The organism is Streptomyces europaeiscabiei (assembly GCF_036346855.1).
In the GTDB taxonomy this organism is placed as follows: Bacteria; Actinomycetota; Actinomycetes; order Streptomycetales; family Streptomycetaceae; genus Streptomyces; species Streptomyces europaeiscabiei.
In genome coordinates, this window is sequence record NZ_CP107841.1 from 4,477,522 (window position 1) to 4,708,207 (window position 230,686).

Consider the following 230,686-nt stretch of genomic DNA (forward strand, 5'->3'; position numbering starts at 1 on the left):
CGCAGGGCCCCCGCGAACGCCGCACAGACCGCCCGACCGGTCGCCCGCTCCACCACCGACGCGATCACGCAGAACCGGGAATGATCGTCCACCCCGGTCACGACTTTGGCCTCGGTCAGCTCACCGGTCACCGTGTTGACCAGCATCACGCCGCCGACGATGTCCATCTGCCACAACTGCATCGGCCGGTCCCGCTGCCAGCGCTTGTAATCCGACCGCTTCCGCCGCCGCACCCCCGGCTCCACCAGACCGTGACGGACCAGGATCCGATACACAGTCATCCGTGACGGCAGCGGGCTCACCGCCCCGGACCGCTCCAGCGCATGAGCGATCCGCCGCGGACCCCAGCGAGGGTGCTTGCGCCGCAGCTCGCACACGGCCGTCTCCACCTCGGCGGAGGCCTGATGCGGACACGAGGCCGGCCTGCGTGACCGGTCCGCCAGCCCCGCCAGGCCCGAGGCGGCATACCTCGACTTCCACCCGCTCACCGTCTGCCGCGACACCCCCAGCGACGCGGCGATCTCCGTCACCGTCGCACCCGCCAGCACCGCGAGCACAGCCCGGTATCTCTGCTCGACAACCGACAACTCCACCAGAGCCAATCCCGGCCTCCCGCCACACGCCACAACAACGTGCACAGAAAAGCCGATCACGGCCACCGTCAACCATCAGCTGGGATCGAAGTGTCAAGCATCTCCCGGGACCGGACAAACCCCGAGCGAGCGACTGCGTTACAACTTTCTCTACTGGTTCAAGAGCCCGCGCACGGCGCGGGCGCGCACCGCCTCTGCGGCGCGGCCTGCCTCCTGTCTGCGCCCCGGCTGGCCGCGCCCGGCGGCGCGCCTCGTGCAGCGGGCAGAAGCGAGGAGGTCACCCGCAGGTCAAGGACATGCCTCCGGCGGGGGCGCTCAGGCTCCGAGATGGCGGGGGCACCGTTTGTGGGTGCCAGCCGATTGGTGGCGCGCGCGGGGAGCTCCCATCCCGTCTGCCATCGACCCAGGCAGAGCCGAGCAGACGCGGCCCAGGGGCGTCAAGGTCGTTCGTACAGTGGCGCGCTCCACCTTGACGCCCCTGAACCACGCCCGCTCCACGGTGTGTGGGTCGACGGCAGACGGGATGGGAGCTGGGGTGAGTGGTGGGCTGAGAAAGCGGGGAACGGGGTGCTCCTAGTCTCATCAGTCCCACGCGTTGAAGATCACCCCGCCCAGCGTGGTAATGCCATATAAACGAATCTCGCGCCACTCGCCCTGTGACAGGTCTGAGGTGTCCACGTCGGCAAGAGATGCGGTGAGCTGCTCGCGGTCGAGCACCAGGAACCCAGCGTGCACGAAGGTGCCGGCCCAGGGCGGTGGTGCGACGAACTCCTCGCGGTACCAGTCCCTGCGCATCTGAGCGAACGCGATCCAGGGCTGATGGGCGTGGCACAAGATGATGTGCTGGCCTGCGTCCTCGACGACCGACGCGGTGTGGAACGTGCGGGGGTATGCCTGTTCCTCCACCTCGCCCACCTTGCCTCCAGCAGCGCGAGCAGCTGCATACAGAGCGCCCCTGAAGGCCCGTAGATCGGTCTCGGGAAGGGGGCCGTCCTTTGGCCGATGAAAGCCTGTCGCCCCTCGCGGCAAGCTGAAGCCAGTGTTCTTGTCGTCGGCCATGTGGTCATCTTGCCGCCTGTGTTCGATGGACGTTCCCACGCCTCTGCACACACCGCAGGGCATCCGGAGGTATCCCCGGGCAACAGCAGCGTGCCCCTCCTGTGCCCGATCGAGCGGGGAACCACGGGGAACACCGGACGATCACGGTGGGTCGACGTGCTGACGACCCCTGACCATGTTGCCTGGTCAAGGGCCGTTCACCTGCGGTGGGTGTGGGATTTGAACCCACGGTGACATCGCTGCCACGACGGTTTTCAAGATCGCCGGTGGTTGACTCAGCCAGGCCAGCTAAAGCGACGCAGTGCCGATCAATCCTTAAGGCGACGCTTCCACCACGGGTCCCAACTCGCCGCGTAGGGATCAGGGAGTGTTCGTGAGACATAACGATCATCCAAGGAAGCAACCGCCGCAAGAAAGTCACGCTTGCTCCTGCGCCGCATCGAAGCCGCCACATCCTGCAACAGCGTTCGCGCGTGCATGTCCCTCCAGGCCGTCGTCCCGTAGCCGTGGTTCGCTCCCTGGTCCGGCCACTCGTGTAGAGCCAGAGCCCAAGCCCGGAAGGCACGGGCAACATGCCCTGCCGGCAGCTGATGACGGGCCTCGAACCGAGCGATCTCGTGATGCGTCGCGGCGCACAGCCCGTCAATAGCCAAGCGACTGCCGCCCAGCACGCGTCGAGGCCGTTCGGCCCTGATCTCGCCCGGGGAACGGCGAGCCATGAGAACTTCCCGTATGACAAAGGACGGAGCACCTCACGGTACCGCGCAATGGCCATCGACCGTCACCGCTGTGACGGCACCGAGTAGACGGCTCTGGAACGCCACCACGTGCTCGGGTGAGTGTCTAACTGCGTGACAACGCCCACGAACAGCGGCGGACAAGGGCGGACGCCTGCGGACCATCGGCGCAGGTGAGAAGCACAGCAGTCCACGGTCAGACGCCCGCTCAGTTTGCTTCGGGAGCAAACGGTCTAGGAGCAAAGTGCGGGCGCTCTATCGCCTTCGGTCATGAAGGTCCGGGCGGCGGCTGTGCCTACCCCACATGACCCGACGAGCCCGCACAGCGAGTCAGACGTCATGCTCCCTCGCCAATGCTTCTCAGTGCCTCGCGCCGTCTGCCATCATCAGGGAGCCGCCCCTCTAGGAGATGACGAATGTGTGCAGCCGGAACGCCTGGCTCAGCTCACCCCTGGTCTCCTCTTACGTACCTAGGACAGCTGTCCCAGGAAGCGCAGCATCTGGTCTTCGCCACGGGGACCGAGGTGAGCTACCACCGCGACAACGTCCTATTCCGGGAAGGAGAACCCTCCACCTATCTGCTCTTGCTGAAGCAGGGGCTGGTGAAGGTGACCGCCGCCTCGGAAACAGGTCAAGTGACGCTGCTCGCCATCCGCGGTCCGGGCGACGTCATCGGTGAGCTCTCGGCGGCTGACGGAAACCCGCAGCGGTCTGCAACGGTGGTGGCGGCTGCTGACGTACACGCGTGCCTGATAAACCATCAGGACTTCATCCGACTTACCCAGCAGCGTCCAGAGATCATGGTGGCGATGCTCCATGTTCTCAGTGACAAACTGCGTCAAGCCTCCCGTGCGCGGGTCGAGGTACACACCTACACCGTGCGCATGCGGCTGGCTCGCGTCCTGGTAGAGCTTGCCCAGGCGTACGGGCAGGAAGGAACAGGCGGCACACGGATCGATCTCTCGCTCACCCAGCCGGAGCTGGCGGCTCTGGTGTCCGCCTCTCCCGCGTCTATCGCCAGGTGTCTGCGAGAGCTCCGCCAGAGGCGGATACTCGACATCGGCTATCGCCATGTGACGCTGCACGACACGAAGGCGTTGGCTGCCATCGCCCGGAGCTGAGGGACCCTGCACCTAGGCGAGTTGCTACGAAAATCTACGTCCCAGGTATGAGCGGTGGTTAGACAGGAGCAGGCGAAGCCGCGGGCTACCACCCCCGCAGCTTGCCTGCCTGAACGCCGGACAAGGGCTCGGCAAAGAGACTCCTGTGCGACCTGACCAGGTTAGACGCACCGCCGACCCCGAGACCATGTCAAATGATGAGGTTCACGACGGTTTTTTGGATCTCGCCTCGATGTCCCTGGGGCTCTAGAAGCGGGCACAATCACCACGTAAGGTGATGATCGATCGACGGGTAGTTAAGCGCGTCTCCTACCAAGGCGCTCTGCCGTCGATCATCGGATAGGGCTCGGCAATCGGACTTCGCAGGAGATGATGTGACAACGCATATCTGGATGCTTGTCGTCAGCGGTACGGTAGTGATCACCGCTCTCGCACTCGCAGCCTTCGCGGTATCGAAGATGGAGAAAGGTTCGCCCGCCCGGGTGGCCATCGTGATCACGGCGCTGGCCGGGTTCCTCGCCGCTATTCCGCCGCTGGTCACCTCCTTCACCGCGCTCCAGGGCTAGACCATGGGCAGAGCCGGGCACTGGAACCTCAATCGCTTCGTCCCTCACAGTGGCGAACCGAGCTTCATTGACCGCCAGTGCCCGGTGCTGTCCGAACGCCTGGAGAGTGAGCCGTTCCAGCGGCTACGCACACTGCAGCTGCCCCGCGAGGACTTCGTCGTCGCGGGCAGCGCCCCGCTGTTCATCCGCGGGCTGAGAAACGAGATCTCCGATCTCGACATTGTGACGTATGACGTCGCCTGGGAGCGTGCTCGGTCTCTGGCCGAGGCACACAACGCGCCCTACGGAGAGGCGGAATCGGTCCCCCTTTTCCACGGGCGTATCGAGGTCCTCAACGGATGGTTCCCGCACCTCTTCGGCACCGTTCCAGCTCTCATCACACGTACCGAGGTCATCGGCGGCTTCAGGTTCCTGACCTTGTCGGACACGGCCCTTTGGAAGCGCGACCTGGACCGCGAGAAGGATCGCGCCGACCTCCTACGCCTGTCCTGTTCCCCACGGCGCCCACCGCCGCGCCGGCTGACCTGGCTGGGCACGCGACGTCACTTGGGCCACCGTGTATAGAAGGGGCCCGGAGAACGGTGAAGAGACCACGTCCGAGGCCTGTAGTCCTACAGCCAGCGAGGCTGCTCAGGCCGAAGCCAACCTGGTCAGGTCTGGGCCGTCCTGGAAGCGGATTGCCGTAGCGGCTGGCGGTATCGTCACCGCGGTTAGCACAGCCATCATCACCCTCGTCGCGACTCACAAGTCCGCACATATGGCGAACGCGGCGGCTTACACCCACGGCCTCCTTGACGGGGCCGAAACCGCGAGGAACGGTTACGACTTCGACGAGGTCCACGACTAGGACGAGTTGGCGAACGGCGTGAAGCCTGCCCTTCGGGTGCTAGATCAGTGCGGGGGCCAAACAGGGGGCCAAAAAGGCCGCAGTCGCAACATGACTGTCCTGGACAGTCGTGGACAGCCGTGGAGGGAAACAGGCAAGTCAGCGGCCCCATACCGAGGTCCCAAGGCACCTGATCGCGTTCGGGACGAAGAGGTCGTCACCCAAGGTCTCACCCCCACGCTTCCGCCGACGCGGCTTGCTCCGGTCGACGGCATGGCATCGTGGCTGAGGCCGGTGGGGGTGCAGCGAGGCACACGCGCGCCTGATCGTCGGCGCACCCACCGTCGTGGCTGACTGTCGTCGGCTGAGGTTCGTGCCACAACCGTGCCAGATCCAGGGGTCAGCCACGGTCAACAGCGGTTGCATGCGGTCGAGTTGCCAGCCACCGCATCAGATATCGAAGCCGCAGGTCAGTAGCAGGAAACCCCAGCCTCTCTCCTAAAGCGGGTGTCGCAGGTTCGAATCCTGCCGGGGGCACAGGTAAAGGGCCAGCTCAGGAGGGTTTCCTCCCAGGCTGGCCCTTCGTCGCAGGTCCACAGACAGCCCGACTCGCCGGAAGCTTACGGGGCCATGATCACTCACCCCATGGCAGCTCCCGCCCAAAGCCGCTCCACCGACCTTGCTGAGTAACCTCACCCAGCGGTCGTCAAAGCTCCCAGTCATCCTCGCCACCAGGGCCCACCGTGATCGGGGCTACCCCGTGTCTGGCCAGGTGCCAGGACACGAATCGTGGATCTGGGCCGATCCAGAGCCCGGCACCGTCTTGAAAGTCGATGACCAAAGCACCGTGCTCGCGGACATCGACCCCCTCTCGGCGACGCCTGAATTCAGCCGCCGCCGACACCCCCGTGAGTGTCTGCCCGAATAGGGCCAGAACGGGGGCGAGGCTCACACCCGTGCCGGGGTCGATTTCATGCCATTCGCCACCGGCATCCCGGAACAGGAACGGCGTCTCCAGCACCAACTCGGCATCCAACCGGTAGCCCTCATCGGGGTCGAGAGCGCCAAGGCTCAGCCGCACTTGGTGATCAAAAGCTGTGCGCTCCACTTGAGCGCCGATCAAGGCGCTAGGGACCTTCACCCTGTCTCCCTTCCGCACCGTGTGACAGCTCGACAGCGTAACTGCGTGCCCCTCCCGTGTCCGTTCGGTCGGGAAACGGCGGGGAGTCACGGTCGCTGGCGAACAACGCTCACGAGAACGGCTCCTGACCGATTTACCTGGTCAGGAGCCGTTCATCTGCGGTGGGTGTGGGATTTTGAACCCACGGTGACATTGCTGCCATGACGGTTTTCAAGATCGCGTAAGACTTGACTGGCCCCTTGAGGCTTCACCGCCCGCGTTGCTGCCTAGCTGACGCAGATCGCGTACGCAGAGGGTCCAGGAATCGCGTGTCCCCCTACGCTTCTATATCCAGCGACCAACGGGGGCAGCAGCGTGGGTCTCTTCGTCGGCATACTCGTGATCACCATCGGACTTCCAGTGCTTGGCATCCTGAGCCGCAAGGTCAGTAACGGCCAGCTGTGGCAGACCGGGATGGCCATTTGGTTCGTGGGCTCCCCGGCAGTGCTCGGTCTTGGCGGTTGGCTGATCTACCGGAGTTTCTGAACCAGGGCGAACCCGGTGGACCTCCTGTGAGGGCGGGGTGCGGCATCCCCGTACCGCAACCCCAGCAACCGCCCTCAGCCGGCAGCACCCCTCCAGGGCCTCGTAGCGACCGGTATGGCTGTGGCTGACCGATCTCGCTAGAGCTACGGATCGAGAGGTGGGACAGGAGGCGCGTGAAGAGCGATGATCGCGACCACCGAACACACTGGAAGCCGCACAGGTTGCGTGTCTAACTGCGTGACAACGCCAGCGAACAACCGCGGACGAGCGCGGACGTCAGCGGACCATCGGCGCAGGTGAGCAGCACACCAGCCCAAGGCCAGACGCCCACCCAAGTTGCTTCGGGACGACGAAGTCATCGCCCAACGGCTCACCGTCGCACTTCCGTCGGCGCAACTTACTCTGGTCGACGACATGGCAGCGTGGCTGAGGCCAGTGGGGGTACAGCGAGACACACGCGCGCCTGATCGGTCGACGCACCCGCCATCGTGGCTGACTGTCGTCGGCTGACGCTCAGACCCCAAGACCGAGCTTCCACCCAGGTGGGTGTTGGCTAGGTTTCACGCTCCGCCTGGCGCGCTGCTTCTATGAACAGGTCGATGGAGGCCAAGTAGGCGTTCATGGCGCGTCGGAAAGCCTCGGCCTCGCGTATGTCTTCCTCTACGGAGATGAGGCGGATGTACGCCTCGCCTGAAGCCCTGTGGACTGCCTTCGCTGCCGCTATGGGCTCAGGGTGACACTCCAGAGACACAACAGCTAGGGCGCGCAGGAACGGTTCGTAGGAGTCACGTAGTTGATCTCGAAGCCCAGTAAGGGAAGCAAATCGTGCCTCTTCATTGTCTACCTTCAGGAACTTGGGGATCCTGAGGTACAGGACCCCCATCTGGTTCGCTTGCTGAATGAAGTCCAACTGCGTGGCTCTACGTGCTTCGCGCACCCGCGCGACGTGCGCAGCTTCGGCAGCGGCATGCGCCTGAATGCGAGCAGCTTGCGCATTGCCCCTACTTGTCACCCAACTGGCGACAACTGCTGTAGCAGCCGTCAGCAGGGCCACCCACAAGGCACTATTGTCCATGGCCCACAGTGTGAGTGACATCGGCCAACTTGCCCAGTGTGCACCGATATCAGATCTTCGAACAACGACGCGCAGACATAGCCGCTGGATCGACGGCTTCCAGCCCACTCGGCGGACTAGCAAGCGGCGAGCCCGTCTCAGTTTCCGTCTCATTCAGCGCCGTTCACGGCCGTTCAGACGAGACCGGAGGCGGTAGACGCTCAGGCGATCGAACCCCGATGAACGCAGGTGAACGCCCCCGAAGGACACCCACCACCCCACCACCACAGTTGGAAAGCGTGTTGGGTGGTGTGCACCGAGGAGGAAGCAGGGTCGGATGTCAGACGTCGATGAGAGTGTGTCGGCCATGGAGACACCCATTGCCCCTGAGACCGGGGATGAGGAGCACGCCGTCATCGCGCACTTCCGGCTCGCCAATGGCCGTTTCGGCAAGGCCGACCAGCGGGAGCTGGTCTACGAGGCCGAGCAGGCGATGGCAGCCGCGGTCGAGGAAGCCGATGTTGGGGAGGTCGACGGCAACGAGTTCGGTGCCGGCGAGGCAGTCGTGTACGCCTATGGACCCGATGCCGATGCTCTGTTCAAGGTCATGGAGCCGATTCTGCGCGGTCTACCGTTCCGGCCGGCGCACGTCGTTTTCAGGCGAGGCGACGGTGAGTCCCGTCTGGACCTGTAGGCCCGGCCCAGCGGCCGCCGGGCTGAACCGGGCGAGGTCGAGACGAGGCGCACCACAACCGCACCAGATCTAGCGGGGAGCAGCGGGGAATCACGGGGAGCAGAGGCACTGCGGCCAACGCCAACACCCAGTCGCTTGCCCAGGTCAGCGCTCAAGTAGGCCCTAAATGACCGCAGCTTCCCAAGCTGAGAGCGCGAGTTCGATTCTCGTCACCCGCTCCATGCGAAACCCCCAGGTCATTGACCCGGGGGTTCTTTGTTGTCTAGACCGGTGCGCGGGTGGCGCACCCCAACCGCACCATAAGGACTCGGCTAGGTCCCGGCGGCCTCCTCCTCGTGGTGCGCGGAGTCGCCCGTGTGGTTCTTCGCACGCTCGGCGCGCACCATCTCGTCGAGGCCGGCCGCCAAGTCACGCTGCCGCTCGTCGTCGGAGTGCTGATAGATCAGCGCGGCCTTCTCGGAGCACTGTCAGTGGCCGAGGTTGGGGTGGAGCGTTCAGGTCCTGGCGCCGGGCCGCACCGACTTCACCCGCTGTGACCTTCTGATCCGTAGCTCTGGAGGGATGCTCATGCGTATTGAGGTCAGGATGGATGCGTAAGGCCGTACGCGTTAAGAAATGTAAAGCCAAGGAAAGCGAGCGAGGTGAAGGCCGCACCTCCATGCCAGATGGCTTCGGGGAGAGTAGCTCCATCAGCCCGATCGGCCATGCCGTATGCCACGCCACCCAGCAGTGCAGCAAGCATGACAGCTACTAGAGGAAGAGGCTGCGGGGTGAGCATGCTACTGAAAGCCAGCGTGGTCATTCCGGTGAAAGAAATTCCAGCTCGCTTAATGGAGCCGGGCAAAGTGCCACCGTCGTTTCGATGCAGGAGTCCTGCGCCAACAGCAAGAAGCAATCCTGTAAGCGCGGAAGTGATGATAATCCAAGGATTCAGGGAGTTGGGGATTGAGGTAGCGAAATGACCCACGTTAATTTCCTTCCGCCTGCTCCATACCCGGTTGGGCACTCGGAAGGGGATCACATCACCTCGCACCGACCCTAGCCTGCACACTTCTCCGTTTCTCCACGTACCTGCTGGTCAGACGGCTAGCATGACTTGCACCGAGTCAGCCGAGTCAGCCGACTCGGTGCCAGCCCGAGGACGTACCTGGTAGGAGGCGAAGGTGTCCGACGAGCAAAGTGATCACGGTGATGAGTTCACCACGGCCTTCCTCGAACTCCATCGACGCGCTGGAAAACCGCGTGCAAGTCAAATCCTAGAGCGCGCAGCGAATATGCGACTCATGGACCGAAGAATTGCCGGGTACGGAAAAGCGCCAGCCGATAGCACCGTCGATGACTGGATTCGGAATAATCGAATTCCTCGTAGCGAGACCAAGCTTCTCCTGGTAGTAGCGGTTTTGGCGCATATGGCCGAAGAACGCGAGGGGTCGCGTACCTTACCAGCTCACCTGACTGCTCCAGAAGCTTGGCGTCGCCGCCTGACACAGAAACGGCAAGCCGCCCCTTCTGTTAGTTCAACGAACTACCCCAGCATGACGACAGAGGAATCCAGCGAGTGGGCCGGAAAAGATTTTTCTACAAAAAAGTTGCGCTTCACCGTTTTAATCACTGCCGGTGCAGCAGTAATCGCCACCGCGACGGCAATTGCTCTACTGGTGGCCAATGGGGAGACTAGAGACAAAGACGAAGGGTCACGCATCGAAGGAAAGTCGACTAGTATCGAATACACAGACAGCAGGCAGGCGCCGGTCAAAGTGGTAGCAGTGACCCCACGGCTCGCCGATGCCAATAGTTGGACTTACAAGAAAGCCCTCACTCTTTCCAATGATGCCCTATCCAAAATCGGAGATCCGGGTGGCTTTGGGAATAGCCTTTCCCGCTACGATAAATGGTTTCTCGATCACGACGCAGTTCCAGTGGGCGGCAGGGCAGACCAAATTATCCTGGAAGGCAACTCAAGAACCCCTGTTCGCGTCATTGATATTGAAGTCAACAAGCAGTGCCACCCACCCCTCGCGGGTTCGCTATTCGATAACCCTGGGGCCGGGGCCGACGACTCAACCACTCTCAGTGTTGACTTGGACAGGCCCATGCAGGTTGAAGAATCAAGTCCGCAAGCCGAGCCAGGACCGTACTTCGATCGCCACACGATCTCGCTCAAGTATGGCGAGCAACACGTTCTGGTACTACAGGCCGAGACTTCTAAGTTCTATTGCGAATATACACTGGGGCTCAAGATTTCACGCAATGGCGAAACATTAACCCAAGTCGTCAAGAACAATGGAGTTCCGTTTAGAGTGTCTGCCGAGATTGGGGATCACGAAGATCACAATCCATATAAAGGATATGCGCGCGTCTACATTGCCGGCATTCCATCCTCTTACGCCTGCCCCTCCAGCAAAGGCAAGCTAATCCGAGTGGATCCCCTGACCTACACTATAGAAACAAAGAAATGCCCATGAGGGCAGCCGCGCGCGTGGTCGGTCGCCGTCGTGGCTGGCTTTCGTCGGCTCTCCACCGCCGGACGGGGCTGCGGGCCTACAACGCGTCGGCCGACGCCGACAGAATGATCGAGGGACAGCCGTCAGCCTCCCTGCACCGATGCTTCCCGCAAAGCAAGAAAATTGAGGGTGAGTGTGTAACTGCGTGACAACGCCGACGAACAACAGCGGACGCCAGCGAACGTCATCAGACCGTCAGTGCAGCTCAGAACCACACCAGACCAAGGCAGCGCCCCCACCAAGGTTGCTTCGGGACGAAGCGGTCGTCGACTAACCGCACGAATCGCAAATGCCTGTCGAAGGCAGTTGGACGAAGCAGCGCTCACAAACCCGGGCAGGCTTTTCAGTGCGCTCGCGCCGACGCTCGACCGCGGCTTGAAGTCTGGGGGCGAGGGCCGGCACACCACCGCCAGGCGGCATGGTCGCCCCAAAGTGGCGGTAGCAAGCCAGGCGGGCGTCGGCAGCGTGATGCTCACGTTCCAGCTCGTCATCTACCGGCGTCTCTCCGGCGACCGCCAGAACTTCCTTGTAGCCACTGCCTACCTTGCCGTCGTCTGTATGGACCACCAGGGCCGTCAGTGGTGGGTCGCCGCGACGGTGGGCTTCACGCACCACCCGGCCCAAGATCGGACCGATCCAGTTGTGCAGGAGAGTCTTGGTCCGGATGCCAGTCCTGCTCTGAATCTCCTCCGCCAACTCCTTGTAAGTGATCACTGCGTGGTAGGTCTGCGCTACGCCTACGAGGATCAAGTACGCCTCTGAGCTCCAGGCTTCGCGTGCCTCCTGGCCCGTCGGCTTATCGGTGCCGGCCTCAGACTCAGAATCCCCCTGCTTCATCCCCACCCCGTCTTGCTCTTGATCGTTGGCACTCTCTTGCATCCTCCCCTACGGGAGGACGACAGCGCCATGGCTCTGTGCGAGCTCACCGACGTACGCCAACCGGTACACAGAGCAGCGTCGGCAGCGAGCGCCCTGATCCCTGCGATACAGCAGCGAAGTACAGCAACCACGACGACCGTAGCTGGCCGCCAGCACTCTTCAATGGCCAGCTGAACAGCTATCGCGACCTCAACGACCTCTGCGCCGAGACTTCGGGACGTTCGTGCCAGATCCGTGCCAGGTCGTGCGGGGAACTACGGGGAATGGCGGGGAACAACGAGCCATCCCGTCACCTCTCACAGTAGCTTCGCCGCAGGTCACCGCAGCAACTACCGCCAGAGAACACGAGCTTCCCAGGCTGAGAGCGCGAACTTGATTCGCGTCACGCAGGGCCTGGCGGTCAGCGCCGTCCACGATCTCTGAACAGCCGGGCCGCCCAGCCTCCGATGATGATGACCCCGGCGAGGATCGCACTCCGAAGCCAGCTGTCTGGCGGATCCTTCAGCTGTCCAACAAGCCATAGGACCACCGTGAAGATCGACCAGTGGCTGATCCATAGCAAGCCCTCAAGCCGCACGGGCAGTGCATCGCTCTCGACGGGAGAGACAGGAGCCGACCGGAACCCCCCTTTGCGCTCGTAGTGAGCCTGGCGTCGGCGCTCAAAGCGACACACGAGCCAGGCGAACAGCCCGGCGCCCAGCCCCACCAGCACTGCCTGCAGCATGCGCCCCGGATCGTCGAAAGCGGACAGGGCCGCGGCAAACAGCAGTCCCTGGAAGACGCCATGGACTACTCCCGTACCTACCGGATGCCGGGCCAAGTACACCTGCACTCGGGGCGGCGGTTTGGTCCCGCCGAAGCGCTCGTCAAAACGCAGGAACGCCCGCCGCAATCTCTCCACCGGTCAATTCCCCTCTCCCCGACACTGGTTGATGCGCATCTTTCCCTACGGGCGCTCCCATTGTCCTTGTGACGGGATGCCGCCCTCTCGCAGACACGGCCCTGGCAGCCGACTCCGGAACATGCGGCAAGCGACCAGCTTCAGTGTCAGCGGCGGCTGAACCTGGGTTCTGGCTCACTTTGGTCGGTTGAAATCTGACCCGGGTGTCTTCGGTTCGGTCGTTTCAGGGACCTCTCCCGGAAGCTTACGGGGCCATGATCACTCGCCCCATGGCAGCTCCCGCCCAAAGCCGCTCCGCCGACCTAGTCGGACACCGTGTCCGCCGTGCGTTCCTGAGCGACAGGAAACATCAGCCGGGCAGCGAAGACGATCACGCCCAGGGATCCCCATGCCAGGGCATGACGTAGCCATCTCATGCCGCCCTCCCAGGCTTGCGGAGGACCGAAGACCAACCAGACCACAACAATGGCGCCGACCAGCACGCTTGCCACGCCAGCTGTGCGACGTAATCCAGGACTCATGCGCCCAGGATCTCCCGTGGTCTCCACCCTCACAATCGAAAAAGCGGCGAGTGCCCTACAGTTCGGGTCGCGTGCCCCCTCTGTGCCCGCCAGCTCAGGGAACCACGGGGAAAATCGGTCGCCGACGGGCAGCCATCAGCCTGACGGCCCCTGACCGTATCGCCTGGTCAGGGGCCGTTCGCCTGCGGTGGGTGTGGGATTTGAACCCACGGTGACATCGCTGCCACGACGGTTTCAAGACTGTTGGCCTGTTGCATCGTCGCCCAGCCCAGGAGGCAGGTGAGCCATCACCAGGCCGATGGCGTCCTCAGCCGTTGCCGCCTCTCCGAGGAGGGTCCCGTAACCGGACGCGTAGACGCTGTATGGCGGCTCACCCAGCACGATGAACGGCAGATCATCAGCCGGAGGCTCGTACCACGGGGGAGCATCACGGATGAACTTGAGTGTGCCGTGGGTGTGAAAGGGAAAGAGCCCGCGCAGCACAGGCTCGGCGTATGCGGCAGCCGCGATGGGTGGCAACGTGTCGTTGAACGAGCCTCGGGTCCCTGGTCGACGCTCCAGCAGCCATGTCCACGCAGTCTCAACGTCAGGGGCCTCGGACATGGTCATACGATCCTACAACCGACAGACGGCAGGCAAGATCTCTGTGTCGATACAGCAGGGAAGTACAGCAACCCTCCCCGTCCTTCTGCAGGCAAGCACAGCCGCCCAAGGACCGGGATGGCCCCAGAGCTCAATCTGTATAGAGCTACAGATCAGAAGGCTTCTGACATCCACGGCTGACATCAACGACGCCGGACAGCGGCGTACACCAGCAACTCTGTCCGGCCGTCGCACCAGCCGACGGCTGCAGCCGGATCAGGCTCGGATCGAACTCCTGAAGCGGGTGTCGCAGGTTCGAGTCCTGCCGGGGGCACAACATAAAGGGCCAGCTCAGGAGGGGTTTCCTCTCAGGCTGGCCCTTCATCGTGTTCGAGGCCGTGCTACACGCGGGCCACTCATGCCACGCGGATGCCCCATCGCTCCTGGCCGGTGTCCTCTCTCCCGCCCTCACTGATCCCTTCACCTCAGCCGCAGACAGCGCAGCAAGCCGCGCCTCACCGAACCTCACCGATCTCACCGCGGGCGGCACCATCCGCTTCCGGATCAAAGGCACGGACGAGACCTGCGAGGTCAAGGTCAGGCGGGTCACCGAGTACCCCGACTTCGAAGCACTGCTCGATGGCGAGGGACCGAGCAACGTCAACCCGACCGCCACCCGCGAACTGCGGCTCGCCAACATCCGCGCCATCTACCCGTCCGAGAAGGAAGCCCTGGGCGCCCTCGCCATCGAGATCGCACTGCTCGACTCGGCCCCCTGAACCTGGCAGAACGTCACTACGATCACGGGCCATGGACTGGCTGGAGCGCACCGCGAAGCTGAGGCAGTGGACCAGGAGCGGGACACGCGCTCCGCACAAGCCGTTGCTGCTCCTGTATGCCCTCGGCCGGTTTCAGGAGGATGCCGACGGCGGGCTGCGCTACACCGCGGTGGAAGAAGACCTCCAGCGGCTGTTGACCGAGTACGGCCCACCGAACAGGACGACGCCCGCCTATCCGTTCCACCACCTGGTCAGCGACGGTGTGTGGGAAGTGCGTACCGATCGCGGGCCCGGCAGCCCTGGAACCGGGGTGCGGGGTCTGCGCGAGACGGGTGCCACCGGGCAGCTCGCGCTGGATCTGAGGACTGCGTTGCGACACGAACCACCGCTGCTCGCCAGGATTGCGCGGTCGCTGCTCGATCTGCACTTCCCGCCCTCGCTGCACAGTGAACTGTGCGAAGCCGTCGGCCTGGAGCTGGAGCCGACCGAGACCGAGCACCTCTCGACCGTGAGACGACAGCGGGACCGGCGGATGCGGGAACTGGTGCTGACCGCCTACGAGTACCGGTGTGCGTTCTGCGGTTACGACGGCAGGCTCGGCGCGGTGCCGGTCGGGCTGGAGGCAGCGCACGTGCGGTGGTGGGCATTCGACGGACCCGACGACGTCGAGAACGGGCTGTGCCTGTGCTCACTGCACCACAAGCTCTTCGACAAGGGTGTCCTCGGGGTTGGATGGGGGTCCCCCCGCTCGAACGAAGCCGAGAGTGAGGGAGGTCACCGCATCCTGGTCTCGCAACGCTTCGTCGGCCACAGCCCCGCTGCCCGCGAACATGTCATAGCGCTCGCCGGCCGTCCGCTCGTCGGCCCACAGCCGGGCGCACGCCCAGTCGCAGCCGCCCACCTCGACTGGCACACCACCCAGGTCTTCCACGGCAGTCCACGCCCGGCCACTGCTGTCTGATCACTGGGTCAGCACTGGCATCAGGGGCGTGGCCGACCGACTGCCCACGGCTGCGGCTGCGGCTGCGGCTGCGGCTGCGGCTGCGGCTGAGTGTGTCGGTTGATGGCGGCGGTCACCCGCGGATCAGGCCCAACTCGCCCGCGCGTACTCCGGCCTGGAAACGGGAACCCGCGTTGAGGGTGACGAGCAGTTCGGCGAAACGCGCCGTGGCTATCCCGCGGCCAGGGGCGTGGAGTTGAGTTCGCGTATCAACTGCGGGGTGAGCAGTTCGCCGGCCCGGTCGGCGAGAACGGCCATTTCGTAGCCGACCAGGCCGACGTCGCATCCCTCGGGAGCGAGGACGCCGAGGCAGCTGCCGTCGCGGATGCGACCGACCATGAGGAAGCCGCCGAGCATTTCGATCATGACGAGCTTCATGCCGTGGAAGCCGTGTGTTGTCGCCGCGTTCTGCGCGAGGCTGGTGATGCCCGAGACGACGGCGGCGAGGTGGTCGGCACGATCTCGGCCGAGGCCGTCCGAGGCGGCCATGAGGAGGCCGTCGGAGGAGACGGCGACGGCATCGATGACGCCGTCGGTGGTGCGTACGAACTCCGAGATGAGCCAGCCGAAACTCTGGACGGCGGTGGTCACGATGACACTCCTTGGGTGCTTCTGGCCTCGGCACGGGCGACACCTGCTCGGAAGCCGTTGAGCAGGGCGGAGACAGCGGGCCTGGCGGGCGGGGGTGCGGCGGCGCCGTTCTGGGCGGGGGCGAGCAGGCGCCCGGGAAGGACGAGGAGAGCGGACAGGCCGCCGCCGGGGGTGTCGAAGAGCTGGACCTGCGCGCCTTCACCGAGGCGGTGGACGAGCCGGCCGACGACGAGGTGGCCGAGGAACCGGGTGGGCGCGGCGAGAAGGGCTTCCTCGCCGGATTCGGAGAGACGAGTGCGCGCACGTTCCTTGTCGGCTTCGGACATGCCGATGCCGTGGTCGACGACGGCGAAGCAGTACGTGTCGTCCTCGGTGTCGTACCAGCCGTGCACCTCGACCGGTTCGGTCGGAGGTGAGAAGTTCAGCCCGTTCTCGACGAGTTCGGCGAGGAGGTGGGCGACATCCGCGACGGCGTGCCCGCGCACCCGCACCGGCTCCACCGCCGCGATCAGGACCCGCCGGTACTGCTCCACCTCGGCGACGGCGGACTGAACGACCTCCAGGCCGTCGGCGGGTGGTGCCGTGGGCCGCGGCGGATTCTGCCCGGCCAGGACCAGCAGGCTTTCGGCGTTGCGCCGCATACGGGTGGCGAGGTGGTCGAGCTCGAAGAGCTCGGCGAGGGCGTCCGGGTCGAGTTCCTGCCGTTCCAGGCGGGTGATGAGGCTGAGCTGGCGACGCACGAGGTTCTGGTTGCGGCGGCCGAGATTGGCGAGCGATTCGGTGGTGTTGCGGCGCAGGCCGGCCTGCTGGGCAGCCAGGTGGAGGGCGGTGTGTTCCACCTGGCGCAGGGACGCCGCGACCTCGGCGATCTCCGCCGCGCCACCCAGCAACCGTGCCTCGGGGGCGTCCGGGGCCTCCGTCGGCGGGAGGACCTCCCCTTGGTCCTGCGGGGACTGCTGGATACGGGCGACGGTCGCGGGCAGCCGGTGGCGCGCCACGTCGTGGGCGGCCGCGGCGAGTGCGCCGAGCGGGCGGGTGAGGGAACGCGAGGCGAAAGCGGCGAGGCCCGCGACGAGAGCGGCCATGAGCGTTCCCGCGACGAGGTAGGCGGCAAGGCCGAGTTCCGCTTCGTGACTGAGCCGGTCGGCCCGGTCCCGTACGTCGTCACCGACCGACTGCTGGACGGCGTACAGATCGTCGACGAGTACGGTCATCGCGTCCCACCACGTGCCGACGTCGGCGCGCAGCGCGGAGCCGTCGGCGGCGCCCTCCGCCTGATTCTCGTAGGCGGTGGCGCGTTGGGCGTCCTTGGTGCCGAAAGCGTTCTTCAGGGCGGCGCGCTCGGGCGCGGTGGCGACCTGGCGGAAACGAGTGAGGGCGGCGACGCGGGTGGCGCGCACTTCGGTGAAGGTGAGGTACTCGCGGCCGTGGAAGGCTCCCTCGGCGAACACGCCGTTGAGGAGACCACGTTCGAGAGCGACGGACTCCTTGGCCGCAGCCAGCTCCCGCAACGCCGCCAAGCCGTCGCCCAGTTGACGGTCGGCGCGGGTGGCGGTCTCCGTCACCGGGTCGACGGCGTTGAGAGCGTCGACGGCGGTGGTGTAGAAGGCGAGGGTGGCGCTCCGGTCCGCGGTGTCCGTGCCGACGATGTCCCTGTCGGTCGTGCCTACGGTGTCCCCGTCGGTCGTGCCTACGGTGTCCCCGTCGGTAGGGGTGCCCTTGTCGACGGAGGTGTCCTTGTCGACGGGGGTGCCCTTGTCGACGGGGGTGCCCTTGTCGACGGAGGTGCCCTTGTCGGCTGCGGCACGGATGGCGGTGAGGCGCCGCAGGTGCCGCTGGATGACCTCCGCGACGGCGGGTTCGTGGCGCATTCCGCGCAGCGCGGTGTCAACGCGCTTGCGCGTGGCGGCGAGTGGGGTGCGGAAGCTCTCCTCGCCGCCCAACAGGCCGTTCGTCAACCCGCGTTCGCGTTGCAGCTGGTGCACCAGCGCCTGGACCCGCAGGCTGAGGCCGACCTCGGCACGGGTCGTCCGCGCGTCGCCGAGGGCCTCGGCGCGGTCGTACATGGACAGACCGGCCACCGCCAGCAGCAAGCAGATCGGGACCGTGATGACCACCGTCACACGGCCTCTGATGCTGCGCCAGCCAGGCAGCGGACGACGGTTGTTGGGCAGCGGATGGTCGCCGGGGGTCGTTCGGCTGCCGTGGCGGCGCCCTGATCCGCCCCTGCCGAGACGGCCCTTGGCGATTGCGCCGAGCCCGCTGAGCCTGCCGGGCAGCGGCCGGGATGACGTCCACACCCTCATACTCACGAAGCTAGTCCGGCTGCCGTGGCGGCCGGTTTCCGGCCTGTTAGGCCCGTGGGAACTTCAGTTGCGCCGCCCTCACACCGCATGGCAGGAGACTGTGACCGTGCAGGGCAGGACGAGTGCCCGGGCTCGTCCACCACGCGGAGGCCTGACGCCAGCCTTCTGATGCGGCTGCCGTATACGAGGGGCCTTCTCTGCCGCCTGCCTCCTCGGTGTCTCCGTTCCTGCCTCTTCCGCAAGGGGAAGGTCGCCGCGGCGCTCCGCGTTGGTGCTTCTGTTGCTTCGTCAGTCGCCGGTTTCCGTCTTGTCCTCGGCGGTGGTCATGGGGACCCAGCCACGGGGGTCGCGGTACCAGTAGTGCGGTAGCTCCTCGATGCCGGTGGTGCGGAACGGGCGGCCGTGGTCGTCGATGCGCACCGTGCCGGTTCGGCCCTGTGAGGACCAGTCGAGTTCGAGGTACCAGTCGCAGGTGCAGGACTCGGTGCTCGCGGCGAGCATCAGGACCTCCGGCTCCCGCAGGGACACCTGGTAGGGGAAGTCGATCGCGGGGGCCGGTCTGTCCGGGTCGTTGCCCGGCATCGACCGGGCCAGGGGCCGGTTCGCGTCGAGGTTCACGGAGAAGTGGCGGGGGATGAGGACGGCGCCGCAGCCTCCGTACGTGGAGTAGGCGATGCCCCGGCGGGCGGCGGGGGTGGTGCGGCCGGCCACGCGCACATGCAGTGCCTCCAGGACGACGGCTGCGGAGCCGCGTCCCTGCACCGAGATCCGCAGATTGGTGGTGCGCCCGTGCACCGCCTCCAGGGACGCGGCCCACACCGCGGCGTCCGCCGGGATCGGCGGCGGTGGGACCTGCTGCGGTGGCTTGTCGATGACGTAGTTGTGGTCGCATTCGAGCCGCCAGAGCTGGGAGTTGGCCGTCCAGGTGAGCGGGACCGGCGGCGGGACCGTACCGCCGCTCGCCCGGTTCTTCTGCGGGCCGCCGTCGCTGTGCGTGGCCGACGCTGAGGGTTCCGGTGCGGTGGGGGCGGAGGCCGAGGCCGCCGACTCACCGCCACCGGAAGGGGGCCCGGAGGCGGATGTGGCGAGGCCGACGAGCGCGATGGCGAGCGAGGCCGCCAGTACTGTCGATCGCACGGGCCGCCGTCGGAGGCGCCCGGCATGGGGCCGCCGGTCGGCCGGTGAGGCCGGCGCCGAGCGTGGGTCGGCCGCTGGGGTAGGCCCCGGGCGCGGGACGACCACTGAGATCGGCCGCGGGCGCGGATCGACCACTGGGGTAGGCCCCGGGCGCGGATCGGCCACTGAGATCGGCTCGGGTGCCTCGTCCGACGGGCTGCTGTGACTCGCGGAAGCAGCCGATGCCGATGCCGCGGTGCTCGTGGTGTCGTGGGGCGTCGGTGCCCGCCGGGCATCGGACGGGCGTGGTCGTTTCCGTGCCGCGGCTGCCAGGATCCACCGGCGGTGCAACTCCACGCGTTCCTCGGAGGAGGCTCCGCAGAGTGCGGCGAACCGCTCGATCCCGGTGAAGTCCTTGGGAACCGCCTCACCGGCGCAGTAGCGGTGCAACGTGGAGGCGTTCGTTCCCAGAGGGCGGGCCAGCGCCGCGTAGCTGCGGTCTGTGCGCTCCTTCAGACGCGCCAGCAGTAGCGCGAACTCCGCTACGTCATCGTGGATTGCATCCATGTGGTCCGTACTCGCATCCATCCGTCGGCCTGTGCCGTCATGTCCTGATCCGGGACGACATCCCAGGCACTCCCCCACAGGTGCACGTCAATACGGCTGGGATGGTTGCAGGGTCGCGCCGTCCCTCTCCCCCAGACCACCGTCACCCGCGGTCCTGGGGCGCCGCCTTCTGCACCGCCGCCGGCCGGGCCCGCACACCGCATCGGAGCACCGCTTCCCGCCGGTGAGCCGCGCGGCCTGAAGGAGTGGGTCGGGGACGTCGACGCACCCGACTTGGCAGCGGGGGCTCTGAGGCAGGGCCGTTTGCACCGTCGCCGGCCGAGGCTGCGGGCGCGGGTCGAGGCCACCGGGTACCCGGACGCCGACCTCAGGGGGATTCCCATCCCAGACCGGCATCCCAGGCTGCCCTGTCTCCGCAGGTTGCCGGAGGTGGGATCGTCCCACCGTTGCAAGTCGGAGGCAGCCGTTGCCCCAAGCCCACGAGGCATCCGACGCTATGGCTGTCGCACCGGCTGAAGCGGCCGATCGCACGGCAACACCACGGCACCCCGACCCACCCGTCCGCTGGGACACCCATCTCTTCGGGCACCCGGGTGCGGGGCGCGGACGCTCACGGGGTCGCCCGACCGCCTTCGCCCCCGCCACGGCCACCGCCACCGCCACGGCCACCGCCACCGCGGTCCGAGGGAGAGGCGGGTGGTGTGGCGGCGGCAGCCGAGCACGCGACCTCATACCGAATACCGATCAGAAGAGGAACACGCACATGAACATGAAGTCCCTTGCGACCCACCGTGTGGCCGTGGCCGCAGGTCTCGTCCTGGCTCTCGGGTGTGGTGTGTCGGCACAGGCCTCCGCCACCGGGCCGCGGACGATCAGCGGGAAGGCCAACGACGCGGTGACGCACCGCTCGGGCGGCAGCAGCGCCAAGAGCACCATCGCCGCCTGCTCCCAGAAGGTCCTCGGGGTGTCCGCCGTGACGGAGCCCGCAGACAGCAAGGACGCCAGGCACCTCCTCCTCACTGTCCAGAACGCCGGCGACAAGAAGTGCAACCTCTACCGCTACCCCCTCGTGCGGCTTGGTGACGGCCGGAACACGGCCCGCGTGATCAAGGAGAGCGACCCGCACCCGGGGATGCCCGTCACTCTCGCTCCGGGTGAGGAGGGCTATGCCGCTCTGCTCGTCAACGGCCCCATGGATGAGTACGAGGCGAAGAGCATCACCCTCAGCCTCCAGGGTCGTAAGTCCGGCAGCAGCGCGGGCAAGCCGATCGATGTCCCCATGCCCGTCCCCACGTTGTACGCCAACGACTTTCAGCGTGTCACCTACTGGACGACTGCTCCCGGCTACGCCCTGGACTTCATCATGTCGAAATGACGGACCTCGATCGCAACCGCCGGGTGAGGCGGGTGGGGGGTACAGGGATACAGGCCGGCGTCTCGGCTGGATGGCGGCCGACCGCGGCCGACCGCGGCCGACCTGACGCCGGAAGGAGCCGCGGCTGACGCGGTCGCCCCACCGCAACAGTGCGGTGGGGCGACCCTTCAGCCGCGGCTCCCCTGCACCACATTTACCGACTTCGGCGCCTCGGGGTCGGTTCGGTCTGTGGAGAGCGAGGCCGGTATCGGCGGGAAACCCGCCGAGGATGTGTGCCGGTACGCAGCGCGTCGAGTCGCCCGCGGAGCAGAGCCTCCCACTCGCTGAGAGCGCGGGCAGCCAGGTTGGCCGGGCTCCGCTCGATGTCCGCCCACAGACCGTCCACCGGGTTGTGGACCGACGCTTCAGCCACCCGTAACTCCCGGGCGGTGCAAGGAGCTTCGATGCCCTCCTCGAAGAGGCCCACGGCCCGCATACGTGCCTCTTCCCGGCGCCTGCGCTGCTCGGCGGTCAGCCCGCCCCCCGTCCGGATGACGCACGCTTGCGGGCGACAGCCAAGACTGCCCCGTCCGGATGACGCACGCTTGCGGGCGACAGCCGAGACTGCCCCTGTCACGAGGTCTGCCGAAGGCCCGGACTCCATAACGCCATAACGCCAAGGTCAACAGACGGGGCGATCGGGTGAAATGGCGACTTCTAGCCTGCTTACCGACCAATCGGTTATTTCCGGTCAGTACATTCCCCACGTCGACTCCTCCACTCGCTCCCGGAGCCTGACCGCAGCGGACCTTCACGGACAGGAGAAACCGTAGATGACAAGACACGGATTGAGGCGGCGCATGTCTGCCCTCGGCACGGTGGTGGGGCTGGGCGTCACACTGCCGTTTGCCCTGTCGGCCACGCCCGCCCATGCTCAGCCGATCCTGAGCGTCGACAAGAGCCACGAAGGGAACTTCGCACGGGGAGGGCAGGGTGTCTACACCATCACCGTGACCAACAGCGGCGATGAGCCGGCCTCGCCGCTCACCCTCACGGACAACCTTCCCACGGGTCTCACGGTTGCGGACATCCAAGGCGACCTCGCGTCTACCTGTAACGTCACCAACAGCGGTACGACGGTCACTTGCAATGGTGGCTGGGGTCTTGCCGGTCCTGGCTCCACCGAATTCGTGATCACAGTCAACGTCGCCGACGACGCACCGTGTTCCGTCACCAACACCGTCACGGTCACCCAAGGGGGAGGTACAACCGTCTCGGACAGTGACCAGACGACGATCACCGGAGGCGACTGCGACAACGGAGGCGGTGGCGGTGGGGGCTCGATCCTGCCGATCAACCTCAACGGTGTCATCCCGATGTTCAACAACATCAGCATCAACGACAACATCAACAGCCCCGGCGCCAGCAACGACAGCCGCCAGACCTTCCGGCTGGACGCGCCCTGAGCTGTGGCGTCGCACCCCGCATCACACCCCGTACGCGTTCTGGACCGAGTCACTGTCACGCAAGCGCGAAGCTCCAGCCGGTAGTCGCTGCTGATCGAGGTTGCTCGGGCACACTTCCTCGACACCGTCGTTGCGGCACGGCCGTGGGTCCAAGGGAATGCGGGTCACGCGAGTTTGAGCCGACGTCATCGAGCCAACCCTGAGCACTCCTGACATCCACGGCTGACATCGAAAAGGGCGCACAGTCAGCCCTTCCGCCCAGAGGGCGGGAGGGCTCCTGCGCTTGCGACACCTATCAGCGGCGCTCCGTTTCTGCCCCACCGCTGCGCTCCGCCGCTGCTCCGCCGAGGTGCGCGGGTGGGCGAGTCGCTCTTGACGCGAGCTGCGTCACTGGGCGCTGATGGCGTCGGCGGGTGGGGTGCGCAGTGCCTGGCGGGTGGGGAGTTCGATGGTGGGGAAAGCCGTGACGGTGACGGTGAGCGCGAGGGCGGGCAGACGGTGGCGGTGAGCGCGAGGGCGGGCAGCAGCCATGCGGGGCCCGCGGGCCAGGGGCGGCCGAGGAAGCCCTGACCCAGGAGGGCGAAGGCCGCCGCCCGCACGCCGGTCGTGTCCCGTACGTCCGCGAGCGTGGCGGCGGGCAGTCCGCCCAGGCCCGGCGCGCTCAGCCGCTGCTGGGCGAGGGTGCCGGTGCGGGTCTCGTCCGCCGTGGCGGCCAGCAAGGTGGTCTGGGTGAGGGTGTACGTCAGCACGAACACGGCGGCCATGGCCAGGGTGCTGACGATCCCCGCGTTGCGCAGGGCGTAGGCGCGGACGTTGGCCATCGCCAGCCACGTCGGCGCGGAGACGCCGGAGCGTGTGCGCCGGGCCGCCGCGTTCCCGATGCCCCGGCGCTCTACGGCGGCCCGCCTGAGCGCACGCCTGAGCACGTAGCGCTCCACCTGGACGACGAACTCTCCGGCACCGGCAAGGGTCCGGAGCGGCCGTACCTCGTCGTCTCCGCAGACGCCGAGTACGCCGAAGCCCCAGTCCCGCGGAACGATCGCGTCGACGCCGACGTCCGTGGACCGTGCGCCCGCGTGCCTGCCCCACGCCCGGTCGGCGCCCACCCCCGGCCGACCGACCACCACGACATGCCGCAGGTCACGGCGCGATGGTCGGTCGGCCCGAGGTCTCCGGCACAGCTCCGGGCGTTTTCGTGGCGGACGGCTTCGTGGTTTTGCTCCTGCTGGTGCCCGTGCTGCTCCGGGCAGGCTTGGCGGCCGCGTTCTTCCGCCTCGTGGCCTTCCCCGTGCCTGCGGCCGTCCGCGACGGCGCTGTCCGGGTCGGTGCGGTCCGGGTCGGTGCGGTCGGCCACTTGAACTCGATCTCCAGCTCGATCTCGCCGTCACCGATCTCGACCTCGACCTCGCTGCGAAGGTCGTCGGGAATCCGCAGGCTCAGTGTTCCGTGGCCGAGTTCCACGTCGGCTTCCCCGCCCTCCCGCAACGCGGCTGCGAGGGCCGTGAGCTGGTCAGCCGCCTCAAGGCGTGAGAGCGAGCGCTTCTGCTCGAACTTGAGGTCTCTCATGGGTGTCTCCGATCCGACACAAAGGGCAGATAGCGCTCATTGTGGTGCCAGGCACGGAATCGGACATCTCATGGCCGGGCGAAGGGGCCTGGCCGGGCGACCGGCCGGGGTCTCTTCGAACCATGCGCGTCCCCGGGCGCCCCTAGGACGCTTCTGATGGCTCTTGGTCGGAGAGACCCCGGCCGATCGGCGCCGCGCGAGGTGACTCGTGAGGCGCTGACCGCCTCACCGGACTCGCCCGTAACCGCCAACGAACGGCTTCAAGAGCCGCCAGAAACGGCCTGGGCGCCCTGGCGTTCCCGGGCGCCCCTATGCGTCGCCAGGCGTCGCTAAGCGCCCCTGCCCGTCCATTCGCCTCGTTCGCCCCCATGGTGACCCATCCATCCCATATGTTCCATGTGTCCCATGCGCGAAAGCCGGATGGGTTCTACGGTTGAGGAGAACTCCCCCGGGTTCGTGGAACTCGGTTCCTTCCGCCTCGTACATCCCTCGGGCTCGAAACTCACCAGGAGGGCATGCGACATGTCCACTGCATCCGAAACCCCTGTCCTGGACACCCTCGCCGCCATGACGGTCGACTCGCTGGAGCGCTGCGGGCTGCCCCCGGACATGCTCATCCTCACGCGCATCGCGGCACTCGCCGCCTCGGACGCCCCGCCCATCTCCTACGCGGCCCATATCGACCCCGCCCTCAAGACCGGCCTGACCGCCGAACAACTGCAGGACGTCCTGGTCGCCATCGCCCCCATCGTGGGCACCGCCCGCGTCATGACGGCAGCGGGCAACATCGCCACGGCACTCGGCATCGCCATCGCCGTCGCCGATGCCGAGATCGGGTCTCAGGGCTGAGAGCAGACGCCCCGGCATCGATATCCGCGCGGCCGACGGCCGAGAGGGCCATGGAATCCCTCTGTCCGACGTGCCCTGTGCCGGGTGTCCCCAGAGCCACAGGGCCAGAGAGCCGTAGGGCCAGGCAGGAGGGTCTTCGATGTCCCAGAACGCAGCGACCACGGCGATGCGCATGGCACCGCACACCACACCCGAGGAGCGCGCCGCCCTCGGCAAAGAGGCGCGGCGCCGCACACCACGGTCGGGCCACGCCGTGTACAAGCCGTCTCCTGCCCGGCCGGATCCGCTGTCGATCCTGGAGGCGCAGTCCGCGTCGCGAGTGCCCGAACTGGTCCCGATCCGCTACGGCCGGATGACCGAGTCCCCGTTCCGCTTCTACCGGGGCGCCGCCGCGATCATGGCGTCCGACCTGGCCGGCACCCCCGTCTCGGGGCTCACGGCCCAGCTGTGCGGAGACGCGCACCTGCTGAACTTCCGTCTGCTCGCCTCGCCGGAGAGACAGTTGATGTTCGACATCAACGACTTCGACGAGACGCTGCCGGGCCCCTGGGAGTGGGACGTCAAGCGCCTGTCGGCGAGTCTCGTCATCGCGGGCCGGGCGAACGGCTTCGACGACGACGAGCGCGCCCGCATCGTGAGCGCCACGGTCCGTTCGTACCGCGAGGCGATGATCTCCTTCGCGGGCACGGGCAACCTCGACGTCTGGTACGCGAAGGTCGACCAGGACCTCCTCGAGTCCCTGGCCCCGGGCCGGCTCCACAAGCACGGTCAGAAAAGACTGGCCCGCGCCATGGCGAAGGCCCGTACCCGTGACAGCCTGCAGGCTTTCGACAAGCTCACCGTAACGGTCGACGGCCGGCCGAGGATCGCGCCGGACCCCCCGCTGCTCATGCCGGCCGGCGACCTGCTGCCGGACGTCGAGCGCAGCGCCCTGGAACGCCAGTTCCGCGGTCTCGTCGAACGGTACGGCCGCACCCTGACCTCCGACCGGCGCACACTGCTGCAGGACTACCGACTGGCGGACGTCGCCCGCAAGGTGGTCGGCGTCGGCAGCGTCGGCACCCGATGCTGGATCTTCCTCCTGCTCGGCCGGGACGGCCAGGACCCGCTCTTCCTCCAGGCGAAGGAGGCCGACACCTCCGTACTCGCCGAGCACGTCGGCGCGAGCCGGTACCGCAACCAGGGTGAGCGGGTGGTCTCGGGCCAGCGGCTGATGCAGGCCGCGAGCGACATCTTCCTCGGCTGGGAACGGGTGGACGGGATCGACGGCAAGCAGCGCGACTTCTACGTCCGCCAGCTGCGCGACTGGAAGGGCATCGCCGTGCCGGAGACGATGCGGCCGGAGGGCATGCGGGCGTTCGGCCAACTGTGCGGGTTCACCCTGGCTCGTGCGCACGCGCGGTCCGGCGACCGCATCGCGATCGCCTCGTACCTGGGCAAAAGCAGTTCGTTCGACCGGGCACTCGCCACCTTCGCCGAGGCCTACGCCGACCAGAACGAGCGCGACCACCAGGCCCTGGTCGACGCGGTACGCGAGGGCCGGCTCCCCGCGGAGGAACTGCCCGCGGCCTGACGCGGGCGGCCGGGGTCCGAGGTCCGAGGTCCGAGGGGCACGGGTGTTCCTTCCGGGCCCCTCTCTCCCTGGGCAGAGGTGCTGCCGCGGCAAGGCCTTGGCGAGACCGCCGAGGCCGATGGCGGCCAGGGTCATCCTGGCGGCGGCGTTGGCGCCCGTTCGCCATGGGCGTCATTCTGGCGGCTGTGGCCGCGCGCGAAGCCGCGCGAAGCCGCGCGAAGCCGCGCGAAGCCGCGGCAACCGTCTTCACCTCCGACACCGACGACAGAGCCCAACTCCTCGCGGGACCCTCTGTACGAATCGAGAAGGTCTGACGAGACGCCGCCCACACCTCACTCCGACCGCTGCCGGGTCACCACCATGAGCGCAACGACAGCACCCCGTTGAGGAGTGCCGAGGAAGCCGAGGCACGGGGCGCTGTCCTCTTCCGGACACCCGCGCTCCGGGCCTACGCGGGGAGCCTCACCACAGAGGACATGGTCCGTCGTTCTCAGGCCTTCCACTCACCTGAGGGATGTCGGGCCGAGTCGGCCCGCCGAGTGGAACGCCACGAGCACAGAAGACACTGACCACGCACGCGCCCACGAAGGAGTCGCGTGCCGCAGCCATGCCCGACGCAGAGTCGGCCACCGTGGACGAGAGGGCCGGTGGGCGCAGTCGGACCCGCCCCCGACCTGCGAAGCTCCAGGTCACCTGCCCTACGGCCCAGTCTCTCCCCGCAATCCTGCCGGGGCACGCGGCCAAGGGCCGGTTCGGAGAGCGGTCCTCCGGGCCGGCCCTTCGATGTGGATCACAGGCTCGGTGCTCCACATGCGCCGCGATGGTGCCCGTGGGGCCTGTGTGACTTCTGTGAAACTTGAAGTTTCAGGGTTTCAGACGTCCGGGTGGGAATGACAGGGTTCGGAGCGCACAACTCGGCCGCTGCGTGCGGCCGTTGGACTCCTCACCCCCCACGAGGCGTGACATGGCGAAAGCCTCCTCGCAGAGAACGCGAGCGACCATATTCACGGCGACGGCCGGCCTTGCGCTGGCCGTCGCCCTTTTGCCCGGTACCGCGAGCGCGGTACCGGACGACCCGACGGGGCCTTCCGCGCCCGGCACCGGGTCCCCGGCGGCCGAAGGTGTGCCGCCCACGCCGTCGCAGCAGACGCTGGTACGGCGCGACGCCCAGTTGGCGAAGGCCGAGCAGCGGCCCGGCGTACGGCGGCTGCGGGACCGGCTCGGTGCTCAGGGTGTGCTCGAACTGGACCCGGCCACGGGCACCGCGCGCCAGGTGGCCCGGCTGGACGGGTATCTGACGGCGCGCAGTGCGGCAGACCCGGAGGACATCGTCCGTGCGTATCTGCGGGCCCATCCCGATGTCTTCGGGCTCTCCACCGGTCAGGTGGGCGACCTGACGCTGCGCAAGCAGTACACCGACGTCGCCGGCATACGCCATCTGTCCTTCGTGCAGTCGGTCGACGGAGTGCCGGTGTTCGGCAACGGCGTCAAGGCCCATGTCGCCCGCGACGGGCGGCTGATCAGCGTGCTCGGCTCCCCGGTGCGGAACCTGCCGTCCGGGTTGTCTCCCGGGCGGATCAGCGGAACCCAGGCCCGGCACACCGCCGTACGCGACATCGCGGGCGCCAGGGCGGTCGGCGGTGACAACCCGGACGGCGACACCGCCAAGCAGGTGGTGTACGCGGCGTCCGGCGGCGCCGCCCGCCGCGCATGGCGGACCGTCACCTCGCCGGACGGCCACGCCATGTGGCTGCACGTCGTCGACGCGGCGACCGGGCGGGTCCTGTACCGGCAGAACCTGTCCTCCGACCAGTCCTCCGACCAGTCCGCGACCAGGACGTCGGGCAGCGGCTCGGTGGTGGCGGCGGCCAAGAAGACCCCGCCCCCCGCTCCGGGGCCGCTCCTCGGCGCCAGACGGGCTCTGGCCTGGGAGAACGCACCGGGTGACGCGCGGGGTGGCAAGCAGCGCACCCGCAACCTGACCGCCCGGGGATGGCTCCCTGCCAACGCCAAGACCCTCGACGGGACCGTCGCGCACGTCTACAGCGACGTGAACGACAACAACGAGCCGGACGTCGGGGAGGAGATCACGCCGGCGAAGAACGGGACGTTCTCCTTCCCGTTCAAGCCCTTCACCGGTGACGGCTGCGGCACCCCGGTGCCGTGCTCATGGGACGCGAAGACGCCGAACTCCTGGCAGACCAACCGCGAGCAGAACGCCGCGCAGGTCTTCTACTTCCTCGGCACCTTCCACGACCACCTGAAGTCCGCCCCGATCGGCTTCACCCGGGCCGCGGGCAACTTCGACAGCCGGGACGGCGACGCCCTGCAGGCGCAGACCGACGACGGCGCGGCCATGAAGGACGGGCTGCCCGACGACAACCACCTGAACAACGCCAACATGGGGACGCCGCCGGACGGGCAGCCGCCCACGATGCAGCTCTTCCTCACCGCGCCGTCGGACAACTACCCCATAGTGCAGGGCAATTGGGGCGACGACGCCGCCACCGTCTATCACGAGTACACCCACGGTCTGTCCAACCGGCTCGTCGTCGACGCGGACGGCGTCTCGACCCTCGTCAGCCAGCAGTCGGGGGCCATGGGCGAGGCGTGGAGCGACTGGTACGCCCTCGACCTCCTCGCCGCCGAGGGCCTGCGGAAGGACACCCGTGGCGCGGACGGCGAGGTGACGCTCGACCCGCCGAACTGGGTGGACTCCGCCCCGACCCGTTCTCAGGGGCTGGACTGCCCGGTCGGCTCCACGTCGGCCAGGTGCCCCGGCACGACGGGGGCGGGCCCCGGCGGGTACACCTACGGCGACTACGGGAAGATCTCCGGCGGCGGCCCCGAGACGCATGCCGACGGCGAGATCTGGGGCGAGACCCTGTGGGACCTGAGGGCCGCACTCGGCAGCCGGCTCTCCCAGTCGCTGGTGACCCGGGCCATGGAACTGTCGCCCGCCAATCCCAGCTTCCTCGACCAGCGCAACGCCATCCTGCAGGCCGACACGGTGGTCAACGGCGGGCGCTCCCACGACCGTATCTGGAAGGTCTTCGCCCACCGGGGCATGGGCTACTTCGCCGCCGCCCTCACGGGTGACGACACCAAGCCGGACGAGGACTTCTCGCTGCCGCCCGGCCCGGACACCCCGGTGGTCACGCTCACCGGCAAGGTCACCGACGACGCGTCCGGCGCCGCCGTGGGCGGGGTCACGGTCAGCATCAGCGGGCACGCCTCCGGCTTCCCCGGCTCCGACTTCTCCGCCGTGTCCGCGGCGGACGGGACGTACACGATCCAGGACGTCCCCGAGGGCACGTACCGGAAGGTGTACGCGAGCGGCAACGGTTTCGAGCCGCAGATCCGCACCCTCGTCGTGGGATCCGGTTCCGCCGACTGGCAGGTGCGCCGCGACTGGGCCGCCGCCTCCGGCGGTGCCGAGGTCGCGGACTTCAGCGGTCCGGACAACTCCGGGTTCGGCTGTGGGCCGGGCGGACTGATCGACATGTCCGCCACCGTCTGGGGATCGGACTTCAGCGGCGGCACCAACGGCACCGGGGTCGACCCCGTCCACAACACCGTCCGGCTGCCCGAGGCCGTGGACATCAGCGAGCTGCTCGTCGATCCGACGGCGGGCTGCGGGGACGACACGACCGCGTCCCTCGGCGACTACCGGATCGACACCTCCGCCGACGGCACCACCTGGACCACCGCCGCCGAGGGCCACTTCGGACCCGCAGACACCGGCCGGGAGAACGTTGTGGCCCTCACGGCCGGCACCGGTCAGAACGTCCGGTACGTCCGGCTGACCATGCTCGGCAACCAGGCCGTCGACAACGGCGTCGACTGCGCGAAGGACTCCGGGCCCTCGGGCTGCCAGTACCTGGACGTGACCGAACTCGTGGTGCACGGCGCCCCCCACAAGGGCTGACGGACCCACCACCCGACCTCCGAGGGCGGCATCCCGACAACGGGACGCCGCCCTCGGGCGTTCCTGCCGCCATGGGCCGAGAGAGCGGCAGGAGTAGGTTGCCGCCGCCCGCGGCCTCGGGACACGCCTCCCCCGGTACACGGATCGCCGACACTGCGGCCACCAACCCCGGCGTCGGTGCGCGAGCGCGGCTCGGCCGGACCGGCCTCGGGGGCGTCCCGCACGGCCCGCAGGGGCAGGTACGCCACCGAGCTGATGAGGTTTCCGCCCTTCGGGGCCGCCCAGGGTGGTGTTCCTCCCCTCCAGGGCAGGGCGGACACGGGGGTCGATGACGAGACCCTGCTGCGTACGTCCGCGCCGTCGTACTCGATCGCCACCCCGGCCCGCCCGGCGCTGTCCGTCACACCCCTTCTCGTCGAGTGACGGCGCGAGCGTTCGCCGCGTACACGAAGGGCTCCGCACCTCGCAGTCACAATCCAGCCACGCACCCTCCAAAAATCAGCCCGCATACAGGATGATTCATCCTTCAACTGCACCACCGTGGGGGGGGATCATGAGCCACGACATCACGCCACCGCCCATGCCGGGCTACGGGCCGCCGATGCCACCGCAGCCGCCGAGGCCGCCGGGCGGGAACCGGACGAACCTGGTCATCGTCGGCTGCGCCGTGGCCGTCGTCGCGAGTGTCATCGCCACGGGGGTCGTGGTGATGAACGACGGCGACGGGACGGCCTCCCCCGCGCCGAGGGTCACCGTCACCAAGACGGTCGCGGCCGAGGACGCCGGCACCACGGGCGACGACAGCTCCGACAGCGGCTCCGGCAGCGGGTCCGACGACTCCTCCGACGACGCGAGCGACACCTCGGCCGACACCTCGGCCGACGACGACGGTGTCTTCGCCCTCGACGACACGGTGATCTACGACAGCGACGTCGAGGTCACGCTCTCCGGGTTCAAGCGCGGGGTGTCCAGCGAGTACGCCTCGCCCGAGAACACGCCGTACGCGAAGTTCACGATCAAGATCGTCAATGGGTCCGACGTCACGGTCGACGCCAACGAGATGACCGTCGACTGCGCCTACGGCGACGAAGGCAAGGAGGGCGAAGGCATCTACGACGACGGGCTTGACGGGCTCCCCGACACCCGTATCCTCGCCGGGCGCTCTCTCACCGTTCCATGGGCCTGCGAACTCCCCAGGAGCGAGACGTTCCTCCAGATCGAGGTCTCCCCCGACTACGACTCCGAGGAAGCGATCTTCACCGGCAACGTGAAGAAGTGAGGGACGGGCACACTTGAAGGCAGTGCGTGCGGCGCGTGCAGTGCGTGCGGTGCGTCGACAAGCACCTCCGGGAAGGGTCAGATGTTGATCATCTTTGGCACCAAGGGATACCTCTACCAGCTCGCGATACTGACGCTGGTGTGCGGGCAGTGCGGGAACCCCGCCGCTCACACGCTCAGGAAGCGGGTCACGAAGTTCACGCTGTTCTTCGTGCCGCTGTTCCCGGTCTCGACGAAATACCAGACGCAGTGCACCTTCTGCGGCGCCGAGCAGAAGGTGAGCGCCGAGCAGGCCGAACAGCTCCAGGCGCAGAACGCGGGCGGTCACGGCACCCGCTCCACCGGCCAGCCGCAGCAGCAGCCGTACCAGTCATGAGAGCGGTGAGAACGCGCTGAGCACGCCCGCTGTGGGGAAGCTGTGAGTTCGCTGATTCTCATTCTTCCCTCAGCACTCGCTCAGCGTCGCCCCAGAAGCGGCCCCGACAGTCGCTGCCATGAACGAAATGAACGCGGGAGGCGTCCGGCAGCGCTCGGTCGAGATCGTGGTGCCGGTGTACAACGAGGCGCACGTCCTCGCCGGCAGTGTCGGCCGTCTCCACGCATACCTCGAAGCGTCCTTCCCGTTCCCGTTCCGGATCACGATCGCGGACAACGCGAGCACGGACGCCACCTGGGAGGCGGCCCTCGCCCTGGCCGAGCGGCTCCCGCACGTGCATGCCGTCCATCTGGACCGGAAGGGGCGGGGGCGGGCGCTCAAGCACGTGTGGAGCCGGTCCACCGCGGACGTCGTCGCCTACATGGACGTCGACCTCTCGACCGGCCTCGAAGGCTTCCTGCCGCTGGTCGCGCCCCTGCTCTCCGGCCACAGCGACCTCGCGATCGGCAGCCGGCTGCACCGGCAGGCCGACGTCGTCCGCGGGCCCAGGCGTGAGTTCGTCTCCCGCTCCTACAACCTGCTGCTGAAGCTGGGCCTCGCCGCCCGCTTCTCGGACGCCCAGTGCGGCTTCAAGGCGGTACGCGCCGACGTCTTCCGCGCGCTCGCCCCGCACATCGAGGACACCGCCTGGTTCTTCGACACCGAACTCCTCGTGCTGGCCCAGCGCAACGGGCTCCGCATCCACGAGGTCCCCGTCGACTGGGTCGACGACCCCGACAGCCGCGTCGACATCGTCCGTACCGCCGTCGACGACCTCAAGGGCATGGGCCGCATGTTCCGGGCGACGGTCGAACGCCGGGTCCGCGTGGCCGACGTACCGCACCGGGCGCGTCGTTCGTGGGTGGCGACCGCCGACAGAGGCCGTACGGCCTCCCCCACCACCGGCATCGGAACCCCCTCCACCGCACCGCTCCCCCAGCTCGCCCGGGGCCTCAAGGACATGGAGTACGCGTCATGACGACCCTCGCCCCGCCGCCCGCCACCGGGCGGGACAGCGGCCCGAGGCATCGGGCCGAAGCTCCTCCCGCCGGAGCCGCCGGAGCCGCCGGAGCCGGGGGCGGTCTCGCCGCCCGCGCCCGCCGGATGTTCACCGGAGCGCCGGAGGACCCGCGCTGGGCGCGCCCGGCCCTGTGGGCGATCCTCGTCCTGGCCACGGCGCTGTACGCCTGGAACCTCTCCTCCATCACCGGCAACACCTTCTACAACGCGGCCGTCTACAGCGGCACGAAGAGCTGGAAGGCGTTCTTCTTCGGCGCGCTGGACGCGGGCAGCTTCATCACCGTCGACAAACCGCCGTTCGCGCTGTGGGTCATGGGCCTGTCGGCCCGGGTGTTCGGCTACGGCACCTGGCAGATGATGCTGCCGATGGTCGCGGTCGGCGTGGGCTCGGTGGCCCTGCTGTACCGGATGGTCAAGCGGGACTTCGGGGCCGTGGCGGGCACGATCGCCGCGCTCGCCCTTGCCCTCACGCCGATCACGGTCGCCATCACCCGGGACACCAACCCGGACCCGGTCCTCGTCTTCCTGATGCTGCTCGGCGCGGCGGCGCTCATGAAGGCCGTACGCACCGGACGCGTGATGCCCCTGATCTGGTCCGGCGTCGCGATCGGCTTCGCCTTCAACACGAAGATGATGCAGGCGTACGTCGTCCTGCCGGTCTTCTTCCTGGTCTACCTCTGGGCGGCGAACGCCCCGCTCGGCCGCCGGATCCGCAACCTGGCCGTCGGCACGGTCGCGCTGATCGTGTCGAGCGCCTGGTGGATGGTGGTCGTGGATCTGATCCCCGCCTCCTCCCGGCCGTACATCGGCGGCTCGACCGACAACACGGTCTGGGACCTCGTCATCGGCTACAACGGCTTCGGCCGGATCTTCGGCGCCAGTTCGTCGGTGGGCTCGCAGGGCAACGGGGCGAGCTTCGGCGGTGACGCGAGCGTCTACCGGATGTTCAACGAGATCATGGGCGGCCAGATCTCCTGGCTGATCCCGTTCGCGCTGATCGCCCTGGCGGGCGGTCTGGTGCTGCGGGGCCGGGCACCGCGTACGGACGCCAGGCGGGCCGCGCTGATGCTCTGGGGCGGCTGGTTCGTCCTGCACTACCTGACCTTCGCCCTCGCCGAGGGCACCTTCCACCCGTACTACGTCACCGCCATGGCCCCCGGTATCGCGGCGCTCGCCGGTGCGGGCGGGGTCATGCTGTACGGCGCCTTCAAGGAGGGGTCGGTCCTCAGGTGGGGCTGGGTGCTGCCGCTGGCCGTCGCGGTGAGCGCGGTCTGGGCGGTCGTGCTGCTCCAGCGGGTCTCCGGCTCCGGGACGATCTACACGGTCGCCCAGGTCGTGGCCGGTGTCGCCGGTGCGGTCGCCGTGATCGGGCTCCTGGTCGGACGGTTCACGCGGCGCCGGAAGCTCGTCGCGCTGGCCTCCCTCGCGGCGGTCGTCGCCCTGCTGGCCGGGCCCGCCGCGTACTCGGTGTCTGCGGCCACCACCGCGAGCTCCAACGGCACCAACCCGACGGCCGGCCCCAACACCGGGGGCGGCATGGGCGGCGGCGGTGGCATGGGCGGCGGCCAGCGGCCCAGCGGGAACGCGCAGAACGGGAACGCCCCGAGCGGTACGGGCAACTCCGCCTCCAGCAGCTCCGGTTCGAGCTCCACCTCCGGCAACTCCACCTCCAGCGACTCCACCGCCTCCTCCGGCAGCACTCAGGCCGATGGCGCCGACGGCGACGGTGGCGGTACCGGTGGTGGGGGCATGGGCGGCGACTCCGAGGTCTCCTCCGAGATGATCACGTACCTGAAGAAGAACCAGGACGGCGCGACCTGGCTGGTGGCGGTGGCCACCGACCAGACGGCCTCCTCGATCATCCTGGAGTCCGGTCAGCCGGTGATCTCCATGGGCGGCTGGTCCGGCAGCGACGAGGCTATGACCCTCGCCAAGCTCAAGGAACTGGTGAAGGCCGGCAAGCTCCACTACATCGTCGTCAGCGACAGCGGCAGCGGCGGCCAGGGCGGCAACAGCAGCGCCGCCTCCGAGATCGCCGAGTGGGTCAAGGACAACGGCAGCGCCGTGAGCGACTACAGCGGGCTGTACCGCCTGGACGCGTCCGACGTCAGCTGACAGTCACTCCCGCCTGACCGACCGCTCCCGACGGGCGGGCCACCGGATCTCCCCCTCCGGCGGCCCGCCCGTCCGTTTCGATGGACACCTCCGCCCACACCGTCTTCCCCACGGGCCGACGAGGCGCCGACCCCCAGCGCACGGCCAGGACGTCCACCAGGAGCAGTCCTCGACCGGACTCGCCCTCGGGATACGACAAGGGCGGGGTCGTGGGTGGCCACTTCGCGGAGGCGGCGTCCGCGACCTCGATACGCACCAGGCCCGCAGCCGCGTCGAGGGCGAGCCGGAGGCCGAAGTCGTGTCCGGGAACCCGGCCGTGCTGTACGGCGTTCGCGGCGAGTTCGCCGACGACGATCGCGACCGCGCACGACGTGTCGGACACCGACAGATAGCCCCACTCCTGCATGCGCCGGACGGTGAAGCGTCGGGCGAGCCGCACGCCTCGCGGTGAGGAGACGAACTGCTCCGCGAATGCGGGGAGTTCGCGTGCCGCGTCGGCCGGCGCGACGGTTTTCGCCGCAGGGGGCGCGGCGCTCCGTCGTGGCACGTCTCCCGGGGTGGTCGTTCCTGTCCGCACGGTCGGTCCGTCCTTGTCTGTCGAGCCGAGGCATCTCGCGACGTGCACGAGTCATCACGTTCCGTGCTCAAGGATCGCCCGATCGACCTACGCTCGACAGGTGACACGGCCTTACTTTTCAGCCCGTAAGGAACGGAAGTGATGCTTTGGCCAACGGAATTGACCCCAGCACGTCGATGGCGGCCCTGTTCGGCGCCCGGGTACGCAGACTCCGTACGGCGGCCGGACTGACCCAGGCCGAGCTCGGCGACCGGACGCACGTGGTGAGCACACGGATCACGCAGATCGAGCGGGCGTCCGGAGCGAAACCGACGCTGGAGCTGGCGCGTGCGCTGGACGCGGCCCTCGGCGCGGACGACTTGTTGGTGGACCTGTGGCCGTACGTGTACCGGGAGGCGTTCCCGGACTGGTCGCGGAAGTTCATGGAGTACTCGGCGCGGGCGGGGGCCATCCGGCAGTACGCGGCTCATGTGGTGCCTGGCTTGTTGCAGACGGAGGACTACGCGCGGGCGGTGCTGAGTGTCGGTCGAACGCTCAGCAGCGAGGAGCAGCTGGAAGAGCGGGTCGCCCTTCGTATGGGACGACAGGAGCGCCTCGGTACGCCCGATCGTCCCGAACTGTGGGTGGTCCTCGACGAGGCGGTGCTCAGACGTCCGGTCGGTGGCCGGGAGGTGATGGGTGAGCAGTTGGCGCGGCTGCTCGGGACCACGGCGGAACCCCACATCACCGTGCAGGTACTGCCGTTCGACCAAGGTGAGCACGATGCCTTGGGCGGATCACTCACGGTGCTCACCATGCCGGACGGCTCGGAGATCGCCTACACGGAAGGCGCGCACTACGGCCAACTCATCGAGGATCCGGACGAGGTCAGGAGTTTCGCGCTGACTTACGATCGGCTGCGGGCGGCAGCGCTGCCCCCGCTCATGTCGCTCGACATGATCCGATCCGTGATGGAGGACAACCACCGTGGAGCGAACGTCCCGTCCCGATCCGAACGGCGTCGCCTGGCGCAAGAGCAGCTACAGCAATCAGGAGGGCGGCGACTGCGTGGAAGTGGCCGACGGGTTCCGGACCGTCGTCCCCGTCCGTGACAGCAAGGTCCCGCACGGTCCGGCGTTGCACTTCGACACCGCCACATGGGCCGCCTTCATAGGTGGGTTGAAGGCCGGGCACCACCGTCCCTGAGGCCGTCCACCGCTCGACATGATCCGGTCCCATGGAGGCAACTACCGTGGCTCGAATCTCCCGTCCCGAACTGAACGGCGCCGCCTGGCGCAAGAGCAGCTACAGCAATCAGGCGGGGGGCGACTGCGTGGAAATGGCCGAGGGATTCCGCGGGGCCGTCGTCCCCGTCCGTGACAGCAAGGTCCCGCACGGTCCGACGCTGTGCTTCGACACCGCCTCCTGGGCCGCCTTCATAGGCCAGTTGAAGGCCGGGCACCCCCGTCCCTGAGTCGGCCGGACCCCGGTCGTCGTCCGTCTCACGGGCTCACCGGACCCTTGTCCGCGAGGGTCCGGCGGGCCACTGACCTCCTGAAAGAACCGGGGGAAAGAACTACCCGCCCACCCACCCTCCCCGGTCGCGAAGCCCGCGTCACCCGTCCGAGTGACCGGCTTGCAGGCGCGGGATGCGGGCGGTTACGTTCGCCGCGACAACCTCAAACAGATACGGCCCCCGGCCGGGACGGCAATCCCGAACGAGGGCCTGACCAACCAGGAAGTAGCGCTTCCCGATGGCTGACTCGCAGTCTAACGCGCGCCTGCGCGCCGACGCCGGAGCGCCGACCTCCGGCGTGATCCACGTACGCACCCGCCTCACGGCCGACTTCACCGTGATCTCGAACGCCCTCGCCCAGCGGCGCGGCAGCGCGGTCACGGTCGGCGTCGCGGTCTACATCCTCTCCCTGCCCGACGGCACCCCCGTGAGCATCACCGCCCTGTGCGAGCACTTCGACGAGGGCGAGATCCTGATCTCGCGGGCGCTCAGGGAACTCGAAGCGGCCGGATACCTGGAGCGCCGCCGCGAGCGAACGCCCGCCGGGAAGATCCGCACCCGGACGTACTTCTACGACGTCCCCGGCGGCGATCCGGGCCTGAATCCGGACCCGGACCCGGACCCGGACCCGGACCCGAATCCGGATCCGGACGGGTCTTCGGGGCCGCCCAAGCCCCGTCGGCCCCGGAAGAAGCCCGCCGAGGCGGCGGTCACGCCCTCACCCGTAGACGGAACGGTGACCGCGCCCGCGCCCGCACGGACCGAGGCGGCGGCACCGATCCCGCTCGACACCGCCGAAGCCCACGCCGACGCTGCCGCCGACCCTCGCGCCATCGCCGTACTCGCCGGCCTGCGGCGCGTGGACTCCCGCCTCGTCCTGTCCGCGCGGGAAGCCGCCCGCCTCGCCCCGGCCGTCACCCGGTGGCTCGCGGCAGGCCTCCTGCCCGCCCAGATCACCGACCACCTCACCGCGCGTCTCCCGGACCACTTCCTGGTCCGCCCGGCCGGCATCCTCGCCTACCGGCTCAAGGAGACGCCCCTTCCCCTGCCCGCACCGGCCGGAGACGCGGACCGCGCAGAACCCGCAGTACGTCCAGCGGTCACGAAGATGCGGAACTGCGACGGTTGCGACCGGGGCTTCCGCTCGGCGGGACACAGTCGATGCCGGGACTGCCGATCCGATGACCGACTTCGGGCGACTGGCTGAGCCAGTGATTCAGCTGCCCTTGACCAGCCGGGACACGAGGATGACACTGGTTGTACGACATTTGTCATACACGAGAGGAAGGGAGGTGGGAATGGTTCCGAACACCGAAAAGAAGAGCCGGGCCTCCGGTGCCACAACCAGAAGGCGCACACCGACCGCAGCCTCGGCCTCACAGTCGCGCCAACAGCAGGGCGCCAGCAGTGCGACGAGCGTGGCCCAGGTGCGGCTGCGCCCGGATGAGCTGGCGGATCTGCAACGGGTGATGCAGACCCTCAATCTGCACTCGCTCTCCGATGCCCTGCGCGAGGGGCTTCGGCTCCTCTCTCGCGAAGCGACCGAGGTCGCCGCATCTCAGGAGATCCGCGACTTCTACCAGGGCGCCCAGGCTCCGACTCCGGCAGGTGTCCTGCCCGCCACGGCGGACGAACTGGCGGCAGCGGACGGGACCGAGTGGTGAACATCGGCTCCGCTCTGCGGGGTGAAGTGTGGGGTTGCGCCCTCCCCAGCCCCATGGGCCCGCACCCGGTGGTTGTTCTCACGGTGAACCGCATCGCCGAACCGCTGTCGGCGCTCACCGTCGCCGTGATCACCGGAACGAGTGGCCCCACCTCCACCCACGTTCCGATCGGTCGTGACTGCGGAGTGACCAAGTACGACGAGTCGTTCGTGAACTGCACCGACCTGCACACCGTGGACAAACCAAGGCTTCGGCGGCGTCTCGGCCTGCTGGATCCGAGCGAGATGCGGCGGGTGGAAGAGTGCGTTCGCGTGATCCTTGGGCTGACCTAGTCGCCGCCTACGCGTCCGGTACCGCCGGTGACGTGAGCCACGCCCGCTCGTCCCGACCCGCCGCCCACAACACCAGCGTCACCGTCACCGACGCCCCCGCCATCACCGCCATCGCCGCGCCCGGTGAGGTCAGTTGGGCCACTCCGCCCGCCAGGCCCGCGCTCACCCCCTGCAACGTGAGCATGCCCGCCGAGTGCAACCCCAGAGCGTGGCCCGTGAGTTCGGGTGGGGTCAGGGCCAGCAGTCGCTGTTGCTGGACCAGGCTCGCGCCGAAGCCGACGGAGGCGAGGGCCGCGCAGGCCGCCGCGACGGGGGTCGGCGGGTGGAGGGCGAAGAGCAGGTACGGGGTGGCCAGGAGCAGGAGGAGGGGCGTGGCCAGGCGGTCGCGTACCCGAGGTGGGAGGAGACGGCCGACCGTCACGTCGCCCGCCAGCATGCCGAGCGCCGCACAGGCGAAGAGGAGGCCCGCGCGGTCGGGGGCGTACGCGACGAACAGGGACTCGCAGCCGACGACCAGGCCGTTGGGGATCCACAGGCTCAGATAGAGGCGGCGGCGGGGAGCGGACGACCACAGGCGGGCGTTCGTGCGCCAGGTCTCGGCGACGGACGGGCGGCCGGAGGCGCGCGGGGCGCGGCGGGTCAGGCCCGCGAAGGAACAAAGGGCGGCCGTCGCATACAGGGCCGCCGCCACCAGCAGCGTGACCTCCGGGGACAGCAACGCCACCAGGACGCCGCCGGTCGCGTAACCGGCGACCTGCATGACCCCGTGCAGCATGTTGAACACCGAGCGGCCGAGCAGATAGCCGTCCTTCGGAAGGATCTCGTTCAGCAGGCCCCAGTGGACTCCGCCGCCGAGGGACGCGACCAGGCCCTGGGCGGCGATCACCGCGAAGACCGTCCACAGGGGCAGGCCGGGCAGGGCAAGGGACGCCGCACTCGCCGCGAAGACCACCGCCAGGCCGGTCAACGTCCCCCGCGGCGGCAGTCGGTCCGCAGCCGAGAGCAGGGTCGTCGCACCGAGCACCTGGGCGAGGGACGGGCCGAACATGCTGAGCGCGGACAGGAGCGGGGAGCCGGTCGCCGCGTAGACGGAGGTGGCGAGGGCGAGGCCGCCGATCGTGGAGGCGGCTGCCTGGAGGGCGGAGGAGAGGAAGAGAGGGGTGAACTCCCTGGTGCGGAAGAGGTCTTGGTAGCTGCGCATGGGAAATGACCCTCGTCCCCTCCGCACGCCCGCCGTAATGTTTCGCCCACACGCGAAAGCCGAACCCGCGAGAGCCGCACCCGCGACAGCTCCGCCGAAGCCGAGGCGCACCCCGGGACCGGCTCGCTTCTGACTCCGGAGGTGTCCACGTGGGCTGGTGGCAGGTCAACGCCGACACGCTCGCCGGGAGCCGCTTCGTCGTCTCGCCGCTCGCGGAGACGTTCGCGAGCCTGAAGATGCTGCACGCCGGGGCCGGGACACACCCCGGGGAGCGGGACTGGCTGCGGGCCCACCTGCCCGCGTACCGGGCCGAGTTGGCCGGGGATCCCGTCACCGCCCTGCTGATCCGCTCGGGGCTCGGCAAGGAGTGGATCGCCGACTTCCTCACCCCCACACCGCGCGAGGACGAGACCTTCGCGGACGGGATCGCCCGTGTCCGGGGCGCCGACCCCGCCGCCGCCCGCGCCCACCTCACCCTCTCCCTGCGCGGCCCGCTGCCCGCCGCCCTGCACCGCGACGACCTGCCCGACCGTGCGGCCGGCCTTCTGACGTACGTGTGGGAGGAGACCGTGCGGCCGTACTGGGAGCGGCGTCGGCGGGTGCTGGAGGCCGATGTGCTCGCCCGGACCGCGCTGTTGGGGCAGGGCGGCTGGGCGGCCGTGCTGGACGCGATGCGACCGGGGATGCGGTGGCTCGGCGAGAACCGGCTGCAGGTCAACGCGCACGAATACCCGCCGCGCGAGATCTCCGGGGCACGGCTGGTCTTCGTGCCGGTCACGCCGCAGCGGACGGGGTGGGTGGCGTGGGAGGAGCGGGAGCGGTACGCCGTCGTCTACCCGTGCTCCGGCGTCCTCGCCAAAGGAAGCGGTGCCACCGCCGTGCCCTCCGCCCTCGGACCGCTCCTCGGCGACGCCCGCGCCCGTGTCCTCGTCCTCCTCGACGCCCCCATGAGCACGACCCAGCTGTGCGCGGTGACCGGCCAGGGCCTCGGCTCCGTCGGCCGCCACCTGAGGGTGCTGCTGGACGCCGGGCTGGTCCGGCGCGGGCGGGCCGGACGGTCGGTGCTGTACGCGCGCACGGCGGAGGGCGAGGTGCTGGTGCGTGCCGCACCACACCCTCGCGGAGGCGAACGTCCTTCCGGAGATAGCATCCGTTTATGACTACGAACAACGCCACCCCCTCTGTCCTGGACGTACGGATCGACGCCCTCAAGGGCGGTTCCGCGGACCTCTCGCAGTACGCCGGACAGGCCGTCCTCGTCGTGAACGTCGCCTCCAAGTGCGGTCTCACCCCCCAGTACACCGGCCTGGAGGCACTGCAGGCGCGCTACGCCGCGCAGGGCTTCACCGTGCTCGGGGTGCCGTGCAACCAGTTCCTCGGGCAGGAGCCGGGGTCGGCCGACGAGATCGCGGAGTTCTGCTCGGCGACGTACGGCGTGACCTTCCCGATGACCGAGAAGGTCGAGGTCAACGGGGAGGGCCGGCACGCGCTGTACGAGCGGCTGGTGGACCACGCGGACGCCGAGGGGCACACCGGTGACATCCGCTGGAACTTCGAGAAGTTCCTGATCGGCCGTGACGGCTCGGTCGTCGCCCGCTTCTCGCCGCAGACCGAGCCCGAGGCGGCGGAGCTGGTCGCCGCCGTGGAGAAGGCCATCGGCTGACGCCCGGAGGGGTCGTTCGTTGACCTTGCCCCTGGGGCAAGGGGCACCGTCCCTCTCGTCGGGCGGAGGGCGCCCGGCGACGGAGGATGACCCAGTGCACATCGACGGACCGGACGACCTGCTCACCATCGGTGCCTTCGCCGCCCGCGCGCGGCTGTCGGCGAAGGCGCTGCGGCTGTACGACCGGCTGGGGCTGCTCACGCCGGCGTACGTCGACGAGGTGAACGGCTACCGGTACTACCGGGCCGGCCAGGTCGAACGTGCCCGTCTGGTGGCCCTGCTGCGCCAGCTCGACATGCCGCTCTCGCGGATCGCGGAGATCGTGGACGTCGTCGAGCCGGCCGGCACGCGGGCCGCCGAGCTGCTCGCCGCGTACTGGGCCGGGGCCGAGGAACGGTTCGCGTCACAGCGGACCCTTGCCGCCTACCTCCGTGGACGTTTGTCGGGAACGGAGTCAGGTATGGACGAGACGTACGGGAAGTTCACGGTCGAGACGGTCGATACGGCCCCGCAGGTGCTGCTGACCCAGTCGCGGCACACGCTCGCGGACGAGTTGCCGACGTGGATCGGGGCGTCGCTGGGGCGGCTGGAGGAGGGCGCGGCGGCGTGCGGCGGGACCACCGGCGCGCCGTTCGTCGTGTATCACTCCGAGGTGTCCATGGAGAGTGACGGGCCTGCGGAGTCGTGTGTGCCGGTGGCCGACGAGGGCGCGGCGCGGGCGTGGGCGGCCGAGCACGGGCGAGCCTGGGAGACGAAGGTCCGCGTGGAGCCGGCGAGGCGGCTCGTGTACACCCGGATCACCAAGGCCCAGGTGGCCCATCCGCAGATCATCGCGGCGTTCGAGGCGGTAGAGCGGTGGATCGCCGCGCAGGGCCTGGAGGTCACCGGCCCGTGCCGTGAGATCTACTTCGCGGACTGGGACGCGGCGGGCCCCGAGGACCCGGTGTGCGACGTGGCGTTCCCGGTCGCATCCTGACCCCTGGGGCACGGGGCACGGCCGTAGGGCTTTCCCTACGGCCGTAGCGGATCGCACACGTCCTGTCGGCCAACTGTCAGCGAGTGATTAGCGTCTACCTCAGCACACGTCTGTCCCCACGCACGGAGAACGTACGGAGAAGGCACGGAGAACGGCTGGGAAGGCGTCTGTGAAGACGTTCGAGAAGAGTTCGAGAAGACGTTTGTGAAGACCGCACCCGCCCGCACGAGTCGAAACGGAACGGAAGAGCCGCTGTGGCCTTTGCCGAGCTGACCCCACGACGGCCCGTCTCGCGCGCCGACAAACCGTCGCGCGAGCCGTGGCGGGAACGCCACCGGGTGCCCCTCACGGCCGCCCTGTGCGCCCTGCCGCTGTACTTCGTGTGGTGGGCGGTCTTCGCCACCGGCGGCGGCGATCTGGCGGCCCAGGTGGCGTGGGCGGAGTTCGCGAAGATGTACCCGGACTCCGCGGTCAACCTGTTCTGGTACGGGGGTCTGCACGCGGCGAACTACAGCGTGCTCTCGCCGTATCTGATGGCGGCGTGCGGAGTCGTCCCCGTCACGCTGGTGTCGGGGCTCTCGGCCTCCTGGCTGGCCGGTGCGGTCGTCACTCGTACGGGTGTACGCGCGCCGGTGCCGGTCGCGCTGGCGGCGACGTTCTCGCTGTGGTGCCAGGTGGTGTCGGGGCGCTCCACGTTCATGCTGGGCACGGCCTTCGCGATGGGGGCCCTGCTGGCGGTGCTGAGCGGGCGCGGCGGGCGGCAGCTCGCGGTGGCGGCGGTGTGCGCGACGCTGTCCACGCTGGGGAGCCCCGTCTCCGGGCTGTTCCTCCTCGTGGTCGGCGCCGCGTATCTGCTGTGCCGCGAGTGGGGCCGGGCGGCGGCGCTGATCGCGCCGCCGGTGACCGTCGTCGCCGTGACCACGCTGCTGTTCCCCTTCGAGGGCGAGCAGCCCATGGCCTTCAGCCGGATCTGGCCCCCGGTCGTGCTGTGCGTGGTGGTCGTGCTGGTCGCACCGAGCGCCTGGCGGGTGCTGCGCCTGAGCGCCGCGATCTACGCGCTCGGCGTGGTCCTCTGCTATCTGATCCCCACCCCCATCGGCACCAACGTCGAACGCCTCCTGGAGCTGGCGGGCCCGGCGACGGCCCTGGCGATCTGCCTGTACCGGGGCGAGGCGCGCTCGGCCGACGACCGGCTGCCGCTGTCCTGGTTCACGCCCCGGCGGCGGCAGATCGCCGGAGTGGTGGCCCTGGTGCTGTCGGTGACCTGGCTGACCGGCAAGACGACCGCCGACATCGTCACCAACACCAAGGTGCCCGAGTGGGCGGTGAAGACCGACGGCGTGGTGAAGGAGCTGAAGCGGCTCGGCGCCTGGAAGACCCGCGTCGAGGTGGTACCGGCCCGCGACCACCGCGAGGCCGCCATCCTCGCCCCGTACATCAACATGGCGCGCGGCTGGAACCGGCAGGCCGACGTCGAGCGCGGCCGCCTCTTCTACGAGGGCCACGGCGGGACCGAGGTGCCCGAGGGGGCCTTCACGCCGACCGCGTACAAGGCGTGGCTCTCGCAGTGGGCCGTCGGATTCGTGGTCCTCGTCAACGGCGAGCCGGACGGGCCCGCCGAGCTCGAACACGCGCTGGTGACCAGCGGACCGGACTATCTGCAGCCTGTCTGGCAGGACGCCAACTGGAAGATCTACCGGGTGAAGAACGCGACCCCGCTGGTCGACAGGCCGGCCTCCGTCGTCAGCGCGGACGGCGCCAACCTCGTCGTCCACATGCCGAAGGCCGGCGAGATCACCGTCCGCGTCGCCTACTCCCCCTGGCTCTGGGCCGACAACGGCTGCCTCACCGCCGACCGTGAGTCCGACGGCGACCTCACCGAGTTCACCCGCCTGACGGTGCATGAGCCGGGGAATGTGCGGATCAGCTCCCAGTACGGGGGACCGTCACGGAAGACGGCCCTGGAGTGCGAGAAGGAAGCGGACGAGAAGGCGGAGCAGGGGGACGGAGAGGACGGGTAGGACGGGGAAAACGCAGAGCGTAGGACGTAGGGCGAGGAGAGCCTGGGACGGGGAGGACGCAGGACGCGGGGAGGACGTGGGGCAGGTGCGCGTCACGCGCCGGGCCGTACAGCACCGAAGCGCTCCTCGCGACCATGCGGTCGCAGGGAGCGCTTCGGTGTGGTCCTGCTTGTCCGGGCCAGGCCGGGCCGGGCCAGGCAGGGCCGGGCCAGGCAGGGGCCCGCGGGTCAGCCGACGCGGGTCAGCTTGGTGAGGAAGTCGGGCTCGGTGAGGTTCCGTTGGAGGGCGACCGGTACCTCCACGCCGTCACCGGCGCCGTCACCGACGATCAGTGAGCCGACCTCGGTGCCCGACTTCGCCTCGTGCGGGATGGTGGCGCTCGGGTCGAGTTCGAGCTTGACCGTCTTGCCTGCCCAGCCGACCGCCGAGACGTTCTTGGTGACCACGACCGGGGTCTGTCCGCCGAGCCCGTCGTCGACGTAGCCGACGACGTCGCCCTTCTTCAGGATCGCGTCGGAGATCAGCGCGTCCTGGGCGGCGAGCATCGCGGTCTTGCTGACCGCGTTGACCGTGTCGATGATCGGCGGTGTGTGCTGGCCGAGGACCGCGCCGACGACGATCGCCGTCTCACCGCCGACCTCCTTCGTGGCCGCGAAGAGGAGGTTGCCGCCGGCGGCCGTGGTGGAGCCGGTCTTGATGCCGATGGCGTTGTCGTACGGGACGAGGGTGTTGTAGTTCCGATGCTTCAGGCCTGAGGGGTCCTTCCACTCGGGCAGCCTGGTGATGTCCGTCAGTGCCTTCATCTTCACCACCGCGTTGCCGAGCTTGACCTGGTCCTCGGCGGTGGAGACGGTCGTCTCCTTCAACCCGGACGGGTCGGTGTACGTGGTGTTGGTCATGCCGAGGTCCTTGGCGGCGGCGTTCATCTTCTTGACGAACTCCTCCTCGGACCCGTTGCTGTCCCAACGGGCGAGCAGCCGCGCGATGTTGTTCGCGGACGGAATCATGATGGCCGCGATCGCGTCGTACTGGGAGAGTTCGTCGCCCTCCTTGACGGTGTTGAGCGTGGACTCGCCGTCCTTGTCGTAGCCGCCCTCGGTCTCCGCCTTCGCGTCGACCGGGATCGTCGCGCCCTTCGCGCCGGCCTTCATCGGGTGTTCCTTGAGGATGACGTACGCGGTCATCGCCTTGGCGACCGAGCCGATGGCCACGGGCTTCTGCTCGCCGAAGCTGTCCACCGTGCCGATGCCGTTGACGTCCATCCAGCCCTGCCCCTCGGCGGGCCACGGCAGGTCGACCTTGCCGCCCTTGAACGCGTACGACTCGTCGACGGTCAGGGCGAGCGTGGGGGTGGGGAGCGGACGGAATGACTGTGCGACAGCAAACGCGATCACCAGCAGGGCGGCCAGGGGCGTCCAGATCTTGACCCGGCGGATGATCGTCCGCACGGGGGTCTGGCGCGGGGGTGGTGTGTTCGTCAGCTCCGCCAGCAGATCCAGCGGCGGCTTGGGCGGCAGCGGCTGCTGCGTCGTCCGCTCCGGGCCCACCTGCGGGATGGCCCGCGTCGCCTCCGCCGGGCTGGTGGCGGGGCTGCCGGGCGCGGCTGCCGGAGGCTTGGGCGGGGCGTGCTCGTCCAGCGACTTCAGCGCGACGAATTTGCTGGTGCGCTCGGCCGGGGGCGGGGAATCCGCGATGTCGCCCCTGGCGGCGGTGTCGGCGGCTGCGGGCTTGTCGTCGGCCTTGGCCGCCCTGCCGTCGACCTCGGACCTGTCGGAGACCCCGGCCTTGTCGGAGATCCCGGACCTGTCGTCGCCCCCGGCCTTGTCGTCGGCCTTGGCCGCCCTGCCGTCGACCTCGGACCTGTCGGAGACCCCGGACCTGTCGACATCCTTGGGCTTGTCGGAGACCCCTGCGTCCTCGGCGGGGGCGGCGGGCTCGGTGGCCTTGGTGGCACCGCCGCCCAGCTTGAGCATGGTGGTGGGGTGGTCCACGGCGGGCGGTCGGGGAGCCCGGAAGATCGCGGTCGGCTGATCCACGACCCGCCCCGCGCCGGCTCCACCATCGCCCTCCGACCCCGGCCGCGCCTCGGCGCCGGATGCCGAAGCCACGGCGGCCTCCGGCTCGTCGTCGGCTTGAACGGCCTCGGGGGCTGCGTCGAGCCGGGCTGCGTCAACCGGAGCTTCGACCTCGGCCTCGGGGGCTACGTCGGGCTGGGCTTCGGCCTCGGTCTCGGGGGCTACGTCGGGCTGGGCTTCGGCCTCGGGGGCTGCGTCAACCGGAGCTTCGGCCTCGGGGGCCACGTCGGCGTGAGCACCGGCACCGGGAGCGGCGTCAACCGGAGCTTCGACCTCGGCCTCGGGGGCCACGTCGGCGTGAGCACCGGCACTGGGAGCGGCGTCGGCCCGGGCGTCGTCGCCCGGCTCGGGGCTCGTCGTCTCCTCCGCCCGCGCTGCGGGCAGTCGCGCCATCGAGGCGGCCCGCGTGGGCGCAGCGGCACCCCGCTCGCGCGGGTCGGCGTCACCGTCCTCGCTGTCCTCACCGTCCGCACCGGCCGCCGACTCCCTGCCGGAGGCCGCGTCCTGGCCCTCCTGGGCCCCGTCCGCGCCCTGACCCTCCTCGGCCCCGTCGGCGTCGGGCCGCGCCTCCGTGGAGCCGTCCGGGCTCTTCGCGGCCCCGTCCGGGTCCTCACCGTCGCCGGAGTCGGTGTCCGCCCCGGCATCGCCCGAGCCGGCGCCCGGGCCCCCGGCAGCCGATCCAGCGTCACGCGAACCGGCGTCCGAGCCCTCGGTGTCCGCCTCACCGTCACCCGAGTCGGCGTCCGGGCGCCCAGCGTCCGGACGGGCCTCGACCGAGCCGCCGGCGCCCGCCCCGCCGGTCCGGCCGGTCTCTGGCTCGTCCGTCCCCGTCTCCGGCTCGTCCGTCCGCGACCCGGCGGTATCCCGCCCCGCAGGCTCAGCCGTGTCCGTGTCCGTGTCCGAGTCCGTGGCCGCGCCCCTCAGGGCGTCGTCCAGCTTCAGGCCCTCCGCCTCCGCCGCCTCCAGCAGTGCCCGGCGGGAGAAGACCGCTGTCGCCTGGTCGACCTTCGGGGTGGAGTCCCGGGACAACGACAGGCGAGGGTCCGGGGATGGCTTCGCCGGGCCGGGGGCCGGAATCGGTGGCTCGTTCCCCGGTGTCGACTCCGTCGACGACTCGTACCGCTTCGACCTGTCGGGGGACGTGCCCGCCACCGATGCCTCCTCCCGCGCGCCTCCCGTCTCAGGAGCGCGCGCCCAACCGAACCGTGAAACCCGCCGCCCGGACACTAGTCACCCCAGGCACCACCGCGCCGCGCCGGTGTCCGAACCATGTACCAGTGTCCTGTGTGCGGGCTTGACCCCTGCGGTAGACGAGAACGACATACCTATCGGTTCCACTACATTCCGGTCACGCACTCTCGACAGATGAATGTGAGAGGGGTCACCCTGTCATTCATCCACGCGGGGAGGCATGGATGGGCAGGAGCCGCAGAACGATTCCGGAAGAGCTTCTACTGCTGGCGTTGGACCCGACCACGGGTACCACCGCACAGCCGCAGTCGCTCGACCTTGGTCTGGCCGGAGCGCAGCTAGTGGAGCTGGCGCTGGCCGGACGGATAGCCCCGGACGGGGATCGTATCGCCGTGGTGTCCCCACGGCCGACTGGAGATCCGACTCTGGATTGCGCGTTGGAGTTGCTGCGAAGGCGTGGCGCTCCCGTACGGGCGGTCCACTGGATAGGCGGGCCCCGTCTCGGGCTCCGCCAGACCTACCTCTCGCATCTGGAGCGGTGCGGCATGGTGCATGCCGTGGCGGGCCAGATGTGCGGAGTGCTGCCGACGACTCGCTATCAGTCGAGTCAGACCGAGATCAGCCGGGAGATCCGAACCCGGCTGGACTCCGCGATCCGCACCGGCGTCCCGCCGGACCCGCGGACCGCGGCGCTCGCCGCCCTGGCGCACGCGGTCGGCCTCGGCAAGCACCTGTATCCGGGGAACGAGGGACGCTCGTCCCGCTCCCGGCTGCGGGACCTGATCCGGCACGACCCCATGGGCGGCCTGGTGGCCCACGCCGTCATGGACGTGCAGAACGGCGTGGCCGCACAGCCACGCCGCAGCCCGGCACCGACCGGCCGTCAGGCCGCCCCCGGCGCCAGGCCACCCGCACCGGAACCCGCACGTGGCGTTCCGATGCAGCCACGCCGCGGCTCGATGGCCCGCGTAGTGGCGCACTGAGAAGCACGCGAAGCATGCGAAGCACGCGCTGAGGCACCGCCGGTGCGCGTGGGAGCCGGACCCCGGAGCCGCGGGTCCCGCCCCCACCGCACCCTGTGCATCACGCGCGACACCCGCTTCACGACGCTTCGTGACGCATGACTTGCACTGCTTGCACCGCTTACACCGCTTGCACCGCTTGCACCGCAGGCGCCGAACCAACGGAAGGACCCCAGGACCCGGTTCGGGAGCCGCAGGTTCGCGCGGGGCGTGTACGGCCGCACAAACGGCCGTACACGCCCCGCGCGACCGCATGTCCCCGTGCGTCCGGGTACGTTCGGCCGGCTGTCGGCCGGATACCTCGCGGCTGCGACCTCTCGTCTGCCACCTCGCAGCTGCGACCTCTCAGCCGCGACCTCTCGTCAGCCGCCTGCGCGTCATCCGGCGGAGATCCCTCCGCGGCGGAAAATCACCGGCGTAAAGGGCGTGCGCAGCGCATATCCGCTGTTTTCCAGCGGTACCAAGCACCTTGGTGGCAATCTGCTCAACAGCAGATACACAAAGTAGAGGCACGCAGCCGGAGGTGCACGTCCCGTGGCGTCCAATGTCAATCCCACCGTCAGGCGACGCCGGTTGGGCCAGGAGCTGCGTCGGCTCCGCGAGCTCAAGGGCATGACCGCCGAGGAGGTCGCCGAGCGACTGCTGGTCTCCCAGTCGAAGATCAGCCGCCTGGAGAACGGCCGCCGCAGCATCAGCCAGCGCGACGTCCGCGACCTCTGCGGGGTCTACGAGGTCGAGGACCAGCGTGTCGTCGACTCGCTGATGCAGATGGCCAAGGACTCCCGCCAGCAGGGCTGGTGGCACGCCTTCGGCGATGTCCCGTACAGCGTCTACATCGGCCTGGAGACCGACGCGGCCAGCCTGCGCGTCTACGACCCCCAGGTCGTCCCCGGGCTGCTGCAGACCCGGCCGTACGCCGAGGCACTCATCGCGGGCGCGTTGCCCGAGACGACACCCGGCGACATCGACAAGCGGGTCCAGGTACGGCTGCGGCGACAGGAACGTATCTCCGCGCCGGAGGCTCCCCTGCGGCTGTGGACGGTCCTCGACGAGTCCGCGCTGCGCCGTGTTGTGGGCAATCGCTCCCTCATGCGCGAGCAGCTGGAGCACCTGGTCGAGCAGTCCCAACTCCCGCACGTCACCGTGCAGGTGATCCCCTTCGACATGGGCGCACATCCCGGCTTGAACGGGCAGTACGCGATTCTGGAATTCCCGGACGCGTCGGATTCCAGTGTCGTATACATCGAGGGCGTCACCAGCGACCTCTATCTGGAGAAGCCCGCCGACGTGCAGAAGTACAGCGTCATGTACGAGCACTTGAGGGCGCAGGCCCTGAATGTGGAACAGTCACGCCAGTTCATCGCGGACATCGCGAAGGACTACGCACAACTCCGCCCCCACTGAACGCCCGATCCAAGCCTTGATGGGGCTGAAGGGGCCGGAAGATACACCCTCGACACACTCGATGGGAAGACCCCCATGGAATATGCCACCCACCCGAGTGAATAGTCGCTTCGTCAGCCGATGTTGGCGAGTAGCGTCGATCACGCCAAGGAAATCAACGACCTTGGCGCAAACCGAACCGTGGCTTCCGGCAACGGACAGCACCATTCCACGGCTCGGCGACAGCAACTCAACGACCAACCGGCAAGCGGAGCAGAAATGGCAATTCAGCAAGGCGCCCAGGACACGTGGATCAAGTCGTCCTACTCCACGGGGAACGGCGCGTGCGTCGAGGTCAAGTCCCCCGTTGTCTCAGCCCTGTCCGTGCGTGACTCCAAGGTTTCCGACGGTCCGACCCTGGCGTTCCCCGCCGACTCGTGGAGCGCCTTCGTGGCCGAGGTCGGCCGGGGAGCCTTCGACCTCGCGTGACCATGGTTCACCACGACCATCACCATCCCCAACATCCCAACTTCACATACACCCACTGACAGAGCCCTCTCGACCGGCCCGCCGTCCTGGCCGAGGGGGCTCGGCCTTGCCCTCACCTCACCGAGGGAGCAGGGAGCAGGGAGCAGGGAGCACGAGGGACGCCACACACCGTGGGCGGAGGGGCACGAGGGGCACCACAGGGGCACAGCGGGATCCCCTCGGGATCGCCTCGGGATCACCGCAACCGGTCCACGTACCTGTCCGTCCCCGGCACCGTGGGAACGAACGGCGCCAGCAACTCCGTCCTTCCCAGGCCCGATTCGGTGACCGCCTCGCCCAGTCCGCCGAAGTACTCCTCCCAGCAGTCGCGCGGGTCGGCCTCCAGGAACCACAGAAGCGTGAGGCGGGTGTCGACGCCCTCGACCTGCTTGACGTACGACATCCGGTCCAGGGGCAGCGGAGTGGGCCGGAAGACGGTGACCATCGCGGCCGGCGACCCGGCGAGCCGCTTGGGCAGATGCCGGGCCCGGAGCCACTCCAGCAACCCGGCCCGCTCCTCGGGCCCTTCGGCGTCGATCACCTGGAGCACGAGCCCCTCGTACGGGTGGTCCAGGGCGTGGAAGTCACGGGGCCCGGCGGCTCCGTCGCGGTAGACCGTCGCCTCGTGGTCCTGGAAGGCCGTGAAGACGTGCGTACGGTCCTGGTAGACGCGCGCGTCGCGGTTCAGTCGCTTGTTGATGGCGACCGTCCACCTCATGTGGTCGTCGTAACGGCCGTCGGTGATCCAGTACGTGGAGAGGTAGCAGCCGGCGGTGACCGGCTGGGCGATCGCCGACTTCTCCGGCGTACGCAGGAGTTGGAGATCCCGGGTGGCCACCCAGCGGCGGCCGGAGAACATCCAGGGCATGGCCATCGCGCCCGCGTAGTAGTGGTCGTCCTCGTACCAGCGGTTGTACGCGTACTCGTGGCCCGGGTGCGGCTCGACCATGGTGATCAGGGCGTGGCCGGGCCGGACGCCGTACGGGCCGACGGCGGCCAGTTCGGCGTATGTGGCGCTGCGGGTGTCCTCGCTCATGCGCTTGGCCTCGCTCATGTGCTTCCCCTTCCGTCCACCTGCGGTCGCCCATACTCTGACGCTCCGTCAGATAATGCGCCAGAGCCGGGAGGTCTCCGATGTCACTGCTCGCGGGAAAGACGGTCGTCGTCTCGGGGGTCGGGGCCGGGCTGGGTCAGCGGGTCGCCGCGGCGGTCGTACGGGACGGCGGGAACGCCGTGCTGGGGGCGCGCACGGAGGCGAATCTCGCCAAGGCCGCGGCGGACGTGGACCCGGGCGGCGCGCACACGGCGTACCGGGCGACCGACATCACCGACGAGGCGCAGTGCACGGCGCTCGCGGCGCTTGCGCGGGAGCGGTTCGGGGGCGTGCACGCGGTGGTCCACGTGGCGGCCTGGGACAGCTACTTCGGGGGCCTGGAGGACGCCGACTTCACCACCTGGCAGGCGGTCCTCGACGTGAACCTGCTGGGCACCCTGCGGATGACCCGGGCCTGTCTGCCCGCCCTGAAGGCGGCGGGCGGCGGGTCGGTCGTCATCATCGGCACGCAGTCGGCGGTGGCCGCGCCCTCTCAGGTGCGGCAGGCGGCGTACGCGGCGTCCAAGGGCGCCCTGACGAGCGCGATGTACTCGCTGGCGCGGGAGCTGGGGCCGCACCGGATACGGGTCAACACCGTGCTGCCGGGCTGGATGTGGGGACCGCCCGTGGAGGCGTACGTGCGGTTCGCGGCGCACGGTGAGGGCGTGCCCGAGGCGGAGGTGCTGGCGCGCCTCGCCGAGCGGATGGCGCTGCCGGAGCTGGCCACGGACGGGGACGTCGCGGACGCGGCGGTCTTCCTGGCCTCCGACCGCGCACGGGCGATCACCGGCCAGTCGCTGCTCGTCAACGCCGGTGAACTGATGCGCTGACCGCCCTCATCGGTCACCCTCGCCCAGGGGCGGGGGTGATCTTTTTCGGCCACCCTGTCGTTCATATGCATGAACCAAAGTCATCGCCCGGAACTTCTTTACCCCCTCTTGACCTACCCATTCCTTGCCGTGGGCATGCCACCGAACCCAGAGTTCACATGCCTGACCCTGGCGGCGGACCCTGGAAGGGGGCCCATGAACAGTCTCGACTGGGCCGTGCTCATCGGCTACTTCGGTGTGATGGTCGCGATCGGCGTCTGGTCGCACAAGCGTGTCGACAACGTCAGCGACTTCTTCACCGCCGGCGGCAAGATGCCCTGGTGGCTCTCCGGCATCTCGCACCACATGTCGGGCTACAGCGCGGTGATGTTCACCGGGTACGCCAGCATCGCGTACACCTACGGTGTCACGTCCTTCGTGACCTGGTCGTTCCCCATCGCCCTCGGCATCGCCATCGGCTCCAAGCTGTTCGCGCCGCGCATCAACCGGCTGCGCTCACGGCTGCATGTGGCGTCTCCGCTCGAATATCTGAAGAACCGTTACAACCTGGGCACCCAGCAGGCGTTGGCCTGGTCCGGCATGCTGCTGAAGATCGTGGACGTCGGCGCGAAGTGGGCCGCGATCGCGACCCTGCTCTCGGTCTTCACGGGCATCTCCCTGAACCAGGGCATCCTGATCACCGGTTCGATCACCGCCGTCTACTGCACCATCGGCGGCCTCTGGGCGGACGCGCTCACGGAGTTGGGTCAGTTCGTGATCCAACTGCTGGCGGGGATCGCGATGTTCGTCGCCGTGGTGGGCAAACTGGGCGACTACGGCGGCTTCTTCGGTGTGTGGGACCGCCCGGAGCTGAAGGGCCACGCCGAACCACTGGTGGGCCCCTACGGCACGATCTTCCTGCTCGCGTTCCTGTTCATCAAGCTCTTCGAGTACAACGGCGGCATGCTCAACCAGGCCCAGCGCTACATGGCCACCGCGACCCCGTACGAGGCCGAGCGCTCCGCCCGGCTGTCGGCGATCCTGTGGCTGGTCTGGCCGCTGGTGCTGTTCTTCCCGATGTGGATGTCGCCGCTGCTGGTGACGTCGGAGAAGGGCGACGGTTCGGACTCGTACGCCCTGATGACCGAACAGCTGCTGCCGCACGGGCTGCTGGGCCTCGTCATCGTCGGCTTCTTCTCCCACACGATGGCCATGTGCTCGTCCGACGCGAACGCCATCGCGGCCGTCTTCACCCGGGACTGCGCGCCGGTGATCTGGCGCCGGGCTCGGACGTGGAGCGAGGGGCAGGGGCTGCGGGTCGCCCGGATCGCGACGGTCGTGTTCCTGGGCCTGTCGATGGCGGCGGCCACACAGGTCAACTCGCCCGCCTTCAAGGACATCATCACCGTCGTCATCAAGTGGGTCGCCGGGCTGATGGGCCCGATGGCCATCCCGATGATGCTGGGTCTGCTGCGGCCGTTCCGCCGGTCGGGGCCGACGGCGGCGCTCACCAGCTGGGCGTGCGGGCTGTTCGCCTTCTGGCTGGTGAACTACCCGATCCACTGGAGCGTCGAGGGCGGGGTGCCGCTGCAGTACCAGGTGTCCATCCCGCTGGCCGTCTCGCTGGTGCTGTACACCGTCATCGGCTTCATCAAGCCCGAGGACACGCCCGAGCGGCTCGCGCTCATCGAGATCATCAACTCGGACGGCGACGGGGACGGCAAGGGCGGCGCCGGCGCCGCGGCGGCGGTACCGGCCCAAGGGAAGGACGCGTCCAGCCCCAGCGGGGTCTGAGGGCGCCGCCTACGGGGTCGTTGTGGAGCGGTGAGGGCCGTGCCGGGATGTCCCGGGGCGGCCCTCACGGCTGTTGTGTGTGTGTGGGGGGGGGCGGATGCGGCTGGCTGGCGGGGTCCGTCAGCGGGCGGGCTCTGCGCGGCGGAGGTGCGGTGGACCGACGGACGGGCGGACGGGCGCTGTCGGTGCCGGTCGCTCGGGTGCCGCGCATGCGATCACTGATCACCGCCGTCCGCGAGCACGACAAGGTGGGGAATGTCAGCCGACGTGGGCGGCGATCGTGCGGGCGCAGGTCAGGGATTCGGTGTGGGTGGTGTCGACCTCCAGGTCGTAGTGCACACCCTCGTGGACGATGTCCGCCTGCGCCTCGGCCATTCCCCGGACGCGGTCTCCCCGGGCGATCTCGCGGCCGGCGGCGACGGTGCTGTCGCAGCGCACTCCGACCCAGAGCACGTCCACGCCGTGCGGGCCGTCGAGAAGCTTCCGCCAGCGCTGCTGGGAGGCCGCTCCGCCGAGGAAGATGTCGTCGATGATGACGCGGGCGCCCGCGCGGACCATGGCCACGACGCCCTCGGCCCAGGCCTGCTCCAGTGCGCGGAAGTCAGCCCCGATGTCGACCGCGCCGTCGGCCGAGATCGCGATGCCGCCCTCCGACGTCTGCATCCGCGCGGGCATCGCGTCGATGAGGGAATCGGCCCCGAACGCGAGCCACTGATCGGACAGTTCGGCCTGCAGACACCGTACGATCCCGGACTTCCCCGCGCTGGAACCGCCGTTGAGGATGATCATCTGAGTGGTCACCGGGCTACGGTAGGACGCCCCGCGCACGGCACGAAACCCATTTCGGGGGCAGGGGACCAGGGACAGGGGACATGGGGCGGGCGCCGGAGCGGGAAGGGGAGCGCGTGGGTGTCGAGGTCGTCGAGCACGAGGTGACCGAGCCCTGGGAAGGCGTGCTGGTCGCTCCCAGGGATGGCAGCGGTGCCGGTGTTCTGGTCCTGGCGGGTTCCAGTGGGCGCGTCGAGCGGGAGAGGGCACGGCTTCTCGCCCGGCAGGGCATGACGGCCCTGGCGATCCGCTGGTTCGGCGGGCCGGGGCAGCCGCCGGGTATCTGTGAGGTTCCTCTGGAGACCTTCACCGCGGCCGTCGACCTCCTCCTGGCGCACGGGGCGGCACACGTCGGAATCCTGGGCTCCTCCAAGGGGGCCGAGGCGGCACTGCTCACGGCGGTGCACGATGCGCGTGTGAACGCCGTCGTCGCGCTGTCGCCCACGTCTCGGGTCTGGTGCAACGTGGGGCCTGGCCGGGACGGAGCGCATCACCCCTACCGGTCCTCCTGGACCTGGCGGGGCCGGGCACTGCCCTTCGTGCCGCTGGACGATTCCTGGACGCCCGCGGAGTCGGACTCAGGCGGCCCGGTCGCCGTACGCGGGTGGTACGAACTCAGCGAGCGGACGTTCGCCGAACTGCTCCCTGCGGCCGAGATCCCCGTGGACAGGGCTCGGGCCGATCTCCTGCTGGTCGCGGGCGGCGACGACGCGATGTGGCCGTCCCTGCCCGCCGCCGAGCGGCTGGCTGAACGCCGACGCTCGGCGGGCGCCGGCGTACGGCTGATCGCCCGCCCCGACGCCGGTCACCGCCCACGCCTTCCCGGCGAGAGCCCCGCCCCGCCGTCCGCCCGGTTCCGCCACGGCGGCACCCCCGAAGCCGACACCCTCCTGGGCACGACCGCCTGGCCCCATGTCCTCGACGTGCTCCGTGACGGGGACCGACGCCGCGCTACACGGGCTCACGCACCATGAACACGTCCACCGGGTCCTCGGTCTCCAGGCGGAAGCCGTGGCGCTCGTAGAGGCGTCTGGCCGGGCTTCCCCGCAGGACGTTCAGGCGGACCGGCACGGCGGTGCGGTCGCAGCGGGCGAGGAGGTCGTGGAGTACGGCCGTGCCGATGCCGGTGCCCTGCAGATGCGGGGCCAGGTAGAAGTGCTCCAGCCAGTGGGCCTCGGCGGTCGGGCGGAGCGCCACGCAGCCGGCGAAGGCGCCGCCGACCTCGATGATCCAGGTGTGGGCCGGGTCGAAGGAGTCGCGGAAGCGTCGGCGTACGCGGTGGGGGTCGTAGCGGCCGAGGCGTTCGAGGTCCTGGCGCATGACCACGGCGCGCAGCTCGGCGATGGGTTCGACGTCCGTCGCCAGGGCCGGGCGTATGTTCCAGTCAGCCATGATCGGCACGGTACTCCGCCCCGGATTCAGGACGTCGCGGCGTCCCAGTCGTGGCGTCCCAGTCGTGGCGTCCCAAGAGGGCGCGGGCAACCGCGTGGCCGGCCACGACGCGGCGTCGCTCGCCGGACTGCCCCGCGCCCCTGCGTCCAGCCCCCGGCCGCGGCCTCAGGCCCGCGGATACCGGGTCAGCCAGCCCGGTACCGCGCCGCCCGGGGCGTGCAGGGCGGGGCCCTGGGTCATTTCGAGGGCGAAGTCGTCGGCGAGGACGAGGATCGTGGGACGGCCCTCCAGTTCCGCGAGCCAGGCGGGGGGCAGGGCGGTCTCGCCGTGGAGGGCGCCGAGGAGGCCGCCCGTCAGGGCGCCGGCGGCTCCGGAGGGACCTCCGTGGTTGACGGCGAGGCACAGGCCGTGGCGTATGTCCTCGCCGACCAGGGCGCAGTACACGGCGACCGCGAGCAGGCCCGCCGCCGCGCCGTCACCGGCGATCTGCTCGACGACGGCCGGGGACGGCGGGCCCTGGCGGACGGCGGTGACGGCCTGTTGCAGGGCCTCGGAGACGGGCTGGTGGCCGGGGCGTGCGGCCAGCAGGACCAGGGTCTTCTGGACGGCGGCGTCGAGGCCCTCGCCCCGCGCGAGGGCGTGGACGATGACGGCGTAGGAGCCGGCGGCCAGATAGGCGGTGGGGGCGCCGTGGGTCTGCGCCGCGCACTCGACGGCCAGTTGGAAGACCAACTGGGGTTCCCAGCCGACGAGGAGACCGAAGGGGGCGGAGCGGGCGGCGGCCTCGGCGCCGGACGCGCCGGGGTTCTTGGGGGCGTCGAGGGTGCCCATGGTCCCGTCGGAGAAGCCGAGGAGGCAGATGAGGGAGGGGTCACGGCGGGCGTAGAGCCACTCCTCGCGGGCGAGCCAGCCGTCGTCCTTGCGGCGTTCGTCGGGGCCCCAGTCCCGCTGGGTCGCGGCCCAGCGCAGATAGGCCCGGTGCAGATCGGTCGGCGGGTGCCACACGCCGGTGTCGCGGCGGACCTGGGCGCGGATCAGGCCGTCCACGGTGAACAGGGTGAGCTGGGTGAGGTCGGTGATCGCGCCGCGTCTGCCGTACGCGGAGGCCAGATCCGTCAGCCACTCCGGACCGTACGCCTCACCGATCTGCGACAGGGTGAGCTGGTCGACCGGCGCGCCCAGCGCGTCACCGACGGCCGCGCCCAGCAGCGTTCCGCGCACCCGGCTGCGGAAGTCCTGCTGCTCGACCCGCCCCCAGACGGCACCGGCTGTCGCACCCACCCCGGCCTCCTCACGGCCCTTACCCGACCCGTACGTCAGTACGTCCATACATACGTACGCCCGTACGGCTCGACAGTCCAGCACTGTAATCGAACGGGAACGGTCGGCTCAGGGGTCTCACAGAGCGCTAAACATTTCTTAATGCGCAACTGCTCAGACTGTTCGGTCGGTCCGGACTCCCGACGATCAGCTGTCAACAGGCGGCGAACCCGGATCCCACTCTCGGAGAATCCGTGCGCCGGCGCAACAGCCGTCACCGGTCCGTTCACGCCGTTTCACTCCGGACGGTCCGAGCGGTCAGAACCGTCCGAGCGGTCCGAGCGGTCCGGCCGGGCCGCCGCCTCCGTGGCCCGGTCGTGCACGTCCGCGATCAACGGGTCGCCGGGGCGCAGCGCCCGCGCCCGCCCCGCATCGGCCAACGCTCGTCCGGTGTCGCCGAGTTCGAGGTGGAGCGCGGCTCGGTGGCGCAGGGCCCAGGCGTACTCCGGGAGGAGGGCGACCGCCGCGTCGAGGTCGGTGAGGGCTTCGTCGTGGCGGCCCAGCCTGAAGCGGGTGACGCCCCGGCTGGCATACGCGGAGGCGTACAGGGGGTCGAGTTCGATGGCCCGGTCGTAGTCGGCGAGGGCCTCCTCGTCCCGGTCGGCGGCGCGCAGGGCGTCGCCGCGTTCGCAGCGGGCCCAGGGGGCGTCCGGGTCGAGGGCGACGGCGTGGTGCAGGTCGGCCAGCTGCCGTCCGTGCTCGCCCCGGGACCGCCGTACGCGCGCCCGGCGCACCAGGGCCCAGACGTACTCCCCGTCCAGTTCCAGAGCGCGGTCCAGGTCGGCGAGGGCCTCGTCGAGGCGTCCCTGCGCGTGCCGGGCGGCACCGCGCGAGGCCCAGGTCGAGCGGCGTACGGGGTCGAGGGCGACCGCCCGGTCAAGGTCGGCGACCGCCGCGTCGGGGTCGCCGAGGAGGCGGTGGTAGTCGCCGCGCAGGACGAGGGTGGTGGTGTCGTCGGGGGCGAGCGCGTCGGCCCGGTCCAGGTCGGCCACGGCTGCGGCGTAGTCCCCGGTGTGCGCCCGCGCGACCGCCCGGCCCTGCCACGCCGTGGCGGACCCGGGGTCGAGGGCGAGGGCCTGGTCGTACTCGGCCACGGCCGACCGGTGCGCCCCGTCGCGGTGCAGCGCCCGCCCCCGCAGGGCCCGCGCGAACGCGGCCCCCCGGGTGTCGAGACCGGCCCGGAGCAGCAGCACTCCCAGCGCTTCATGGACACCGCCCCGCTCCAGCGCGCCCAGCAGGTCCCGCCCCCAGCGTCCCGCGTCCTCGTCGTCGGCGTCCTGCCCTGCCTGTGCCAGGGCCTCGGCCCACCGCCGGGCCACGGCAGTGCCCTCGCCGCACGCGTCCACCACGTCCCGCAGCACCCCGGCGAGCGCCCCGCGCTCCCCCGCGCACAGCCGGTGGTACGTCTTGGCCAGCCGCAGCTCCCGCCACCGCACGGCACCCCACAACTCATTGCCTTCCAGGGCGACTTCGGCCTCCGCCCGCCACCCGGCGAACGCCTCCGCCAGCCGCCGGTGCCGCTCGCTCCAGCCCCGGGGCGACCGCATCCGCTGCAACCGCACCATCGGCGCCCGTACGACGTCGTGGAACACCACCCGGTCCCCACGATCGGTCACGAACGGCAGGGCGCGCAGCCAGGCGAACAGCGCTTCGGGGGCCTCGCCGCTGCCTCCGTCCGCACCCCTGCCTCGGTCCGTACCCCTGCCTCGGTCCGCACCCGTGCCTCGGTCCGCACCCGTGCCTGGGTCCGCACCCGTGCCAGGGCCCGTGTCGGACACGGCCACCCGGAACACCTCCGCGTCCAGCCAGCGGGGCAGCGCGCAGGTCAGCGCGGCGGCCCGTCGTACCGGGTCGCTCTCCCACCGCAGGAAGCGCTCCACGGCCGTGGCGCTCGCGTCGCCCGCGTCGGCGAGGTCGTCTAGGTCGGCGGGGCGGGCCTCGGCGAGGGTGGAGACGAGGACGGGCAGTCCGCCGGTGAGCCGCAGGACTTCGCCGACGACCGGCTCGGCGAGCACGCCCTTGGCCGCGAGGAGGCCGCGTGACTCGACCTCCGTGAAGGGCCGCAGGGGGAGGTCGAGGACGAAATCGGTGAGGCCGCCCCAGCGGGCGGCGTCGAAGGGCCGTTGTCCCGCCGTCACGAGGACGAGGTTGCCGGGGAGGGGGCCGTAGCGGTCGCCGGAGACGATGTCGTGCAGCCACGGGTCGAGGAAGGCGCCGGTGCGCTCGTAGGTGTCGAAGAAGAGGACCAGCCACGGCACTTCGGCCGCGACCCCGGCCAGTTCCTCCAACAACGCCGGGGTGAGGACGAGTTCGGGGGCGAGCACCAGCTCGGCGTCCTCCTGGCCGCGGGCGCGCGAGCCGAGCCCTGTCCGCAACCGGTGTGCCTGGCTGGCGAGTTGGGCCGGGTCGACGGCGCCGGCGAAGGGGCCGACCACGGGGACGAGTCCGAGCGCGACGAGGGTCGCCCGCGCGGCGGCCATGCTCGCGGCCGACGGCTCGGCGGCTGCGGTGGCTCCCGTGCCCCCTGAATGCCCCGGCTGTCCTGGCTCTTCCTCCGACTCGGACAGGGACAGGGCGGCCAGTTCCACCTCGTACCGTCGCTCGCGGTGGGCGGTGAGCAGCCGTTCCAGTTCCTTGAACCGCCGCCCCTGCCGGGCGAACCGGTCCGCGATCACGGCCATGGCCTCCGGCGCGCTGCCGACTCCGTCGTCGACGTACGCGGTGAGGGCCCCGCGCTCCTGGGCGATCTGCTCCAACTCCCGTACCAGGAACGTCTTTCCGATACCGGCGTTGCCGTGCACGTGGAAGAGGAAGCGGCGCCGCTCGTCCTCGATGGGCAGGTCGAAGTTGGCGCGAAACGCGGCCCGTTCGGCGTTCCGGCCGACGAAGCCCTGACGGGTGCGCCGCCGGATCAGCTCCTGCATCGTCGGAATCGGCGGCTGCGCGCGCCCCATGCGTACCCCTCCGGCCGTCCTCGGTTCTCCACGGTTTTCCGCCATCGGCGGCTCTCATTGTGGTCCAACGCGCCGAAAATCACCTGGGGACGATCCATGCCCGCGCACATAGTGGACCATGGCGCTCGTATCGTTCAGCAACATCACCGACTTCGGTACGAACCAGCAGTTCGTCCGCCATGTCCTCGCCATGGACACCACGTTCAAGGACGAGGACCTCATTTGACATCCTCCCCTTCTTAAAAGCGGGGGATTCCAACCCGTTCGGGCTGAGGTTCACGGACGTTCGGCCGCTGGTTGGGCGGTGTCGTCCCTCCGGCACCGGCTGTCCGCCGGGGGCGGGGGAACCCGCCCTGTCCTGCCGCGACGTTGATACTGGCGTTGGTGTCCGCGTTGCAGGTGAAGCCGCAGGAGGAACAGACGAACTCGGCTTGGCTCTTGCGCGAGTTCTTGTCGATCCATCCACAGGCACTGCACCGCAGGCTGGTGTAGGGGGCGGGGACGTCTTCGACCCGGCCGGGGGCCTTGTGCCCGGTGCGCTGCCGCAGCAGGCCCCACCCTTGGGCGAGGATTGACCGGTTCAGGCCGGACTTCTGCGCCACGTTGTGGCCGGGCCGCTCCACGGTTCCCTTCGCGGAGCGGGTCATCGTCTTGATGTTCAGCTTCTCGAACCGGATCAGGTCATAGCAGCGGGCGAGCATGGTGCTGGTCTTCTCGCACCAGTCCTTGCGCCGGTTCGCGTCGCGCGCCTTGAGCCTGGCGGCCTTCGCGTACTCGGCCGCCTTGGCATCGCTGCCTTTCGGGGCTCGTGCCAGCGATTCGGCTTCCCCCGCCCCGCCCCGCTACGCGCGAGCGGGCATTCACCCCCCGGCCCTGAAGGACCGCCCACCCTGCCCGGCGAGCAAGGTGGCAGTCCGGCGACTGGAACGGTCTCGACGCCGCGCTCCGTGTGTTCCTGCTGAGCGGGGTGGTGCTGATGGTGACGTACCTGCCGACGAACGACCGGGCGATCGACTGACCCACGGCCGGCACTTCGGGGAACCGGCCGCTGTCACCTCGGGTGAAGAGCTGTGGCCCCCGCCGTCCAGTCGACCGGCGGGGGCCATAGCCCATGAGGAACAACAGGAGAACGGTACTCAGCAGAGACAGGGCTCGGTGCCCCGGCCCAGTTGCTTGATCTCGTGGTCGTCCAGAGCACCGGCGAACGCGTGCACCTCGTCGACGTCGCCGTGGAGGTACTCGCCCCAACCGTCGCCGACCTGGGCCCGGCCGACCTGGAGCGGGCCGGAGCTGGGCGGGCCGCCCGCGAAGTCGGCGGTGGATCCGGTATAGGGGGCGCCGTCCAGGTAGAGCTTGATCTTGTCGGTGGCGTCGTCGTAGACGACCGCGATCCGGTGCCCCTCGCCCTCGCCGCCGTCGGCCATCGCCAGCTGGGCCACGACGGTCTCCGTGGCACGCTGAGAGGGTTTTCCGACCCGCTCGCCGCAGCCGTCAGTCCAGCACCGGCAACAGCTCCGGCAGATGCCCGTCCGACACCGCCGCCGCCCGTTGGCGTTCCTCCGGGACCTCGCCGTACAGCGTCGTGCGCGGCTTCGCCGGGCGGCCCGCCGCGTCCGCCACCGCGATCAGGTCCTTCACCGACTTGTAGGAGCCGTACGACGAGCCCGCCATGCGGGAGATCGTCTCCTCCATCAGGGTGCCGCCCAGGTCGTTCGCGCCGGAGCGGAGCATTTCGGCCGCGCCCTCGGTGCCGAGCTTGACCCAGCTGGTCTGGATGTTGGGGATGTGGGGGTGGAGGAGGAGGCGGGCCATGGCGGTGACGGCGCGGTTGTCGCGCATGGTGGGGCCGGGGCGGGAGATGCCGGCCAGGTAGACCGGCGCGTTGGTGTGGATGAAGGGGAGGGTCACGAACTCCGTGAAGCCGCCGGTCTGTTGCTGGATCCGCGCCAGGGTGCGGAGGTGGCCCAGCCAGTGGCGGGGCTGGTCGACGTGGCCGTACATCATCGTCGACGAGGAGCGGATGCCCAGCTCGTGGGCGGTGGAGATCACCTCGATCCAGGTGGCCGCCGGCAGCTTGCCCTTGGTGAGGACCCACCTCACCTCGTCGTCCAGGATCTCCGCCGCCGTGCCGGGGACGGAGTCGAGGCCCGCCTCCTTCGCCGCCGTCAGCCATTCGCGGATCGACATGCCGGTGCGGGTCGCGCCGTTCACCACCTCCATCGGGGAGAAGGCGTGGACGTGCATGCCGGGCACACGGGACTTCACCGCCTTGGCGATGTCGAAGTACGCCGTCCCCGGCAGGTCGGGGTGGATGCCGCCCTGCATGCAGACCTCGACCGCGCCGAGGTCCCAGGCCTGCTGGGCCCGGTCGGCGACCTGGTCGAGGGAGAGCGTGTACGCGTCGGCGTCCGTGCGGCGCTGTGCGAAGGCGCAGAAGCGGCAGCCGGTGTAGCAGACGTTCGTGAAGTTGATGTTCCGCGTGACGATGTACGTGACGTCGTCACCGACGGCCGACTTGCGCACGTCGTCCGCGATCCGGGTGAGGGCGTCCAGCGCGGGTCCGTCCGCGTGCAGCAGGGCCAACGCCTCGGCGTCCGACAGCTTCGTGGGGTCGTCCGACGCCGTCGCCAGCGCCGCGCGTACGTCCGTGTCGATGCGCTCGGGCACCATGCCGGGCGCCGCCGCCTCGCGCAGGGCGCCCCAGTCGCCGTAGACGGAGTCGAAGTCGTCACGGCGGTCGCCGGTACGGCCCTCGGTGTCGATGGAGGTGTGCAGATCCGTACGGCCGGTGGCGACGAAGACCTCCTCGGGCTCCTGCCACGGGTGTCCCTCGACGACCGCGTCCGGCAGGGCGAGGCCCGTCTCGGGGTCGGCGAGGGCCCTTACGTGCGGCAGGAGGCGCGGGTCGAGCCACGGCTCGCCCCGCGTCACGAACTCCGGATACACGCACAGGCGTTCCCGCAGCTCGAAACCGGCGGCACGGGACCGCTCGGTGAGTTCCTCGATCTGCGGCCAGGGACGCTCGGGGTTCACATGGTCGATCGTGAGCGGGGACACCCCGCCCCAGTCGTCGATCCCGGCGCCGATCAGCCGCTCGTACTCGCTGTCGACGAGGTTCGGCGGGGCCTGGATACAGCCCGCCGGGCCCATGAGGTGCCGGGCGACGGCCACCGTGGCGACCAGCTCGTCCAGCTCCGCGTCCGGCATGCCACGCATCGCGGTGTCCGGCTTGGCGCGGAAGTTCTGGATGATCAGTTCCTGGACTCCGTGGTAGGCGCGGGAGACCTTCCGGAGCGCGAACAGCGACTCCGCGCGCTCCTCGTACGTCTCCCCGATCCCGATGAGGACACCGGACGTGAAGGGCACGGAGGAGCGGCCCGCGTCCTCCAGGACCCTCAGCCGGACCGCAGGCTCCTTGTCCGGGGAGCCGTGGTGCGGGCCGCCCGGCTCGGACCACAGCCGCGTCGCCGTCGTCTCCAGCATCATGCCCATGGAGGGCGCCACCGGCTTGAGCCGCTGGAAGTCCGTCCACGACATCACGCCCGGATTCAGGTGGGGCAGCAGCCCTGTCTCTTCCAGGATACGGATCGAGATGGCCCGGACGTACGCGATCGTGTCGTCGTAGCCGTGCGCGTCGAGCCATTCGCGCGCCTGAGGCCAACGGTCCTCCGGCTTGTCGCCGAGCGTGATCAGCGCTTCCTTGCAGCCGAGGGCGGCTCCCTTGCGGGCGACTTCCAGCACCTCGTCCGGCGACATGAACATCCCGTGCCCGGCCCGGCGCAGCTTGCCCGGCACGGTGACGAAGGTGCAGTAGTGGCACTTGTCCCGGCACAGCCGGGTGAGCGGGATGAAGACGCTCTTCGAGTAGGTGATGACCCCGGGCCGGCCGGCCTCCTGGAGGCCCACGTCCCGCACCCGCGCCGCCGACGCGGCCAGATCCTCCAGATCCGCGCCGCGCGCCTGCAGCAGCACCGCCGCCTCGGTCACATCGAGCGCCACACCGTCCCGGGCGCGTTTGAGCGCGCGCCGCATGGAGTTCTCGGTGGGGCCGGTGGAGCTGGCCGGGTCGGTGGATCCGTTTCCAGAGGCCGCGGGAGTCGTCATCCTTCGAGCATACGAGCGGCTTGGCTCCGCCATCGGGCCGGGCACCTGATGGCCCAGGGGTGCGGGTGCGTCGGCGGGTACGGGTACGGGTGCGTCGGCGGGTACGGGTACGGGTACGGGTGCGTCGGCGGGTACGGGTGCGTCGTGGTTGCTCGCGCAGTTCCCCGCGCCCCTGGAAAGCAGGGGCTGCGCCCCGTGCTTTTCGGCCCGCAGGGCCGTGGTCTTTCAGGCCCGCAGGGGACTGGTCTCTTCTCTCAAGGGCGCGGGGAACTGCGCGAGAAGCCCCACCGGGCGCGCACCCGTCGACGCACCCCGTGGCCCGAGCTGTCAGGCGCCCCCACCCAGGGACACTCCGTACTCGTCCAACAGCCCGAGCACCTACCCCTCCCCCGCCGGAGGCCGCTGCACCACAGCCTCCTCGTCGTCGTCGCGTAGTACGCCAGCTTCCGTTGCTGAGTCCGTAGTCAGGTCTCAGTATTCCGGGCATTTCGACCCGGAAGGTCCGTCACATCACCAGAGCATCAGGGGCTCGGCTTGAGGACGGTCTCCCGCTTCCTGCTGCCGTTGGTTCGGCAGGGTTACGCCACCTGCCCGCCCCGTCCCTGCCTTGCGGCGGGGACGGGTGATGCGGGTCCTCCGGTCGGCTCCACGGGGCTTCGACACCTTGGCGGTGTCCTGGTCTCCGGCCACTCCGGTACCAGTCGTTACGGCTGCCGCTGCGAGGGCGGCGAGGTTGCGGGCCGCGTTGTCGTCCCGGTCGATGACCAGGCCGCACGCGTCGCATTCGTAGGTCCGGACGTGCAGCGGCAGCTTGGCTTTCACCGCGCCGCACCCGGAACAGGTCTTGGAGGAGGGGAACCACCGGTCGGCGGCCACGATGCGGCAGCCGTTCCGGCGGGTCTTGTAGGTGAGCTGGCGGCGGATCTCGCCGAACCCGGCGTCGGCGATGCGGCGGGCGAGGCGCCGGTTGCGGAGCATGCCAGCAACGTTGAGGTCTTCGACCACGACGGTGCCGTACTCGCCTGTCACCGTGGTGGTGAGCTTGTGCAGGGCGTCGGCGCGAAGGTTCGCGACCCGGTGGTGGACCTTGTTGCGGACGGCGTTGGCCTTCTCCCACCGCTTGGACGCTTGCTGTCCGGTCCTGCGGTCGGGGCCCTGGCGGCGGGACACCGTGCGAGAGGCCCCGCGCAGGGCCGTGAGGGCGCTGTCGAGGTGCCTGGGGTTGGGTATCTGACGGATCGCTCCGGTGCTGTCGGCCATGACGGCGAGCGTCTTGATGCCGAGGTCGATGCCGACCGCGGCGCCGGGCCGGGCCACGCGGCGGATCTCCCGCGCGGTCTCGGTCTGGAAGGACACCAACCATCGTCCGCGTTCGTGCCGGACTGTCGCGGACAGGATCCGGGCCGTTCCGGCCTGCACGCGGTTCAGCAGCTTCGCGGTGGGTTCGTGGACGCGGATCGTGCCGAGGCGGGGCAGCGTGACATGCCGGCCGTCCGCCTCGACGCGGATCGTGCCGGTGGTGAACCGGCAGGAAAGGCGCGCTTTGCGCTTCGACTTGAAACGGGGCATCCCGACCTGCTTGCCCCGCCGCTTGCCCTGCTTGGACTTGGCGTAGTTGTCGAAGGCGGCGGCTGCGCCTGCCAGGCCGGTGGAGTACGCCTCCTTGGAGTTGTCCTCCCACCACCCGCAGAACCTGGGGTCGGCATGCTTGGCCTGGTTGAACGCCTTACGGAGGGAGGGCAGCGACCACGGCCGCCACTCGGTGAGCCGGTCTGCGGGGATGCCGTAGGACTCCTCCGCCTTGCGCTGCCACCACGACGCCTCGACCCAGCCCACGGCCCAGTTGTAGGCGGCCCGCGCTGCCCCGCAGTGCGACCGCAACGCCTGCTCCTGGGCGGCGTTCGGGTCCAGCGCGAACCGGAACGCCTGCACCACGAACCCGGGCTGCGCCTGGAACTTCTTCATCAGGCGGTCCCGCCGGTCTCGTCGCCGGTGGCCGCGGCCACCGCTCGGGCGGCACGGTTCTTCGCCGCGCGACGCCCATACAGGCGGGCACACATCGAGGTCAGCACCTCGGTGATGTCACGGACCAGGTCATCGGTGCTCTCCCCGGGGTCGAGGACGACCAGGCGGCGGCCGGACGCGGACAGGGCGGCTTCGATGTGCTCGACGCCGAACCGGGCCAGCCGGTCGCGGTGCTCGACCACGATCACAGCCGTGTCCGGGTCGGCGAGCAGCCGGTGCAGCTTGAGGCGGCGCCCGTTCAGCCCCGACCCGATCTCGGTCACAACCTCTGCGACGGCCAGGCCCAGCCCATTCGTGCCGGACACCACCCGCGCGGCCTGCCGATCCAGGTCGGCCTTCTGGTCGGCTGAAGACACGCGGCAGTACGCCACCACGCGTCCGGACGGCTGGACGGAAACCTCGTCGACCAGCCATGTCCCGGACGGCGCCTGGCGGACCGGGACGGGCATCTTCCCGTCCTTCACCCACCGCCAGGCGGTCTGGTAGCTCACGCCCTGCTGACGCGCCCACTCCGAAAGCTTCACAAGACCAAAGTACGTGAGACATCCGACTAGAAATGACTATGAATGATTAGAAAATCTGTAGCAGCTGTCACCCCCGCACTCGGCTGCACCGCGTACGGCACCACCTGCAACCCCGCGGGATCGCGCCCGGCATCCGCCCACGTCGTCCGCAGCACCGGCAAGGCAGTCGACGACCTCGCCCAGGCGATCGAGGACTGCGGCAGGGCTGTCCTCGACGGCGACGGCGACGGCGACACCGACTCCAGTGAATCGACACGGCCGCCGACGAACTGACCAACGTCTGCACGTCGTAAGGAAAACCGGCGATTTCCCTCCCTTGTCCCACAGTTCACCACCGCATAGGAAGGTGGCACGCACACCCCCGCGCCATCCACGCCATGTCACTCACGACCGACCTGGGGAGCAGCAGCATGTGCGACGACCACCACGGTGACACCCGGAGCGAGGGCGACGGGAACGGACTCGGAAGGCGCGCGCTGTTCGTGACGTCGGCGGCGGCCGCACTTACGTTGGGAAGCGTGACCTTTGGGACGAGCGGCGCCGAGGCCGCGGACGGCGACCAGGAGACGAAGACCATCCGGGGAACCCTCCCCACCGGCTCCCCCGATTTCGTGTATCTGCCGGTCGAGGTGCCTTCAGGAGTACGGGAGTTGAAGGTCTCGTACAGCTACGAGAGGCCGAGCGTCCCGGCGGGCACCCTGGGCAACGCACTCGACATCGGTGTCTTCGACGAGCGGGGCACGGAACTCGGCGGCAAGGGCTTCCGGGGCTGGTCGGGCGGCGCCCGCACGGAGTTCTTCGTCCGGGCGGACGAGGCGACCCCGGGCTACCTCCCCGGCCCGGTCCGCCCCGGCACCTGGCACATCGCGCTGGGCCCCTACACGGTGGCGCCGGACGGGCTGCCGTACGAGATCACGATCACCCTCACGTACGGCGCGCCTGCCACGCCGGTGAAGCCGGTGTATCCGCCGGAGCGGGCCAAGGGGCGGGGCCGGGACTGGTACCGGGGCGACTGTCATCTGCACTCCTGGTACTCCGACGGCCGCCGTACGCTCGCCGAGCTGGCGGCGCTGGCGCGCGCGGCGGGCCTGGACTTCATCAACAGCTCCGAGCACAACACCCAGTCCGCGCACGCCCATTGGGCCGAGCACGCGGGTGACGACCTCCTCATTCTGCTGGGCGAGGAGGTGACCACGCGCAACGGTCACGTGGTGGCGCTCGGCGTCGCACCGGGGACGTTCGTCGACTGGCGCTACCGGGCCCGGGACAACCGGTTCGGCAAGTACGCCCGGCAGATCCGCCGGGCCGGGGGCCTGGTCGTCCCGGCCCACCCGCACGCCACCTGCATCGGCTGCAACTGGAAGTTCGGCTTCGGCGAGGCGGACGCGGTGGAGGTGTGGAACGGCGCGTACTCGCCGGAGGACGAGGTGGCGCTCGCCGACTGGGACGGCATGCTCGTGGCGTCCGTGAAGGAGGGTCGCGGCTGGATCCCGGCGATGGGCAACAGCGACGCCCATCGCGACCCCGACCCCGTCGGCCGCCCCCAGACGGTCGTCCTCGCCGACGACCTGACCAGGGAGGCCATCCAGGAGGGCCTGCGAGCCGGCCGCTCGTACGTCGCCGAGTCGAAGGACGTGTCCGTGTCGTTCACGGCGTCCGGTGCGCGGGGCGAGCACGCGGGCATCGGTGAGCGGCTGAAGGTGGCTCCGGACACCCCGGTCACCGTCCGTGTGGAGGCGACGGGCTCCGCCGGCTGCACCATCCGCTTCGTCACCGACCAGGGCGCGATGTTCACCTCGGCCGTGCTCCCGGAGTCCGGCGCCGGCTCGGCACAGTGGCGTACGACGGCCTCGTACGCGGCGTACGTACGGGCCGAGGTCCGCCGGCCGCCGATCGTGCCGGGCTTCCCGGGGCCGCTGGCGGCGTTCACGAACCCGATCTTCCTCGGGCGGGGATAGGGCGGGGAGAGTGCGGGGATGGCAGCCAGCCGGAAGGTCCGGCGAACGTAGGGGGAACCCGCGTACGAAATAACTGTGTTGGGCCTTAGGTTTGGCTCGACACATCACGTGCGTCTGTACGGCTACGTCCGTTCGCGTGGACGCACCCGTACGGCGGAGGAGACGGCGCCCATGACCGATCACGCGACCACGCCCGACCCGGCGGCGGCTCCGGCTGCGAAGGAGAAGGTCGACACTTCGGTGCCCGCCTCCGCCCGCATCTGGAACTACTGGCTGGGCGGCAAGGACAACTACCCGGTGGACGAGGCGGCCGGCGACGCGTACGCCGACGCCTTCCCCGGCATCGTGACCATCGCCCGCAGCAGCCGCGCGTATCTGCGGCGCAGCATCCGGCACCTGGTGGAGGTGGAGGGCGTCCGGCAGTTCCTGGACGTCGGCACCGGTCTGCCCACCGCCGACAACACCCACCAGGTCGCCCAGCGCAGCGCGCCGGAGGCGAGGATCGTCTACGTCGACAACGACCCGATGGTCCTCGCGCACGCCCGCGCGCTGCTCTACTCCGCCCCCGAGGGCGCCACCGCGTACGTCGACGCCAGCCTCTACGACACGGACCGCATCCTGGAGGCCGCCGCCGCGACGTTGGACCTGTCCCGGCCCACGGCTCTGATCCTCAGCGGCATCCTGGGCCACGTCCGCGACTACGAGGAGGCCCGCGACATCGTCCGCCGCCTCCTCGCCGGCCTTCCCTCGGGCAGCTACCTCAACATCAACGAGGGCTCCCGGGGCACCGATCCCGAGTACGAGCGCGCCCAGGACGCCTACAACGAGACCGGCGCCGTCCCGTACTTCCTCCGCCCCGTCGACCAGATCACCGGCTACTTCGACGGCCTCGACCTGGTCGACCCGGGCATCGTCTCCGTACCGCTGTGGCGCCCGGACGCCACGGATGCCGCGGGCGAGCCGAAGCCGATCGGGCAGCACGGGGGGCTGGGCAGGAAGCCGTAGTCCACGTGGGCGGCGCGGGTGTCCGGGGTCCTCAGTGGGCCCCGGCCCCGGCCTCCGCCCCGGACTCCGCCCCGTCCGCCAGGTCGGCCACGACGGCCATGTGGTCGGAGGGCCATACGCCGTCGACGGGACCGTCGCCCGCCCTCCGTACGGCGCGCACGTGCCCGACTCCGCCGTGGCCCGGCGGTCCGACGTGGATGTAGTCGATCCGCACGCTCGGCCCGAACGTCCCGGCGACGTAGGGGTTCACCACGTCCCAGGTGGCCGACGGCGCGCCGGGCTCGGCGTACTCCCAGACGTCGAGGAAGCACTGTCCGGGCGCGGCGGGCGCGGTCCTGTGGCCGCCGAAGAGCCGGACCTCGTCGGAGTCGGGCCAGGCGTTGAAGTCCCCGGTGATCACGGGCGGGTGGGCGCCTCGGCCTCGGTGGCGGGCGACGAACTCGACCAGCGCGGTGACCTGGCGGCAGCGCACCGCTGACGCGTCGGTCGCGGAGCTGAGGTGGGTGGTGAAGAAGGGGACGGGCGCGCCGGGGGCGTCGAGGAGGGTGTAGAGGGCGCCGCGTGTGCTGCCGCCCTCTCCCGTCGGCAGCCCGATGGAGTCCCGCTCCAGGACGGGCCACCGGCTCAGCACGGCGTTACCTATCCCGACGTCCGGGTCCCCGATCCGCCGCTGCCAGCGCGCGGCGTCGCCGTACGCGCCCCAGGCCCAGTGCATACCGAGCTCCCCGGCGAGCCAACCGGCCAGATTCCCCGCGCTGTCCCCCCTGTCCCCGCCGTCCCCGTCCCGCTGCCAGACCTCCTGCAACCCGACCACGTCGGGCCGCAGTTCACGCAGCACGGCGAGGATCGCCTTCTGCCGCTCCTGCCACGGTCCGAACCGCCACCACAGGTTCCACGTCACGACCCGCACCGGCCACCCACCGCCTTCGCCCCGTACCCGATCCTGTAGTCCGTACCTCCCACACTTCGAGGAGAACCACGCCGATGTCCCGCAGTGCGGAGCACGCGAACCATCCGGAGCACGCCGGGCTCAAGCAACGCGTCGTCACGGCCTTCCAGCGCCGCGTCGCCAACCCGGTCCTGCGTCGCGTCCCGCTCCAGACCGTCCTGGAGACCACCGGCCGCACCTCCGGCCTCCCCCGCCGCACCCCCATCGGCGGCCGTCGCGTCGGTGACACGGTCTGGCTGGTCTCCGAGTACGGCGAGAAGTCCCACTACATCCGCAACATCAAGGCCGACCCCTCGGTCCGCGTCCGCCTCCGGGGCCGCTGGCACGAGGGCACGGCCCACCTCCTCCCGGACGACGACCCGGTGGCCCGCCTGCGCACCCTGCCCCGCATGAACAGCGCGGCGGTACGGGTACTGGGGTCGGGGTTGCTGACGGTGAGGGTGGATCTGGCGGACCGGAGCGGCGGGTAGCTTCCGTTCGGCGGCGTCAGTCCACCACCAGTGGCTCTCGGAAGTAATAGGGGATCGATGTATTTCGACGTCGAGTGGGAGCACGTGTTTCTACGGATCCGCCTGCACGACGCCTACCGGCCCCTGGCGGTGGACGGATTGGACGAGGACCGGCTCGCGCTCTACATGCTCGCGCAGCGGCTCTCGCTGACGGCGGGGCCGCTGCGGCTGCTCGACGGGGACTTCCCCGACCGGGCGTTCATGATAAGGGCCGTGTCGAGCGCATCCCGTACGAGCTGTGCGTGCTGGTGGCGCTGCGGGACGCGGTGCGCCGGCGGGAGATCTGGGGGTGTTCACGAGCGCTGATGACGTGCGGCAACAGAAGGCCCTCACGATCTTTCCCCGTGCTGTCGAAGATCGTTCCCCAGTCGCTCGGGGAGCCGGAACCGACGCACCACCGCGTCGCTGCCGGCGACCACCTCCACGCACACCTCGACGGCGAGGCGGGCGTCCAGCCGGGACGGCATGCCCGGAGGTCGTTGTGCGACCATTTCAACGGTCCCGCGATCCTCAACTGCCCCTGAAACAAAACACGTTGACACTTGATCAGGAACCTGACAATCTTTTGCTTGATCAACTTGCTGTCAAGTGCGGGGAGAGTTTGCAGTGAAGATCAAGCGTGGAGTGAAGCTCGCGGTGGCGGCCGGCGCCCTCGTCCTGGCCGGTGCCACTCCGGCACTGGCCACCGTGGTCAGCGTGGGCGGGGGTACCTGGGACTACGGCGCCGGCACGTCCTACGTGTGGTCCTACTACTACCACGGCAGTAAGTGCCACGGCTCGACCGCCATCGGGGAGTACATCGACACCGATGAGGCCGCCAAGGGTTCTTGGTCCATTGCTCAGGCCGACGTTGCGCTGAGCGGTAACAAGTCCTACTACAGCACCACCTGCTGACCTGAGACCGGGCCTCACAGCTCGGTCTCACGGCGTCGGGTGGTCCGCTCACGGAGAGTCGACGGATCTTCCGCGATCTCCCTCCGAGGGGGGCCGCCCGACGTGTCTCCGGTCTCCCCATGAGTCGCGCTCCAGAAGTGCCCTGATCTAGGCAATCGATGCTGCACCGAGGTATCAAGTTCGTTCACACCGCCGTGCTGGCGTACGCCGCAGTTCTCGCCTTCCTTTTCCTACGGAGCCTCGACGAGGACTGGGTGCTGGGGCATTCCGCCGTCGTCTGGGTGACGGACACCGACAACTCGACCAGCGGTTCGCAGGTCACCCGCGTGATCGCGGAGTTCGCGAAGTCCAACGGGACTACCGTCGCGCGCGAGGTACCCGACCTCGAGAACCCCTACAGCCGTCGGCACCTCTACCTCGCTCCCGGCGGTCAGCGTTCCGACTGGCTGAGGGACGGCTATCCGGCGTTCAATCGCGACTATCGCACCGACGTGCATCCGATCTCCGAGCTCGGACAACGCGATCCGCGTGGCTTCTACTACGTGTTCGGTTCAGACCGGGCCGCCGCCTCGCTGACCCGGACCCTGACCGACCTCGGCCTGCAGGCCACGGTCAACCATCCGCTGTCAGTGGCGCAACTGACCCCCGTCTACGCGGACAGTGCGCTGTACCGCTCGTTCTTCGTCGTCGCGCTCGCCGTCGTGACGACGACCGGCGCTGGTGTCCTGCTCAACGCGAAGGCATACGGGGTGCTGCGGCTGCAGGGCAAGTCATTCGCGCAGATCTTGCTGCGAGACCTGCGCCAACTCGCGGTTTTCTGGTCGACGGCGTTCGCAGCGGTGGCCGCCGCGACACTGCTGCTTCTCGGCCTCTACAACGGGCTGACGTGGATCGGCTGGTTCTCTTCGATCGCACTGACCTGCGCCGCCGCACTCAGCCTCATCGCCTTCGCTGTGCACGCGGCCATGCTCTGGCTGACGTTCCAGACCGACGTGCTGCGGGCCCTGAAAGGTGAGCTGCCCTCGCGGACCGCGTCGGCGAGCGCCTACCTTGTGAGAATTCCCGCTCTGCTTCTGGCACTCAGCATTGCCACGGCCGTCGTCCTCGCCGGCCAGGACGTCGTGACCCGGCAGGAGAGCAGCGACGCCTACACGAAGATCGGCGACACCACCTCTATCGAGCTCAACGGCAGTCTGGCCAGTGCCACCGCACTGCAGGACCTGAACGAGAAAGTGGGAGGCTGGCTCCGCCGGGCCGACAGGAACGGAGAGGTCGTCGTCGTCGGGCACCGGGATCTTCAGCGATCAGCGCCAGGAGATGGTCTGCCGAAGGGCGACCTTCTGATCGTCAACGAGTCCTTCCTCGCCGAGCAGCCCGTCCTCGACTCATCAGGGCGACGCCACAACCCGACCGCGACGACCAGCGACCAGGTACGGCTGCTCATCCCCGCGGCCCTCGCCCCGTACGCCCACCGCCTTCAGCAACTGGTCCCAGGACTGCTGAACCCCAGCGATCCGGACAAGATCAAGCCTGACCAGGTGGAGGTGTTGCGGTCGAAGGACGGCCAGCGCGTCTTTACTTACAACCCCCAGGGCCAGTCGCAGGCCGACGAGAACCCGGGCGCGGACGACTCGTTCGTCACGGACCCCGTCATCATCGCCTACCCCCACGGTTCGAACTTCCTGAGCAACAGGGGCTACACCGCCTACGCCTCTCAGCAAAGCATCGTCTTCCATGATGCGGACAAGGTCACAACAGGCATCAAGAAATATCACCTTGAGACGTACGTGACCGGTATGAGCCCCGTCGGGCAGAACGCCGCACTCAGACTGCGCGACCTTGTCCGAGACTTCCGGCTGCAACTGTTCAACCTGGGCGTGGCAGTGATGGTGCTGCTCATCACCGGAGTCGGCGTCTGCATCGTCCACTCCCGGAAGAACGCACAGGCGATCTTCGCCCGGCACATCAGCGGCTGGACGTTCACGGCCACGCACCGCACCGTCCTGGCAGTCGAAGGCGTCCTGGCCGTGCTGCTCGCTGGATGGGTACCCGTCCAGGTGTGGCAGCAGAACCAGGGTCTCGAAAGGTATGAGGCCCTCGGTATCCCCCCGCCCCGCGCACCCGTCGAGATCACCGAACTGGGTGTCGGCGTCGCCGTGGGGCTCGTCACCATCGAGGTCGTGGCAGTGCTCCTCGCCCTCCTTGCCTTCCATCGCCGGATTGTCAAGGAAGGCGCGACCGAGTCGTGAACCCCCAGCGTTGTACAGGAGCTGCACCGTGATCGAGATCGAACATCTGTCAAAGTCCTACGGTGCTCGCGTTCTCTGGTCGGGACTCGAATTCACTGTGGCTCGAAGCGAAATGCTCGCGTTGACCGGGCTGAGCGGATCCGGCAAGTCGACGCTCCTCAATTGCCTCGGCCTCCTCGACTCACCGAGCTCGGGCGCGATCCGCTACGAAGGCCGGGATGTCACCTGTTTCAGCCCGCGGGCGACCCGGCACTATCGGCGGGATGTCCTCGGCTACCTGTTCCAGAACTACGCACTGATCGAGAATGCGACCGTCGCCGCCAATCTCGAGGTCGCGATGAAACCGCGACGGGCGAAGAAGGACGCTCCGACCATCGCCGAGGCTCTGGAGCGGGTCGGACTGGCGGGACGGGAGAAAGAACACGTCCATCGGCTCAGCGGCGGGGAGCAGCAACGCGTTGCCCTGGCCCGCCTGATCGTCAAGCAGCCCGCCCTCGTTCTGGCCGACGAACCGACCGGTGCTCTCGACCACAGCAACACCAGTATGGTCGTCGACATCCTCCGCGCGATGAGTGAGGGCGGCTGCGCCGTCGTCATCGCGACCCACGATGAGGCGGTCCGCGACCGCTGTGACACCGTCCTGAGTGTAGGAAGCTCGACACAACCCGAACCCGTGAAGGAAAGGCAGTCCTCATGAACGCCCGCCGCACCTGGAGCCTTGTCGTCGGCACCCTGCTTCTCGCCGTCGTTGCCGTGCTCTTCGTCTACGGGGGGCATGCTGCCACGATCCTCGGCCGGATCGGACTTCGGGTGTTCTGACCGTCGAAGGGCAGGCGCCGCCCCTGTCCGATCACTTCTGCGCTCCCGTGCTGACAGGGTGCTGGTCCGTGACCTTGAACTCGGAGACTTTCGGCCGGATCCGCGACTACCACCCTCGGCTGCCGCACCGGCAGTGGGCGCGTCGTACGCCGTGCACCGGCCGCGCGGCGCGGACAGCGGTCGCCGACCAGGTACGGGCGACGGTGGCAACTACCACCCCCGCCACCTGCTACGAGGTGCGGCGGCTTCTCTATGCCGTCGGGCGGCTGGCCGTATGGGTCGACAGCGACGGACTGCCGCCCGATCCAGGACTGTGGCTACGGACGGAGACGATCGACGCGTTCGTGCCGTCGGGCTCTGCCCGGGCCTGGGGGGCTCGACTGTGCAGACCTGCCGGACCTGGCTTCGCCGCGTTCGGGAAGCGCTCGTACCCGCCCGAGGCTCCGCCGACAGCGCGGGAGTGCATCGCCGCGAGCCGGGGCCTCTACCGGGGCTTCGACCGCATCACCACCGTCCTCAATCCTGACCGCTGCGACCGCCGCTCCCGCCTCCCCCCAGCACATCGCCGACGCCTGCGCGGACGCCTGGAACGTCCCCTCGGGCCGGCAAGCCGCCGAACGGCTTCAGCAACTGGCCAACCAACTGGTCCTGGCCCCGGGGCTGTTCACGCGCCGAGGGCCGCCCGCGGCCACGAGCCCGAGAAGCGCGGTATGTACGAGATCCACGAACACGATCTGCCGACCCCGTCTTCCGAGCCCCACGGCATCGCTCTCGGACCCGACGGCTCGATGTGGACGGCCCTGGAGATCGGCTCGGGTGGCCCGCATCCAAAGCGCCGGGGAAGCAGATTGATGGTATGTCCACCGAGGCCGACCCGCGCGGAGGGGCACTTCTGAGGCACCGTCGGCGGTTTTGGCAGGAGAGTGCCTGGCCCTTCCTTCCGGGGAAGCGCCGCCAACCTCAGATCATCCTCTGAACCTGCCCCTTCGCCTTGTTGCCCGTCTCGGCCCGGTGTCACGATCACGGCCTCGCCCGCCACCAGCGGGCCGATCGACGGGGGTCGTTCATGGCACGCTCATCACGCATGTCCCGCCGCACACTCACCACCTTGACGCTGCTGTCGGCGGCCGCCCTCCTCTCCACCACCGCCTGCTCGTCGAACGGCTCGAACGGCTCGAACGGCGACACCGGGTCACAGAAGCAGCAGCAGCCGCTACGGACGGCCGGGACCAGCCCGGCCAAGGCGCCCCCGGTGGCGGACTCCGCCGAGGCGGACGCGGCCGCCGTATCCGATGTGTCCGTGGACCGTGCCCCTGATCTGGACATGGCCGACCGAGTCGTCCTGCGTCAGGACGGCACTCGGGGCAGCGCGTCGCTGGAGTTCGGCAAGGCGAAGAAGGGCGACGGCGAGACGGTGACCGTCGCGGTGCAGTGCGAGGGGAAGGGCAGGATCGAGGTCGTCCTGCGGTCCATGGGCACATCCTTCCCCCTGGACTGCGTCGACGGAGAAGTGACCGACATCTACAACCAGTTCACCCTGGCCGGCGCGGACCGCGCGGGCACGGTCTCCGTCACCGCCTCTTCAAACGTGCGCTGGTCCCTGTCGGTCGGACGCGGGGAGCCTGCGGAGCAGGATCTCGGCGGCTAGGGCCGGTCGGCGGGGCGGACGCTCACCGGGTCACGCGGCGCAGCACGAGACCGGCCAGCACTTCGGGGCTCGACTCGCCGTCCAGGAACACCGTGTCGGCGGGCAGGGTGCCGACCGCGGTCGTGCACGCCGTGAGGCGCTCCCTGCACCACCGGCGGACCCGTTCGTCCTGCTCGGGGGCGTCCGGCGTGAAGCTGCGGCCGTCGATGCGGGCGACCAGCACGTCCTCGGGGACCTTGAGGAAGAAGTGATGGAGGGGGATGCCGGCGGCCCCGATCGCGCCGAACACCTCGGCCACGTAGGCGGGGTTCACCAGGGTCATCGGCGCCAGCACCGGCCGCCGGTACTCCTCCACCAGGCCCACCAGGGCCTCGGCGACCTGCCGTCGCCACAGTCGCAGATCCTGGAAGTCCCCGGTCGGTACCTCCACGATCTTCCGCAGGACGTAGCCGATCACCTCGGGGTCGAACACCAGCGCCTCGGGCCATCGCCCCCGCAGCTCCTCGACCAACGTCGTCTTTCCGCTCCCGAAGGCCCCGTTCACCCACACGATCATCGGGCGACCGTATCCCTACCCCTATCCCAGTCCCAATCCCGTCCCGCCGGTGGTCCGTGCGAAGGCGGCGAGCGTCGCGAAGTCCGTTTCCCGCAGGCCGAGTCGGGGGTCGACGCGGTGCAGCAGGGCGGAGTTCCGGTGGTGGGTGGCCACGAAGTCCTGGTCGGCCGTGCCGATCTCGTCGTCGACCCACGCGAACGGCCGCCCGGCCGCGTGTTCGACGAGACGCGGTGTCTTCCAGAACACGCCGGGTTCCGGGGCCACCCCGGACAGTCCGGCGACCGGGCTCCGAGGCCAGTCCACCACGGGCAGTTCCGGCAGCCCGAGGACCGGCGCGATGTACGTGTTCGCCTCGCCGACCCAGGTCGTCGCCCACACCAGGTCGAACAGTGCGTCCAGTTCCAGCAGTTGGCGGCCGTGGTCCGGGTTGAGCCAGACCCGTAGCGGCTTGACGTACGCCGCCGGCTCTCCCGGATGCTGGGCGAGCCAGCCCTGCGGTTTCATCCGGTGCGTCGTGTAACCGGCGGGCCGCCGCTCCGGCTTCGCGGCGTACGGGTTCAACGGTCCGTCCACGTCGAGGTAGAGGAGGGGACGGTCCATCAGCCGGTCTCTCCGGGCAGCGCGTTCTGCCACTGGATGAGGAGACGGCGGGTGGAAGCCGTGGTCGGATCGTCGGCACCGAGCGAGCGTTCCATCGCGTCGACGACGGCGGCCATGTCCTCGACGGCGTCAGCGGCGGCGGCCCCGTCGCCGGTCCGGCCGGCCCGCTCGTGGCGCAGGATCGTCAGTGAACTGCGGGCGATCAACGTCACGTTGTGGTCGGCGCCCAGATGCTCCGTGGCCGCGCCGACGGCATCGGCGTAGGCCGCCTCCGCCTCGTCGGTACGGCCGTCCTGGCCGAGCCACTCCGCGCGGCAGTAGACGGCGGCGAGCGTGTCGGGGTGGCCGGGACCGAGACCGCGGGTGATATCGGCGATCAGAGCCTCGACCGCGGTGAGACGGTCGGGCAAGTCGCCCGTCTCACCGCGCAGTTGGACGCTCAGAACGCGGGCGGACAGCGTGTCGGGGTGGTCCGGTCCCAAGGCGCGGGTCAGGTCCGGCAGTACGGACTTCAGCCGGTACACCGCGAGACCGGGCTGCCCCTGCTGCAGGCCCGCCACCGCCGAGAGGACACGGGCACGCAGTACGTCGGGATCGTCGCCCCCGAGCCGCCACTGCGCCACGGCCACCGGGAACGGGACCTCGCGGTGCGCCATGCGCACCAGGGTGACGACCGCGCCCAGCGTCACCACCAGATGCAACCACAGCGGCCCGCCGATCGGCACGAACAGGGCGCCCACGACGGCCGCCACCAGGCCGCCCAGGGGCCACCGCCACGCCTTGGACACCCGATGAGCCCGTTCAACACGCTCAACACGCCGTTCACGCTGCATTCGAACATCATTGCGCCCAAAAGGATCAGAGGGGAAGAGCTCACCCGGGCCAGACGATCGCCTGCGTCTCGCTGTACGCGTGCAGCGCGTACGACCCCACGTCGCGCCCCACCCCGCTCTTCTTGAAGCCGCCGAACGGGGCCTCCATGTTGCGGCCGACGGTGTTCACACCCACGCCGCCCGCACGCAGGCGCCGGGCCACACGGAACGCCCGGGCCACGTCCCCGGACCAGACGTAGTCGATGAGGCCGTAGTCGCTGTCGTTGGCGAGGGCGACGGCCTCGTCCTCGTCGTCGAAGGGGAGGACGACCACGACCGGACCGAAGATCTCCTCGCGGACGACCCGCATGTCGGGGGTGCAGTCCGCGAGGACCGTGGGCGCGACGTAGAAGCCCCGCTCGTACGGGGGCCGTTCGCCCCCCGCCACCACCCGCGCACCCTCCTTGCGGCCCAGTTCGACGTACGACTCGACGCGGTCCCGGTGCGCCGCCGAGATCACCGGCCCGACCACCGTGCCCGGCTCGCGCGGGTCGCCCACCGGCAGCCGCCCCGCATACGCGCTCAGTTGGGTCACCAGTTGGTCGTAGACACCCCGCTGCGCGATCACCCGCGTCGGTGCCGTGCAGATCTGTCCGCTGTAGAAGGTGAAGGTGGTGGCGATGCCGGCCACCGCCGACCTCACGTCCGCGTCGTCGAAGACGACCGCCGCGCCCTTGCCGCCCAGCTCCATCAGCTGGCGCTTCATCCCGCGCCCGCACACCTCCGCGATCCGTTGTCCGACCGCCGTCGAGCCGGTGAAACTCACCATGTCGACGTCCGGCGAGTCCACGGCCGCCGCACCGACGTCCGCGCCCGACCCGCTCACCACGTTCACCACACCCGGCGGGGCACCGGCGGCCTCCAGCGCCTCCGCCATGCGGTAGACGGAGAGCGGATCCTGGGGGGCCGGCTTGACGACCACCGTGTTGCCCATGGCGAGGGCGGGGGCGATCTTGCCGGCCGGGTTGGCCCATGGGTTGTTGTACGAGGTGACGCAGGTGACCACGCCCACGGGGTGGCGTACGGCGAGGGCGCCCATCACGGCCGCCTTGCCGAAGGGGCCCGCCTCGTTGATCTGGGGGGCGATCGGCTCCTCCACCGGCTCGACGCGGGAGTACCGCTGGAAACGGGCCGCGCCCACCCCCACCTGCATCCCCCGTGCGGTACCGGTCGTCGCACCGCTCTCGGCCCGGGCGAGTTCGGCGTACGGGACGAGGTGACGCCGTATGTGGTCCGCCGTACGGGCGAGGATCGCGGCCCGCTCGGCGGCGGGCACCCGCGACCACGGGCCGAAGGCCTCGCGGGCGGCGGCGGCCGCCGCGTGCACCTGTTCGCGCGAGGCCTCCGGCGCCCACCCGACGACGTCCTCCGTCGCCGGGTCGACCACCTCGTAGTGCCCTCCGTCGGGCTCCACCCAGTTACCGCCGACGAACAGCCGCTGCCCGTCCGGCACTTGAGGCGCAGCGCTCACTTCGTACTCACCGTCCGCGTGTCCCGCCCGCTCCGCAGCACCTTCCCGGGCACGGCCCCGGTCACCACGTCGTCGCGGATCGCCTCGACGCCGTTGACCCAGACGGCCCGTATGCCGATCGCCCTGGAGTCCAGGCGTGGACTTTCACCCGGCAGGTCGTGCACCAGGGTGGCCTTGCCGGCGTCGACGCGCTCCGGGTCGAGGAGGACGAGGTCCGCATGCCACCCCTCCCGCACCTGCCCCCGTTCCCGCAGGCCGAAGAGGCGCGCCGGGTCGTCGGTCAGCATCTTCACCGCCTGTTCGAGCCCGACCAGCTTCCGGCCGCGCAGACAGTCCCCGATGAACCGGGTGGTGTACGGGGCGCCGCACATGCGGTCCAGATGGGCGCCCGCGTCCGAGCCACCGAGCAGCACGTCCTCGTGCCGCCAGGTCTCGGCACGCAGGGTCCAGGAGTCGGGGTCGTTGTCGGTGGGCATGGGCCACAGGACCGTACGGAGGTCGTCGGCGGCGCAGATCTCCACCAGGCACTCGAACGGTTCCTGCCCCCGCTCCGCCGCGATGTCCTTGACGACCCGCCCGGTGAGGCCCTCGTTCGCCTCGCTGTACGTGTCGCCGATGACGTACCGCCCGAAGTTGGCGAGCCGCCGGAAGACGCCCGCCTCCTTGCTGTCCGCCCGCCGCAGCAGCTCCGCCCGCACCTCCGCATCGCGCAGCCGCGCGATCCGCTCGGGCACCGGCAGGCTCAGGACCGGACCCCACCCGGGGATCAGGTTCAGCGCGCAGAACGTGCCCAGCGACATGTTCATCGGCGTGAGGATCGGCATCGTCAGGGCCACCACCCGGCCGCCGGCCTTCCGCGCCCGCTCGCTCGCCTCCAGCTGCCTCGGCACGCGCTCGGGGACGGCCGCGTCGATGGTGAGGACGTTCCAGTTGAGGGGGCGGCCGGCCACCGCGCTCATCTCCACGAAGAGGTCGATCTCTTCGTCGCTGAACTGGTCCAGGCACCCCGCGACGATCGCCTCGATCTGCGTGCCCTCGTGCTCGCCGACCGCCCGTGACAGCGCGATCAGTTCGGCGGGTTTCGCGTGCCGCGACGCGACGGGCTGCCCGTCGCCGTCGCTGTGCGTCGAGGACTGCGTGGTCGACAGCCCCCACGCCCCCGCCTCCATCGCCTCGTGGAACAGCCGGAGCATCGCGTCCAGTTGCTCGTCACTCGGCTGCCCGCCGATCGCGTCCGGTCCCATCACGTACCGCCGCAGCGCGCAATGCCCCACCATGAAGCCCGCGTTGACGGCGATCCGTCCTTCGAGGGCGTCCAGGTACTCCCCGAACCCGTGCCAGCTCCAGGGCGCCCCCTCCTCCAGCGCGACCAGCGACATCCCCTCGACCTTGGACATCATGCGGCGCGTGTAGTCGGCGTCCTCGGGACGGGAGGGGTTCAGGGGCGCCAGCGTGAACCCGCAGTTCCCGCCCGCGACCGTCGTCACCCCGTGGTTGAGGGAGGGCGTCGCGTACGGGTCCCAGAACAGCTGGGCGTCGTAGTGGGTGTGCGGATCGACGAACCCGGGGGCGAGCACGAGGCCGACCGCGTCCTCGGACGTACGGGCCTCTTCGGTCACCGTCCCGATGACGGCGATACGGCCGTCGCGTATGCCGACATCGGCTGTGTACGCGGGCGCGCCTGTCCCATCGACGACGGTCACACCCTTGATGACATGGTCGAGCATGCCTCACCCCTCCGGACGCCTGGTAGCAACCGAATACCGCGGTCGGCCCAGGGGCGCGGGGAACTGCGCGACCAGCCCCCGCGAACCCGCAGCCGTCGTACACACCTCAACCCGCCGCCCGGAACCGCGAGGTCCGGTGCACGGGATCTGTGTCGATCTTCGGAATGACGTGCTCCCCGACCAGCCTGATCGTCTGCAGGGTCGCCTCCTTCGGCACCCCCACCGGCAACCCGAAGCTCAACTGGTCCGCCCCGGCCTGCTCCCACCGCTTGCACTGCCGGAACACTTCGTCCGGGTCCCCACAGATCAACAGCTCTTCCTCGATGAGCAGTTCGATGAACTCCTCGTTGTACTCGGGCAGCGTCTCCGGCCAGACGGGGAAGCCGTCGGGCCGGGGGAACGTGTCGTGGTACCGGAAGACGAGCGACGGCAGATAGTGCAGCCCGCCGCTCACGGCGATCCGCACCGCCTCGTCGTGCGTGGGCGCGCAGATCGCGGTCGTCGTCACCATCACGTTGTCGTTGACGAAGTCACCGATCGGCTCGGCGTCGACGATCGCCGTCTTGTACTTCTCCAGCACCCACTCCATGTCGGAGACCTTCTGCACGCTGAAGCCCAGCACGCCGAGCCCCTTGCGCGCGGCCATGGAGTACGACGGCGGCGACCCGGCGGCGTACCACATCGCGGGGTGCGACTTCCCGTACGGCTTGGGCAGGATCTTGCGCGGCGGCAGTGACCAGTGCTTGCCCTGGAAGCCGACGTACTCGTCCTGGAGCCACATCTTGGGGAACTCGGCGATGGTCTCTTCCCAGATCTCCTTGGTGTAGTTCATGTCGGTCACACCGGGGATGAAGCCGAGGATCTCGTGCGATCCGGCCCCGCGTCCGCTGCCGAACTCGAAGCGGCCCTCGGTGAGATGGTCGAGCATGGTGACCTTCTCGGCGACCTTCACCGGGTGGTTGACCTGGGCTAGCGGGTTGAAGATCCCGGAGCCCAGATGGATCCGGTCCGTGGCGTGCGCGAGGTACCCGAGGAAGACGTCGTTGGCGGAGAGGTGCGAGTACTCCTCCAGGAAGTGGTGCTCGGACGCCCACGCGTACTTGAAGCCGGACTTGTCCGCCTGGATGACGTACTCGGTCTCCTCCATCAGCGCCTTGTGCTCCGCGAGCGGGTCCGTCTCGGCCCGCTTGCCCACGTATCCCTGTACAAAGAGCCCGAATTCCAAGGAGGTTCACCATCCCCAGCGATACCCGGCAGCCGTATCTGACTGTGCGTCAGATTTCGATACGGCCGACTGTTCCACCGGCCCCGTGGAGCGTCAATAGCTGACGTGCCGTCAGATACGTGCGCCCGGGACGCGTGCGGTGCGCGCTCGGACACGAACGGTCACAGACTCACCCCGGCCAGCCAGCCCCCGTCGATCACGAACGGCTGCCCGGTGACGTAGGAGGAGTCCTCGCAGGAGAGGAAGAGGGCGAGGCGGGCGACCTCCTCGGGGCGGCCGATCCGACCGAGCGGGATCCGCTTGCGGTAGAGCTTGGTGACGGCCTCGGCGGTCGCCTCGTCGCCCGGGTCGGTCATCGCGGTGTCGATGGAGCCGGGGCAGACCGCGTTGACCCGGATGCCCTTGCGGGCCAGCTCCAGCGCGGCGACCCGGGTGAGGCCGACGATCGCATGCTTGGTCGCGGCGTACGCGCCGACGTACGCCATGCCCGTCAGCCCCGTGTACGAGGCGGTGTTGACTATCGTGCCGCCGCCGGCCGCCTCGATCTCGGGGGCCAGGGCCTTGATGCCGAGGAAGACACCGACCTGGTTGACCCGCACGACCTGCATGAACTCGTCGAGGGGGGTGTCGACGAGGGAGTTGAAGCGCAGGACGCCGGCGTTGTTGACGAGGCCGTCGACACGGCCGTACGCCTTCTTGGCGGCGGCCACCGCCGCGGACCAGTCGGCCTCGCTGGACACATCCAGGTGTACGTAGAGCGCGCCGATCTCCTTGGCGAGGGCCTCCCCCTGGTCGTCGAGGACGTCGGCGACGACGACCTCCGCCCCCTCGGCCCGGAACAGCCGGACCTCCTGCTCGCCCTGGCCGCGCGCGGCGCCTGTGACGAGGACGACACGTCCGTCGAGCTTGCCCATGTGGACTCCCTTCGCGGTGCGTTGACCGAGGTCAGCGTACCTCTGTAGCTGACGAAGCGTCAGATGCGCGGCGAGTGCTTGCGATTGCGATTGCAAGTGACCAATGGGTAGGGACATTTGACCCTGTCCACGCCATGCACGGGACCCCAATAATCCGTCATCGGAAGGTAAAGCCAACCCCAAGGAGAGAGCCGAACATGGCGAAGAGGCGCTTCAAGAACAAGAAGGTCCGGTACCTGGCGATCGGGGCCTCACTCCTGACCGGTACGGCAGTCGTCACCGTGCTTCTGCCGTCGGCCAACGCCGCCGACGAGAAGACGCCCGACCAGATCATGAGGATGTGCGAAAGGACTGCCAAGCTCAACGGAAAACAGCAGTCCGTGAGGGACTTCAACGGTGCGTTCGCGGACGGTTTCGAGTCCGACACCTGTGATTTCGTCGAGACGAAGTTCGAGACCTTCGACGGCCCCACCGAGAAGGTCACCGTCGACTTCCCGAACTGCGAGCCGAACGCCACCGAGCCGTCGAAGGTGACCACCGAGTTCTCGAAGGCGGTGGGCCAGGGCCAGGGCAAGTACACCGCGACCCAGCAGGGCGCCCTCGGTGGTCTCTTCGGAGCCCTGAGCGGCGGCTGGGTGAAGCACAAGGGCACCCTGGACATGACCACCAAGACGGCCACCGCGAGCGAGTCGGAACAGCGGGAAGTGCCCGTCGGCAAGGTCATGCATGTGACGTTCACGCCGAAGATGCAGCGCATGACCGGCGAATGGCGGGTGCACCTCGACGCCGATCCTGGAAGCTTCGCCGTGAACCCCTCCCCCGAGAAGAACTTCGTGGCGCCGGAGGTCGTCGAGGGCCCGGTCATCCTGGAGAGCGCCGCGGGCACGCCCGGACTCGCGGACGGCACCAGCAAGGTCGTCCTGGAGGACTGCTGACCGAGGGCCGGCAGCCGACAACCTCGGGGCGCCCGCCCCACCCCACAGACTTCTCCCCCCACGGGATCCCCCCACTCCGCACGGGAGACAACCCCTCCCACCCTTGCTCATCCCCCTCATCACCCTCGCAGGAGACGCACATGACACGCACCGGGCGCAGCGGCAACCACCGCAGCAAGAAGAAGCGCATCACCCTCGCGCTGGCGCCGGTCGCCGCCCTCGGACTGGCCGTCCCGCTGATGTACAGCGCGGGTGCCGCCACCCCCGACGAGGTGGCCACCGACTGCCGTACGGACTCGGACAAGCTGGAGAACTGCGAGTTCGTCGACGTCCAGGTCAAGCGCAACAGCCTCGGCCCCAACGAACGGGTCACCTCGGTGACCGACAACTGCGGAGTCAGCACCGCGGCGACGAAGACCTTCAGCGGCACGGCGTCCGTGGCACGCACCATTCAGCTGGAGGACGGCTTCAACACGGACGGCAGCACGAAGCTGGCGAGCTCCGTCTTCGAGATCGGCGTCAAGTTCGCCACGCAGGAATTCAACATCAAGCGCGACGACACCACGTCGTCGTTCTCCTTCTCGAGGAGTGACAACGTCAAGCCGGACCACATCGCCTTCTTCATGTGGTCCCACAAGCGCACCGACGTGAGCGGTTTCCTCAAGGCCACCTACAAGGATGCCCAGGACGGCCAGAAGGTGTTCTTCTCGCCCAGCGAGGGGGCCACGAGCGTCCACGTCTTCTATCCGCAGCTCCTGCCCAGCGGAACGCCGGACGGCCGGCTCTGGCTGCGCAACGTCCAGTGCGGTACGCCCCAGGCCAACGGAATCATCAACAGCGAGAACAGCGCCCGCGCCGAACCCGGATTCGACGAGGGTGGCGCGAACGTGACCGACATCGAGGTTCCGCTCTCGGAAATCACCATTCAATAGCCGCCGGAGAAACCCGAGCAATCCCCCGTGCCATGCGCGGGGGATTTTTTCGTGCGTTTCTCAAACGGTCTCCACATGTTCCTGAAAGCACTCAATCCGGCGTTCTCATATGCGAACTCCGGGGGCCGCCCCCAGCCATCGCAGCACCGCCTCCGTACTTCCCCGGGCATCGAGCTTGGCGTAGACGTTGCTGAGGTTGTTGCGGACGGTCTTCTCGCTCAGCCTCAGGCGCAGCCCGATCTCCTGGGCGCCGAGGCCGGTGGAGAGGAGCTCCATGATCTGGCGTTCGCGGGGCGAGAGCAGTGAGCGCAGCCGCTCCATCGCCTCTCCGTGGTCCGGCAGATGCTGGGCCGCGTCCCGGATGGCGGCGCAGGCGACGGGCGAGAAATAGGTGTGGCCGACCGTGGCGGCCATGACCGCGGAGGAGAGCATGCAGGTGCAGTAGTCGCCCTCGACCAGATAGCCGGCCCCGCCCCGGAACACCTCCACGACCGCCTCGGGGTCCCGGCGGGGGCTGACGACGATCACCGGGGCGCTCATGGACCCCATGGCCCTCAGCAGCACCGCGAAGGACGTCGACGGGTCCTCGCAGCGCAGGACCACGACGTCCACCTCGGTCTCACGGAGTTCACGGTAGGGCGGGGGGACGTGCAGCGCGCTGCTCACGTACCGGTCGTCGGGGGCCGGCCAGTCGTCGTGCGGCCACTCCCCATCGCCGCAGGCGAGCGCGACGGACAGGCCCTGGGACGACGGTTCCGGCAGGCGGGGCGGGTGCGCCGGGACACGGGTGGGTTGTGCGGGAACAGCTGAAACGGGGGTGCCTGCGTGCTGGGACGTGCTGACGTGCCGGGTAGATCGCACCTCACGTGTCCTTCCGCCGAAGCCATGACTCCCCTACATACGTGACTCGGGCGTAAGTTGTTCGAAGTTTCAAGAACGAAGCGCCAAGCTGTCAGACAGGTTCTGCCGTCCCGGCCCACCACCGAGAACGAAACGTCTCGGCCGTGAACTCCCCCGCCAGGCAGGAGAGTTTGTGCAAGCCGGTCAAACAGCGAGTGCGGAGCCTCTGCGGTGGGTGGGCGGTAGGGTCCGGGTGTGCGTTGATCTGCCGGGCGGTGGCCGAGGGCTGCCGCAGAGAGTGCGGGTGACCCCGATAAGTCCCGGGGCCGCCCTGTCGGCATACCCGTCGTCCACCACACCGGAGATCACGCCATGACCGCTCAGCAACCCGGGGTGAAACGGGATGCGCCGATTCGACGATTCGGCGATTCGACGATTCGACGAGGGAGGCGATACGACCGGTCAGCGCGCAGCCGGCTCCCACCGCACCAGATTGGCGGCAGCCTGAGCGACCGGCTCGATGATCTCCCAGGCCTCGGCGGCCCCCAGCCGCCTGGCTTTCCACGGCCTCCATGGCAGGGCGGGCTGCTTCTACAGCAACGGACCCACCTCGCCGCCGAACTTCTTTATCTGGTCCGTTAGTTCACCCCGGCCACGGCTCCGGAACCGCACCTGGATCTGGTCCACCCCCATCGCCCCGTACGCCCGCAGCGACTCCGCGAGGGCTTCCGGGCGGCCGGTGAGGGTGCGGCGGCCGACGTCCCAGTCCGGCTCGCCGACGTACAGCGGCTCGGTGATCGCGCCGATGGTGAGGGGGGTGGTGACGCCGGCCTCCTCCCGTAGGCGGCGGAGGCGGGTGATCTGGGCCGGGAGCCGGTCGCGGGGGTCGCCCTGCGGCAGCCAGCCGTCGCCTCGGACGGCGGCCCGGCGGACGGCGGCGGGGGACGAGCCGCCCACCCACACCGGGATACGGTCCTGAGCCGGGCGGGGACGCTGACCCAGGTCCTCGAAATCGTACACCTTGCCGTGGTGGGAGGGGAATTCGTCCGGGCCGAGGGCAGCCCGGAGGGCGTCGACGCACTCGTCCAGGACGGCTCCCCGGCGGTCGAAGTCGACGCCGAGCGCCTCGAACTCCTCCTGTACATGGCCGGCGCCCACGCCGAGGATCAGCCGGCCGCCGGAGAGGTGGTCGAGGGTGGCGTACTGCTTGGCGGTGACGAGCGGGTGGCGCAGGCCGACGACCGCGACATGGCTGAGCAGCCGGACCCGTTCGGTGACGCCCGCCAGGTAGGCGAGCGTGGCGACCGGGTCGTACCAGACCGTGCTCATCGCGGGCGCGAGGCGGCGCGGGATGGCCACGTGGTCGCAGGTGGCGATGTACGCGAACCCGGCCCGGTCGGCGGCCCGCGCGATCTCGGCCAGATCCTCCGGCCCGGCGTCCGCCTCCCAGGGCTCGGCGTAGAGGGTGCTCTGCGACTGGACGGGGAGCTGCATGCCGTAGGCCGGTCGGCCAGGCCCGCCACGCCCGCCCGGTCCGCTCTCCTGCGGCGCTCCCAGTGCTCCCAGTGCTCCCGGCATTCGCGGTGTTCGCACGGTCACTTCCCCACTTCCGGCCGACGACTGGGCTGCCCCATCGTCGTATCTGACGATCCGTCAGACAAGGGGTGCGGCAACGGCGTTGCGGGGCGAGGGCGCGGGCGGTTTCGCCGGAGGGGCACCGCCGAGACAGTCGGAGCCCTGCACCGGGCTGCGCGGCGCGCGGCAGTCGCACACGAGCGGACTCGGACGGCGGCGCCCCCTGTGGCGGGTGCGTCATTCGGCCCTGATGTTGTCCACGTGCACGACGCCCTTGGTCGCCGCGTCGCTTCCGCTTCCATGGACGAGGTACAGGTTGAACGCCGTCACCTTGGCGAGACGGGCCGCATCGAGCACGGCTCCGGCGTTTGCGGTGTCCCAGGGAGCGGGCGCGAACTCGCTGAAGGGTGCCCTGACCTCCTGCCCGTTCGTGTCGGACAGCGGAACCTGGTACCAGAAGTCGACTCCGCCGGCGACGATCTGGAGCGCCCCGCCGTTCGCGGAACCGTCGCCCCGCAGCCACAGCGCGAGGGAGGTGAAGGCGTTCCAGTCCGCGTTGACCGGCTTGCCCATGCCGGTGTACGCGGCGCCGGAGAAGTCGTACGCGTAGGCCAGTCCGTAGGAGCCCGAGGACTTGTGGTCGGCCGACAGGGTGAGGGTGTGGGAGTTGACGTGGGTGTACGCCTCGCTCAGGGCGGCGTCGTCCCCGGCGTAGCCCTCGAAGTCGTCGACCCAGCCGGCGGGCAGGGGCGCGACCTCGCCGAGGAGGACCACGGCCGAGTCGGTGAGCGTCCTGCCGTCCACCCGTGCGCTCACGGTGAGGGTCGCCGAGCGGTTGCCCGGCGAGGACGGGCCGGCCAGCCAGTCGCCCGAGCCGATCGACCAGTCTCCCGAGTAGAAGCCGTCGGCGTCGAGGCGCAGAGGCCTGGCGCGTCCACCGTTCACGGAGTAGGTGACCCGGCTCGCCCTCGCGGGCGTGACACGTACCCGGACGGTGGTCCTGCGGCCCGTCACGCGCTGTCGGTCCGTGGGGGTCGCGAGGTGCATGAGCGGGGCGTTCCTGACAGCGGTGGTGCGCGCGGAGTACACCCCCCGAAGATCGGCGGCGAACAGGGTGTAGGGGTCCTGGTGGTACTTGCCGAAGTCCGGCAGCAGGACGTGGCCCGGGTACGGCACATAGGCGCGCTTGGTGCCTCCGAAGTTGGCCCAGGTGAGCATGTACGTCACCTGACGGGCCAGGGGGTCCGCCTCGATGGCCTGCGCCAGCCGGGTGAACCACTGCGGGTCGCGGGCCTCGGTACCGCCCTCCCCGAACTCGGTGAGGGCCGGAGCCTTGCCCCGCTCGTTCGCCAGCCGGACCACCATCGCCAGGTCCTTCACCAGACCGTCCAGCCAGGGGGTCGGTCCGGCGTTCTCGTCGTAGGAGTCGTAGCCGAGGATGTCGACGAAACGGTCGCCCGGGTAGGTCTTCAGGTAGCCGGTCGGGTCGCCTCCGAAGCTGGAGTTGGGCGAGTAGGCGTAGAGCAGGTTGTGAACGCCCCTGGTGTCGCGCAGGTACTCGACGGTGTAGCGGTACAACTCGATGTACTCGCGCGAGGTCGCATGGCCGGCGCCCCACCAGAACCAGCCCGCGTTGTTCTCGTGGAAGGGACGGAAGATGACCGGGATCGCGGTGCCGTCCGGCCGCCGAGCGCCCTTGACCGCCTTCGCGATGCGGTCGAGGAAGGCCTTGAAGTCCGCGTGCTTCGCGCCTCCGGGAAGGATCTGGCCGACCACTTGGCCCCTGGTGTCGTAGAAGTTCTCGCCGGTGACGAAGTTCGGCATGTGGGCGCTGAGGGTGTTGATCCCGCCGCGTGCGTCCCCCTGCCGGATGCACCGGGTGAGCGCGGCGATGTTCTCGGCTTCGGTTCCGTTCTGGGTACCGGGGCGTTCGTCGCCGTCGAGGACGAGGGTGTCCCAGCCGAAGACCGCGGGGTGGTCGCCCACCGCCGCTCTGGTGTCGGACGCCTTGCCGTCGGGGGTGGTGAAGGTGAAGCCGTAGGTGAGGTCGTGCTGGTGGCCGAACAGGATGCCTTTGCCCTGCTGCCGCTTCAGGTACGCGAACAGTGCGCGGGTGGCGGGGGTCGCCCTGTCGTCGACTATCCGGACCGGCGTCGGCGTGCCGGCGGGTGCCGGGGAGGTCGCCGCGGCGGCCATCGACGCTCGGGCGCCGGCTGCCATGGCGACCGCGGCGCCGATGAGGACGAACGCGCGACGCTTCATGGGCGGGTTGGACATATTGGACATGTACATCTCCTTGGCGTGGCGATCTCTCGTGCCGGGGGGAAGTGACTCACTGGGTCGAGTGCGCCGCGCCGGGGGCGGGTGTCGTGGGCCGGCAGCCCCCGTCGGATCGAGGAACAGCGGCGCGGCGCGCGGTCGCATGCCGACGCTCGCCCTTGTCCTGTGCCAGGTCAGAGCGTCGCTCGGGTGACTTGGGGTAGGCGGCCCGCTCAGTCGCCCGTCGTGCGGTCGTCGCCTTCCGGGGGGACGAGCAGTCGTCCACTTGCCGGCCTGTGCCACCGCGAGGGCCGAGAACGTGGTTGCCACCGCGGCAAGGGCGACACGGGTCGCCGCCGCCCTGGACGTCCAGGGTCTGTCGGTCACTTGTGGGGCCTTCTGTGACGCGCCAGGCTGCAGGCTGCAGGCTCAAAAAAAGGGGGCTTGGTCGGGGACATGCGCAACGCGCGACACGCACGTGATCCAAGTGCCGTTATTTGACTGGAGATTCAAGAAAATAGAAAGGGGTTGTGCTGAGGTTGCGTCTGCCTCGGCCAAGCCGACACGGGGCGAATCTCCAATGAAGAAGATCACTTCGGCTGATTCACCAACTCACCAGGCAAACAGCGGAAGTTGGGGCCGACCGTGGGCTCCAGCGGCCACATCTCACATCAAGATCATCCCGTGGCCCCTTCTGGGCCTGTCTCGGCGATGCCCCTCGGCGGGAGGGAGCGGGCCGCCTGTCGCAGGTGTTCGGCCAGTGCCTCGGCCGCCGTCGACGCGGGTGAGGTGCGGGCCTTGGCGCCCCAGGCCAGCAGGTGGTGGCGGCGGGCCCAGGGCTCCCGCAGTTCGCACACGTCCAGCGGCTGCCGGTCCGGGTCCAGAGCACGGCGGGGTACGACGGCGAGGCCCACTCCGGCGGAGGCGAGGGCGACGAGAGTGCCCAGGTCGGCGACGGTGGTGCGGTGGCGGGCGGCGGGGGCGTGCGGGCCGAGGTGTTTCTCGATCCAGCGGCGGAGCGAGGAGTCGGCGTCGAGGCCGACGAGGGGGTGCTCGGCCACTTCGCTGTACGTCAGCGCGGTGCGCCCGGCGAGGATGCCGCCGGACTGGCCGACCACGACGAGGGAGTCGTCGCCGAGGGGTTCCGTGTCGAGGCCCTGGTCGCGGGCCTCGTCGTCGACGACGACCCCGAGGTCCGCCTCGCCGGCCGCGAGCAGCCGCAGGGTGCGCGGCGTGCGGCTCTCGGAGACGGTGACGTCGATGTCCGGGTGGGCCCGCAGGAACGAGACCAGGGCGCGCGGCACCAGCCGGTGCAGGGCGGAGCCGCCGCCCAGCAGGGTCAGGGGCGCGGTCCGGGGGCGCGCGTAGCTGGCGACGGCGCTTTCGAGGCGGGCCGTGCGGTCGAGGACCTCGCGGGCGTGGCGGGCCAGCGCGGTCCCCGCCGGGGTGGGCCGCACCCCGCGCCGGCCCCGGATCAGCAGGGCCACCCCGGCGTGGTGTTCCAGGGACCGCACCCGCGCGCTGGCCGACGGCAGGCTCAGATGCATCCGGCGGGCGCCCGCCGTGATCGAGCCCTCCGTCACGATGCCGAGGAAGAGCCGCAGGTCGTCAAGGTCGTAGCGCACCGCGTCAGCCTATGGCAGGGGCAGAGGCTGAATGCGGGAATCGCGCATGGTGGACCCATTGCAGGAACCTTGTCCGGGCCGCGATGCTCGCGGGATGTCGGAGATCCTCCTCGTGCTGCTGGCCGGTATCGCCGCCGGCACGCTGAACGCCGTCGGCGGCGGGGGCACGTTCGTGGCGCTGCCCGCCCTGGTCGCGGCCGGCCTGCCCCCGGTGACGGCGAACGCGGCCTCGACCATCGCCCTGCTGCCCGGCTCGGTGGCCGGTGCCTGGGTCTCCCGGCATGAGATCACCCAGGTCGGAGCGGCATCCACGCGGGCACTGACCATGACCAGTGCGCTCGGCGGTGGCCTCGGCGCGGTCCTGCTGCTGGTCCTGCCGTCGTCCTCGTTCGACGCCGCCGTGCCCTGGCTGCTGGCCTTCGCGACGGTCGTCCTCGCCTTCGGGCGTCCCGCCCTGCGGCTGCTCGGCGCCGCGCCGGAACGGGCGGCGGGCCTTGGGCCCCGGGTCCTCCTGACGGGACAGTTCCTGCTCTCCGTGTACGGCGGGTACTTCGGTGGAGCCGTAGGCATCCTGATGCTGGCCCTGTGGAGCCTCGGCCTAGGCCTGGACCCCGCCACGGGCAACCCCATGCGGATCGCCCAGGTCACCGCCGTCTACCTCAGCGCCGCCGCGCTGTTCCTCGTCGCCTCGGACGCGCTCACCGCTCCGCTGCTCCTCGCCGCCATGCTCGTCGGCGCCGTCGCGGGCGGTTTCGGCGGGGCGCGCCTCGCCCTCCGCCTGCCGGCGCGTGCGCTTCGGGGCATCGTCCTGGGCACGGCGGTGGCGATGACGGTGCTGTACTTCCTTCGTGCGGGAATCGGCAGCGGCTGACATGACCGACGGTTTGCGCCCCCGCCGCCCCTACCCGTCCCATCCTCAAGGGGCTGCGCCCCTTCGACCCCCAAGACGCGGGTCCGGTGGGGCTTCTCGCGCAGTTCCCCGCGCCCCTGAGAAGCAGGGGCTGCGCCCCGTGCTTTTCAGGCCCGCAGGGGCCTGAATCCTTTAGGGGCACGGGGAACTGCGCGACCAGCCCCCACCGGACCCGCACCGACCACGCACCCGATCCCTCGCCCTCACTCCCCCAACCCTCAGACGGTCGTCGGCCCCGCCCAGAGCCCCTCCTCCGTGAGCCCGAGCAGCTCGATCGCGTTGCGTCGCACGATGCGGTCGACGACCTCCGGCTCCAGGTGCCCCATCTGCGCCTCGCCGACCTGCCGCGACTCGGGCCAGGTGGAGTCGGAGTGGGGGTAGTCGGTCTCGTACAACACGTTCCCCACGCCGATCGCGTCGAGGTTCTTCAGCCCGAACGCGTCGTCGAAGAAACAGCCGTAGACGTGGTCGGCGAACAGCTCCGACGGCGGGCGGTGGACCTTGTCGGCGACGCCTCCCCAGCCCCGGTTCTCCTCCCACACGACGTCCGCGCGCTCCAGGATGTACGGGATCCAGCCGATCTGACCCTCGGCGTACATGACCTTGAGGTTCGGGAAGCGCTCGAACTTGCCGCTCATCAGCCAGTCGACCATCGAGAAGCAGCAGTTGGCGAAGGTGATCGTGGACCCGACGGCGGGCGGCGCGTCCGCGGAGGTGGACGGCATCCGGCTCGACGACCCGATGTGCATCGCCACGACCGTGCCGGTCTCGTCGCAGGCGGCGAGGAAGGGGTCCCACTCGTCGGTGTGGACGGAGGGGAGGCCCAGGTGCGGGGGTATCTCGGAGAAGGCCACGGCCCGGACCCCCCGGGCCGCGTTGCGCCGCACCTCCGCCGCCGCCAACTCCGCGTCCCAGAGCGGGATGAGGGTGAGGGGGATGAGCCGCCCCTGAGCCTGCGGCCCGCACCACTCCTCCACCATCCAGTCGTTGTACGCCCGGACCCCGAGCAGCCCCAGCTCATGGTCGGCGGCCTCGGTGAACGTCTGCCCGCAGAAGCGCGGGAAGGTCGGGAAGCACAGGGCCGACTGGACGTGGTTGACGTCCATGTCCGCGAGGCGCTGCGGCACGTCGTACGAGCCGGGGCGCATCTGCTCGTAGGTGATGATCTCCAGCTTGATCTCGTCCCGGCTGTATCCCACCGCCGTGTCCAGGCGGGTCAGCGGGCGGTGCAGGTCCTCGTAGACCCACCAGTCGCCGATCGGGCCGTCGTCGCCGGGGGCGCCCATGACGGGCTTGAAGCGCCCGCCGAGGAACGTCATCTCCTTCAGCGGCGCGCGGACCACGCGGGGCCCGATGTCGAGGTACTTCTTCGGCAGCCGGTCCTGCCAGACGTTCGGCGGCTCCACCGTGTGGTCGTCGACGGAGATGATCTTCGGGAAGGTGGTGGTGGGATCCGTGGCGCTCGTCTCCAAGGTGTCCATGTCCGTCACGGTAGCGCTGATCTGACGACCCGTCAGTAATCTGGCGTCCGCTCTCCGCACGCCACCGCGTGAGCCGCTCCGTGCGGCACCGACGCCGGCCGGAATGGCCGGGACACGCCGGGACACACCAGGTGGCGGACGGGCATCGGGGCGCGAATGCGCGTGGAGAGCCTGTGTGGACCTGGTGACATCCCGCGTGGCTACCTGTGATCGCCCTCCCCCACGGCTGACGGATCCGCCATGAACAAGGCAAACTGGCCTGGTTGCCAGGCAGCTTGGGGGGCGTCGATGGGTGGTGAACCGGGAGTGCCGGAGATCGGAGTGCCGCGCGTACCGGAGCAGAGGGGTGCCGTGGACGCCCGGATTCCGGAACCGGACCCCCAGGCCGCGGCCGAATTGCGCTTCGCCGTGCTCGGTCCCGTGCGGGCCTGGCGCGGAGCCGAGCCTCTCGCCACCGGTTCGCCCCAGCAACGCGCCCTGCTCGCCGCACTGTTGTTGCGTGAGGGCCGCACGGCCACCGCGAGCGAGCTGATCGACGCGCTGTGGGGCGACGATCCGCCGTCGCAGGCACTGGCTGCCGTCCGGACGTACGCCTCGCGGCTGCGCAAGGTGCTCCCCGGTGTGCTGGTCAGCGAGTCCGGCGGCTACGCGGTCCGCGCGCTGTCCGGCGGCGCGCTGGACCTCGCCGTGGCCCAGGAACTGGCCACCGACGCCGAGAAGGCCAAGAACTCCGGGGATCTGTGCCATGCCCGCCGCCTGCTGAACAAGGCGCTGGGGCTGTGGGACGGCGAGGTCCTGGCGAATGTTCCGGGGCCGTACGCGGAAACCCAGCGGGCCCGGCTCGACGAATGGCGTCTCCAACTGGTCGAGACGCGCCTCGACATGGACCTGGAGCAGGGCTGCCACGCGGAGGCGGTGTCCGAGCTGACCGCACTCACCGCCGCGCACCCTCTGCGGGAGCGTCTGCGTGAACTGCAGATGCTGGCGCTGTACCGGAGCGGGCGGCAGGCGGAGGCCCTCGCGGTGTACGCCGACACGCGCCGCCTGCTCGCCGACGAACTCGGCGTGGACCCGCGCCCGGGTCTGCGGGATCTGCAGCAGCGCATCCTGCAAGCGGACCCCGGCCTCGCGGAGCCCTCGGCCCCGATCGCTCCCGAGCCGGCCGCCGCGCCCGTCCGCCCCGCCCAACTCCCGGCATCCGTGCCGGACTTCACCGGGCGGTCGTCCTTCGTGGCCGAGCTGAGCGAGGTGCTCTCGGCGGCCTCCGCCGCGGAGGGCCGTGTGATGGCCGTGTCCGCGCTGGCCGGCATAGGCGGCGTGGGCAAGACGACCCTCGCGGTGCACGTGGCCCACGAGGCTCGCGGCGCGTTCCCGGACGGGCAGCTGTACGTGGACCTGCAGGGCGCCGGCGCGCGCCCGGCGGAACCTGAGACGGTGCTGGGCTCTTTCCTGCGCGCCCTCGGTACGGCCGACTCGGCGATCCCCGACTCCCTGGAGGAGCGGGCCGCGCTGTACCGCTCGGTCCTGGACGGCCGCCGGGTGCTGGTGCTGCTGGACAACGCGCGGGACGCGGCCCAGGTGCGGCCGCTGCTGCCGGGCACGGCGGGCTGCGCGGCGCTCGTGACGGCCCGGGTGCGGATGGTGGACCTGGCCGGGGCGCATCTCGTCGACCTGGACGTGATGTCCCCCGACGAGGCCCTCCAGCTCTTCACGAAGATCGTCGGTGAGGAGCGGGTCGCCTCGGAGCGCAAGGCCGCGCTCGACGTGGTCGCGGCCTGCGGTTTCCTTCCGCTGGCCATTCGGATCGCCGCGTCGCGGCTGGCGGCGCGCAGGACGTGGACCGTGTCGGTGCTGGCGGCGAAGCTGGCCGACGAGCGCCGCCGACTCGACGAACTCCAGGCCGGCGACCTGGCCGTCAAGGCCACCTTCGAGCTGGGTTACGGTCAGTTGGAGCCCGCCCAGGCGCGCGCGTTCCGCCTCCTGGGCCTGGCCGACGGTCCCGACATCTCCCTGGCCGCCGCGGCAGCCGTACTGGACCTGTCGCCGGACGACACCGAGGATCTGCTGGAGATCCTCGTCGACACCTCCCTCCTGGAGTCGGCAGCGCCGGGCCGCTACCGCTTCCACGACCTGGTCCGCCTCTACGCGCGTGCATGCGCCGAACGGGACGAACAGCCGCCGGGCGTGGGGGCACCTCCCACGTCTTCCGGGCAGTGGGGGAGGGACGCGGCGATGTCGCGGTTGCTGGACTTCTACCTGGCCACGGCGGCCGAGGTCTACGCCATCGAACGCCCCGGTGACCGTCTGGTGGACCACCTGGAGCCCACCGAGTACCCCGGGCTGCGCTTCACCGAGGGCTCCGCGGCCCTGGACTGGCTCTACACGGAGGCGGCCTGCCTCCTTGCGTGTGCGCGGCAAGGGGCGGGGTCGGACCGGTTGCGGCGGGCGGTGGACCTGCTGTGGGCGGCCAACGACCTGACGGAGTCGGGGGCCAACTCCCACCAGTACGAGACGACCGCGCGGGCGATGTGCGATGCCACGCGGGCCGCGGGGGATACGCGCGCGGAGGGCAGGGCGCGGACGACGCTCACCAACGTCCTGCTGGTCAACGGGCGTATCCAACAGGCTGAGAAAGAAGCACAGACCGCCCTGGATCTCGCGTCCGCCGCGCAGGACGACACCGCCGTCAGCTGGGCAGCCAACGATCTGGGGCTCATCTGCCTGCACCAGGGCCGGTACCCGGACGGCAAGGTTTTCTTCGAGCGGGCCCTCAAGGGTCTACGGGCAGCCGGCAACCGACCCTTCGAGGCGACCTGCCTCGGCAATCTCTCCCGAGCGCACCTGGGCATGGACGACGTCGAAAAGGCGGTCGAGATCGCACGGCGCGGCCTCGCGCTGCACATCGACATCGGCCGGACGCTGCGGCTCGGCAACAGCCACTACGCCATGGGCATCACCCTGAACAGGGCCGGTCGGCACGCGGAGGCCCTCGTCCAGTTCTCCGAGGCGCTGGGCATCCTCAGCGAACACCGGCAACGGCTCTGGGAGGGCACGACCAACTTCCGCATCGCCGAGGTGCATCTGGCGGCCCGTCGCCCCGCCCAGGCGGCCCGGCACGCCGAACAGGCCCTCGCGCTCGGCTGCATCGGCGGTGACCGCATGCGGGGCAACGTCCTGACGCTTCTCGGACGGACGCTCTCCGCGCTGGGCCAGGTGGACCGGGCAAGGGCCTGTTGGCAGGAGGCGCTGAGCCTCTACGAATGCTGCGGCGCTCCGGAGACCGCCGAGGTACGCGCCCTGCTCACGCCGGCCACGGCGGCGTGAACGCCCCTGTCCCCACGAGGCGGTCGCCCTCCTTACGCGAGGCGATCGCCCCTCCTTGCCGCGAGGCGGTCGCCCTGCTTCCCACGAGCCGGTCGCTCCCCTCCCCACGAACCGGTCGCGAGCGTTCAGCATTCGTTTATCTCTCCCCGGCACTCTCGTATGTGTCACACCGTCGCGTCGGGGGGCAGGCGGTCTGACCAGGAGCCTCCCCGGTTAGGGTGCGGTTCCGGACGCCCGTCCAGCGGCCCTCGGGGGAGCTTCTGGACGGGCGTTCCTCACTCGTCAGCACAGTGAAGGAAGTCAAGCCCATGAGCGACAAGAAGAAGGACGCGGTCGCGCCTGACGAGGCGAACGCGGACGAGCCCATCACCACGCAGGACTACCCGATGCCCGCGCCGCCCGCGCCGGACTCGGACGCCATCACGACGCAGGACTACCCGATGCCGGCCCCGCCGGCGGACCCGGACGCCATCACCACCAAGGACTACCCGATGCCGGCCCCGCCCGCCCTGGACCTGGGCGGCAAGTAGCACGACCAGACCTTCCATCCCGACGGGGATCGGCCGCGGTGGCGCGGAGGGGGAGCCACCGCGGCCGAGGCATGTCCGGGCCTCGGGCCGGTCCGGCAGCCTCGGCAGTTCCCGCGGCGGGAGCCACACACCCGATCCGGAGAAGGGCCAGGATGATCTCAGCGCAAGTCGAACCCGGTGAGCCCGTCGTCCCACGGCCGGAAAGAACACCCGCCACACTGCGTGGGGCCCTTGCACAGGTGGCCCCCCACCGCCTGCGGGAGATGGAACGGCAGAAGGACGAGGCCATCACCCTGGCGGCACACACGGGCGGCCTGGGTCCCATCACCCGGTTCCTCGAAACCTGGGCCGTGACCGTCGAGATCGCCAGGATCCCCGCCTCGGCCGCCCGGCTGCGCGCCGCCGAGCACACCGCGCGGACCGTCGACCACGACGACCCCGCCTGGCGCGAGGCCATGGACGAGATCCACGACCTCCACGCAGCCGCCCGGAAGTCCCTCGACCGGGAATCGGCCGCCCGGCAAACGTCTGACGGAAAGCCGTTCACCCGCGAGTCGTGACCGGGCCGGGGACGCGTCGGCGAAGCAGCCGAAACCGACAGCCGCGCACCCACGAGCCGCTCGACCGGGAACGACCGACACGGGCCCACGGCCCGACACAGACGCTCAGCCCGGCACAGGCCCACGGCCCGACACAGGCCCCCGGCCCGGCGGCGGCCCGCCTCCAGCCCACCTCGGCGCCCGGCACGCACGAGCCCCCACGTCGGGGACGCGTCGGCGAAGCAGCCGAAACCGACAGCCGCGCACCCACGAGCCGCTCGACCGGGAACGACCGGCACAGGCCCACGGCCCGACACAGACGCTCGGCCCGGCACAGGCCCCCGGCCCGGCGTCGGCCCGCCCCCAGCCCACCTCGGCGCCCAGCCCACCTCGGCGCCCAGCCCACCTCGGCGCCCAGCCCACCTCGGCGCCCAGCCCGCCTCGGCGCCCGGCACGCACGAGCCCCTACGTCGGCGCCCCCTCATCTCCCCCGCAACTCCCCCTTCACCACCTTCCCGCTCGCGTTCCTCGGCAGCTCCCGCACGAAGTCCACCGCCCTCGGCACCTTGTAGTTGGCCATCTCGCGCCGGGACCAGGCGATGAGGTCGTCGGCGGTGACCAGGGACCCCGGGCGGCGGACGACGTACGCCTTGCCGACCTCGCCCAGCCGGGTGTCCGGGACGCCGACGACCGCCACGTCGGCCACGTCCGGGTGGAGGCCGAGGAGTTGCTCGATCTCGGCCGGGTACGCGTTGAAGCCTCCGACGATGAACATGTCCTTGATCCGGTCGGTGATACGGAGGTTGCCGGCGTCGTCGAGGACGCCGACGTCACCGGTGCGGAGCCAGCCGTCGGCCGTGACGGCACGGGCGGTCTCGGCGGGGTCCTCGAAGTAGCCCCGCATGACGTTGAAGCCGCGGACCAGCACCTCCCCGGGGGAACCGGCCGACAGGGCCTTCCCCAGCGGGTCGACGACCCGCACCTGCGTCCCCGGGACCGCCCGCCCGGACGTCGACGCGATCACCGACGGCTCGTCGCCGCGCCGGCACATCGTGACGATGCCGGAGGCCTCGGACAGGCCGTACGCCGTCAGGACGGTGTCCACGCGCAGCTCCGCCCGCAGCCGCTCGACCAGTTGGAGCGGCACCACCGCCGCGCCCGTCACCACCAGGCGCAGGGCGCTCAGGTCGTAGTCGCCGCGGGCGGGGTGGTCCAGGAGGGACTGGTGGAGGGTGGGCGGGCCGGGGAGGACGGAGACGCGCTCCGCCGCCACGTTGGCCATCGCCGTCTCCACGTTGAACACCGGCTGCGGGATCATCGTCGCGCCCCGCATGAGGCACGCGATGATTCCCGCCTTGTAGCCGAAGGTGTGGAAGAAGGGGTTCACGATGAGGTAGCGGTCGCCCTGCCGGAGCCCGGCCAGCTCGCTCCACACCTCGTACGCCCGCAGGGTCTGCGCGTGCGTGATCACCGCGCCCTTGGGGCGGCCGGTGGTACCGGAGGTGAAGATGATGTCGGAGGGGGAGTCCCCCGTGAGCCGGGCCGACCTCTCCCGCACCTCCCCCACCCCGACCCCGTCGCCGCTCGCGAGGAAGTCCTTCCAGGTGCGGAAGTCGGCGGGGGCGTCGTCCGACAGCACCACCACCTGCTCCAGGTGCGGGAGTCCGGGCAGCGGGCCCGGCCGCTCGCACACGCTCCCGGCCCCCGGCGCCCGCAGCCGGCCGCCGTCCGCGCCCGCGGCCCGCCGCAGCGAGGCCACGTACGACGTCCCCAGGAACGTCCCGGTGATGAACAGCAGCTTCGCCCGGCTGCGCGCCAGGACGTCCGCCGTTTCGCCGCCCTTGAAGCGGGTGTTCAGCGGGACGAGCACCGCGCCCGCCGAGACGGCGCCGAGCGCGGAGACGATCCAGTCGAGGGAGTTCGGCGCCCAGAGGGCGACCCGGTCGCCGACCCCGACCCCGTTCGCGACGCACGCGGCCGCCGCGCGTTCCACCCGCGCGCCCAGCTCCGCGTACGACACCCGCGTACGCCCGTCGACGACGGCCTCGACCCCGCCGAACCGCTCGACGGCCGAGCGGACCAGCCCCGGGACGGTCCCCCACTCCACGTCACCGCGCCCGTCCGAGTCACCACCGCGCCCATCCAAGTCACCGCGCACAACAGGCCTCCGTACCCGAGAACCAGTGTCCCAGCACTAGCTGACTACCCGTCAGATTAGCTGTACCCTGACGGACTGTCAGCAGCCGTCCGCCGCCGGACAGACTCGGCTGCCGTCAAGCCGGACAGTCCCTGGCCCATGCCCCTGTGCGGAGGTGTGCCCCCATGGCCCCCATGGCTCCCCTGGCCGTGCTCAAGGACGCGACAGCGATCGTCGGTATCGGCCAGACCCCCTTCGCCAAACAACTGGCCGAGACCGAAAGGGCGTTGGCGTGCCGGGCGATCCTCGCCGCCCTCGACGACGCGGGAATCGCCCCGGACGAGGTCGACGCGCTCGCCTCCTACACGATGGAGGAGACGGACGAGGTCGAGGTCGCCAAGGCGCTCGGCCTCGGGGACCTCACCTTCTTCAGCAAGGTCGGCTACGGCGGCGGCGGTTCGTGCGCCACGGTCGCGCATCTGGCCGCCGCGATCGCGACCGGGCAGGCCACCGTCGGCGTCGCCTGGCGGTCCCGGAAACGCGGATCGGGCCCCCGCCCGTGGAAGAACACGGCAGTCCAACTCCCCACCCCGGCCCAGTGGACCCGCCCCTACGGCCTGCTGCGCCCCGCCGACGAGATAGCCATGCTCGCCCGCCGCCACATGCACGAGTACGGCACGACCCGCGACCACCTCTTCAACGTCGCCCTGGCCTGCCGGAACAGAGCGAACCAGAACCCCGCCGCGATCATGTACGAGCGCCCGCTGACCCGCGAGATGTACATGAACTCCCGCTGGATCAGCGAACCCCTCTGCCTCTTCGACAACTGCCTGGAGACGGACGGGGCGTTGGCATGCGTCCTCGTCTCCGCCGAGCGCGCCCGCGACTGCCGCCGGACCCCCGTCTACGTCCACTCCGCCGCCCAGGGCCTGCCCGCCCAGCACCACGGCATGGTCAACTACTGGAACGACGACCCGCTGACCGGCCCCGCCTGGACCGCCGCCCGGCACCTCTGGAAGCACGCGGACGTCACCCCGGACGACATCGACGTCGCCCAGATCTACGACGCGTTCACCGCCCTGATCCCGTTGTCGTTGGAGGGGTACGGGTTCTGTGCGCGTGGCGAGGGCGGCGCGTTCACCGAGGGCGGCGCCCTGGAGAGCGGCGGCCGGCTGCCCGTCAACACCTCCGGGGGCGGCCTCAGCGAGGCGTACGTACACGGCTTCAACCTGATCACCGAGGGCGTACGGCAACTGCGCGGCACGAGCACCGCCCAGGTACCGGGGGCGGCGACCTGCCTGGTCACGGCGGGCGAAGGGGTACCGACGTCGGCCCTGCTGCTTCGGAACTGAGGAGTTGACCCCCATGCTGACCCCTGTCGTGGACGACGACGGAGCCCCCTTCTGGGAGTACGCCGCCCAAGGAGAACTGCGCATCCAGGCCTGCGCCGACTGCGGCGAACTCCGCTTCCCGCCCCGCCCCTGCTGCCCGCACTGCCGCTCCTTCGCGACGCAATGGCGCCAGGTCAGCGGCCGGGGCCGGATCTGGTCGTACGTCCTCCCCCACCCGCCCCTGCTCCCCGACTACGCCGAGCAGGCCCCGTACAACGTCATCCTCGTCGAACTGACCGACGCCCCCCGCATCCGCCTCGTCGGCAACCTGGTGAGCGGGCCGGGTGCCCGCCTCGACTCCGTCCCCGTCGCACGCCTCCGCATCGGCGCGCGGGTCCAGGTGGTCTTCACCGCCACCGGCCTCCCCCAATGGGTACTGGAGCGACCGTGACCCTGCGCACGACGACGGACAAGGACACGGGCGTGGCACTCCTCACCCTGGACCGCCCGGAGAAGCTGAACGCGATCGATCTGCCGACGGCGGAGCAACTGACTCTGCTTTGGAGGGAGTTGCGATACGACGACACCGTACGGGCCATCGTCCTGACCGGCGCCGGCGACCGCGCCTTCTGCACGGGCCTCGACCGTGACGCGGCGAGGGCCGTCCCCCAACCGAACTCACCGTACACGATCGAGGACCCCCTCCTCAGGGTCGGCCCGAAGTCCAACGACCTCTGGAAACCGTTGATCGCGGCGGTGAACGGCATGGCGTGCGGCGGCGCCTTCTACCTCCTCGGCGAGTCCGACTTCCTCGTCGCCGACTCTTCCGCGACCTTCTTCGACCCCCACACCACCTACGGCATGGTCAGCGCCTTCGAGTCGATCCTCATGGCCCAGCGGATGCCGTACGGGGAGGCCGCGCGGATGGCGCTGATGGGCACCGCCGAGCGGATGTCGGCCCACCGGGCGTACGAGGTGGGGCTCGTGTCGGAGGTGACGGACCCCGGCGAGGCCGTCGCCGCCGCCGTGCGGTGCGCCGAGGTGATCGCCGGGTATCCGCCGGAGGCCGTCCAGGGCACGGTCCGGTCCTGCTGGGCCGCCCGGGAGGCGGCACGGGCGCACGCCCTCGCGTACGCCCCGCACCTCGTCTCGTTGGGCAACCTGCCGGGCGAACGGCAGGCGGAGCTGTTCACAGGGCGGCGACCTGGCGGGTACCGGGTGCGGTGAGCCCTCGCCCCACCTGACTCAACCGACGCAACCACTCACCCAACTGGACCAACTGAACCGGCTGAACCGGCTGGACCGGCTGAACCGGCTGGACCGGCTGGACCGGCTCAGCTGATCGGCTCGGCCTCCGGCTCCGCCACGCAGTGGTCGAGCGACGACGCCATGCTCTTCCTCGCCATCTCGATGTCGACGGTCACCTTGTCGTCGGCGAGCACGTCGATCTTCCAGGTCTCGTCCTTGATCGTGGCCCCGTTCCCGTCCTTGAACGAGACATCGACCCAGAACGCGGCGTCACTCGGATTGGGGTTGGTCACCTCGACGGTGGCGTACGGCTCCTTCACAGTCGCGCACTTCACCAACCGCACGGTCGCCGGCTCCAACTGGTCCGCGCCCGAACCGGTGCCCCCGGTGGACGAGTCGTCGTAGTCGTCGTCATAGTCGTCGTCATAGTCGTAGCTCTTGCCCAGCCCGGACGAACTGCCGCCCGAGGACGAGGACGACGTGTCGTGGTCCTGGGAGGAAGAGCTGCAGCCGCCACCGCCGTCGCCGCTTCCACCGCCGCTGGAGCTGGTGCCGCCGTGGCCTCGGCCTGCCGAGAACCCGGACAGGGCGAGTACGACAACCGCTGTCATCGACGCGAACTTCAGTCCACGCCCCCGTGTTTGCATGTGCATGCCCACAGCTTAGCCACTGGCGACATCACGTGGAGGCGTGTTGCTCGTGTACGGGGGTCGAGGAGGAGGACGACTGGCAGGTGTGGTCGAGATCCTTCGCGATCACGCTGTGCAGGGTGGCGTTGTCCGGCGCGGCGGGGTCCGGGACGACGAAGGTGTAGGCGACCTCCTGTGGGTACTCCCCGACGACGACGGTGAGTTGGTCGGTCAGCGTGGGGGACGTCCGCACCTCCCCCTCCACCCCGGCCGCACCGAGCAACTCCTTCAGCTCCCCGAACGTGACCTCCGACGCGAGGGTCACCGTCTTCCCCCGCCGCCCGGTCGGCACGTCCACCGTCCCGGTCCAGGTGCTCAGCGCGACCTGGAAGATCTCGCGACAGCCGCACACTTCGAGGCGCACGTCCCCGTACGCGAAGGTCCGGGGCCAGATCCCCTTCGGGTTTGGGAAGTAGTCGGCCTCGACCGGCGGTCCGAGTACCTCGGTGACGGCGTCCAGCGTGACTCCGGGCCTCAGGACGCCGACGCCGCCGGTCGTCGCATAGTCCGTCAGCACCTTTCTTGTGTCCATGCCGGATGATCTCAGGCTTCGGCAAGGCTGCGGGCCCGTTCGAAGCGGGTGAGGCCGTCGGAGAGGTCCACGATCGGGTCGGGATGGTCGCAGCCAGAACGCCCAACACCGTCCGCGGCGTTCGGCCTGGCACGAGGCCTGGCACGAGGCCTGGCAACAGGACCCACTCCCGCTCAGCGCCGGGCGTTCTCCGGCACCGTGATCTGACGCTCGCCCCAGCCCATCCGGGTCGTCGCCGTGTAGTTCACCGTCGTGCCCGCGTCGAGACCCACTTCCCGGGCCCTGGCCGACGGTTCGACCAGCACGCAGGGGGAGCCGAAACTCATGGATGCGGCCCGCATCACGCTTCGGTGCTCGGGGACAGAACTCGGGCGTCGGGGCAGGCGTGTTGAGGCGTCCCTCTGGAGACGAGAACTGTGTCGAGGTGGCGAAGCGACAAAAGAGGCGGGGCCAGGAGTCGCCCTCGGCCCCGTCCAGGAAGGCACGCCAGGTCGGATGCGGGAGGGCACGGGGCAAGTACGTTGCCGCGCGCGCATCCCTCAGGCCGCCTCGTGCGTCCCTCAGGCCGCCTCGTGCGGCCCGGAAACGGCCGGGGAGGCGGCCCGAAGCCGGCGGCGGGCCCTACGAGGTACGTCCGGGCCCGGGTGGGCCGCCCTTGTCGGATCGGCGGACGGCGCCGATGTCACTGGTCCTGGATGCGCCGGAAGGGCCGGTCGGCCTCCAGTTCGAACGCGATCTCCAGGAGCTTCCGTTCACCTCCGGGGTGGGCGGAGAACATGACGCCGATGGGCAGCCCGTCCGTCGTCCCGCTCGCGGCGGGCATCGAGAGCGACGGGGTGCCGACGATGTTGTCGAGGGGTGTGAACGCCACATACGCGAGGAGCCGCTCGATCAGCTCGGCGTAGGGAACGGCCGGGCTGAGGTGGCCGATCGGTGGCGTGGTGTGGGCGAGCACGGGCGACAGCACGAGGTCGAGCCGGCTGAAGGACGCCGCGTGCGCCTCCTTCGTGCGCTTCAACCGTCGCAGCACGCCGGGAGTCCGCCGCCAGTTCCGCAGATAGTCCTCGCGCAGCCCCCGGCTGAGGCCGTCCATGCGGCGCCGGTCGAAGTCCGCGCCGAGGGTCCGGCCCGTGGCACCGAGGAGGAAGGACAGCATCCCCCAGTACGTGAGGAAGTCGTCGGTGAAGTTCGGGTCCATGTCCAACTCCACCGGCTCCACAGTGTGTCCGAGCCGTCCGAGCGTGGCCACGGTCTCCGTGACCGCCGCCCGGGTCGCGGCGTCGGAGTGAACTCCGTTCGGGGAGTCCAGCAGGAACCCGATGCGCAACCGGCGCTCCGAGGGGCCTTCGACCAGGCCGAGGGGCGGCAGTCCGGAACTCCGCCGGTGCGTCTCCGCAGCGGCGAGGAACGCGGCGGTGTCCCGCACGGAACGGCTCACGATTCCGTCGGAGACGATGTCGATCGGCAGCCGGCGGCCCAGGTCACTTGGCACGACGCGGCCACGAGTCGGTTTGAGGCCGACGAGTCCGCAGCAGGCCGCGGGAATCCGGATCGAGCCACCGCCGTCGTTGGCGTGCGCGATCGGCACGGCACCGGCGGCGACCAGTGCCGCGCTGCCGCCCGACGAACCGCCCGCCGAGTAGCCCGTGTTCCATGGGTTGCGCACCGGCTCCGCACCGTCGTACTCGGTGCTCGCGTTGAACCCGAACTCGGGCAGCCGGGTCTTTCCCAGCACCGTGACGCCGCTGCTCAGGAGCTGGTGGGTGAACGGTGCGTGCCGCCGCGCCGCCCTCGGCCGGAAGGCGCTGCTGCCGTGGCCCGTGGGCAGCCCCTGGTAGTCGGTGTTGTCCTTGACGAAGGTCGGCACCCCGGCGAAGGCGCCGCCCGTTCCGGCGGCGTGCGCCGGGCTGCCGACGTGCACCTGGACCGCGCCCAGCCGTGCGTCGACCGCCCGCACCCGCTCCGCGGCGTCCCGGGCCGCCTCGGCGGGGGAGACCTCGCCGCGGCGGATCGCCGCGGCGAGACCGACTGCGTCGTGTTCTCCCAGGGCGTCGTCCCGGAAAGCGTGCACGATGGTCCGTTCGTCGAAAGTCGTCACAGCTGCCTCAGCCCCTGCCCGTGTGGACGGTCGCCCGCCATCATTCCTTACCGTCAAGTAACACGCGAGGAGTTCGCCGTCCCATTCGATGCCGCTGGGGGGTGGGTGGCGTGTCGGGTGTCGGGTGTCCGGTGAGCTGCGGTGTGGCGGGGTGTCCGGGCGGGTGCCGTTGCCCGCACACGCCGAGTACCCCGTTCCCGTGCACGCGGGGCGGGGCGGGGCGGGGCGGGACAGCGTACGGCCGTATGCGACGGCCCACTTGGGAAAGGAGCGGCCGGGATGGGCGTGAGGAAGGAGCCGAAAGGGCACGGCCTCGCAACCCGGTACGGGGTGACCGGCACCGCGCGACCACGGGAGCCGCGCGGTGCCGGTCACCCCGTAGACGCCCCACCCCGTAGACGCCCCACCCCGTAGACGCCCCACCCCGTAGACGCCCCACCCGGTAGACGCCCCACCCGGTAGACGCCCTACGACGTCCGCGCCGTCCCCGTCCCCTTCTCCGCGTCCAGTGCGTACACGCACCGGTCCTTGCTGCACGCGTACACGACGCCCTCCTTGACGACGGGCGAGCCGGTGATCTCGCCGCCCGTCGCGAGCTTCCAGCGGAGTCGGCCGTCGTCGGCCTTCAGCGTGTACAGGAGGTGGTCCGTCGAGCCGAAGTGGATACGGCCCTCCGCGACCGACGGCGATCCGACGATCTCGCCGCCCGCCTGGAAGCGCCACTTCGGCGTCCCCGTGACCGCGTCCAGGGTGTAGAGGCCCTTGCCGCTGCCCACATGGATGTGCCCCGCGGCGACGAGTACCGGCTCCAGCGAGGAGCGGGACTCCGTCGCGATCCTCCAGCGGTCTCGGCCGTCCGTGGCGTCGAGGGCGTAGACCGTGCCGAGGTAGTCGGCGAGATAGACGCCGCCACCCGTGACCGCCGGTCCCGGCGCGAACGTGGGCGCGGAGAGGAAGACGGCAGGCGCCTCGAAGTGCCAGCGGACGTGCCCGCCTGCGATGTCGATGGCCAGGACACGGCTGCCGGCGGAGACGTACACATAGCCGTCCGCGGCCGGTGTGAGCCGTACCGGGACGCCGCCGCAGGAGGCCGCGTCCCCGATGGGGTACGACCAGCGCTCGTCACCCGTACGGGCCTCCAGCGCGCGCAGTCGGGCGTCCTTCCAGATGTACACCGTGCCGTCCTGCACGACCGGCCCGGCCTCGATGGACTCGAAGTCGGTCTGGGCGCCGGTGAGCTCCCAGAGCTTCTGCCCGTTGGACGCCTCCCAGCCCTGGACGCCACCACCCCGGGTGGCGGTGACCACCGTGCCCCGGTCGGCCTTCAGGGAGTACACCCAGGCGTCCGTCGACAGCCGCCACAGGTCGGCGCCCTCGCGGGCGTCGAGCGCGAAGAGGGTCGGGCCGTCGGAGGCGTGGATACGGCCGTCCGCGACCGCCATCGACCAGGCGACGTCACGGGTCTTGAAGCGGCGCCGGCCGGTGGCCACGTCCAGGGCGTGCACCTCGAAGGAGGTGACGTAGACGAGGTCGTCGGCGACGGAGGGGGTGCCCCACACGTCGTTCGACATGCGGAAACGCCAGGGGCGCCAGCCGGAGGCGGCCGGCTCGGGGGTGGCGGGCGGGACGGTCACGGACGGCGCGGGGTCGGCGCCGTTCACGCCGGCGCGCGGCCGGGACCAGGACGCGGCGAGGCCCGCCTCCGGAGGGGGCGCCTTCACGGCGGCCGCGCGGGCGTCGGCGACGCGCGGACCGGGCCCGATGGGCACCTGCCCCCCGGCGAGCCGTACCGGCCCGGTGTCGGGGGCACCGAGGGAGAGGGGCGCGGGGTCGTACGAGGGCGGGGGCGGCGGTACCGGGGCGGGGCGGGCTCCTCCGCCGCTGCGCCCGCCGGAGGTCTGCTGGGGCTTGGGCGCCGGGCGACCACCGCGGCGGGTCTCGATCATGGCCACCGCCTTCTCGGGCAGCCACGCCGACGCCGTACCGCTGTCGTCCGAGCCGGAGCCGAAGAGGTGGGGCGCGAGCTGGGCCTGGAGGTCGGCGGGGTTGGGGCGCGCGGTCGGGTCCATCTGCATACAGGACTCGATGAGGGGGCGCAGGTCGTCCGGGAGGCCGGCGAGGTCCGGGCCCTCGCGCAGCAGCATGAAGACGGTCTCCACGGGGTTGGCGCCGTGGAACGGCGCGTGCCCGGTGGCGGCGAACACCAGCATCGAGCCGAGCGAGAAGACATCGCTCGCGCCGGTCACGCTCCGCGAGTCCTTCGCCTGCTCGGGCGACATGTACGCGGGCGTCCCGACGGCGACGTTCGTCATCGTCAAACGCGTGTTCGAGACTCCGGACGCGATGCCGAAGTCGATGACGCGCGGCCCGTCCTCGACGACGAGGACGTTGGACGGCTTCAGGTCGCGGTGGACGAGTCCGGCGCCGTGGATGGACTGCAGGGCTTCGGCCACACCCGCGGCGAACCAGCGGACGGCCTGGACCGGCATGGGCCCACAGTCGTTCACTATTTCTTCCAGGGAGGGCGCGGGGACGTACGCGGTCGCCAGCCACGGCACGGCGGCGCGGGGATCGGCATCGACCACCGCCGCCGTGTAGAAGCCGGACACCGCGCGGGCCGCCTCGACCTCGCGCGTGAAACGGACCCGGAAGAGCTGGTCCTCCGCGAGTTCCGTCCGCACCGTCTTGATCGCCACGCGCCGGCCCGACGCCGAGCGCGCCAGATAGACCAGCCCCATGCCGCCGGCACCCAGCCGTCCCAGCACCTCGAACGGCCCGATCCGCCGCGGATCGTGCTGCGTCAGCTGATCCACCACTTGCCCTGCCACCTCCCCGTACGGACCGCGTCACCCACGTTGTGCGCGCGACCCCCGTGCAGCGTCTCACCACCGCACCGCCATGGCGGCACGCACCCCGATTCTTCCTGCTACCGGGGGCAGGTTGCTAACCCGGGTGCGGAACGGGGTGTCTCAGGACAAAACCATGTTGTCCGCCTCTCGGGAAGCGGGAGCCCGGATGGTGGGACACCACGGCGGGCCGCGTACCACCGGCGCACAACCCCGTACGCCTGCCCACGCGGCGGCCCGGTCACGCCCCGGAGCGCCGGCGCGAGCCACGGGCAGGCCCTCGCCCCCCACACCCGCCGACCGCCGTCTTACCGCTGGTCAGCCGTCGTCCCCCGGGGCGGTCGCCCCGCGTTCTTCCCCCGGTCGGGCCTCGTCCTCGATCCGGTCGTCACCCTGTTGCCGCAGTTCGTCCGGGCGCTGTTCGGCCTGATCCGACTCCTGCGGGGCCTCCCGCCAGCCGTTTCCGTACTTCCGTTGGAGCAGTGCGAACGACGCCCCTTGATTGTCCGTGACGACCGCCACATTTCCGTACGACGTGTCGAACGGCGGCACCTGCACCCGGCCCCCGAGCCGACTGACCGTCGCGATCGCGGCCTCGCAGTCGTCCGTCCCGAAGTGGACCAGGAAATGCGGTGGCATCTCCGCCGGGAAGACGTCCGTGAGCGTGGCCCGGCCGAAGTCCGGGGCCGCGTCCGGGCCGAAGAGCGCGTCGTGGAAGAGGTGCGCGTAGAAGGAGTTGGCCGCCTTGGTGTCCCGGGTGTACAGCTCGGCCCACATGAACGTGCCGGGCTCGTGGCGCCGCCCGAAACCGGTGTGCGTACCGGCCTGCCAGAGGCCGAAGACGGCGCTCTCGGGGTCCGTGGCGAGCGCGGCCGTGCCGAGGGCGCCGACCGGGGTCGGCGGGGTGATCACCTGACCGCCGGCCGCGGTGATCCGGGCGGTGAGGGCTACCGCGTCCGGGGTCGCGAAGTGGACGGTCCAGACGGTGGGGAGCCGGCCGTCGGGCTTGGGGGCGAGGGCGGCGAGCGGGACCGATGCGTCGGCGGGGTACGCCCACACCTCATGTGCGCCGTCCGTGGGGGCCACCTTGAAGGTCCACCCGAACAGTTCGCCGTAGAACCGCTTTCCCGCCTCCACGTCGGGCAGCTGGGCGTCCACCCAGCAGGGAACGCCCTCGGAGTACCGGACGCTTCCCGTGTCGGCGGCGGCCTCCGCCCCGGTCACGGCTCCCGTCTCATCGGCCATAGGGCCAAGCTAACGGCCCCCCACGGTGGGCGCGCGTCGGGCGCGTCCGGCTGTCTTTCGCGGGAGGGCGCCTGCATAGCTCGAGGGCGCCTGTGCGTGGGCGGGTGCCGGTTCGGTGAGGGCTGGTCGCGCAGTTCCCCGCGCCCCTGAAAGACCAGGCCCCGCGGGCCTGAAAGACCAGGCCCCGCGGGCCTGAAAAGCGACGGCCCTGCGGGCCGAGAAGCACGGGGCGCAGCCCCTGCTTCTCAGGGGCGCGGGGAACTGCGCGAGAAGCCCCACCGGCCCGCAGCCAAAGAACCCACCCGAGCGGGGTCGAGGGGGCGCAGCCCCTGGGGAGGGGACGGGTAGGGGCGGCGGGGGCGAAGGAAATGCGCCAAGGCCCCGCAGGACCACCCCACGAACCCCTAGGTGAGGCCCCTGCTCCCCATTTGCAGTCGGCCGAATCGCGCTCCGATCACCCCTCGGTAAGCTGACGGCATGACAGGACAAGTGCGTACCGTCGACGGCCGCGTGGCCGGCCGACGAGGGCAGGCGACCCGGCAGAAGCTGCTCGACTGCCTCAGCGAGATGCTCAGCTCGTCGCCCTACCGGGACGTCAAAGTCATTGATGTCGCCCGGAAGGCGGGGACTTCACCCGCGACCTTCTACCAGTACTTCCCGGACGTCGAAGGCGCCGTCCTGGAGATCGCCGAGCAAATGGCCGCCGAGGGCGCCACGTTGACGAGCCTTCTCGAAGGCCGCTCCTGGGTCGGCAAGGCCGGCTGGCAGACCGCCCAGGAACTCGTCGACGGATTCCTGGACTTCTGGCGCAGGAACGACGCGATCCTCCGCGTCGTCGACCTGGGCGCCGCCGAGGGCGACAAACGCTTCTACAAGATCCGCATGAAGATCCTGAACTCGGTCACCAACTCCCTCTCGGAGACCGTCGCCGAGCTCCAGTCCAAGGGCCGGGTCGACAAGGACGTGAACCCGGCCGCCCTCGCCGGTTCCCTCGTCGCGATGCTCGCCTCGGTCTCCGGGCACCAGAAGGGCTTCCAGACCTGGGGCGTCAAGCAGGCCGAACTGAAGCCCAACCTCGCCCTGTTGGTGCACCTGGGCATCACCGGCAAGAAACCCACGAAGTAACCAGGAGCACCCGGGCACGCCCCCGGACGCGATCCTGTCACGCAGACGGCACCCTCCGACGAGGCGTGCCGCCTGCCGCGTTCAGGGGGACTTGAGGGCAGGGGGCCGCCGGGGGACTCGGGGGGCGAGCCCGCACGGCCGCACGCGATCGAGGGCACGACGATCGACGATCGACAACACGAGCACGAGCAACAGCGCGAGCACGAACGACAGCGCGAGCACGAGCAACAGCGCGCGCACGATTCAGCGCCGTACGATCCGGAACACCCGTATCTCCCGGTCCACCCGCGCCTGGTACGTCGAATACGGCGGCCAGAACCTCAGCAACTCCTTCCATACGGCCGCCCGTTCCTCCCCCGCCAACAGGTGCGCGGTGACGGGGATGTCCTGGCCCTTCCAGTTGATCTCGGCGTCGGGGTGGGCCAGCAGGTTGGCGCTCCAGGCGGGGTGGCCGGGGCGGCCGAAGTTCGACCCGATGAGCACCCAGCTGCCCTTTCCCTCCTCGGGCATGCAGGCCAGCGGCGTACGACGCGGCACCCCGCTCCGCGCGCCGGTCGCGGTCAGCACGACGCCGGGCAGCAGCTGTGCGCTGAGCAGCACCCGGCCCCGGGTGGCCCGGTGCACGGCCCGGTCCAGCGCCGGTATGACATGCGGCGCGACCCGGGCGAACGCCGGAGCCGAGGACACCTTCTGCACCAGCCGCACGCCCATACCCTTCATCCGCTCCGCCGTGCCCGCTGTCATCCCGGCCGCCCTCCTCGAAGCCATCAGCCCCGCACCTCCCTCTGCTCGCCCGGCCCGCCGGGCGCGAGCCCACCGACCGTGAAGACCCCCGCCATGTCCGCCGCCCGCCCCCGCAGCCGGTGCACCGGCCCGAAGAGCGCCTCGTCCCCCGCGGCCCGCTTGAAGTACAGCTGTGCCTCGTGCTCCCAGGTGAACCCGATCCCCCCGTGCAACTGGATGCCCTCCCCGGCGGCCACCCGCAACGCCTCCAGCGCCTGGGCCAGCGCCGGCCCACCGGCCCGCTCACCGCCCCCGCCGCCCCCTCCGCCGGGCCTGGCGGCCGCCGCCCAGGCCGCGTAGTACGCGGCCGACCGGGCCGCCCGCACCCGCACGTACACATCCGCGAGCCGGTGCTTCACCGCCTGGAACGACCCGATCGGCCGCCCGAACTGCTCGCGCTGCCGCGCATACGCGACCGTCCGCTCCAACGCCCGGTCGGCCGCGCCCACGGCCTCGGCGGCGAGCACGGCGGCGGCCGCGTCCCCGACCTCGGACAGGGCCGACAACACCCCACCCCCGACGTCGGCACCGGGGCCGGAGCCGACATCGGCCCCCAGCAACTCGGCCTCCACATCCCGTAGTTCGAGCCGCGCCACCGGCCGCGTCTCGTCGACGGAGGTCTGCCGCACCCGTACGAGGCTCCCACCGGCATCCGTCTCCTCCCGCACGAGGAACAGCAGCGTCCGCGAGCGGGCGTACCCTCCGGCATGCGCGGCCACGAGCAGCATCCCCGCGCTGTGCCCGTCGAGCACCTGCCCGGCCTCCCCGTAGAGCCGCCACCCGTCCCCGACGCGTCGCGCCTGGACGCCTCCTGCGCGGCCGCCGCCGGCCCACGCGCCCTCGTTGTCACCGGTCAGCGCCAGCGCGGTGGCGAGGGCGGTGCCCGGTACCGCGAGGGCCGCGGTGAGCCGGCCCGAGGCGAGGAGGGGCAGCAGATCGGCGCGCTGCCGTTCGGTGCCGAGGGCGAGGACCAAGGGGGCGACGAGGACGGAGGTGGACAGCAGCGGCGAGGGCGCGAGAGCACGCCCCACCTCCTCACCGGCCAGGGCCAGTTCGGTCACGGAGCAACCGACACCGCCGTACGCCTCGGGGAGGGCGAGCCCCGGCAGTCCGAGCTGTTCGGAGAAGGCGGCCCACAAGCCGCCGTCGTACCCCTCTCCCGTCCGCACGGCGGCCCTGACCTCCTCCGGACCACAGCGCTTGAGCAGCAACTCCCTTACCGTGCGCCGGATTTCCTCCTGCTCGGCGGTGAAGCGGGCATCCATGGGCGGTCCCCCTTCCACTCCCCCAACGTTTACCGTCTCAATCTGACGGTCCGTCATATTAGGGCGGAAGACTACCGAAGCACAGGGCTGCCGAGCACCCATCTGATGTACCGTCAGATTCATGACCGCTGCGCCTGCTACGCCCGGACCCGGTGGCCGTCGTGACGCGGCGCCTCGTGGCGGCGGCCGGAAGGTCGCCGTCGTCGGGGCCGCACTGTCCGACTGCGGCCGGGTGGACGACGCGACCCCGTACGCGCTGCACGCTCAGGCCGCCCGCCGGGCCCTCGCCGATGCGGGACTGGAGCGCACGGCCATCGACGGCCTGGCGTCGGCCGGCCTGGGCACACTGGCGCCGGTGGAGGTGGCGGAGTACCTGGGCCTGCGGCCCACCTGGGTGGACTCCACCTCGGTCGGGGGCTCGACCTGGGAGGTCATGGCGGCGCACGCGGCGGACGCGATCGCAGCCGGGCATGCGAACGTCGTGCTCCTCGTCTACGGCTCCACCTCCCGCGCGGACATCAGGGCGGGCCGCCGCACCGGCAACCTCTCCTTCGGGGCCCGCGGCCCCCTCCAGTTCGAGGTCCCGTACGGGCACACCCTGATCGCCAAGTACGCCATGGCCGCGCGCCGCCACATGCACGAGTACGGCACGACCCTGGAGCAGCTGGCCTCCGTCGCCGTACAGGCCCGTGCCAACGCGGCGGCGAACCCGGAGGCGATGTTCCGCACCCCGATCACCGTCGACGACGTCCTCTCCTCCACGCCGATCGCCGACCCGTTCACCAAACTGCACTGCTGCATACGCTCCGACGGCGGCGCGGCAATCCTGCTGGCGGCGGAGGAGTACGTGAGGGACTGCCGGCCGGCGACTCCCGTCTGGATCCTCGGCACCGGCGAGTACGCCTCCCACACGACCATGTCCGAGTGGCCCGACTTCACGGTCTCCCCGGCGGCGGTCAGCGGCCGCCTGGCCTTCGAACGAGCCGGCGTGCGCCCCGCCGAGATCGACTTCGCCGAGATCTACGACGCCTTCACCTACATGACTCTCGTGACCCTGGAGGATCTCGGCTTCTGCGCCAAGGGCGAGGGCGGGGCCTTCGTCGAGAAGAACCGCCTCACCCTCACCGGCGACCTGCCCGTCAACACCGACGGCGGCGGCCTCTCCGCCCAGCACCCCGGCATGCGCGGCCTCTTCCTCCTCGTCGAAGCCGTACGCCAGCTACGCGGCGAGGCGGGCGACCGCCAGATCCGAGCCGCCGACGGCCACCTGCCCCGCCTCGCGGTCGCCTCGGGCACGGGCGGCTGGTTCTGCTCCTCGGGGACGGTCGTGCTGGGACGGGGGTGAGGGGCACAGTCACCCGTTCGGGCGAATCAGGCCTGATCAGAGCCCCTCGCTTAACGCTTGCATTAGTTTCCTGCGCGTGGCTCGATGGGAAGGGATCTTCGTCGCGGAAGTGGCGGCTTGACATCCTCCCCCTCTTGAAAGAGGGGGATTCCAACCCGTTCGGGCTGAGGTTCACGGACGTTCGGCCGCTGGTTGGGCGGTGTCGTCCCTCCGGCACCGGCTGTCCGCCGGGGGCGGGGGATCCCGCCCTGTCCTGCCGCGACGTTGATACTCGCGTTGGTGTCCGCGTTGCAGGCGAAGCCGCAGGAGGAACAGACGAACTCGGCTTGGCTCTTGCGCGAGTTCTTGTCGATCCAACCACAGGCACTGCACCGCAGACTCGTGTACGGGGCGGGAACGTCCTCGACCCGGCCGGGGGCCTTGTGCCCGGTGCGCTGCCGCAGCAGGCCCCACCCTTGGTGGAGGACGCCATCGATACTTTGTCGCTGTTCGGCCCCACGCTCGGCCGTCCGCTCGTCGACCGGATCAAGGGCGCGGAACAGCACCACCTGAAAGAACGGAACAGCGCCACCTGAAAGAACTGAGACCCGGCTCAGCAGGAAAGAGCGAAATCCGGATCCTGTTCGCCTTCGACCCCGTACGTCGGGCTGTCCTCTTGGTCGCGGGAGACAAGGCCGGCAATTGGGGCGGCTGGTACGACACCAACATTCCGGTCGCCGAGAAGCGTTACCAGGACCACATCGCAGAACTGGAAACAAGGGAGTACGAATGAGCACCGTCCGCTGGGAGGATGTCAAGCGTCGAGCCGACGAGCAACGGCGGGCCGCTGGGCTCGCGGTGCGATCCGAGGCGGAGAAGCGGGCCGACATGAACCGCCTCCTCGCCGAGATCCGCGCCTACAACCTCGCCGAGCTGCGGCGCGAACAGGACCTCACGCAGCGCGACATCGCGGACTCCATGGGGGTGTCGACTCCTCGTATCTCCGCCATCGAGCACGGCGAGATCGACCGCACGGAGGTGGCGACCCTGCGGGCCTACATCCGTGCGCTGGGCGGGGAACTGCGGGTGGTGGCGGACTTCGGGGACACGGCCTTCACGGTCGGCTGACGGCTTCGACTGACGGCTTCGACTGACGGCTTCGGCTGACGGCTTCGGCTGACGGCTGCCGTTCCGCGAGCCCCGGCGTCTTCGCCCGGCGCCGGAATACGGGGCGGGACGGGGGCGCTGAACCGACTCGGCAGACGAAGGCGTCCCCGCAGCAGCCCCGGAGGAAGCGACATGGCACTGTCCCGCAAGGAGCGCGAGGAGTTTCTGGCCGAGGCGCATGTGGCCGCGTTGGCGGTGGACGCCGGGGAGGGCAGAGCACCGTTGACGGTGCCGATCTGGTACCAGTACGAACCCGGAGGCGACATCTGGGTCATGACCGGGCTGGACACCCGCAAGAACCGGCTGATCCAGGCCGCCGGCCGCTTCTCCCTGATGGTCGACCGGCTCGAACCCACGATCCGCTACGTCTCCGTCGAGGGCCCCGTCACCGACACGTCCCCCGCCGGCCTCGACGACCTCCGCGAGATCTCGGCCCGCTACCTCCCGGCCGAAAAGGTCGACGGCTACGTCGACTTCGCCTCGAAGAGCCACGGCGAACAGGTCATCATCCGTATGCGCCCCGAGAGGTGGGTCTCGTCCGACCTGGGCTCGGTGTGAGACCGTCCCACCCATGATCGAGCCCCCTTCCCAGCCGCGGCCCGCCTCCCCGGCCCCCGCCCGGCCGTCCGAGTTCGTGGAGGCCCTGCGCGGGCTGCGGGTCTGGGATCCGCAGGTCAGCGCCCTGCCACTGTTCGATCCGGCCGCGGCCCCCGCCGACCCGGTGTCGCTCTTCGCCGCATGGTTCGGGGAGGTCGTGGCGGCCGGGGAGGTGGAACCGCACACGATGTCGCTGGCCACGGCGGACGCGGAGGGGCGGCCGGACGTCCGTACGGTGATGCTGCACGACGTGGACGCGCGGGGCTGGCACTTCGCCTCGCACTCCGGCAGCCGCAAGGGACGCCACCTCGCGGCCCGCCCCTACGCGTCCCTCGGCTTCTACTGGCCCCTCCTCGGCCGCCAGGTCCGGGTGCGGGGCCGGGTCACGGTCGAACCCGCCGAGGTCGCCCACGCCGATCTGCACGCCCGTTCGACGGGTGCGCTGGCCGCCGCCCTCGTGGGCCGGCAGAGCGAAGTCCTCTCCTCCTACGAGGAGTTGGAGCACGCCTCGGAGGTCGCCTGGACCCGTGCCGAGCAAGAGCCGGACGTGGCCGTGCCCTCCTGGACGGCGTACGTCGTGGAACCGGACGAGGTGGAGTTCTTCCAGGGGGACGCGCGGCGACGCCACGTCCGACTGGACTACCGGCGGGAGGGCGGCGGTTGGGTCACCGGGCTGCTGTGGCCCTGACGTACGTCGGGCAGTTCTGACAGACAGGCTGGGCTGCCCGGCGGGGCGAACGACGTCAGTGGTCGTTGTCCAGGTGCAGCTTGAGGAGATCGATGCCGTAGTCGCCCCCGTTGGGCGTGCGGATGATGGTGTGGATGTGCTGCTGGGTGGGGGTGCCGCCGGGACCACCCATACCGCCGCCACCGTTGCCGCTACTGCTACTGCTACTGCTACTGCTGCCGTCGGGGTTGTAGCCGAGCGGGGACTGGGCGTCGTACTCGATGAGGACGACCGGGCTGTGCACGCGGTAGTAGAAGGCCGAGTCGTCGTCGGTCTCGCCGATCCAGTAGAAGTACGTGTCGTCGAGGTGCTCCTCGACCTCCTTCATCTTCACGTCGGCGTGGGCGTCGGCCATGTTGCCGACGTAGACGCGGACGAGGGCGAGGAGCTTGTCGCGCTGGGCGTCGGTCCAGTCGGCGGCGGCGAGGCCCTGGTGGGCGAGCTTGAGGTTGTCCTGGCCGGCCCCGGCCTTCAGGTTGTCACCGGCCTTGGACTCGGACGAGATGACCTTCTTGCGCTGGGCGTCGGTGAGAGCGCGCAGGACGGTCAGGCCGGCCTTGGTCTCCTTCTTGAACGTGGTGATCTTCTCGCCGTTGTACGTGGCGGACGTCGGCTCGGAGCCCATGAAGGTCGGGGTCATCACGACCTGGTCGCCGAGGACGAAGTAGTTGATGGCCAGGTGGTGGCCCTCGTACTGGAAGCCCCACGGCTCACTGGTGGACGGCGTGCCCATGAACGTGAAGAAGTAGGCGCCCTCGGTGAGGGTGTCCCTGCCGCCGCCGCTGTACTCACCGAGGAACGCGTTCAGCTTCATGATGTTGCGGGACTGGGTGAGCCCGTCGGCGGAGAGCGCGGCGCCAAGGAGCGCGTAGCCGAGTTCGCGCTGCTTCTCGGTCAGGTCGCCCATGCGGGCGCCCTCGCGCTCGTAGCCGTCGACGTTGCTCCAGGCCAGCCACTCGTCGTCCTCCACGTCGAAGACGGAGGCCTTCTTCTCCGCGCTGGTCAGCCCGTCCAGGAAGGCCTGCGCCTTCTGGACCACCTTGTCGGTGGACACGTCGGTGGAATGGATGGAGTACAGGTCGTCCACGACCTTGCCGTCCGTCGTGACCCCGACGAAGTCGGCGTACTTCACCGCGCTGGCGCCCGGCCCCATACCTCCTCCGCCACCACCCGGGGCGCCGGAGGGCATGCCGTTCGGGGCGGCCGAGGACGAGGACGAACTCGCCGTACCTGACGAGCCCGACGAACAGCCGGTCATCGTCGCCACGGCGGCGACACCGCCGGCCAGCAGCGCCTTGTTCATGAACCAGCGGCGGGTGCGCTGGGCTTCGGGGGTGCGGGGGCGGTGACCGTGGGTATGGGTGTGGTCGTGCGGGTGAGGGTGGGCGTGCGCGTTCTCAGTCATGCGCCCAAGGTCGGGGGCGGAGCTGAAGCGTTTCTGAAGTGCGGCTGTGAGCGGGCTGTGCCGGGGCCGACGGCCGCGGTCAGGCCTGGTCAGGTCCCGGCCGAACCGCGGACCGCCGCCTCAGACGTTTCCCGCACTCAGGCCTTCTCCCACTCTCAGGCCTCCTCCCACTCTCACGCCTTCTCCCACTCTCACGCCTTCTCCCACACGGACACGTGATTGGTGCTGTCGTTCGTGAACGGCTCCCCCTTCCACCCCGCCCAGCGGTCCCGCAGCCGCATCCCGGCCAGCCGGGCCATCAGGTCCAGCTCGGCCGGCCAGACGTACCGGAACGGGATCGACCGGTACTCCGGCCGCCCCTCGACGACCACCATGTGGTGCGATCGCATACCCTGCGTCGCCACGTCGTACGTGTCGAACCCCAGCCGCGTCGGACCGACATGGAACGGCACCGTGTTCTGCCCCGGCGGCAGCCTCCGCAGGTCCGGCACCCCGACCTCGATCACGAAGCAGCCGCCGGGCACGAGATGCGCGGCGGCGTTACGGAAGCAGTCCACCTGGGCGTCCTGCGTGAGCAGGTTGTTGATCGTGTTGAAGACGAGGTAGGCGACGGTGAAGCCGGGGCCGGCCACCCGGGTCGTGGCGAAGTCCCCGATGGTGACCCCGATGTCCGCGCCGCCCGGCTTGGCCCGCATCCGCTCCACCATGGCCCGCGACATGTCGATGCCGTGCACCGGCACGCCGCGCCGGGCGAGCGGCAGGGCGATCCGTCCGGTGCCGACCCCGAACTCCAGCGCCCGAGCGTCCCCTCCGGGCCCGCCCGCGAGACCGGCGATCAGCTCCACGGCCGGGTCGACGGTCTCCGCGCCGAACATGTCGGAGGAGGGGTCGTCGTAGTGCGCGGCGACGGCCTCGCCGAAGTAGCCGTCGGGGTCGTCGACGGCCTCGTACCCGGCCCCGAACGTGTTCTCGTCACCCGTGCTCATCAGATTCCTTCCGGCGTAGGGTCCGTGGCCAGCCGTGCGTGCAGGTGCGCGTCCCGGAAGGCGTCGTGACGCCCCTCGTCGAACGTCGCCCCGCGCATGGTCCCCTCGTACGGGAACCCGCACAGCTCGGCGACACGGCAGGACGCGGCGTGGCCGACGACATGGTCGAGTTCGAGCCGGTGGATACCGAACTCGGTGAAGGCCCAGCGGGCGGCCAGGTCGAGGGCGCGGGTGGCGACCCGGCGGCCACGGGCCTCGGGCAGCACCCAGTAGCCGACGACGGCCCTCCGCATGAACGCGTCGATCCCGCTCAGCCCGACCAGCCCGAGTGTCACCCCGCTCTCCGCGTCCGTGACCCGGAAGGACACGGTCCTCCCCTCCGCGTCGGACTCGGCCCGCCGCCGCAGGGACTCCCGGGCGTCTTCGAGACTCCCGTCCAGGGTCTTGGGCGTGTTCCACCGCCGGAGGTCCGGATCGGTACGCCCCAGGAACCACGCCTCCACATCCGCTTCGGACTCGGCGTCCCAGGCGCACAGCCTCAGCCCGCGACCGCGCGGACCGTGCGGACCGGCGGACGGCCGGCGGGAAGGATCGGGGAACGGACCGGAGGATCGCTCATCAGTACGGCTCACGCCCTCATTGAAACGTGCGCCCCTTCACGAACGCGCGCGAAATACGGGCACCACGAAGCCCCCGCCCTCCCGGAAGACGACCTCCAACCCCATCCCCATGCGTAGTTCACCCTCCCCTTGCCCACACTCCACGACCTCGGTCATCATCCGCGGCCCCTCGACGAGATCGACCACCGCGGGAACGTACGGCGTACGCTCCCCGAAGGGCGGCAGGTCGTTGCGGTGGACGACGGACCAGGTGTAGAGCGTGGCGCGCCCGCAGGCCTCCTCCCAGCGCACGTCCTCGCTCCAGCAGTACGGGCAGAACTCGCGCGGATAGTGGTGGGCGCGCCCGCAGTCCGCGGCCCCGCACCGCCTCAGGAGCAGCCGTCCGTCGGCGGCGGCGTCCCAGTACGTACGGGTGAACTCGTCGGCCTCGGGCAGATCGAACCGCGCGGCACCGGCACCACCCACTAGACCCACCCCATCAGAACAGCCCCAGCGCACTGTCGACGGACCACGTCTGCCAGGACATCCCGAACAGCCCCACCACCGAGATGAGCGCCATCATCGAGTTCTGCCCCTGCTCGGCCCAGTCGTGGATCATCAGCACGAGGTAGAGGAGGTTGAGCAGCAGCCCGCCCACGAGCGCGACCGGCGTGAGAACTCCGAGGATCAGCCCCAGCCCGAGGGCGAGTTCGGCGTAGACGACGACATAGCCCATGGTGCGCGGCCGAGGCTTGACGACCACGTCGAACCCGCTCCGCACCGCCCCCCACCGGTGCTTCTCCGCCACCCCGGCCGCCCACGCGATCCCGGCCCCCTCCGACCAGGCCTTCTTGTCCTTGTGCCGCCAACTCTCCAGCCACCACAGGCCGAGCCCGATACGAAGTACGGCCAGCCATTCGGCCCCAGAGAGCCAGATCGTGTCCATCGAAGCCGCCCTTCCGCATCCGCGCGGGGTTTCTGACGGTACGTCAGTTCAGCGGATGGGGGGTGGATGCGCAAGAGGCGCGGGCGGGCCGACGGAAGGCGGTCCGCCATGGACCGCCACCACATGCCGGCCGGTCGGGGGTGCGGCCCCAAGGAGTGCACCCCCGACCGTCACCCCCCGCGCCCCACCACCCCGCGCCCACCACCCCGCCCCCACATTCCAAGAGACCTACGCCACAGATCCCACCCACGTCTCCTACACCCGTGATCAATCCGCAACCAATTCCGGGCTTGACCGAGACCCAACAAGTGAGGGCGTGAATACGCTCGGTCGCATGGCCGACTCCAAAGCTTCCGCGACTCCCGCCTCCGACCGCCCCGTCTATGTGATCGGCGGCGGCCCCGGCGGGCTGGCCGTCGCGTACGCGTTGCGGGCCCAAGGGGTGCGGGCCGTGGTGCTGGAGAAGGCGGACGGGGTCGGGGCGTCCTGGCGGCGGCACTACGACCGGCTGCACCTGCACACGACCCGGCGCCTGTCGGGCCTGCCCGGCCTGCCCATGCCGCGCCGCTTCGGCCGGTGGGTGTCGCGGGACAACGTGGTGCGCTACCTGGAGAAGTACGCCGAGGTGCACCAACTGGAGATCGTGACCGGCGTCGAGGTGTCCCGCGTCGAGCGGAGCGCCGACGGCACCGGCTGGCTGCTGCACGCCACCGGCGGCCGCGAGCTGACCGGCGGCGCGGTCGTCGTCGCCACCGGCTACAACCACACGCCCCACATCCCCGACTGGCCCGGCCGCGACTCGTACACCGGCGAACTCGTGCACGCCTCCGAGTACCGCAACCCCGAGCCCTACGCCGGCCGTGACGTCCTCGTCGTCGGCATCGGCAACACCGGCGCCGAGATCACCGTCGACCTCGTCGAGGGCGGGGCGGCGCGCGTCCGGCTCGCGGTGCGGACGGCCCCGCACATCGTGCGCCGCTCGACCGCCGGATGGGCGGCCCAGTACACGGGCGTCGTCGTACGGCGGCTGCCGGTGGCCCTCGTGGACCGCCTCGCCAAGCCCATGGCGAAGCTCAGCGTGCCGGACCTGTCGGCGCACGGCCTGACCCGGCCCGACACCGGCCTCTACTCCCGGGTGAACGAGGGCTCCATTCCCGTGCAGGACGTCGGGCTCATCGACGCCGTGCGGAAGGGCAAGGTCGAGATCGTCGGCTCGGTCGAGGGGTTCGAGGACGGCAAGGTCGCCCTCGGCGACGGCACCCGCATCGAGACCGACGCCGTGATCGCCGCCACCGGCTACCGGCGCGCCCTGGAAGGGCTCGTCGGACACCTCGACGTGCTAGACGAACGCGGGAAGCCTGTCGTGCACGGGGCCCGCTCCCCCAAGAACGCCCCCGGCCTCTACTTCACCGGCTTCACCAACCCCATCAGCGGCATGTTCCGCGAACTCGCCCTCGACGCCGAGAAAATCGCCAGGACGGTCGCGAAGACGGGCGGGGTCGCCACCCGCGACGCGGTCACCGTACAGATCCGCGCCACGCACTGACGAACAGCCGGGCGGCCCGGGCCAGCGGGCGATCGGACCACCTGGCGACCGGGCCACCGGAGCACCTGGCGACCGGGTCACCGGGCGAACCGGGCCACGGAGCACCTGGCGACCGGGTCACCGGGCGAACCGGGCCACCTGGCCAGCCGGCCGTCGCCTGACCAGTGGCGACCTGCCGGCCCGGCACCCCTGGGGCCTGCGGCCAGGCCCCAGGCGCGGGCCCAGGTCCAAGCCCCGGCTCGGCCCAGCCCCACCCCCACCCCCAGCTCCACCCCTCGCCCCCGTTCCACGGACGTACCCCGACCGCACCCACCGCCCCGGGCGTCACCGTGCCGCCCACACGCAACCTCAAGGCGAACGCCCCCGCTCCGCGTTCGGCCGTAGACAGACTCGCTCGTAGACGTCTGACCGCCACCCCACACGGGTACAACTTCCTTACTGCCGCGTAACTTTGCTCGCACACCCATTCCTGACACACCGTCAGTTCAGTAGTCTTAGATCTGACGTGTCGTCAGAAACGTGAATGCGTCACGTCACTGAATTGGCTGTCACACAGGAGCGGGCGGACCGATGCTTGGATCAACCCACGGCACCCTCACCACCGACTCCCGCCGGGCCCGGGCCATCGCGTGCGGCGAGCACCCGACGCAGGTCGTGCACGGCAGGCCCGCCGAGGCCGGCGACCTCGACGTCAGCGGACGCCCGCTGTACGCCGACGTCCCCGATCTGGACCGATTCTTCCGACCTGAATCCGTGGCCGTCGTCGGCGCCTCGGACACGGAGGGTCGGCCGAACACCGGGATCACCCGGCAGCTGCTCGCCTGGTCCGAACGGGTCGGCGCCAGGCTGCACCCCGTGCACCCCACGCGCGAGTCGGTCTTCGGCATCCCCTGCGCCCCTTCCGTCGCCGACCTGCCCGAACAGGTCGATCTCGCCGTACTGCTCCTCTCCGATCCGCTCCCCGTGATCGACGAACTGGCCGAGGCCAAGGTGAAGTTCGCCGTCGCCTTCGCCTCCGGTTTCGCCGAGACCGGCGAGGAGGGCGCCGCCGCGCAGGAGCGGCTGGCCGCCGCCGTGGCCCGCGCCGACGGTCTGCGGCTGCTCGGCCCCAACACCAACCTCAACGCCTTCGAGCACTTCCGCGACGACCTCGACGGCCCGGCGATCGCGCTGATCACCCAGTCCGGCCACCAGGGCCGCCCCGTCTTCTCCCTCCAGGAACTCGGCATCCGCCTCTCCCACTGGGCCCCCACCGGCAACGAGGCCGATCTGGAGACCGCCGACTTCATCTCCTACTTCGCCGAACGCCCCGAGGTCGGCGCCATCGCGGCCTACGTCGAGGGCCTCAAGGACGGCCGCGCCTTCCTCCTCGCCGCCGACCGGGCCGCCCGGCGCGGTGTGCCCGTCGTCGCCGTCAAGGTCGGCCGCACCGAGACCGGCGCCCGCACCGCCGCCTCCCACACCGGCAAGCTGACCGGCGCGGACGCGGTGGTCGACGCGGCGATGCGGCAGTTCGGCGTGATCCGTGTCGACGGACTCGACGAACTCCAGGACACGGCCACCCTGCTGGCGCGGGCCCGCCGGCCCCGCACCCCGGACTCGACCACCCTGGGCTCGGCCGCCCCGAGGCCCGAGGGCGTCGTCGTCTATTCGATCTCGGGCGGCACGGGCGCGCACTTCGCCGACCTGGCCACCGAGGCCGGACTGCCCCTCCCCATGCTCTCCGAGGCCAAGCAGGCCGAGCTGCACCAGTGGATCCCCGACTATCTGAGCGTGGCCAACCCCGTGGACAACGGCGGCCACCCCGTGGGCGACTGGCGCGGACCCCGCATCCTCGACGCGATCCTCGACGACCCGGCGGTGGGGGTGCTGATCTGTCCCATCACGGGCCCCTTCCCACCGATGAGCGACAAGCTCGCCCAGGACCTGGTGGCCGCGGCGGAGCGGACGGACAAGCTGGTGTGCGTGGTGTGGGGGTCGCCGGTGGGCACCGAGGCCGCGTACCGCGAGACGCTGCTGGGGTCGTCCCGGGTGGCGACCTTCCGTACCTTCGCCAACTGCATCACGGCCGTCCGCGCCCACCTGGACCACACCCGCTTCACCAGCGCCTACCGCTCCCCCTTCGACGAGGCACCGCGCTCCCCCTCCCCCTCCTTCCGCAAGGCGAAGGCGCTGATGCGGCCGGGGCAGCAGCTGAGCGAGCACGCGGCCAAGCAGCTGCTGCGCGCGTACGGGATTCGCGTGCCGCGCGAGCAGTTGGTGACCAGCGCGGCGGCGGCCGTACGCGCGGCGAGCCTCGTCGGCTACCCGGTGGTGATGAAGGCGTCCGGCGCCCGCATCGCCCACAAGACGGAACTCGGCCTGGTGAAGATGGGTCTGACCTCCGCGAGCCAGATCCGCGACGCCTATCGCGAACTGACCGACATCGCCCGCTACGAGGACGTCCCCCTCGACGGGGTGCTGGTGTGCCAGATGGTCGAGCGAGGTGTGGAGATGGTCGTGGGCGTCACCCACGACGACCTCTTCGGGCCCACGGTCACGGTCGGCCTCGGCGGTGTCCTCGTGGAGGTCCTGCGCGACTCCGCCGTACGCGTGCCCCCCTTCGCCGAGGACCAGGCCCACGCCATGCTCGCCGAACTGCGCGGGCGGGCCCTGCTGGACGGGGTGCGCGGGGCTCCCCCGGCCGACGTGGACGCCCTCGTGGAGGTCGTGCTCCGTGTACAGCGCATGGCGCTCGAACTCGGGGACGAGATCGCGGAGTTGGACATCAACCCGCTCATGGTGCTGCCGAGGGGGCAGGGGGCCGTGGCCCTGGACGCGCTGGCGGTGTGCCGCTGAGCGCCGGCGCAGCACACCCAGGGCCACCATCACTCCTCGTAGCAACAGGAGCACCCACATGTCCGCTTCCCCCTCTGAACATCCCGAAAAATCCCGTGACTCATTGATACGGCACGCCACTGACAACGCCGTCTCATGGATCACCCTCAACCGCCCCGAAGCGATGAACGCGATCACCCCCGACCAGCGGGAACGCCTCATCCACCTCCTCGCCGACGCCTCCGCCGACCCCGCCGTACGCGCGGTCGTCATCACCGCGACGGGCCGGGGCTTCTGCGCGGGGGCGGACCTTCGGGACGCGGCGAACGGCGGCGGATCGGCGACCGGCAGCGGACCGGCGGGCGGCGGATCGGCGACCGGCAGCGGGGCGCGCGTGGCCGGTGACGTGGCGCGCGTGATCCGCCTCGGCGCCCAGCGGCTCGTCGCGGCCGTCCTCGACTGCGAGAAGCCGGTGATCGCGGCGGTGAACGGTACGGCGGCCGGTATCGGCGCGCATCTCGCCCTCGCCTGCGACCTCGTACTGGCGGCCGAGGAGGCCCGTTTCATCGAGGTGTTCGTACGGCGCGGCCTCGTCCCCGACGGCGGCGGCGCGTATCTGCTCCCCCGCCTCGTCGGCCCCCACCGGGCGAAGGAGCTGATGTTCTTCGGCGACGCCCTGTCCGCCGCCGACGCGGAGCGCCTCGGCCTCGTCAACCGTGTCGTTCCCGCCCCGGACCTGGAGAAGACGGCCCGCGAGTGGGCCGAGCGTCTCGCCGCCGGCCCGACCCGCGCCCTTGCACTGACCAAACACCTGGTCAACACCTCCCTCGACACCGACCGCGCCACCGCCTTCGCCGCCGAGGCCGCCGCGCAGGAGATCAACATGACGACGGCGGACGCCCAGGAGGGCGTGGCGAGCTTCGTGGAACGACGGACACCGCGCTACGAGGGCCGCTGACGCCCGGAAGAACCGTTACGGGACCCCACTTCACTTCTGACGATCCGTCAGCTCCAATGGTGATGTGATGGGACACGCTGGAATGGCAGCCGCCGCCGTCCGCTATCTGAGGGCGGACCCGGCGGACAGAAGCCGTAGGACGACGCACCCGGAAGCGGTCGTCGAAGCACTGCCGCGCCCCGAGCTGCGCTGCGTGGGCGAGGACGAGCGCGCGCCGGTGGACCAGGCCGAATTCCGGCGCGTACTGGGCAACTTCGCGACGGGTGTCACGGTGATCACCGCACCGCCGTCGACCCGGTCGGCCGACGCCCCCGCCCTCACCGAACACCTCACCGGACACCTCGACGGCCTGCCCGCCGACCGCCCCGCCGGCTTCGCCTGCCAGTCGTTCTCGTCCCTCTCGCTCGATCCGCCGCTGGTCGCGTTCATGGTCGGCCGTACGTCGACGACCTGGCCCCGGATCGCCCGCGCGGGCGTCTTCTGCGTGAACGTACTCGGCGCGGACCAGGGCGACTTGTGCCGGAGCTTCGCGGTGAGCGGCGCGGACAAGTTCGCCGGTGTAGCCCACACCCCGGCCCCCGCCACGGGCTCCCCCCGCCTCACCGGCGCCGCCGCCTGGATCGACTGCACGATCCACGCCGTCCACACCGGCGGCGACCACCTGATCGTGGTGGGCCGGGTGAAGGCGCTGGGCACGGACGACGAGGCGACGCGCCCGCTGCTGTTCCACAGGGGGCGGTTCGGGCAGCTCAGGCCATGACAGCAAGGTTGGGCGCCACTCGTTCGAGTGCGCCGACTGAAGCGCCTCCTTGAGGGCCCGGCCAGGCAGCCCCCGACCCTCGGGCCCCCGTTACCCCCACGCCCGCCTACCGCACCACCACCCCACCCACGACCACCACACACAGCACGACCAACGCTCCCCACGTGAGGATCGCCGCGCAGGGCTGGACGGGTCGGCCCGCGTCGGCGCGCACGAGGGTGTGGTGCGCGGCCAGGGCCGGGGGCAGGACCGCCGCGTAGAGCGCGAGGGCGGTGAGGTGCCAGGACGGGACGATCAGGGCGGGGAGCACCCACAGGGTGCAGGCGGGCGGGATCCACCACCAGGCGACACGGCCGGTCAGCTGCCGTGCGGTCCAGTGGGCGAGCAGGACGGCCGGGAGGACGTACACCACGGTCAGAACGGTGGCGGCGAACAGGACGAGCAGGAGCAGCAGTGGGGCCACGGCGAACGCCGCGAAAGCCTCTCCGCCCCCGAGCCCCGGCGACTCACCGAGTCCCACCAGGAACAGCACCGCACACAGCAGCGCGCCCTCCACGCACAGCACCGCCATCGCCACCGCCGACGGCGCGGCCCCCTTCCGGACCGTGCCCTCCGCCGCCACCCCAGCCGTCGCCATGTCCATCACCAGCACCCCTCCCCCTCACGGGGAGTGTGCCCCGGACCAAACGGTTGCCCCGCACTGAGTCCCGGTCGGATCTGCGGAACGGCTCAGGAGACCCCCACCCTCCCCACCCCCCGCCTCCGTATCACCAGCGCCATCAGTGCCGCCGCCGCGCACAGCGCGCCCGAGGCGTACCAGACGACGTCGTACGTACCGAAGATGTCGCGGGCGAGGCCGCCCAGGAAGGCGACGAGGGCGGCGCCGAGCTGGTGGGAGGCGAGGACCCAGCCGAAGACGATGGCGCTGTCCTCGCCGTAGTGCTCGCGGCACAGGGCCATGGTGGGCGGGACGGTGGCAACCCAGTCGAGGCCGTAGAAGACGATGAAGAAGATCATCGGGAGATGGACGGCGGGCGCCAGCAGGAGCGGGAGGAAGAGGAGCGAGATGCCCCGGAACGCGTAGTACACCGCCAGCAGCCGACGCGAGTCGAAGCGGTCCGTGAACCAGCCCGAGGCGATCGTGCCGAGGACGTCGAAGACCCCGATGACCGCGAGCAGCGAGGCCGCCGCCCTGACGGGCATGTGCTCGTCGTGGGCGGCAGGTATGAAGTGGGTCTGGATGAGGCCGTTGGTGGAGGCCCCACAGATCGCGAACGTACCGGCGAGAAGCCAGAACGGCCCGGTCCGCATCGCCGAGACGAGCACCTTCACCGCCCGCCGCGCCGCTCCCGGAACCGGCCCCGGCTTCGGCACGAACTCCTTCGCCCCGTACGGCTTCAGCCCCACGTCCGCCGGGTGGTCGCGCAGCAGCAGCCAGACGAAGGGGACGACGGCCAGGGCGGCGAGGGCGACGGTGACGGAGGCGGGCCGCCAGCCGCGCTCGGAGACGATCCACGACAGCAAGGGGAGGAAGATCAGCTGCCCGGACGCCGAGGCGGCGGTCAGGATGCCCGAGACCAGGCCGCGCCGTTCGGTGAACCAGCGGTCGGTGACGGTCGCCGCGAAGGCCAGCGCCATCGAACCGGACCCGAGCCCCACCAGCAGGCCCCAGCAGAGCATCAACTGCCAGGCCGAGGTCATCCACACCGTCGCACCGGCCCCGAACGCGATCACCGTCAGGGCGACGGCGACAACCCGGCGGATGCCGAAACGGTCCATCAGCGCGGCGGCGAAGGGGGCCGTCAGGCCGTACAGCGCCAGGTTGATCGAGACCGCCGACGCGATCGTGCTGCGCGACCAGTCGAACTCCTGGTGCAGCGGATCTATCAGCAGACCCGGCAGCGAACGGAAGGCCGCCGCCCCGATGATCGTCACGAAGGTGACGGCGGCGACGAACCAGGCGCGGTGGACACGCCGGGTACGGCCGGGGCTGCGGTCGGACCCGACGGGGCCGAGGTCAGCGGAGCCGTGGTCGGCGGAGTCGAGGTCAGCGGAGCCGAGGTCAGCGGAGCCGAGGTCAGCGGAGCCGAGGTCAGCGGAGCCGTGGTCGGCGGAGTCGGGGTCGGCGGCGGCAGGGGCCTCGTCGGCGGCACGGGCCTCGTCGGCGGCACGGGCCTCGTCGGCTGTCTGGGGCATGCCATCAAGGGTCCGACCTGCGGCGCGTCCGAACGAGCGGCCGGAGAGACATCGTTCGCTAGGATCGGGCCATGACCGCCGAGCCGACCACCGAGCGCGGTACCGAGGCCGGTGCCAAGGCCGAGGCCGGCGCCAAGACCGCGGCCGGTGCCAAGACCGCGGCCGGCGCCAAGGCCGAGGCCGGTGCCGACCGCGCTGCCGGGCCCACCGGCCATCACCCCCCGGACCGCCGCCACCGCGTCGTCGTCCTCGCCCTCGACGGACTACTCCCCTTCGAACTGGGCATCCCGCAGCGCATCTTCGGCAAGGCGCGCAACGCGGCCGGACGACCGCTGTACGAGATCGTCACCTGCTCGATCCGGCCGCCCGGCCCGGTGGAGACGGACGCCGACTTCGAGATCCTCGTGCCGAACGGCCCGGAGGCCCTGGCCACCGCCGACACGGTCGTCGTCCCCGCCTCGTACGAACTCGGCCCGGTCCACGAGGAGGGCGTCCTCACCCCCGAACTGGCCGCAGCCCTCGCCCACATCCGTCCCGGCACCCGGCTGGTCTCCATCTGCACCGGTGGCTACGTCCTGGCCGCGGCGGGCTTTCTGGACGGCCGCCCGGCGACCACGCACTGGTACCACGCCGAGCACTTCCAGCGGCTCTTCCCGAAGGTCCGGGTCGACGCGGACGTCCTCTTCGTCGACGACGGCGACGTCCTCACCTCGGCGGGCGTCGCGGCCGGCATCGACCTGTGCCTGCATCTCGTACGACGCGACCACGGCACCGGCGTCGCCAACGACGTGGCCCGGCGCACGGTCGTACCGCCGCACCGGGACGGCGGGCAGGCCCAGTACATCCAGCGGCCGGTGCCCGAGCCGCAGTCCGCGACCACGACCGCCGCCCGCGCCTGGGCCCTGGGGCGCCTTCACGAGCCGATCCAGCTCCGCGACATGGCCGAGCAGGAGTCCATGTCCGTCCGCACCTTCACGCGCCGCTTCCGCGAGGAGGTCGGCATCAGCCCCGGCCAGTGGCTCACCCAGCAGCGCGTCGAACGGGCCCGCCACCTCCTGGAGTCCACCGACCTCTCCATCGACCAGGTCGCCCACGACGCGGGCTTCGGCACGGCCCAGTCGATGCGGCAGCATCTGCAGGGGGCACTGGGAGTGACCCCGACGGCGTACCGGCGGACGTTCAAGGCGGAGAGAACCGGGTGGGCGTAAGGGATCGGGCGGGCGGAAGGGACCGGGCGTGATCGACCCGGCCGGTGGTCTAGAAGGTGAGCACCGCCCGCGCCACCCGCCCCTCCCCCGCGTCCTGCGCCGCCTTCGCGAACTCCTCCACCGGATACGTGGCCGTGACCAGCTCGTCCAGCAGCAGCCGGCCCTCCCGGTACAGGTCGGCGTAGAGCGCGATGTCCCGCTGCGGCCGCGAGGACCCGTACCGGCATCCCAGGATCGACTTGTCCAGGTAGAGGGAGGAGACGAGGAAGGACGCCTCGGCGGTCGCGGCCGGCACGCCCAGCAGAACGGCCTGCCCGCGCCGGTCGAGCAGGTCGATCGCCTGGCGGATGAGGTCGACGCGGCCGACGCACTCGAACGCGTGGTCGGCGCCGGTGGGGAGGATGTCCCGCACGCCCTCCACGGACGTCAGGAAGTGCGTGGCCCCGAACCGCCTCGCCACCGCCTCCTTCTCCGGATTGGCGTCCACGGCGACGATCCGCGTGGCCCCCGCGATCCGCGCACCCTGGACGACGTTGAGCCCGATCCCCCCGGCCCCGATCACGACGACACCGTCGCCCCGGTCGACGCGCGCCCGGTTGAGGACCGCGCCGACGCCGGTCAGCACCCCGCACCCGATCAGTGCGGCGGAGGTCAGCGGAATGTCCTCCGGTATCCGTACCGCCTGCACGGCCTTGACCACCGTCTTCTCCGCGAAGGCGGAGTTCGCGGCGAACTGGAACACCTCCCGCCCACCCCGCGAGAAGGGCCGGGTGGGCCGCCCGATCGCCCGGCGGCACATGGTCGGCCGCCCCCGGTCGCAGTCGGCGCAGGCCCCGCAGTTGGCGAGGGTGGACAGGGCCACATGGTCCCCGGGCCGGACATGCCGGACCCCCGCGCCCACCGCCTCGACGATCCCCGCGCCCTCGTGTCCCAGCACCACGGGAACGGGGAAGGGGATGGTCCCGTCCACCACCGACAGGTCGCTGTGGCAGAGCCCGGCCGCCGACACGGCCACCAACACCTCGCCCGGTCCCGGGTCCCGTACGTCCAGGTCATCGACGACCTCGGCCCGCTTCCCGTCGAACACCACTCCGCGCATGGCTCCACCCCTCAGCTCAGCCTCTCGGCTCCTTCGGCAGACCGAGCACCCGCTCGGCGATGATCGTGCGCTGTATCTCGTCCGAACCGCCGTAGATGGTGTCGGCCCGGCTGAACAGGAACAGGTGCTGGAACGGATCGAGTGCGTACGGCTCCTCCGCCGACCACTCCCGCGGCCCCACCACGGCCCCCGCGCCCCGCACCTCCATCGCCAGCTCCCCGAGCCGCCGATGCCACCGCCCCCACAGCAACTTGGCCACACTCGGCGCGCCGGGTTCCGCGCCGCCTTCCGGCCCCCCGAGCGTGCGCAGGGCGTTCCACCGCATCACCCGCAGCTCGGCCCACTGCCGTACGAGACGGTCGCGTACGACGGGATCGTCCACAGCCCCGCTGTCCACGGCGGCCCGTACGACGTCCCCCAACTCCTGCTCGAACCCGATCTGCTGGGCGAGGGTCGACACGCCTCGCTCGAAGCCGAGGAGGCCCATGGCGACCCGCCAGCCGTTTCCCTCACCCCCGACGACATGCTCCGCGCGGGCGTGCGCCCCCTCGAAGAACACCTCGTTGAACTCGCTCGTCCCGGTCATCTGCCGGATCGGCCGCACCTCGACGCACCCCGGCTGGTCCATGGGCACGAGCAGCAGCGACAGCCCGTGGTGACGTGCGGACCCCGCCTCGGTACGGGCCAGTACGAAGCACCAGTCGGCCTCATGGGCGAGCGAGGTCCAGATCTTCTGCCCGGTGATCCGGTACGACCCGTCCCCCGCACGCTCCGCCTTCGTCCGCACCCCGGCGAGATCCGACCCGGCGCCGGGTTCGCTGTACCCCTGGCACCAGAGTTCGTCGCCGCGCGCGACCGCCGGCAGGAACCGCCGCTTCTGCTCCGCGCTCCCGTACGCGATCAGGGTCGGCGCGAGCAGCTTCTCCCCGATGTGCCCCGACCGGGCCGGGAGCCCGGCCCGCGCGTACTCCTCGGCCCACACGACCTGTTGCACGAGGGTGGCCGTCCGGTTCCCGTATCCGCCCTCGCTCCACCCGAGCCCGATCCACCCGGCGGCTCCCAGGGTCCGTTCCCAGGCCCGCCGGTCCCCGCCCACGTCGGCGTGCGCCCCCAGCCACGCCCTCACGTCCCGCCGGAACGCCTCGTCCTCGTCACTGAACCCGAAGTCCATGCCATCTCCCGTTTGTCGGCTGCGGGTGAGTGGGGGCTGGTCGCGCAGTTCCTCGCGCCCCTAGAAGATCAGGCCCCTGCGGGCCTGAGAGCCCACGGTCCTGCGGTCCCGAAGTGCGATGGGTCGGCGGGCCGAAAGCACGGGGCGCAGCCCCTGCTGTTCAGGGGCGCGGGGAACTGCGCGAGCAACCACCCACCACCCGCACCCGCACCCGCCAACGAACCGAACCGCCCGCCCGCCCTCTCAGGCATTCGGCCGCTCCCCAGCCGCGGCGGCACGGGCCATCCCCGCCACCCGCTCCAGCATCGGCATCGGATCCACCCCCACCGCCCCCGGCAGAACCTCCGCGATCCTCTCCGGCGTCCACCCCTCCTCCGCGTACGCCGAGCGCAGCTCCCGCGGCTGCGCCCACACTGCGATCTTCGGCCCGGCGACCGTGTACACCTGCCCCGTGATCCGTTCCTCCCGAGCCCGGTCGGACAGCAGGTACACCACGAACGCGGCCACGTCCTCCGGCTCGCCGATCTCGGTCAGCTCCATCGGGACGCCGGCGGACATCCGTGTACGCGCGACCGGAGCCACCGCGTTCGCGGTCACCCCGTACCGGTGCAGGCCCAGCGCGGCGCTGCGCACCAGCGAGATGATGCCGCCCTTGGCCGCGCTGTAGTTGGCCTGGGAGACGGACCCCTGGTGGTTGCCGCTCGTGAACCCGACCAGGGTTCCGGCCCGCTGCTTGCGCATGACGGCGGACGCGGCCCTGAACACCGTGAACGTGCCCTTGAGATGCGTGGCGATCACCGGATCCCACTCGTCCTCGGCCATGTTGAACAGCATCCGTTCCCGCAGGATCCCGGCGACGCACACGACCCCGTCGATCCGCCCGTACGTCTCGACCGCCGTGTCCACGACCCGCTGTCCGCCCGCCATCGTGGAGATGTCGTCGGCGACGGCGACCGCCTCTCCGCCGGCCGCCTCGATCTCCTTGACGACGGTCTCGGCGACGGAACTGGTGGGTTCGGAGCCGTCGACGGAGACTCCGTAGTCGTTGACGACGACCCGCGCACCCTCGGCTGCGGCGCCGAGGGCGACCGCCCGGCCGATCCCCCGCCCCGCTCCGGTGACGGCGACGACCTTGCCTGCCAAGAAGTTTCCCACCCCGGCCCCTTCCCCTCATCGCGGTTTCTGACGGACCGTTATCTGACGGACCGTTAGATTTGCTCGCACGGAGATTCTACGACCCGTCGGATACGCCACCACAAGCCCCGGGGAGGCCCGATGTCATCGCCCACGCAGTTCGCCGCGTTCGCGGAGATAGCCAAGCGCGTGAACAACTGGGGCCGTTGGGGGCCGGACGACGAGATCGGCACCCTCAACCTGATCACCGACGAGGTCGTACGGGAGGCCGCCGCCTCGGTCCGTTCCGGTCGCCGCGTGCCGCTCGCGCTGCCCCTTCAACAGGACGGCGTGCAGACGGGGATGATGCCGGGCCGGGTGAACCCGCTGCACGCGATGGTGCAGATCAACCAGGAGATCTTCGGGCCGGGCACGGTCGCGTGCAGCGACGACGCCGTGACGATGGGTCTCCAGGCGGCGACCCACTGGGACGCGCTCACCCATGTCTCGCACTCGGGCCGGATCTACAACGGCCGTCCGGCCGACACCATCACCCCGCACGGCGGCGCGGCCTTCGCCGGCATCGACAAGGCCCGGCACATCGTCTCGCGCGGAGTGCTGCTGGACATCCCGCGCGCGCTGGATCTCGGCGACGACCACCTCCCCGGACATCACGCGGTCACCCCCGAAGACCTGGACGCGGCCGAGGAGTTGGCGGGCACGCGGGTCCGCGCGGGTGACATCGTCCTGGTCCGCACCGGGCAGATCCGGACCTACCTCACCGGCGACAAGCACGCGTACGCGTACCCGTCACCGGGGCTCTCGCTCCGTACCCCGGAGTGGTTCCACGCACGTGATGTCGCGGCCGTCGCCAATGACACCCTGACGTTCGAGATCTTCCCGCCGGAGATCGAGGACCTGTGGCTGCCGGTGCACGCGCTCGACCTGGTCGAGATGGGCATGCCCCAGGGCCAGAACTGGAACCTGGAAGAGTTGTCCACAGCCTGTGGACAAGCCGGGCGGTATGACTTCCTGCTCTCGGCGATGCCCGAGCCGTTCGTCGGCGCCACGGGCACACCGGTGGCACCGATCGCCATCCTGTAGGCCCGCCGAGCCATGGAGGCCGCCAGTCAAGGAGCCTGCGGGGCAAGGCGATTGAGGGCCGACGGACTTGTGGGCCGAGGGGCCCGGAGGTCGGCCGGCGGCGCGCCGTCGCCCGCCCCGAGCACGGCACCGCGCGCCGCCATCCGGCTTCGGCGTACCCGCCCCGTGCCCTGCCGGGAGCCGACGCCGAAACACGACCCACGCTCGTCGAGGGATTCCGTCATCGAAACCCTCGTCGTCCCCTCGCGGCGAATCGCTGAACACAAGCGTGATCAAACGGACACGGCACGTCAACACCCGTTCGGGGACCAACCGTGCGGAAGCGGCGCCGCGCCGGTACGTACGGAAGCACATCCCGGCGCACGGTTCGACACCACCGGCCGACCGGCCGACGCCGTGCGCTCGCACGCAGGCGTGTGCGGCGCGAATGCCGTCCGTCCGCGTGCGCCCGGCAGTTCGGGGGCACGCGGTGTCGCGCGACGCCGCCCGTACGCGGCCGATCGCACAGTTCCCCGCGCCCCTCCCCGCAGGGACGCACCCAGCAGCGGCGGCGACAGGCGCGAGTCCGCCCGTCGTGGCCGCAGGCCGTCGCACCACCGACGCGGCGCCCACCCGGCAGGGGCAGGGCAGGGGCAGGGCAGGGCAGGGGCAGGGCAGGGGCAGGGCGGGCAGGGGCAGGGCAGGGGCGCGCCCGCCCGCCTGCCATGACTGCGGTCCGCCGCGGCCACCCCCGGGCGGCACGGGGGTGGCCGCGGCGGCACCTCGCACCACCGAGCAGCGGAGCACCGGCCCATCGCGCCTCCGGCCCGCCAGGAACCCCGGCCCCAGGCCGTTTCTGACGGCTCTTGAAGCCGTTCGTGAGCGGTCACGGACGAGTCCCGTGAGGCGGCCGGCGCCTCACGAGTCACCTCGCGCGGCGCCGATCGGCCGGATGATCTCCGACCAAGAGCCATCAGAAACGGCCTAGACCGCCTCGTACGCCAGTCCCTCGCGTGCCAGGCTCTCCCGGGCGACCGCCGCGACCCCGGTGACCGCGCTGCACGCCGGATAGACCGCCGGGGCCACAACGCCGTTCGCCGCACCCGGCACACCACCCGAAGCCCCCGAGACACCCACAGCCCCGGCCATCCCCGGCACCACCCGGTCCAGCTCGCACCAGATGCGTTTGCCGATGCCCTCGTAGGACCAGCCCCAGCGGTCCGCGAGGACCTCGACGAGGGCGAGGCCCCGCCCGCCCGTCTCGTCACCGTCGGCGCATCGCGGCGTCGGCGGACACGCACTGGTGTCGGCGACCTCCAGGCGGACCTTGCCGATCGCACCGTCGCGGAGGCCGGACAGCAACAGCCGCAGCACGGCCGGACGGCCGGTGTGGACGACCGCGTTGGTGACCAGCTCGGAGACGAGGAGGATCAGCGTCTCGGCGAGCGGTTCGTCGTCTCCTATCCCGGACCCGGCGAGCCGCGAACGGGCCCATCTCCGTGCGCGACCCACCTCTGCAGGGTCGGGCCGGATCTCCAGCTGCACTTGAAGCACCTGCACCGCTCACACCATCCGAACCGGCGGACACATCGCCGCACGCCCCTCAGGGGCCACGATCGTGGTCATCTGCTGCCTGGCCGACGCCACCGCCATCGACACCGTCGGCACCGGGATCACGGAACGTGATCCCCTTACAGGACAGCATGGTTGACGTACAGTCACCCCAACAAGCGCTTCGGGCATATTCCAGCGCGAAGGAGTACGCATACGGCATACTGTGCGACGCTCATCGCGGGGAGTCGAACAGACCGGAGCGACGAGACTCCGGCCCACTTCACGAGCGCCGCGCACCGCCGGATCCGGGGCCGCCACAGGGGCAACACCGGCTCGGCTCGACCTCGGAACCACTCGCATCCACCAGAAGGTACCGGAGCGGGACTCCGACTCCAGGCCGTGACAAGTCACACCTAGGACACAACCCGGTATCAACGCTCGGTAATTCCGGTATGCCACGTTCCGCGACATTCGGCCGGGCCCTCGCCACAGATTCCCGTTCCCGCCCTGGTCAGCGCGGTCAACCCGCCTCGATCAACAGTTCCCCCGCCAACAGCTCCTCACTCTGCGTGATCGATCCGCCACGTTCCGCCCGTACCCACGCCCGCTTCAGACACAGGTGTACGTCGGCCTCCCAGGTGAACCCCATGCCGCCGTGCACCTGGAGGCAGTCGCGGGCCCCGCGCACCGCCGCCTCGTCGGCCAGCAGCCGGGCCGCCGCGATGTCCACGGGATCGACGGTCACGGCCGCCGCGTACACCGCCGCCCGCGCCACCTCCACCCGCACCAGCAGTTCGGCACACAGATGCTTGACCGCCTGGAAGGCCCCGACCGGCCGCCCGAACTGCTCCCGCGTCCGGGCGTGTTGCACCGCGGCCTCGCAGGCCCGGACCGCCGTTCCCAACTGCTCGGCGGCGGTGAGCAGCACGAAGAGATCATCAGGCCGGGCGGAGGGATCGGTCCCCGGCACCCGGTGCAGCGGCGTCAACGGATCGACGGACCGCAGCTCCACGGCCTCCACGGCCTCTCCGACCACCCCCACCACCACGTCCGCCTCGTCCAGCCACTCCACCAGCCCTCCACCCCCGACGGCGGTCACGACGACCTCCCCGGTCGCCGCCCCCGGCACCACCCCCGCCGCGAGATGCGTCGCCACCAGCGGCCCCGGCAACAGCGCCCGCCCCGCCTCCTCGAACACCAGCACCGCCTCCGGCACTCCGAGTCCGACTCCGCCGTCCGCCTCGGACAGACAGAGCGAGAAGAACCCCGCCGCACCCAGCTCCCGCCAGAGCCCCCGGTCCAGCCCGGGCCGGTCGACGGCGGCCCGCAGCGCATCCGAGCCGAAGCGCCGCGCCAGCATGCCCCGGACCCCGTCCCGCAAGGCCCGCTGATCGTCGGTGAGTTGAAACCGCATAGCCAAGATCCCCTCATCAACACCGTCTACGGCAAGCGCCCTTCAAAGGCGCGGGGAACCGCCCGAGCAACCACGACGCCCCCGCAGACGCGCCGACAGCCGCCGGCCCACCCCACACCCCGAGCTGTCGGGCGCCGGCCCCTCACCCCTTGGGCAGCCCGAGGATCCGCTCACCCACGATGTTCCGCTGAATCTCGGACGTCCCCGCGGCGATCGTGTACGACAGCGAACTGAGCCGGTCAAGAACCCACGGCCGCCCGAGATCGAGCGCCCCCGGCCCCAGAACATCCGCCGCGACGTCGTACAACTCCTGCCGTGCGCGCGAGTACCTCAGCTTGAAGACCGAGCCCCCCACCCCCGGGACCCCTCCGGACGCCTCCGCCGCGCTCACGTTCCACTGCGTGAGCCGCCACAGCGCCCGGAACTCCGCGTTCAGCCGCCCCAGCCGCCGCCGCACCGCTGAGTCGTCCCAGCGCCCGTTCGTCCGCGCCTCCCGCGCGATCTCTCCCAACACCCGGCGACAGGCGACCACTTCGCCCACGAACGCCGTCCCGCGCTCGAACGACAGGGTCACCATGGTCACGCGCCAGCCGTCGTTCTCCTCCCCCACCCGGTTGGCGACCGGCACCCGCACCTCGTCGAGGAAGACCTCGGCGAACTCGGTGGAGCCGGCGAGGGTGCGCAGGGGCCGTACGGTCACGCCGGGCGCGTCCATGGGCATCGCCAGCCAGGAGATACCCCGGTGCTTCGGCGCCTCCCCGTCCGTCCGCACCAACAGCTCGCACCAGTCGGCGACTTCGGCGTGCGAGGTCCAGATCTTCGACCCCGTCACCACGTAGGCGTCGCCGTCCCTGCGTGCGCGCGTGCGCAGCGCCGCGAGGTCGGACCCTGCGTCCGGCTCGCTGAAGCCCTGGCACCAGACCTCCTCGCCGCGCAGGATCGGCGGCAGCCAGCGCGCCCGCTGTTCGGCGGTGCCCTCGGCGGCGATCGTGGGCCCCGCGTGCAACAGCCCCACGAAGTTGGCGCCCACGTACGGGGCACCGGCCCTCTCGGTCTCCTCCAGGAAGATCAGGCGCATGGTCGGCGAGGCGTCCCAGTGGACGTCGGCGTACCCGGCGTCGTACAGCATCCGCTGCCAGCCGAGGTCGTACGCGCGCCGTCCGGCCCAGTCGTCGGGCGACGGCTTCGGCGCCGTCGAGGGGAGCACCTTCGCCAGCCACTCCCGCAGCCGCGCCCGGAACTCATCCTCCGCCGGGCTGTAAGCGAGATCCATCACCCGAGACCCTTCAGTCGCGACCCGTCATCCGAGGCTCATCGCCCGACACTCGTCACTCGTCACCCGACACTCGTCACCCGACACTCGTCACTTGTCGAAGTCCAGGTCGAGCATGCGGATCGCGTTGCCGCGCATGAGCTTGTAGACGGTCTCGTCGTCGAGGCCCTTCACATGGTCGAGGGCGACCTCCTTGGTGTGCGGGAAGGTCGAGTCGACGTGCGGGTAGTCGGTCTCGAAGGTCGCGTTGTCGCGGCCGACCACGTCCAGCGAGGCGATCCCGTGCTTGTCGCGGAAGAAGCAGCAGAACATCTGCCGGTAGTAGTACGTCGACGGCGGCTCGGGGATCAGGTCGCGCACCCCGCCCCAGGCGCGGTGCTCCTCCCAGACGTCGTCGGCGCGCTCCAGGGCATAGGGGATCCACCCCATCTGGCCCTCGCTGTAGGCGAGTTTGAGGCGCGGGAACTTCACCAGGACCCCGCTGAAGAGGAAGTCCATCATCGAGGCCATCGCGTTGTTGAAGGAGAGCGAGGCCTGTACGGCGGGGGGCGCGTCGGGGGAGGCGGCCGGCATCTGGGAGCTGGATCCGATGTGCATGTTGACGACCGTCCCCGTCTCCTGGCAGACCGCGAAGAAGGGGTCCCAGTAGCCGGAGTGGATGGAGGGCAGCCCGAGATAGGTGGGGATCTCGGAGAAGGTGACGGCCCGGACGCCCCGGGCGGCGTTCCGCTTGATCTCCTCGACCGCGAGGTCGATGTCCCACAGGGGGATCAGGCAGAGCGGGATCAGCCGGCCGCCGCTGTCGCCGCACCACTCCTCGACCATCCAGTCGTTGTACGCGCGCACACAGGCCAGAGCCACTTCCTTGTCGTGCGCCTCGGCGAAGGTCTGCCCGCAGAAACGCGGAAAGGTCGGGAAGCAGAGCGAGGCCTCGACGTGGTTGAGGTCCATGTCCGCCAGCCGCGCCTTCGGGTCCCAGCAGCCGCGCCGCATCTCCTCCCGGGTGATCCCCTCCAGCGTCATCTCGTCCCGGTCGAACCCGACGGCCGCGATGTTCCGCTTGTACGGGAACTTCAGATCCTCGTAGATCCACCAGTCGGTCTGCTGCCCGTCCGGGTCCATCGTGATCTGGTACTTGCCCGCCACGTACGCGAGTTCGCCGATCCCGGCGGTGAGGGGCTTCGGGCCCCGGTCGCGGTACTTCTCCGGCAGCCAGGTGTCGAAGAGGTGCGCGGGTTCGATCACATGGTCGTCGACGCTGATGATGCGGGGCAGTTCGGCCATGGTTCCCCACTCCGTTGCCACAGTTGTCCGATGAGATGAATCTGATGGACCGTCAGATCCTGGTGTGCAGGTTAGTGGCACACCCCTGGACCGACAAGGCGCCCCGGCCTACGCTCTGGCCAGGATCTGACATGCCGTCAGCTGTCCGGCGAGTGAGCCGAAGGGGCGCGCCGGTGTCGGGACCGTGAGCGCGTGGAGGCCCGCAGGGTCGAGCACGGTCGCGGTCCCGACACCGGCTGTGAGCGCCCCGGAGGCGAACCGAGCCTCAAAAAAAGGGGAGCGCCGCTGTGAACGACACCGCCCACGCACTCGGCACGTCCCACACCCTCTGGGAGCTCCTCGTCCGCCGCGCCGAGCTCACGCCCGACCGGCCCGTCCTCCTCCAGGACGACCGCACGCTGAGCTTCGGCGAGCTGCGCACCCGCGCCGAGCGGGTGGCGGCCGGGCTGTACGACATGGGCGTACGCCCCGGCACGGTCGTCGCCTGGCAGCTGCCCACCCGCATCGAGACGGCCCTGCTCTCCTTCGCCCTGGCCCGCCTCGGCGCCGTCCAGTCCCCGGTCATCCCCTTCTACCGCGATCGCGAGGTCGGCTTCGCGCTCCGGGAGTCGAAGGCGGACTTCTTCGCGGTGCCGGGCGAGTGGCGGGGCTTCGACCACACGGAGATGGCGCGGCGCCTGGAGGCACGGGGGATCTTCGAGGCGTACGACCACCTCCCGGACGGCGATCCCGTGGTGCTCCCCGCCCCGCCGGCCGACGGCACCTCCGTCCGCTGGATCTACTGGACCTCGGGTACCACCTCCGACCCCAAGGGCGTCCTCCACACGGACCGTTCGCTGATCGCGGGCGGATCCTGCCTCGCCCACGCGCTCCGGCTCAGCCAGGAGGACGTCGGCTCGATCGCCTTCCCGTACGCGCACATAGGCGGCCCGGACTACATGGTGATGCTCCTGCTGTACGGCTTCCCGGCGGTGTTGTTCGAGCACTTCGCGCTGCCGGCCGCGTTGGAGGGCTACCGCAAGCACGGGGTGACGGTGGCGGGCGGGTCGACGGCGTTCTACTCGATGTTCCTGGCCGAGCAGCGCAAACAGCCCGGCGTACCGGTCGTTCCCACCCTGCGGCTGCTCGCGGGCGGCGGGGCCCCGAAGCCGCCCGAGATCTACCACTCCGTCGTACGGGAGATGGGTGTGCAGCTCACCCACGGGTACGGCATGACGGAGGTCCCGATGATCACGATGGGGGCGCCGGACGACTCGGTGGAGAACCTGGCGACGACGGAGGGGCGGCCGCCGGCCGGGATGGAGATACGGATCGCGGAGGACGGGGAGGTGCGGTTGCGGGGCGAGGCCGTGTGCCGGGGGTATCTGGATCCGGCGCAGTCGGCGGCGGCCTTCGACGCGGACGGGTTCTTCGTCACGGGCGACCTCGGGCAGGTCACCGACAGCGGCCATCTGGTGCTGACCGGACGGCTCAAGGACGTCATCATCCGCAAGGGCGAGAACATCTCGGCGAAGGAGATAGAGGACCTGCTGCACCGGCATCCGGCCGTCCAGGACGTGGCGGTGATCGGGCTGCCGGACGCGGAACGGGGGGAACGGGTCTGCGCGGTGGTCGAACAGCCGCCGGGGGCCGACCCCCTGACGCTGACGGACGTCACCGACTGGCTGCGCGCGGAAGGGCTGTCCGTCCACAAGCTGCCGGAGCAGGTGGAGTTGGTGGACGCCCTTCCGCGCAACGAGACCCTGCGGAAGGTGCTCAAGTACAAGCTGCGCGAACGCTACTCATGAGCTGCGTTCATGAGTAGCGTTCATGAGTTGCGTTCATGAGTTGCTTTCATGGACCGCTTTCATGGACCGCTTTCATGAACCGCGCACCGCCCGTGATCACTCGGGCGGTCACTACGGTGATCACCCGCGTGCGTACTCCGGTGATTACTCGGGCACGGTGAAGTAGCGCGCGAACGCGGTCACGACCTCCACCTCGTCCACCTTGCCGTCGGCGTCGGTGTCGAGGGTGGCGGCGGCCGCGGTGGCGACCTCCTCGGGTGCGCCGAGGGCCTTGAGGACCCGGGCGGTCTCCTCGACCGTGGCCCTTCCGTCCCCGTCGGTGTCCGCGACGGCGAGGGCCGCGTGCAGGAAGGGGCGGGCGATCTCGGCGAAACGGTCGGGGTTGTCGCGCAGTCGCTTGACCGCGCCGTTCACGAACTCGTCCCGGGTGATGCGCTGGTCGCCGTCCCGGTCCGCTATTCCGGCCATACCCTGCCAGAAGGCTTCGGCGCCGCCGTACAGGGCCTGGCCCTTGTCCGAACGGGCGGTGGTGCCGAACTCGTTGAGAACCGCCTTGCTCGCCGCGCTGAAGTCCTCGCGGTCGATCCAGCCGTTGCCGTCCTGGTCGAAGGTGGCGAACCGGGCGGCGATCCGGCGCTCGTACTCGCTGCTGACCATGTCTCTTCGGGCCCGCCTTACGTCAAGTGGGGTGCTTCTCGGACGGAGCGTACGACGTCAGAGGCCCGGACGGAGCGGGAAAGCGGCGCTTGTACCAAGACTGCGGGAATTCTGGGACAACTGTGTGGCCGCCCGGGACGGCACCGCGTGCGACAGCTCATACGTACGTACTGCTCATCGGGAGGATGCGGGGGTCAGGCCGACAGGGGGTCGGCCTCCTCGTCGGACTCCGGAGCGACCGCCGAGGGGACGTCGGGGTGGACGTCGAAGAGGCGGCGCACGCCCAGAGCGGCGAGGACACGGTTGACGTGCGCACCCTCGGAGGGGCCACCGCCCGCGTGGCCGTCGGCGGGGAGGATCAGCCGGAGCCGTCCCCGGCAGGAACGCATGAGGCGCCGGGTGGCGACCAGGACTCCCACGCCGCTGGAGTCGCAGAAGACGACTCCGGAGAGGTCGAGGACGAGACTTCGGCGACCGTCGGCCACCGCCTCGTGCACCCGCTGGCGGAGCAGGGGCGACGTCACCAGATCCATCTCTCCGGACACGTGCAGCACGGCCCACTCGCCTTGTTCGCCCTGCTCGCCGTCGGTCACTTCGAACGTCACCGCGATGCCTCTCAGTCGCCGAACCGGAAGCCACTGCACCGCTTCCTGCTTGCGCGGCTGCCCCGCCGTCGTTCCATGAAACACCCGCGGCCCGCCGAAGGCGCGTGGTTGGCGAGCCATTTCCGGGGCCTTTTCGGTGCGATTTCCATCTAGTACGGTCACATGTGATCGACTATTGATCGCAAATAGATCTGACACGGTCCTGAGCAGTCAGATTCGTGCAGATCAGGCCCCATTTCGCGCAGATCAGGCCCCATATAGGGTCGTACAAGCATACGAAGGGCGGGCGGACGCCCACGTGGGCGGCATGGAAACGGCTTGCGCCAGGGGTCATACCACCTCCGGCCCCGCGAGGGGCGCACATTGCCATAAAGGGGCGTGCGCGGTCAGCGGTGCCGACTACATTCGTGACGGCAGTGCACACAGGCTGGAACCGGGCCGGAACGGGCCGGACCGACGCCGGGCCCACGGCTCGGTGCTCATCAGGAACGGCGCGGGTACGAGCAGGGTGAGGGGGCCGTATGGCGACGAAGGACGCACCGCCCCGCTGGGACCGCAAGATGCAGCAGCGGCTGGCGCGCGGCGAGGCGGCGGCCCTCGGTGAGCTGTACGACCGGTTCGCGTCCCTCGTGCACGGGCTCGCCCACCGCGTCCTCGGCGACGAGCGGGGCGCCGACCGCATCACCCGCGAGGTGTTCCTCCAGCTCTGGGAGAACCCCGAGGCGTACGAACCCAAGCACGGCCCTCTGCGTTCCTGGGTGGCGGCGCTGACCCACCGCCTGGCCGTGCAGCGGCTGCACGCCACGGAGACCGCCGCGCTCGCCCGGGGCGGCGAGGGCACCGCGGAGGATCTGGAGCGCAAGGTCCACCACGCGTCGGTCGCGGCCCGCGCCGACTACATAGTGCAGGCGATGCCCACGCCGTTGCGGGCCGCCCTGGAGCTGGCGTACTTCCAGCGCCGCGACTACCGACAGACCGCCACCGACCTCGGCGTCACCGAGGACGAGGCCCGCCGGCGCCTCCGCCTCGGCCTCCAGCTCCTGTCCACCGCCCACGACACCCGCCCCTCCGGCACCCCGCCCGAACCCGGGGGTACGGCGTGACCGGCGGACCGAGCCCGTTCGAGGCGCACGACGACGACCCCGAGGGCCGGCAGCCCGACGAGCACGCCGACAGGCCCCACACATGGCCGACCGTCGGCCGGGTGCCTGCGGCCAGGGGGCCGTCGGACGGGGACAGCGTGCCGGGATCCAGCGAGAAGATCGAGCGGGACTTCGACCAGTCCGGCGGCGGCAGGGGAGCGTCGGAGGACGGGTCGGCGGGCGAGGACGGCGCGCACGCGTCCAACGGGTTCGACGGGGCCGAGGGGTTCCACGGGGCCGGTGATTCCGACGGGGCCGGTGATTCCGACGAGCCCCGCGAGCCCGGCGAGCCCGGCGAGCCCCGCGAGCCCGGCGAGCCCGGCGAGCCCCGCGAGCCCCGCGAGCCCCGCGAGCCGGGATCAGGCGGCTCGTCCGGCCGTGGTGACGGTGACACGGTGAGTCCCGGCGACCAGGGGAACGGTCTCGGTGGAGCCTCGGGATCCGGGCCCACCGGGCCACGGGGCGGCGGCGACGAGCCGGCCAGGCCGCCGCGCATACCGCTGCCGCGTACCTCCGTGGAGGACACCGGGTTGCCGTTGCCGGACCCCACCCCCACTCCCCTCGTGCTGGAGCACCGCGTACTCAAGGCGCTGCTCGGGGCCTGGGCGCTGGCGGCCTGTTCGGCTGAGGAGGCGCTGGCCGTCGAGGAGCACCTCGGGGAGTGCGGGGCGTGCGCGGACGAGGCGCGGCGGCTGCGGGAGGCCGTGGGGCTGCTGCACCCGCCGGAGAGCCTCGACCTGGACCCCGCCCTGCGCACCCAGGTGCTGGACGTCTGTCTGAACCGCCGCCCGCCGCGCATCCCGGTACCGCGCTGGGCCGCCCCGTACGACGCGGAGACGGCCCGGCTGGACGCGCTGCTGCAGGACATCGGGACCGCCGACTGGCACGCACCCGTGCGGCTGCGCTGGTTCGAGGGTGTGGGACCGGTGAGCCGTCGTACGACCGTCGCCGGGGTCATCGCCCACCTGCTCACCGTGGACGGGCTCGTCGCGGCCGCGCTCGGCCTGGAAGACCCGCTCGGCGGGCTGGAGACCGGCGGGTCGGGGCCCGTCGACGGCACCCCGGCGGCGCGCACCGAGGCGTACTGGAAGGCGTCCCACTTCCCGCCCACCCGTGCGCTCCGCGCGCCCTGGCGGCAGCAGAGTCACGACATCGTCCGCACGACGTCGTTCACGGGCGGCGGCGGCCAGGACGACTCAGACAACCCGGGGCGTCCGGCGGTCTCGTACGGCGGCTTCGCGCTGCCCCTCCGGGACGCGATGCTGGACCGGGCGTTCGAGTGCTGGATCCACGCGGAGGACATCGCGGAGGCCGTGGACTACCCGTACGAGCCGCCCTCCGGCCGCCATCTGCACGGCATGATCGACCTGGCGGCCCGCATGCTGCCCGTGTCCCTGGCCGAGCGCCGCCGGACCGGGCTGGCGTCCCCGCCCCCGCCCGGCCGTCACCTCGTACCGGCCGGGACCCCCGGCCGCAGCCTCCGTCTGGAGATCGAGGGATCCGGCGGCGGCGAGTGGCTCATCCCTCTCGACTCCCCCGCGGCCCTCGGCTCCGCCGACCACGAGGTGGCCCACGTGGCCCTGGACGGCGTCGAGTTCTGCCGCCTGGCCGCCGGACACGTCCCTCCGGAGGAGGCCGCGGCAGGTCAGGGCGGCGACCGGGAGGCGATCAGGGACGTACTGTTCGCGGCGGCGGCGTTGAGCCGGATGTGAGCGGCCGAGCGGGGCTTGGAGGCGCTCACCGGCGCTCACCGGGTGCCGGTCAGGGTTTCGCCGGATCGCCAAGGGGCGCGGGGAACGGCGCGAGCAACCACGACCCACCTGCAGCCGCACGACCGCACGCGCCCCCGAGCCACCAGGCACCCCGGCCCCGGGCAAAGCCCTACGCGAAGACGACCGTCCGTCGCCCGTTCATCAGGATCCGCCGCTCCGCATGCCACTTGACGGCCCGCGCCAGCGCCTGGCACTCCACATCCCGCCCGACCGCGACGAGCCCCTCGGGCGTCACGCCGTGCCCCACCCGCTCGACCTCCTGCTCGATGATCGGCCCCTCGTCGAGGTCGGCGGTGACATAGTGCGCCGTCGCCCCGATCAGCTTCACACCGCGCGTGTGCGCCTGGTGGTACGGCTTCGCGCCCTTGAAGCTCGGCAGGAAGGAGTGGTGGATGTTGATGATGCGGCCGCTCAGCTGCTTGCAGAGGTCGTCCGAGAGGACCTGCATGTAGCGCGCCAGAACGACCAGCTCGACGTTCTCCTCGCGCACGATCTCCAGCACCCGCGCCTCGGCCTGCGCCTTGGTGTCCTTGGTGACCGGGATGTGGTGGAAGGGGATGTCGTACGACCCCACCAGCTCGGCGAAGTCGGTGTGGTTGGAGACCACGGCCGCGATCTCCACCGGCAGCGCCCCGATGCTCGCCCGGAAGAGCAGGTCGTTCAGACAGTGCCCGAACTTGCTGACCATCAGGACGATGCGCATCTTCTCGTCGGCCCGGTTGATCTGCCAGTCCATCTGGAAGGCGTCACCGATCGCCGTGAAACTGGCCCGCAGCTTCTCCACACTCACCGGCGCCTCCGCCGAGAAGTGGACGCGCATGAAGAACAGACCCGTGTCGTGGTCGCCGAACTGCTGGCTGTCCTCGATGTTGCAGCCGGTCATGAAGAGGTAGCTCGACACGGCGTGCACGATGCCCTGCTTGTCCGGGCAGGCGAGGGTGAGGACGTACTGGTCGGCGGGCGCCGCGGCTCGGGTGGACTGCGCGTTCATGCCCGACAGGGTCCCATATGGCGTACCCATGTCGGCAATCGTCCCGAAGACCGGACCGTCCGCCCGCCCCGGTATCCGGGCCCTACGCCGCCCGCGTCATGATCCGCAGCACCTCAAGGGTGCGCGGCGGCGTGTCCGGGTCCTCCCCGTCGCTCGCCGAGAGGCGTACGTGGGCCTCGCGGGCGGCGCGGACGGCCTCGGGCCAGGCCTCGTGGTCGACGTACGCGGAGACCGGCGCGTCCGGGCCGACCTGGTGCATGATCCGCAGCACGCGCAGCACGGCGGTGTCGACGAGGGCCGCCTCCTGGGCGTCCCGGAAGATCGTGCCCACGTATTTCTCGGCGGACCAGTTGTCCAGCCAGGTGTCCTCGACCAGGCGGTACACGGCGTCGGTGACGTCCCCGTACCCGTCGACACCGGCCAGCCAGACGTTCTGCTGGAACGCCGGGTCGGAGAGCATGTGCAGCGCGGAGCGCACATTGCTGCGCCAGCGCCACCACGGCATGTCGTTCAGTGGCATGTCGCCCATGGTGGATGAGCGACGCCCGCGACGGGAAGGGGTCTCCGGACCTTGGACGGTCATCGATCGTGCCTTCCTCTCTGAAACCACTCAAAAATACGATCGTAGCTCTTCGCAATTCACCTCCCGGTCACCTCATGTCGACCATCCGTCACACCCGGGTTGGTGATGTGACGGAATCGTGCGGAGCCATGACTGGCTTCCGGGCACGACGGACCCCCCTGTCCACAGACCTCCCCCAAGGGCTCGCCAAACGCCTGGTCAGGGCCACCACGCTGGCGGCGTGTGCCTCACTCGTCGCCGGGTGCGGGGTCATCCCCGGTACCACGGGGGGTACCGGGGACGGCCCCGTCACCGTCATGACCTGGGCCCCGGAGAAGACGTCCGCCACCAACAAGCCCGGCATGCCCGCCATGGCGAAGGCGTACGCCCGCTGGGTCAACGCCAACGGTGGCATCAACGGCCGCGAGCTGAAGATCCTGACCTGCAACGACCGCAACGAGACCGTGACCGCCGCGAAGTGCGCCCACCGCGCCGTCGACGAGAACGTCGTCGCCGTCGTCGGGTCCTACAGCCAGCACGGCCGTTCCTACCTCGCCCCGCTGGAGTCCGCGGGCATCCCGTACATCGGCGGCTACGGCGTCACCGACGACGAGTTCGGCAGCGCGCTGTCCTACCCGGTCAACGGCGGCCAGGCCTCTCTCATGGCGGGCCTCGGCGAGCAGCTCGCCGAGGCCTGCGGCCCGGTCGCCCTCGTACGCCCCGACTCGATAGCCGGCGACCAGCTGCCGCTGCTGCTGGACTCGGGGCTGCGGTCCGGGGGCCACGACGGGTCCGAGGACCAGCTGGCGGCCGAGGACGCGACCCAGTACGGGGAACACGCCCGGGAGGCGCTGCGGCGGGCCAGCACCGACCCGGCCGCGAAGGGGTGCGTCGTCCCCGCACTGGGCGACCGCACCTTCACCTTCATGGACTCCTTCCGCCGGGACCGCGAGGACTACCCGGGCGTCCGCACCGGGACCGTCCTCGGCAGCGTCGACCAGACGGTGATCGACGCGACCGGTGGCAGGTCGGGGCCGTACGAGGGGGCGTACGTCACCGGCTGGTACCCGGTGGAGACCGATGAGCGGTGGGATCGGATGAAGGAGGTGATCCGGGAGCACGCGTTCGACGACAACCGGATCGACCCGGCGGACCCGGGTGTGCAGACCACGTGGATCGCGTACACCGTGCTGACGGCCGCCGTGGAGACGATCGGCGGGAGCGAGGTGACCTCCCAGGCGATCCGCCACGTCCTCGACAACGGCCTGAAGGTCACCACGGGCGGCCTCACCCCACCCCTCCGCTGGCGCTTCGAAGACCTCATCGCCTCCGCCGGCTTCCCCCGCCTCATCAACCCCGACGTCACCTTCCAGGTCGTCCGCAAGGGCCGGCTCGTCGCCGCCCGACGGGGGTTCGTGAACGTGGAGACGACACTGGTGGAGGCGGACAGCTGAGCGACGGGGCGCGGGTCCGGGCGGCGGGCCATGGCCGTCGGCGGGCCCGGATGACCCGGCGCAGCGGTTCAGCCGCGGCCCCGCCGCAGCGCAAGGCCGCGCCGGTTCCTACAGCTGGACCGCCTGGCGTGGGGTCAGGGCGTAGGTGGTGGCGATCGTGTTCCAGAGCTTGGCGGCCTTGGTCTTCTCGGCGCTGGCGGTGCCGCTGGCCTGGTTTCCCGCCTGGGTCTGGCCGGTGGCGCGAGCCTGGCCCTTCTTGCAGCCCTTCCGCCCGGCGGTCTGGTCGGCCCACGCGGCGTAGTGGTTGTCGGCGGAGGCGGAGGCCTGCCAGGCCTTGGTGAGCGAGGTGGTCAGGGCCTCGTGGTCCGGCAGCTTGTCGACGGACAGCTCGCCGAGCCGGGTGACCAGGTCGTTGCGCTGCTTCGCCGCGTCCCGGAGGTCGGTGGCGGCCTGGCCCAGGTTGGTGCAGGTCCTGATGTTCGCGACGGCCTTGATCACGCTGTTCCGGCTGTCGCCGCTGTCCGCCAGCAGCTTGTCCAGCGCGACCGCCTGCTCCTTGGCCGGGTCCGCCGACGCGGACGCCGACTCCTCGGGCGCCCCGGTCGCCGCGACGGGCTTGTTGTCGTTCTGCGCCGCGTCGTCCCCCGACCCGGCCATCAGGGCACCCGCCCCGATCCCGAGCACCGCGATCCCGACCCCGACGAGCGCGATGAGCGGCACCCGGGACTTCGTACGGCCGCCCCCTCCGCCCCCGCTCTCCCGTCTCGCCGAGCCCCGCCCACCGTGACCGCCGTGGCCACCGGGGCCCTGCGGCGGCTGCGGGGCGGGCGCGTGCTCGACCCTCGGCATCTGCTGAGTGGCCCCGGCGGCACCCCCCGCCCCCGTCTCGCTCCGGAAGAGACTGTCGAACACGTCCGGCTGCTGCTGCGGCTGCTGAGCCCGCTGCCGCCCCGGCACACCGTACGGCCGGGGCTGGGGCTGCGCGGCCACCGGCGGTATGAACTGCGTGGGCTCGGCGTCCGGGTTCCCCGCGGGCGCCGCGTGCGGGTGCTGTACGGGGTTCGCGGTGGGCGGCAGGGGCCCGGCACCGTGGTCCGGCACCCGCCCCAGGTACGCCGTCGCGTCGGCCGACGACTCCGGCGGCAGCGCGCCCGGCCCGACCGGCGGCAGGAACTGCGTGGCGGCCTCCGCGACGGAGGCCTGCGCGGCCACCGGCGGTATGTACTGCGTCGCCCCTTCGTCCACCGGCACGGCCCCGGCCGACGGCACGAACGGGATGTACTGGGTGGCCCCCTCGTCCATCGGCGGCGCGGCGGGCGGCGGCAGGGCCACCTCACCCGCGACCGGCGGCAACGGCGCACCCGACCCCGCCCCGCCGTACCCCTCGGCCCCGTACGACGGCCCCTGGGAACCCTCCTGCGGCAACGGCAGCCCGCCCTGGGCGCCGTACCCGGCCTGAGCGCCGTACCCGGCCTGGGCGCCGTACCCGGCGCCGTGGGTGCCGTACGCGGCGTGCCCACCCTGAGCGCCGTACGCGTCGTGCGCCTCCTGGCCGCCCCACCCCGGGGCGGGCTGCGCGGAAGGCTCGCTGTTCCAGTGGTCGGCAGGCTGCTGGGCGGGCGGCGCGGCCCCCTCGGAACCCCACTGCTGCTGGTCCCACGGCTGGACCGGGGCCGGCGGCAGCGGTGCCGGCGGCAGATCGCTCGGATGGAGCGGCGCCCCACCGTCCGAGGGCAGCACGATGCCTTCGCGCGCGTTCCGCGCCGAGGGCTCCTCGCCCTGTCCACTCTGCGTCACCGAGACTCCTACGAATGGGGGACTTCCGGAATCGTCGACTCACGCTACCGGGTCCGGATGACAGTCCGAGCACCACCCGCGTCCCGATGAGGGGCGAAGCCCCTCTCAGGAGCGCGGGAAACCGCACGACCGCCACGACCCGCCCGCGGTCGCGAGACGACCGAGTCCCCCACCCGAAGCGTTCTACGCAGCCTGCAACTCCATTCGCGCCCCGAACTCCCTGACCACCGCCTCCTCCCTGAACGGCTCCAGCCGCTGCTGGAAGTCCTCCAGATACTCGGCCCCCCGGTTCGACCGGAGCGACCCCAGCAGCTCCACCGCCTTCGTCCCCGTGTGGCAGGCCTGTTCCACCTCCCGCTGCTGCACCTGTGCCGTGGCGAGCAGCACATACCCGATCGCCCGCCGCCGGGCCCGCGACTGCGGATGCTTCGCCAGCGACTCCTCGGCCCGCCGCGCCGCCGCCTCCGCCTGCCCCAGATCCCGATGGCAGTGCGCCAACTCGTCGGCGAGATAGGCCTCGTCGAAGTGCTTGATCCACGCCGGGTCGTCCCCGGAGAAGGGGTCCGCGCCCTCCAGCGCCTCCACGGCCCGCCCCGCGGCCGCCTGCGCGGCGCGCGCGTCGCCCATCAGCGCGTGCCCGCGCGCCTCCGCCGCGTGGAACATCGACTCCGCACGCGGTGTGGCCCGCCCCCGCGCCCCTTCCTGCGCCGCGCGCGCCAACTGTGCGATCTCACGCGGGTTTCCGAGCTGCGCGGCGAGGTGGCTCATGGACGCGGCGAGGACGTAACCGCCGTACGCTCGGTCGCCGGCTGCCTGGGCGAGGCGGAGCGCCTGGATGTAGTACCGCTGGGCGAGGCCGGGTTGTCCGGTGTCGACGGCCATGTACCCGGCGAGTTCGGTCAGCCGGGCGACCGCGGCGAACAACTCCCTCCCCACCGACTCCCGGTAGGAGCCGGCCAGCAGCCCCGAGACGACGCTGTTGAGGTAGTGCACGACGACCGGCCGCACATGCCCGCTGCCGTACTGGTGGTCGAGGTCGACGAGCGCCTGGGTCATCGCGCCCACGGCCGCCACGTCGGCCGACCCGACCCGGGGCCCCGCCGAGCGGGCCACCTGGGAGTCCGGCGCGGAGATCAGCCAGTCGCGGCTGGGCTCGACGAGCGCGGAGGCCGCGACGGACGACCCGGAGAGGAAGTCCCGCCTCCCCACGTCGCTGCGCCACAGCTCGCAGACCTGCTCGATCGCTCCCAGCACCGTCGGTGAGAACTGGAGGCCGACACCGGACGCGAGGTTCTTGCCGTTGGCCATGCCGATCTCGTCGATCGTGACCGTCCGGCCCAGTTTGCGGCCCAGGGCCTCGGCGATGATCGCGGGCGCCCGGCCCCGAGGCTGCTGTCCACGCAGCCAGCGCGCCACGGACGTCTTGTCGTAGCGGAGATCCAGACCGTGCTCCGCGCCGCACATGTTGACCCGCCGGGCCAGCCCGGCGTTGGAGCAACCCGCTTCCTGGATGAGCGCCTGCAGGCGTTCGTTCGGCTGCCTGGCGACGAGCGGCCTTGCGGCCATGGCGTACCCCCTGTGGCTGTGGTGCCGTGCCCACGCACCGAGTTGACGTGTCTTCAGCGGCCGGTGCCCCTCGCATGCGTGTACCCACATATCGAAAGGATCCGGCCTCGAAGATCAATGCCCCGCCGACATACCGAAGATGCGAGACATACCTAAGATGCCGGGGTAAACACGGATGCTGTACCCCACACGTGGCTACCCGGCTCACTCCGTGATCCCTCCCGCGCGCCCCCGGCCGTGCACCCATGCGCCCCGGCCCCGTCGGCGATGCTCTCCCCCGCGCATGTGACTTCCGTAACCCCTGATGACCGCTAGAGTTGTGTTCATCGTGGAAGAGACCATCGCGGGCCCTGAAGCTGCCCAAATCCCGAAGCAGCGCGGCGAATCGCTGCTGGACACCGCCGTTCGATACACCGAAGAGCGCCACTGGGACGTGTTCCCCGGCACATGGCTGGAAGCCGTCGACGGGACGCAGCAGTGCTCCTGCGGCAACCCGGCGTGCGCCACCCCCGGCGCGCACCCGGCGCGCGAGGACTGGGCGACCCAGGCGACAGGCAGTGCGACCGTCGCACGCCGCCTGTGGTCGAAGCAGCCCACCGCCTCGATCCTGCTGCCGACCGGCCGTACGTTCGACACCATCGACGTTCCCGAGACCGCCGGCCTGCTGGCGCTGGCCCGCATGGAACGCATGGAACTGACGCTCGGGCCGGTGACCTGGACGCCGGATCGCCGGATGCACTTCTTCGTGCTGCCCGGCGCCTCCGTCAAGGTCCCCGACCTCGTACGGAAACTGGGCTGGTCGCCGCTGGTACTCGACCTCAAGGCGTTGGGTGAGGGCGAGTACGTGGCGGCTCCGCCGACGCGGTACGGGTCGCGGGGGGCCGTGCAGTGGGCCCGACGGCCCACGCCGGCGAACCGGTGGCTGCCGGACGCGGAGGAGTTGATCTCGCCGCTCTCCTACGCGTGCGGGCGGGACGGGCGCCGGTAGCGTTCCGGGCGGGGCTGCGGGTTGTGTGTGCGGCCGCGCGTCGGTCGTGGTTGCTCGCGCCCGCGCGGCGGAGCCGCATCGACTTCGCCCCGCGCCCCTGAAGGACCGGGGGCACTGTCTACCCGAAGGGGCAGCCGGAGTGAGTGACGTCGTCGCTGTACGTGTCCAGGGGCTCTGGAAGCGGTTCGGGGCCCAGGTCGCCGTCGCCGGGATCGATCTGGAGCTGCCCGCCGGGCGGTTCATCGGGCTGGTCGGACCGAACGGGGCCGGGAAGACCACCACCCTGTCGATGGTCACCGGGCTGCTCCGCCCCGACCAGGGGTCCGTGGAGGTCGTCGGGCACGACGTGTGGCGGGACCCGGTCGAGGTGAAGGCCCGCATCGGTGTCCTCCCGGAGGGGCTGCGCCTCTTCGAGCGCCTCACCGGGCGTGAACTCCTCGCCTATACAGGGCGGTTGCGCGGACTGCCCGGCGCCGAGGTCGACAGGCGGGCCACCCAGCTGCTCGACGTCCTCGACCTCGCGGGCGCCCAGCACAAGCTCGTCGTCGACTACTCGACGGGCATGCGCAAGAAGACCGGCCTCGCCGCGGCCCTCCTCCACAACCCCGAAGTCCTCTTCCTGGACGAGCCGTTCGAGGGCGTCGACCCCGTCTCCGCCCAGACCATCCGAGGCGTCCTGGAGCGGTACACCGCCTCCGGTGCCACGGTCGTCTTCTCCTCCCACGTCATGGAACTGGTCGAGTCCCTCTGCGACTGGGTGGCCGTCCTGGTCGCCGGCCGCATCCGCGCCCACGGCCCGCTCGCCGACGTACGCGGTGACGCGCCCTCGCTGCAGCGGGCGTTCCTGGAACTGGTGGGCGCCGGCGAACGGGACACGGGCTCGGATCTGGACTGGCTGGGCGGCGGGGCGGGCGGCCGATGAGCACGGCGGGCCCGTCGGGTGCCGCGCCGGTGACCTCCGTCCTCGTACGGCTGAAGCTGTCTCTGCTGCGCAACGGGCTACGGCAGTCGGCCGGGCGGCGGGCCGCGTACATCGCGTCCGTGGTGTTCGTGCTGCTGTTCGCGGCGCTCCAGCTGATCGGGCTGGTCGCGCTGCGGGGCGACGAGCACGCGGCGGCCGTGAGTGTGCCGCTGGTGGCACTGCTGGCGCTCGGGTGGACGGTGATGCCGCTGTTCTTCCCCGGCGGGGACGAGACGCTGGATCCGACGCGGCTGGTGATGCTGCCGCTGCGCCCGCGCCCGCTCGTACGGGCACTGCTCGCGGCCTCCCTGGTGGGCATCGGCCCGCTGTTCACGCTGTGCGTGCTCGTCGGCTCGGTCGTCGCGGTGGCCCGGGGCACGGGCGCGTACGTCACCGCCGTCGCCGCCGTCCCCCTCACCCTCCTGTGCTGCGTCGCGCTCGCCCGCGCGGTGGCCGCCGCCAACGTCCGTCTCCTGACCAGCCGTCGGGGCCGCGACCTCGCCGTCCTGAGCGGCCTCGTGATCGCGATCGGCGCCCAGGCGGTCAACTTCGGCGTCCAGCGCCTCAGTTCGTCCGGTCTCGGACAGCTGGATCCGGTGGCGGACGTACTGAGCTGGGTCCCGCCGTCGTCGGCGATCGGCGCGGTGCATGCGGCGAGCGAGGGGTCGTACGGGGTCGCGGTGGCCCAACTGACGCTGTCCGTAGTGGCGTTGACGGTTCTGCTGCGCCTGTGGGCGCGGACGCTCACCCGGCTGATGACCTCCCCGGACGGCTCCACACTCCAGGCCGACGACTCGGGCCGGGGACGGACACGCTCCACCGGCCTGCGGCGGCTCCTCCCCGTCGGCCGCACCGGCACGACCATGGAACGCAGCCTGCGCTACATCTGGCGGGACCCGAGGACGAAGGCGGCGTGGGTGACCTCGCTCGCCATCGGTCTGATCGTTCCCGTCTTCAACGCCCTTCAGGGCACCGGCTCGGTCTACATCGCCTGCTTCGCGGCGGGGATGCTCGGCATCCTGATGTACAACCAGTTCGGGCAGGACACCTCGGCGTTCTGGATGGTCGCCATGACGATCTCGTCCACGCGCGACGCGTACGTCGAACTGCGCGGCCGCGCCTTGGCGCTGCTGGTCATCACCCTGCCGTACGCCACCCTCGTCACCGTCCTGACCACCGCGCTCCTCGGCGACTGGCCCGCCCTCCCCGAGGCCCTCGGCCTCTCCTTCGCCCTCCTCGGCGCGATGCTCGCCACCGGTGCCTGGTCCTCCGCCCTCTTCCCCTACTCCATCCCCCAGGAGGGCTACAAGGGTGTCGCCCCCGGGCAGGCCGGCCTCGCCTGGATCTCCGTCTTCGGCGGCATGGTGGCCGCCGCCCTCCTCTGCCTCCCGGTCATCGGCCTCACCGTCTGGCTGCACGTCTCGGCGGGCGGCGGCTCCTGGACGTGGCTGCTGCTGCCGGTGGGAACGGCGTACGGGGCGGGGATCACGGAGCTGGGACTGCGGCTGGCGGCACCCCGGACGGCGGGGCGGCTGCCGGAGATCCTGACGGCGGTGAGCAGGGCGTAGGCCGGGAGTCCGCCGTTCCGGACGGCTGCCCTCCCCGAAGGTGACCGTCATGACCGAGGACACCTGCGGGAATGTGGCAGAGGATCACGGCGGCGTTCCTCACCTTCGCGGCCGCCTTCCTGGCCCGCCCCATCGGCGTTGTCCTGTTCGGCACCATCGGCGATTGGGTCGGCCGCAAGCGGGCGCTCGTCGTCTCCCTTCTCCTGATGGGGGTCGCGACCGTCGGCGTCGGTCTCCTCCCGCTCCTCCCGACGTACGGGACGGCCGGACTGCTCGCCCCGTCCTGCTGGCGCGGTGGCCCGGTGCGGGTGGTTCTGCCTGAGCGTGGTTCGCGTCCTCTTTCGGGGCCGATCCGCGCCGAGTTCACAGCCGCAGGCCGTGGGACGCGGGCGGGCCCCGGAGAGTTTTCGAGGCCCTCCCGCTCAGTCCGCGAAGCTGTCCAGGAACGGCTCTATCGCCGCGCGCCACGCGTCCGGCTGGTCGTAGTGGACGAGGTGGCCCGCGTCGGCGACCTCCGCGTACTGGCCGTGGGGCAGGACGCGGACCATTTCCTGGGACTCGGCGCGGCCCAGCTCACCGTCGAGGCCGCGGACGACGAGGGCGGGACAGCAGACCTGCGTCAGCTCCTCCCAGTGCGCGTCGTACACCCAGGTCTCGCGGGTCTTGAGCATCTGTTCGGGGTCGAAGACGGGCCGCCAGCCATCGGGGCCCTCGTGCATGACCTCGGCGTAGAACTCGCCGCGGGACGGGCTGGGGCGCTCCACCCAGGGGTCGTCCTCACCGAACCACTTGCGGACGTCGGCGAGGGTGGCGAAGGGCAGCGGCCAGGCCTTGAACCAGCTCTCCCACTCGCGCTGCGAGGCGGCGCCGAGCGCCGAGGCCCGCATGTCGCAGATGATGAGGCCGCGCACCAGGTCCGGTCGGCGGGCGGCCAGCTGCCAGGCCGTCAGCGCGCCCATGGCGTGGCCTATGAGGACGACCGGGGCGAGGCCCAGCTGTTCGACGGCGGCCTCGGCGTCGTCGACGTATGCCTCTCGGGTGTACGCGGCCTGCTCGGGCTTCGCGCTCTGGCCGTGGCCCCGCTGGTCGAGTGCGACGGCGCGGTGCCGTTCGGAGAGCCAGCGGGCGGTGGGGGCCCAGTGCGAGGCGCGGCCCATGAGGCCGTGCAATAAGAGCACCCCGGGCCGGGGCTCGTTGTCACCGGTCTTGGGCGGGTCGTCGAACTCCCAGGCGGCGAGACTCACGCCGCCCGCTCCCGTCACGTCGATGCGCCGCACCATTGGCACCCCCCAGACTCCCGCCCGGACCGCTCGCTCCCGCCTCTCGCTCCCGCTTCGAGCCGGCCGGTCCACTCGTCCCAACTGCTGCCGTACCTCTGTTCCCCTGCTGCTTCCGCGTTGCATCCGCTGTCGCTTCCGCCGGTGCTCCGGCTGCTGTCGCCGCCGTGCGCGCCGCTCGGACGGCGGGCACTTGTGTTACAGCGTGCATATCGGTTGACACGTTACGTGTGGGGTGTGTGCATCAGTTATGGCACGGGGCACGCAACGCCACGCCGCACACATTATCGAATACACATTCGAAGATGCCGCTCTTGGCGACAACACCCCTCGTTCGAGTGACCTCCCTCAAGGGTTGCCCGCCGCCGCCGAGGGGAGATCTTCAACGGGAGGCGGACCGCTCGGGGAAAACGGTCCGAGGGGAATGACCCTGGGAGCTCGGGGCTCCGGGTCAGCACAGGGGAGGACAGGCCCCGGCGCCGCACGGCGCCGGGGCCCTCCTCATGTCCACGGCACATCCGCCCCGCCCCCTCCTCCACCACCGGAGATCCGCCGTCTCGGGCGGCCAAGAGCCCTTCAGGTCATATGCCTCACGCGCAAGCCTCGCATGCGAACGGCCCGCGCGCTGCGATTCGGCGCACTGAATCTTCGATTCGACGGGATCCCGCACAGGGGCCTCGGAAGGTCACAACTTCCCCTTCCGCACCGGGAGTTGGCGGGTGATACGAACATCGGCCGACACCTGCCGAACAGACGCCGCCAGGGAGCGGCACGGACCGACACCGGGTGGTCGAAACCGGTCGGCGCGCGTGCCCCTGACCGCGCCGCCGACGTGTACGCGCGCCACCGCCGGACGATCCCGCACGGGTGTCGGCGGTGGGCACGGCGGCGCGGCGGTGGCGGCGCCGGGCGATCGGCGTGGGCGGGGGTCAGTGCTCGACGATCAAGTGTCAGCGCTTGGCGACGAACACGTGGGAAGCGACGTCCGCCGCCAGTTCCGCCGCCTCGCCGCCACTGCCCACGAGGACACCGCCGGCCGCTTCCGTCACGCTCACCACGGAACCGGGCTGCACGCCCGCGCGGCGCAGCGTGTACATCAGCTGGGCGTCCGTCTGAATCGGCTCGCCGATCCGGCGCACGACGACCGTCTTGCCCTCCGTGCCCGGATCGAGGTCCGCGAGCGACACCATGCCCTCGTCCAGGAAGGGATCCGCACCGTCCTTCTCGCCCAGCTCCTCCAAGCCCGGGATCGGGTTTCCGTACGGCGACTCGGTCGGGTGGCGCAGCAACTCCAGGACACGGCGCTCGACCGCCTCGCTCATCACGTGCTCCCAGCGACACGCCTCCGCGTGCACCTGCTCCCACTCCAGGCCGATCACGTCGACGAGCAGGCACTCCGCGAGGCGGTGCTTGCGCATCACGCGCGTCGCCAGCCGACGCCCCTCCTCGGTGAGCTCCAGGTGGCGGTCCGCGGCGACGGACACCAGGCCGTCACGCTCCATGCGCGCGACCGTCTGGCTCACCGTCGGGCCGCTCTGGTCGAGCCGCTCGGCGATCCGGGCGCGCATGGGGACCACACCTTCCTCCTCCAGCTCGAGGATGGTGCGGAGATACATCTCCGTCGTATCGATCAGTCCGGACATACGTGCCCCTCGATGAGATTCAGCCGGAGGCTTCGAAGGCCACACCGGCTTGCTGCGCTGACCCTGGACCCAATTCTTACGCATCCGACTGACAACCGGGTGGCGCCGGGGGAACGACGGCGGTATGACTCGCGTCGAGTGGCCGATTTGTGACCTGAAGCCCCATTCCTGACGGCAACGAAGGAACTCGGGAGGTTTCGGACCGCGAGCGGGTGTGAGTGGTTCACGGCCGGCCGCGCGGTTCCCCGCACCCCTGAAAAGACAGGGGCTGCACCCCGCGGCCAGGGGCGCGGGGAACCGCGCGAACAACCACGACGGACCCACGGCCGGGGGTCGAAGGGGCGCACCCCCTGGGGACGGGACAGGCAGGGGCGGCGGGGGCGAGGAAAGCCCACGACCCCCTCCCGGCCATATTGACACCTCGGTGGTCCAGACCTTTAACGTGATCGGCGACACTACGGGCCGGCGACAGGGCTGAGGGGTTCACACATGGACGACGGCAGGCTGGGCGGACGCTTCCTCGACGCGGCGATCGGACTGCTGGAGCGCGTGAGAGACGAAGAGGCGGAGGCCGTCGCCGCGGCCGGCGAGATGATCGCGGCCACCGTCGCCGACGGGGGCCGGCTCTTCGCGTTCGGAGCCGGGCACTCGTCACTCGCCGCCCAGGACCTCGTCTACCGGGCCGGCGGTCTCGCGCTGATGAACCTGCTGGCCGTCCCCGGCGCGGTAGGCGTCGACGTACTGCCCGCCACCCTCGGTTCGGCACTGGAACGGGTCGACGGCCTCGCCACCGCCGTGCTCGACACCAGCCCGCTGCGGGCCGGCGACCTCCTCGTGGTGATCTCGCTCTCCGGCCGCAACGCCCTGCCCGTGGAGATGGCCGCGCACGCCCGGGAACTGGGGGTGAAGGTCATCGGAGTCACCTCGGTCGCGTACGCCACGGAGACGACATCACGCCACACCTCCGGCACCTTCCTCAAGGACCACTGCGACCTCGTCCTCGACTCGAAGATCGCGGTCGGCGACGCGACACTCACCCTCGACGCCGTCCCCGCCCCCTTCGCCCCGGCCTCCACCGTCGTCACCTCCGCGATCCTCCAGTCGGTCATGGCCACCGCCGCCGCCTGCCTCGCGGACCGGGGCATCGAACCGCCCCTGCTCCGCTCCGGGAACGTCGACGGCGGGCTCGACTGGAACGACCGGGTCATGCGGGAGTACGGCGACCGCATCTTCTACCTGCGCTGACTGAGCACCCTGGTTCGTGGGAACGTTGAGAAGGGTGAGGAGGAAATCCGGCGTACAACGATTTCGTCCGCATCTTGCGTGAACCAGATGTGGGCTGGGTCACGTTCGAGTTGAATGATGGTGAGCGAGCGAACCGACGCGCCGTACCAGCCGTACATGCGGACGCAACCGCAGCCTGCAGGGGGTTCAGGTGAGTGCTTCCCGGCGTAGTGGGACCACCGACGAGCTCGGACCCGACGAGCCCGAGCGGACCGGTCCGACGGACGAGGACACCAAGGACATCGAGGGCACGGTGAACACCGAGGACACCGAAGGCACCGAGGGCTCCACGGACACCGGTGGCTCGGATCTCCTCGCCGCCCTGCTGGACGGGATGGACGCGGCCCTGTGCGCGTTCGACGCCGACGGCGTCGTCACCCACTGGAACCGCGAGGCCGAACGCATCCTGGGCTGGAGCGTGGGGGAGGCCGTAGGACGCCGCGGATTCGCCGGGTGGGCCGTACGCACCGCCGACGCCGAGGAGGTCGAGGGGCGGCTGATGGCCGCCATGCACGCCGCCGGCCGACAGGTCCACGAGTTCGCCCTGGTCACGAAGGACGGCGGACGCGTCCTCGTACGCACCCAGTCCGCCGCCGTACGCGGACCCGACGGCAAGCCCGCCGGCCTGTACTGCGCCTTCAGCGAGGTCCACGCGCAGATCGACCTCGAACGCTCCATCGCCCTCAGCGAAGCCCTCTTCGAGGACGCCTCCTGGGGCGTCGTCCTCGTCGACGCCGACCTGCGGCCCGCCGTCGTCAACGCCCACGCCGCCCGCGCCCTCGGCATCGGCCGCACGGCCGTCCTCGGACGCCCCCTCGGCGAACTGCTCGCCCAGGGCGTCGAGGAACTGGAGAGCGCCCTCACCCACGTCCTCGCCGAGGGCGCCCCGCCCGCGCCCGCCGAGATCTGGGTCGGCGTCCGCACCCCCGACGGCGAGAAGCGCCGCTGCTGGCGCAGCGGCTTCCTCCGCCTCGCCTCACCGCTGGCCGAAGAACCGGTTCCCCTCGGCGTCGGCTGGCTCTTCCAGGACATCACCGAAGCCAAACAGACCGAGCAGGAGGCCGCGCAGCTCCGCTTCCGCGCCAACCAGCTCCACCGGGCCGCACGCGCCGCCGCCGAGTGCGAGGACCCCGGCGAGGCCGCCACCGTCCACCTCGACTTCGCCCTCGCCGGCTTCGCCGACCACGCCCTCATCGACCGCGTCGCCGGCGGCTCCCTCACCGACGGCACAGGCCCCGCCCGTCTCGTCCGCGTCGCCGCCACCCCCACCGGCCAGCCCGGCCCCAGTCACCTCGCCGGCCACGCCGGCATCCCGGTCCGTTACGGCCCCGGCCACCCCGCCCTGCAGTGCGTGGACCGGGCGGGCTCGGTCCGCGCCAGCGCCGGCACGGCTCCCCCGGAAGCGGCCCGCAACTGGGCCACCGGCCGCCAGTGGCCGGCGGACACCGTCCACTCCCTCTGCACCGTCCTCCGCAGCCGCGGCCGCACCCTCGGCGTCGTCACCTTCCTCCGCAGCGCCAACCGCACCCCCTTCGAGCGCACCGACGCGGTCTACGCCGAGGACATCGCCGTACGCATCGCCACGGCACTGGATCTGGAGGCGCTGGAGAGGTCGGCGGAGTAACCGGGGCGGAAACCGCCGCGGGCGGAAGCGCCGCGGACGCGAACCGGCACGGCGACGGCCGAGAGCCCGACGGAGCGGCGAGCCGGTGGCGGGCAGCGAGCGACCAGCCGCACGCGCCGCCGGTGACCGGCGGGCGCCCGACGCCCCCGAGAGCACTGGCGGGCGGGGGACTGGCAGGCGCGAGACAAAGGGCTCGCCTCCGCTCGTGGACCCGGCGGAGAATCCCGCCATGGCTGTCATCCACCAAACCACCCTCAAGCCCACCAAGCTCGAACTCCTCACCTCCTGGCTGCCCACCCGCCCCTGGTACGCCGGCGGCCCGGCCGCCCCGGTGCTGACCAAGGCCGGCGGCTTCCGCCTCGACGACCCCGAGGGCGAGGTCGGCATCGAGTTCATGGTCGCCACCGACACCTCCGGCCCCACCCCGGTCCACTACCTGGCGCCTCTCACCTATCGGGGCGCCCCTCTCCCCGACGCCGAGCACGCTCTCATCGGCACCATGGAACACGGCGTACTGGGCAGGCGCTGGGTCTACGACGGAGTCCAGGACCCGGTGCTTCTGGCCCGGCTACTGGCCCTGTTCGAGGGCCGCGCCGAACCCCAGGCACAGAGCCTCACGGACACCCCGGACCACGAGGTCACCCGCTCCTACATGGGCGAAGGCCCGCTGTCCGCGGCCACCCTCACCACGACCGACACCCCGGAAGCCACCGAGCTGCTCCTCCGGCCCGAGGGCACCGTCCTCCACCTGAACCGCGTCCTCCACCCGGGCGCCCTCGACCTCCCGTTCCCCGTAAAGGGCCAGGTCACAGGGCACTGGACGCTGCCGGACGACACCCGGACCCGCGCGGTCTTCGCCGTACTGCGGTAATTCCTCGGCAATCCCCTCGGAAAATCACTTGAGCGTCCTCCGAGCGCTTCTTAGTGTGTGCGGTACACGAGAGAGGAGGTGGTTCGGCAGATGTATTGCAACCGGACGCGTGAGGTGGCTGCGGGCTAGCGGCCCTGCACCACACACAGTGCGGTGCCGGACCAGCGCGTGTTGAACGCGCAGCCGGCCCAATCTCAAGCAGTCACCCGACCCGCAGACTCGCCGGTACGTCCGGCCGGCTTCTTCGCCCCCTGGGCGGAGGGACCCAGAGTCTGCGGGTCGTCTGCTGTGGGGGCGCAGTATCCTTTCGGCATGCTTCCGATACTCGTTCGACGCCGGCACGTGGACTACGTGCGCGTCACGAGCATGGGCTGTCGGCCTTCCGTCTGAACCTCGGAATCCGGCCCCAGCCCTACCTCATCCCACGGATGCATCCCATGACGCACACATCGACGGCATCGTCGTATCAGCAGTTGCCCATCATCGATCTCTCCGCCGCCGATCGCGGACCCGGGGCGCGGGCGCTGTTGCACGCGCAGTTGCACAGCGCCGCGCATGACGTGGGGTTCTTCCAGCTCGTCGGGCACGGGGTGGGTGAGGAGGAGGTCGGGCGGCTCGCTGCCGCCATGCGGGGGTTCTTCGCGTTGCCCGAGGCCGAGCGGCTGGCCATCGACAACGTCAACTCGCCGCATTTCCGGGGGTACACGCGGACCGGGGACGAGCGGACGGGTGGGAGCCGGGACTGGCGGGATCAGCTGGACATCGGGGCCGAGCGGGCCGCGCACCTGCCGGGGGCCGGTGAGCCCGCCTACTGGTGGCTGCAGGGGCCCAACCAGTGGCCGGGCTCGCTGCCGGGGCTGCGGGACGCCGCCCTCGCGTGGATCGACCGGCTCAGTTCGGTGGCTCAGCGGTTGCTGCGTGAGCTGCTCGTCTCCATCGGGGCGCCCGCCGATTTCTACGACCCGATCTTCGGGGAGCGGGCCCATCCGCATCTGAAGCTCGTGCGGTATCCCGGGAGCGCGGGGGACGGCGGCGACCAGGGGGTGGGGACCCACAAGGACTACGGGTTCCTGACCCTGTTGCTGCAGGACCAGGTCGGTGGGCTTCAGGTGGAGCGGGCGGACGGGCTGTTTCATGACGTGCCGCCGATTCCGGGGGCGTTCGTGGTCAACCTCGGGGAGCTGCTGGAGGTGGCGACCAACGGGTATCTGCTCGCCACCAAGCACCGGGTCGTCAGTCCGGCGGGGGCCACCGAGCGGTTCTCCGTGCCGTTCTTCTACAACCCGCGGCTGGACGCGCGGGTCGAGCCGCTCGTCTTTCCGTATGCCTCCACCGCGCCCGGGGTCACCGATGATCCGGGCAATCCGCTGTTCGCCGAGTACGGGTTCAACGAGCTGAAGGGGAAGTTGCGGGCGCATCCGCTGGTCGCCGAGCGGCATCACGCGGAGCTGCTCAGCCCCGCGTGATGCGGCGGGGGCTACCGGGCGATGTTGTCGTAGCCCTCGATCGCCCGCGGGTCGCGCGGGCCCGGGCCGATGTAGCGCGCGGAGGGGCGGACGAGGCGGCCGGTGCGCTTCTGTTCCAGGATGTGCGCCGACCAGCCCGCCGTGCGGGCGCAGGTGAACATCGATGTGAACATGTGGGCCGGTACCTCGGCGAAGTCGAGGACGATCGCGGCCCAGAACTCGACGTTGGTGGCGAGGACCCGGTCGGGGCGGCGGGCGTGGAGTTCCGCGAGGGCCGCCTTCTCCAGGGCCTCGGCGACCTCGAAGCGGGGGGCGCCGAGGTCGCGGGCGGTGCGGCGCAGGACGCGGGCGCGGGGGTCCTCGGCGCGGTAGACGCGGTGGCCGAAGCCCATGAGGCGTTCGCCCTTGTCGAGGGCGCGCTTGACGTAGGCGTCGGCGTCGCCCGTGCGTTCGATCTCTTCGATCATGCCGAGGACGCGGGAGGGGGCGCCGCCGTGGAGGGGGCCGGACATGGCTCCTACGGCGCCGGAGAGGGCCGCCGCGACATCCGCGCCGGTCGACGCGATGACTCTGGCAGTGAAGGTGGACGCGTTCATGCCGTGTTCGGCCGCCGAGGTCCAGTACGCGTCGACGGCCGCGACGTGCTTCGGGTCGGGTTCGCCGCGCCAGCGGATCATGAAGCGTTCGACGACGGACTGGGCCTTGTCGATCTCGCGCTGCGGGACCATGGGGTGGCCTTGGCCGCGGGCGGACTGGGCGACGTAGGAGAGGGCCATGACGGCGGCGCGGGCGAGGTCGGCGCGGGCCTGCTCCTCGTCGATGTCCAGGAGCGGCTTGAGGCCCCAGACCGGGGCGAGCATGGCCAGCGCGGACTGGACGTCGACGCGGATGTCGCCGGAGTGGACGGGGATGGGGAACGGCTCGGCGGGTGGCAGGCCGGGGCGGAAGGCGCCGTCGACGAGCAGGCCCCAGACGTTGCCGAAGGAGACGTGGCCGACGAGGTCCTCGATGTCGACGCCGCGGTAGCGGAGTGCGCCGCCTTCCTTGTCCGGTTCGGCGATCTCCGTCTCGAACGCGACGACTCCTTCGAGCCCGGGTACGAAGTCGGACATCAGGCGGCTCCTCTTGATGTGTGCGACAGGGGGTCCAAGCACCATACGCCTGAGTGCCATGTTTGGGGAGAGTCTGCGGCACTCAGTGCCACTTCCCTCGGGCCGGCTGTCCATACGGCAGGATGACCATGTGAACGATCACGATCCTGCTCTCATGCGCAAGCAGTACCGCGCCGCCGGGCTCGACGAGAGCGAGCTGGCCGGTGATCCGATGGAGCAGTTCGCGCGGTGGTTCGGGCAGGCCGCGCAGGAGGGCGCGGTGTTCGAGCCGAACGCCATGGTCGTGTCGACGGCGGACGCCGAGGGACGCCCGGGGTCTCGTACGGTGCTGATGAAGGCGTACGACGCGCAGGGCTTCGTCTTCTACACGAACTACGACTCCCGCAAGGCCCGTGACCTGGCGGAGAACCCTCATGTGTCGCTGCTCTTCCCCTGGCACGGCATCGCCCGGCAGGTGATCGTGACGGGTACGGCGCGGCGGACGGGGCGGGACGAGACGGCGGCGTACTTCCGGACGCGTCCGCATGGTTCGCAGCTGGGGGCGTGGGCCAGCGCGCAGTCCTCGGTGATCTCCTCGCGGGCCGAGCTGGACGCCGCGTACGAGGAGTTGCACACCCGCTATCCGGAGGGTGAGCAGGTGCCGGTGCCGCCGAACTGGGGTGGTTTCCGGGTGGCGCCGCAGAGTGTGGAGTTCTGGCAGGGCCGGGGGAACCGGCTGCACGACCGGCTGCGGTACGTGGCGGAGCCGGACGGGTCGTGGCGGGTGGAGCGGCTGAGTCCGTAGGGGCTTCGGTCCCGTACGCCGTCGGTCCGGGTCGTCGGCCGTCCGGTTTCGTCAGGCCGGGTCGTCAGCCCAGTACCTCGTCCAGCAGCGTCGCCCACTGGGCCACCACCCTGTCGCGGCGGCCGGTGTCGTCGGTGAGGAGGTTGGCGAGGCCGAGGCCGCGGGCCATGTCGAGGAGGCCCTGGACGGTTTCGCGGACGCCGGGGACGGTCTCGTCGACGCGGAGGAGGTCGACGGCGATGCGGTGGGCCTCACGGCCGAAGCGGGCTTCGAGTTCGGTGACGCGGGGGCGGAGCTGGTCCTCGTTGGAGGCGGCGACCCAGAGGTGGAGGGCGGCGCGGAAGAGGGGGCCGGTGTAGAGGTCGACGACGGCGGCGACGACGGCGCGGCGGTCGTCGGGGCTGTCACGGAAGAGGGCGCGCAGGGCGAGGGAGCGTTCCTCGGCGACGTACTCGACGGCGGCGGTGAACAGGTCCTCGCGGGTGCGGAAGTGGTGTTGGGCGGCGCCGCGGGAGACACCGGCGCGTTCGGCGACGACGGAGACGGTGGAGCCGGCCCAGCCGTGTTCGGCGAGGCAGGACACCGCGGCTTCCAGGAGCCGCTTGCGGGTGACCCGGCTGCGGTCCTGTTTGGGCCCGCGGTCGGCCACCGTGCCGGTGCCGGTGCCGGTCTCGGTGCCGGTGCCGGTGCCGGTCTCGGTACCGGTCTCGGTCTCGGTGCCGGTCTCGGTGCCGGTCTCGGTCTCGGTCTCGGTACCGGTCTCGGTGTCGTCGGTGTCGGCCATCGTGCCAGTGCCAGTGTCGGTTTCGGTGTCGTCGGATGTGCCCACCGTGCTCACAGAACCCATCCCGGTTCCCGTCTTTCGAGGAAGGCCGTCATGCCCTCGCGGGCGTCGGCGGAGGCGAACAGCCGGGACGAGAGGCGGGTCAGTTCGCCCGCGTCCAGGTCGAAGTTCTCCAGAACCTTAGTCGTGAGCAGGTGTTTCGTCTCCGCCAGGGCCTTCGGGGAGGCTCGGCGCAGTCCGTCGAGGACGGGTTCGAGGACGTCGTCGACATCGGCGCCGGCGGTGGTGAGCAGGCCGATGCGGGCGGCTTCGGCGGAGCCGAACCTCTCGCCGGTGAGGTAGTAGCGGGCCAGGGCGCGGGGGTCGGTGCGGGGGCGGAGGGTGAGGGAGATGACGGCGGGGGCGACGCCGATGCGGACCTCGGTGAGGGCGAAGGTGGCCTCGGGGCCGGCGGCGGCGATGTCGCAGGCTCCGAGCAGGCCGAGGCCGCCCGCCCGGACGTGTCCGGTGACGCGGGCGACTACGGGCTTGGGCAGTTCGAGGAGCAGGCGGAGGAGGTCGACCAGGGCCTGCGGGTCGGGTGGGTCGCGCAGGTCGGCTCCGGCGCAGAAGGTGTTGCCGGTGTGGGTGAGGACGACGGCTCGTACGGTGTCGTCCTTGCCGCACCGGTCGAGGGCGTCGCAGAGTTCGGCGACGAGGGCGGCGGAGAGGGCGTTGCGGTTGGCCGGGGAGTCGAGGGTGAGGGTGGCGATCCCCCGGTGGTGGGCGTATCGGATGAGGTCTGTCACAGGCGCTCCCTGAGTTCGCGGCGGAGTGTCTTCCCGGAGGCCGCGCGGGGCACGCCGTCGATGAAGGTGATGTGGTGGACGCGTTTGTAGGGGGCGACGCGTTCGGCGACGTACATCATGACCTCGCCCTCGGAGAGGTCGCGTGCCGTGGGGTGGCGGACGACGAAGGTGTGCCGGACCTCGTTGCCGTCGTCGTTGTAGTGGCCGATGACGGCGGCGTCGGCGATGCCGGGGTGGGTGACGAGGAGGGCTTCGAGTTCGGCGGGGGCGACCTGGAAGCCCTTGTACTTGATCAGTTCCTTGACGCGGTCGACGACGTGGAGCCAGCCGTCGGCGTCGGTGTGCCCGATGTCGCCGGTGGCGAGCCAGCCGTCGGCGTCGATCATGTCGGCGGTGGCCCGGGGCCGGCCCAGCTGTGCAGGGCGAGTACGTCGCCCTTGCCCGCGCCCGCCTCGGCGAACGAGGCGGCGAGCCGCCGGTGGAAGCGGTCCACCTGTTCGTACGTGAGGGTCGTGCCGTCGACGCCGTCGACGCCGTCGATCAGGGCGGGCAGGTCGCCGAACTCGGCGGCGTGGGCCGGTACGGCGTCGTGGATGGGGAGTTCGACGGGTGGGACGTCTGCGTACTCGCTGCGGAACATGGTTCCTCCAAGACGGCCTGATGCATCCTGATACAACCCGATACGTCCTGATGCATCCCGATATGGCCAGGACGGCCTAGTACGACTTCGGCAGGCCCAGGGTCTGGTGGGAGACGTAGTTGAGAATCATCTCCCGGCTCACCGGCGCGATACGAGACACGCGCGCGGCCGTTATCAGTGAGGCGAGGCCGAACTCGGTGGTGAGGCCGTTGCCGCCGAGGGTGTGCACGGCCTGGTCGACGGCCTTCACGCAGGCCTCACCCGCCGCGTACTTGGCCATGTTGGCGGCCTCGCCGGCCGCCGCGTCGTCGCCGGCGTCGTAGAGGTGGGCCGCCTTCTGCATCATCAGGCGGGCCAGTTCGAGTTCGATGTGGGACTGGGCGAGGGGGTGGGCGATCGCCTGGTGGGCTCCGATGGGCTGACGCCATACGGTGCGCTCGCGGGCGTAGTCGACGGCCCTGGCGAGGGCGTACCTGGCCATGCCGATGGCGAAGGCGGCCGTCATGATCCGCTCGGGGTTGAGGCCGGCGAAGAGCTGGAGCAGGCCGGCGTTCTCGTCGCCGACGAGGGCGTCCGCGGGGAGCCGGATGTCGTCGAAGGTCAGCTCGAACTGCTTCTCGGCGGCGCGGAGTTCCATGTCGATCGGGCGGTACTCGAAGCCGGGGGTGTCCGTGGGGACGATGAAGAGGCAGGGCTTGAGGGTGCCGGTGCGGGCGTCCTCGGTGCGGCCGACGATGAGGACGGCGTCGGCCCTGTCGACGCCGGAGATGAAGACCTTGCGGCCGGTGAGCAGCCAGTCGCCTCCGGCGGATCTGCGGGCGGTGGTGGTGATGCGGTGGCTGTTGGAGCCGGCGTCGGGTTCGGTGATGCCGAAGGCCATGAGGCGGGTGCCGTTCGCCAGCGCGGGCAGCCAGGTCTGTTGCTGGGCCGTGGTGCCGAAGCGGGCGATGACGGTGCCGCAGATGGCGGGCGAGACGACCATCATGAGCAGGGGGCAGCCTGCGGCGCCCAGCTCCTCCAGGACGATGGAGAGTTCGGTGATGCCGCCGCCTCCGCCCTCGTACTCCTCGGGGAGGTTGACGCCCAGGTAGCCGAGTTTCGCTGCCTCCGACCAGAGTTCGTCGGGGTGGCGGCCCTCTTTGTTGATCGTGGCGATGTAGGCGCGGCCGTAGCGTTTCCCCAGGCCGGCGACGGCGGCTCTTAGGGCCTTGTGTTCTTCGGTTTCCAGGACGGGAGACATGAAAGGGCTCCTGAGGGGGAGGGGGGTCGGATGTGTGGAGACTGCGGGTGGTTCGTGGCTGGTCGCGCCCGCGCGGCGGAGCCGCATATATCGATACAGCCCCGCGCCCCTAACTCGGCTGCACGACCGCCAGCAACATGCCTGGCTCCACTTGTTGACCATGTACCACGTGCAGGGCCGTCAGCGTGCCCGGCACCGACGCCGTGATCTTGTGTTCCATCTTCATTGCCTCCAGCCAGAGGAGGGGTTGGCCCGCCTGTACCGCTGAGCCCGGTTTCAGGCCCTCCGCCACGCGTACGACCGTGCCCGGCATGGGGGCCAGGAGGGAGCCCGGGGCCTGTTGGGTGGTGGGGTCCGGGAAGCGGGGGAGGGCCGTGAGGTGGGTGGTGTTCGCGTAGCGGTGGGTGCCGTAGCGCGTCACCTCGAACTTGCGCCGTACGCCGTCCACTTCGAGTACGACGAGGCCGGCGTCGGCGTGGATGACCGTCACTCCGTCCGCCTCCGGGCCCGTGCGGGTGTGGCGGTAGGCGGGCTCGTGTTCCTCGCCCGCCGTCGCGTAGCGCTTGGTCTGGGGTTGGGAGGGGACGTTGCGCCAGCCGCCGAAGCGGGGGTCGCCCGCGAGGGCGGCGTCGGCCAGGGCGGCGGCCAAGGGGGCGTACGGGTCCGGGGCGGGCCTGGTCAGGTCGGGGAGGTGGCGGTCGTAGAAGCCCGTGTCCATGCGGGCCGTCGTGAACTCCTCGTGGCGCAGGGAACGGGCGAGGAGGTCGCGGTTGGTGGTCGGGCCGTGGATCGTGGCCCGGTCCAGGGCGGCGGCCAGGCGGCGGATCGCCTCCGCGCGTGTGGGGGCGTGGGCGATGACCTTGGCGAGCATGGGGTCGTAGTGGACGCCGATGTCGTCGCCGTCGGTGAAGCCGGTGTCCAGGCGGATGCCGTGGGAGACGCCTTCGGGGAGGGCGAGGCGGTGCAGCGTGCCCGTCTGCGGGGTCCAGTTCTGCGCCGGGTCCTCGGCGTACAGACGGGCCTCGACGGCGTGGCCACGCGCGCGTGGCGGGTCGGCCGGGAGGGCGTGGCCCTCCGCCACGCGGATCTGCTCGGCGACCAGGTCGAGGCCGAAGACGGCTTCCGTGACCGGGTGTTCGACCTGGAGGCGGGTGTTCATCTCCAGGAAGTGGGCCTTGTCGTCGGCGACGAGGAACTCGACCGTGCCCGCGCCGACGTAGGAGACGGCTCGGGCGGCACGTACGGCCAGGGTGTGGAGTTCCTCCGTGAGTTCCTCGGAGAGGGCGGGGGCCGGGGCCTCCTCGATGACCTTCTGGTGGCGGCGCTGGAGGGAGCAGTCCCGGGTGCCGAGGGGCCAGACGGTGCCGTGGGTGTCGGCGAGGATCTGGACCTCGACGTGGCGGCCGTTCTCGACGTAGGGCTCGACGAAGACCTCGCCGTCGCCGAAGGCGCTCGCGGCTTCGGCGCGGGCGCTCTCCAGGGCGGCGTCCAGGTCGTCGAGGTGGTGTACGACGCGCATGCCGCGTCCGCCGCCGCCCGCCGCCGCCTTCACGAGGACCGGCAGGTGGTGCTCGGTGACCTCGGTGAGGGGTGCGAGGCCCATCAGTTCCTTGGCGCGTGTCTTGGAGGCCATTGCCTCGATCGCCTCGGGGGCCGGGCCGATCCAGGTGAGGCCGGCGTCGAGGACCTGGCGGGCGAAGCCGGGGTTCTCGGAGAGGAAGCCGTAGCCGGGGTGGACCGCGTCGGCGCCGGCGGCGAGGGCGGCCTTCACGATCAGGTCGCCGCGCAGATAGGTGTCGGCGGGGGCCGCGCCCGGCAGTCGTACCGCCCTGTCGGCCTCGCGCGCGTGGAGGGCGTTCTCGTCGGCGTCGGAGTGCACGGCGACCGTTCGGATTCCCAGCTCGCGGCAGGAGCGGAAGATTCGGCAGGCGATCTCGCCGCGGTTGGCGACAAGCACAGAAGTGATCACTGGTTCCCTCACATCCGGAAGACGCCGAAGCCACCGCGTGCGCCCTCGTAGGGCGCCGTGTGGATCGCGGACAGGCACAGGCCGAGGACGGTGCGGGTGTCGCGGGGGTCGATGACCCCGTCGTCGTACAGCCGCCCGGACAGGAACATGGGGAGCGATTCGGACTCGATCTGCTGCTCCACCATGGCGCGCAGGGCGGCGTCGGCATCCTCGTCGTACGGCAGTCCCTTCGCGGTGGCCGACTGGCGGGCGACGATCGAGAGCACGCCCGCCAGTTGCTGGGGGCCCATCACCGCCGACTTGGCGCTGGGCCAGGCGAAGAGGAAGCGGGGGTCGTAGGCGCGGCCGCACATGCCGTAGTGGCCGGCGCCGTACGAGGCGCCCATCAGGACGGACAGGTGGGGCACCCGGCTGTTGCTCACCGCGTTGATCATCATCGCGCCGTGCTTGATGATGCCGCCCTGCTCGTACTCCCTGCCGACCATGTAGCCGGTGGTGTTGTGGAGGAAGAGGAGAGGGATGTCGCGCTGGTTGGCGAGCTGGATGAACTGGGCCGCCTTCTGCGACTCCTCGCTGAAGAGGACCCCTCGGGCGTTGGCGAGGATGCCGACCGGGTAGCCGTGGAGGCTCGCCCAGCCGGTGGTCAGGCTGGTGCCGTAGAGGGGCTTGAACTCGTCGAAGTCGGAGGCGTCGACGATCCGGGCGATCACCTCGCGGGGGTCGAAGGGCACCTTCAGATCGCCCGGGACGATGCCGAGCAGTTCCTCCGCGTCGTACTCGGGGGGCGTGGCCGGGGCCGGATCGGCGTACGCCTTGCGGTGGTTGAGGCGGGCGACGACCCGGCGGGCCTGGCGCAGGGCGTCCTGCTCGTCGACGGCGAAGTGGTCGGCGAGGCCCGACACCCGTGCGTGCATCTCGGCGCCGCCCAGCGACTCGTCGTCGCTCTCCTCACCGGTGGCCATCTTCACCAGCGGCGGCCCGCCGAGGAACACCTTCGCCCGCTCCTTGACCATGATCACGTGGTCGGACATCCCGGGGATGTAGGCCCCGCCGGCGGTGGAGTTGCCGAAGACGACGGCGATGGTGGGGATTCCTGCGGCGGAGAGGCGGGTGAGGTCGCGGAAGATCGCGCCGCCGGGGATGAAGATCTCCTTCTGGGAGGGGAGATCCGCCCCGCCTGACTCCACCAGGCTGATGCAGGGCAGGCGGTTGGCGAGGGCGATGTCGTTCGCGCGGAGGGCCTTCTTCAGGCTCCACGGGTTGCTCGCGCCGCCGCGCACGGTCGGGTCGTTCGCGGTGATCAGACATTCGACACCCTCGACGGTCCCGATGCCGGTGACGAGGGAGGCCCCGACCGTGTACTCGCTGCCCCAGGCGGCGAGCGGGGACAGTTCCAGGAAGGGCGTGTCGGGGTCCAGCAGCAGTTCGATGCGCTCGCGGGCGAGCAGTTTGCCGCGCTTGCGATGCCTGGCGAGGTACTTCTCGCCGCCGCCCGCGAGGGCCTTCGCGTGTTCGGCGTCGAGTTCGGCGAGCCGGGCGAGCATGGCCTCGCGGTTCGCTGTGTGGTCGGGGGCGCCCGGGTCGAGGGCGGAGCTGAGGACGGTCACCGACGGCCTCCGCGGTTCGGGAAGTCTGCGCGCTGTGCGCTGTGCGAGCCGGGCGCGTACGACGTGGTGAGCGAGAACCGAACCGGCACGGGCTTCACCTGACCTCGCCGCACGGCCCGGGCGGGTTGCGTCCCGGCCGGCGTTGGGGGAGCGGGACTTCTCAGGTCGCCGGCCTGCGGGGCTTCCTGAGTCGGGAAGCCTCCTGCTGCAGCTCGGGGAGGGTTCACAGGACGATCTCCGGTATGTCCAGGTGGCGGGAGCGCAGCCATTCGCCGAGGGCCTTGGCCTGGGGGTCGAAACGGGCTTGCGAGGCGACGCCCTCGCCGAGGATGCCGGTGATCTCGAAGTTGAGGGCGCGGAGGTCGGGAAGGACGTGCCGGGCGACGGGCAGGTCGGCCGTCTCCGGGAGGAGTTCGCGGAGGCGGTCGGTGGTGAGGGTGTGCGCGAGCCACCGCCAGGCGTCGTCCGTACGGGCCCAGAGGCCGATGTTGGCGTTGGAGCCCTTGTCGCCGCTGCGGGCGCCGGCGACGAGGCCGAGGGGTGCGCGGCGGGACGGGAGCCCGTCCGGCAGAGGGTCCGGGAGGGGTGGCTCGTCGACCGGCCGCAGTACGAGGGTGTCGGCGGCCGGGGGTACGGGCAGGCGGCGGCCGTCGTGAAGGACCGCCGTGTGCGGGACGGTGTCCTGGTCTACGTATGCCGCCTCGAACACCCCGTAGGGCGCGCCCTTTCCCGGTGGGGCCAGGACGTGGAAGCCGGGGTAGCTCGCGAGGGCCAGCTCCACGGCGGCTCCGCTGAGGGCGCGGCCGACGGCGTTCTGGTCGGGGTCGCGGACGACGAGGCGCAGGAGCGCGCTGGCGGTCTCCTCGGTGCGGGCGTCGGGGTGGTCGGTGCGGGCCAGTTCCCAGTCCACGTGTGCCGGGCGGGACTTGGCGGCGGTGAGCGCGGCCTCCAGCTGGTCGCGGACGAGGGCGGCCTTGCGTTCGATCTCCAGGCCGGTGAGGACGAAGGTGACCTCGTTGCGGAAGCCGCCGAGCCGGTTGAGACCGACCTTGAGGGTGGGGGGCGGGGCCTCGCCGCGTACGCCCTCGATGCGGACGCGGTCGGGGCCGTCCTGGGTGAGCCGGACGGTGTCGAGGCGGGCGGTGACGTCGGGGCCCGCGTACCGGGCGCCGCCCGTCTCGTAGAGGAGCTGGGCGGTGACCGTGCCGATGTCGACGAGGCCGCCGGTGCCGGGGTGTTTGGTGATGACGGCGGTTCCGTCGGCGTGGAGTTCTGCCAGGGGGAAGCCGGGGCGGCGGAAACGGGCCGCCGGGTCCGACTCGTGGACATTACCGGCCTCATGGACCTTGCCGGCCTCATGGACCTTGCCGGCCTCATGGACCTTGCCGGCCTCGTGGAAGAAGGCGTAGTTGCCGCCGGTGGCCTGGGCGCCGCACTCCAGCACGTGCCCGGCGACGACGGCGCCCGCGAGGCGGTCGTACTCCCCCGGGCCCCAGCCGAAGTGGGCGGCGGCGGGCCCGGTGACCAGGGCCGCGTCCGTCACCCGGCCGGTGACCACGATGTCGGCGCCCTCCCGCAGACAGGCCGCGATGCCGAAGCCGCCGAGGTAGGCGTGGGCGGCGAGGGTGCCGGGGTGCAGGGCGGTGAGGTCGTCGCCCTCCACGTGCGCGACGCGGACGGGGATGCCGAGCCGGCCGGCCAACTCCCGTACGGCGTCGGCGAGTCCGGCGGGGTTGAGGCCGCCCGCGTTGGCGACGATCCGTACGCCCCGATCCCGCGCCAGCCCCAGGCACTCCTCCAGCTGGCGGAGGAAAGTGCGGGCGTACCCGGCGGTGGGGTCCTTCAGGCGGTCGCGGCCGAGGATGAGCATGGTCAGCTCGGCGAGATAGTCGCCGGTGAGGACGTCGAGCTCGCCGCCGGTGAGCATCTCGCGCATCGCGTCGAAGCGGTCGCCGTAGAAGCCGGAGGCGTTGCCGATGCGGAGAGGGGCGGCCGTCACCGGGTGGTTCCCTCGGCGCCCTTGGTCCCCTCGGCCTCCTTGGGCTCGCGCCCGGCACCGGGCGGTCCCGCGAAGGCCTGGGCGATGTCCAGCCAGCGGTCGGCGGCGTCCCCTTCCGCCCGAAGAGCGAGGTCGGCGCGGTGGGCGCGCTGAGTGACCAGGAGGCAGAGGTCGAGGGCGGGGCCGGTGACGCGGTCGGTCGCGTCCTCGGGTCCGTACGTCCACAACGCACCTGTCGGGCTGGTGAGTTCGACGCGGAACTCCTCGAACGGCGGGGTGTGGCCGTGCACGCCGAAGGCGAAGTCGCGGGTGCGGATGCCGAGTCGGGTGATGTGGCGGAGCCGGTCCCCGGGGGCGATGCGGGGGACGCCGAGCGCGTCGGCGACGTCCAGGCCGTGGGCCCAGGTCTCCATGAGGCGGGCGGTCGCCATGGAGGCGGTGGACATGGGCGGGCCGTACCAGGGGAACCGCGCGCCCTCGGGCGCCGCGCGCAGGGCGGCCTCCAGGGCCCTGCGCCCGGCCCGCCAGTCCGCGACCAGCTGCTCGGGCGGCTTCCCGGCCCCGTCCTCCGCGCCGGTGTCCACGAAGTCGCCGGGCGAGGTCAGCGCGCTCTCGACCTCACGGGCGAAGGCGGCCTGGTCGGTCACGGCCAGTACGGAGGAGTGGTCGGTCCAGGCGAGGTGGGCGATCTGGTGCGCGACGGTCCAGCCGGGCGCGGGCGTCGCGAGCGCCCACTGCTCCGCGCTCAACTCGGCCACGAGCAGGTCGAGTTCCTCGCTCTCGGCACGGAGGTCGTCGATGACGGGCTTTGGGTCGGCCATGGGGCGAGCATGGCAGCGGGACCAGAAACAATCAAGCGTGCTTGGATTTTCGGTCGCGCAATCGCGGGCACGGGGGCCGGTGGGGTCGATCCAAGAGATCGCCAGAGGAGCACCGACGAAAGTGCTCTAGTTGCACCGACGCAACGGGCGGCATCGTGATCACGATGCCGCCCGTTCTGCTGTGTGTGGCCAGAAAACACATGGACCGCCGACGGCTGGGGCCGTCGGCGGTCCGGATTTTGGGTGTGTGGATCTTCGGTTGCTATGCCGGGGGCCGGTTGGTCGCCCGTGGACTAGTACTGGCTTGTGGAGGCTCTCAAGGTTTGGTGACGTAGCCCTTGGGGGTCCAGGTGCCCAGTGACTTGGTCTTGCGGCGGCGGGTGGGTCGGCGGTGGGGTCAATTGCCGTGAAGGACGATGGAGTCCGCCCAGGCGGTGAGCTCGCGGCGGTTGGCGTGGGCCAGTTGAAAGGCCGGCAGGAGGGTCTGGGCGGCGATGCCGCGGATGCGGCGGGTGCCGGCGTCTTCGAGGCGTTCGTAGAAGGGGTCCTTGGCGTAGCCGTTGATGCCTTCGACGCTGTTGCGGAGCCGGAAGTTCACGCGCTGCCAGGCTTCGGAGCCGTACTGGAGGGGCTGCCGGGGTCGTGTCCCGCGTCGTGGTGTACGCGATCAAGCTGTGCGCGTTCCGGTACGAGACCGCTGGCGATCTCCGCAGAGGCGGCAGTCCACGAGGCGCCCTGCTGAGGCGAGTTGAACACCCGGTCCGGCGGTGCCACCGTCCCCGACCTGCGGATTCCGGGACCTTGATCGGCTACACCACCCGGCGGGACGCCATCGCTGCCGGAGGTTGGCGTCGGCTTCCGGCTGGACCGTGACGGGCTTCTGGACACAGCACAGGGGTGAGCCCGCGGAGCCGGGGCGGGGTCGACGACGGGCAGGTGGATGCCGCGGCCGAGGGTGTGCTTCTTGAGTGGGCATTGGGTGCGGTTGGCTTCGGCGGGGCACATGACGCGGCGGTGACCTTCGGCATCGGGGGCGCTGTTCGGGCATGAAGAGGTAGGCGGCTCGGGCGCGGATACGGTCGATCCAGGTCTGCTTGTCGATCTTCTCGGCGATCAGGTTCTTGGTTGCGTCCTTGAGGGTCTGGGGCGTGGAGGGGCAGTACCAGTTGCCTTCGCCGAGTTGGACGCCGGCGAAGCCGGGCTGAACGCCGCGTTGGTCCTTCGCACAGTCGTAGACGGGCTCGTAGCCCATGGCGCGGATGGGGAACTGGAAGTCTCCGCCGTGACCTTCAAGGCGGGATGACGTCGCTGCCAGGGTGGCGCGAGGTCAGCCGGAGGCTTCGGCGTAGTCGGTCAACCGGTCCAGGAAGCCGTCGACCGTGGCCACGGGGGCTGGCCAGCCGAGTCGTCGGCCGAGCCGGGTCATCTGGGGCTGTTCGAAGGCGGACGCGGACGGATCCTCGGCTCCCTCGAGCCAGCGCTCCACCGGACCGTCCCACCGCACGCGACCTTCGGCGAGGACGACGATCCGGTCGAAGCTCTCGGCGCAGAAGTCCGGGTCGTGGGTGATGGCGACGATCGTCTTTCCCTTCCGGTGCAGGTCCCCCATGAGTTCTTCGAGCAGGGTGACCGAGCGGTGGTCCTGTCCGGTGGTGGGCTCGTCCAGGACGATGACCGGGGTGTCCATCGCGAGGACCGAGGCGAGGGCGACCCGTTTGCGCTCGCCGAACGACAGATGGCGGGGGTGACTGTCCGCCTCCGCGGTCAGGCCGGTGACGCGCAGCGCCCATGCCGTGAGGGCGGTCCGGCGGTCGGCCGGGAAGCCGAGGTTGCGGGGGCCGAAGCTGACTTCCTTGGCCACCGTGGCGGCGTGCAGCTGGTCGTCCGGGTTCTGGAAGACGAAGCCCACGCTGCGGGCCAGCTCGGCGATCCCGAGCCTCGAGGCGTCGCGGCCGTCCACCTCGACCGTCCCCGACGTGGGGCGGGCGATGCCGATCAGGTGCCGGGCCAGGGTGCTCTTGCCCGCCCCGTTGGGGCCCATGACCGCCACGCGTTCGCCGGCCCGGACGGCCAGCGAGACGCCCGCGAGCGCGGTCGTTCCGTTCGGGTAGCGATGGGTCAGGGAGTCGATGCGCAGCACCATCACAGGCCTCCGGCGGTTCTCGCGCTCTTCGGTGCGGCGGCGAACCCGTCCGCGGCCGCCTCCAGGGTCACGGGCAGCGGACGGTCCGCCTCCCACAGGCCGCGTTCGGCGGCGCGGCGGGCGGCCGTCGTGTAGCGCAGTGGGGCCACCCCCCACTGCGCGAGCCGGGGGTCGGTGAGGACGTCGGCCGGTGGCCCGTCGGCGACGATCCGTCCCTCGTCCAGGACCAGAACGCGGTCCGCGTACCGGGCGGGCCGTTCGAGCCGGTGCTCGAAGAGAACGACCGTGACGCCCCGCGCCCGCAGGGTCTCCAGCGCGTCGAACACCAACCCGGCGCCCACCGCGTCGAGTTGGGAGGTCGGCTCGTCCAGCACCATGACGGCCGGTCTCATCACCAACGCCGATCCGATGGCCAGGAGTTGCTGCTGTCCCCCGGAGATCTCGTACGGGGACAGGCCGGCCAGGGCGGTGAGTCCCAGGTCTGCCATGACCGCCTCGACCCGGCGGATCATCTCGGTCCGGTCGACGCCGAGGTTCTCCAGGCCGAAGGCCAGTTCCTCGCGGAGCGTGAACCGTGCTCCCGACAGCTGGTTGAACGGATTCTGCATGACCAGGCCGACTTCGCCGACGAGTTCGGACGGCGGAGTCTTCGCCAGCAGCCGTCCGCCGACCCGTGCCGAACCCGAAGGATCGCCGCTGGTCATGTGGGGGACGACTCCGCTGATCACTCCCGCGAGCGTGGTCTTGCCCGCGCCCTCGGCACCGACCACGGCACAGATCTGGCCACGCGGCACGACGAGGTCGATCTCCCGCAGAGCGGGTCGGGCGCCGGCCGGATAGGTGAGGGAGAAGTCCCTGAATTCGATCACTGGAGCACTCCGAATACATTGACTACGACCGCGGTGAGCGCGCACAGTCCCATGACGGTCCGGGCGACCCGTTGCGCCGCGGTGTCCGGCACCTCGGTCAGGAACGTGGGACGGCGGCTGGTGCCGAAGCCCCGGGTCTCCATGGCCACCGCACGGTCACCCACCTCCGTGAGAGCACCGAGGATCAGCGGCCCGGCCATGGGCACCAGGGCCCGGACCCGGCCACGCAGCCCCTTGACCGGCAGGCCGCGCGCCTGCTGGGCGTGCAGGATGCCCTGGGCCCGGCCGGCGAGCGCGGGCGCGATCTGCAGGGCGGCCGAGACGACGTAGACCGTCTTGGGCGACATGCCGCGTTGAGTCATCGCGCTCATCAGCGCGCCGGGGTGCGTGGTGAGGAGAAGGAGGAAGAATCCGCCCATCAGCACCATGATCCGCAGGGCGGTCTGGGTGGCGAAAACCAGCCCCTCGTATTTCAACTCCAGGGGGCCGATTTCAGCCACCACCTGGCTGGTCTCCGGATAGAAGAATCCCTGAATCACATAAATGGTGAGAGCGATCGGAACCCACAGGGCGAGAATCATGGGGAAGAATTTACGGAGGGTTCCCGAAACAATTACCATGGGAAGGACCGCCGTACAGAAGAGCAGCAACGGCCACCAGGTCATGGTGAGAGCAAATGCGGACACGGTGACGGTGACCGCGAAGACCAGTTTGGTGAGCGGATTCAGCCGGTGAACGGGGGAATCGTCGGCCGAGCGCGGGGATACGCCCATGAGGTCACGTCCTTCTCGACACGAGGCGGTGGACCGCCAGCACGCGATGCCGCTGGACAAAGGGGAATCGGTGCACGTAGCCGGCGGGCAGGCCCGCCAGCAGAGTCAGTGCCAGGGCCACGGTCAGCGCCTTGTCCAGGGGGTCCGCGACCAGTCCTTGCAGACTGGCGGCCTTCAGCATGCTGTTTCCGTAGGCCTGGAACGTCGCGATGACGGCCGACTGCCCCACCGTGCCGCCGGCGTTGCCGAAGACGAAGGCGGTGATGGGGGCGGAGACCACGCCGGCGAACACGCCGATCACACCCCCCGCGAGCAGGGCGGTCGGGACGCGCCGGAACCAGCCGGCCCGCGCCAGGGTGCCTGCGATGAAGCCGATCAGGGCGGCGGTCACCGCATAGGGCAGCGCCCCGGGTGTGATGGTCATCCCGACGACGATGCTGGCCAGAGCCCCGGTGGCGGCGCCCGCGGCGGGTCCGGCGAGGACACCCACGAGCACGGTGCCGATCGAGTCGAGCTGGAGCGGCAGACCGCTGAAGTAGACGATCTTCCCCATCACGATGTTGATGGTGATCGCCACCGGCAGCAGTGCCACGGTCGTCGTCGGCAGCCCCGCCACAGCACCGGAGACGATCAGCATCGCCCCGAGGGTATAGCCGCACAGGGCGAGCAGTGCGGCCGGACCGCCCACGCCGCCGTGCACGGAATCGGGTCTGGCCGAGATCAGCCCCGCGTAGGTGAGAGCGACGATTGCCGCGCCGATCCCGATACGCCATCGCGGAGATAAGTGCCATGCGCTTAACGGAAGTTTACCCGTCATTGAACTGTCGCCCCCCGGGGTGTCGCCAAGCTCCATTAGTCGCCGGCCATGATCCGTAGCGAGGGTAACCCGTGTCAATACCCACGGTACCAGGCTCGGCGAACGAAGAAGTCGTTCCCCTGGTCAGGAATATTGAAACGCCATTGACAAAAGAAGAACCCCGACGTTCTACTCGATCGAAACCGAGCTCGTCCCGGACAGCGCTTTGTCCGATTTTCCATGCAGAATGGCGAGTTTTTCATCAATCGTCAGAAACGAGGTCGTTGGCATGTCCAATTACCATTCTTTCGCGGATTCTTATACTGCGGGCTTACGCGACATTCTTGCGGAGGGCAGCGAGGTCGCCTCGGTGCGCGATCCGCTCTCCAAGGCGTCGGGCTTCGGCCAGAACGACCGGCCGTATCGCGAACTTCTGGCCTACCAGAGCCGGATCGCCGACCCGACCTCCTGTCTCGCGGTCACCCCGCACCTGCCGGTCAACCTCTCGTACTGTTTCGGCTTGCTCGCCTGGTCCCTGGACGGCCGCAACGACGTCGACACTCCCGCGTACTACCGCCGCGGCGCCCATGAGTACTCGGACGACCAGCACACGCTGAGCGGTGCGTTCGGCCACCGGCTGCTGACTTCCAGGGGCAACCAGCTGGCGGAAGTGGTCGGCCGCATCGAGCGCGACCCCGCCCACCGGCGCGCGTTCGCCCTGGTGCTGCAGCCCGAGGACAACTTCCGCCAGTCGCGGGAGTACCCGTGCGCCGTGGGCGTCCACCTGTTCCTCCGGGACGGCGCGCTCACCTGGATCACCGTCATGCGGGCCCAGCAGGCGCTGACGGTCCTGCCGTACGACGCCTTCCTCTTCATGGGGATGCAGCAGTACGCGGCGTCGCTGCTGAACGTCCCGAGCGGCCCGTACATCCACCAGTCGGGCACCTTCCACTTCTACGACAACGAGCTGGACCTGGCCCGGAAGGTCGTCGAGGAGCCGGTGGAGGCGGTGTCGCTGCCCGCGTTCCCCGGTACCGCGGACGGCGGCCGGGAGGTCGCGCGTGAACTCGTCGACCTCGAGCGCCGGTTGCGGCTCGCGGCGCAGTCGGGCGATGTCGCGGCCGTGGACGAGATCGCCGTGCACAAGGCGAACACCGAGTTCGCCGATGTCGCCCGGGCCTGTCTGGCCACGCACGCCTACCGCAAGCTGGGCGACGCCACGTCGCTGGTGACCAGCCCGGCCTCCAGCGGTGGCGTCGCGAACCTCATCGCCGCGATCTGATCGCGGCGGAGGATCACACGTGAGGACAACGGTTCGTACCCCACTGGAGCCGAACGGTCCGGAGGCGGCCGAGGCCGGCGGGACGCTGGCCGAACTCGTCGTCGTGCGGCGCCGGTTGTTCGAGGCACACCCCGGCCGGGCCCGGTTCACCTACCCGGTCATGGCGGCACTGGTCCCGGTGGCGACCAGCAGAGGAGGCGAGGTCGCCTATCCCGGTGATCCGATGTGCCTGTACTCGGCGCTGACCCTGACCATCCAGCGCTCGGTGGCCCGGCTGCGCGCGGGACTGCAGAAGGAGCCGTCTCCCGACGACGTCTGCCCGGACTGGGGGGACTACCCGGACGACGAGTACCGCCGTACGGCGAACGGGCCGCGGAGCACCCTGGTCGCCGACAGCGAGACCACCGACGGCCACATCTTCGACCCCCGGATCTGGGACGAGGTGGCCCGCGAGCGGTTCATCGCCGAGCTGCGCACGCTGCAGCCCAAGGTTCTCCTGCTCAGCGCGGTGTCGGCGGCGCACCGGTACGCGCTGGAGATGGCCGAGCTGGCCAAGGAACACGCGCCGCACTGCTTCGTCGTCCTCGGCGGCCGGCACGCCGACGAGACGATCCGGTACCGCGACGCCGACGGCACTGCGGAGTTCTCCTGGAGCAGCACGGTGGAGGTCGTCCGCGACGGCCGCGCGGGCCGGGTCGTCGACTTCGTGGTCGCCGGTGACGGCGCACCCCTGCTCGACCTGCTGCTGCGGGCCCTGTCGCTGACCGTCCCGCCCGGCTTCGGCCCGACGGACAACGGGGCGGTGCTCGACGCCCTTCCGCTGGTGGCCGGCGGCGGGGAGGCGCTGCGCGGTTCGGGCACGATCGTCGGGTTCTGCCCCGGTGAGGCGGTGGTCGTGCCGGTCCGCGGCGAGCGGCTCAGTTCGATCGAACTCCCTTCGCCGTACGAGGCGTTCTCCATCCGCGCGCGCTTCGGTGTCTTCACGGAGGCCGGGAGCCACCCCCTGGGCAGTCGTACGGCGCACGTGATGACGCTGGACTCCTGCCCGTTCAAATGCACCTTCTGTTCGGAGAGCATCCAGGTCTCCCAGCGGCCCACCCGGTTCGCGGTGAGCGAGACCGAGCACGTGGCCCGGCGGGTCCGCAAGCTCATGGACTGGGGCGCGGAAGCCGCGTTCTTCGACGACCCGGTGTTCTGGGGCGGGAACTGGAAGGCGATCACCGAGTTCTGCCGGGATCTGCGGGCACAGGGCACGGACCTGCCGGGCGGCGGCTCCTTCGAGTGGGGTGCCCAGCTCACCGTCGACGTGGTGCTCAACCGGGCCAAGGCCGAGGAGGTGCGCGCCGGGCTCGAACTGATGCGCAGCAGCGGCTGCACCTACGTCTACATCGGCATCGAGAGCATGGCCCAGAGCGTGATGGCCCACGTGGGAAAGAACCTGCTGCGCCGCAACCCGGAGGCCTGGGTGAGCAAGGTGCGCGAGGCGCTCGCCACCATCCGGGGCCACGGCATCAGGGTCGGCAGCTCGGTCCTCTTCGGTCTGGACGGCGAGTGCCGGGAGACCATCGAGGAGACGATCGAGGAGATCGGCCGGCTGATCGACGACGAACTGCTCATCATGGCCAGCCCCAACATCCTCACGTACCACCCGGGTACGGCGATCACCGCCGCACACGGCCAGGACCGCCTGGACTACCACTCGCGCAAGGACAACCGGCCGCCCTACTCGTACTTCGAGGAGGCCTATCCGGAGGTCGTCTCCCAACTGCTCACGGAGGACGACATCTGGTACATCCACAAGTCCTCGGCCGAGCGGTGGGGCACCGTCCGCAACAGCGCGGCCGAGGCCATGGCCGAGGCGGCGACATGACCAGCAGCACCGACAACGGCCGTGGGAGGGCATGTGCTTGACGTCGATCACAAGAGTTACTGGGGAGACTACTTCTCCTATTTCCCCGCCCTGGCCCGCTACATCCCGCTGGGCGAGTACGCCCGGCGGGTCCGGCCGCGCGCCTGCGTCCTAGGCGTCTCCGACGGGAAGTTCGCCCTGCCGCTGCTCCGCGCCGGCTGGGAGGTCATCGGGGTGGAGAGCGACGAACTCTTCCTCGAGGGAGGCGAGTTGGACCTCGTCGACGGGCACCACGACATCCTGGGCCTGCGGCAGCGGCTCGCCGCCGAGGGCCTGACGGACCAGTGCACCGTCGTCGAGCAGGACTACATGACGCTGCCGGCCGAGGGCGACTTCCAGCTCGTCCTGGGCAGCGGCCTGTGGTCGATGCCGCCCAACCGGGCCCACACCATGGAGGCGCTCGTCCACCACGCGATGGACATGGTCGCGCCGGGCGGACTCTTCTTCGGCGAGTGGCTGATCGGGCTCAACGACGACGAGCGGAGCTGCGGGTACTACCCGACGGCCGCGGAGATGGACCGGATCGTCCAGAGGCCGGGCTGGGAACTGTTCGAGAACGCCGACCTCGGCATCCGCGGCGAGAGCCACCTGGGCTACGAGCAGTGGCACTACCACAGGTACGCGGCCGTGATCACCCACCGCATGCCGCCGCCCCGTGAGCCCGCGCGGGAGAAGTGACCTCCGTGACCGCATCGCATCTCACCGGCTGTCCCCGCCTGCGCGGGGGCGGCCGCCCGGCCGTCGTGGTCACCGACCTCGACGGCACGCTGCTGCTCTCGGACGGGACGCTGAGCGAGCGTACGGTGGCGGCGCTGCGGGCGGCGGCCGCGCAGGGCACCCGTATCGTCTTCGCGACGGCCCGCCCGGCCTGGTCGGCCCGCGAACTCCTGCGCGCCGTCCGCGGTCTCGGAGCCTTCCTGGTGTCGTCCAACGGTGCCGTCGTCAGCGACCTGGACGGCGGCGGCGTCCGGCGGATCCGGGCGATGGCCCCGGCCACCGTCCGCGCCGAGATCGCGGCGCTCGGGACGCTCCCCTGGGCCGTGGACCGGGAGCACGACCGCCTGCTCGGCCCCGGCTGGCCCGACATCCTGGCCAGCGGTCGGGGGGCCGCCCCGCGCGTCGACGACGTGCCGGACGGTTCGCCCGTGCTGTGTCTGATGGTGCACACCGGCACCGGCGGGCCGCAGTCCCCGCTCGGGATGCGGGGCGCGGTGCGGTGGACCTCCTCGGGACCGGGACTGCTGGAGGTGTCCGCCCCCGAGGCGGACAAGGTGTCCGCGGTGGCCTCGGTGCTCGCCGCTCTCGGCGTCGGCTGGGACCGGGTGGTCGCCTTCGGTGACGCGCCCAACGACACGGGTCTGCTCGCCGCCGCGGGCCTCGGCGTGGCCGTCGCGAACGCGAGCGCGGACGTACGGGCGGCCGCCGACGCGCTCACCGCGGGCAACGACGACGACGGCGTGGCCACCTGGCTGGAGGGGATGTGCCTGTGCCACGTGTGAACAGCCTCGCGGAGGCCGACCGGGTGTGGATCGTGGGCGGCCCCGGCTGCGGCAAGTCGACCCTCGCCCGTGCACTCGCCGAGCGGCGTGGCATCGAGCCCGTCACACTCGACGCCCTCTTCTGGGGACCGAACTGGACCCCGGTGCCCACGGCGGAGTTCCTGGCCCGCGTCGAACGGGAACTGTCGTCCGACCGCTGGATCGTCGACGGTCAGTTCACCGCGAGCGTCGATGCCTTCGCGCACCGGGCGGACTGCGTGGTGTGGACGGATCCGCCGCTGCGCGTGACCTGGCCGCGGCTGCTGCGCCGCACCCTGCGGCGCTGGATCAGGCGCGAGGAACTCTGGGGCGGCGTCCGGGAGACGCTGTGGACCGTCATCGGTCCCCGCTCCATCCTCTGGTACGCCGTCAAGGTGCGCACGTCCCAACGGCTCGCCGGCCAACAGCTGTTCGACCGGCTCAGGGGCACCGACGTGCTGCTTCTGCACACCCGGGAAAGCGATGCGCGCTCTCTGCTGGAATGAACCCGCTACCGTTTCGTCCTACACCCATCCGATCGCCCTCCCTGGAGTTCCCCCCATGCACGTCTCCTCGTACGACTCCGTCGACCAGCTGCCGACGACGGAGTGGGACGCCCTGGTGATCGGCTCGACCATCTACTCCAGCAGCGGCTTCGCCGGCGTACGCGCCGAGGAACTGCCCCCCGGAGCCGAGGCCCGTTACTTAGTGGCGCGCGCCGACAGCGGAGCACCGGTCGCCGGGGCCGAGACGTACGCGTTCGCGCGTCCGCCGCATGCGCTCTACACCCCCGCCGACCTGCTCGCCGGTCTGATCGACGAGGAACACCACGCCTCTCTCGCGGCCCAACCCCTGGTGCTCGGCGCGGGCTGGTCGGAGTTCCGGGGGCAGTTGCCGGGCCGGGACGGGGTGACGGCGCAGGATCGCTCGGCGGCGGTGCGCGCGCTCACCGCGGGCACCCTCGACTTCGCCCGGACCGCCGGGGCGGGCGTGCTCGGCTACTACTACCTGCCCCGGGCGGAGGCACTGGAGGTCGCCGAGGCCCACGCCGACGACGGAGCCGTACTCCTCTACCACGACGTGGAGACGATCCTGCCCGTCGGCCTGTGGCGGAACCTGGACGACTACCTGGCCTGGCTGCCCTCCGGCCGGCGGCCCCGGGCCCGGCGCGAACGCAGGGACTTCGGCCGCAGCGGGCGGACCATCCGGGAGGTCTCGCTGCCCGAGGTCGTCAAGGAGATCGCCCCGCTCAACAGCGCGCTGATGCGCCGCCACGGACACGAGTTCGGCGAGGAGCGCGCGGCGACGGTGTACGACCGGCAGGGCCGTCACCTCGGCGACCGCAGCACGCTGCTGCTGGCGGAGGACGCCGGACACCCCGTCGGTTTCGCCCTGCGGTACCGCCACGGCGACACGCTCTACGCGCGCGTGGCCGGTTTCGACTACTCGGTGCCCAACATGGCCGACTACTTCAACCTGGTCGTCTACCACCCCGTCGAGTCGGGCGTCGGCCGCACGGTCCAGGCCATCCACCTCGGTCTGGGCACCTTCCAGGCCAAGCTGGCGCGTGGCGCCCAGCCCAACCCCCTGTACAGCGTGTTCGTGGGCGTGGACCGGCCGTTGGCGGCGGACGAGAACAGGGTCCGCGAACGCAACCGGGCCGAGGCCGAGGCGTTCGGCGCCGAGTACGGCCGGTTCGTGGTGGGCGGGCTGAACACCGACGACTGGCTGCTGTGAGCAAGGGAGGAAGCGCACATGCCTGATGTGAAGCACTTCGAGTCGATCGACGACATCGACCGGGACGCCTGGGACGCGCTCGCTCCGGGCAGTCGCTTCTACCAGAGCCACGCCTGGCTGCGTGGCCAGGAGCGGCCCGACTTCGCCACCCCCGGATACCTCACGGTCGAGGCCGACGGCGAACTCCTCGCCGGGACGCCGTACTACGACTTCCCGGCCGAGAACGCGCCGCCCCTGCCGGACGTGGCCGAGGGCCGTGCCGTGCTCAGACTCGGCACCCGCACCGGCTACCACAACGAGTTCCTGCTCTCGAAGGATCCCGGCACCGGGCCGGAGGCGCTCGACGCCCTGGTCGCCGGTGCCGCCGAGCGCGCCGCCGCACTGGACTGCGACGCGCTGCTCTTCGACTTCCTCACCACCGACGGTCTGCGGCTGCTCGCCAGCCGCTTCGACGTACGGGCCCAACTGCGGTACGCCGAGGCCGTGGTGCACAACGACGGCGGGACCTTCGAGTCCTACCGTCAGCTGCTCGGCCGGAACGTCCGCAAGCGCGAGTACGAGATGCGGCGCTTCGCAGGCTCCGGGCTGCGTGTGGAGGAGGCCCCGCTCTCCGCCTGCGTCGACGAGTTCGCGCCCCTGGTCGGCCAGACCATGGACCGCTACGGAGCCTCGCTCGACCTCGCGGAGATCCACACGTTCCTGACCGTCCAGGCCCGCTGTCTGGACGACCTGAGCACTGTGTTCCGCTGCGTCGACGAGGAGGGGCACCTGGTCGGCGCCAACCTGAGCTTCGCCTGGCGGGACACCTTCTACGCCCGGGTGGCCGGCTTCGACTACACACGGACGCGGAACGCGTACGAGTACTTCAACGCTGTGTACTACGCGCCACTGCATCACATGGAACGTCACGGCATGACCGCGCTCCACCTCGGGCCCTCCGCACTGAAGGCGAAGGTGCACCGGGGGGCGTCGCTGCACCCGCTGTGGGCGGCCGTCGTCCCGCTGCCGGCCACCGCGGGCGCCGGGCTGCGGCGCGACGCGGTGGCGGACCAGGCTCTCGCCGACTCGGTACGGGAGGAGGCGGGCGGCGGCATGAGCGACGAGGAGTGGGACCTGGGCCGCGTCACTCCCCTGTGACGGGTGCCCGGCCGTCGGGCGCGCGGACGGGCCACAGCACCGGACAGAACTCCGGGTCGGAGTAGTCCGGTTGGCCGGCCGGGGTCCTGCCGACCAGGGAGTCGTGCTTGTACGGCTCCTGCCGTCCGTCCGACAGGGCATGGTCGTGGTAGGTGTTCGACCCGTCCTGGAGATGAAACGAGATGGCCCGGCGCGGTCGGGGACTGCGGTTGGCGCCGCTGCCGTGGTAGAGGCGGCAGTGGTGGAAGGTCATGTGTCCCTTGGGAATGCGCACCGGAACCTTCTCCACCACGGCGCCGTTGCGCTCCGCGTCACCGTTCAGGAGATAGGCGCGCTCCAGGTCCCGCGGATCACCGGTCGGCCGTGTGGCGCCGTGCCGATGCCGCCAGAGATGGCTTCCGTTCACCATGGTGATGGTGCCCGATTCCTCGGTGCAGTCATGGAAGGGAATGAAAGCGGTCAGCATTTCTTCGGACGAGCACGTGGGCCAGAAATACTTGTCGAAGTGCCAGGAAACGATGTTTGACTTCTCGGCGGCGATCGGCGGCTTGTAGATCAGCGTCGCCTGGAAGGCGCGTATTTCATGCGTCTTCGCCAAACGGGCGGCCACGGCCCCGATGATGGGTTTCCGTAGGATTTTACCGATGGTTTCGTCCTGGTAGTGAATGTAGTCGTTGTTGCGCTGGACGTCCCCGTCCGCAGGCGTCCAGTCGGCCAGCCTGTCCGGCCGGAAAGGAAGTTCACGATCGCGCTGACCTGCGTAGTAGCGCTCACTGGCCGCGGTCAGCGCGTCCACTTCCGCATCGGTGAGCAGTTTCTCCGACAGATACCAGCCACGCTCGGAATAAAGCTTGACATCTCCCTCCGATGGGAGAAGTTCGACTTCCTCTTGGCTAATTCCAGAATGGTCGCACATGCCTTCACGGTAGCGGACCCGAGTGCCCCGTGCTAGCGTTGCCGTGATTTTTTCACAAAGAGGTTCGACAACAGGGTTCGACCGAGGGTTGGAGTAGCCATTCTCGACAGGGACACCCGAATGCTGGTTGCGGAGAACAGGAACTTCCGCAACATCTGGCTGGGGGAGACCTCGGCTCATTTTGGCGGACAATTAACCAGTTTTCTCCTCCCCCTGATCGCGGTCACCTACCTGCACGCCGACGGCACGGGCGTGGGGGTCGTCGCGGCCGTGCAGTTCGTCCCCGTCGTGGTGCTGTCACTGGTCGCCGGTGTCATGGTCGACCGGTATCCGCCGCGCCGCACCCTGGTCACCGCCAGCCTCATCCAGGGAGCGGCGCTTGCGGTGCTGGGCGCCTTCCAGGCGGCCGACGGGATGACCTTCGGCCAACTCGTCGCGGCCGCCGCCGTCATCGGTGTCGCCACCGTCTTCTACGAGGTCGCCTACCAGTCCACGTTGCCCAGGATCCTGCCGCTGGACTCCATCGCTTCGGCCAACGGCCTGCATCAGGCGACGTATTCGGTCAGCACCCTCGCCGGTCCGGCCGCGGCCGGCTTCCTGGTCGGCAGGCTGGGGCTGTCTCCGACCCTGACGGTGGCCGCCGCCTGCTCGGCGGGTGCCGTCGCCAGCGGTCTGCTGCTGCAGGGCGTCAAGGCCCCCGAACAACCCCGTGAGTCGGCGCTGAAGGCGATCGGCTCCGGACTGCGCTACACCTGGTCACTGCGTCCGATCCGGGACCTGTGCGTCCAGGCGGGTCTGTCCAACCTGCACGAGAAGGCCTTCCTCACCGTCTTCCTGGTGTTCGCCGTCCGCGGACTCGGCATGAGCGGCACCACCGTGGGTGTGATCACCGGTATCGGCAGCGTGGGCGCCCTGGTCGGCTCGCTCTTCGCAAGCCGGCTCACCAAGAGGTGGGCCGTCGGCGGCGTGCTGGCCCTGGGGGCGGTGCTGGCCGCGCTCGGCTTGCTGCTCGTTCCGGTGGCCGGCCAGGCCGGCGTGCACGTGGCGGTGTTCGCGTCGGTCGGCATGATGGTGAACGGCTTCGGTGTGGCTCTGTTCAACGTGTTCGCCGTGAGCCTGCGGCAGGCCATTCCGCCGGACCACCAGATCGGCGCGGTGACGGCGAGCTACCGCCTGGTCGCCCTGGGCACGCTCCCCCTGGGCGCGCTCATCGGCGGCGCCCTGGCCGACGCTCTGTCCCCCGGTACGGCCCTCTGGGTCGTGGGGTTCTCCTACCTCGTCGTCTCGTTCTGGCTGACCTTCTCGCCCCTGCGGGGGGCCCGCACACTGGAGGAGGCGCGGGAGCTCGGTCGTACGCCGGACGCGCCCGCGGCCGAGGACGCGGACCGGTCCTCCTCGGCCTGAGAGCGAGGTCGGGAGCCGGCGCTCACCCGGCACCGCGTGCACCGGGCAGGCCCGCGGGGAAGACCCGCCCGTGCCGGGTGCGGGCAGACGAGGCGGCCCCGGTGGACCACCGCACGGTCCGCCCGGGCGTCCGCCATGACATCGGCGAGGGTGTCCGCCCGTACGGAACAGCTCCGCGGGAGCTCCTGGTTCGATCGCCGCGCGGGCTGGGCCCATGGCCGTGCGTGCCGCTCCGCTGACGGCGTCGTAGGAGGCGCGCGGCGTCAGGTGCCCCGCCAGGACCAGCAACGAGGCCGCGTCCATGGGGTCGCACCGGCCCAGGGGGTTTGAACGGGTCCCGCGCGTTGTCCCCACGCGGCGGGCGGCCTCATGGCAGGGCGGTCTGGCGCGAGTGGTCGGCGGCGCCGGCGATTGCCTCGCTCCTGTCGGCAGCAGCGGTCCACCGGGCGGCGCCACTGAGGGCCGCCATACCGGAGGTGGACCCGGTTTACGGCGATACGGCCATGTACGCAGGCCGCCGGTCTCCGAAGCAACATGCTGCAGGGGAGGAATCGGTGTGCTCCGGAACTGGAACCCCGTGTGAAATGCCTCCTGGCGCACTCACCGGCCTGGACAGCGGGAAGACCAGCTGGACAGCGCGGGAGAACGATCTTCATGGGCGCCTGCATGGACCCTGCTCAACGAGGTACGTCGGTGCCCCAGCGGGGCGCCGACGTAAGTCGCAAAACTGATTACAGACATGACTTAGTCCATTGCTTTGCACTATCAAGTTCCTCATACTGAACAAAGCTCCTCGCTCCCCCGCCCCTTCCGTTCTCCGCTCTCCGCTCCCCGCTCTCCCTGGACGGCCCCCGTGACACTCCCCAGCGCTGACCGGTCCGCGCCCGCCCCCGCCGTGACGACGCCACCGGCCGGCCTCGCCCCCGGCGGGTCCCGCGCCGCCCGCACTTCCCGCGGCCTGGGTGCGCTCGGGCCCGTGGGAATGGTGCTGGCCGGCGGGATATCGGTGCAGTTCGGCGGGGCGCTGGCGGTGACACTGATGCCGCGGGCCGGAGCGCTCGGGGTGGTGACTCTGCGGCTCGCGGTGGCCGCGCTGCTGATGCTGGTGGTCTGCCGCCCCCGGCTGCGCGGGCACTCACGCACCGACTGGAGCACGGTGATCGTCTTCGGCGCCACCATGGCCGCGATGAACGGCCTCTTCTACCAGTCCCTCGCCCGGATCCCCCTCGGCCCCGCCGTCACCCTGGAGGTGCTCGGCCCGCTGGTGCTCTCCGTCCTCGCGTCCCGCCGGGCGGTGAACATGGTGTGGGCCGGGCTCGCCCTCTGCGGTGTCTTCCTCCTCGGCGGCGGAGGGGACTTCGGCGACCTCGACCCGCTCGGTGTCGCCTTCGCCCTCGCCGCCGGTTTGATGTGGGCCCTGTACATCGTCTTCAGCGCGCGTACAGGGAGGCGGTTCCCGCAGGCCGACGGGCTGGCGCTGGCCATGGCCGTCGCGGCGGTGCTGTTCCTGCCGCTCGGGATCGTCGAATCGGGCACGCGGCTCATCGCCCCGACGACGCTCGCGCTGGGCGCCGCCGTCGCCGTCCTGTCCTCCGTCCTCCCCTACACCCTCGAACTCCTCGCGCTGCGCCGCCTGCCCGCGTCCACCTTCGCGGTCCTCATGAGCCTGGAGCCCGCGATCGCCGCCGCCGCCGGCTTCCTGATCCTCGACCAGGCCCTCGCGGCCACCGAAGCCCTCGCGATCGCGCTGGTCATCGGGGCGAGCATGGGGGCGGTGCGGACGCAGGTGGGGCGGGGAAAGGCGGGCGTTCCGGGGTGAGCGGGGCGGGCGGTCCGGATCCGACTCCGTTGTCGATCGCGATCTCGTAGCGCAGTCGCTGGCGCCCCGCCGGCATCACCATGCGGTCGACCTGGAACGGGCGGTCGGCGCGGTCGAGAGTGACCCTCGTCAGCCGGAGCACGGGTTCTCCCGGTGCGGTCCGCAGGGTCTCCCGCTCCTCGGTGTCCGGGTTGCCGGCGGTCACGTCCTCGCGGACGAGGGCGCCGACGTGGCCCAGTCGAGCAAGGAGGGTGACGGCTCCGCCGGGGATCTTGGCCATCCCGGCGAGACCCGTGCCCCGGGCGATGCCGACCGGGTAATAGGTGTCGGTCAGTTCGTTGGGCTCGTCGTCGAGGAGGATCAGGCGGCGGCGTACGACGACCGATTCGCCCTCGGCCAGCCCCAACAGCCGTGCCACCTCGGCGGGTGCCGCCACCTCACCGGCGTACAGGATCCGCTGGGTGCCCCGACGCCCCTGGGCCGCCGCGTCCGCGGCCCAGGCGTCGCCCCGCCCCTTCTCCCCCGGTGTCAGATACGGCATCGAGGTGCTGACCCACCTGTTCGCGTTCACGCTGCCCTCCGCATGCCTACGACCGTACGTCCGCCCCCTCGGTCACCGCATCGAGCGCAGTGCCGGATGTCGGGTGGTGATGCCCGGGGGCTGGAGGAGGGGTGGGGGTTCGGGGCCGGGGTCGTCGGTGTGGGTGAGGTCGGCGGCGGCGGGGTCGAAGTCGAGGGGCCAGCGGGTGTGGGCGCTGGTCAGGGCTCCGGTGAGACGGGTCTCGGTGAGGTCGGCGGTGGTCAGGTCGGTGCCGCGCAGATCGGCCAGACGGAGGTCGGCGCGGTGGAAGACGGCACCGGACGCGTCGGCCTTGCGGAGGTTCGCCTCGCGCAGGTCGGCCTCGGTGAAGTCGGCCTCGCGCAGGTCCGTCTCGACCAGTCGCGCGCCCCGCAGGTCGGCCAGGGAGAGGCGGGTGCGACGCAGGATCGCGGTCTTGAGGTCGGCGTGCCGCAGGTTGGCGGAGACGAGGGAGGCCTGGGTCAGGTTGGCGTGGTAGAGGCCCGCGGCTTCCAGACAGGATCGGTCGAGGTTGACCGCGGTCAGCCACAGCCCGTCGCAGTCGGCCCGGCGCAGGTCGGTGACGCTCAGGTTGAGCCAGGACTGCTCCCGGGGGTGCAGCAGCAGCACGCCGAGTCCGGTCAGCGCGACCTGGGTGTCGGCGGCCCGTACCTCCAACGGCACGACGTCGTTGATCGGCGCCTCCGCCGCCGGGGCCTCCGGTCCGGTGGGCGGCCAGGGCAGGTGCGTACGCAGGTAGGCCGCCAGGATGGAGAGGATCGCCTCGCGGTCCCTCGCCGAGTGTTCCGCGATCCGCCACAGCGCGTGGAGCCCGCCGATGCGTACATCCAGTTTGTCGCTGCCGAGTTGGTCGACAGCCCGGCTGAACCGGTCGGTGACGTACCCCTCCTGCGTCGCGCGCAGACCGTCCTGGCTGACCCGGAGTTGGCGCCAGGTGGCATACGCGCCGAAGAGCACGGCCAGGCCGCCGATGGCCTGCAGCAGCGTCGTACGGACGTCGCTCACGGCCTTGAGTCTGTCCCGCGCGTCCACGCTCGCCCCGGCGAGATCGTGATCGACCACGGCGCCCGGCAGGAGGACGAGTGCCGCGCCGACGGCGACGAGGCCCACGAGCCCGATGACGGCGACGGCCGGCGCCCGTCGTCTCCCGGCCAGTCGGTCCCGCCACGTTCGACGACCGCGCCCCCGGATGTCCATGGGCACGGGAGCCTAGGCGGCACAGGGAAATCGATCAAGGTCGGTGGCTGTGGCGCTGTCCGTCGCCGTGGCCGGGCGCTGCGGTATAACCGGCCTGTGATCTACCACGTCGTATCCCTTGATGCCTGGAATGCCCGACCCGGTCGGCCGTACGCCCCCGCGTCGCTCCCGGAGGACGGTTTCGTCCACTGTTCTCCCGATGAGGCGACGACCCTGGCCGTCGTCAACGCCTTCTACCGGGACGCGCCCAGGCCGTTGCACGTGCTCGTCCTCGACGAGGAACGGCTCAACGCCAGGGTGGAGTTCGAGGCGGCCGCTCCCGCTCCTCCGCCGGGAGTCGGGGCGGACGTTCTGTTCCCCCACGTGTTCGGGCCCATCGACCGCGACGCCGTCGTGCGGGTCCTGGAGATCCGGTGGGACGAGGAGGGGCGCGCGGCGGGGCTCGGGCCGAGCTGACGATTCCCATGACCGGCCGGTTCAGGCGGCAGGCGCGGTCCGGCACCACGCCCGCCGCCGCCGTCGCCGTGGCCGTGGCCGTGGCCGTGGCCGTGGCCTGTCCGGCGACGACGTGCCGCCGCCGGCCACGGCGACCGTCCGCGGCGGCGCCGCGTCCGCGTCACCTGCCACGTCTCGTGCGCTCGCGTCCCCATCGCCCGGCCCGCCCCCGAGTTCCGGCCTGCACCCCAGGGCGTACCCGGCCACTGGCAGTGACCGTGAGGTGACGGGGTGATGGATGGACAGGCGGCGCGCCGCTCACCGGGAACGTTGGCTTGATTCCGGAGAGCTAACCTGAAACCGGCCAACCCGCGTCACGAACTCCCATATAGTGACGCCCAATTGAGCACCAGACGTCGCTTCTCGTTCAGGGACCGACCGAGTTACCGACTCCAGGAACCGACTGAGTTACCGAGTTCAGAACCGACCGAGGACAACAGCCGATGACCGCGCCCAGCTCCCCTCGCTCACCAGGCGAACGCCCCGCCCTGCGCTCAGTTCTTCCCTTTCCCCTGGTGACCGCAGTGCTCACCGCGACCGCCGTCGGCGCCGCGGTCGCGGTGGCGCCGCAGTCCGTACGGCTGCCCCTCGCCGGCGGCGCGGGCGCGGCCGCGCTGCTGCTCACGGTCGCCGTCGCGTTCGCCGTGCACGCGCGCGTGTCCGTGCGACTGCTGCGCCACCGCCTGAACGCCGTCTCGCAGGAAGCCGGTCTGCTGCTCCAGGAACGGGCCCGGATGGCCGAGGACTTCGCGCAGGAGCGGGGACGGCTGACCGAGGAGTTCGTCCAGGAGCGGGCGCGGATCGCGGCCGAGTTCGCGCGGGAGCGGGCGCGGTTGGCCACGGAGACCGAACGCGAACGCGAACGGCTGTCCGACGAACGGGACCGTACGGCGGAGGAGATCACCCAGGAGCGGGCCCTGCTCTCGGAACGCGCCAAGCAGGCCGACACCGACCGCACAGCCCTCCTCGCCGTCACCGCCAACGTGGCCGGCCGGATGCAGGCCCTCGCCACCGGCACGCTCGCCGACCTCCGCGCCATGGAGGAACGTCACGCCGACGAGGACGTCCTCGCCGACCTCCTCCACCTCGACCACCGCACCGCCCAGGCGGGCCGTCTCGCCGACTCCGTCGCCGTCCTCGCGGGCGCGCGCTCGGGCCGCCGCTGGGCGCGGCCGATCCCCATGGAGTCGATCCTGCGCGGCGCGATGGGCCGCATCGGCGCCTACCGCCGGGTCCGGCTGCACTCCTCCAGCGAGGCCGCCGTGGCCGGTCACGCCGCCGAGGGCGTCATGCACGCGCTCGCCGAACTCCTCGACAACGCGGCCAACTTCTCACCGCCGACCGCCGAGGTCCATGTGTACGTCGAGGAGGTCCCGGCCGGAGTGATCATCTCCGTCGAGGACTCCGGGCTCGTCATGGGCGACGTCCAGCTCCGGCGCGCCGAACGCGCCGTGTCGGGCGAGGCGACCGACCTCACGAGTCTCTCCGGCACCCGTCTCGGCCTCGCCGTCGTCGGCCGCCTCGCCCGCAAGCACGGCCTGAGAATCTCCTTCCGCCCGTCCGCGCGCGGCGGCACGGGCGTGCTGATGCTCATCCCGCAGGACGTCCTGGCGAGCACGGTCCCCACGACGGCATCTCCCACGGCGTCCGCCCCCGCCCAGTCGCCGCCGTATGCGGGCGTACGCGCCCCGCACGACCTGGACAACGAGCCGACTCCCACCCACGAGTTCCCGACGGACGCCCCTGCCGCCCCCGTCTCCGACCCGGTCGCCGACGCCCTGATCGACTCCCTTTCCGGCTACCGGACCGGATCGCCGGTCCCTTCCACCGACACCCCGACCGGCTCTCAGACGTTCGGTTCCTCCTTCGGTTCCCCCTTCAGCTCGTCGTTCAGCTCCGAATTCGGCTCCGGCAGCTTCGAGTTCGGTCCCGGCACCTCCGGCTCCGGCTCCGGCAGCTTCGAGTTCGGTCCCGGCACCTCCGGCTCCGGCTTCGCCGCCCAGCCCGGCTCCGAGCCCGGCGGCTCCGAACCCGGCGGCTCCGAACCCGGCGGTTACGGCCCCCACGGGTACGACCCCGCCGGCTACGCCCCCGGCTCTCCGGCCACCGCCGAGGAGCCCCCCACCGCCTCCGACGCCCTCCCCCGGCGCCGCCGCGGCCAGTCCCTCGCCGAGGCGGAGGCCCGCACCCGGGCCAACGCCGCCGATGCCGCCACCCGGCCGGAGCGGACCTCCCGGCCCGCCGAGAACGCCAGCACCGGCGCCGTCCGCTTCAGCAGCTTCCGCCGCGCGGTGCGTGGCACGGGCGGGCTGGACCAGGCGTTCGTCCAGGGGACGGCCGCGGGGGACGAGTGCGCCACGGAGGTGCCGGGAACACCGATGACGCCGTCGACGACGCCGGAGACGGCCGCCGCCGCCGTGGACCGGTACTCGAACCCGGCCGGGCCGCACGCACACGAGGCCGCCCCGGAGCCCGTACGGGAGGGCGCCCTGGAACCCGTACGGGATGCCGCTCCGCCCGCGCAGGCCGTACGGCAGCCGGAGTTGGAGCCGGTGCGGGAGTCCGAGTGGGGTGCCGTGACAGGATCGGCGTGGCAGTCCGGACCCGCACCCGTACGGGAGGCGACCTGGGAGTCCGGGCCCGTGCAGGAGACCGCATGGGAGCCCGAGCCCGCGCGGGGACTCGCGTGGCAGCCGGAAGCCGCGAAGGACGCGGCATGGGAAGCGGACGCCGCCGCCGAACTGCCGTGGTCACCCGACCCCGTACGGGAAGCGAAGTGGGAGCCCGATCCGGTACGGGAACTGGCCTGGGAACCCGTACGGGACACCCGCCCCGCCCCTGACGACGCCACCGCCTCCGCGCCCCTCCCCTTCTACCCGGCACCGGGCCAGACCCCGGATCCCGACCCGGCCGGGGAGCGGCCCCCCGCCCCGGACCCGCGCACCCACCCCCACTCGGAAGGCGACCACACCCCATGACCGGTACCGGTATCGGCACCACCGCCGACGACAGGCTCACCTGGCTCATGGAGGGACTGCTGGAACGCACCCCGGGTGCCCGGCACGCGCTCGTCCTCTCCCGGGACGGGCTGCGGCTGTGCCGTACACCCGAGCTCTCCGTCGACCGGGCCGACCAGCTCTCCGCGATCGCCGCCGGCATCCAGTCGCTGTCCCACGGGGCGTCCTTGGAGTTCGGCGACGGCAGCGGGGGCGTGCGGTCGGCCATGGCGGAGTTCCACGGCGGGGTCCTGTTCATCGTGGAGGCGGGCGAGGGCGCGCATCTGGCCGTGGTGACGGACGAGGAGGCGGACGCCGGACTCGTCGGCCACAACATGAGCGAGCTGGTCGAACAACTCGGCGAGCACCTGAGCGCGAAGCCGCGCCACCCGACCGGCCCGGCGAACCCGGCGAACCCGGTGAACCCGATGCCGGGTACGACGACAGGTACGACCACCGCTTCGACGACGACCGCGGCTACGGCTCTGGCGCCCCGTACGTCATGAGCCGGCCCGGCAGGGACGACCTGCCCGACCGGCTGTACACGCTCACCGGGGGCCGCAGCCACTCCGCGCCCGGAACGCCGTTCGACCTGGTGACCCTGGTGGTCGCGGAGAGCCAGCCGATGCCGGGCATGCAGTCGGAGCATGTGGCGATCCTGCGGCTGACGGAGCGGCCGACGGCGGTGGTGGAGATCGCCGCCGAGCTGCGGCTGCCGGTGAGCATCACGAAGGTGCTGCTCTCCGACCTCCTCACGGCCGGCCGGGTCAGCGCCCGGCATCCGAACCAGGCCACGCTGATCGATCTGGACATTCTGGAGCAGGTGCTAGTTGGACTTCGCAACCTCTGAGAACGGCGACGGCCACGCGGTCCCCATGCCCGCGCCTCTGCCCGTATCCCTCTTCGGTGCGCGTTTCCGTGGTGAACCCGCCGCGCTGTATCGGGAGTTGCGGCGGGAACACGGCGAGGTGGCGCCCGTGCTGCTCGACGGGGGCGTACCGGCGTGGCTGGTGCTCGGCTATCGCGAGCTGCACCAGGTCACGAGCGATCCGGAGCTGTTCAGCCGGGACTCCGGGCTGTGGAACCAGTGGCCGAACATCCCGGCCGACTGGCCGTTGCTCCCCGTGATCAGCCCGGAGCAGCCCTCGGTCCTCGGCACGGTCGGCGAGCGGCACCGGCAGCGCGTCGCGCTGATCGAGGAGGCGCTGGAGGCGGTCGAGCCGATCGAACTGCGCGGCCACGTCGAGCGGTTCGCCGACGAGTTGATCGACGTGGTGTGCGGGGTGGGTGCGGCCGATCTGGTGGGGCAGTTCGCGGCGCTGCTGCCCGTGCGGGTGCTGGCGTTCCTCTTCGGCTTCCGGGAGGAGCACGGTCCCGGGCTGGTGGTGGCGCTGAACGACATCCTCGACGGCCAGGACCGGGCGATGGCGGCCGAGGGGTATCTGCGGACGGCGATGGCCCGGCTGGTGGCGGAGCGCCTGCACCAGCCCGGGGACGACGTGGTGTCCCGGCTGCTCGCGAACGCGCGCGCGTACGAGGTCACGGTCGAGGAGGTCACCCACGACGTGATGGTGATGCTGGCGGTGGGCCACCAGCCGACCGCCGACTGGATCGGCAACTCCCTCCACCTGATGCTGACGGACGACCGTTTCGCGGCCTCGCTCTTCGGCGGGCGCAGCAGTGTGGCCGAGGCCATGAACGAGGTGCTGTGGGAGGACGCGCCCATCCAGAACGCCGCCGGCCGCTGGACCACTCGCGACACCCGCCTCGGCGGCCGGGTGCTCCGCGCGGGCGACCTGGTCGTCCTCGGCCTCCAGGGCGCCAACTCCGACCCCCGCGTCCGTATCCACGGCTCCGCACTCACCGGCGGCAACAACGCCCACTTCTCCTTCGGTCACGGCGACCACCGCTGCCCCTTCCCGGCCCAGGAGACGGCCGAGGTCATCGCCCGAACGGGTATAGAAGTCGTCCTGGACCGACTCCCGGACATGGACCTCGCGGTCCCGGCCAAGTCCCTGACGCGCCGGGCCTCGCCCTGGCTGCGGGGGCTGGTGGAGCTGCCGGTGCGGTTCACACCGGGGCCGGCCCGCGGGGCTTGACGCCGGCCTTGTCGCCCCCCGCCGCCCCTACCCGTCCCTCCCCAGGGGCTGCGCCCCTTCGACCCCCGTCCGGCGGTCCGGGGGCTGGTCGGGCAGTTCCCCGCGCCCCTGAAAAGCAGGGGCTGTGCCCCATGCTTTTCAGGGGCGCAAGGGCCGTAGGCCCTTCAGGGGCGCGGGGAACTGCGCGAGAAGCCCCCACCGGGCCCGCACCCACCGGACAACCCGAACCCCCGAGCTAGCGGTCACCCTCCCGGCGGCGCGCCCTGTCTCACCCGACGGACGACGTTTCGCCCGCGTTTCGGGAAGCCGATAGGGTCGCGGTCGTGGCTGATATCCAGATCCCCGCTGACATCAAGCCCGCCGACGGACGTTTCGGCGCGGGCCCCTCCAAGGTGCGGACGGAGGCGCTGGACGCGCTGGCCGCCACCGGTACCTCCCTGCTCGGCACGTCCCACCGCCAGGCCCCGGTGAAGAACCTGGTCGGCCAGGTCCGCGCGGGCATCAGCGAGTTGTTCTCGCTCCCCGAGGGCTACGAGGTCGTCCTCGGCAACGGCGGCTCCACGGCCTTCTGGGACATCGCGACCCACGGCCTGATCGAGAACAAGAGCCAGCACCTGACCTTCGGTGAGTTCAGCTCGAAGTTCGCCAAGGCCGCGAAGCTCGCCCCCTGGCTCGCCGAGCCGACGGTCGTCTCCTCCGACCCCGGCACGCACCCGGAGCCGGTCGCCGAGGCGGGCGTCGACGTCTACGCCTTCACCCACAACGAGACGTCCACCGGTGTCGCCGCCCCGCTGAACCGCGTGGCCGGCGCCGACGAGGGCTCCCTCGTCCTGGTCGACGCCACGTCCGGCGCCGGCGGCCTGCCCGTCGACATCGCCGAGACCGACGTCTACTACTTCGCCCCGCAGAAGTCCTTCGCCTCCGACGGCGGCCTGTGGATCGGTGTCTTCTCCCCGGCGGCCATCGAGCGCGCGGAGCGGATCCACGCGTCCGGCCGCCACATCCCGGAGTTCTTCAGCCTCCCCACGGCGATCGACAACTCCCGCAAGAACCAGACGTACAACACGCCGGCCCTCGCGACCCTCTTCCTGCTGAACCAGCAGCTGGAGTGGATCAACGGCCAGGGCGGTCTGAGCTGGTCCACGGCCCGTACGAAGGACTCCTCGACCCGTCTGTACACCTGGGCGGAGGAGAGCAAGTACGCGAGCCCCTTCGTCGCGGACGCGGCCAAGCGCTCCCAGGTCATCGGCACCATCGACTTCGCCGACGAGATCGACGCGGCCGCCGTCGCCAAGGTCCTGCGCGCCAACGGCGTCGTCGACACCGAGCCCTACCGCAAGCTCGGCCGCAACCAGCTCCGCGTCGCCATGTTCCCGGCGATCGCCCCGGCGGACGTCGAGGCCCTCACGAAGTGCGTCGACTACGTGATCGAGAAGCTCTGATCACTCCCGTACGGCAGGTAAGACGCTGAAGGGCGCCCGGCAACCAGTGCCGGGCGCCCTTCGGCGTGTCTCGTGCCGCCGTACGACTCACACGCGTGAGGTGAAGCCTCAGGACTCGATCGCCTCGATCGCCTCGCGGAGATGGCGGACCGCTTCGTTCACCATGCTGTCGGCGAGGTTGCCGTACCCGAGGACGAGGCCGTGGTCGGTGTGGTGATCGGTTGCGTGGTAGGCGGTCAGGTCGGCGACGCGCAGGGAACGGGAAGCCGCGGCGGTGACGACGGCCGCGGTGCCCACGGTCGTGGGCAGCCGGAGGATGAGGTGGAGACCGGCGGCGATGCCGGAGACCGAGGCGGCGGGCAGCTGGTCGGCGAGGGCGTGGACGAGGGCGTCGCGTCGGCGGCGGTACCGCTGCCGGCAGGCGCGGAGGTGGCGGTCGTAGGCGCCCGACTCCAGCAGTGCTGCGAAGGCGAGTTGGTCGAGGGTCGAGGGCTGGGTCGCCGCCTGGTCGGTGTGGTGCAGGTGATCGGTCCAGCGTGGTGGAGCAACGATCCAGCCGATGCCGAGCGCCGGGGACAGGATCTTGCTGAGCGACTTGAACAGGACGACCCGGGACGGGTCCATGCCCTGAACGGCCGCCACCGGACGCCGGTCGTAGCGGAACTCCGCGTCGTAGTCGTCCTCCAGGACGACGCCGTCCACGTGGCGCGCCCAGCGCAACAGGGCGGCGCGGCGCTCGGGGACGAGCACGGTGCCCAGCGGGAACTGGTGCGCCGGCGTCGTCAGCACGGCCCGGAGGCCCGGGTACCGGGCGAGGTCGTCGGTGCGCAGGCCGCCGTCGTCCGTGCGGATGGGCACCGTCTCCAGGCCCGCGGCGGCGACCACTTCACGCAGCCGTGTCCAGCCCGGCTCCTCGCACCCCACGGCGGTGATGCCGTGGGCGCGCAGGGCGTGGCAGACACGGCGTACTCCGTCGGTCACGCTCGTGCACACCGTCACGTCCTGCGGGGCCGCGGAGACACCTCGGGAACGGCCCAGATACTCGGCGAGCAGCCTCCTGAGCCGGGGGTGGCCGCCGGGCGGCGGGTAGCCGAACTCCGTGAACGCCATGGTCGTCACCTGTGCGCGGACCGCCTCGGCCCACCGCCGGCGCGGAAACGCCCGCAGGTCCGGCAGGCCCGGTGCGAGGTCGAAACGGACCGCGGGAGCCTGGTGCGTCGCGGGCCGGCGCGAGTCGGCGTCGTCGTCGTTCGACCAACGCACCCGCGTGGCCGAGCCGGTACGAGCCTCCAGGTAGCCCTCGGCGACGAGCTGGCTGTACGCCTCGGTCACCGCCCACCGTGAACAGCCGAGATCGGCGGCGAGCTGCCGGCTGGGCGGCAGGGCGGTTCCGATCTCGATCCGCCCCTGCCTGATCGCCGCGCGCAACGCCCGTTTCACCCGCTCGTGCAGCGGTCCGTCGCCGGGCTGTCCCAGGTTGAGCAGGAGGTCCCCGGCCAGATTGGTCTGCGTTTCCCGCATGCCATTGGACAGTATCAGCGAGCCATTTCTCAGTAACTTCGCAGGTACGAGAGCGAGACACCAGGACGAGTTACGAGGACGAGGAGAATGCCGTGGCTACCGTGAGACGCTCCCTGCCGACCGCCCAGGCCCACCCGCTGTTCCGCGGTGTGTTCGACGACTGGCTCACCAGGGCCGACGCCCTGTCGGCCCTGCCGAACGCCCCGGTCGTACCGGACACGCCGAACTCACCGAACGCCCTCCCGCAGTTGCGGCTGCCCACCTGGCGTCGACTGCGGTCCCGCTTCGGCCGGTACGCCGTGGCCGAGGCCCACGTCGGACCACCGTGAAGAACGAGGGTCACCGTCCGCACATGCGATGACAAGGGCGCCCGGCGATACGCCGGGCGCCCTTCTCGTTGCCGTACGCGCTGGTCGCCGTACGAGGTGATGCTCAGGCAGCCATCATGCTCAGCCGCGGAAGCCGAGTATGCCGTGCAGGGTCGCACCGCTCGTCGCGGCGGTTCCCGGTGCCGTGCTCAGCGTCGACTGGGCCGACTGCTGCGCGGAGAACGGCTTCGGGTCGGCCAGCTTCTTGCAGGTGGCGTCGACCGTGCCCTTGCCGTGCGGCACCTTGCCGTTGGTGAGGTACGTGGCCAGGTACTTGTCGAGGCAGCTGTTGCCGCTCAGCGTGATGCCGTGGTTGCCGCCGCCCTGCTCGACGACCAGGCTGGAGTTCTTGAGCAGCTTGTGGACGGTGACACCGCCCTGGTACGGGGTGGCCGCGTCGTCCGTCGCCTGGAACAGCAGCGTCGCCGGGAGCTTGGAGTTGGCGATGTTCACCGGCTTCAGCGACTTGGTCGGCCAGAACGCGCACGGCGCGTTGTACCAGGCGTTGTTCCACGCCATGAACGGCGCCTTCTTGTAGACCGCCCAGTTGTCCTTGGTCCACTTCTTCCAGTCGCGCGGCCAGGCCGCGTCACGGCACTGCACCGAGGTGTAGACGCTGTAGCCGTTGTCGCCGGAGGAGTCGATGGCGGCGAAGTTCTCGTACGTCTCGACCAGCGGGGCGGTGTCCTTGTCGTTCACGTACGCCGCGAACGCCTCGGCCAGGAAGGGCCAGTAGCCGTTGTAGTAGCCGCCCGGGAGGAAGGTGTCCTCCAGCTCGGAGGCGCCCACCTTGCCGCCCGCGGGCTTCTTGGCGAGGTCCGCCCGCATGGCGTACCACTTGGCCTCGATCTTCTTCGGATCGGTGCCGAGCTTGTAGGTGGAGTTGTACTTGGCGACCCACTTCGTGAACGCCTTGTGGCGCTTGTCGAAGGCGTAGTCCTGGTCGAGGTTGTCCTCGTACCAGACACCCGTCGGGTCGACGATCGAGTCCAGCACCAGGCGCCGCACGTTCTGCGGGTACATCTTGGCGTAGACCGCGCCGAGGTAGGTGCCGTACGAGTAGCCGAAGTAGTTGATCTTCTTCGCGCCGAGTCCCTTACGGATCGAGTCCAGGTCCTTCACGGCACTGATCGTGTTGATGTACGGCAGGACGTCCTTGTACTTCGTGCCGCAGGCCTTGGCGAAGGACTGGGCGCGCGAGACGTTGGCCTTCTCGATCGCGGACGTGCTGGGCACGGAGTCCGGGCGCACCGGGTTGAAGTAGCCCGGCTTGCAGTCCAGGGCCGGCTTGCTGGCGCCCACTCCGCGCGGGTCGAACCCGATGACGTCGTACTGCGCCGCCACCTTCTTCGGCAGCGAGCCCGCGACGAACGCGGCCAGACCCGTACCGCTGCCGCCGGGGCCGCCCGGGTTGACCAGCAGCGGGCCCTGGTACGTCTTCGAGGTGTGCGGCACGCGGGACAGCGCCAGCGTGATCTTCTTCCCGCCCGGCTTCGCGTAGTTCAGCGGCACCTTCACCGACGCGCACTGGAGCGTCGGGGAGTCTTCCGTGGCGCACTTCTTCCAGGCGACCTTCGCGGCGGCGGCCTGGACGGTGTTCGCGGAGGGCGACCCGCTGGCGTTGGCGGGGGCGGCTGTGAGCGACCCGGCCAGGACAACGGTGGCACCGCACAGCACGGCTGCGCTTCTTCTCATGAAGTTCTCTCTGAACGATGGGGGGTTCAGGTCCGCGAGGTACGCGGCCCAGTGCCGCATGGTTCCGGAAGAGCACGCCGTACAAGAACATATTCGACCAAGACTTGACCGAATTGAGTCATTGCTTACTCTCAATTGACCCACAGATAGGGGCAGTTGCATCAATCTCGGACATGGCGCCTCGGGACGTGCCACCCCGCCGACGGGGGCGCTCGGCACCTACCGGACGCCCCCGTCTCATTCCGCTGTCACTCCGCGCTCACCCCGCCGCGCAGCTCACACTCGGCACACCCCCGCCCCCGGGCGCGCCGCCGAAGCCGAAGCTCGCCGAACCGCCCGCGGCCACGGCCCCGTTGTGCGCCGCGTTGGTCGCGGTGACCGTCGCCCCGCTCTGCGTGTACGACGCGTTCCACATGTTCGCGACCCGCTGGGAGCCGGGCCAGGTCCAGGTGACCTTCCAGGAGGTGATGGCGGTGGTGCCGGTGTTGGTGACCTTCACGTCGGCGTTGAAGCCGCTGCCCCAGTCGCTGCTGACGGTGTAGGCGGCGCTGCAGGCGGCCGTACCGCCGCCGGGATCGCCCGGATCTCCCGGGTCGCCGGGGTCGGTGCCGCCGGGCGGGAAGCCCGGGGCCTTGATGCTGGTCAGGTAGCCGTCCTTGACGGTGTCCACCGTCTGCCAGTCGTCCTTCAGGATGCCGCCGGTGTCACCGGAGTTGGGGTTCCACGACCAGAAGGTCCAGTGGAAGGAGTCCGAGCCGTGGGTGGCGGTCGAGCGCAGGTACGTGACCAGGGCGGCCAGCCATCGCTGGTCGATCGTGGACTGGAGCGTCGTACCGAACTCACCGACCCACACCGGCGCGATGTTCTGCTTGAAGATGTAACCCCAGTACTTGTCCCAGATGCCGGGCATGTTGGCCGGGAAGGACGGGTCGCTGAACCAGCTCTGCTGGGCCACGCTCGTGGCGTAGTCGTGGGCCGAGTACACCACCCGATTCGCCACGTCCAGCTGCACCGGGTACTGGGCCACGCCCATCAGGTTGCCGCCCCACCAGCCCGAGACGCCGTTGAACGTCTGGACGCCCTCGACGAGGATCAGCAACTCGGGGTTGACGGACAGGACCGCGTTGCCGGCGCGCTGGGCGGCCAGCCGCCAGTCCCTGGCCGTGTCGCCGCAACCCCAGCAGGCGGGGTCGTGGGGCTCGTTGTGGAGGTCGATGCCGACGACCGTCGGGTTGCCCTTGTAGCGCGTGGCCAGCGCCTTCAGGTTGGTGATCCACGTCGTCTCGGGGACGGCCGACGTGTACCAGAGCGCCGACTGGCCCGCCGCGTCCGGGCGATGCCGGTCGAGGATGATCTTCAGGCCGGTCTGACCGGCGTACGCGACGATCCTGTCCAGGACCTGGAGGGACGTCAGGCCCTGGAGGTCGGCGTTCTTGCCGTCGGAGTGGTTCACGCTGTCGGGCATGGTGCCGGGCTTGAGGATGTCGTCGCTGTAGGGCATCCGGATGGTGTTGTAGCCCAGCGACTTCATCTGGTCGATCATGCTCTTGTAGTCGCGGGACCAGAGCCCGTGGGGGACGTGGTTGGCGGTCTCGAAGCCGAACCAGTTGATGCCGGCGATGCGGACCGACTGGCCGGACGCGTCCAGGATCTGACGGCCGCTGGTGCGCCAGTAGCCGGCGCCGGCCTCCGCCGCGGCGACGTCGGCCACGCCGGCCTCCGCCGCCGTGGCGGCGGCCACCGGGTGCGCACCGCCGGCCAGGGGCAGCGCGAGCACGGCGGCGGCCGCACACAGGGTGCCCAGGGTTCTCCGTAAGCTGCGGAACATGTCGCTGCTTCCTCCTCGGGAGGCGCGGGCCCGGAATCGATGGGAGCGCTCCCATCACCCGCACCTCCCATGGAAGACAGATCACATGAACACGTCAAGGCGTCCGGCACCACCTGATACACCGGACGCCTCCTCGCCCGTCCCGGCCACCGATCGTCACCGGCTGCGCTTCCGGAACGACTGAGCGGCTGCGCTTCCGGAACGACTCAGCGGCTCAGCTTCTTGAAGCGACGCACCGCCAACGGCAGGAACACCAGCGTCAGCACCAGCGGCCACACCCCGGCCATCAGCAGCGCGTTCTGCTCGATCCAGGAGTCACCGCCGCCGACCGGCGTCCCGAACAGCTCGCGGGTCGCCGCGGCCGTGGAGGAGATCGGGTTCCAGGCGGCGATCCAGCCCAGCCAGTCGGGCATGAGCTGCGGGGCGACGAAGATGCTGGAGATCATGGTCAGCGGGAAGGCGACCGCGAAGAGGCCGCCCGCCGCCTCCGGGTTGGGAACCAGCAGGCCCAGCCAGACGCCGATCCAGATCAGCGCGAAGCGCAGCCAGAGGAGCAGCCCGAACGCGGCCAGGAAACCGAGGCCCCCGTCGGGGCGCCAGCCCATCGCGACCGCCGTCAGCATCATGATGGCCAGCTCCGCGCAGGCACCCAGCAGATCGGTCACCCCGCGCCCGGCGACCACCGCGGACGGGGCCATGGGCATGGAGCGGAAGCGGTCGATGACCCCCTTGGTGGAGTCGTAGACCACCAGGGTCGCCGTGTTGATGAACCCGAAGGCCATCGTCATCACGAACATGCCCGGCATCAGGAAGTCCCGGTAGTCCCCGCCGCCGGGCACCTGCATGGCGCTGCCGAAGACATAGCCGTACAACAGCACGGACAGGATGGGAAAACCCAGCTGCCAGGCGATGTTGACCGGCTGGCGCCGGTAGTGGGTGAGGCCGCGGCGGACGATGTTCCAGACGTCGGCTAGCAGCCAGTACGTACGGCCGTGCGCACTCGGCGCGCCCAGGTCGACGGCGGTCATGCGGCAGCCCCCTTCTCCGTCTCGATCTGGTCGTTCTTCTCCACGCGGTGGCCCGTCAGGCGCAGGAACACGTCGTCCAGGCTCGGCCTGCGCAGACCGATGTCCTCGACCCGTACACCCTCGTCCTGGAGGGTGCGGGCCACCTCGGTGAGAGCCGAGACGCGGTCGGTCACCGGCGCGTGGACGCGCAGCTCCGTCTCGTCCGACTCCGGCTCGCCGTCCGAGACGCGGGCGACGACCTTGACCGCGCGCGGGATGTCGGCGCGCTCGGCGACGACGACCTCGATGCGGTCGCCGCCGACCGTGCTCTTCAGCCCGTCCGGGGTGTCGTCGGCGATGGCCCGCCCCTGGTCGATCACGGTGATGTGCGAGGCGAGCTTGTCGGCCTCCTCCAGATACTGCGTGGTGAGCAGCACGGTCGTGCCGCCCGCCACCAACGCCCTGACCGATTCCCAGACCTCGTTCCGGCTGCGCGGGTCGAGGCCGGTCGTCGGCTCGTCCAGGAAGAGGACGGCCGGGGCGAGGATCATCGACGCGGCGAGGTCGAGCCGCCGCCGCATACCACCGCTGTACTTGCCGACGCCCTTGTCGGCGGCGTCGGCGAGGTCGAACCGGTCGAGCAGCTCGGTCGCCCGCAGCCTGGCCCGCTTCCCGCCCAGGTGGAACAGCCGGCCGAACATCTCCAGGTTCTGACGGCCGGTCAACACCTCGTCCACAGCCGCGTACTGGCCCGTGAGGCCGATCCTGGCCCGCACCTCGCGCGGGTGCCGCGCCACGTCGAGGCCGGCCACCGTGGCCCGGCCGCCGTCCAGGCGCAGCAGCGTGGAGAGGATGCGTACGGCGGTGGTCTTGCCCGCGCCGTTCGGGCCGAGCAGGCCGTGCACCGCGCCCTCGCGGACGGTGAGGTCGAAGCCGTCGAGCGCGCGCTTCTCCCCGTACCTCTTCTCCAGGCCCTCCGCCCGTACCGCGTATCCGTCGCCGCTCCCGGCGCCGTTTCCGTCGCTCATGGGTCCCCCTTCCGGATCCAACCGGGTACACCGTACCCGATTACGCGTACGGCGTACCCAGTTTTTTCGCGAGGACCTAAACTCGGGTCCATGACAAGGGGCACGGGCGGTACCGGCGTCGGTACGGAGACCAGCGGCAGCGGCGACATCGTCCGCACCCTCCAACTGCTCTGGGACACCGGCCCGCGCCCCAGCCGCGGCCCCAAGCCGGGACTCACCCTGGACCGCATCGTGGAGGCGGCCGTGCGGATCGCCGACGCGGAGGGCCTGGACGCCGTCTCCATGCGCCGGGTCGCCACGGAACTCGGCACCGGCGCCATGTCCCTGTACCGCTACATCCCCGGCAAGGCCGAACTGCTGGACCTGATGCTCGACCGCGTCCAGCGCCCCTCGGAGAACACCGCCGACCTCGGCGACGGCGGCTGGCGCTCCGCCCTGGAGGCCCTGGGCCGGGCGACCCTGGCCCTCTACCAGCGCCACCCCTGGCTGCTCCAGGTCAACCAGTCCCGCCCGATCCTCGGCCCCAGCGCCCTGGACGGCATGGAGAAGGTCCTCTCCCGCATCAAGTCCATGGGGCTGACCGACCCCGAGCTGGTCTCCGTGATCATCGCGGTCGACGGCTATGTCGTCGGCGCCGCCCGCACCCAGCTCTACGCGCAGGAGGCGGAACACCGGACCGGCCTGACCGACACGGAGTTCTGGCAGGCCCAGGCACCCGTCCTCGAAGAGCTCATGCTCTCCGGCCGCTACCCGCTCCTCGCGGGCCTCTCCGCCGACGCCTTCGGTACGGACTTCGACCACTTCGGCTTCGGGTTGCAGCGCATCCTGGACGGACTGGAGGTGCTCGTCGCGCGGCGGACAGGAAGCGGGGACGGGAACGGGGAGGCGTGACGACGAAGCCCCGCGCCGGGGCCGACCGCGGGGAGGCGTGACGACGAAGCCCCGCGCCGGGGCCGACCGGTGCCAGGGCGACCGGCGCAGGACGGACGGCGCAGGACGGCCTGACACCGGACCGGTCGGCCTGCGCAGGCCGGCTCAGGACGGCCGACTCAGACCGGCCGACTCAGACCGGCCGACTCAGACCGGTCGACTCAGACCGGTCGACTCAGACCGGTCGACTCAGCACCCGCTTGAAGCCCCATACGACGACGACCGCGCCGACGACGGGGCCGACCGGCGCCAGGGCGACCGGCGCAGGACGGCCTGACACCGGACCGGTCGGCCTGCGCAGGTCGGCTCAGGACGGTCGGCTCAGGACGGTCGGCTCAGGCCGGTCGGCTCAGACCGGTCGGCTCAGACCGGTCGGCTCAGACCGGTCGGCTCAGGCCGGTCGGCGCAGGCCGGTCGGCGCAGAACTTCCGGCTCAGGACGGTCGGCGCAGCACCCGCTTGAAGCCCCATACGACGACGACCGCCCCGGCGACGGCAAGGGCGCCGACCTTGAAGGTGGAGCTGGTTCCGTCGCCGTCCGCCGCGGTGGTGCCGGAGCCGTTCCCGCCGGAGGACGAGGAGCCGGAGCCGCCGCTTCCGGAGCCGCCGCCGGGGACGTCCCGCGCGACGACCGAGCTGCCCGACCCCTCACTGCCGTACATGATCTTCGAGCCGTCGGTCTCGAAGGTCACCGACTCCCCCTGCCGCTGCAGGGGCACGCTCAGCTGCTCGACCTTCTTGATCTTGCCGCCGTTCCAGTCGTAGAGGATGCCGCCGAAGTACGCGCGCAGGGCGAGCCGCTTGCCGTCCGGCGAGAACGCGCCGTCGGTGACCTCCAGGTCGGGCACGGAGGCGACTTTCTTGAAGACGTTCGTGCCGGAGGCGGAGAGGTCGGCCGGGCCCTCGTACAGCGACCCGCCGGCCTCGTTCTTGTCGGCGATGTAGACCCGGCCGGTCTTCGGATGCACCATCAGCGCCTCCGCGTCCCGCGCCCCGTCCTCGTACTTCACGACGTACTGCGTGGCCTTGATCGTCTGGTCCTTCAGCTCCTTCGGCTCCGGGAGTTCGTAGATCCAGACATACGCCCAGGTACCGCCGAGGTTGTCGCCGATGTCGCCGACGTACAGCTTGTTGTCCGGGCCCATGGAGATCGCCTCGACGTCACGCGGGGTGCCGACGCCCGTCATGGTGACCGTGGCGACCGTCTCGCCCGTCTCGCTGTCGACGGCGTAGAGGAACGCCCCGTCGTCGCTGTCGTTGTGGGTCCAGTAGACCCCCGGGTGCTGACGCGACGCGGCGAGGCCGCTCGACTCGGTGATCCGCGAGTCCTTCATCGTGAACCCGTCGTCGTCGGCGACCGCGGGCGCGGCCGGGAGGGCGGCGAGCAGGACCGCGGCGAGACCGGCGAAGCCGGCGCGGAACCGGCGGAGGGAGGAGAGAGGGCGACGGCGCATGGCCCCAAGCCTGCCATCTCGCTCCGCCGGGTGGGATGGGGAGCGCCGTGGGGTGTCCGGTGCGTCGGCGGGTGCGGGTCCGGTGGGGCTGATCGCGCAGTTACCCGCCCCCTGAAAAGCAGGGGCTGCGCCCCATGCTTCTCATGCCCGCAGGGCCTGATCTTTTAGGGGCGCGGGCAACCGCGCGAGAAGCCCCGCGCACCCGCACCCGCCGACGCACCGGAACCCCCACGTGGCAAGGTTCACAGCGCCGGGGAGACCGACCACCGCCTACCAACCGGTAGCGATCGTTCATGATGAGCGCATGCTCAGGTTCATGCCCGTAGGCGACTCCATGACGATCGGGAGCGCGGGCGAACACACATGGCGCTACCGGCTCTGGCAGCACCTGCGCACGACGCACGACGGCCCCTTCAAGATCGTCGGTCCGCGCGAGACGCTCTACGACAAGGCGGTCGACGCCCCGACGTCGTACGAGTACGCCGACACCGACCCGCGTTTCCCGCGCGCCCATCTCGCGGGCTGGGGCGAGGGCTGGCTCCATATGGCCCCGCTGATCGCCGACGCGATCCGCGGCCACAAGGCCAACGTCCTTCTCGTCTCCCTCGGCCTCATCGACCTGGGCTTCTACACCAACGCCGAGCAGACCGCCGAGAACACCCGCCGCTTCGTCGAGGCCGCCCGCGAGGCGAACCCGCACGTCCGCATGGTCCTCCTCCCGGTCACCCCGAACGTCCGCGCCGAGTCCGACGCCCCCTTCGCCGCCCAGGTCTCCCGCTTCAACGAACTCCTCGCCAAGACGGCCGCCGACCTCGACGAACCCCGCTCCCCCCTCCTGCTGGCCTCCCCGCCCCCGTCGTACGACATCCACTGGGACACCTACGACGGCACCCACCCGAACGCCTCCGGCGAACACAAGATCGCGGCGACATTCGCGAACGCGATGCACGAGGCGTGGGGCCTGGGGGGACCGTACGAGGAGGCGTGAGGGACCGGCTGCCGTGCGGGGTGGGAGACAGAGGCCCTAGTCGTTCTGCTTGTTCTATTCGTGCTTCCTGGCCGTCACCGTGCCGACTGTTCACCCAGCCCAAGGACGGCGACTACGTCAGCGATCTGTCCGTCACCTACGGCGCCGACGTCGACATGACCGCCACCCTCCTCGGCCTCGTCCTTCCCACTGCCGAGTTCCCCCGAGGCTGACCACGTCGCCCGCGGCCTCCCGGCCAAGCCGTTCCGCGCTTGCCCGGCCGCCTCCCCTTCGCTTGGATGTCCCGGTCGGACGTGACCCGCACGGGCCGCGTCGAACGGCGTGGCGAAGGCGGGGGCGGGGATGGCGCGGGGCGGTGGGCTGGGGCGGGAGTTCCGGTGGCTGTGGGCGGCGTACGCGGTCAGTGCGTTCGGTACGCGGCTGTCGTTCGACGCGCTCCCCCTGATCGCGGTGCTGGTCCTGCACGTCGGCCCGACGGAGGTCTCCGCGCTGGCGGCCACCGGCCTGGCGGTGGGCGCGGCGGTGGCCGTACCGCTCGGCCCCTGGGTGGAGTTCCGCCGCAAACGCCCGGTGATGATCACGATGGACCTGGTCCGCTGCGCGGCCCTGCTGACCGTCCCGGCGGCCTACGCCCTCGACCTGCTCACCTTCCCCCAGCTCCTGCTGGTGTCCATGGTCGTCGCCGTGGCCGACATCGTCTTCACCGCGGCGAGCGGCGCCTGCCTGAAGTCCCTGGTCCCCCCGGAACACCTCCTGGCCGCCAACGGCCGCTTCGAGGCCACGACCTGGACCACCACCATGCTCGGCCCGCCCCTCGGCGGCGCCGCGATCGGCCTCTTCGGCCCGGTGACCACCCTGCTGACCGACGCCGCCAGCTACCTGCTCTCGGCCGCGGCGATCCGAGCGATCGGCGGCAAGGAGCCGCACCCCGTACGGCCCGAATCACCCGCGACGCCCGCGAAGACCACGACGTCCGCGAAACCGGCGACAACCGCGAAGCCCACGACGCCCCCATCGGGAATCGCCCCGAGCCCCACCCTCACACCCACCCCATCCCCCCGTCTCCGCCCCGGCGACCTCCTCGACGGCTGGCGCTACATCCTCGCCGACCCGGCCCTGCGCCCCCTCTTCCTCAACACCGTCCTGGTCAACGCCCTGATCATGGCGCCCGCACCCCTGCTGCTGATCCTCATGGTCGGCGAACTCGGCTTCGCCCCCTGGCAGTACGGCCTCGCCTTCGCCGTCCCCTGTGTCGGCGGCCTGATCGGCTCACGCCTCTCCCGTCGCCTGGTCGACCGGCACGGTCACCGCAGGGTCATCTGGACCGCCGGAACGCTGCGAGCGTGCTGGGGACTGGGGTTGGCGTTCATCGGCCCCGGCCCCGCCGGCCTCGTCCTCGTCATGGCCGTCGAACTGGGCCTGATCGTCTGCATCAGCGTCTTCAACCCGGTGATGGCCACCCAACGCCTCACCCGGACCCCGCCGGACCGCGTCGCCCGCACCCTCACCGCCTGGTCGGTCACCGGCAAACTCAGCACCGCCGCCTTGACCGCCCTCTGGGGCATCCTCGCCGCCCTCACCACCCCCCGCACCGCGATCACCGCCGCGGGCCTCCTCCTCCTGGCGACCCCGCTGCTCCTGCTCCCCTACCGCCGCCCGCGACAGCCCTCACTCCTCACGGACGACGACCAGGAGCAGCGGGACCAGCAGAACCCCCGGCCCCTCCCGAAGAACTGACCCGAGTCCGGCCCGGCGGTCAGAACATCACGTTGCCGTTCAGAACATCGTGTTGTCGTTCGCCGAAGTCGCCGGTACGTCCTGGGGCACGTCCCAGTGTTCGACGATCTTCCCGTTCCGCACCCGGAACAGGTCGAGGACGGCCTGCCCGCGCTCGCCCGGTGCGTTGACGTAGTGACTGTGGACGGCGACGAGATCGCCCTCGGCAATGACGCGCTTTCGCGAGACGGCGAGGTCGGGGAACTGCTGGAAGTAGGCGCCCAGACCGCGGCCACGCGATCATGGACGCGGCGCTGAACACGGGCATCAACTTCTTCGACACAGCCAACAAGCAATTTTGACGCCGAACTGCATCGTAGCGTGCCGCCAGCGCGCATGCGGCACCACGGAGAGCGCCGACCGCCACCCCCAACTCGCCCTGCACACAAAGCAGGAGGCAGCGGCCCACATGCAGATTTGTCACTTCACCATGCGAAAGCTTCGGGGGACGGTCCCGGCCCCGGGAAGATCTCGTCGACAGCTTCAAGAAGCTCCGCGCCCAGGTCCAGGTCGAGGGCGCGCAGCGCCGAGTCAAGCTGCTCCTGCGTGCGCGGGCCGACGATCGGTCCTGTCACGCCGGGACGAGTGAGCAGCCAGGCCAGGGCAGCCTCGCCCGGTTCGATGCCGTGCTTGTCGAGCAGGTTCTCGTACGCCTGGATCTGCTCGCGCGTGCGGGCGTCCTTGAGGGCATCGGCGGCCCGTCCGCCCGCCCGGCGCCCCTCCGTGACCTCCTTCTTGAGGACTCCGCCGAGCAGCCCGCCGTGCAGCGGCGACCACGGGATGACGCCGAGGCCGTACTCCTGCGCGGCCGGGATGACCTCCATCTCGGCGCGGCGCTCGGCAAGGTTGTAGAGGCACTGCTCGCTGACGAGCCCGACCCGGCCGTGTGTCTTCGCGTTCTCGTTGGCCTGGGCGATCTTGTAGCCGGGGAAGTTCGAGGAACCGGCGTACAGGATCTTCCCTTGTTGGACCAGGACGTCGATCGCCTGCCAGATCTCCTCGAACGGCGTCGAACGGTCGATGTGATGGAACTGGTAGACGTCGATGTAGTCGGTCTGGAGCCGCTTGAGGGAAGCGTCCACGGCTCGGCGGATGTTCACGGCGCTGAGCCGGTCATGGTTGGGCCAGGCCGGTCCGTCGGCGCCCATGTTCCCGTAGACCTTGGTGGCCAGGACCGTTTTGTCACGACGACCGCCCTTGGCGAACCAGGTACCGACGATCTCCTCGGTGCGCCCCTTGTTCTCGCCCCACCCGTACACATTTGCAGTGTCAACGAAATTCAGCCCCGCATCGAGCGCCGCATCCATGATGGTGTGGCTGGTGGCTTCATCCGTCTGCGGCCCGAAGTTCATCGTGCCGAGCACGATGCGACTGACCTTGAGCCCGGTACGTCCCAGCTGCGTGTATTCCATGGCCGCCAAGCGAACCCCTTCGAGTCCACTCCACGCAAGACGTCCGGCGGGCAGCGGGTACGCCTACCTCAGGCGCCCTCGCCGATGTGCCGGTACAGCGTGGCGCGTGAGACGCCCAGGGCCCTGGCGATGGCGTTGGCTCTCTCGCCCTTGGCCCGTCTGGCGCGGGCGACCGTGAGCATGTCGTCGTTCATGACACTGGGCCGTCCACCGGTACGCCCCTGCGCCCTGGCCGTGTCCAGCCCGGCGCGGGTGCGCTCCTTGATGAGGCTGCGCTCGAACTCTGCCATCGCTCCGACGACCTGGAGCATGAGGCGGCCGTCGGCCGTGCCGGGGTCGATGTTGGCCAGTGCACCCGTGAGCACCTTGAAGCCGATGTCCCGCTCTCGAAGGGTGTCGACCATGGACACAAGGTCGATGAGCGACCGAGCGAAGCGGTCCAGCTTCCACACACACAGGCTGTCGCCGGCACGGGCGTAGTCGAGTGCTGCGTGTAGCTCTGGCCGATCGGTGTTCTTGCCGCTCGCCTTGTCCTCGAAGATACGGGCGCAGCCTGCGTTGGCGAGCGCGTCACGCTGGAGCTGCGCCTCTTGGTCGCTCCACCCTGCGCGACCCGCGCCCCGCCGAGGCCGGTGCTCTCCTCGCCGCCGGGTGCCACACGGTCTTCCTCGACATCACCCACCGCACCACCGGTCCGCGACCGGCCCGGGACGCGGCCTTCCGGCACGTCCGCCCGGGAAGACTGCATCGTCATCGTGCGGCTCTCCAGGTTCGCCGCTGGCCTACGCAACCTGCACAACCTGCTCCACCAGCTCGACGACGCACACGTCGGACTGCGCTCCCTGGTAGAGCCGATCGACACCACCGCGCCCGACGGCGACCTCGTCATCCGCGCCGTCGACGCCACCCTGCAACTCCGAGCCGCGTGGATCGCCGAAGTCACAACCGAGGGACAGACCGCCGCCCGTGCCCGCGGACAACGTCTTGGGTCACCTCCCAAGCTCACCCCCGAACAGGGCGATCTCGCACGCCAGATGCACGCTGCGGGCCACCCCGCCCCCAGCATCGCCGCCATGCTCAAGGTCGCAACATCGACCATCTACCGCCACGTACGAAAGCCCCCCGACGCCGTCGAGGACGAAGCGGACTGACGGCCTTGGGCTCGCCAGCGAGCATGGTGATGTTGCTGGTGAGCAGGTCGCCAATGAGGAACGCCTGCTCGTACGGGACGTGCTCGATCTCGTGGAGCTTGCGCCCCTTGGTGGTGATGACTCCCACGGTTTGTCGGGCCCCTTCCTGTGAGGCGCACGAATGCGACGGTAACCCCCGCCGGACGGCGGGACATGTGCCTCCCTTTCTTCGCGGGGGGACCGGCGCCGGACGGCGCGGTCTCTCATCACAGGTGGCGCCCAGGGCGTGATGCCCGGACTCGGTCTCGTGCGGTCGGGAGCGACGGCGACGACCTGCCGGGCACCCTACAAAGGCCGAGAGGACCCTGCATTCGGGGCCCCTTCGGTTCCTCTCGCCCTTTGGCTTCGTCAGTCTTCGCTGCGAATCGCTGCCATGTTGCGTACGCGCTGCTTGAAGTCCATCGGGATCAGAACCTGAACCCGTCCGACGGAGTGCTGCCACATGCCGTCATGGCCGTCCACGGGCATGGCCTGCGCGGCCGTCATCCCCCGGATCGGCTCTGCGTGGATGACAGCCTTGGCCCCTGCGGCACGGAGCTCCTTGCCCTTCTCGTGCTGGGTCGACAGCTTGCTCCACCGCTCCCGGTAGGTCTCTCCCGTGGGGATCTCCTCCCAGGTGTCCGGTCGTGTGGGCTGGGCGATGAGTTGCTCGCGTCGCGCGTCCAGCCGCTTGTACGTCTCGCGGTACTCCTGCTTGCCCAGCTCGCTGGAGTAGAGGCCCGCCTCGCGGTCTTCCCGCAAGTCCGCCAGGGCACGATTCACTTCCTCGATGTCGCGCGTGTAGTCCACCCCCGGACGGAAGACCTTCCGGACGATCTCGACGTCCCCTGCGGCGAGGAGGAACGCCTTCTCCACGGCGTCCTCCAGCGTGTGCGCCGCAATGCCCTTGCTTCCAGTCGGGCACGGCTTGTGGGTGGTCCGCGAGGCGCAGCGGTAGTAGGGCCAGTTACGGCCGGGGCCGAGATACGCGGGTTCCCCACAGGTGCAGAACGCAACCCGGAGCAGGGGTGAGCCGCCCTTGCGGTTTCCGTTGCGCTGACTCGTGCTCTCGTCCAGCTTCTTGTTGGCCAACTCCCACTCCTCCTGCGTGATCAAGGGCTCCGCGCGCTGAAGAGGCTGGCCATCAGTGTCCCGGACGACTCGGGTCCGCTTCACCTTCTTCCCGTCAACCATCACTTCCTCAGTCACTTCCATCTGCCCCAGGACACAGCGGGAGCGCACGACCTTGGACGTGTTCGCGGCGGTCCAGCGGCTCCCCTTCGGGGTCTTGCCGCTCCGGATCATCTGGGCGTCCAGGGACGTCGGGGTCTTGGACGTGTCCTCGTTGAGCCACTGCGCGATGCTGTTCGCCGACTCACCTTCGATGAGACGGCGAACGATCTCGCGAAGCGTCCTGGCCGTGTCCGTTCCGTAGTCGTCCGGCACCAGCTTCCACCCCTCGCCGGTCTCCTGCTTCTCCTCACGGTACCCATACGGAGTGCGGCCACCGCGCCAGCGTCCCTCCTTCACCAGGTGGTTGTAGGACGACTTGGCCCGCGCCTTGATGGCTTCGAGCTCCCCCTCCGCGAAGGACGCGATCAGGCTCAGGAGGAGCTTTCCCATCTGCGCGTTCAGGTTGATCCCGTCCTCGACAGTGGCTACCTCCTTGCCGTTCTTCTCGCACCACTCCAGGAGGGTGTGCACGTGCAGCACGCGCCGCGAGAGGCGGTCGATCTTCAGCGCGCAGAGGATGTCGTACTCATCGGCGCGCGACTCCTCCATCGCGATCTTGTGCTCGATCGCGCTGACCTCCTTTCCGATGGTCGAAGGCAGCCACTTACCGAACTCCGGGCGCTTCCACGGCTCTACCCCGCCGGACACGTCGATGTCCTCGACCCATCCCACGACGACGTGCCCCTCCTGGTCGGCCCATCGCTGGATGGACCGACGCTGACGCTCCGGCGATGTGGTCTCGTCCGACACCCTCGACAGACGAACCACACCCAGAACTCTCGCCATACTCGTTCTCCCTCTCCCCTCCAGCACGCATCGTGCACAAGGGGTGACAGTATGTGGTTCGGGTCATGGCCTCAAAATTGACCTTTGGACACGGCGAACGTGTACGGCTGGGGCGAGAACAAGGGCCGCACCGAGAGCATCATCGGCAACTGGTTCGCGAAGGGCGGCGAGCGCCGCGACAAGGTCGTGCTCGCAACCAAGGTGTACGGGAACATGGCGGCTTCCGCCGACTCCTGGCCCAACCACGACAAGCTCTCCGCCCTGAACATCCGGCGAGCCGTGGACGCCAGCCTCAAGCGGCTGCGGACGGACCACATCGATGTCTACCAGTTCCACCACATCGACCGGTCCACCCCCTTCGAGGAGATCTGGCAGGCCGTCGACGTCCTGGTCCAGCAAGGCAAGATCCTCTACGCCGGGTCCAGCAACTTCCCCGGCTACAAGATCGCCCAGGCGAACGAGATCGCCGCCCGCCGGGGCGGCACCATCGGCCTCGTCAGCGAGCAGTGCCTCTACAACCTCGCCGAGCGCCGCGCCGAGATGGAGGTCATCCCGGCCGCGCAGGAGTACGGCCTCGGGGTCATCCCCTGGTCACCGCTGCACGGCGGGCTCCTCGGCGGGGTCATCAGGAAGGAGGCCAAGGACGGTCGCCGCAGCTCGGGCCGTTCCGCCGACGCCCTCGCCGACGGCGCCGTACGCGCCCAGGTCCAGGCGTACGAGGACCTCCTCGACAAGCACGGCATCGAACCGGGCGAGGCCGCTCTCGCCTGGCTCCTGACCCGTCCCGGCGTCACCGGCCCGATCGTCGGCCCGCGCACGGCCCAGCAACTCGTATCCGCGATCCGCGCGGCCGAGCTGGAGCTGTCGGGGGAACTTCTGGCGGCCCTCGACGAGATCTTCCCCGGCCCGGGCCCGTCCCCGGAGGCCTTCGCCTGGTGAGGGCCCCGTAAGGGGCGCGGGGAACTGCGCGACAAGCCTCCACCGGCTTGCAGATCAACACGGTCCGCAGATCAACACGGTCCGCAGATCAACACGGTCCGCAGTTCCCCGACGGTCGCCGGAACGGGACGGTCACCTGCCAAGCGCCGCCGCGAGAGCAACCACCGCGAACATCAGCACAAGCACACCGGCCATGATCCGGTTACGGGTCTTCGGGTCCACCCCCCGAGCCTAACCGTCGGCCCGAACGGTCATCCGGCCACCCCGAGCCCCCAGCGCCCGACCGCCTCGTACCGCGGCTGCTCCCCCGGCACCCCGGACGTCGGCAGGTTGCTGCGCACCAACGCGAGGTCGGACACCGTCCACGTACGCCCGGCGAAGGCGTCGAGCGCGGCGACGTACGGCCGGACGTCGAAGTCCTCCCGGCTGCGGGCCACCGTCAGATGGGGTGTGTACCGGCGGTGCTCCCCCATCGGCAGCCCGGCCTTGCGCGCCGCCGCCTCCGCCCGGTCGGCCAGCAGCCGCAGGGCGCCGAGGTCACCCTCGCCCCCCGCCCACAACGCCCGGCCGTGCCCGAACTGGCCGCCGCCGCGCACCGCCAGCGGAAACGGCTCGCTCCGCCGCGCGGCCCGCTCCAGACGCCGTGACAGTTCCGGTACGACGTCCTCGTCGACCTCCCCGTAGAAGGCGAGCGTGAAGTGCCAGCCGGGCGGCTCGGTCCAGCGCAACCGGTCCGCACCGGCCAGGCCCTTCAACTCCCCGATCGTCAGGCCGAGTTCCTCGACGACATCGGCGGGTGGCAACACCGCGGCGAACAGCCGCACGGTACTCATCGCACTCATGACCGCCACCCTTGCAGTACTAGGCCGCGGTCGTCACGGGAACCGCCTGCTCCTCGTGCCCCTCGGCCTGGTCCTTGGGCACGAACCGCACCCGGGGGTGCCCCTGGTTCCACCCCACCGACAGCCGCAGTCCGCCGGCCCGGACGAGGACCAGCCCCACGACGACCGCGGCGACCGTGGAGACGACGCCACCGGCGACGAAGCCCGCGCGGGCGCCGTACGCGTCGGTGGCCCAGCCGGCGATCGGCGCGCCCAGCGGGGTGCCGCCGAGGAAGACCATCATGTAGAGGGCCATGACACGGCCGCGCATCGCGGGGTCGGTGTTCATCTGGATGGCCGTGTTGGTGGTGACGTTCACCGTCAGGCCGAACATCCCTATCGGCACCATGAGCAGGGCGAACATCCAGTACGCCGGTGCCAGCGCGGCCACGATCTCCAGCAGCCCGAAGGCGAGCGCGCCCCCGATCAGCACCCGCAGCCGGGCGGTGCCGCGACGGGCCGCGAGCAGGGCGCCGGCGACCGAGCCGACCGCCATGAGGGTGTTGAAGAGGCTGTACGAGCCGGCGTCCGAGTGGAACACGTCGTCCGCGTACGCCGACAGCCAGACGGGGAAGTTGAAGCCGAAGGTGCCGATGAAGCCGACGAGGACGATGGGCCAGAGCAGTTCGGGGCGGCGGGCCACATAGCGCAGGCCCTCGCGGAGCTGCCCCTTGGCCCGCGGGGCGGGGCGGACGGGGTGCAGGTCCCGGGTCCGCATCAGCATCAGGCCGGCGATGGGGGCGATGAAGGAGAGGCCGTTGTAGAGGAAGGCCCAGCCCGTGCCGACGGTGGTGATCAGCACACCGGCGACGGCGGGGCCGACCAGACGGGCCGACTGGAAGTTCGCGGAGTTGAGGCTGACCGCGTTCTGCAGCTGGTCAGGGCCGACCATCTCCGACACGAAGGACTGCCGGGCCGGGTTGTCGACCACGGTGGCCATGCCCACGGCGAAGGCGGCGACGTACACGTGCCACACCTGGACATGCCCGGAGAGCGTCAGCACGGCGAGCGCCAGCCCCGTCACCGCCATCGACGTCTGTGTCAGGAACAGCAGCCGCCGCTTCGGGAACCGGTCGACCAGCACCCCGCCGTACAACCCGAACAGCAGCATCGGCAGGAACTGCAGCGCCATCGTCACACCGACGGCCGTGGACGACCCCGCCAGGCTCAGCACCAGCCAGTCCTGCGCGATCCGCTGCATCCAGGTCCCGATGTTCGACACCACCTGGCCGAGGAAGAACAGCCGGTAGTTCCGCACCCGCAACGACCGGAACATGGACACACGTTCACGGGGGGCGGGGTCGGCGGCCGGCGGGTCGGAGGAGGACGAGGAGGCGGGGACGGCAGGGGCCGTGCCGGACGCCTCGGGGGCGGTCACCGAGGAACCGGCGGCGGTCGTCGAAGAGCCTGAAGCGGTCGTCGAAGAGCCGGAGGCTGTCGTCGAAGAGCCGGAGGCGGTCGTCGGCAGGCCGGTGGTATCCGGTGGTGCTTCCGGTGCGTCGGGGGTGGGCGGGGGGTCGTGAGGGGTCGGTGGTGCGGGGACGGAAGCTGCTCCGGGGCCCGTACTCAAAAGGGGTCGCCTCCTTGCGTGGAACGCGTGCATGTCGTGCGGTTGCGTGAGCCTCACCGCTCCTGTTCTGTCTGCTGGTTTTCGGTCCGGCCCATGCCCGCCCCTGACGGCGTACGGGCTGTCGGCCGGGGCGTACCGGCGGCCGATCCGGCGTACCCCCCGCGGCGGCGGCGCACCCGGCGGCCGGGCGCCGCGTCAGAGATGCGCGAGCTTCTCCAGCACCGGCGCGGCCGCGCGCAGTTTCTCCCACTCGTCCTCGCCGAGGCCCTCCACGAGGGTGGCGAGGAACGCGTTGCGTTTGCGGCGGCTCTCCTCCAGCATCGCCTCGGCCCGCTCGGTCTGGGTGACCACCTTCTGCCGCCGGTCCTCGGGGTGCGGCTCCAGCTTCACCAGCCCCTTGCTCTCCAGCAGGGCGACGATCCGGGTCATCGACGGCGGCTGCACATGCTCCTTGCGGGCCAGCTCACCGGGGGTGGCCGTACCGCAACGGGCGAGCGTGCCGAGGACCGACATCTCGGTCGGGCTCAGCGACTCGTCGACCCGCTGGTGCTTGAGCCGGCGGGACAGGCGCATCACGGCGGAACGGAGGGCGTTCACAGCGGCCTCGTCGTCGCCATGGTTCAGGTCAGGCATGTTCTTTAGCATAACTCATTACCCTCGCTAAAGACCACCGGAACTCCACGGCTGTGCCCGTGAACCCCGCCACTCATGCCGCCCCCGACCCTCATGTCACTCATATGAGTGACTAGTACGCAGAACGTGACGTGGCAGACCAGGGCGCACCTGAATCTTGTACACATGGGGACCACTGTGCTCAGCCTGCGGATAGACGGGGAGCTGCTCGAACGGCTCCGGACCCACGCGGCGAAAAGGGGAATGAGCGTCCAGGACTATGTGATCGGGACGCTCATCCGGGACGACTTCGACGAGCGGTTCCAGACCGCGGTCGAGGAGACGGAGAAGTTCTACGGGGTGACGTGAGGGACCCGGGTGCCGCTCACGTCAGCCCCAGCGCCGGCATCAGGTAGTAGAAGACGAAGACCGCCGACACCACGTACATCGCGGCCGGAACCTCGCGTCCACGACCAGCGGCCAGACGCAGGACGACAAAGGTGATGAAGCCCATGCCGATGCCGTTGGTGATCGAGTAGGTGAACGGCATCATCACCATCGTCACGAAGGCCGGGATCGCGATCGTGTAGTCGGTCCAGTCGATCTCGCGGACGGAGTTCGCGAGGATCAGGAACCCGACCGCGAGCAGCGCCGGAGTGGCCGCCTGGGAGGGGACCATCGTGGCGACCGGTGTCAGGAACAACGCGACCGCGAACAGAGCGCCGGTGACCACGTTGGCGAAGCCCGTGCGCGCCCCCTCACCCACACCGGCCGTCGACTCCACGAAACAGGTCGTGGCGGACGAGGAGCTGGCACCACCGGCCGCGACCGCGATGCCGTCGACGAACAGCACCTTGTTGATGCCCGGCAGCTGACCGTCCGCGTCGGTCAGCCTGGCCTCGTCGCCGACGCCCATGATCGTGCCCATCGCGTCGAAGAAACACGACAGCAGGACCGTGAAGACGAAGAGGACACCCGTCAGCACACCGACCTTCGAGAAGCCGCCGAACAGACTGACCTCGCCGAGCAGCCCGAAGTCGGGGGTCGCGACCGGGTTGCCGGGCCACTTCGGGGTGGTGAGACCCCAGGAGCCCGCGGGCAGCTTGGCGATGGCCTCGATGACGACCGCGAGCAGCGTCATCGCGACGATCGAGATGAGGATCGCGCCCGGCACCTTGCGCACGATCAGCGCGAGCGTCAGCAGCGCGCCGAGGACGAAGACGAGCACCGGCCAGCCGTCGAGGTGCCCGCTCGCGCCCAGCTGGAGCGGCACGGTCGTCTTCGCGATGTCCGGGATACGGGTGACGAAGCCGGAGTCCACCAGCCCGATCAGCATGATGAACAGGCCGATACCGATGGAGATGCCCTTGCGCAGACTCAGCGGCACGGCGTTCATGACCCGCTCCCGCAGGCCCGTCGCCACCAGCAGCATCACGATGAAACCGGCCAGCACGACCATGCCCATCGCATCCGGCCACGACATGCGCGGCGCGAGCTGCAGCGCGACGACCGTGTTCACACCGAGGCCCGCCGCCAGCGCGATCGGCACGTTGCCGATGACACCCATGAGGAGCGTGGTGAACGCGGCGGCGACAGCGGTCGCGGTGACCAGCTGGCCGTAGTCCAGCTGATGTCCGTACATGTCCTTCGCGCTGCTCAGGATGATCGGGTTCAGCACGATGATGTACGCCATCGCGAAGAAGGTGGCCAGACCGCCCCGGATCTCGCGCGACAGGGTGCTGCCGCGCTCCGTGATCCTGAAGTAGCGGTCGAGGGAACCCTGCGGGGACATGCGAGACCTCATCCCCAACAGGCCCTCCGGCACTGTTGGAGTTTTCTACGAACAGAAGTGGCCAGACAGAAACCGTTTCAGTATGAACATATAATTCAGCAACCGCCATCTCCGCGCGTAGACACGTCCGCCTCGTAAGCTGTGCCCCATGGCGAAGTGGACCCCCAAGCACGAGGCACCGGCCCCCCTGGAGGGGCCCATCGTGCCGACCATCATCGGCGGCACGATCCTGTGGCTCGTCCTCTTCGTCGTCCAGCTCCCCTTCTACGGCTGGTACGAGGACCACGGGCACGCCTGGTGGGTGTGGACCTGCCTGGCGGGCGGCGGGCTCGGGTTCATCGGCATCTACTACGTGCGCCGACGGGACGCGGCGATCAGGAGAGACGCGGAGCGCAAGGCCGCCGCCGAGGCCGGAGCCGGGGCCGGGGCCGGGGCCGGGGCCGGAGCCGCCGATGTGACCTCCGTCGAGTAGGCGAGCCCCACCCCACCAGGGCAGCACGTACGAGCCGGGGCCGACCGTAGGAGCCCGGACCGTACGAGCCCGGACCGTACGAGCCCGGACCGTACGAACTGTCGTGTACGACCACGGCACCACTGCTCCCTCTCCCCCTCCTCCCCAGGTCGGATCTTTCGCCCACTCGGCGGGTGAACCCCCAAATCCGCACGTACCGTCGAGTGCATGACGCACATCGACGCGGGTACCGAACTCGATCCTGTGCACTCCACAGCCGCCCCGGCCGCGACACACACGGGGCGGGCGCGTGGTCTGACGGCCGCCGAGGTGGCCGATCGAGTGGCCCGCGGCGAGGTGAACGACGTACCCGTGCGGAGCAGCCGCTCCACGGTGGAAATCGTCCGCGCGAACGTCTTCACCCGGTTCAACGCGATCATCGGCGTGCTCTGGCTGGTCATGCTGTTCGTGGCACCGTTCCAGGACAGCCTCTTCGGCTACGTGATCCTCGCCAACACGGGCATCGGCATCATCCAGGAGTGGCGGGCGAAGAAGACCCTCGACTCCCTCGCGGTCATCGGCGAGGCGAAGCCGACGGTCCGGCGGGACGGGGTCGCCGCACCGGTCGGCACCTCCGACGTCGTCCTCGGGGACGTCATCGAGATCGGCCCCGGCGACAAGATCGTCGTCGACGGCGAGTGCGTCGAGACCGACGGCCTGGAGATCGACGAGTCGCTGCTCACCGGCGAGGCCGACCCGGTCGTCAAACAACCCGGTGACCAGGTGATGTCGGGCAGTTTCGTGGTCGCAGGCGGCGGTGCGTTCACCGCGACGAAGGTGGGCCGGGAGGCGTACGCGGCCCAGCTGGCGGAGGAGGCGAGCCGCTTCACCCTCGTCCACTCCGAGCTGCGTTCCGGCATCTCCACAATCCTCAAGTACGTCACCTGGATGATGGTCCCGACCGCGATCGGCCTGATCATCAGCCAGCTGATCGTCAAGGAGAACGACTTCAAGGACTCCGTGGCCCGCACGGTCGGCGGCATCGTGCCGATGGTCCCCGAGGGCCTCGTCCTGCTCACCTCCGTCGCCTTCGCGATCGGGGTGATCCGCCTCGGCCGCAAGCAGTGCCTGGTTCAGGAGCTGCCGGCCATCGAGGGCCTGGCCCGCGTCGACACCGTCTGCCTCGACAAGACCGGCACCCTCACCGAGGGCGGCATGGACGTCACGGAGCTGCGCCCACTCAACGGCGTCGACGAGGCGTACGTACGAAGGGTCCTCGGCGCACTCGGCGAATCGGACCCCCGCCCGAACGCCTCCCTCCAGGCCGTCATCGACGCCTACCCGGACAGCGAGGACTGGCGCTGCACCGAGTCCCTCCCCTTTTCCTCTGCCCGCAAGTACAGCGGCGCCTCCTTCAGCGAGGGCGACGGCGAGTCCAGCACCTGGCTGCTCGGCGCCCCCGACGTCCTGCTCCCCGAGGACGACCCGGCCCTCACCGAGACCGAACGGCTGAACGAGGAGGGGCTCCGGGTGCTGCTGCTGGCCCGGGTGACCCGGGAGCTGGACGACCCGGAGATCACCCGGGACGCGCACCCCACCGCCCTCGTCGTCCTCGAACAGCGGCTGCGCCCCGACGCCGCCGACACCCTCCGCTACTTCGGGGAGCAGGACGTACGGGCGAAGGTCATCTCCGGCGACAACGCGGTGTCGGTCGGCGCGGTGGCCGGAAAGCTGGGCCTCACCGGCGAGGTCGTCGACGCCCGCAGGCTTCCCGCCGAACGCGACGGCATGGCGAAGGCCCTCGACTCCGGCACGGTCTTCGGCCGGGTCACCCCGCAGCAGAAACGGGACATGGTCGGCGCGCTGCAGTCCCACGGCCACACGGTCGCGATGACGGGCGACGGCGTGAACGACGTGCTGGCCCTCAAGGACGCCGACATCGGTGTGGCGATGGGCTCGGGCTCGGAGGCGACCAGGGCCGTCGCCCAGATCGTCCTCCTCAACAACAGCTTCGCGACCCTGCCGTCGGTGGTCGCGGAGGGCCGCCGGGTCATCGGCAACATCACCCGTGTCGCCACCCTCTTCCTGGTGAAGACGGTCTACTCGGTGCTCCTCGCCGCCCTGGTGGCCTGCTGGCAGGTGGAGTACCCCTTCCTCCCCCGCCACCTGACGCTGCTCTCGACCCTGACGATCGGCGTCCCGGCCTTCTTCCTCGCCCTGGCCCCCAACAAGGAGCGCGCGAAACCCCACTTCGTGCGGCGCGTGATGCGGTACGCGATCCCGGGCGGCGTGCTGGCGGCCGTGGCCACCTTCGCCACCTATCTGATCGCCCGCCATCACTACGCGGGCGAGGGCGCGTTGGAGGCCGAGACCAGCGCGGCGACCCTGACCCTCTTCCTGATCTCCATGTGGGTGCTGGCCATCGTCGCCCGCCCGTACACCTGGTGGCGCCTGGGCCTGGTCGCCGCGATGGGCGCCTGCTTCCTGCTGGTCCTCGTCGTGCCCGGGCTCCAGGACTTCTTCGCCCTGCGCCTGGTGGGTACGACGATGCCGTGGATCGCGGTCGCCATCGCGGCGGGGGCCTCGGCGGCCCTGGAGTTCCTGTGGAGGTGGGTGGACCGCCGCTTCCCGGCGTAGGCCGTACGCCGTACGCCCCGCGCCCGAAACCGGACATCCCCGGGCGGCGTCCTCGCCTCTGACCGGCCTCGTCGAGGTCGCGCCGTCGCGGCACCGGCATCGAGCGGCACCGGGAGGCGGCACACAGAACAGGGTGGGGAGAAGCAGCTTCATGAACCCGTACCAGCAGGTGGAATTCCATGCCCCGTGCGGACACCTGATCTCGGCTCCGGCCGACCGGGTCGGACAGGACGTCCGTTGCCCACACTGCCACCAGGTGGTCCGGGTCCCG

The 230,686-nt window shown here is 70.5% G+C and carries 201 protein-coding genes, 1 tRNA gene and 13 pseudogenes (2 of these 215 running past the window's edge); 107 read left to right on the forward strand and 108 right to left on the reverse strand.

Annotated elements, in window-relative coordinates:
• Together OG858_RS19355 and OG858_RS19360 are read right to left on the reverse strand one after the other, a co-directional pair.
• On the reverse strand, positions 1-587 hold the beginning of the coding sequence (locus OG858_RS19355) for an IS481 family transposase (protein ID WP_328545292.1). It extends 1,258 nt beyond the left edge of the window; only the first 587 of its 1,845 coding nucleotides appear in the window; its start codon is at positions 585-587; its stop codon lies off the left edge, out of view.
• 588 nt (positions 588-1,175) lie between these two features.
• Positions 1,176-1,652, reverse strand: coding sequence for a hypothetical protein (locus OG858_RS19360; RefSeq protein WP_328544679.1), 477 nt, complete (start codon positions 1,650-1,652; stop codon positions 1,176-1,178).
• Positions 1,653-2,913: 1,261 nt separating this feature from the next.
• Between OG858_RS19360 and OG858_RS19365 the strand changes: the two genes are divergently transcribed.
• From OG858_RS19365 to OG858_RS19375, 3 genes are all read left to right on the forward strand, one after another.
• Positions 2,914-3,510, forward strand: a complete 597-nt coding sequence (locus OG858_RS19365; RefSeq protein ID WP_328544678.1) for a Crp/Fnr family transcriptional regulator — start codon at positions 2,914-2,916, stop codon at positions 3,508-3,510.
• A 374-nt stretch (positions 3,511-3,884) separates the two neighbouring features.
• Positions 3,885-4,076 carry a hypothetical protein gene (locus tag OG858_RS19370; protein WP_328544677.1) on the forward strand — a complete coding sequence of 64 codons (192 nt, stop codon included), beginning with the start codon at positions 3,885-3,887 and terminating at the stop codon, positions 4,074-4,076.
• A 3-nt stretch (positions 4,077-4,079) separates the two neighbouring features.
• Positions 4,080-4,640 carry a hypothetical protein gene (locus OG858_RS19375; protein WP_328544676.1) on the forward strand — a complete coding sequence of 187 codons (561 nt, stop codon included), beginning with the start codon at positions 4,080-4,082 and terminating at the stop codon, positions 4,638-4,640.
• Between the two features lie 968 nt (positions 4,641-5,608).
• Here the strand turns inward: OG858_RS19375 and OG858_RS19380 are convergent.
• Positions 5,609-6,043, reverse strand: a complete 435-nt coding sequence (locus OG858_RS19380) for a DUF6188 family protein (RefSeq protein ID WP_328544675.1) — start codon at positions 6,041-6,043, stop codon at positions 5,609-5,611.
• 354 nt (positions 6,044-6,397) lie between these two features.
• Between OG858_RS19380 and OG858_RS19385 the strand changes: the two genes are divergently transcribed.
• A complete protein-coding gene (locus OG858_RS19385; protein WP_179200826.1) occupies positions 6,398-6,568 on the forward strand; it encodes a hypothetical protein in 171 nt (56 codons plus the stop codon).
• 553 nt (positions 6,569-7,121) lie between these two features.
• Here OG858_RS19385 and OG858_RS19390 read toward each other — a convergent pair.
• The gene (locus OG858_RS19390) at positions 7,122-7,643 is read right to left on the reverse strand and encodes a hypothetical protein (RefSeq protein WP_327724219.1); all 522 of its coding nucleotides are present in this window, start codon (positions 7,641-7,643) and stop codon (positions 7,122-7,124) included.
• A 316-nt stretch (positions 7,644-7,959) separates the two neighbouring features.
• Between OG858_RS19390 and OG858_RS19395 the strand changes: the two genes are divergently transcribed.
• Entirely contained in the window at positions 7,960-8,316 is a 357-nt protein-coding gene (locus OG858_RS19395) for a hypothetical protein (RefSeq protein ID WP_319315260.1), read from the forward strand.
• Between the two features lie 580 nt (positions 8,317-8,896).
• Here OG858_RS19395 and OG858_RS19400 read toward each other — a convergent pair.
• Positions 8,897-9,283, reverse strand: coding sequence for a hypothetical protein (locus OG858_RS19400; RefSeq protein WP_319315258.1), 387 nt, complete (start codon positions 9,281-9,283; stop codon positions 8,897-8,899).
• Positions 9,284-9,479: 196 nt separating this feature from the next.
• Here OG858_RS19400 and OG858_RS19405 point away from each other — a divergent pair, with 196 nt between their 5' ends.
• Entirely contained in the window at positions 9,480-10,781 is a 1,302-nt protein-coding gene (locus OG858_RS19405; protein WP_327724220.1) for a hypothetical protein, read from the forward strand.
• 309 nt (positions 10,782-11,090) lie between these two features.
• On the opposite strand, the gene OG858_RS19410 is transcribed toward OG858_RS19405, so the two are convergent.
• The 3 genes from OG858_RS19410 to OG858_RS19420 all read right to left on the reverse strand — a co-directional run bounded on the left by OG858_RS19410 (position 11,091) and on the right by OG858_RS19420 (position 13,730).
• The gene (locus OG858_RS19410; RefSeq protein WP_256960231.1) at positions 11,091-11,699 is read right to left on the reverse strand and encodes a hypothetical protein; all 609 of its coding nucleotides are present in this window, start codon (positions 11,697-11,699) and stop codon (positions 11,091-11,093) included.
• Between the two features lie 400 nt (positions 11,700-12,099).
• Positions 12,100-12,600 carry a hypothetical protein gene (locus OG858_RS19415; RefSeq protein ID WP_319315252.1) on the reverse strand — a complete coding sequence of 167 codons (501 nt, stop codon included), beginning with the start codon at positions 12,598-12,600 and terminating at the stop codon, positions 12,100-12,102.
• A gap of 755 nt (positions 12,601-13,355) precedes the next feature.
• Positions 13,356-13,730: a DUF6193 family natural product biosynthesis protein gene (locus tag OG858_RS19420; RefSeq protein ID WP_256960230.1), complete on the reverse strand. Its 375-nt coding sequence runs from the start codon at positions 13,728-13,730 to the stop codon at positions 13,356-13,358.
• A 243-nt stretch (positions 13,731-13,973) separates the two neighbouring features.
• On the opposite strand from OG858_RS19420, the gene OG858_RS19425 reads away from it, so the two are divergent.
• The 3 genes from OG858_RS19425 (at position 13,974) to OG858_RS19435 (ending at position 15,443) form a co-directional block, all read left to right on the forward strand.
• A tRNA-Phe gene (locus OG858_RS19425) sits at positions 13,974-14,037 on the forward strand.
• Between the two features lie 64 nt (positions 14,038-14,101).
• Positions 14,102-14,482: an ASCH domain-containing protein gene (locus OG858_RS19430; RefSeq protein WP_327724221.1), complete on the forward strand. Its 381-nt coding sequence runs from the start codon at positions 14,102-14,104 to the stop codon at positions 14,480-14,482.
• Positions 14,483-14,513: 31 nt separating this feature from the next.
• Positions 14,514-15,443: a phosphorothioated DNA-binding restriction endonuclease gene (locus OG858_RS19435; protein WP_328544674.1), complete on the forward strand. Its 930-nt coding sequence runs from the start codon at positions 14,514-14,516 to the stop codon at positions 15,441-15,443.
• 210 nt (positions 15,444-15,653) lie between these two features.
• Here OG858_RS19435 and OG858_RS19440 read toward each other — a convergent pair whose 3' ends face one another.
• From OG858_RS19440 to OG858_RS19455, 4 genes and pseudogenes are all read right to left on the reverse strand, one after another.
• Positions 15,654-16,073 (reverse strand): roadblock/LC7 domain-containing protein, encoded by a 420-nt coding sequence (locus OG858_RS19440; RefSeq protein ID WP_086746975.1) that lies wholly within the window; start codon positions 16,071-16,073, stop codon positions 15,654-15,656.
• The gene (locus tag OG858_RS19445; protein WP_328544673.1) at positions 16,070-18,196 is read right to left on the reverse strand and encodes a sensor histidine kinase; all 2,127 of its coding nucleotides are present in this window, start codon (positions 18,194-18,196) and stop codon (positions 16,070-16,072) included. Before OG858_RS19445 ends, OG858_RS19440 begins: the two co-directional genes overlap by 4 nt.
• A gap of 471 nt (positions 18,197-18,667) precedes the next feature.
• Positions 18,668-19,516 carry a hypothetical protein gene (locus OG858_RS19450; protein ID WP_328545372.1) on the reverse strand — a complete coding sequence of 283 codons (849 nt, stop codon included), beginning with the start codon at positions 19,514-19,516 and terminating at the stop codon, positions 18,668-18,670.
• A 387-nt stretch (positions 19,517-19,903) separates the two neighbouring features.
• Positions 19,904-20,083, reverse strand: a pseudogene (locus tag OG858_RS19455) (helix-turn-helix domain-containing protein); the annotation flags it as partial.
• Between the two features lie 742 nt (positions 20,084-20,825).
• On the opposite strand from OG858_RS19455, the gene OG858_RS19460 reads away from it, so the two are divergent.
• The gene (locus tag OG858_RS19460; protein WP_086749500.1) at positions 20,826-21,437 is read left to right on the forward strand and encodes a DUF4232 domain-containing protein; all 612 of its coding nucleotides are present in this window, start codon (positions 20,826-20,828) and stop codon (positions 21,435-21,437) included.
• A 397-nt stretch (positions 21,438-21,834) separates the two neighbouring features.
• Here the strand turns inward: OG858_RS19460 and OG858_RS48515 are convergent.
• Positions 21,835-21,976: pseudogene (locus tag OG858_RS48515) on the reverse strand (IS630 family transposase); the annotation flags it as partial.
• Positions 21,977-22,276: 300 nt separating this feature from the next.
• On the opposite strand from OG858_RS48515, the gene OG858_RS19465 reads away from it, so the two are divergent.
• Positions 22,277-22,882, forward strand: a complete 606-nt coding sequence (locus OG858_RS19465) for a DUF11 domain-containing protein (RefSeq protein WP_179201108.1) — start codon at positions 22,277-22,279, stop codon at positions 22,880-22,882.
• A gap of 245 nt (positions 22,883-23,127) precedes the next feature.
• Here the strand turns inward: OG858_RS19465 and OG858_RS19470 are convergent, their stop codons facing one another.
• A complete protein-coding gene (locus tag OG858_RS19470; protein WP_319273176.1) occupies positions 23,128-24,006 on the reverse strand; it encodes a hypothetical protein in 879 nt (292 codons plus the stop codon).
• A 16-nt stretch (positions 24,007-24,022) separates the two neighbouring features.
• Complete coding sequence (locus OG858_RS19475) at positions 24,023-24,448, reverse strand: amphi-Trp domain-containing protein (protein ID WP_319315240.1); 426 nt, start codon at positions 24,446-24,448, stop codon at positions 24,023-24,025.
• Between the two features lie 522 nt (positions 24,449-24,970).
• Here OG858_RS19475 and OG858_RS19480 point away from each other — a divergent pair.
• The 8 genes from OG858_RS19480 to OG858_RS19515 all read left to right on the forward strand — a co-directional run bounded on the left by OG858_RS19480 (position 24,971) and on the right by OG858_RS19515 (position 35,626).
• A complete protein-coding gene (locus tag OG858_RS19480; RefSeq protein WP_037705455.1) occupies positions 24,971-25,297 on the forward strand; it encodes a carboxymuconolactone decarboxylase family protein in 327 nt (108 codons plus the stop codon).
• A gap of 139 nt (positions 25,298-25,436) precedes the next feature.
• A complete protein-coding gene (locus OG858_RS19485; RefSeq protein WP_328544672.1) occupies positions 25,437-26,870 on the forward strand; it encodes a DUF2252 domain-containing protein in 1,434 nt (477 codons plus the stop codon).
• A gap of 964 nt (positions 26,871-27,834) precedes the next feature.
• A complete protein-coding gene (locus tag OG858_RS19490) occupies positions 27,835-30,798 on the forward strand; it encodes a M36 family metallopeptidase (protein WP_328544671.1) in 2,964 nt (987 codons plus the stop codon).
• A gap of 177 nt (positions 30,799-30,975) precedes the next feature.
• Positions 30,976-31,221, forward strand: coding sequence for a hypothetical protein (locus OG858_RS19495; RefSeq protein WP_328544670.1), 246 nt, complete (start codon positions 30,976-30,978; stop codon positions 31,219-31,221).
• Between the two features lie 130 nt (positions 31,222-31,351).
• Positions 31,352-32,077 carry a hypothetical protein gene (locus OG858_RS19500; protein ID WP_328544669.1) on the forward strand — a complete coding sequence of 242 codons (726 nt, stop codon included), beginning with the start codon at positions 31,352-31,354 and terminating at the stop codon, positions 32,075-32,077.
• A gap of 81 nt (positions 32,078-32,158) precedes the next feature.
• Complete coding sequence (locus tag OG858_RS19505; protein WP_179201383.1) at positions 32,159-32,452, forward strand: zinc-ribbon domain-containing protein; 294 nt, start codon at positions 32,159-32,161, stop codon at positions 32,450-32,452.
• A 118-nt stretch (positions 32,453-32,570) separates the two neighbouring features.
• Positions 32,571-33,470: a dolichyl-phosphate beta-glucosyltransferase gene (locus tag OG858_RS19510; protein ID WP_327724224.1), complete on the forward strand. Its 900-nt coding sequence runs from the start codon at positions 32,571-32,573 to the stop codon at positions 33,468-33,470.
• A complete protein-coding gene (locus OG858_RS19515) occupies positions 33,467-35,626 on the forward strand; it encodes an ArnT family glycosyltransferase (RefSeq protein WP_328544668.1) in 2,160 nt (719 codons plus the stop codon). Before OG858_RS19510 ends, OG858_RS19515 begins: the two co-directional genes overlap by 4 nt.
• Here the strand turns inward: OG858_RS19515 and OG858_RS19520 are convergent.
• The gene (locus OG858_RS19520) at positions 35,619-36,203 is read right to left on the reverse strand and encodes an ATP-binding protein (protein WP_406197014.1); all 585 of its coding nucleotides are present in this window, start codon (positions 36,201-36,203) and stop codon (positions 35,619-35,621) included. The two genes, OG858_RS19515 and OG858_RS19520, sit on opposite strands and share 8 nt — an antisense overlap.
• A 176-nt stretch (positions 36,204-36,379) precedes the next feature.
• On the opposite strand from OG858_RS19520, the gene OG858_RS19525 reads away from it, so the two are divergent.
• From OG858_RS19525 to OG858_RS19550, 6 genes are all read left to right on the forward strand, one after another.
• Complete coding sequence (locus OG858_RS19525) at positions 36,380-37,294, forward strand: helix-turn-helix domain-containing protein (protein WP_086749336.1); 915 nt, start codon at positions 36,380-36,382, stop codon at positions 37,292-37,294.
• Positions 37,257-37,388, forward strand: coding sequence for a DUF397 domain-containing protein (locus tag OG858_RS19530; protein WP_256960550.1), 132 nt, complete (start codon positions 37,257-37,259; stop codon positions 37,386-37,388). Before OG858_RS19525 ends, OG858_RS19530 begins: the two co-directional genes overlap by 38 nt.
• 46 nt (positions 37,389-37,434) lie before the next feature.
• Positions 37,435-37,656: a DUF397 domain-containing protein gene (locus tag OG858_RS19535; protein ID WP_256960549.1), complete on the forward strand. Its 222-nt coding sequence runs from the start codon at positions 37,435-37,437 to the stop codon at positions 37,654-37,656.
• 280 nt (positions 37,657-37,936) lie between these two features.
• Positions 37,937-38,905 (forward strand): hypothetical protein, encoded by a 969-nt coding sequence (locus tag OG858_RS19540; protein ID WP_327744113.1) that lies wholly within the window; start codon positions 37,937-37,939, stop codon positions 38,903-38,905.
• Between the two features lie 91 nt (positions 38,906-38,996).
• The gene (locus OG858_RS19545) at positions 38,997-39,362 is read left to right on the forward strand and encodes a hypothetical protein (protein ID WP_086746699.1); all 366 of its coding nucleotides are present in this window, start codon (positions 38,997-38,999) and stop codon (positions 39,360-39,362) included.
• A gap of 26 nt (positions 39,363-39,388) precedes the next feature.
• Entirely contained in the window at positions 39,389-39,694 is a 306-nt protein-coding gene (locus tag OG858_RS19550; RefSeq protein WP_256960197.1) for a type II toxin-antitoxin system PemK/MazF family toxin, read from the forward strand.
• A 7-nt stretch (positions 39,695-39,701) separates the two neighbouring features.
• On the opposite strand, the gene OG858_RS19555 is transcribed toward OG858_RS19550, so the two are convergent.
• Positions 39,702-40,895, reverse strand: a complete 1,194-nt coding sequence (locus OG858_RS19555) for an MFS transporter (protein WP_319267063.1) — start codon at positions 40,893-40,895, stop codon at positions 39,702-39,704.
• 149 nt (positions 40,896-41,044) lie between these two features.
• On the opposite strand from OG858_RS19555, the gene OG858_RS19560 reads away from it, so the two are divergent.
• From OG858_RS19560 to OG858_RS19575, 4 genes are all read left to right on the forward strand, one after another.
• On the forward strand, positions 41,045-42,055 hold the full coding sequence (locus OG858_RS19560; protein WP_328544667.1) for an ArsR/SmtB family transcription factor: 1,011 nt from the start codon (positions 41,045-41,047) through the stop codon (positions 42,053-42,055).
• Positions 42,052-42,558, forward strand: coding sequence for a glutathione peroxidase (locus tag OG858_RS19565; RefSeq protein ID WP_319066934.1), 507 nt, complete (start codon positions 42,052-42,054; stop codon positions 42,556-42,558). Before OG858_RS19560 ends, OG858_RS19565 begins: the two co-directional genes overlap by 4 nt.
• 94 nt (positions 42,559-42,652) lie before the next feature.
• Positions 42,653-43,534 (forward strand): MerR family transcriptional regulator, encoded by an 882-nt coding sequence (locus OG858_RS19570; protein WP_319267058.1) that lies wholly within the window; start codon positions 42,653-42,655, stop codon positions 43,532-43,534.
• 338 nt (positions 43,535-43,872) lie between these two features.
• The gene (locus OG858_RS19575; RefSeq protein WP_328545320.1) at positions 43,873-45,555 is read left to right on the forward strand and encodes a hypothetical protein; all 1,683 of its coding nucleotides are present in this window, start codon (positions 43,873-43,875) and stop codon (positions 45,553-45,555) included.
• Positions 45,556-45,782: 227 nt separating this feature from the next.
• Here OG858_RS19575 and OG858_RS19580 read toward each other — a convergent pair whose 3' ends face one another.
• Positions 45,783-48,782: a D-alanyl-D-alanine carboxypeptidase gene (locus OG858_RS19580; protein WP_328544666.1), complete on the reverse strand. Its 3,000-nt coding sequence runs from the start codon at positions 48,780-48,782 to the stop codon at positions 45,783-45,785.
• A 263-nt stretch (positions 48,783-49,045) separates the two neighbouring features.
• On the opposite strand from OG858_RS19580, the gene OG858_RS19585 reads away from it, so the two are divergent.
• The 3 genes from OG858_RS19585 (at position 49,046) to OG858_RS19595 (ending at position 51,715) form a co-directional block, all read left to right on the forward strand.
• A complete protein-coding gene (locus OG858_RS19585) occupies positions 49,046-49,804 on the forward strand; it encodes a GOLPH3/VPS74 family protein (RefSeq protein ID WP_060891308.1) in 759 nt (252 codons plus the stop codon).
• Between the two features lie 573 nt (positions 49,805-50,377).
• On the forward strand, positions 50,378-51,247 hold the full coding sequence (locus OG858_RS19590; protein ID WP_060903966.1) for a helix-turn-helix domain-containing protein: 870 nt from the start codon (positions 50,378-50,380) through the stop codon (positions 51,245-51,247).
• Positions 51,248-51,505: 258 nt separating this feature from the next.
• Entirely contained in the window at positions 51,506-51,715 is a 210-nt protein-coding gene (locus OG858_RS19595) for a DUF397 domain-containing protein (protein WP_037705436.1), read from the forward strand.
• 235 nt (positions 51,716-51,950) lie between these two features.
• Here the strand turns inward: OG858_RS19595 and OG858_RS19600 are convergent, their stop codons facing one another.
• The gene (locus tag OG858_RS19600; protein ID WP_328544665.1) at positions 51,951-52,808 is read right to left on the reverse strand and encodes a hypothetical protein; all 858 of its coding nucleotides are present in this window, start codon (positions 52,806-52,808) and stop codon (positions 51,951-51,953) included.
• 80 nt (positions 52,809-52,888) lie between these two features.
• Here OG858_RS19600 and OG858_RS19605 point away from each other — a divergent pair, with 80 nt between their 5' ends.
• Together OG858_RS19605 and OG858_RS19610 are read left to right on the forward strand one after the other, a co-directional pair.
• On the forward strand, positions 52,889-53,677 hold the full coding sequence (locus OG858_RS19605) for an SDR family oxidoreductase (RefSeq protein ID WP_327724231.1): 789 nt from the start codon (positions 52,889-52,891) through the stop codon (positions 53,675-53,677).
• 195 nt (positions 53,678-53,872) lie between these two features.
• Positions 53,873-55,450: a sodium:solute symporter family protein gene (locus OG858_RS19610; protein WP_086746709.1), complete on the forward strand. Its 1,578-nt coding sequence runs from the start codon at positions 53,873-53,875 to the stop codon at positions 55,448-55,450.
• Between the two features lie 258 nt (positions 55,451-55,708).
• On the opposite strand, the gene cpt is transcribed toward OG858_RS19610, so the two are convergent.
• Complete coding sequence (gene cpt, locus OG858_RS19615; RefSeq protein WP_086746710.1) at positions 55,709-56,239, reverse strand: chloramphenicol phosphotransferase CPT; 531 nt, start codon at positions 56,237-56,239, stop codon at positions 55,709-55,711.
• A gap of 83 nt (positions 56,240-56,322) precedes the next feature.
• Here cpt and OG858_RS19620 point away from each other — a divergent pair, with 83 nt between their 5' ends.
• Positions 56,323-57,252 carry an acyl-CoA thioester hydrolase/BAAT C-terminal domain-containing protein gene (locus OG858_RS19620; protein ID WP_319267050.1) on the forward strand — a complete coding sequence of 310 codons (930 nt, stop codon included), beginning with the start codon at positions 56,323-56,325 and terminating at the stop codon, positions 57,250-57,252.
• Here the strand turns inward: OG858_RS19620 and OG858_RS19625 are convergent.
• From OG858_RS19625 to OG858_RS19635, 3 genes are all read right to left on the reverse strand, one after another.
• Entirely contained in the window at positions 57,230-57,670 is a 441-nt protein-coding gene (locus OG858_RS19625; RefSeq protein WP_319316329.1) for a GNAT family N-acetyltransferase, read from the reverse strand. The two genes, OG858_RS19620 and OG858_RS19625, sit on opposite strands and share 23 nt — an antisense overlap.
• A gap of 165 nt (positions 57,671-57,835) precedes the next feature.
• Entirely contained in the window at positions 57,836-58,951 is a 1,116-nt protein-coding gene (locus OG858_RS19630) for an ADP-ribosylglycohydrolase family protein (protein WP_086749361.1), read from the reverse strand.
• Between the two features lie 275 nt (positions 58,952-59,226).
• Entirely contained in the window at positions 59,227-61,944 is a 2,718-nt protein-coding gene (locus OG858_RS19635; protein WP_328544664.1) for a tetratricopeptide repeat protein, read from the reverse strand.
• A gap of 118 nt (positions 61,945-62,062) precedes the next feature.
• Here OG858_RS19635 and OG858_RS19640 point away from each other — a divergent pair.
• Positions 62,063-62,167, forward strand: a pseudogene (locus OG858_RS19640) (DUF2165 family protein); the annotation flags it as partial.
• 16 nt (positions 62,168-62,183) lie between these two features.
• On the opposite strand, the gene OG858_RS19645 reads toward OG858_RS19640, so the two are convergent.
• The 6 genes and pseudogenes from OG858_RS19645 to OG858_RS19670 form a co-directional block, all read right to left on the reverse strand.
• Positions 62,184-62,645 carry a transposase gene (locus OG858_RS19645; protein WP_319066943.1) on the reverse strand — a complete coding sequence of 154 codons (462 nt, stop codon included), beginning with the start codon at positions 62,643-62,645 and terminating at the stop codon, positions 62,184-62,186.
• A gap of 435 nt (positions 62,646-63,080) precedes the next feature.
• A complete protein-coding gene (locus tag OG858_RS19650) occupies positions 63,081-63,383 on the reverse strand; it encodes a LamG domain-containing protein (protein WP_256960367.1) in 303 nt (100 codons plus the stop codon).
• Positions 63,384-63,435: 52 nt separating this feature from the next.
• The gene (locus tag OG858_RS19655; protein ID WP_086748093.1) at positions 63,436-66,048 is read right to left on the reverse strand and encodes a bifunctional FO biosynthesis protein CofGH; all 2,613 of its coding nucleotides are present in this window, start codon (positions 66,046-66,048) and stop codon (positions 63,436-63,438) included.
• A gap of 510 nt (positions 66,049-66,558) precedes the next feature.
• Positions 66,559-68,013 (reverse strand): IS607 family element RNA-guided endonuclease TnpB, encoded by a 1,455-nt coding sequence (gene tnpB / locus OG858_RS19660; RefSeq protein WP_319066946.1) that lies wholly within the window; start codon positions 68,011-68,013, stop codon positions 66,559-66,561.
• Positions 68,013-68,597 (reverse strand): IS607 family transposase, encoded by a 585-nt coding sequence (locus tag OG858_RS19665; RefSeq protein WP_086748094.1) that lies wholly within the window; start codon positions 68,595-68,597, stop codon positions 68,013-68,015. Before OG858_RS19665 ends, tnpB begins: the two co-directional genes overlap by 1 nt.
• A 62-nt stretch (positions 68,598-68,659) precedes the next feature.
• Positions 68,660-68,761 (reverse strand): annotated as a pseudogene (locus OG858_RS19670) (LLM class F420-dependent oxidoreductase); the annotation flags it as partial.
• Between the two features lie 246 nt (positions 68,762-69,007).
• Here OG858_RS19670 and OG858_RS19675 point away from each other — a divergent pair.
• Together OG858_RS19675 and OG858_RS19680 are read left to right on the forward strand one after the other, a co-directional pair.
• A complete protein-coding gene (locus OG858_RS19675; protein ID WP_319067071.1) occupies positions 69,008-70,555 on the forward strand; it encodes a CehA/McbA family metallohydrolase in 1,548 nt (515 codons plus the stop codon).
• Between the two features lie 171 nt (positions 70,556-70,726).
• On the forward strand, positions 70,727-71,560 hold the full coding sequence (locus tag OG858_RS19680; protein WP_327748763.1) for an SAM-dependent methyltransferase: 834 nt from the start codon (positions 70,727-70,729) through the stop codon (positions 71,558-71,560).
• A 31-nt stretch (positions 71,561-71,591) separates the two neighbouring features.
• On the opposite strand, the gene OG858_RS19685 is transcribed toward OG858_RS19680, so the two are convergent.
• Positions 71,592-72,470 (reverse strand): endonuclease/exonuclease/phosphatase family protein, encoded by an 879-nt coding sequence (locus tag OG858_RS19685; protein ID WP_327748762.1) that lies wholly within the window; start codon positions 72,468-72,470, stop codon positions 71,592-71,594.
• Positions 72,471-72,544: 74 nt separating this feature from the next.
• On the opposite strand from OG858_RS19685, the gene OG858_RS19690 reads away from it, so the two are divergent.
• The 9 genes and pseudogenes from OG858_RS19690 to OG858_RS19730 all read left to right on the forward strand — a co-directional run bounded on the left by OG858_RS19690 (position 72,545) and on the right by OG858_RS19730 (position 78,628).
• Positions 72,545-72,979 (forward strand): nitroreductase/quinone reductase family protein, encoded by a 435-nt coding sequence (locus tag OG858_RS19690; RefSeq protein WP_327748761.1) that lies wholly within the window; start codon positions 72,545-72,547, stop codon positions 72,977-72,979.
• Between the two features lie 51 nt (positions 72,980-73,030).
• Positions 73,031-73,324, forward strand: a pseudogene (locus OG858_RS19695) (hypothetical protein); the annotation flags it as partial.
• Between the two features lie 38 nt (positions 73,325-73,362).
• The gene (locus OG858_RS19700; RefSeq protein WP_327748760.1) at positions 73,363-73,542 is read left to right on the forward strand and encodes a hypothetical protein; all 180 of its coding nucleotides are present in this window, start codon (positions 73,363-73,365) and stop codon (positions 73,540-73,542) included.
• An 82-nt stretch (positions 73,543-73,624) separates the two neighbouring features.
• On the forward strand, positions 73,625-73,912 hold the full coding sequence (locus OG858_RS19705) for a lactococcin 972 family bacteriocin (RefSeq protein WP_086748099.1): 288 nt from the start codon (positions 73,625-73,627) through the stop codon (positions 73,910-73,912).
• A gap of 158 nt (positions 73,913-74,070) precedes the next feature.
• Positions 74,071-76,161: a bacteriocin-associated integral membrane family protein gene (locus OG858_RS19710; protein ID WP_327748759.1), complete on the forward strand. Its 2,091-nt coding sequence runs from the start codon at positions 74,071-74,073 to the stop codon at positions 76,159-76,161.
• 28 nt (positions 76,162-76,189) lie between these two features.
• The gene (locus tag OG858_RS19715; RefSeq protein WP_086751118.1) at positions 76,190-76,858 is read left to right on the forward strand and encodes an ABC transporter ATP-binding protein; all 669 of its coding nucleotides are present in this window, start codon (positions 76,190-76,192) and stop codon (positions 76,856-76,858) included.
• Positions 76,855-76,980, forward strand: coding sequence for a hypothetical protein (locus tag OG858_RS19720; RefSeq protein ID WP_256960808.1), 126 nt, complete (start codon positions 76,855-76,857; stop codon positions 76,978-76,980). Before OG858_RS19715 ends, OG858_RS19720 begins: the two co-directional genes overlap by 4 nt.
• 707 nt (positions 76,981-77,687) lie before the next feature.
• Positions 77,688-77,832 (forward strand): annotated as a pseudogene (locus tag OG858_RS19725) (virginiamycin B lyase); the annotation flags it as partial.
• 232 nt (positions 77,833-78,064) lie between these two features.
• Positions 78,065-78,628: a hypothetical protein gene (locus tag OG858_RS19730; protein ID WP_319264701.1), complete on the forward strand. Its 564-nt coding sequence runs from the start codon at positions 78,065-78,067 to the stop codon at positions 78,626-78,628.
• Between the two features lie 22 nt (positions 78,629-78,650).
• On the opposite strand, the gene OG858_RS19735 is transcribed toward OG858_RS19730, so the two are convergent.
• From OG858_RS19735 to OG858_RS19765, 7 genes are all read right to left on the reverse strand, one after another.
• Positions 78,651-79,184 (reverse strand): AAA family ATPase, encoded by a 534-nt coding sequence (locus tag OG858_RS19735; RefSeq protein ID WP_086751123.1) that lies wholly within the window; start codon positions 79,182-79,184, stop codon positions 78,651-78,653.
• A 21-nt stretch (positions 79,185-79,205) separates the two neighbouring features.
• Complete coding sequence (locus OG858_RS19740; protein WP_086751125.1) at positions 79,206-79,784, reverse strand: HAD domain-containing protein; 579 nt, start codon at positions 79,782-79,784, stop codon at positions 79,206-79,208.
• Positions 79,784-80,572: a tetratricopeptide repeat protein gene (locus tag OG858_RS19745; protein WP_256960810.1), complete on the reverse strand. Its 789-nt coding sequence runs from the start codon at positions 80,570-80,572 to the stop codon at positions 79,784-79,786. The genes OG858_RS19740 and OG858_RS19745 overlap by 1 nt, the downstream gene beginning before the upstream one ends.
• An 85-nt stretch (positions 80,573-80,657) precedes the next feature.
• The gene (locus tag OG858_RS19750) at positions 80,658-82,127 is read right to left on the reverse strand and encodes an aldehyde dehydrogenase family protein (RefSeq protein ID WP_086751129.1); all 1,470 of its coding nucleotides are present in this window, start codon (positions 82,125-82,127) and stop codon (positions 80,658-80,660) included.
• Positions 82,124-83,854 (reverse strand): N-acyl-D-amino-acid deacylase family protein, encoded by a 1,731-nt coding sequence (locus OG858_RS19755; protein ID WP_328544663.1) that lies wholly within the window; start codon positions 83,852-83,854, stop codon positions 82,124-82,126. The genes OG858_RS19750 and OG858_RS19755 overlap by 4 nt, the downstream gene beginning before the upstream one ends.
• 106 nt (positions 83,855-83,960) lie before the next feature.
• Positions 83,961-85,079 (reverse strand): LLM class flavin-dependent oxidoreductase, encoded by a 1,119-nt coding sequence (locus OG858_RS19760; protein ID WP_086751133.1) that lies wholly within the window; start codon positions 85,077-85,079, stop codon positions 83,961-83,963.
• Positions 85,080-85,240: 161 nt separating this feature from the next.
• Entirely contained in the window at positions 85,241-85,993 is a 753-nt protein-coding gene (locus OG858_RS19765) for an SDR family NAD(P)-dependent oxidoreductase (RefSeq protein ID WP_319066955.1), read from the reverse strand.
• Between the two features lie 197 nt (positions 85,994-86,190).
• Here OG858_RS19765 and OG858_RS19770 point away from each other — a divergent pair, with 197 nt between their 5' ends.
• Both OG858_RS19770 and OG858_RS19775 read left to right on the forward strand, forming a co-directional pair.
• Entirely contained in the window at positions 86,191-86,928 is a 738-nt protein-coding gene (locus tag OG858_RS19770; RefSeq protein ID WP_319066956.1) for a hypothetical protein, read from the forward strand.
• A gap of 140 nt (positions 86,929-87,068) precedes the next feature.
• Complete coding sequence (locus OG858_RS19775; protein ID WP_319066958.1) at positions 87,069-87,860, forward strand: hypothetical protein; 792 nt, start codon at positions 87,069-87,071, stop codon at positions 87,858-87,860.
• Between the two features lie 105 nt (positions 87,861-87,965).
• Here OG858_RS19775 and OG858_RS19780 read toward each other — a convergent pair whose 3' ends face one another.
• From OG858_RS19780 to OG858_RS19795, 4 genes are all read right to left on the reverse strand, one after another.
• Positions 87,966-88,721 (reverse strand): helix-turn-helix transcriptional regulator, encoded by a 756-nt coding sequence (locus OG858_RS19780; RefSeq protein ID WP_408059414.1) that lies wholly within the window; start codon positions 88,719-88,721, stop codon positions 87,966-87,968.
• A 570-nt stretch (positions 88,722-89,291) separates the two neighbouring features.
• Positions 89,292-90,194, reverse strand: coding sequence for an LLM class F420-dependent oxidoreductase (locus OG858_RS19785; protein WP_328545319.1), 903 nt, complete (start codon positions 90,192-90,194; stop codon positions 89,292-89,294).
• Positions 90,195-90,512: 318 nt separating this feature from the next.
• A complete protein-coding gene (locus OG858_RS19790) occupies positions 90,513-92,561 on the reverse strand; it encodes a glycosyl hydrolase (protein WP_256960820.1) in 2,049 nt (682 codons plus the stop codon).
• 650 nt (positions 92,562-93,211) lie between these two features.
• Positions 93,212-94,159: a LysR family transcriptional regulator gene (locus OG858_RS19795; RefSeq protein ID WP_319066960.1), complete on the reverse strand. Its 948-nt coding sequence runs from the start codon at positions 94,157-94,159 to the stop codon at positions 93,212-93,214.
• Positions 94,160-94,253: 94 nt separating this feature from the next.
• On the opposite strand from OG858_RS19795, the gene OG858_RS19800 reads away from it, so the two are divergent.
• The gene (locus OG858_RS19800) at positions 94,254-95,030 is read left to right on the forward strand and encodes a sulfite exporter TauE/SafE family protein (protein WP_319264729.1); all 777 of its coding nucleotides are present in this window, start codon (positions 94,254-94,256) and stop codon (positions 95,028-95,030) included.
• 257 nt (positions 95,031-95,287) lie between these two features.
• On the opposite strand, the gene OG858_RS19805 is transcribed toward OG858_RS19800, so the two are convergent.
• A complete protein-coding gene (locus OG858_RS19805; RefSeq protein ID WP_328544662.1) occupies positions 95,288-96,550 on the reverse strand; it encodes an amidohydrolase family protein in 1,263 nt (420 codons plus the stop codon).
• A 288-nt stretch (positions 96,551-96,838) separates the two neighbouring features.
• Between OG858_RS19805 and OG858_RS19810 the strand changes: the two genes are divergently transcribed.
• The 3 genes from OG858_RS19810 (at position 96,839) to OG858_RS19820 (ending at position 100,964) form a co-directional block, all read left to right on the forward strand.
• Positions 96,839-99,874 carry an AfsR/SARP family transcriptional regulator gene (locus tag OG858_RS19810; RefSeq protein WP_256960620.1) on the forward strand — a complete coding sequence of 1,012 codons (3,036 nt, stop codon included), beginning with the start codon at positions 96,839-96,841 and terminating at the stop codon, positions 99,872-99,874.
• A 308-nt stretch (positions 99,875-100,182) separates the two neighbouring features.
• Complete coding sequence (locus OG858_RS19815; protein WP_046706480.1) at positions 100,183-100,404, forward strand: hypothetical protein; 222 nt, start codon at positions 100,183-100,185, stop codon at positions 100,402-100,404.
• Positions 100,405-100,556: 152 nt separating this feature from the next.
• On the forward strand, positions 100,557-100,964 hold the full coding sequence (locus tag OG858_RS19820; RefSeq protein WP_086749869.1) for a hypothetical protein: 408 nt from the start codon (positions 100,557-100,559) through the stop codon (positions 100,962-100,964).
• Between the two features lie 460 nt (positions 100,965-101,424).
• Here OG858_RS19820 and OG858_RS19825 read toward each other — a convergent pair whose 3' ends face one another.
• On the reverse strand, positions 101,425-103,101 hold the full coding sequence (locus OG858_RS19825; protein ID WP_319066963.1) for a fatty acid--CoA ligase family protein: 1,677 nt from the start codon (positions 103,099-103,101) through the stop codon (positions 101,425-101,427).
• Positions 103,102-103,274: 173 nt separating this feature from the next.
• Here OG858_RS19825 and OG858_RS19830 point away from each other — a divergent pair, with 173 nt between their 5' ends.
• Genes OG858_RS19830 through OG858_RS19840 form a run of 3 tightly spaced genes read left to right on the forward strand, consistent with a single transcriptional unit; the run spans position 103,275 to position 105,638 of the window.
• Entirely contained in the window at positions 103,275-104,432 is a 1,158-nt protein-coding gene (locus OG858_RS19830; protein ID WP_319067074.1) for a lipid-transfer protein, read from the forward strand.
• Between the two features lie 13 nt (positions 104,433-104,445).
• Complete coding sequence (locus tag OG858_RS19835) at positions 104,446-104,862, forward strand: Zn-ribbon domain-containing OB-fold protein (protein WP_319066964.1); 417 nt, start codon at positions 104,446-104,448, stop codon at positions 104,860-104,862.
• Entirely contained in the window at positions 104,859-105,638 is a 780-nt protein-coding gene (locus tag OG858_RS19840; protein ID WP_319321635.1) for an enoyl-CoA hydratase/isomerase family protein, read from the forward strand. Before OG858_RS19835 ends, OG858_RS19840 begins: the two co-directional genes overlap by 4 nt.
• Positions 105,639-105,745: 107 nt before the next feature.
• On the opposite strand, the gene OG858_RS19845 is transcribed toward OG858_RS19840, so the two are convergent.
• From OG858_RS19845 to OG858_RS19870, 6 genes are all read right to left on the reverse strand, one after another.
• Positions 105,746-106,312 carry a hypothetical protein gene (locus OG858_RS19845; RefSeq protein ID WP_319264737.1) on the reverse strand — a complete coding sequence of 189 codons (567 nt, stop codon included), beginning with the start codon at positions 106,310-106,312 and terminating at the stop codon, positions 105,746-105,748.
• Between the two features lie 25 nt (positions 106,313-106,337).
• Positions 106,338-106,880, reverse strand: a complete 543-nt coding sequence (locus OG858_RS19850) for a hypothetical protein (RefSeq protein WP_327744137.1) — start codon at positions 106,878-106,880, stop codon at positions 106,338-106,340.
• Positions 106,881-107,053: 173 nt separating this feature from the next.
• Positions 107,054-107,221 (reverse strand): hypothetical protein, encoded by a 168-nt coding sequence (locus tag OG858_RS19855; RefSeq protein WP_179201240.1) that lies wholly within the window; start codon positions 107,219-107,221, stop codon positions 107,054-107,056.
• A gap of 341 nt (positions 107,222-107,562) precedes the next feature.
• Positions 107,563-108,978 (reverse strand): amidase, encoded by a 1,416-nt coding sequence (locus tag OG858_RS19860; protein ID WP_086750572.1) that lies wholly within the window; start codon positions 108,976-108,978, stop codon positions 107,563-107,565.
• A 467-nt stretch (positions 108,979-109,445) separates the two neighbouring features.
• Complete coding sequence (locus OG858_RS19865; RefSeq protein WP_319066969.1) at positions 109,446-111,794, reverse strand: outer membrane protein assembly factor BamB family protein; 2,349 nt, start codon at positions 111,792-111,794, stop codon at positions 109,446-109,448.
• Between the two features lie 348 nt (positions 111,795-112,142).
• Complete coding sequence (locus OG858_RS19870) at positions 112,143-113,069, reverse strand: VOC family protein (RefSeq protein ID WP_319264741.1); 927 nt, start codon at positions 113,067-113,069, stop codon at positions 112,143-112,145.
• Positions 113,070-113,546: 477 nt separating this feature from the next.
• Here OG858_RS19870 and OG858_RS19875 point away from each other — a divergent pair, with 477 nt between their 5' ends.
• A complete protein-coding gene (locus OG858_RS19875; RefSeq protein WP_079024552.1) occupies positions 113,547-114,194 on the forward strand; it encodes a TetR family transcriptional regulator in 648 nt (215 codons plus the stop codon).
• Positions 114,195-114,275: 81 nt separating this feature from the next.
• Here the strand turns inward: OG858_RS19875 and OG858_RS19880 are convergent, their stop codons facing one another.
• From OG858_RS19880 to OG858_RS19890, 3 genes are read right to left on the reverse strand one after another with little or no spacing between them, the layout of a single operon-like run.
• On the reverse strand, positions 114,276-114,434 hold the full coding sequence (locus tag OG858_RS19880) for a hypothetical protein (protein ID WP_319066970.1): 159 nt from the start codon (positions 114,432-114,434) through the stop codon (positions 114,276-114,278).
• A gap of 3 nt (positions 114,435-114,437) precedes the next feature.
• A complete protein-coding gene (locus OG858_RS19885; RefSeq protein WP_037705389.1) occupies positions 114,438-114,938 on the reverse strand; it encodes a nitroreductase/quinone reductase family protein in 501 nt (166 codons plus the stop codon).
• 23 nt (positions 114,939-114,961) lie between these two features.
• Positions 114,962-116,242, reverse strand: a complete 1,281-nt coding sequence (locus OG858_RS19890) for an acyl-CoA dehydrogenase family protein (protein WP_327748755.1) — start codon at positions 116,240-116,242, stop codon at positions 114,962-114,964.
• A gap of 121 nt (positions 116,243-116,363) precedes the next feature.
• Between OG858_RS19890 and OG858_RS19895 the strand changes: the two genes are divergently transcribed.
• Entirely contained in the window at positions 116,364-117,587 is a 1,224-nt protein-coding gene (locus OG858_RS19895) for a thiolase C-terminal domain-containing protein (RefSeq protein WP_328544660.1), read from the forward strand.
• Between the two features lie 62 nt (positions 117,588-117,649).
• Here the strand turns inward: OG858_RS19895 and OG858_RS19900 are convergent, their stop codons facing one another.
• On the reverse strand, positions 117,650-118,132 hold the full coding sequence (locus tag OG858_RS19900; protein WP_328545318.1) for a zinc ribbon domain-containing protein: 483 nt from the start codon (positions 118,130-118,132) through the stop codon (positions 117,650-117,652).
• Here OG858_RS19900 and OG858_RS19905 point away from each other — a divergent pair.
• The 4 genes and pseudogenes from OG858_RS19905 to OG858_RS19920 all read left to right on the forward strand — a co-directional run bounded on the left by OG858_RS19905 (position 118,022) and on the right by OG858_RS19920 (position 120,018).
• A pseudogene (locus tag OG858_RS19905) lies at positions 118,022-118,359 on the forward strand (type II toxin-antitoxin system RelE/ParE family toxin). The gene OG858_RS19900 and the pseudogene OG858_RS19905 sit on opposite strands and share 111 nt — an antisense overlap.
• A complete protein-coding gene (locus tag OG858_RS19910) occupies positions 118,356-118,694 on the forward strand; it encodes an XRE family transcriptional regulator (RefSeq protein WP_328544659.1) in 339 nt (112 codons plus the stop codon). Before OG858_RS19905 ends, OG858_RS19910 begins: the two are co-directional and overlap by 4 nt.
• Positions 118,695-118,865: 171 nt before the next feature.
• Positions 118,866-119,291, forward strand: coding sequence for a pyridoxamine 5'-phosphate oxidase family protein (locus OG858_RS19915; RefSeq protein WP_086749358.1), 426 nt, complete (start codon positions 118,866-118,868; stop codon positions 119,289-119,291).
• A 13-nt stretch (positions 119,292-119,304) separates the two neighbouring features.
• Entirely contained in the window at positions 119,305-120,018 is a 714-nt protein-coding gene (locus OG858_RS19920; RefSeq protein ID WP_319066975.1) for a pyridoxine/pyridoxamine 5'-phosphate oxidase, read from the forward strand.
• A gap of 55 nt (positions 120,019-120,073) precedes the next feature.
• Here the strand turns inward: OG858_RS19920 and OG858_RS19925 are convergent, their stop codons facing one another.
• From OG858_RS19925 to OG858_RS19945, 5 genes are all read right to left on the reverse strand, one after another.
• Entirely contained in the window at positions 120,074-121,462 is a 1,389-nt protein-coding gene (locus OG858_RS19925; protein ID WP_319264755.1) for a DUF3500 domain-containing protein, read from the reverse strand.
• A 191-nt stretch (positions 121,463-121,653) separates the two neighbouring features.
• Complete coding sequence (locus OG858_RS19930) at positions 121,654-122,448, reverse strand: class I SAM-dependent DNA methyltransferase (protein WP_319066977.1); 795 nt, start codon at positions 122,446-122,448, stop codon at positions 121,654-121,656.
• Entirely contained in the window at positions 122,448-123,080 is a 633-nt protein-coding gene (locus OG858_RS19935; RefSeq protein ID WP_086749344.1) for a GNAT family N-acetyltransferase, read from the reverse strand. Before OG858_RS19935 ends, OG858_RS19930 begins: the two co-directional genes overlap by 1 nt.
• A 24-nt stretch (positions 123,081-123,104) precedes the next feature.
• Entirely contained in the window at positions 123,105-123,533 is a 429-nt protein-coding gene (locus OG858_RS19940) for a Zn-ribbon domain-containing OB-fold protein (RefSeq protein ID WP_086749345.1), read from the reverse strand.
• Between the two features lie 13 nt (positions 123,534-123,546).
• Entirely contained in the window at positions 123,547-123,993 is a 447-nt protein-coding gene (locus OG858_RS19945) for a DoxX family protein (RefSeq protein ID WP_319066978.1), read from the reverse strand.
• A 334-nt stretch (positions 123,994-124,327) separates the two neighbouring features.
• Here OG858_RS19945 and OG858_RS19950 point away from each other — a divergent pair, with 334 nt between their 5' ends.
• From OG858_RS19950 to OG858_RS19965, 4 genes are all read left to right on the forward strand, one after another.
• On the forward strand, positions 124,328-125,539 hold the full coding sequence (locus OG858_RS19950) for a flavin-containing monooxygenase (protein ID WP_328544658.1): 1,212 nt from the start codon (positions 124,328-124,330) through the stop codon (positions 125,537-125,539).
• Positions 125,540-126,109: 570 nt separating this feature from the next.
• Positions 126,110-128,377 carry an acetate--CoA ligase family protein gene (locus tag OG858_RS19955; RefSeq protein WP_328544657.1) on the forward strand — a complete coding sequence of 756 codons (2,268 nt, stop codon included), beginning with the start codon at positions 126,110-126,112 and terminating at the stop codon, positions 128,375-128,377.
• Between the two features lie 58 nt (positions 128,378-128,435).
• Positions 128,436-129,314 (forward strand): enoyl-CoA hydratase/isomerase family protein, encoded by an 879-nt coding sequence (locus OG858_RS19960; RefSeq protein ID WP_328544656.1) that lies wholly within the window; start codon positions 128,436-128,438, stop codon positions 129,312-129,314.
• Positions 129,315-129,381: 67 nt separating this feature from the next.
• A complete protein-coding gene (locus OG858_RS19965; RefSeq protein ID WP_328544655.1) occupies positions 129,382-130,074 on the forward strand; it encodes a flavin reductase family protein in 693 nt (230 codons plus the stop codon).
• Between the two features lie 106 nt (positions 130,075-130,180).
• Here OG858_RS19965 and OG858_RS19970 read toward each other — a convergent pair whose 3' ends face one another.
• Positions 130,181-130,711: a hypothetical protein gene (locus tag OG858_RS19970; protein WP_328544654.1), complete on the reverse strand. Its 531-nt coding sequence runs from the start codon at positions 130,709-130,711 to the stop codon at positions 130,181-130,183.
• Between the two features lie 92 nt (positions 130,712-130,803).
• Entirely contained in the window at positions 130,804-132,270 is a 1,467-nt protein-coding gene (locus tag OG858_RS19975; RefSeq protein WP_327744144.1) for an MFS transporter, read from the reverse strand.
• 71 nt (positions 132,271-132,341) lie between these two features.
• Between OG858_RS19975 and OG858_RS19980 the strand changes: the two genes are divergently transcribed.
• Entirely contained in the window at positions 132,342-133,478 is a 1,137-nt protein-coding gene (locus OG858_RS19980; RefSeq protein WP_328544653.1) for a GlxA family transcriptional regulator, read from the forward strand.
• Positions 133,479-133,527: 49 nt separating this feature from the next.
• Here OG858_RS19980 and OG858_RS19985 read toward each other — a convergent pair whose 3' ends face one another.
• From OG858_RS19985 to OG858_RS19995, 3 genes are all read right to left on the reverse strand, one after another.
• The gene (locus OG858_RS19985; RefSeq protein WP_319066987.1) at positions 133,528-134,577 is read right to left on the reverse strand and encodes a Zn-dependent alcohol dehydrogenase; all 1,050 of its coding nucleotides are present in this window, start codon (positions 134,575-134,577) and stop codon (positions 133,528-133,530) included.
• 16 nt (positions 134,578-134,593) lie between these two features.
• The gene (locus OG858_RS19990) at positions 134,594-135,748 is read right to left on the reverse strand and encodes an acyl-CoA dehydrogenase family protein (protein WP_328544652.1); all 1,155 of its coding nucleotides are present in this window, start codon (positions 135,746-135,748) and stop codon (positions 134,594-134,596) included.
• A gap of 243 nt (positions 135,749-135,991) precedes the next feature.
• The gene (locus tag OG858_RS19995; protein ID WP_319066990.1) at positions 135,992-136,903 is read right to left on the reverse strand and encodes an SDR family NAD(P)-dependent oxidoreductase; all 912 of its coding nucleotides are present in this window, start codon (positions 136,901-136,903) and stop codon (positions 135,992-135,994) included.
• Positions 136,904-137,023: 120 nt separating this feature from the next.
• Between OG858_RS19995 and OG858_RS20000 the strand changes: the two genes are divergently transcribed.
• Positions 137,024-137,965 (forward strand): cyclase family protein, encoded by a 942-nt coding sequence (locus OG858_RS20000; protein WP_319066991.1) that lies wholly within the window; start codon positions 137,024-137,026, stop codon positions 137,963-137,965.
• Between the two features lie 963 nt (positions 137,966-138,928).
• Here OG858_RS20000 and OG858_RS20005 read toward each other — a convergent pair.
• From OG858_RS20005 to OG858_RS20020, 4 genes are all read right to left on the reverse strand, one after another.
• Positions 138,929-139,489, reverse strand: a complete 561-nt coding sequence (locus tag OG858_RS20005; protein ID WP_086748778.1) for an ATP-binding protein — start codon at positions 139,487-139,489, stop codon at positions 138,929-138,931.
• Positions 139,490-140,018: 529 nt separating this feature from the next.
• On the reverse strand, positions 140,019-140,912 hold the full coding sequence (locus OG858_RS20010) for an acyl-CoA dehydrogenase (protein ID WP_086748777.1): 894 nt from the start codon (positions 140,910-140,912) through the stop codon (positions 140,019-140,021).
• 142 nt (positions 140,913-141,054) lie between these two features.
• Positions 141,055-142,185, reverse strand: coding sequence for an acyl-CoA dehydrogenase family protein (locus OG858_RS20015; protein WP_327724253.1), 1,131 nt, complete (start codon positions 142,183-142,185; stop codon positions 141,055-141,057).
• A 90-nt stretch (positions 142,186-142,275) separates the two neighbouring features.
• Positions 142,276-143,469 carry an amidohydrolase family protein gene (locus OG858_RS20020; protein WP_037705363.1) on the reverse strand — a complete coding sequence of 398 codons (1,194 nt, stop codon included), beginning with the start codon at positions 143,467-143,469 and terminating at the stop codon, positions 142,276-142,278.
• A gap of 287 nt (positions 143,470-143,756) precedes the next feature.
• Here OG858_RS20020 and OG858_RS20025 point away from each other — a divergent pair, with 287 nt between their 5' ends.
• On the forward strand, positions 143,757-145,256 hold the full coding sequence (locus OG858_RS20025) for a class I adenylate-forming enzyme family protein (protein ID WP_319264779.1): 1,500 nt from the start codon (positions 143,757-143,759) through the stop codon (positions 145,254-145,256).
• A gap of 144 nt (positions 145,257-145,400) precedes the next feature.
• On the opposite strand, the gene OG858_RS20030 is transcribed toward OG858_RS20025, so the two are convergent.
• Entirely contained in the window at positions 145,401-145,913 is a 513-nt protein-coding gene (locus tag OG858_RS20030; RefSeq protein ID WP_046708224.1) for an EF-hand domain-containing protein, read from the reverse strand.
• A gap of 194 nt (positions 145,914-146,107) precedes the next feature.
• The gene (locus tag OG858_RS20035; protein WP_328545317.1) at positions 146,108-146,524 is read right to left on the reverse strand and encodes an STAS domain-containing protein; all 417 of its coding nucleotides are present in this window, start codon (positions 146,522-146,524) and stop codon (positions 146,108-146,110) included.
• A 515-nt stretch (positions 146,525-147,039) separates the two neighbouring features.
• On the opposite strand from OG858_RS20035, the gene OG858_RS20040 reads away from it, so the two are divergent.
• Both OG858_RS20040 and OG858_RS20045 read left to right on the forward strand, forming a co-directional pair.
• Entirely contained in the window at positions 147,040-147,621 is a 582-nt protein-coding gene (locus OG858_RS20040) for a sigma-70 family RNA polymerase sigma factor (RefSeq protein ID WP_086748774.1), read from the forward strand.
• Between the two features lie 434 nt (positions 147,622-148,055).
• Positions 148,056-149,372: a zf-HC2 domain-containing protein gene (locus OG858_RS20045; RefSeq protein ID WP_319320015.1), complete on the forward strand. Its 1,317-nt coding sequence runs from the start codon at positions 148,056-148,058 to the stop codon at positions 149,370-149,372.
• A gap of 169 nt (positions 149,373-149,541) precedes the next feature.
• Here the strand turns inward: OG858_RS20045 and purU are convergent, their stop codons facing one another.
• Together purU and OG858_RS20055 are read right to left on the reverse strand one after the other, a co-directional pair.
• Positions 149,542-150,423, reverse strand: coding sequence for a formyltetrahydrofolate deformylase (gene purU, locus OG858_RS20050; RefSeq protein WP_086746613.1), 882 nt, complete (start codon positions 150,421-150,423; stop codon positions 149,542-149,544).
• A gap of 82 nt (positions 150,424-150,505) precedes the next feature.
• Entirely contained in the window at positions 150,506-151,006 is a 501-nt protein-coding gene (locus tag OG858_RS20055) for an SCO4402 family protein (protein ID WP_028797063.1), read from the reverse strand.
• A 128-nt stretch (positions 151,007-151,134) separates the two neighbouring features.
• Here OG858_RS20055 and OG858_RS20060 point away from each other — a divergent pair, with 128 nt between their 5' ends.
• A complete protein-coding gene (locus tag OG858_RS20060; protein ID WP_328544651.1) occupies positions 151,135-152,439 on the forward strand; it encodes an ABC transporter substrate-binding protein in 1,305 nt (434 codons plus the stop codon).
• A 108-nt stretch (positions 152,440-152,547) separates the two neighbouring features.
• On the opposite strand, the gene OG858_RS20065 is transcribed toward OG858_RS20060, so the two are convergent.
• On the reverse strand, positions 152,548-154,236 hold the full coding sequence (locus OG858_RS20065) for a hypothetical protein (protein ID WP_327748749.1): 1,689 nt from the start codon (positions 154,234-154,236) through the stop codon (positions 152,548-152,550).
• Between the two features lie 183 nt (positions 154,237-154,419).
• Positions 154,420-155,802: a transcriptional regulator gene (locus OG858_RS20070; protein WP_327748748.1), complete on the reverse strand. Its 1,383-nt coding sequence runs from the start codon at positions 155,800-155,802 to the stop codon at positions 154,420-154,422.
• Between the two features lie 304 nt (positions 155,803-156,106).
• Between OG858_RS20070 and OG858_RS20075 the strand changes: the two genes are divergently transcribed.
• The 4 genes and pseudogenes from OG858_RS20075 to OG858_RS20090 all read left to right on the forward strand — a co-directional run.
• Positions 156,107-156,790 carry a bifunctional DNA primase/polymerase gene (locus tag OG858_RS20075; protein ID WP_256960187.1) on the forward strand — a complete coding sequence of 228 codons (684 nt, stop codon included), beginning with the start codon at positions 156,107-156,109 and terminating at the stop codon, positions 156,788-156,790.
• 139 nt (positions 156,791-156,929) lie between these two features.
• On the forward strand, positions 156,930-157,712 hold the full coding sequence (locus OG858_RS20080) for an ABC transporter ATP-binding protein (protein WP_046709485.1): 783 nt from the start codon (positions 156,930-156,932) through the stop codon (positions 157,710-157,712).
• On the forward strand, positions 157,709-159,319 hold the full coding sequence (locus tag OG858_RS20085; protein WP_319264786.1) for a transporter: 1,611 nt from the start codon (positions 157,709-157,711) through the stop codon (positions 159,317-159,319). The genes OG858_RS20080 and OG858_RS20085 overlap by 4 nt, the downstream gene beginning before the upstream one ends.
• 89 nt (positions 159,320-159,408) lie before the next feature.
• A pseudogene (locus tag OG858_RS20090) lies at positions 159,409-159,600 on the forward strand (MFS transporter); the annotation flags it as partial.
• A gap of 141 nt (positions 159,601-159,741) precedes the next feature.
• Here the strand turns inward: OG858_RS20090 and OG858_RS20095 are convergent.
• Together OG858_RS20095 and OG858_RS20100 are read right to left on the reverse strand one after the other, a co-directional pair.
• Entirely contained in the window at positions 159,742-160,599 is an 858-nt protein-coding gene (locus OG858_RS20095; protein WP_086746607.1) for an alpha/beta fold hydrolase, read from the reverse strand.
• Positions 160,600-161,546: 947 nt separating this feature from the next.
• Positions 161,547-162,239, reverse strand: coding sequence for a metal-dependent transcriptional regulator (locus OG858_RS20100; protein ID WP_037705345.1), 693 nt, complete (start codon positions 162,237-162,239; stop codon positions 161,547-161,549).
• 489 nt (positions 162,240-162,728) lie between these two features.
• Here OG858_RS20100 and OG858_RS20105 point away from each other — a divergent pair, with 489 nt between their 5' ends.
• The 4 genes from OG858_RS20105 (at position 162,729) to OG858_RS20120 (ending at position 167,484) form a co-directional block, all read left to right on the forward strand.
• Positions 162,729-163,484: an SIS domain-containing protein gene (locus OG858_RS20105; RefSeq protein WP_086746606.1), complete on the forward strand. Its 756-nt coding sequence runs from the start codon at positions 162,729-162,731 to the stop codon at positions 163,482-163,484.
• Positions 163,485-163,674: 190 nt separating this feature from the next.
• Positions 163,675-165,147, forward strand: a complete 1,473-nt coding sequence (locus OG858_RS20110; RefSeq protein ID WP_319067002.1) for a PAS domain-containing protein — start codon at positions 163,675-163,677, stop codon at positions 165,145-165,147.
• Between the two features lie 229 nt (positions 165,148-165,376).
• The gene (locus tag OG858_RS20115; protein ID WP_327724256.1) at positions 165,377-166,018 is read left to right on the forward strand and encodes a maltokinase N-terminal cap-like domain-containing protein; all 642 of its coding nucleotides are present in this window, start codon (positions 165,377-165,379) and stop codon (positions 166,016-166,018) included.
• A gap of 437 nt (positions 166,019-166,455) precedes the next feature.
• Positions 166,456-167,484 carry an isopenicillin N synthase family dioxygenase gene (locus tag OG858_RS20120; protein ID WP_319264791.1) on the forward strand — a complete coding sequence of 343 codons (1,029 nt, stop codon included), beginning with the start codon at positions 166,456-166,458 and terminating at the stop codon, positions 167,482-167,484.
• Positions 167,485-167,495: 11 nt separating this feature from the next.
• Here OG858_RS20120 and OG858_RS20125 read toward each other — a convergent pair whose 3' ends face one another.
• A complete protein-coding gene (locus tag OG858_RS20125) occupies positions 167,496-168,596 on the reverse strand; it encodes a citrate synthase 2 (RefSeq protein WP_086746603.1) in 1,101 nt (366 codons plus the stop codon).
• A gap of 154 nt (positions 168,597-168,750) precedes the next feature.
• Between OG858_RS20125 and pdxH the strand changes: the two genes are divergently transcribed.
• Positions 168,751-169,380 carry a pyridoxamine 5'-phosphate oxidase gene (pdxH, locus tag OG858_RS20130; protein WP_046704919.1) on the forward strand — a complete coding sequence of 210 codons (630 nt, stop codon included), beginning with the start codon at positions 168,751-168,753 and terminating at the stop codon, positions 169,378-169,380.
• Between the two features lie 64 nt (positions 169,381-169,444).
• Here pdxH and OG858_RS20135 read toward each other — a convergent pair whose 3' ends face one another.
• The 14 genes and pseudogenes from OG858_RS20135 to OG858_RS20200 all read right to left on the reverse strand — a co-directional run bounded on the left by OG858_RS20135 (position 169,445) and on the right by OG858_RS20200 (position 183,830).
• Positions 169,445-170,164, reverse strand: coding sequence for a TetR/AcrR family transcriptional regulator (locus tag OG858_RS20135; RefSeq protein WP_328544650.1), 720 nt, complete (start codon positions 170,162-170,164; stop codon positions 169,445-169,447).
• 50 nt (positions 170,165-170,214) lie between these two features.
• The gene (locus OG858_RS20140) at positions 170,215-170,952 is read right to left on the reverse strand and encodes an enoyl-CoA hydratase family protein (protein ID WP_319067003.1); all 738 of its coding nucleotides are present in this window, start codon (positions 170,950-170,952) and stop codon (positions 170,215-170,217) included.
• Positions 170,949-171,368 (reverse strand): annotated as a pseudogene (locus tag OG858_RS20145) (AMP-binding enzyme); the annotation flags it as partial. The gene OG858_RS20140 and the pseudogene OG858_RS20145, both read right to left, overlap by 4 nt.
• Positions 171,335-171,592 (reverse strand): AMP-binding protein, encoded by a 258-nt coding sequence (locus OG858_RS20150; RefSeq protein WP_256960972.1) that lies wholly within the window; start codon positions 171,590-171,592, stop codon positions 171,335-171,337. The gene OG858_RS20150 and the pseudogene OG858_RS20145, both read right to left, overlap by 34 nt.
• A 76-nt stretch (positions 171,593-171,668) precedes the next feature.
• The gene (locus OG858_RS20155) at positions 171,669-172,832 is read right to left on the reverse strand and encodes an acyl-CoA dehydrogenase family protein (protein ID WP_319067004.1); all 1,164 of its coding nucleotides are present in this window, start codon (positions 172,830-172,832) and stop codon (positions 171,669-171,671) included.
• Between the two features lie 109 nt (positions 172,833-172,941).
• The gene (locus OG858_RS20160; RefSeq protein ID WP_319067006.1) at positions 172,942-174,801 is read right to left on the reverse strand and encodes an ATP-binding protein; all 1,860 of its coding nucleotides are present in this window, start codon (positions 174,799-174,801) and stop codon (positions 172,942-172,944) included.
• Positions 174,802-174,809: 8 nt separating this feature from the next.
• Positions 174,810-176,408: an acyl-CoA carboxylase subunit beta gene (locus tag OG858_RS20165; protein ID WP_319318465.1), complete on the reverse strand. Its 1,599-nt coding sequence runs from the start codon at positions 176,406-176,408 to the stop codon at positions 174,810-174,812.
• 223 nt (positions 176,409-176,631) lie between these two features.
• Positions 176,632-178,344 carry an acyclic terpene utilization AtuA family protein gene (locus tag OG858_RS20170; RefSeq protein ID WP_328545316.1) on the reverse strand — a complete coding sequence of 571 codons (1,713 nt, stop codon included), beginning with the start codon at positions 178,342-178,344 and terminating at the stop codon, positions 176,632-176,634.
• A 59-nt stretch (positions 178,345-178,403) separates the two neighbouring features.
• Entirely contained in the window at positions 178,404-179,228 is an 825-nt protein-coding gene (locus OG858_RS20175) for a TIGR03084 family metal-binding protein (protein WP_328544649.1), read from the reverse strand.
• A gap of 397 nt (positions 179,229-179,625) precedes the next feature.
• A complete protein-coding gene (locus OG858_RS20180; protein ID WP_327744150.1) occupies positions 179,626-179,826 on the reverse strand; it encodes a hypothetical protein in 201 nt (66 codons plus the stop codon).
• A gap of 729 nt (positions 179,827-180,555) precedes the next feature.
• On the reverse strand, positions 180,556-181,371 hold the full coding sequence (locus OG858_RS20185) for an energy-coupling factor ABC transporter ATP-binding protein (RefSeq protein WP_086749712.1): 816 nt from the start codon (positions 181,369-181,371) through the stop codon (positions 180,556-180,558).
• The gene (locus OG858_RS20190; protein WP_328544648.1) at positions 181,371-182,240 is read right to left on the reverse strand and encodes an energy-coupling factor ABC transporter ATP-binding protein; all 870 of its coding nucleotides are present in this window, start codon (positions 182,238-182,240) and stop codon (positions 181,371-181,373) included. Before OG858_RS20190 ends, OG858_RS20185 begins: the two co-directional genes overlap by 1 nt.
• Positions 182,237-183,073, reverse strand: coding sequence for an energy-coupling factor transporter transmembrane component T family protein (locus OG858_RS20195; RefSeq protein WP_327744153.1), 837 nt, complete (start codon positions 183,071-183,073; stop codon positions 182,237-182,239). Before OG858_RS20195 ends, OG858_RS20190 begins: the two co-directional genes overlap by 4 nt.
• Positions 183,018-183,830: a hypothetical protein gene (locus OG858_RS20200; protein WP_319264806.1), complete on the reverse strand. Its 813-nt coding sequence runs from the start codon at positions 183,828-183,830 to the stop codon at positions 183,018-183,020. The genes OG858_RS20195 and OG858_RS20200 overlap by 56 nt, the downstream gene beginning before the upstream one ends.
• 268 nt (positions 183,831-184,098) lie before the next feature.
• Here OG858_RS20200 and OG858_RS20205 point away from each other — a divergent pair, with 268 nt between their 5' ends.
• From OG858_RS20205 to OG858_RS20235, 7 genes are read left to right on the forward strand one after another with little or no spacing between them, the layout of a single operon-like run.
• Positions 184,099-185,091 carry a thymidylate synthase gene (locus tag OG858_RS20205; RefSeq protein WP_319318475.1) on the forward strand — a complete coding sequence of 331 codons (993 nt, stop codon included), beginning with the start codon at positions 184,099-184,101 and terminating at the stop codon, positions 185,089-185,091.
• Between the two features lie 19 nt (positions 185,092-185,110).
• Positions 185,111-186,961, forward strand: a complete 1,851-nt coding sequence (locus OG858_RS20210; RefSeq protein WP_086749708.1) for a B12-binding domain-containing radical SAM protein — start codon at positions 185,111-185,113, stop codon at positions 186,959-186,961.
• A 33-nt stretch (positions 186,962-186,994) separates the two neighbouring features.
• Complete coding sequence (locus tag OG858_RS20215; protein ID WP_319067011.1) at positions 186,995-187,678, forward strand: hypothetical protein; 684 nt, start codon at positions 186,995-186,997, stop codon at positions 187,676-187,678.
• A 5-nt stretch (positions 187,679-187,683) separates the two neighbouring features.
• On the forward strand, positions 187,684-188,499 hold the full coding sequence (locus OG858_RS20220; protein WP_179201142.1) for an HAD family hydrolase: 816 nt from the start codon (positions 187,684-187,686) through the stop codon (positions 188,497-188,499).
• Positions 188,487-189,023: a P-loop NTPase family protein gene (locus OG858_RS20225; RefSeq protein WP_327724260.1), complete on the forward strand. Its 537-nt coding sequence runs from the start codon at positions 188,487-188,489 to the stop codon at positions 189,021-189,023. Before OG858_RS20220 ends, OG858_RS20225 begins: the two co-directional genes overlap by 13 nt.
• Before the next feature lie 55 nt (positions 189,024-189,078).
• Complete coding sequence (locus tag OG858_RS20230) at positions 189,079-190,254, forward strand: GNAT family N-acetyltransferase (protein ID WP_327724261.1); 1,176 nt, start codon at positions 189,079-189,081, stop codon at positions 190,252-190,254.
• An 18-nt stretch (positions 190,255-190,272) separates the two neighbouring features.
• Positions 190,273-191,391 (forward strand): GNAT family N-acetyltransferase, encoded by a 1,119-nt coding sequence (locus OG858_RS20235; RefSeq protein WP_319264818.1) that lies wholly within the window; start codon positions 190,273-190,275, stop codon positions 191,389-191,391.
• Here the strand turns inward: OG858_RS20235 and OG858_RS20240 are convergent.
• Positions 191,378-192,307: a phytanoyl-CoA dioxygenase family protein gene (locus tag OG858_RS20240; RefSeq protein WP_328544647.1), complete on the reverse strand. Its 930-nt coding sequence runs from the start codon at positions 192,305-192,307 to the stop codon at positions 191,378-191,380. The genes OG858_RS20235 and OG858_RS20240 overlap by 14 nt on opposite strands.
• Before the next feature lie 120 nt (positions 192,308-192,427).
• On the opposite strand from OG858_RS20240, the gene OG858_RS20245 reads away from it, so the two are divergent.
• Both OG858_RS20245 and OG858_RS20250 read left to right on the forward strand, forming a co-directional pair.
• Positions 192,428-193,711 (forward strand): MFS transporter, encoded by a 1,284-nt coding sequence (locus OG858_RS20245; protein WP_319067016.1) that lies wholly within the window; start codon positions 192,428-192,430, stop codon positions 193,709-193,711.
• A gap of 853 nt (positions 193,712-194,564) precedes the next feature.
• Positions 194,565-195,530 carry an EamA family transporter gene (locus OG858_RS20250; RefSeq protein WP_408059416.1) on the forward strand — a complete coding sequence of 322 codons (966 nt, stop codon included), beginning with the start codon at positions 194,565-194,567 and terminating at the stop codon, positions 195,528-195,530.
• A 34-nt stretch (positions 195,531-195,564) separates the two neighbouring features.
• On the opposite strand, the pseudogene OG858_RS20255 reads toward OG858_RS20250, so the two are convergent.
• Both OG858_RS20255 and OG858_RS20260 read right to left on the reverse strand, forming a co-directional pair.
• Positions 195,565-196,101: pseudogene (locus OG858_RS20255) on the reverse strand (GntR family transcriptional regulator); the annotation flags it as partial.
• 42 nt (positions 196,102-196,143) lie between these two features.
• Entirely contained in the window at positions 196,144-197,307 is a 1,164-nt protein-coding gene (locus OG858_RS20260) for a pentapeptide repeat-containing protein (protein WP_327744158.1), read from the reverse strand.
• A gap of 96 nt (positions 197,308-197,403) precedes the next feature.
• Here OG858_RS20260 and OG858_RS20265 point away from each other — a divergent pair, with 96 nt between their 5' ends.
• The 6 genes and pseudogenes from OG858_RS20265 (at position 197,404) to serC (ending at position 204,339) form a co-directional block, all read left to right on the forward strand.
• Positions 197,404-197,763 (forward strand): DUF952 domain-containing protein, encoded by a 360-nt coding sequence (locus OG858_RS20265; protein WP_086752715.1) that lies wholly within the window; start codon positions 197,404-197,406, stop codon positions 197,761-197,763.
• Between the two features lie 482 nt (positions 197,764-198,245).
• Positions 198,246-200,780, forward strand: coding sequence for an ATP-binding protein (locus tag OG858_RS20270; protein ID WP_319067021.1), 2,535 nt, complete (start codon positions 198,246-198,248; stop codon positions 200,778-200,780).
• A pseudogene (locus tag OG858_RS20275) lies at positions 200,777-201,184 on the forward strand (roadblock/LC7 domain-containing protein); the annotation flags it as partial. The gene OG858_RS20270 and the pseudogene OG858_RS20275, both read left to right, overlap by 4 nt.
• Before the next feature lie 116 nt (positions 201,185-201,300).
• On the forward strand, positions 201,301-201,648 hold the full coding sequence (locus OG858_RS20280; RefSeq protein ID WP_086754140.1) for a DUF742 domain-containing protein: 348 nt from the start codon (positions 201,301-201,303) through the stop codon (positions 201,646-201,648).
• Between the two features lie 25 nt (positions 201,649-201,673).
• Positions 201,674-202,897, forward strand: a complete 1,224-nt coding sequence (locus OG858_RS20285; RefSeq protein WP_319067023.1) for a cytochrome P450 — start codon at positions 201,674-201,676, stop codon at positions 202,895-202,897.
• Between the two features lie 323 nt (positions 202,898-203,220).
• A complete protein-coding gene (gene serC / locus OG858_RS20290) occupies positions 203,221-204,339 on the forward strand; it encodes a phosphoserine transaminase (protein WP_086749373.1) in 1,119 nt (372 codons plus the stop codon).
• Between the two features lie 108 nt (positions 204,340-204,447).
• On the opposite strand, the gene pdxR is transcribed toward serC, so the two are convergent.
• Positions 204,448-205,860 carry a MocR-like pyridoxine biosynthesis transcription factor PdxR gene (pdxR, locus tag OG858_RS20295; protein WP_319319683.1) on the reverse strand — a complete coding sequence of 471 codons (1,413 nt, stop codon included), beginning with the start codon at positions 205,858-205,860 and terminating at the stop codon, positions 204,448-204,450.
• Between the two features lie 92 nt (positions 205,861-205,952).
• Between pdxR and OG858_RS20300 the strand changes: the two genes are divergently transcribed.
• Entirely contained in the window at positions 205,953-206,189 is a 237-nt protein-coding gene (locus OG858_RS20300; protein WP_086749375.1) for a hypothetical protein, read from the forward strand.
• A 120-nt stretch (positions 206,190-206,309) separates the two neighbouring features.
• Here OG858_RS20300 and OG858_RS20305 read toward each other — a convergent pair whose 3' ends face one another.
• The 4 genes from OG858_RS20305 to OG858_RS20320 form a co-directional block, all read right to left on the reverse strand.
• Positions 206,310-207,923, reverse strand: a complete 1,614-nt coding sequence (locus OG858_RS20305) for an alpha/beta hydrolase (protein WP_328544646.1) — start codon at positions 207,921-207,923, stop codon at positions 206,310-206,312.
• Between the two features lie 259 nt (positions 207,924-208,182).
• Complete coding sequence (locus tag OG858_RS20310) at positions 208,183-209,751, reverse strand: cellulase family glycosylhydrolase (protein WP_319264834.1); 1,569 nt, start codon at positions 209,749-209,751, stop codon at positions 208,183-208,185.
• Positions 209,752-209,957: 206 nt separating this feature from the next.
• Positions 209,958-210,779 carry an ABC transporter permease gene (locus OG858_RS20315; RefSeq protein WP_086749377.1) on the reverse strand — a complete coding sequence of 274 codons (822 nt, stop codon included), beginning with the start codon at positions 210,777-210,779 and terminating at the stop codon, positions 209,958-209,960.
• Positions 210,776-211,786: an ATP-binding cassette domain-containing protein gene (locus tag OG858_RS20320; RefSeq protein WP_319264839.1), complete on the reverse strand. Its 1,011-nt coding sequence runs from the start codon at positions 211,784-211,786 to the stop codon at positions 210,776-210,778. Before OG858_RS20320 ends, OG858_RS20315 begins: the two co-directional genes overlap by 4 nt.
• 90 nt (positions 211,787-211,876) lie before the next feature.
• Here OG858_RS20320 and OG858_RS20325 point away from each other — a divergent pair, with 90 nt between their 5' ends.
• Complete coding sequence (locus OG858_RS20325; protein WP_086749379.1) at positions 211,877-212,677, forward strand: TetR/AcrR family transcriptional regulator; 801 nt, start codon at positions 211,877-211,879, stop codon at positions 212,675-212,677.
• Between the two features lie 472 nt (positions 212,678-213,149).
• Here the strand turns inward: OG858_RS20325 and OG858_RS20330 are convergent, their stop codons facing one another.
• The gene (locus OG858_RS20330; RefSeq protein WP_086749380.1) at positions 213,150-214,169 is read right to left on the reverse strand and encodes a hypothetical protein; all 1,020 of its coding nucleotides are present in this window, start codon (positions 214,167-214,169) and stop codon (positions 213,150-213,152) included.
• Positions 214,170-214,473: 304 nt separating this feature from the next.
• On the opposite strand from OG858_RS20330, the gene OG858_RS20335 reads away from it, so the two are divergent.
• On the forward strand, positions 214,474-215,157 hold the full coding sequence (locus tag OG858_RS20335; RefSeq protein ID WP_319067035.1) for a GDSL-type esterase/lipase family protein: 684 nt from the start codon (positions 214,474-214,476) through the stop codon (positions 215,155-215,157).
• A gap of 342 nt (positions 215,158-215,499) precedes the next feature.
• Positions 215,500-216,894 carry an MFS transporter gene (locus OG858_RS20340; protein ID WP_327724267.1) on the forward strand — a complete coding sequence of 465 codons (1,395 nt, stop codon included), beginning with the start codon at positions 215,500-215,502 and terminating at the stop codon, positions 216,892-216,894.
• Positions 216,895-216,933: 39 nt separating this feature from the next.
• Here the strand turns inward: OG858_RS20340 and OG858_RS20345 are convergent.
• From OG858_RS20345 to OG858_RS20360, 4 genes and pseudogenes are all read right to left on the reverse strand, one after another.
• Positions 216,934-217,161 (reverse strand): annotated as a pseudogene (locus OG858_RS20345) (nuclear transport factor 2 family protein); the annotation flags it as partial.
• Between the two features lie 197 nt (positions 217,162-217,358).
• On the reverse strand, positions 217,359-218,345 hold the full coding sequence (locus tag OG858_RS20350) for an aldo/keto reductase (RefSeq protein ID WP_086749953.1): 987 nt from the start codon (positions 218,343-218,345) through the stop codon (positions 217,359-217,361).
• Positions 218,346-218,413: 68 nt separating this feature from the next.
• The gene (locus OG858_RS20355; RefSeq protein ID WP_319067079.1) at positions 218,414-218,587 is read right to left on the reverse strand and encodes a helix-turn-helix domain-containing protein; all 174 of its coding nucleotides are present in this window, start codon (positions 218,585-218,587) and stop codon (positions 218,414-218,416) included.
• A pseudogene (locus tag OG858_RS20360) lies at positions 218,573-218,929 on the reverse strand (recombinase family protein); the annotation flags it as partial. The gene OG858_RS20355 and the pseudogene OG858_RS20360, both read right to left, overlap by 15 nt.
• Before the next feature lie 48 nt (positions 218,930-218,977).
• Between OG858_RS20360 and OG858_RS20365 the strand changes: the two are divergent.
• Positions 218,978-219,496 (forward strand): recombinase family protein, encoded by a 519-nt coding sequence (locus OG858_RS20365; RefSeq protein ID WP_328545315.1) that lies wholly within the window; start codon positions 218,978-218,980, stop codon positions 219,494-219,496.
• A 387-nt stretch (positions 219,497-219,883) separates the two neighbouring features.
• On the opposite strand, the gene OG858_RS20370 is transcribed toward OG858_RS20365, so the two are convergent.
• Positions 219,884-221,533 carry a recombinase family protein gene (locus OG858_RS20370; RefSeq protein WP_319320843.1) on the reverse strand — a complete coding sequence of 550 codons (1,650 nt, stop codon included), beginning with the start codon at positions 221,531-221,533 and terminating at the stop codon, positions 219,884-219,886.
• Positions 221,534-221,617: 84 nt separating this feature from the next.
• Between OG858_RS20370 and OG858_RS20375 the strand changes: the two genes are divergently transcribed.
• Positions 221,618-222,472, forward strand: coding sequence for an aldo/keto reductase (locus tag OG858_RS20375; RefSeq protein WP_319264849.1), 855 nt, complete (start codon positions 221,618-221,620; stop codon positions 222,470-222,472).
• A gap of 251 nt (positions 222,473-222,723) precedes the next feature.
• Here the strand turns inward: OG858_RS20375 and thpR are convergent, their stop codons facing one another.
• Both thpR and OG858_RS20385 read right to left on the reverse strand, forming a co-directional pair.
• Entirely contained in the window at positions 222,724-223,296 is a 573-nt protein-coding gene (gene thpR / locus OG858_RS20380; protein ID WP_319320850.1) for an RNA 2',3'-cyclic phosphodiesterase, read from the reverse strand.
• A 37-nt stretch (positions 223,297-223,333) separates the two neighbouring features.
• Positions 223,334-224,629: an MFS transporter gene (locus OG858_RS20385; RefSeq protein ID WP_408059417.1), complete on the reverse strand. Its 1,296-nt coding sequence runs from the start codon at positions 224,627-224,629 to the stop codon at positions 223,334-223,336.
• On the opposite strand from OG858_RS20385, the gene OG858_RS20390 reads away from it, so the two are divergent.
• Positions 224,628-224,876 carry a hypothetical protein gene (locus tag OG858_RS20390; RefSeq protein WP_328545371.1) on the forward strand — a complete coding sequence of 83 codons (249 nt, stop codon included), beginning with the start codon at positions 224,628-224,630 and terminating at the stop codon, positions 224,874-224,876. The genes OG858_RS20385 and OG858_RS20390 overlap by 2 nt on opposite strands.
• 242 nt (positions 224,877-225,118) lie before the next feature.
• Here the strand turns inward: OG858_RS20390 and OG858_RS20395 are convergent, their stop codons facing one another.
• Positions 225,119-225,556, reverse strand: coding sequence for a MarR family winged helix-turn-helix transcriptional regulator (locus tag OG858_RS20395; RefSeq protein WP_037705311.1), 438 nt, complete (start codon positions 225,554-225,556; stop codon positions 225,119-225,121).
• A 165-nt stretch (positions 225,557-225,721) separates the two neighbouring features.
• Here OG858_RS20395 and OG858_RS20400 point away from each other — a divergent pair, with 165 nt between their 5' ends.
• Entirely contained in the window at positions 225,722-225,904 is a 183-nt protein-coding gene (locus OG858_RS20400) for a hypothetical protein (RefSeq protein ID WP_037705660.1), read from the forward strand.
• Positions 225,905-225,920: 16 nt separating this feature from the next.
• Here the strand turns inward: OG858_RS20400 and OG858_RS20405 are convergent, their stop codons facing one another.
• Positions 225,921-227,327, reverse strand: coding sequence for an NCS2 family permease (locus OG858_RS20405; protein WP_086746942.1), 1,407 nt, complete (start codon positions 227,325-227,327; stop codon positions 225,921-225,923).
• Between the two features lie 148 nt (positions 227,328-227,475).
• On the opposite strand from OG858_RS20405, the gene OG858_RS20410 reads away from it, so the two are divergent.
• The 3 genes from OG858_RS20410 to OG858_RS20420 all read left to right on the forward strand — a co-directional run.
• On the forward strand, positions 227,476-227,799 hold the full coding sequence (locus tag OG858_RS20410; RefSeq protein ID WP_086746941.1) for a DUF2530 domain-containing protein: 324 nt from the start codon (positions 227,476-227,478) through the stop codon (positions 227,797-227,799).
• Between the two features lie 207 nt (positions 227,800-228,006).
• On the forward strand, positions 228,007-230,415 hold the full coding sequence (locus OG858_RS20415) for an HAD-IC family P-type ATPase (RefSeq protein WP_086746940.1): 2,409 nt from the start codon (positions 228,007-228,009) through the stop codon (positions 230,413-230,415).
• Positions 230,416-230,566: 151 nt separating this feature from the next.
• Positions 230,567-230,686, forward strand: the beginning of a protein-coding gene (locus OG858_RS20420; RefSeq protein ID WP_086746939.1) for a hypothetical protein. 432 nt of this gene lie beyond the right edge of the window; only the first 120 of its 552 coding nucleotides appear in the window; it begins with the start codon at positions 230,567-230,569; the stop codon falls past the right edge of the window.

Bases quoted from the DNA above. Each gene is read 5' to 3' on its own strand.
- OG858_RS20125 (WP_086746603.1), bottom strand. From the start codon at position 168,596: ATGTCCGACTTCGTACCCGGGCTCGAAGGAGTCGTCGCGTTCGAGACG.
- OG858_RS19830 (WP_319067074.1), top strand. From the start codon at position 103,275: ATGGCTCCCCTGGCCGTGCTCAAGGACGCGACAGCGATCGTCGGTATC.
- OG858_RS20030 (WP_046708224.1), bottom strand. From the start codon at position 145,913: ATGGTCAGCAGCGAGTACGAGCGCCGGATCGCCGCCCGGTTCGCCACC.
- OG858_RS20230 (WP_327724261.1), top strand. From the start codon at position 189,079: ATGCACGTCTCCTCGTACGACTCCGTCGACCAGCTGCCGACGACGGAG.
- OG858_RS19515 (WP_328544668.1), top strand. From the start codon at position 33,467: ATGACGACCCTCGCCCCGCCGCCCGCCACCGGGCGGGACAGCGGCCCG.
- OG858_RS20410 (WP_086746941.1), top strand. From the start codon at position 227,476: ATGGCGAAGTGGACCCCCAAGCACGAGGCACCGGCCCCCCTGGAGGGG.
- OG858_RS20305 (WP_328544646.1), bottom strand. From the start codon at position 207,923: ATGAGAAGAAGCGCAGCCGTGCTGTGCGGTGCCACCGTTGTCCTGGCC.
- OG858_RS19765 (WP_319066955.1), bottom strand. From the start codon at position 85,993: ATGGGCAAGCTCGACGGACGTGTCGTCCTCGTCACAGGCGCCGCGCGC.
- OG858_RS20155 (WP_319067004.1), bottom strand. From the start codon at position 172,832: ATGTCTCCCGTCCTGGAAACCGAAGAACACAAGGCCCTAAGAGCCGCC.
- OG858_RS20285 (WP_319067023.1), top strand. From the start codon at position 201,674: ATGCCCGCGCCTCTGCCCGTATCCCTCTTCGGTGCGCGTTTCCGTGGT.
- OG858_RS19915 (WP_086749358.1), top strand. From the start codon at position 118,866: ATGGCACTGTCCCGCAAGGAGCGCGAGGAGTTTCTGGCCGAGGCGCAT.
- OG858_RS19965 (WP_328544655.1), top strand. From the start codon at position 129,382: ATGGGACACGCTGGAATGGCAGCCGCCGCCGTCCGCTATCTGAGGGCG.
- OG858_RS20075 (WP_256960187.1), top strand. From the start codon at position 156,107: ATGACCGCTAGAGTTGTGTTCATCGTGGAAGAGACCATCGCGGGCCCT.
- OG858_RS20415 (WP_086746940.1), top strand. From the start codon at position 228,007: ATGACGCACATCGACGCGGGTACCGAACTCGATCCTGTGCACTCCACA.
- purU (WP_086746613.1), bottom strand. From the start codon at position 150,423: ATGAACGCGCAGTCCACCCGAGCCGCGGCGCCCGCCGACCAGTACGTC.
- OG858_RS19710 (WP_327748759.1), top strand. From the start codon at position 74,071: ATGCTGCACCGAGGTATCAAGTTCGTTCACACCGCCGTGCTGGCGTAC.
- OG858_RS20055 (WP_028797063.1), bottom strand. From the start codon at position 151,006: ATGACCGTCCAAGGTCCGGAGACCCCTTCCCGTCGCGGGCGTCGCTCA.
- OG858_RS19625 (WP_319316329.1), bottom strand. From the start codon at position 57,670: ATGGCTGACTGGAACATACGCCCGGCCCTGGCGACGGACGTCGAACCC.
- OG858_RS19480 (WP_037705455.1), top strand. From the start codon at position 24,971: ATGTCCACTGCATCCGAAACCCCTGTCCTGGACACCCTCGCCGCCATG.
- OG858_RS20000 (WP_319066991.1), top strand. From the start codon at position 137,024: ATGTCATCGCCCACGCAGTTCGCCGCGTTCGCGGAGATAGCCAAGCGC.
- OG858_RS20100 (WP_037705345.1), bottom strand. From the start codon at position 162,239: ATGTCCGGACTGATCGATACGACGGAGATGTATCTCCGCACCATCCTC.
- OG858_RS19875 (WP_079024552.1), top strand. From the start codon at position 113,547: ATGACAGGACAAGTGCGTACCGTCGACGGCCGCGTGGCCGGCCGACGA.
- OG858_RS19505 (WP_179201383.1), top strand. From the start codon at position 32,159: ATGTTGATCATCTTTGGCACCAAGGGATACCTCTACCAGCTCGCGATA.
- OG858_RS20390 (WP_328545371.1), top strand. From the start codon at position 224,628: ATGGACACACGTTCACGGGGGGCGGGGTCGGCGGCCGGCGGGTCGGAG.
- OG858_RS19910 (WP_328544659.1), top strand. From the start codon at position 118,356: ATGAGCACCGTCCGCTGGGAGGATGTCAAGCGTCGAGCCGACGAGCAA.
- OG858_RS19975 (WP_327744144.1), bottom strand. From the start codon at position 132,270: ATGCCCCAGACAGCCGACGAGGCCCGTGCCGCCGACGAGGCCCGTGCC.
- OG858_RS19375 (WP_328544676.1), top strand. From the start codon at position 4,080: ATGGGCAGAGCCGGGCACTGGAACCTCAATCGCTTCGTCCCTCACAGT.
- OG858_RS19790 (WP_256960820.1), bottom strand. From the start codon at position 92,561: ATGTCCAATATGTCCAACCCGCCCATGAAGCGTCGCGCGTTCGTCCTC.
- OG858_RS19930 (WP_319066977.1), bottom strand. From the start codon at position 122,448: ATGAGCACGGGTGACGAGAACACGTTCGGGGCCGGGTACGAGGCCGTC.
- OG858_RS19845 (WP_319264737.1), bottom strand. From the start codon at position 106,312: ATGCACATGCAAACACGGGGGCGTGGACTGAAGTTCGCGTCGATGACA.
- OG858_RS19565 (WP_319066934.1), top strand. From the start codon at position 42,052: ATGACTACGAACAACGCCACCCCCTCTGTCCTGGACGTACGGATCGAC.
- OG858_RS20395 (WP_037705311.1), bottom strand. From the start codon at position 225,556: ATGCCTGACCTGAACCATGGCGACGACGAGGCCGCTGTGAACGCCCTC.
- OG858_RS19960 (WP_328544656.1), top strand. From the start codon at position 128,436: ATGTCCGCTTCCCCCTCTGAACATCCCGAAAAATCCCGTGACTCATTG.
- OG858_RS19460 (WP_086749500.1), top strand. From the start codon at position 20,826: ATGAACATGAAGTCCCTTGCGACCCACCGTGTGGCCGTGGCCGCAGGT.
- OG858_RS20175 (WP_328544649.1), bottom strand. From the start codon at position 179,228: ATGGCCGACCCAAAGCCCGTCATCGACGACCTCCGTGCCGAGAGCGAG.
- OG858_RS20270 (WP_319067021.1), top strand. From the start codon at position 198,246: ATGACCGCGCCCAGCTCCCCTCGCTCACCAGGCGAACGCCCCGCCCTG.
- OG858_RS19610 (WP_086746709.1), top strand. From the start codon at position 53,873: ATGAACAGTCTCGACTGGGCCGTGCTCATCGGCTACTTCGGTGTGATG.
- OG858_RS20385 (WP_408059417.1), bottom strand. From the start codon at position 224,629: ATGTTCCGGTCGTTGCGGGTGCGGAACTACCGGCTGTTCTTCCTCGGC.
- OG858_RS19410 (WP_256960231.1), bottom strand. From the start codon at position 11,699: ATGCAAGAGAGTGCCAACGATCAAGAGCAAGACGGGGTGGGGATGAAG.
- OG858_RS19895 (WP_328544660.1), top strand. From the start codon at position 116,364: ATGACCGCTGCGCCTGCTACGCCCGGACCCGGTGGCCGTCGTGACGCG.
- OG858_RS19970 (WP_328544654.1), bottom strand. From the start codon at position 130,711: ATGGCGACGGCTGGGGTGGCGGCGGAGGGCACGGTCCGGAAGGGGGCC.
- OG858_RS20280 (WP_086754140.1), top strand. From the start codon at position 201,301: ATGAGCCGGCCCGGCAGGGACGACCTGCCCGACCGGCTGTACACGCTC.
- OG858_RS20335 (WP_319067035.1), top strand. From the start codon at position 214,474: ATGCTCAGGTTCATGCCCGTAGGCGACTCCATGACGATCGGGAGCGCG.
- OG858_RS20120 (WP_319264791.1), top strand. From the start codon at position 166,456: ATGACGCACACATCGACGGCATCGTCGTATCAGCAGTTGCCCATCATC.
- OG858_RS19585 (WP_060891308.1), top strand. From the start codon at position 49,046: ATGGGCAGGAGCCGCAGAACGATTCCGGAAGAGCTTCTACTGCTGGCG.
- OG858_RS19835 (WP_319066964.1), top strand. From the start codon at position 104,446: ATGCTGACCCCTGTCGTGGACGACGACGGAGCCCCCTTCTGGGAGTAC.
- OG858_RS19390 (WP_327724219.1), bottom strand. From the start codon at position 7,643: ATGGACAATAGTGCCTTGTGGGTGGCCCTGCTGACGGCTGCTACAGCA.
- OG858_RS19720 (WP_256960808.1), top strand. From the start codon at position 76,855: ATGAACGCCCGCCGCACCTGGAGCCTTGTCGTCGGCACCCTGCTTCTC.
- OG858_RS19600 (WP_328544665.1), bottom strand. From the start codon at position 52,808: ATGAGCGAGGCCAAGCGCATGAGCGAGGACACCCGCAGCGCCACATAC.
- OG858_RS19555 (WP_319267063.1), bottom strand. From the start codon at position 40,895: ATGCGCAGCTACCAAGACCTCTTCCGCACCAGGGAGTTCACCCCTCTC.
- OG858_RS19420 (WP_256960230.1), bottom strand. From the start codon at position 13,730: ATGACCATGTCCGAGGCCCCTGACGTTGAGACTGCGTGGACATGGCTG.
- OG858_RS19655 (WP_086748093.1), bottom strand. From the start codon at position 66,048: ATGACGACTCCCGCGGCCTCTGGAAACGGATCCACCGACCCGGCCAGC.
- OG858_RS20070 (WP_327748748.1), bottom strand. From the start codon at position 155,802: ATGGCCGCAAGGCCGCTCGTCGCCAGGCAGCCGAACGAACGCCTGCAG.
- OG858_RS19805 (WP_328544662.1), bottom strand. From the start codon at position 96,550: ATGGACACCTTGGAGACGAGCGCCACGGATCCCACCACCACCTTCCCG.
- OG858_RS19955 (WP_328544657.1), top strand. From the start codon at position 126,110: ATGCTTGGATCAACCCACGGCACCCTCACCACCGACTCCCGCCGGGCC.
- OG858_RS20330 (WP_086749380.1), bottom strand. From the start codon at position 214,169: ATGCGCCGTCGCCCTCTCTCCTCCCTCCGCCGGTTCCGCGCCGGCTTC.
- OG858_RS19890 (WP_327748755.1), bottom strand. From the start codon at position 116,242: ATGGATGCCCGCTTCACCGCCGAGCAGGAGGAAATCCGGCGCACGGTA.
- OG858_RS19635 (WP_328544664.1), bottom strand. From the start codon at position 61,944: ATGGGGCGCGCGCAGCCGCCGATTCCGACGATGCAGGAGCTGATCCGG.
- OG858_RS20325 (WP_086749379.1), top strand. From the start codon at position 211,877: ATGACAAGGGGCACGGGCGGTACCGGCGTCGGTACGGAGACCAGCGGC.
- OG858_RS20235 (WP_319264818.1), top strand. From the start codon at position 190,273: ATGCCTGATGTGAAGCACTTCGAGTCGATCGACGACATCGACCGGGAC.
- OG858_RS19810 (WP_256960620.1), top strand. From the start codon at position 96,839: ATGGGTGGTGAACCGGGAGTGCCGGAGATCGGAGTGCCGCGCGTACCG.
- tnpB (WP_319066946.1), bottom strand. From the start codon at position 68,013: ATGAAGAAGTTCCAGGCGCAGCCCGGGTTCGTGGTGCAGGCGTTCCGG.
- OG858_RS19980 (WP_328544653.1), top strand. From the start codon at position 132,342: ATGACCGCCGAGCCGACCACCGAGCGCGGTACCGAGGCCGGTGCCAAG.
- OG858_RS19490 (WP_328544671.1), top strand. From the start codon at position 27,835: ATGGCGAAAGCCTCCTCGCAGAGAACGCGAGCGACCATATTCACGGCG.
- OG858_RS20260 (WP_327744158.1), bottom strand. From the start codon at position 197,307: ATGGACATCCGGGGGCGCGGTCGTCGAACGTGGCGGGACCGACTGGCC.
- OG858_RS19620 (WP_319267050.1), top strand. From the start codon at position 56,323: ATGGGGCGGGCGCCGGAGCGGGAAGGGGAGCGCGTGGGTGTCGAGGTC.
- OG858_RS19985 (WP_319066987.1), bottom strand. From the start codon at position 134,577: ATGCGCGGAGTGGTGTTCGACGGGAAGCGGGCCGAGGTCGTCGATGAC.
- OG858_RS19920 (WP_319066975.1), top strand. From the start codon at position 119,305: ATGATCGAGCCCCCTTCCCAGCCGCGGCCCGCCTCCCCGGCCCCCGCC.
- OG858_RS20105 (WP_086746606.1), top strand. From the start codon at position 162,729: ATGGACGACGGCAGGCTGGGCGGACGCTTCCTCGACGCGGCGATCGGA.
- OG858_RS19730 (WP_319264701.1), top strand. From the start codon at position 78,065: ATGTCCCGCCGCACACTCACCACCTTGACGCTGCTGTCGGCGGCCGCC.
- OG858_RS20010 (WP_086748777.1), bottom strand. From the start codon at position 140,912: ATGCGGTTTCAACTCACCGACGATCAGCGGGCCTTGCGGGACGGGGTC.
- OG858_RS19465 (WP_179201108.1), top strand. From the start codon at position 22,277: ATGTCTGCCCTCGGCACGGTGGTGGGGCTGGGCGTCACACTGCCGTTT.
- OG858_RS20205 (WP_319318475.1), top strand. From the start codon at position 184,099: ATGTCCAATTACCATTCTTTCGCGGATTCTTATACTGCGGGCTTACGC.
- OG858_RS19770 (WP_319066956.1), top strand. From the start codon at position 86,191: ATGGCGAAGAGGCGCTTCAAGAACAAGAAGGTCCGGTACCTGGCGATC.
- OG858_RS20350 (WP_086749953.1), bottom strand. From the start codon at position 218,345: ATGGAATACACGCAGCTGGGACGTACCGGGCTCAAGGTCAGTCGCATC.
- OG858_RS19605 (WP_327724231.1), top strand. From the start codon at position 52,889: ATGTCACTGCTCGCGGGAAAGACGGTCGTCGTCTCGGGGGTCGGGGCC.
- OG858_RS19510 (WP_327724224.1), top strand. From the start codon at position 32,571: ATGAACGAAATGAACGCGGGAGGCGTCCGGCAGCGCTCGGTCGAGATC.
- OG858_RS20040 (WP_086748774.1), top strand. From the start codon at position 147,040: ATGGCGACGAAGGACGCACCGCCCCGCTGGGACCGCAAGATGCAGCAG.
- OG858_RS19785 (WP_328545319.1), bottom strand. From the start codon at position 90,194: ATGCAGCTCCCCGTCCAGTCGCAGAGCACCCTCTACGCCGAGCCCTGG.
- OG858_RS20340 (WP_327724267.1), top strand. From the start codon at position 215,500: ATGGCGCGGGGCGGTGGGCTGGGGCGGGAGTTCCGGTGGCTGTGGGCG.
- OG858_RS20085 (WP_319264786.1), top strand. From the start codon at position 157,709: ATGAGCACGGCGGGCCCGTCGGGTGCCGCGCCGGTGACCTCCGTCCTC.
- OG858_RS19885 (WP_037705389.1), bottom strand. From the start codon at position 114,938: ATGACAGCGGGCACGGCGGAGCGGATGAAGGGTATGGGCGTGCGGCTG.
- OG858_RS20060 (WP_328544651.1), top strand. From the start codon at position 151,135: ATGACTGGCTTCCGGGCACGACGGACCCCCCTGTCCACAGACCTCCCC.
- OG858_RS20245 (WP_319067016.1), top strand. From the start codon at position 192,428: ATGCTGGTTGCGGAGAACAGGAACTTCCGCAACATCTGGCTGGGGGAG.
- OG858_RS20170 (WP_328545316.1), bottom strand. From the start codon at position 178,344: ATGCGCGAGATGCTCACCGGCGGCGAGCTCGACGTCCTCACCGGCGAC.
- OG858_RS19950 (WP_328544658.1), top strand. From the start codon at position 124,328: ATGGCCGACTCCAAAGCTTCCGCGACTCCCGCCTCCGACCGCCCCGTC.
- OG858_RS20185 (WP_086749712.1), bottom strand. From the start codon at position 181,371: ATGGTGCTGCGCATCGACTCCCTGACCCATCGCTACCCGAACGGAACG.
- OG858_RS19740 (WP_086751125.1), bottom strand. From the start codon at position 79,784: ATGGACCGTCCCCTCCTCTACCTCGACGTGGACGGACCGTTGAACCCG.
- OG858_RS19775 (WP_319066958.1), top strand. From the start codon at position 87,069: ATGACACGCACCGGGCGCAGCGGCAACCACCGCAGCAAGAAGAAGCGC.
- OG858_RS20150 (WP_256960972.1), bottom strand. From the start codon at position 171,592: ATGTTCCGCAGCGAGTACGCAGACGTCCCACCCGTCGAACTCCCCATC.
- OG858_RS19500 (WP_328544669.1), top strand. From the start codon at position 31,352: ATGAGCCACGACATCACGCCACCGCCCATGCCGGGCTACGGGCCGCCG.
- OG858_RS19485 (WP_328544672.1), top strand. From the start codon at position 25,437: ATGTCCCAGAACGCAGCGACCACGGCGATGCGCATGGCACCGCACACC.
- cpt (WP_086746710.1), bottom strand. From the start codon at position 56,239: ATGATCATCCTCAACGGCGGTTCCAGCGCGGGGAAGTCCGGGATCGTA.
- OG858_RS19595 (WP_037705436.1), top strand. From the start codon at position 51,506: ATGGCAATTCAGCAAGGCGCCCAGGACACGTGGATCAAGTCGTCCTAC.
- OG858_RS19690 (WP_327748761.1), top strand. From the start codon at position 72,545: ATGTCCCGCAGTGCGGAGCACGCGAACCATCCGGAGCACGCCGGGCTC.
- pdxH (WP_046704919.1), top strand. From the start codon at position 168,751: ATGCGCAAGCAGTACCGCGCCGCCGGGCTCGACGAGAGCGAGCTGGCC.
- OG858_RS19475 (WP_319315240.1), bottom strand. From the start codon at position 24,448: ATGAGAGACCTCAAGTTCGAGCAGAAGCGCTCGCTCTCACGCCTTGAG.
- OG858_RS19645 (WP_319066943.1), bottom strand. From the start codon at position 62,645: ATGCTCGCCCGCTGCTATGACCTGATCCGGTTCGAGAAGCTGAACATC.
- OG858_RS20400 (WP_037705660.1), top strand. From the start codon at position 225,722: ATGGGGACCACTGTGCTCAGCCTGCGGATAGACGGGGAGCTGCTCGAA.
- OG858_RS20135 (WP_328544650.1), bottom strand. From the start codon at position 170,164: ATGGCCGACACCGACGACACCGAGACCGGTACCGAGACCGAGACCGAG.
- OG858_RS20310 (WP_319264834.1), bottom strand. From the start codon at position 209,751: ATGTTCCGCAGCTTACGGAGAACCCTGGGCACCCTGTGTGCGGCCGCC.
- OG858_RS19870 (WP_319264741.1), bottom strand. From the start codon at position 113,069: ATGGCCGATGAGACGGGAGCCGTGACCGGGGCGGAGGCCGCCGCCGAC.
- OG858_RS19525 (WP_086749336.1), top strand. From the start codon at position 36,380: ATGGCGGCCCTGTTCGGCGCCCGGGTACGCAGACTCCGTACGGCGGCC.
- OG858_RS19755 (WP_328544663.1), bottom strand. From the start codon at position 83,854: ATGCTCGACCATGTCATCAAGGGTGTGACCGTCGTCGATGGGACAGGC.
- OG858_RS20240 (WP_328544647.1), bottom strand. From the start codon at position 192,307: ATGTGCGACCATTCTGGAATTAGCCAAGAGGAAGTCGAACTTCTCCCA.
- OG858_RS20315 (WP_086749377.1), bottom strand. From the start codon at position 210,779: ATGACCGCCGTCGACCTGGGCGCGCCGAGTGCGCACGGCCGTACGTAC.
- OG858_RS19545 (WP_086746699.1), top strand. From the start codon at position 38,997: ATGGTTCCGAACACCGAAAAGAAGAGCCGGGCCTCCGGTGCCACAACC.
- OG858_RS20095 (WP_086746607.1), bottom strand. From the start codon at position 160,599: ATGGTGCGGCGCATCGACGTGACGGGAGCGGGCGGCGTGAGTCTCGCC.
- OG858_RS20115 (WP_327724256.1), top strand. From the start codon at position 165,377: ATGGCTGTCATCCACCAAACCACCCTCAAGCCCACCAAGCTCGAACTC.
- OG858_RS19945 (WP_319066978.1), bottom strand. From the start codon at position 123,993: ATGGACACGATCTGGCTCTCTGGGGCCGAATGGCTGGCCGTACTTCGT.
- OG858_RS19435 (WP_328544674.1), top strand. From the start codon at position 14,514: ATGGACTGGCTGGAGCGCACCGCGAAGCTGAGGCAGTGGACCAGGAGC.
- OG858_RS20370 (WP_319320843.1), bottom strand. From the start codon at position 221,533: ATGGCGAGAGTTCTGGGTGTGGTTCGTCTGTCGAGGGTGTCGGACGAG.
- OG858_RS20020 (WP_037705363.1), bottom strand. From the start codon at position 143,469: ATGGCCGAACTGCCCCGCATCATCAGCGTCGACGACCATGTGATCGAA.
- OG858_RS19925 (WP_319264755.1), bottom strand. From the start codon at position 121,462: ATGACTGAGAACGCGCACGCCCACCCTCACCCGCACGACCACACCCAT.
- OG858_RS19820 (WP_086749869.1), top strand. From the start codon at position 100,557: ATGATCTCAGCGCAAGTCGAACCCGGTGAGCCCGTCGTCCCACGGCCG.
- OG858_RS19990 (WP_328544652.1), bottom strand. From the start codon at position 135,748: ATGGACTTCGGGTTCAGTGACGAGGACGAGGCGTTCCGGCGGGACGTG.
- OG858_RS19800 (WP_319264729.1), top strand. From the start codon at position 94,254: ATGTCGGAGATCCTCCTCGTGCTGCTGGCCGGTATCGCCGCCGGCACG.
- OG858_RS20015 (WP_327724253.1), bottom strand. From the start codon at position 142,185: ATGGATCTCGCTTACAGCCCGGCGGAGGATGAGTTCCGGGCGCGGCTG.
- OG858_RS19540 (WP_327744113.1), top strand. From the start codon at position 37,937: ATGGCTGACTCGCAGTCTAACGCGCGCCTGCGCGCCGACGCCGGAGCG.
- OG858_RS20200 (WP_319264806.1), bottom strand. From the start codon at position 183,830: ATGACGGGTAAACTTCCGTTAAGCGCATGGCACTTATCTCCGCGATGG.
- OG858_RS19850 (WP_327744137.1), bottom strand. From the start codon at position 106,880: ATGGACACAAGAAAGGTGCTGACGGACTATGCGACGACCGGCGGCGTC.
- pdxR (WP_319319683.1), bottom strand. From the start codon at position 205,860: ATGCGGGAAACGCAGACCAATCTGGCCGGGGACCTCCTGCTCAACCTG.
- OG858_RS20320 (WP_319264839.1), bottom strand. From the start codon at position 211,786: ATGAGCGACGGAAACGGCGCCGGGAGCGGCGACGGATACGCGGTACGG.
- OG858_RS19680 (WP_327748763.1), top strand. From the start codon at position 70,727: ATGACCGATCACGCGACCACGCCCGACCCGGCGGCGGCTCCGGCTGCG.
- OG858_RS20405 (WP_086746942.1), bottom strand. From the start codon at position 227,327: ATGTCCCCGCAGGGTTCCCTCGACCGCTACTTCAGGATCACGGAGCGC.
- OG858_RS19395 (WP_319315260.1), top strand. From the start codon at position 7,960: ATGTCAGACGTCGATGAGAGTGTGTCGGCCATGGAGACACCCATTGCC.
- OG858_RS19815 (WP_046706480.1), top strand. From the start codon at position 100,183: ATGAGCGACAAGAAGAAGGACGCGGTCGCGCCTGACGAGGCGAACGCG.
- OG858_RS19855 (WP_179201240.1), bottom strand. From the start codon at position 107,221: ATGCGGGCCGCATCCATGAGTTTCGGCTCCCCCTGCGTGCTGGTCGAA.
- OG858_RS19735 (WP_086751123.1), bottom strand. From the start codon at position 79,184: ATGATCGTGTGGGTGAACGGGGCCTTCGGGAGCGGAAAGACGACGTTG.
- OG858_RS19675 (WP_319067071.1), top strand. From the start codon at position 69,008: ATGTGCGACGACCACCACGGTGACACCCGGAGCGAGGGCGACGGGAAC.
- OG858_RS19360 (WP_328544679.1), bottom strand. From the start codon at position 1,652: ATGGCCGACGACAAGAACACTGGCTTCAGCTTGCCGCGAGGGGCGACA.